The 230,686-nt window shown below is 30.4% G+C and carries 206 protein-coding genes and 2 tRNA genes (2 of these 208 cut by a window edge); 122 read left to right on the top strand and 86 right to left on the bottom strand.

Features of this window, described 5'->3' with window-relative positions; all coding sequences use genetic code 11:
* The 4 genes in view from ACOQN8_RS05285 to ACOQN8_RS05270 are tightly spaced (at most 4 nt apart) and all read left to right on the top strand, a layout consistent with a single transcriptional unit that may run on beyond the window.
* Positions 1–102, top strand: the 3' portion of a protein-coding gene (locus tag ACOQN8_RS05285; RefSeq protein WP_150898242.1) for an NAD(P)/FAD-dependent oxidoreductase. 954 nt of this gene lie to the left of the window's left edge; the window shows 102 of its 1,056 coding nt (coding positions 955–1,056); its start codon lies off the left edge, out of view; the stop codon is at positions 100–102.
* A gap of 3 nt (positions 103–105) precedes the next feature.
* Complete coding sequence (locus ACOQN8_RS05280; protein WP_150898243.1) at positions 106–684, top strand: GrpB family protein; 579 nt, start codon at positions 106–108, stop codon at positions 682–684.
* A 4-nt stretch (positions 685–688) separates the two neighbouring features.
* A complete protein-coding gene (locus tag ACOQN8_RS05275; RefSeq protein ID WP_272150483.1) occupies positions 689–1,585 on the top strand; it encodes a sterol desaturase family protein in 897 nt (298 codons plus the stop codon).
* Positions 1,586–1,587: 2 nt separating this feature from the next.
* Positions 1,588–1,920: a 2Fe-2S iron-sulfur cluster-binding family protein gene (locus tag ACOQN8_RS05270; protein WP_150898244.1), complete on the top strand. Its 333-nt coding sequence runs from the start codon at positions 1,588–1,590 to the stop codon at positions 1,918–1,920.
* Positions 1,921–1,951: 31 nt separating this feature from the next.
* Here the strand turns inward: ACOQN8_RS05270 and ACOQN8_RS05265 are convergent, their stop codons facing one another.
* Positions 1,952–2,470 carry a flavodoxin gene (locus tag ACOQN8_RS05265; protein WP_420551889.1) on the bottom strand — a complete coding sequence of 173 codons (519 nt, stop codon included), beginning with the start codon at positions 2,468–2,470 and terminating at the stop codon, positions 1,952–1,954.
* Positions 2,471–2,597: 127 nt separating this feature from the next.
* Between ACOQN8_RS05265 and ACOQN8_RS05260 the strand changes: the two genes are divergently transcribed.
* Genes ACOQN8_RS05260 through ACOQN8_RS05210 form a run of 11 tightly spaced genes read left to right on the top strand, consistent with a single transcriptional unit; the run spans position 2,598 to position 15,940 of the window.
* A complete protein-coding gene (locus ACOQN8_RS05260) occupies positions 2,598–4,115 on the top strand; it encodes a pyridoxal phosphate-dependent decarboxylase family protein (protein ID WP_150898246.1) in 1,518 nt (505 codons plus the stop codon).
* A complete protein-coding gene (locus ACOQN8_RS05255; protein WP_420551888.1) occupies positions 4,115–5,437 on the top strand; it encodes a lysine N(6)-hydroxylase/L-ornithine N(5)-oxygenase family protein in 1,323 nt (440 codons plus the stop codon). Before ACOQN8_RS05260 ends, ACOQN8_RS05255 begins: the two co-directional genes overlap by 1 nt.
* 4 nt (positions 5,438–5,441) lie before the next feature.
* Positions 5,442–6,617, top strand: a complete 1,176-nt coding sequence (locus ACOQN8_RS05250) for an MFS transporter (protein ID WP_420551887.1) — start codon at positions 5,442–5,444, stop codon at positions 6,615–6,617.
* A gap of 3 nt (positions 6,618–6,620) precedes the next feature.
* Complete coding sequence (locus tag ACOQN8_RS05245) at positions 6,621–9,041, top strand: GNAT family N-acetyltransferase (protein WP_420551886.1); 2,421 nt, start codon at positions 6,621–6,623, stop codon at positions 9,039–9,041.
* A gap of 2 nt (positions 9,042–9,043) precedes the next feature.
* Complete coding sequence (locus tag ACOQN8_RS05240) at positions 9,044–9,634, top strand: GNAT family N-acetyltransferase (RefSeq protein WP_420551885.1); 591 nt, start codon at positions 9,044–9,046, stop codon at positions 9,632–9,634.
* Positions 9,624–11,447 (top strand): IucA/IucC family protein, encoded by a 1,824-nt coding sequence (locus tag ACOQN8_RS05235; RefSeq protein WP_420551884.1) that lies wholly within the window; start codon positions 9,624–9,626, stop codon positions 11,445–11,447. The genes ACOQN8_RS05240 and ACOQN8_RS05235 overlap by 11 nt, the downstream gene beginning before the upstream one ends.
* 1 nt (position 11,448) lies before the next feature.
* Positions 11,449–12,030 (top strand): nitroreductase family protein, encoded by a 582-nt coding sequence (locus ACOQN8_RS05230; protein WP_150898251.1) that lies wholly within the window; start codon positions 11,449–11,451, stop codon positions 12,028–12,030.
* A gap of 13 nt (positions 12,031–12,043) precedes the next feature.
* Positions 12,044–13,144: a heparan-alpha-glucosaminide N-acetyltransferase domain-containing protein gene (locus tag ACOQN8_RS05225; protein WP_420551883.1), complete on the top strand. Its 1,101-nt coding sequence runs from the start codon at positions 12,044–12,046 to the stop codon at positions 13,142–13,144.
* A gap of 1 nt (position 13,145) precedes the next feature.
* Positions 13,146–14,162 (top strand): alpha/beta hydrolase, encoded by a 1,017-nt coding sequence (locus ACOQN8_RS05220; protein WP_420551882.1) that lies wholly within the window; start codon positions 13,146–13,148, stop codon positions 14,160–14,162.
* Positions 14,163–14,164: 2 nt separating this feature from the next.
* On the top strand, positions 14,165–15,085 hold the full coding sequence (locus ACOQN8_RS05215) for a sterol desaturase family protein (RefSeq protein WP_217701345.1): 921 nt from the start codon (positions 14,165–14,167) through the stop codon (positions 15,083–15,085).
* A 24-nt stretch (positions 15,086–15,109) separates the two neighbouring features.
* The gene (locus tag ACOQN8_RS05210; protein WP_420551881.1) at positions 15,110–15,940 is read left to right on the top strand and encodes a crotonase/enoyl-CoA hydratase family protein; all 831 of its coding nucleotides are present in this window, start codon (positions 15,110–15,112) and stop codon (positions 15,938–15,940) included.
* A gap of 1 nt (position 15,941) precedes the next feature.
* Here ACOQN8_RS05210 and ACOQN8_RS05205 read toward each other — a convergent pair whose 3' ends face one another.
* The 6 genes from ACOQN8_RS05205 to ACOQN8_RS05180 all read right to left on the bottom strand — a co-directional run bounded on the left by ACOQN8_RS05205 (position 15,942) and on the right by ACOQN8_RS05180 (position 25,115).
* A complete protein-coding gene (locus tag ACOQN8_RS05205) occupies positions 15,942–16,910 on the bottom strand; it encodes a helix-turn-helix domain-containing protein (RefSeq protein WP_420551880.1) in 969 nt (322 codons plus the stop codon).
* Between the two features lie 57 nt (positions 16,911–16,967).
* Positions 16,968–19,037 (bottom strand): PepSY-associated TM helix domain-containing protein, encoded by a 2,070-nt coding sequence (locus ACOQN8_RS05200; protein WP_420551879.1) that lies wholly within the window; start codon positions 19,035–19,037, stop codon positions 16,968–16,970.
* Complete coding sequence (locus ACOQN8_RS05195; protein ID WP_420551878.1) at positions 19,037–19,339, bottom strand: hypothetical protein; 303 nt, start codon at positions 19,337–19,339, stop codon at positions 19,037–19,039. The genes ACOQN8_RS05200 and ACOQN8_RS05195 overlap by 1 nt, the downstream gene beginning before the upstream one ends.
* A 1-nt stretch (position 19,340) precedes the next feature.
* Complete coding sequence (locus ACOQN8_RS05190) at positions 19,341–19,670, bottom strand: hypothetical protein (protein ID WP_420551877.1); 330 nt, start codon at positions 19,668–19,670, stop codon at positions 19,341–19,343.
* Positions 19,671–19,770: 100 nt separating this feature from the next.
* Entirely contained in the window at positions 19,771–22,479 is a 2,709-nt protein-coding gene (locus tag ACOQN8_RS05185; protein ID WP_420551876.1) for a TonB-dependent receptor domain-containing protein, read from the bottom strand.
* A gap of 227 nt (positions 22,480–22,706) precedes the next feature.
* Positions 22,707–25,115: a TonB-dependent receptor domain-containing protein gene (locus tag ACOQN8_RS05180; protein ID WP_420551875.1), complete on the bottom strand. Its 2,409-nt coding sequence runs from the start codon at positions 25,113–25,115 to the stop codon at positions 22,707–22,709.
* 329 nt (positions 25,116–25,444) lie between these two features.
* Here ACOQN8_RS05180 and ACOQN8_RS05175 point away from each other — a divergent pair, with 329 nt between their 5' ends.
* The 10 genes from ACOQN8_RS05175 (at position 25,445) to ACOQN8_RS05130 (ending at position 38,049) form a co-directional block, all read left to right on the top strand.
* Positions 25,445–26,602, top strand: a complete 1,158-nt coding sequence (locus tag ACOQN8_RS05175) for a homogentisate 1,2-dioxygenase (RefSeq protein WP_150898260.1) — start codon at positions 25,445–25,447, stop codon at positions 26,600–26,602.
* A 22-nt stretch (positions 26,603–26,624) separates the two neighbouring features.
* Positions 26,625–27,785: a 4-hydroxyphenylpyruvate dioxygenase gene (hppD, locus tag ACOQN8_RS05170; RefSeq protein WP_235274352.1), complete on the top strand. Its 1,161-nt coding sequence runs from the start codon at positions 26,625–26,627 to the stop codon at positions 27,783–27,785.
* Positions 27,786–27,955: 170 nt separating this feature from the next.
* A complete protein-coding gene (locus tag ACOQN8_RS05165; RefSeq protein WP_420551874.1) occupies positions 27,956–28,873 on the top strand; it encodes a tryptophan 2,3-dioxygenase family protein in 918 nt (305 codons plus the stop codon).
* A 97-nt stretch (positions 28,874–28,970) separates the two neighbouring features.
* A complete protein-coding gene (locus ACOQN8_RS05160) occupies positions 28,971–29,747 on the top strand; it encodes a DUF3108 domain-containing protein (protein ID WP_272150500.1) in 777 nt (258 codons plus the stop codon).
* Between the two features lie 96 nt (positions 29,748–29,843).
* On the top strand, positions 29,844–31,157 hold the full coding sequence (locus ACOQN8_RS05155) for a peptidoglycan DD-metalloendopeptidase family protein (RefSeq protein ID WP_272150501.1): 1,314 nt from the start codon (positions 29,844–29,846) through the stop codon (positions 31,155–31,157).
* Between the two features lie 7 nt (positions 31,158–31,164).
* The gene (gene pgi / locus ACOQN8_RS05150) at positions 31,165–32,733 is read left to right on the top strand and encodes a glucose-6-phosphate isomerase (RefSeq protein WP_420551873.1); all 1,569 of its coding nucleotides are present in this window, start codon (positions 31,165–31,167) and stop codon (positions 32,731–32,733) included.
* 136 nt (positions 32,734–32,869) lie between these two features.
* Positions 32,870–35,674, top strand: coding sequence for a TonB-dependent receptor (locus tag ACOQN8_RS05145; protein ID WP_420551872.1), 2,805 nt, complete (start codon positions 32,870–32,872; stop codon positions 35,672–35,674).
* Positions 35,675–35,821: 147 nt separating this feature from the next.
* Complete coding sequence (locus ACOQN8_RS05140; protein ID WP_420552808.1) at positions 35,822–36,244, top strand: hypothetical protein; 423 nt, start codon at positions 35,822–35,824, stop codon at positions 36,242–36,244.
* A 63-nt stretch (positions 36,245–36,307) separates the two neighbouring features.
* Positions 36,308–37,036 (top strand): lysophospholipid acyltransferase family protein, encoded by a 729-nt coding sequence (locus ACOQN8_RS05135; RefSeq protein WP_150898267.1) that lies wholly within the window; start codon positions 36,308–36,310, stop codon positions 37,034–37,036.
* 32 nt (positions 37,037–37,068) lie between these two features.
* Positions 37,069–38,049 carry an acyl-ACP desaturase gene (locus tag ACOQN8_RS05130; RefSeq protein WP_150898268.1) on the top strand — a complete coding sequence of 327 codons (981 nt, stop codon included), beginning with the start codon at positions 37,069–37,071 and terminating at the stop codon, positions 38,047–38,049.
* A 33-nt stretch (positions 38,050–38,082) separates the two neighbouring features.
* Here ACOQN8_RS05130 and ACOQN8_RS05125 read toward each other — a convergent pair whose 3' ends face one another.
* Positions 38,083–38,868 carry an amidohydrolase gene (locus ACOQN8_RS05125; RefSeq protein WP_420551871.1) on the bottom strand — a complete coding sequence of 262 codons (786 nt, stop codon included), beginning with the start codon at positions 38,866–38,868 and terminating at the stop codon, positions 38,083–38,085.
* A gap of 73 nt (positions 38,869–38,941) precedes the next feature.
* On the opposite strand from ACOQN8_RS05125, the gene ACOQN8_RS05120 reads away from it, so the two are divergent.
* On the top strand, positions 38,942–41,698 hold the full coding sequence (locus ACOQN8_RS05120; protein ID WP_420551870.1) for a PD-(D/E)XK nuclease family protein: 2,757 nt from the start codon (positions 38,942–38,944) through the stop codon (positions 41,696–41,698).
* On the opposite strand, the gene ACOQN8_RS05115 is transcribed toward ACOQN8_RS05120, so the two are convergent.
* Entirely contained in the window at positions 41,695–42,228 is a 534-nt protein-coding gene (locus ACOQN8_RS05115) for a GNAT family N-acetyltransferase (RefSeq protein WP_420551869.1), read from the bottom strand. The two genes, ACOQN8_RS05120 and ACOQN8_RS05115, sit on opposite strands and share 4 nt — an antisense overlap.
* Before the next feature lie 9 nt (positions 42,229–42,237).
* Positions 42,238–42,660 (bottom strand): molybdenum cofactor biosynthesis protein MoaE, encoded by a 423-nt coding sequence (locus tag ACOQN8_RS05110; RefSeq protein WP_420551868.1) that lies wholly within the window; start codon positions 42,658–42,660, stop codon positions 42,238–42,240.
* 76 nt (positions 42,661–42,736) lie between these two features.
* Between ACOQN8_RS05110 and ACOQN8_RS05105 the strand changes: the two genes are divergently transcribed.
* From ACOQN8_RS05105 to ACOQN8_RS05085, 5 genes are all read left to right on the top strand, one after another.
* The gene (locus tag ACOQN8_RS05105) at positions 42,737–44,284 is read left to right on the top strand and encodes a hypothetical protein (protein WP_420551867.1); all 1,548 of its coding nucleotides are present in this window, start codon (positions 42,737–42,739) and stop codon (positions 44,282–44,284) included.
* A gap of 9 nt (positions 44,285–44,293) precedes the next feature.
* Positions 44,294–45,481, top strand: a complete 1,188-nt coding sequence (locus tag ACOQN8_RS05100) for a phosphoglycerate kinase (RefSeq protein WP_420551866.1) — start codon at positions 44,294–44,296, stop codon at positions 45,479–45,481.
* A gap of 27 nt (positions 45,482–45,508) precedes the next feature.
* The gene (locus ACOQN8_RS05095; protein ID WP_420551865.1) at positions 45,509–46,096 is read left to right on the top strand and encodes a hypothetical protein; all 588 of its coding nucleotides are present in this window, start codon (positions 45,509–45,511) and stop codon (positions 46,094–46,096) included.
* Positions 46,097–46,202: 106 nt separating this feature from the next.
* On the top strand, positions 46,203–47,243 hold the full coding sequence (locus ACOQN8_RS05090; protein ID WP_150898276.1) for an NADP(H)-dependent aldo-keto reductase: 1,041 nt from the start codon (positions 46,203–46,205) through the stop codon (positions 47,241–47,243).
* Entirely contained in the window at positions 47,243–47,608 is a 366-nt protein-coding gene (locus ACOQN8_RS05085) for a c-type cytochrome (protein WP_420551864.1), read from the top strand. Before ACOQN8_RS05090 ends, ACOQN8_RS05085 begins: the two co-directional genes overlap by 1 nt.
* A gap of 37 nt (positions 47,609–47,645) precedes the next feature.
* Here ACOQN8_RS05085 and ACOQN8_RS05080 read toward each other — a convergent pair whose 3' ends face one another.
* On the bottom strand, positions 47,646–47,951 hold the full coding sequence (locus ACOQN8_RS05080) for a DUF6370 family protein (RefSeq protein WP_420551863.1): 306 nt from the start codon (positions 47,949–47,951) through the stop codon (positions 47,646–47,648).
* Between the two features lie 10 nt (positions 47,952–47,961).
* Positions 47,962–48,930 (bottom strand): tryptophan--tRNA ligase, encoded by a 969-nt coding sequence (gene trpS, locus ACOQN8_RS05075; RefSeq protein WP_420551862.1) that lies wholly within the window; start codon positions 48,928–48,930, stop codon positions 47,962–47,964.
* A gap of 95 nt (positions 48,931–49,025) precedes the next feature.
* Between trpS and ACOQN8_RS05070 the strand changes: the two genes are divergently transcribed.
* Both ACOQN8_RS05070 and trhA read left to right on the top strand, forming a co-directional pair.
* Positions 49,026–49,820 carry a lysophospholipid acyltransferase family protein gene (locus ACOQN8_RS05070; RefSeq protein WP_420551861.1) on the top strand — a complete coding sequence of 265 codons (795 nt, stop codon included), beginning with the start codon at positions 49,026–49,028 and terminating at the stop codon, positions 49,818–49,820.
* The gene (gene trhA, locus ACOQN8_RS05065; RefSeq protein ID WP_420551860.1) at positions 49,792–50,433 is read left to right on the top strand and encodes a PAQR family membrane homeostasis protein TrhA; all 642 of its coding nucleotides are present in this window, start codon (positions 49,792–49,794) and stop codon (positions 50,431–50,433) included. The genes ACOQN8_RS05070 and trhA overlap by 29 nt, the downstream gene beginning before the upstream one ends.
* A gap of 24 nt (positions 50,434–50,457) precedes the next feature.
* Here trhA and ACOQN8_RS05060 read toward each other — a convergent pair whose 3' ends face one another.
* Entirely contained in the window at positions 50,458–50,931 is a 474-nt protein-coding gene (locus ACOQN8_RS05060; RefSeq protein WP_420551859.1) for a CYTH domain-containing protein, read from the bottom strand.
* Positions 50,932–51,031: 100 nt separating this feature from the next.
* On the opposite strand from ACOQN8_RS05060, the gene recO reads away from it, so the two are divergent.
* Genes recO through ACOQN8_RS05045 form a run of 3 tightly spaced genes read left to right on the top strand, consistent with a single transcriptional unit; the run spans position 51,032 to position 54,509 of the window.
* Positions 51,032–51,754 carry a DNA repair protein RecO gene (recO, locus tag ACOQN8_RS05055; RefSeq protein WP_420551858.1) on the top strand — a complete coding sequence of 241 codons (723 nt, stop codon included), beginning with the start codon at positions 51,032–51,034 and terminating at the stop codon, positions 51,752–51,754.
* Positions 51,755–51,757: 3 nt separating this feature from the next.
* On the top strand, positions 51,758–54,223 hold the full coding sequence (locus ACOQN8_RS05050) for a TonB-dependent receptor (RefSeq protein WP_420551857.1): 2,466 nt from the start codon (positions 51,758–51,760) through the stop codon (positions 54,221–54,223).
* 10 nt (positions 54,224–54,233) lie between these two features.
* Positions 54,234–54,509 (top strand): DUF3817 domain-containing protein, encoded by a 276-nt coding sequence (locus ACOQN8_RS05045; protein WP_150898284.1) that lies wholly within the window; start codon positions 54,234–54,236, stop codon positions 54,507–54,509.
* A gap of 10 nt (positions 54,510–54,519) precedes the next feature.
* Here the strand turns inward: ACOQN8_RS05045 and ACOQN8_RS05040 are convergent, their stop codons facing one another.
* The 3 genes from ACOQN8_RS05040 to ACOQN8_RS05030 all read right to left on the bottom strand — a co-directional run bounded on the left by ACOQN8_RS05040 (position 54,520) and on the right by ACOQN8_RS05030 (position 59,959).
* Entirely contained in the window at positions 54,520–54,762 is a 243-nt protein-coding gene (locus ACOQN8_RS05040) for a MoaD/ThiS family protein (RefSeq protein WP_420551856.1), read from the bottom strand.
* Positions 54,763–54,771: 9 nt separating this feature from the next.
* Positions 54,772–57,237 carry a DUF5686 and carboxypeptidase regulatory-like domain-containing protein gene (locus ACOQN8_RS05035; protein WP_420551855.1) on the bottom strand — a complete coding sequence of 822 codons (2,466 nt, stop codon included), beginning with the start codon at positions 57,235–57,237 and terminating at the stop codon, positions 54,772–54,774.
* 133 nt (positions 57,238–57,370) lie between these two features.
* Entirely contained in the window at positions 57,371–59,959 is a 2,589-nt protein-coding gene (locus ACOQN8_RS05030; protein WP_420551854.1) for an AsmA family protein, read from the bottom strand.
* A gap of 118 nt (positions 59,960–60,077) precedes the next feature.
* Between ACOQN8_RS05030 and queG the strand changes: the two genes are divergently transcribed.
* Entirely contained in the window at positions 60,078–61,004 is a 927-nt protein-coding gene (gene queG, locus ACOQN8_RS05025) for a tRNA epoxyqueuosine(34) reductase QueG (protein WP_420551853.1), read from the top strand.
* 44 nt (positions 61,005–61,048) lie between these two features.
* Here the strand turns inward: queG and ACOQN8_RS05020 are convergent, their stop codons facing one another.
* Together ACOQN8_RS05020 and ACOQN8_RS05015 are read right to left on the bottom strand one after the other, a co-directional pair.
* Positions 61,049–61,687, bottom strand: a complete 639-nt coding sequence (locus tag ACOQN8_RS05020) for a PAS domain-containing protein (RefSeq protein WP_420551852.1) — start codon at positions 61,685–61,687, stop codon at positions 61,049–61,051.
* Positions 61,688–61,792: 105 nt separating this feature from the next.
* A complete protein-coding gene (locus tag ACOQN8_RS05015) occupies positions 61,793–62,425 on the bottom strand; it encodes a PAS domain-containing protein (protein ID WP_420551851.1) in 633 nt (210 codons plus the stop codon).
* 142 nt (positions 62,426–62,567) lie between these two features.
* Between ACOQN8_RS05015 and ACOQN8_RS05010 the strand changes: the two genes are divergently transcribed.
* The 8 genes from ACOQN8_RS05010 to ACOQN8_RS04975 all read left to right on the top strand — a co-directional run bounded on the left by ACOQN8_RS05010 (position 62,568) and on the right by ACOQN8_RS04975 (position 75,691).
* Positions 62,568–64,850, top strand: coding sequence for an NADP-dependent malic enzyme (locus ACOQN8_RS05010; RefSeq protein WP_420551850.1), 2,283 nt, complete (start codon positions 62,568–62,570; stop codon positions 64,848–64,850).
* An 84-nt stretch (positions 64,851–64,934) separates the two neighbouring features.
* Positions 64,935–65,516: a Holliday junction branch migration protein RuvA gene (gene ruvA, locus ACOQN8_RS05005; RefSeq protein WP_235274324.1), complete on the top strand. Its 582-nt coding sequence runs from the start codon at positions 64,935–64,937 to the stop codon at positions 65,514–65,516.
* Positions 65,517–65,537: 21 nt separating this feature from the next.
* Positions 65,538–72,677 (top strand): T9SS outer membrane translocon Sov/SprA, encoded by a 7,140-nt coding sequence (gene sov / locus ACOQN8_RS05000; protein WP_420551849.1) that lies wholly within the window; start codon positions 65,538–65,540, stop codon positions 72,675–72,677.
* A gap of 24 nt (positions 72,678–72,701) precedes the next feature.
* The gene (gene gcvH, locus ACOQN8_RS04995; protein WP_420551848.1) at positions 72,702–73,082 is read left to right on the top strand and encodes a glycine cleavage system protein GcvH; all 381 of its coding nucleotides are present in this window, start codon (positions 72,702–72,704) and stop codon (positions 73,080–73,082) included.
* Entirely contained in the window at positions 73,048–73,425 is a 378-nt protein-coding gene (locus ACOQN8_RS04990; RefSeq protein ID WP_420551847.1) for a VanZ family protein, read from the top strand. Before gcvH ends, ACOQN8_RS04990 begins: the two co-directional genes overlap by 35 nt.
* 63 nt (positions 73,426–73,488) lie before the next feature.
* Positions 73,489–74,211: an energy transducer TonB gene (locus ACOQN8_RS04985; protein ID WP_272150530.1), complete on the top strand. Its 723-nt coding sequence runs from the start codon at positions 73,489–73,491 to the stop codon at positions 74,209–74,211.
* 105 nt (positions 74,212–74,316) lie between these two features.
* Complete coding sequence (locus ACOQN8_RS04980) at positions 74,317–75,063, top strand: energy transducer TonB (RefSeq protein ID WP_420551846.1); 747 nt, start codon at positions 74,317–74,319, stop codon at positions 75,061–75,063.
* 46 nt (positions 75,064–75,109) lie between these two features.
* Positions 75,110–75,691 carry an acyltransferase gene (locus ACOQN8_RS04975; protein WP_420551845.1) on the top strand — a complete coding sequence of 194 codons (582 nt, stop codon included), beginning with the start codon at positions 75,110–75,112 and terminating at the stop codon, positions 75,689–75,691.
* A gap of 91 nt (positions 75,692–75,782) precedes the next feature.
* On the opposite strand, the gene ACOQN8_RS04970 is transcribed toward ACOQN8_RS04975, so the two are convergent.
* From ACOQN8_RS04970 to ACOQN8_RS04945, 6 genes are read right to left on the bottom strand one after another with little or no spacing between them, the layout of a single operon-like run.
* A complete protein-coding gene (locus ACOQN8_RS04970) occupies positions 75,783–77,150 on the bottom strand; it encodes an MptA/MptB family glycosyltransferase (protein WP_420551844.1) in 1,368 nt (455 codons plus the stop codon).
* Positions 77,150–78,640, bottom strand: a complete 1,491-nt coding sequence (locus ACOQN8_RS04965; protein WP_420551843.1) for a cellulose synthase family protein — start codon at positions 78,638–78,640, stop codon at positions 77,150–77,152. The genes ACOQN8_RS04970 and ACOQN8_RS04965 overlap by 1 nt, the downstream gene beginning before the upstream one ends.
* On the bottom strand, positions 78,640–79,332 hold the full coding sequence (locus tag ACOQN8_RS04960; RefSeq protein ID WP_420551842.1) for a glycosyltransferase family 2 protein: 693 nt from the start codon (positions 79,330–79,332) through the stop codon (positions 78,640–78,642). Before ACOQN8_RS04960 ends, ACOQN8_RS04965 begins: the two co-directional genes overlap by 1 nt.
* Positions 79,333–79,335: 3 nt before the next feature.
* On the bottom strand, positions 79,336–79,812 hold the full coding sequence (locus ACOQN8_RS04955; RefSeq protein ID WP_239176068.1) for a toxin-antitoxin system YwqK family antitoxin: 477 nt from the start codon (positions 79,810–79,812) through the stop codon (positions 79,336–79,338).
* Positions 79,802–81,424, bottom strand: coding sequence for a 4Fe-4S binding protein (locus tag ACOQN8_RS04950; protein ID WP_420551841.1), 1,623 nt, complete (start codon positions 81,422–81,424; stop codon positions 79,802–79,804). Before ACOQN8_RS04950 ends, ACOQN8_RS04955 begins: the two co-directional genes overlap by 11 nt.
* 6 nt (positions 81,425–81,430) lie before the next feature.
* Positions 81,431–82,771, bottom strand: coding sequence for an NAD(P)/FAD-dependent oxidoreductase (locus ACOQN8_RS04945; RefSeq protein WP_420551840.1), 1,341 nt, complete (start codon positions 82,769–82,771; stop codon positions 81,431–81,433).
* A gap of 141 nt (positions 82,772–82,912) precedes the next feature.
* Here ACOQN8_RS04945 and ACOQN8_RS04940 point away from each other — a divergent pair, with 141 nt between their 5' ends.
* From ACOQN8_RS04940 to ACOQN8_RS04925, 4 genes are all read left to right on the top strand, one after another.
* A complete protein-coding gene (locus ACOQN8_RS04940) occupies positions 82,913–83,785 on the top strand; it encodes a transporter family protein (protein ID WP_420551839.1) in 873 nt (290 codons plus the stop codon).
* A gap of 20 nt (positions 83,786–83,805) precedes the next feature.
* Entirely contained in the window at positions 83,806–84,801 is a 996-nt protein-coding gene (locus tag ACOQN8_RS04935; protein ID WP_420551838.1) for a glycoside hydrolase family 113, read from the top strand.
* A 64-nt stretch (positions 84,802–84,865) separates the two neighbouring features.
* Complete coding sequence (locus tag ACOQN8_RS04930; protein ID WP_420551837.1) at positions 84,866–85,531, top strand: hypothetical protein; 666 nt, start codon at positions 84,866–84,868, stop codon at positions 85,529–85,531.
* Positions 85,531–86,793, top strand: coding sequence for a BamA/TamA family outer membrane protein (locus ACOQN8_RS04925; protein WP_420551836.1), 1,263 nt, complete (start codon positions 85,531–85,533; stop codon positions 86,791–86,793). Before ACOQN8_RS04930 ends, ACOQN8_RS04925 begins: the two co-directional genes overlap by 1 nt.
* Positions 86,794–86,853: 60 nt before the next feature.
* On the opposite strand, the gene ACOQN8_RS04920 is transcribed toward ACOQN8_RS04925, so the two are convergent.
* The 6 genes from ACOQN8_RS04920 to ACOQN8_RS04895 form a co-directional block, all read right to left on the bottom strand.
* The gene (locus tag ACOQN8_RS04920; protein ID WP_420551835.1) at positions 86,854–88,941 is read right to left on the bottom strand and encodes a S46 family peptidase; all 2,088 of its coding nucleotides are present in this window, start codon (positions 88,939–88,941) and stop codon (positions 86,854–86,856) included.
* A gap of 41 nt (positions 88,942–88,982) precedes the next feature.
* Positions 88,983–89,867, bottom strand: a complete 885-nt coding sequence (locus ACOQN8_RS04915) for a sterol desaturase family protein (protein WP_420551834.1) — start codon at positions 89,865–89,867, stop codon at positions 88,983–88,985.
* A gap of 76 nt (positions 89,868–89,943) precedes the next feature.
* Positions 89,944–93,057, bottom strand: coding sequence for a TonB-dependent receptor (locus ACOQN8_RS04910; protein ID WP_420551833.1), 3,114 nt, complete (start codon positions 93,055–93,057; stop codon positions 89,944–89,946).
* Positions 93,058–93,139: 82 nt separating this feature from the next.
* On the bottom strand, positions 93,140–93,820 hold the full coding sequence (locus tag ACOQN8_RS04905) for a DUF2064 domain-containing protein (RefSeq protein WP_420551832.1): 681 nt from the start codon (positions 93,818–93,820) through the stop codon (positions 93,140–93,142).
* Between the two features lie 122 nt (positions 93,821–93,942).
* Positions 93,943–94,689 (bottom strand): uroporphyrinogen-III synthase, encoded by a 747-nt coding sequence (locus ACOQN8_RS04900; RefSeq protein WP_150898313.1) that lies wholly within the window; start codon positions 94,687–94,689, stop codon positions 93,943–93,945.
* A 12-nt stretch (positions 94,690–94,701) separates the two neighbouring features.
* Positions 94,702–95,343, bottom strand: coding sequence for a DUF4271 domain-containing protein (locus ACOQN8_RS04895; protein ID WP_420551831.1), 642 nt, complete (start codon positions 95,341–95,343; stop codon positions 94,702–94,704).
* An 83-nt stretch (positions 95,344–95,426) separates the two neighbouring features.
* Here ACOQN8_RS04895 and ACOQN8_RS04890 point away from each other — a divergent pair, with 83 nt between their 5' ends.
* Genes ACOQN8_RS04890 through ACOQN8_RS04880 form a run of 3 tightly spaced genes read left to right on the top strand, consistent with a single transcriptional unit; the run spans position 95,427 to position 97,930 of the window.
* A complete protein-coding gene (locus ACOQN8_RS04890) occupies positions 95,427–96,149 on the top strand; it encodes a polyprenol monophosphomannose synthase (RefSeq protein ID WP_420551830.1) in 723 nt (240 codons plus the stop codon).
* 2 nt (positions 96,150–96,151) lie between these two features.
* Complete coding sequence (locus ACOQN8_RS04885) at positions 96,152–97,486, top strand: dihydroorotase (protein ID WP_420551829.1); 1,335 nt, start codon at positions 96,152–96,154, stop codon at positions 97,484–97,486.
* Complete coding sequence (locus ACOQN8_RS04880; RefSeq protein ID WP_420551828.1) at positions 97,487–97,930, top strand: DUF4296 domain-containing protein; 444 nt, start codon at positions 97,487–97,489, stop codon at positions 97,928–97,930.
* Here ACOQN8_RS04880 and ACOQN8_RS04875 read toward each other — a convergent pair.
* Positions 97,924–98,925 (bottom strand): NAD-dependent epimerase/dehydratase family protein, encoded by a 1,002-nt coding sequence (locus ACOQN8_RS04875; protein WP_420551827.1) that lies wholly within the window; start codon positions 98,923–98,925, stop codon positions 97,924–97,926. The two genes, ACOQN8_RS04880 and ACOQN8_RS04875, sit on opposite strands and share 7 nt — an antisense overlap.
* A 62-nt stretch (positions 98,926–98,987) precedes the next feature.
* Between ACOQN8_RS04875 and tyrS the strand changes: the two genes are divergently transcribed.
* The 6 genes from tyrS (at position 98,988) to ACOQN8_RS04845 (ending at position 106,405) form a co-directional block, all read left to right on the top strand.
* Positions 98,988–100,280 (top strand): tyrosine--tRNA ligase, encoded by a 1,293-nt coding sequence (gene tyrS / locus ACOQN8_RS04870; protein WP_420551826.1) that lies wholly within the window; start codon positions 98,988–98,990, stop codon positions 100,278–100,280.
* Between the two features lie 483 nt (positions 100,281–100,763).
* The gene (locus ACOQN8_RS04865; RefSeq protein ID WP_420551825.1) at positions 100,764–100,964 is read left to right on the top strand and encodes a hypothetical protein; all 201 of its coding nucleotides are present in this window, start codon (positions 100,764–100,766) and stop codon (positions 100,962–100,964) included.
* 88 nt (positions 100,965–101,052) lie between these two features.
* Complete coding sequence (locus tag ACOQN8_RS04860) at positions 101,053–102,099, top strand: transporter (protein WP_420551824.1); 1,047 nt, start codon at positions 101,053–101,055, stop codon at positions 102,097–102,099.
* A gap of 33 nt (positions 102,100–102,132) precedes the next feature.
* Positions 102,133–104,481, top strand: a complete 2,349-nt coding sequence (locus ACOQN8_RS04855) for a TonB-dependent receptor (protein WP_420551823.1) — start codon at positions 102,133–102,135, stop codon at positions 104,479–104,481.
* Between the two features lie 64 nt (positions 104,482–104,545).
* Positions 104,546–105,796 carry a PepSY-associated TM helix domain-containing protein gene (locus ACOQN8_RS04850; protein ID WP_420551822.1) on the top strand — a complete coding sequence of 417 codons (1,251 nt, stop codon included), beginning with the start codon at positions 104,546–104,548 and terminating at the stop codon, positions 105,794–105,796.
* Between the two features lie 66 nt (positions 105,797–105,862).
* Positions 105,863–106,405 carry a DUF2911 domain-containing protein gene (locus ACOQN8_RS04845; protein ID WP_420551821.1) on the top strand — a complete coding sequence of 181 codons (543 nt, stop codon included), beginning with the start codon at positions 105,863–105,865 and terminating at the stop codon, positions 106,403–106,405.
* A gap of 54 nt (positions 106,406–106,459) precedes the next feature.
* On the opposite strand, the gene ACOQN8_RS04840 is transcribed toward ACOQN8_RS04845, so the two are convergent.
* Entirely contained in the window at positions 106,460–107,371 is a 912-nt protein-coding gene (locus ACOQN8_RS04840; RefSeq protein WP_420551820.1) for a DMT family transporter, read from the bottom strand.
* Between the two features lie 185 nt (positions 107,372–107,556).
* Between ACOQN8_RS04840 and leuS the strand changes: the two genes are divergently transcribed.
* From leuS to ACOQN8_RS04815, 5 genes are all read left to right on the top strand, one after another.
* The gene (gene leuS, locus ACOQN8_RS04835) at positions 107,557–110,370 is read left to right on the top strand and encodes a leucine--tRNA ligase (protein ID WP_420551819.1); all 2,814 of its coding nucleotides are present in this window, start codon (positions 107,557–107,559) and stop codon (positions 110,368–110,370) included.
* Positions 110,371–110,471: 101 nt separating this feature from the next.
* Positions 110,472–110,906, top strand: coding sequence for a hypothetical protein (locus ACOQN8_RS04830; RefSeq protein ID WP_272150560.1), 435 nt, complete (start codon positions 110,472–110,474; stop codon positions 110,904–110,906).
* Positions 110,907–110,975: 69 nt separating this feature from the next.
* Entirely contained in the window at positions 110,976–111,932 is a 957-nt protein-coding gene (locus ACOQN8_RS04825) for a hypothetical protein (protein WP_420551818.1), read from the top strand.
* A 51-nt stretch (positions 111,933–111,983) separates the two neighbouring features.
* Positions 111,984–113,195 (top strand): GNAT family N-acetyltransferase, encoded by a 1,212-nt coding sequence (locus ACOQN8_RS04820; protein ID WP_420551817.1) that lies wholly within the window; start codon positions 111,984–111,986, stop codon positions 113,193–113,195.
* A gap of 2 nt (positions 113,196–113,197) precedes the next feature.
* Positions 113,198–114,067, top strand: a complete 870-nt coding sequence (locus ACOQN8_RS04815; protein WP_420551816.1) for an acyl-CoA thioesterase — start codon at positions 113,198–113,200, stop codon at positions 114,065–114,067.
* A 64-nt stretch (positions 114,068–114,131) separates the two neighbouring features.
* Here the strand turns inward: ACOQN8_RS04815 and ACOQN8_RS04810 are convergent, their stop codons facing one another.
* The 3 genes from ACOQN8_RS04810 to ACOQN8_RS04800 all read right to left on the bottom strand — a co-directional run bounded on the left by ACOQN8_RS04810 (position 114,132) and on the right by ACOQN8_RS04800 (position 118,634).
* Positions 114,132–116,396 (bottom strand): inorganic phosphate transporter, encoded by a 2,265-nt coding sequence (locus ACOQN8_RS04810; RefSeq protein ID WP_420551815.1) that lies wholly within the window; start codon positions 116,394–116,396, stop codon positions 114,132–114,134.
* A 75-nt stretch (positions 116,397–116,471) separates the two neighbouring features.
* The gene (locus tag ACOQN8_RS04805) at positions 116,472–117,674 is read right to left on the bottom strand and encodes a porin (protein ID WP_420551814.1); all 1,203 of its coding nucleotides are present in this window, start codon (positions 117,672–117,674) and stop codon (positions 116,472–116,474) included.
* Positions 117,675–117,749: 75 nt separating this feature from the next.
* Entirely contained in the window at positions 117,750–118,634 is an 885-nt protein-coding gene (locus ACOQN8_RS04800) for a metallophosphoesterase (protein WP_420551813.1), read from the bottom strand.
* A gap of 213 nt (positions 118,635–118,847) precedes the next feature.
* Here ACOQN8_RS04800 and ACOQN8_RS04795 point away from each other — a divergent pair, with 213 nt between their 5' ends.
* Entirely contained in the window at positions 118,848–120,920 is a 2,073-nt protein-coding gene (locus ACOQN8_RS04795) for a M20/M25/M40 family metallo-hydrolase (RefSeq protein ID WP_420551812.1), read from the top strand.
* 70 nt (positions 120,921–120,990) lie between these two features.
* Here ACOQN8_RS04795 and ACOQN8_RS04790 read toward each other — a convergent pair whose 3' ends face one another.
* Both ACOQN8_RS04790 and ACOQN8_RS04785 read right to left on the bottom strand, forming a co-directional pair.
* Positions 120,991–122,988 (bottom strand): DUF5689 domain-containing protein, encoded by a 1,998-nt coding sequence (locus ACOQN8_RS04790; RefSeq protein ID WP_420551811.1) that lies wholly within the window; start codon positions 122,986–122,988, stop codon positions 120,991–120,993.
* Between the two features lie 18 nt (positions 122,989–123,006).
* Positions 123,007–125,748, bottom strand: coding sequence for a carboxypeptidase-like regulatory domain-containing protein (locus ACOQN8_RS04785; protein ID WP_420551810.1), 2,742 nt, complete (start codon positions 125,746–125,748; stop codon positions 123,007–123,009).
* Between the two features lie 188 nt (positions 125,749–125,936).
* On the opposite strand from ACOQN8_RS04785, the gene ACOQN8_RS04780 reads away from it, so the two are divergent.
* Entirely contained in the window at positions 125,937–126,986 is a 1,050-nt protein-coding gene (locus ACOQN8_RS04780; RefSeq protein WP_420551809.1) for an endonuclease/exonuclease/phosphatase family protein, read from the top strand.
* Between the two features lie 30 nt (positions 126,987–127,016).
* Here ACOQN8_RS04780 and ACOQN8_RS04775 read toward each other — a convergent pair whose 3' ends face one another.
* From ACOQN8_RS04775 to ACOQN8_RS04765, 3 genes are read right to left on the bottom strand one after another with little or no spacing between them, the layout of a single operon-like run.
* Positions 127,017–127,361 (bottom strand): hypothetical protein, encoded by a 345-nt coding sequence (locus tag ACOQN8_RS04775; protein WP_299118656.1) that lies wholly within the window; start codon positions 127,359–127,361, stop codon positions 127,017–127,019.
* 57 nt (positions 127,362–127,418) lie between these two features.
* Entirely contained in the window at positions 127,419–129,104 is a 1,686-nt protein-coding gene (gene recJ, locus ACOQN8_RS04770; RefSeq protein ID WP_420551808.1) for a single-stranded-DNA-specific exonuclease RecJ, read from the bottom strand.
* A gap of 18 nt (positions 129,105–129,122) precedes the next feature.
* Positions 129,123–129,548, bottom strand: a complete 426-nt coding sequence (locus ACOQN8_RS04765; RefSeq protein ID WP_235274281.1) for an OsmC family protein — start codon at positions 129,546–129,548, stop codon at positions 129,123–129,125.
* A gap of 119 nt (positions 129,549–129,667) precedes the next feature.
* On the opposite strand from ACOQN8_RS04765, the gene ACOQN8_RS04760 reads away from it, so the two are divergent.
* Both ACOQN8_RS04760 and ACOQN8_RS04755 read left to right on the top strand, forming a co-directional pair.
* Positions 129,668–130,258, top strand: a complete 591-nt coding sequence (locus ACOQN8_RS04760; protein ID WP_150898345.1) for a carboxymuconolactone decarboxylase family protein — start codon at positions 129,668–129,670, stop codon at positions 130,256–130,258.
* Positions 130,259–130,485: 227 nt separating this feature from the next.
* Entirely contained in the window at positions 130,486–131,484 is a 999-nt protein-coding gene (locus tag ACOQN8_RS04755) for a helix-turn-helix domain-containing protein (protein ID WP_420551807.1), read from the top strand.
* 58 nt (positions 131,485–131,542) lie between these two features.
* Here the strand turns inward: ACOQN8_RS04755 and mscL are convergent, their stop codons facing one another.
* Genes mscL through ACOQN8_RS04740 form a run of 3 tightly spaced genes read right to left on the bottom strand, consistent with a single transcriptional unit; the run spans position 131,543 to position 133,702 of the window.
* A complete protein-coding gene (gene mscL, locus ACOQN8_RS04750) occupies positions 131,543–131,947 on the bottom strand; it encodes a large-conductance mechanosensitive channel protein MscL (protein ID WP_420552807.1) in 405 nt (134 codons plus the stop codon).
* A 50-nt stretch (positions 131,948–131,997) separates the two neighbouring features.
* Positions 131,998–133,098: an alanine racemase gene (gene alr / locus ACOQN8_RS04745; protein WP_420551806.1), complete on the bottom strand. Its 1,101-nt coding sequence runs from the start codon at positions 133,096–133,098 to the stop codon at positions 131,998–132,000.
* Positions 133,091–133,702, bottom strand: a complete 612-nt coding sequence (locus ACOQN8_RS04740; RefSeq protein ID WP_150898349.1) for a thymidine kinase — start codon at positions 133,700–133,702, stop codon at positions 133,091–133,093. The genes alr and ACOQN8_RS04740 overlap by 8 nt, the downstream gene beginning before the upstream one ends.
* Before the next feature lie 102 nt (positions 133,703–133,804).
* Between ACOQN8_RS04740 and ACOQN8_RS04735 the strand changes: the two genes are divergently transcribed.
* Positions 133,805–134,614: a hypothetical protein gene (locus ACOQN8_RS04735; protein ID WP_150898350.1), complete on the top strand. Its 810-nt coding sequence runs from the start codon at positions 133,805–133,807 to the stop codon at positions 134,612–134,614.
* A complete protein-coding gene (locus tag ACOQN8_RS04730; protein WP_420551805.1) occupies positions 134,615–135,607 on the top strand; it encodes a glycosyltransferase family 4 protein in 993 nt (330 codons plus the stop codon).
* Between the two features lie 26 nt (positions 135,608–135,633).
* On the opposite strand, the gene ACOQN8_RS04725 is transcribed toward ACOQN8_RS04730, so the two are convergent.
* Complete coding sequence (locus tag ACOQN8_RS04725; RefSeq protein WP_420551804.1) at positions 135,634–136,461, bottom strand: universal stress protein; 828 nt, start codon at positions 136,459–136,461, stop codon at positions 135,634–135,636.
* A gap of 159 nt (positions 136,462–136,620) precedes the next feature.
* Here ACOQN8_RS04725 and rimP point away from each other — a divergent pair, with 159 nt between their 5' ends.
* From rimP to ACOQN8_RS04705, 4 genes are all read left to right on the top strand, one after another.
* The gene (gene rimP / locus ACOQN8_RS04720) at positions 136,621–137,082 is read left to right on the top strand and encodes a ribosome assembly cofactor RimP (RefSeq protein WP_150898353.1); all 462 of its coding nucleotides are present in this window, start codon (positions 136,621–136,623) and stop codon (positions 137,080–137,082) included.
* 12 nt (positions 137,083–137,094) lie between these two features.
* The gene (gene nusA / locus ACOQN8_RS04715; RefSeq protein WP_420551803.1) at positions 137,095–138,351 is read left to right on the top strand and encodes a transcription termination factor NusA; all 1,257 of its coding nucleotides are present in this window, start codon (positions 137,095–137,097) and stop codon (positions 138,349–138,351) included.
* Between the two features lie 128 nt (positions 138,352–138,479).
* A complete protein-coding gene (gene infB / locus ACOQN8_RS04710; protein WP_420551802.1) occupies positions 138,480–141,344 on the top strand; it encodes a translation initiation factor IF-2 in 2,865 nt (954 codons plus the stop codon).
* A gap of 85 nt (positions 141,345–141,429) precedes the next feature.
* Positions 141,430–141,843: a hypothetical protein gene (locus tag ACOQN8_RS04705; RefSeq protein WP_420551801.1), complete on the top strand. Its 414-nt coding sequence runs from the start codon at positions 141,430–141,432 to the stop codon at positions 141,841–141,843.
* A 50-nt stretch (positions 141,844–141,893) separates the two neighbouring features.
* Here ACOQN8_RS04705 and ACOQN8_RS04700 read toward each other — a convergent pair whose 3' ends face one another.
* The 4 genes from ACOQN8_RS04700 to ACOQN8_RS04685 form a co-directional block, all read right to left on the bottom strand.
* Positions 141,894–143,087, bottom strand: a complete 1,194-nt coding sequence (locus ACOQN8_RS04700) for a multidrug transporter (protein ID WP_420551800.1) — start codon at positions 143,085–143,087, stop codon at positions 141,894–141,896.
* Positions 143,088–143,118: 31 nt separating this feature from the next.
* Positions 143,119–145,935 carry a TonB-dependent receptor gene (locus tag ACOQN8_RS04695; protein WP_420551799.1) on the bottom strand — a complete coding sequence of 939 codons (2,817 nt, stop codon included), beginning with the start codon at positions 145,933–145,935 and terminating at the stop codon, positions 143,119–143,121.
* Between the two features lie 245 nt (positions 145,936–146,180).
* On the bottom strand, positions 146,181–146,675 hold the full coding sequence (locus ACOQN8_RS04690) for a thioredoxin family protein (RefSeq protein WP_420551798.1): 495 nt from the start codon (positions 146,673–146,675) through the stop codon (positions 146,181–146,183).
* A gap of 32 nt (positions 146,676–146,707) precedes the next feature.
* The gene (locus ACOQN8_RS04685) at positions 146,708–149,065 is read right to left on the bottom strand and encodes a TonB-dependent receptor (RefSeq protein ID WP_420551797.1); all 2,358 of its coding nucleotides are present in this window, start codon (positions 149,063–149,065) and stop codon (positions 146,708–146,710) included.
* A gap of 171 nt (positions 149,066–149,236) precedes the next feature.
* Here ACOQN8_RS04685 and ACOQN8_RS04680 point away from each other — a divergent pair, with 171 nt between their 5' ends.
* From ACOQN8_RS04680 to ACOQN8_RS04630, 11 genes are all read left to right on the top strand, one after another.
* Positions 149,237–149,893 (top strand): metal-dependent transcriptional regulator, encoded by a 657-nt coding sequence (locus ACOQN8_RS04680; protein WP_420552806.1) that lies wholly within the window; start codon positions 149,237–149,239, stop codon positions 149,891–149,893.
* Between the two features lies 1 nt (position 149,894).
* On the top strand, positions 149,895–150,806 hold the full coding sequence (locus ACOQN8_RS04675) for a metal ABC transporter solute-binding protein, Zn/Mn family (protein ID WP_420551796.1): 912 nt from the start codon (positions 149,895–149,897) through the stop codon (positions 150,804–150,806).
* 1 nt (position 150,807) lies between these two features.
* Positions 150,808–151,545 carry a metal ABC transporter ATP-binding protein gene (locus ACOQN8_RS04670; protein WP_150898361.1) on the top strand — a complete coding sequence of 246 codons (738 nt, stop codon included), beginning with the start codon at positions 150,808–150,810 and terminating at the stop codon, positions 151,543–151,545.
* On the top strand, positions 151,545–152,669 hold the full coding sequence (locus tag ACOQN8_RS04665; protein ID WP_420551795.1) for a metal ABC transporter permease: 1,125 nt from the start codon (positions 151,545–151,547) through the stop codon (positions 152,667–152,669). Before ACOQN8_RS04670 ends, ACOQN8_RS04665 begins: the two co-directional genes overlap by 1 nt.
* Positions 152,662–153,822 (top strand): metal ABC transporter permease, encoded by a 1,161-nt coding sequence (locus ACOQN8_RS04660; protein WP_420551794.1) that lies wholly within the window; start codon positions 152,662–152,664, stop codon positions 153,820–153,822. Before ACOQN8_RS04665 ends, ACOQN8_RS04660 begins: the two co-directional genes overlap by 8 nt.
* A gap of 51 nt (positions 153,823–153,873) precedes the next feature.
* Entirely contained in the window at positions 153,874–156,996 is a 3,123-nt protein-coding gene (locus ACOQN8_RS04655) for a UvrD-helicase domain-containing protein (protein ID WP_420551793.1), read from the top strand.
* A gap of 48 nt (positions 156,997–157,044) precedes the next feature.
* Positions 157,045–158,238 carry a glycine C-acetyltransferase gene (kbl, locus tag ACOQN8_RS04650; protein ID WP_420551792.1) on the top strand — a complete coding sequence of 398 codons (1,194 nt, stop codon included), beginning with the start codon at positions 157,045–157,047 and terminating at the stop codon, positions 158,236–158,238.
* 120 nt (positions 158,239–158,358) lie between these two features.
* On the top strand, positions 158,359–159,717 hold the full coding sequence (locus ACOQN8_RS04645) for an OmpA family protein (protein ID WP_420551791.1): 1,359 nt from the start codon (positions 158,359–158,361) through the stop codon (positions 159,715–159,717).
* Between the two features lie 179 nt (positions 159,718–159,896).
* Positions 159,897–161,408, top strand: coding sequence for a F0F1 ATP synthase subunit beta (atpD, locus tag ACOQN8_RS04640; protein ID WP_150898367.1), 1,512 nt, complete (start codon positions 159,897–159,899; stop codon positions 161,406–161,408).
* 39 nt (positions 161,409–161,447) lie between these two features.
* Positions 161,448–161,741 (top strand): FoF1 ATP synthase subunit delta/epsilon, encoded by a 294-nt coding sequence (locus tag ACOQN8_RS04635; protein WP_150898368.1) that lies wholly within the window; start codon positions 161,448–161,450, stop codon positions 161,739–161,741.
* Between the two features lie 92 nt (positions 161,742–161,833).
* Entirely contained in the window at positions 161,834–162,112 is a 279-nt protein-coding gene (locus ACOQN8_RS04630) for a Sec-independent protein translocase subunit TatA/TatB (protein ID WP_272150592.1), read from the top strand.
* Positions 162,113–162,118: 6 nt separating this feature from the next.
* Here the strand turns inward: ACOQN8_RS04630 and ACOQN8_RS04625 are convergent, their stop codons facing one another.
* From ACOQN8_RS04625 to ACOQN8_RS04605, 5 genes are all read right to left on the bottom strand, one after another.
* Positions 162,119–162,760, bottom strand: coding sequence for an O-methyltransferase (locus tag ACOQN8_RS04625; protein WP_420551790.1), 642 nt, complete (start codon positions 162,758–162,760; stop codon positions 162,119–162,121).
* Between the two features lie 107 nt (positions 162,761–162,867).
* Entirely contained in the window at positions 162,868–163,128 is a 261-nt protein-coding gene (locus tag ACOQN8_RS04620; protein ID WP_150898371.1) for a hypothetical protein, read from the bottom strand.
* A 6-nt stretch (positions 163,129–163,134) separates the two neighbouring features.
* Positions 163,135–163,707 (bottom strand): sigma-70 family RNA polymerase sigma factor, encoded by a 573-nt coding sequence (locus ACOQN8_RS04615; protein ID WP_150898372.1) that lies wholly within the window; start codon positions 163,705–163,707, stop codon positions 163,135–163,137.
* 22 nt (positions 163,708–163,729) lie between these two features.
* The gene (locus tag ACOQN8_RS04610) at positions 163,730–164,647 is read right to left on the bottom strand and encodes a TolB family protein (RefSeq protein WP_420551789.1); all 918 of its coding nucleotides are present in this window, start codon (positions 164,645–164,647) and stop codon (positions 163,730–163,732) included.
* A gap of 4 nt (positions 164,648–164,651) precedes the next feature.
* Positions 164,652–165,125 carry a nuclear transport factor 2 family protein gene (locus ACOQN8_RS04605; RefSeq protein ID WP_420551788.1) on the bottom strand — a complete coding sequence of 158 codons (474 nt, stop codon included), beginning with the start codon at positions 165,123–165,125 and terminating at the stop codon, positions 164,652–164,654.
* Between the two features lie 169 nt (positions 165,126–165,294).
* Between ACOQN8_RS04605 and panB the strand changes: the two genes are divergently transcribed.
* The 8 genes from panB to ACOQN8_RS04565 all read left to right on the top strand — a co-directional run bounded on the left by panB (position 165,295) and on the right by ACOQN8_RS04565 (position 169,627).
* Positions 165,295–166,113 carry a 3-methyl-2-oxobutanoate hydroxymethyltransferase gene (panB, locus tag ACOQN8_RS04600; protein ID WP_235274258.1) on the top strand — a complete coding sequence of 273 codons (819 nt, stop codon included), beginning with the start codon at positions 165,295–165,297 and terminating at the stop codon, positions 166,111–166,113.
* Between the two features lie 43 nt (positions 166,114–166,156).
* Positions 166,157–167,113 carry a 2-hydroxyacid dehydrogenase gene (locus ACOQN8_RS04595; RefSeq protein ID WP_420551787.1) on the top strand — a complete coding sequence of 319 codons (957 nt, stop codon included), beginning with the start codon at positions 166,157–166,159 and terminating at the stop codon, positions 167,111–167,113.
* 9 nt (positions 167,114–167,122) lie between these two features.
* Entirely contained in the window at positions 167,123–167,533 is a 411-nt protein-coding gene (locus ACOQN8_RS04590; protein ID WP_420551786.1) for a response regulator transcription factor, read from the top strand.
* 81 nt (positions 167,534–167,614) lie between these two features.
* Positions 167,615–168,076 (top strand): DUF4199 domain-containing protein, encoded by a 462-nt coding sequence (locus ACOQN8_RS04585; protein ID WP_420551785.1) that lies wholly within the window; start codon positions 167,615–167,617, stop codon positions 168,074–168,076.
* A 6-nt stretch (positions 168,077–168,082) separates the two neighbouring features.
* On the top strand, positions 168,083–168,541 hold the full coding sequence (locus ACOQN8_RS04580; RefSeq protein ID WP_420551784.1) for a DUF1801 domain-containing protein: 459 nt from the start codon (positions 168,083–168,085) through the stop codon (positions 168,539–168,541).
* Positions 168,542–168,934 (top strand): VOC family protein, encoded by a 393-nt coding sequence (locus ACOQN8_RS04575; RefSeq protein ID WP_420551783.1) that lies wholly within the window; start codon positions 168,542–168,544, stop codon positions 168,932–168,934.
* Positions 168,935–168,966: 32 nt separating this feature from the next.
* Positions 168,967–169,260, top strand: coding sequence for a TM2 domain-containing protein (locus ACOQN8_RS04570; protein ID WP_333909543.1), 294 nt, complete (start codon positions 168,967–168,969; stop codon positions 169,258–169,260).
* A gap of 22 nt (positions 169,261–169,282) precedes the next feature.
* Entirely contained in the window at positions 169,283–169,627 is a 345-nt protein-coding gene (locus ACOQN8_RS04565) for a hypothetical protein (protein WP_420551782.1), read from the top strand.
* A 45-nt stretch (positions 169,628–169,672) separates the two neighbouring features.
* Here the strand turns inward: ACOQN8_RS04565 and ACOQN8_RS04560 are convergent, their stop codons facing one another.
* From ACOQN8_RS04560 to ACOQN8_RS04550, 3 genes are all read right to left on the bottom strand, one after another.
* A complete protein-coding gene (locus tag ACOQN8_RS04560; RefSeq protein WP_420551781.1) occupies positions 169,673–170,542 on the bottom strand; it encodes a cupin-like domain-containing protein in 870 nt (289 codons plus the stop codon).
* 179 nt (positions 170,543–170,721) lie between these two features.
* On the bottom strand, positions 170,722–171,876 hold the full coding sequence (gene bioB / locus ACOQN8_RS04555) for a biotin synthase BioB (RefSeq protein ID WP_150898384.1): 1,155 nt from the start codon (positions 171,874–171,876) through the stop codon (positions 170,722–170,724).
* 36 nt (positions 171,877–171,912) lie between these two features.
* Positions 171,913–173,067, bottom strand: coding sequence for a beta-ketoacyl synthase N-terminal-like domain-containing protein (locus tag ACOQN8_RS04550; protein WP_420552805.1), 1,155 nt, complete (start codon positions 173,065–173,067; stop codon positions 171,913–171,915).
* Between the two features lie 86 nt (positions 173,068–173,153).
* On the opposite strand from ACOQN8_RS04550, the gene ACOQN8_RS04545 reads away from it, so the two are divergent.
* Positions 173,154–173,603, top strand: a complete 450-nt coding sequence (locus ACOQN8_RS04545) for a cytochrome c oxidase assembly factor Coa1 family protein (protein ID WP_420551780.1) — start codon at positions 173,154–173,156, stop codon at positions 173,601–173,603.
* Here the strand turns inward: ACOQN8_RS04545 and bioA are convergent.
* From bioA to ACOQN8_RS04515, 6 genes are all read right to left on the bottom strand, one after another.
* Positions 173,589–174,854, bottom strand: a complete 1,266-nt coding sequence (gene bioA, locus ACOQN8_RS04540; protein ID WP_420551779.1) for an adenosylmethionine--8-amino-7-oxononanoate transaminase — start codon at positions 174,852–174,854, stop codon at positions 173,589–173,591. The genes ACOQN8_RS04545 and bioA overlap by 15 nt on opposite strands.
* On the bottom strand, positions 174,851–175,459 hold the full coding sequence (gene bioD / locus ACOQN8_RS04535) for a dethiobiotin synthase (protein WP_420551778.1): 609 nt from the start codon (positions 175,457–175,459) through the stop codon (positions 174,851–174,853). Before bioD ends, bioA begins: the two co-directional genes overlap by 4 nt.
* On the bottom strand, positions 175,459–175,836 hold the full coding sequence (locus ACOQN8_RS04530; RefSeq protein WP_150898388.1) for a putative signal transducing protein: 378 nt from the start codon (positions 175,834–175,836) through the stop codon (positions 175,459–175,461). Before ACOQN8_RS04530 ends, bioD begins: the two co-directional genes overlap by 1 nt.
* A gap of 11 nt (positions 175,837–175,847) precedes the next feature.
* Positions 175,848–176,972 (bottom strand): aminotransferase class I/II-fold pyridoxal phosphate-dependent enzyme, encoded by a 1,125-nt coding sequence (locus ACOQN8_RS04525; protein WP_420551777.1) that lies wholly within the window; start codon positions 176,970–176,972, stop codon positions 175,848–175,850.
* Between the two features lie 44 nt (positions 176,973–177,016).
* Positions 177,017–177,090: transfer RNA gene (locus ACOQN8_RS04520), tRNA-Asn, on the bottom strand.
* A 69-nt stretch (positions 177,091–177,159) separates the two neighbouring features.
* A tRNA-Asn gene (locus ACOQN8_RS04515) sits at positions 177,160–177,233 on the bottom strand.
* A gap of 259 nt (positions 177,234–177,492) precedes the next feature.
* On the opposite strand from ACOQN8_RS04515, the gene ACOQN8_RS04510 reads away from it, so the two are divergent.
* From ACOQN8_RS04510 to ACOQN8_RS04490, 5 genes are all read left to right on the top strand, one after another.
* Complete coding sequence (locus tag ACOQN8_RS04510) at positions 177,493–180,219, top strand: 2-oxoglutarate dehydrogenase E1 component (protein ID WP_420551776.1); 2,727 nt, start codon at positions 177,493–177,495, stop codon at positions 180,217–180,219.
* A 34-nt stretch (positions 180,220–180,253) separates the two neighbouring features.
* Positions 180,254–181,465: a 2-oxoglutarate dehydrogenase complex dihydrolipoyllysine-residue succinyltransferase gene (gene odhB / locus ACOQN8_RS04505; protein ID WP_420551775.1), complete on the top strand. Its 1,212-nt coding sequence runs from the start codon at positions 180,254–180,256 to the stop codon at positions 181,463–181,465.
* A 98-nt stretch (positions 181,466–181,563) separates the two neighbouring features.
* Positions 181,564–182,442: a helix-turn-helix domain-containing protein gene (locus ACOQN8_RS04500; RefSeq protein WP_420551774.1), complete on the top strand. Its 879-nt coding sequence runs from the start codon at positions 181,564–181,566 to the stop codon at positions 182,440–182,442.
* 100 nt (positions 182,443–182,542) lie between these two features.
* The gene (locus tag ACOQN8_RS04495) at positions 182,543–183,421 is read left to right on the top strand and encodes a nuclear transport factor 2 family protein (RefSeq protein WP_420551773.1); all 879 of its coding nucleotides are present in this window, start codon (positions 182,543–182,545) and stop codon (positions 183,419–183,421) included.
* 107 nt (positions 183,422–183,528) lie between these two features.
* Complete coding sequence (locus ACOQN8_RS04490; RefSeq protein WP_420551772.1) at positions 183,529–184,011, top strand: acyltransferase; 483 nt, start codon at positions 183,529–183,531, stop codon at positions 184,009–184,011.
* A 74-nt stretch (positions 184,012–184,085) separates the two neighbouring features.
* On the opposite strand, the gene ACOQN8_RS04485 is transcribed toward ACOQN8_RS04490, so the two are convergent.
* Positions 184,086–184,796 carry a DUF547 domain-containing protein gene (locus tag ACOQN8_RS04485; protein ID WP_420551771.1) on the bottom strand — a complete coding sequence of 237 codons (711 nt, stop codon included), beginning with the start codon at positions 184,794–184,796 and terminating at the stop codon, positions 184,086–184,088.
* Positions 184,797–184,940: 144 nt separating this feature from the next.
* Here ACOQN8_RS04485 and ACOQN8_RS04480 point away from each other — a divergent pair, with 144 nt between their 5' ends.
* From ACOQN8_RS04480 to ACOQN8_RS04465, 4 genes are all read left to right on the top strand, one after another.
* Positions 184,941–187,367: a helix-turn-helix domain-containing protein gene (locus ACOQN8_RS04480; RefSeq protein ID WP_420551770.1), complete on the top strand. Its 2,427-nt coding sequence runs from the start codon at positions 184,941–184,943 to the stop codon at positions 187,365–187,367.
* 512 nt (positions 187,368–187,879) lie between these two features.
* Positions 187,880–188,452: a helix-turn-helix domain-containing protein gene (locus ACOQN8_RS04475; protein WP_420551769.1), complete on the top strand. Its 573-nt coding sequence runs from the start codon at positions 187,880–187,882 to the stop codon at positions 188,450–188,452.
* A gap of 85 nt (positions 188,453–188,537) precedes the next feature.
* Complete coding sequence (locus ACOQN8_RS04470; protein ID WP_420551768.1) at positions 188,538–189,848, top strand: amidohydrolase family protein; 1,311 nt, start codon at positions 188,538–188,540, stop codon at positions 189,846–189,848.
* 99 nt (positions 189,849–189,947) lie between these two features.
* On the top strand, positions 189,948–192,443 hold the full coding sequence (locus ACOQN8_RS04465; RefSeq protein ID WP_420551767.1) for a trypsin-like peptidase domain-containing protein: 2,496 nt from the start codon (positions 189,948–189,950) through the stop codon (positions 192,441–192,443).
* A gap of 69 nt (positions 192,444–192,512) precedes the next feature.
* Here the strand turns inward: ACOQN8_RS04465 and sufD are convergent, their stop codons facing one another.
* The 8 genes from sufD to ACOQN8_RS04425 form a co-directional block, all read right to left on the bottom strand.
* Positions 192,513–193,826, bottom strand: coding sequence for a Fe-S cluster assembly protein SufD (gene sufD / locus ACOQN8_RS04460; protein WP_420551766.1), 1,314 nt, complete (start codon positions 193,824–193,826; stop codon positions 192,513–192,515).
* 29 nt (positions 193,827–193,855) lie between these two features.
* Entirely contained in the window at positions 193,856–194,608 is a 753-nt protein-coding gene (gene sufC, locus ACOQN8_RS04455; protein ID WP_150898401.1) for a Fe-S cluster assembly ATPase SufC, read from the bottom strand.
* Positions 194,609–194,711: 103 nt separating this feature from the next.
* A complete protein-coding gene (sufB, locus tag ACOQN8_RS04450; protein WP_150898402.1) occupies positions 194,712–196,160 on the bottom strand; it encodes a Fe-S cluster assembly protein SufB in 1,449 nt (482 codons plus the stop codon).
* A 15-nt stretch (positions 196,161–196,175) separates the two neighbouring features.
* Complete coding sequence (locus ACOQN8_RS04445) at positions 196,176–196,505, bottom strand: HesB/IscA family protein (RefSeq protein ID WP_150898403.1); 330 nt, start codon at positions 196,503–196,505, stop codon at positions 196,176–196,178.
* 106 nt (positions 196,506–196,611) lie between these two features.
* Positions 196,612–197,628 carry a cytochrome-c peroxidase gene (locus ACOQN8_RS04440; protein WP_420551765.1) on the bottom strand — a complete coding sequence of 339 codons (1,017 nt, stop codon included), beginning with the start codon at positions 197,626–197,628 and terminating at the stop codon, positions 196,612–196,614.
* A 49-nt stretch (positions 197,629–197,677) separates the two neighbouring features.
* The gene (locus tag ACOQN8_RS04435) at positions 197,678–198,445 is read right to left on the bottom strand and encodes an MbnP family protein (protein ID WP_420551764.1); all 768 of its coding nucleotides are present in this window, start codon (positions 198,443–198,445) and stop codon (positions 197,678–197,680) included.
* Positions 198,446–198,447: 2 nt separating this feature from the next.
* Positions 198,448–199,776, bottom strand: a complete 1,329-nt coding sequence (locus tag ACOQN8_RS04430; protein ID WP_420551763.1) for a hypothetical protein — start codon at positions 199,774–199,776, stop codon at positions 198,448–198,450.
* Positions 199,777–201,102, bottom strand: coding sequence for a choice-of-anchor B family protein (locus ACOQN8_RS04425; protein WP_420551762.1), 1,326 nt, complete (start codon positions 201,100–201,102; stop codon positions 199,777–199,779).
* Positions 201,103–201,243: 141 nt separating this feature from the next.
* On the opposite strand from ACOQN8_RS04425, the gene thiL reads away from it, so the two are divergent.
* The 13 genes from thiL to ACOQN8_RS04360 all read left to right on the top strand — a co-directional run bounded on the left by thiL (position 201,244) and on the right by ACOQN8_RS04360 (position 211,677).
* A complete protein-coding gene (gene thiL, locus ACOQN8_RS04420) occupies positions 201,244–202,290 on the top strand; it encodes a thiamine-phosphate kinase (protein WP_420551761.1) in 1,047 nt (348 codons plus the stop codon).
* Positions 202,291–202,459: 169 nt separating this feature from the next.
* Positions 202,460–202,930 (top strand): peptidoglycan-binding protein LysM, encoded by a 471-nt coding sequence (gene lysM, locus ACOQN8_RS04415; protein WP_150898408.1) that lies wholly within the window; start codon positions 202,460–202,462, stop codon positions 202,928–202,930.
* 210 nt (positions 202,931–203,140) lie between these two features.
* Positions 203,141–204,007, top strand: a complete 867-nt coding sequence (locus tag ACOQN8_RS04410; RefSeq protein WP_420551760.1) for a YicC/YloC family endoribonuclease — start codon at positions 203,141–203,143, stop codon at positions 204,005–204,007.
* A gap of 2 nt (positions 204,008–204,009) precedes the next feature.
* The gene (gene gmk, locus ACOQN8_RS04405) at positions 204,010–204,612 is read left to right on the top strand and encodes a guanylate kinase (protein ID WP_420551759.1); all 603 of its coding nucleotides are present in this window, start codon (positions 204,010–204,012) and stop codon (positions 204,610–204,612) included.
* A 9-nt stretch (positions 204,613–204,621) separates the two neighbouring features.
* Positions 204,622–205,206 carry a nicotinate (nicotinamide) nucleotide adenylyltransferase gene (gene nadD, locus ACOQN8_RS04400; protein WP_420551758.1) on the top strand — a complete coding sequence of 195 codons (585 nt, stop codon included), beginning with the start codon at positions 204,622–204,624 and terminating at the stop codon, positions 205,204–205,206.
* 65 nt (positions 205,207–205,271) lie between these two features.
* Positions 205,272–206,123, top strand: coding sequence for a hypothetical protein (locus tag ACOQN8_RS04395; protein ID WP_420551757.1), 852 nt, complete (start codon positions 205,272–205,274; stop codon positions 206,121–206,123).
* Positions 206,124–206,265: 142 nt separating this feature from the next.
* The gene (locus ACOQN8_RS04390) at positions 206,266–206,829 is read left to right on the top strand and encodes an RNA polymerase sigma factor (protein WP_420551756.1); all 564 of its coding nucleotides are present in this window, start codon (positions 206,266–206,268) and stop codon (positions 206,827–206,829) included.
* A gap of 6 nt (positions 206,830–206,835) precedes the next feature.
* On the top strand, positions 206,836–207,210 hold the full coding sequence (locus tag ACOQN8_RS04385; protein WP_420551755.1) for a hypothetical protein: 375 nt from the start codon (positions 206,836–206,838) through the stop codon (positions 207,208–207,210).
* A gap of 56 nt (positions 207,211–207,266) precedes the next feature.
* Positions 207,267–207,704: a hypothetical protein gene (locus tag ACOQN8_RS04380; protein ID WP_420551754.1), complete on the top strand. Its 438-nt coding sequence runs from the start codon at positions 207,267–207,269 to the stop codon at positions 207,702–207,704.
* Between the two features lie 70 nt (positions 207,705–207,774).
* Positions 207,775–208,662 carry a hypothetical protein gene (locus tag ACOQN8_RS04375; RefSeq protein WP_420551753.1) on the top strand — a complete coding sequence of 296 codons (888 nt, stop codon included), beginning with the start codon at positions 207,775–207,777 and terminating at the stop codon, positions 208,660–208,662.
* A gap of 91 nt (positions 208,663–208,753) precedes the next feature.
* Positions 208,754–209,617, top strand: a complete 864-nt coding sequence (locus ACOQN8_RS04370) for a M23 family metallopeptidase (protein ID WP_420551752.1) — start codon at positions 208,754–208,756, stop codon at positions 209,615–209,617.
* Positions 209,618–211,114 (top strand): GH3 auxin-responsive promoter family protein, encoded by a 1,497-nt coding sequence (locus ACOQN8_RS04365; protein WP_420551751.1) that lies wholly within the window; start codon positions 209,618–209,620, stop codon positions 211,112–211,114.
* A gap of 5 nt (positions 211,115–211,119) precedes the next feature.
* The gene (locus ACOQN8_RS04360; RefSeq protein WP_420551750.1) at positions 211,120–211,677 is read left to right on the top strand and encodes an MOSC domain-containing protein; all 558 of its coding nucleotides are present in this window, start codon (positions 211,120–211,122) and stop codon (positions 211,675–211,677) included.
* A 22-nt stretch (positions 211,678–211,699) separates the two neighbouring features.
* Here the strand turns inward: ACOQN8_RS04360 and ACOQN8_RS04355 are convergent, their stop codons facing one another.
* From ACOQN8_RS04355 to ACOQN8_RS04295, 13 genes are all read right to left on the bottom strand, one after another.
* A complete protein-coding gene (locus ACOQN8_RS04355) occupies positions 211,700–212,794 on the bottom strand; it encodes a proline and serine-rich protein 1 family protein (RefSeq protein ID WP_420551749.1) in 1,095 nt (364 codons plus the stop codon).
* A gap of 325 nt (positions 212,795–213,119) precedes the next feature.
* Complete coding sequence (locus ACOQN8_RS04350) at positions 213,120–213,461, bottom strand: VOC family protein (protein WP_420551748.1); 342 nt, start codon at positions 213,459–213,461, stop codon at positions 213,120–213,122.
* Positions 213,462–213,528: 67 nt separating this feature from the next.
* Positions 213,529–214,767 (bottom strand): RNA polymerase sigma factor, encoded by a 1,239-nt coding sequence (locus tag ACOQN8_RS04345; protein ID WP_420551747.1) that lies wholly within the window; start codon positions 214,765–214,767, stop codon positions 213,529–213,531.
* Complete coding sequence (locus tag ACOQN8_RS04340) at positions 214,767–215,114, bottom strand: YciI family protein (RefSeq protein ID WP_150898421.1); 348 nt, start codon at positions 215,112–215,114, stop codon at positions 214,767–214,769. The genes ACOQN8_RS04345 and ACOQN8_RS04340 overlap by 1 nt, the downstream gene beginning before the upstream one ends.
* A 121-nt stretch (positions 215,115–215,235) precedes the next feature.
* The gene (locus ACOQN8_RS04335; RefSeq protein WP_420551746.1) at positions 215,236–216,354 is read right to left on the bottom strand and encodes a transglutaminase domain-containing protein; all 1,119 of its coding nucleotides are present in this window, start codon (positions 216,352–216,354) and stop codon (positions 215,236–215,238) included.
* A 161-nt stretch (positions 216,355–216,515) separates the two neighbouring features.
* A complete protein-coding gene (locus tag ACOQN8_RS04330; protein WP_420551745.1) occupies positions 216,516–217,247 on the bottom strand; it encodes a DUF4097 family beta strand repeat-containing protein in 732 nt (243 codons plus the stop codon).
* 30 nt (positions 217,248–217,277) lie between these two features.
* Complete coding sequence (locus tag ACOQN8_RS04325; RefSeq protein ID WP_420551744.1) at positions 217,278–218,114, bottom strand: DUF4097 family beta strand repeat-containing protein; 837 nt, start codon at positions 218,112–218,114, stop codon at positions 217,278–217,280.
* A gap of 15 nt (positions 218,115–218,129) precedes the next feature.
* A complete protein-coding gene (locus tag ACOQN8_RS04320) occupies positions 218,130–218,900 on the bottom strand; it encodes a HEAT repeat domain-containing protein (protein WP_420551743.1) in 771 nt (256 codons plus the stop codon).
* Positions 218,890–219,435, bottom strand: a complete 546-nt coding sequence (locus ACOQN8_RS04315) for an RNA polymerase sigma factor (RefSeq protein WP_150898426.1) — start codon at positions 219,433–219,435, stop codon at positions 218,890–218,892. The genes ACOQN8_RS04320 and ACOQN8_RS04315 overlap by 11 nt, the downstream gene beginning before the upstream one ends.
* Before the next feature lie 113 nt (positions 219,436–219,548).
* Positions 219,549–221,111, bottom strand: coding sequence for a S41 family peptidase (locus ACOQN8_RS04310; RefSeq protein WP_420551742.1), 1,563 nt, complete (start codon positions 221,109–221,111; stop codon positions 219,549–219,551).
* Positions 221,104–221,526 carry a deoxycytidylate deaminase gene (locus ACOQN8_RS04305; protein WP_255689253.1) on the bottom strand — a complete coding sequence of 141 codons (423 nt, stop codon included), beginning with the start codon at positions 221,524–221,526 and terminating at the stop codon, positions 221,104–221,106. The genes ACOQN8_RS04310 and ACOQN8_RS04305 overlap by 8 nt, the downstream gene beginning before the upstream one ends.
* Positions 221,527–221,592: 66 nt before the next feature.
* A complete protein-coding gene (locus tag ACOQN8_RS04300) occupies positions 221,593–222,174 on the bottom strand; it encodes a HupE/UreJ family protein (protein WP_150898428.1) in 582 nt (193 codons plus the stop codon).
* A 9-nt stretch (positions 222,175–222,183) separates the two neighbouring features.
* On the bottom strand, positions 222,184–222,645 hold the full coding sequence (locus ACOQN8_RS04295) for an Lrp/AsnC ligand binding domain-containing protein (protein ID WP_150898429.1): 462 nt from the start codon (positions 222,643–222,645) through the stop codon (positions 222,184–222,186).
* A 104-nt stretch (positions 222,646–222,749) separates the two neighbouring features.
* On the opposite strand from ACOQN8_RS04295, the gene ACOQN8_RS04290 reads away from it, so the two are divergent.
* Genes ACOQN8_RS04290 through ACOQN8_RS04270 form a run of 5 tightly spaced genes read left to right on the top strand, consistent with a single transcriptional unit; the run spans position 222,750 to position 225,781 of the window.
* Positions 222,750–223,322 carry a DUF2975 domain-containing protein gene (locus ACOQN8_RS04290; protein WP_420551741.1) on the top strand — a complete coding sequence of 191 codons (573 nt, stop codon included), beginning with the start codon at positions 222,750–222,752 and terminating at the stop codon, positions 223,320–223,322.
* 14 nt (positions 223,323–223,336) lie between these two features.
* Positions 223,337–223,846, top strand: coding sequence for a DUF2975 domain-containing protein (locus tag ACOQN8_RS04285; RefSeq protein WP_420551740.1), 510 nt, complete (start codon positions 223,337–223,339; stop codon positions 223,844–223,846).
* A 3-nt stretch (positions 223,847–223,849) separates the two neighbouring features.
* Positions 223,850–224,056 carry a helix-turn-helix domain-containing protein gene (locus ACOQN8_RS04280; RefSeq protein ID WP_272150645.1) on the top strand — a complete coding sequence of 69 codons (207 nt, stop codon included), beginning with the start codon at positions 223,850–223,852 and terminating at the stop codon, positions 224,054–224,056.
* Positions 224,057–224,083: 27 nt separating this feature from the next.
* Complete coding sequence (locus tag ACOQN8_RS04275) at positions 224,084–225,340, top strand: Y-family DNA polymerase (protein ID WP_420551739.1); 1,257 nt, start codon at positions 224,084–224,086, stop codon at positions 225,338–225,340.
* Between the two features lie 3 nt (positions 225,341–225,343).
* Positions 225,344–225,781 carry a LexA family protein gene (locus tag ACOQN8_RS04270; protein WP_150898431.1) on the top strand — a complete coding sequence of 146 codons (438 nt, stop codon included), beginning with the start codon at positions 225,344–225,346 and terminating at the stop codon, positions 225,779–225,781.
* 50 nt (positions 225,782–225,831) lie between these two features.
* On the opposite strand, the gene ACOQN8_RS04265 is transcribed toward ACOQN8_RS04270, so the two are convergent.
* On the bottom strand, positions 225,832–226,242 hold the full coding sequence (locus tag ACOQN8_RS04265) for a BrxA/BrxB family bacilliredoxin (RefSeq protein WP_150898432.1): 411 nt from the start codon (positions 226,240–226,242) through the stop codon (positions 225,832–225,834).
* A gap of 117 nt (positions 226,243–226,359) precedes the next feature.
* On the opposite strand from ACOQN8_RS04265, the gene ACOQN8_RS04260 reads away from it, so the two are divergent.
* The gene (locus tag ACOQN8_RS04260) at positions 226,360–227,121 is read left to right on the top strand and encodes a TerB family tellurite resistance protein (protein WP_420551738.1); all 762 of its coding nucleotides are present in this window, start codon (positions 226,360–226,362) and stop codon (positions 227,119–227,121) included.
* A gap of 70 nt (positions 227,122–227,191) precedes the next feature.
* Positions 227,192–229,408: an OmpA family protein gene (locus ACOQN8_RS04255; RefSeq protein WP_420551737.1), complete on the top strand. Its 2,217-nt coding sequence runs from the start codon at positions 227,192–227,194 to the stop codon at positions 229,406–229,408.
* A 178-nt stretch (positions 229,409–229,586) separates the two neighbouring features.
* Here ACOQN8_RS04255 and ACOQN8_RS04250 read toward each other — a convergent pair whose 3' ends face one another.
* Positions 229,587–230,686: the 3' portion of a Kelch repeat-containing protein gene (locus tag ACOQN8_RS04250; protein WP_420551736.1), read on the bottom strand. The gene runs 43 nt beyond the window's last position; the window shows 1,100 of its 1,143 coding nt (coding positions 44–1,143); its start codon lies off the right edge, out of view — the gene reads right to left on this strand; it ends in the stop codon at positions 229,587–229,589.

Genomic DNA, 230,686 nt, shown 5'->3' with positions numbered 1-230,686 from the left:
GACAAAAAGTATGTAATGAAATATACTACAGTTGGAGGGGTAACAGGTTTTGATGGAACTAAAAAAGAAGCACCTAAAGCTGTTGTAAAAGCGATTAACTAAAAAATGACTAAGACATTATATGATTTGACAAGAGAAGATTGGAATACACTTTTTCCTATTCAATTGTCAAATCATAATAAAAATTGGAAGCACATTTTTGAAAGAGAAAAAGCCAATATTATTAAGAATGTCGATAATTCATATTTTAACAGAATAGAGCATTTTGGTAGTACTTCAATACCAAATATAAAGTCAAAGGCTTATATTGATTTATTTATTGAAATTCCAAAAGAGCTTTTATTCAATAAAGAAGTAATTAAAAGCTTCGAAAATTTAGGTTATACTTATTTTGAAGTGCCAGAAAGAGAAAATATACAAGCGTATATGTCTTTTGGTAAAGGGTATAATTTAGAAGGTAAAAAAGAACAAATTTACCATATTCATATGTGTCCTAAGGACAATGAAATGACTCAACAGTTAAAGTTTAGAGACTATTTAATTGATAATCCAAAAAGAGCAAAAGAATACGAGAGACTGAAAGTAGAATTAGCATCTAAACATAAAAACGATAGAGGTGCTTATGTATTAGGAAAAACTAATTTTGTAAAAGAAACTCTTAAATTATATTACAAAAAAGAATAGAGAATTGACATTAACAGATTACATACAACAACTTTCAGAAGATAAATTATTATACTTTGCTTTACCAATTTTTTTTATTTCCATGCTGGTCGAATATCAGTTTGCAAAAGAAAAATATTATGGTAAAGATACAGGTGTTTCTTTATTGATGATGGTATTTTCTGCTATTGTTGAGTTTATTCCTAAAATTTTAGCCTTTGTAGCTTTCTTTTACTTATATGAAATAAGCCCGTTAAAAGGTGTTGTAGGACGTCAATGGTGGGCATGGATTGTGTTATTATTTGCAGATGATTTAGCTTACTATTGGTTTCATAGATTGAACCATGAAGTACGATTATTCTGGGCAGGTCATGTACCACACCATTCATCAGTACACATGAATTTAGGGACAGCTTTACGTCAAGGAGTTGGAGAGCGTATTCACAAATTTTTCTTTTGGATGTGGATACCTTTATTAGGTTTTGATCCATTAATGATGTTCACCATGATGGGGATTAGTTTAATTTATCAATTCTTTGTACATACAGAACTAGTTGATAAGTTGCCAAAGCCAATAGAGTTTATTTTTAATACACCTTCTCATCACAGAGTACATCATGCTTCTAATATTCGCTATTTAGATTGTAATCATGCTGGAATTTTAATTATTTGGGATCGTATGTTTGGAACATTTTCTGAAGAATTAAAAGAAGTAGATAAACCTGTATATGGGTTAACAGTAAACATAGAAACATACAATCCGGTTAAAGTAGCAACTCATGAGTATGCCGCTATATGGAAAGATGTAAAGCGTGCAGATTCATGGAGTGATAAATTAAACTATATTTTCAACTCACCAGGTTGGAGTCATGATGGAGAAGATAAAAGAGCGAAAACTCTAAGAAAAAAAATGAATTTATAATTATGGAGCAAGATATTACTATAAAAATTACAGATCGTGAAGGTGTGACACATGAAATACAAGCACCTACAGACATGGCAATGAATTTAATGGAAGTAGTTCGTTCCTATGAGTTAGCACCAGAAGGAACTATTGGAATTTGTGGTGGTATGGCAATGTGTGCTTCATGTCAATGTTATATCAAATCGGATCATGAATTGCCAGAAATGGGAGATGATGAAGACGCAATGCTTGCAGAAGCTTTTTATGTAGAAGATAATAGCCGTTTAGGTTGTCAAATACAAATGACACCTGAATTAGAAGGACTAGAAGTAGAACTAGCACCAGAGAGTTAAAAATATTTAAATAGCTTAAGTTTAATCAAACTTAAGCTATTAATTTTTCTTTCAATATCGATAACCAAGTAGATAATCTTTCTTGTGTTAATTCTGGTTGATTGTCTTCATCCAAAGCTAAACCATAAAACAACTCCTTACCTTCTATTTTTGCTTTAGATTCAGTGTAATCATAACCATCCGTAGGCCATTGTCCTATAATTTTTCCACCATTTTCTAAAACTACTTCAGCTAACATTCCTACACCATCAATAAAATATTCACCATAACCATATTGATCACCTAAACCAAATAAAGCTATTGTTTTGTTGGAAAAATCAATGGTTTTAAACTCATCAAAGTACGATTCCCAATCACTTTGTAAATCACCATCATACCAAGTAGATAACCCTAAAAACAGAATATCCATTCTTTCAAAATCAGATTTTGATACTTGCGATACTTCAATTACTTCAATTTCACTTTCATTCCACTCATCTACAATGGTATGCGTTATTTCTTCTGTCATTCCAGTATCTGAGCCATAAATTAAGCCAATATTTTTATTCATTTTTAGCGGTTTTAAAAATTGTAATCCTTTTTTGTTTTGCGTCTTTTTAATTTCTAATCGCGTCATTTTTTTTATGAAGCGAGATATATTTTTGCAATATAAAAACTATTAAGACTAAATAAAAATAATGATTCTTAAAGAAAGCCCTTCACTAAAAGAATTGTCATTAAATAATCACCTATTTAATGATGAGTCAGTGAAATTATACGAAGAGTATACACTAAAAACGCTAAACTACATTCAAAAGTTTTTATCAAACAGAAAATTCTACAAAGGAGATGAGTTAGCAGAAATTCAAAACGACAAACTTAATGCAAAGTTAGATAATATTGAAGATATTCAATCATTAGATACTGTTTTAGAAGAGCTGAATGAATTGTATATACAAAAAGCAATTGCATTCCATAATCCAAATTATGTAGCACATTTAAATTGTCCTATAACATTACCGTCAATAGTAGCAGAAATGATAGCCACCACTATTAATACTGCTGTAGAAACATGGGATCAAAGTACATCAGCAACTTTTATAGAACAAGAAGTTATTCGTTGGATTTGTAACGAGTTTAATTTTTCTGAAAATTCAGATGGTGTATTTACAAGTGGAGGAACTCAATCGAACTTTATGGCTTTATTAATGGCTAGAGATCATTATGCTTTTGAGAATTATGGTATTAATATCAAGCAAAATGGTTGGTCGGATGAAATAAGTAAATTTCGTTTCTTCTGTTCAGAAAAAGCACACTTTAGTATTCAGAAAAATGCAGCTTTGTTAGGAATGGGTTATGATGCCGTTATTCCTGTTAAGGCTGATTCTAAAATGAGAATGGATGCTAATGAATTAGTGTTAGCAATTGAAAAAGTTAAGCAGGAAGGAAATATTCCAGTAGCAGTTGTTGCCACTTTAGGAACTACAGATTATGGTAGCTTTGATCCATTGCAAACCATAGGAAAGGTTGCCAAAGAACACAATATGTGGTTACATATTGATGGAGCTTATGGAGGGTGTTATGTACTTACAGACACGCATAAACATCATTTTCAAGGATCAGAAATAGCAGATTCTATAACCATAGATTTCCACAAAACATTATTCCAACCTGTTAGTTGTAGTGCGTTTTTAGCCAATAATAAAAAGCACTTTCAGTATATTTCGTATTACGCCGATTATTTAAACCCACTTGAAAACAAGGATCAAGAACGTCCAAATTTAATAGAGAAATCAATACAAACCACCCGCCGATTTGATGCTTTAAAAGTTTGGTTAACCCTTAAAACTTTAGGAACTAAAACAATTGCATCTTATTTAGAAGAAGTACATAACTTAACGAAGCGTGTACATGAAAAAATGAATGCTAATCCAAACTTCGAATTAGCACATGTACCAGAGTTAAGTACGCTTGTTTTTAGATATAAAAACTCAGAAGCCGCACATGAGCCAACACATGATATGGTAAACTTACATATTAAAAATACGTTGTATGCATCAGGTAAAGCTTCTATAGCGAGTACAAAATTGAATGGTAGTATTTATTTAAAATTCACATTGCTAAATCCAAAGAATACGCTAAACAATCTTCTAAATATTATTGAAATGATAGAAGACACAGGAAAGAAGTTTCAACCAAAAACAGAATTATTATAATGCAAAGTACAGTAGCAGATTTTATAGCAATAGGAGTAGGACCTTTTAATTTAGGTTTGGCATGTTTAACAGAACCAATAGAAGGGTTAAATGGTATTTTTTTAGATAGAAAAGATAAGTTCGATTGGCACCCAGGAATGTTATTAGAAGATACAACATTACAGGTTCCATTTATGGCAGATTTAGTTACACTTGCCGATCCAACAAATCCGTTTAGTTTTTTAAATTACATAAAAGAACAGGGAAGAATTTACTCATTTTATATACGTGAAAACTTTTTGTTATTACGAAATGAGTACAATCAATACTGTCAATGGGCAATTAGTAAATTATCTAATGTTTATTTTAATACTAATGTTACAGATATTAATTACGATGAAATTCAAGGAATTTATATTGTAACAAGCATTTGTACTAAAACAGATGAGATTAAAATATATAAAGCTAAAAAGTTAGTTCTTGGTACAGGAACTCAACCATATATACCTGAGTGTAGTAAAAAATTAAAAGGAAAAGCATTGCACTCATCTAAGTACTTAGAGTACAAAGAGAGTTTACAAGAAAAAGAGAAGATTACCATTTTAGGAAGTGGACAAAGTGCTGCCGAAATATTTTATGATTTATTACAAGAAGTAGATACTAGAGGGTATGAATTAAATTGGATAACACGTTCTCCACGTTTCTTCCCACTAGAATATTCTAAGTTAACATTAGAAATGACATCTCCTGAATATGTAGATTACTTCTATAATTTACCTCCTCAGAAGAGAGACCATCTAATTAAGAATCAAAAGCATTTATACAAAGGTGTAAACCAAGATTTAATAGGAGCTATTCACGATACATTATATGCTAAGAGAGTTGTAGCTAAGGAACCGCTAAAAGTTTCTTTAAGAACAAATACTGAGCTAAAGGAAACTGAATTAAATGACAATTCTATTAGCTTAGAATTACATCAAGTTGAGCAAGATAAATACTTCAAACACGAAACAGAAGGTTTGGTTTTAGCAACAGGATATAGCTATTATTTACCAGAATTCTTAAGTGAAATTTCAGATAGAATTCAATGGGACGAACAAAGTCGTTTTGACGTAAATAGAAACTATAGTATTGATAAAAATAGTAGTGAAATTTTTGTGCAAAATGCAGAATTACATACACATGGATTTGTAACTCCAGATTTAGGAATGGTAGCTTATAGAAACTCTTACATAATTAAAGAAATGACAGGAGTTGAGCACTACCCTATTGAACAAAAAATAGCGTTCCAACAGTTTGATGTTACTAAGGAAGAAGAAATTCAATTAAATGTTTTAGCATAGAAATATGAAGCTAAAAACATTTTTAATAGTAATGACATTGGTTGCAGTAGTAAGTGATTATCTACTGCATCCATTTTATCCACAGTTTTTTGAGCTTCGATTTGGTATGACCAATCCCAAAAACGTAGGGTATTATTTCGCTGCTATTTGTTTTATGGTTATGATAGCATTTCCATTCTGGGCATATGTTTCTAAAAAGGTTTCTGAACTTAACATTTTAGTATATACCCAAGCAATGGCAGGTGTATTAGCTCTGTATTGCTATTATACAACATCATATTTAAATTTCTGGATAGTATCATTAATTATGGTATTGTTTAAAGGGAGTTATTTATTGGTATACCCTTATATTCTTAAAATTATTACCAAAGAAGAACACCCAAGTACTATTGGGTTACTTTCGGTAGTTGTGCATTTAGGAGGAATATTAGGAGCGGTATTGGGAGGAATAACCGTAGACTATATAGCACCAAGTAGTATCTTTTTAATTATGGCCGGAGGTGATTTTATTCAAATGGCAATGAGTGCTTATTTATTAAAAAGTAAAAAGTACGCTACAGATTTAATCATTTCAGAAGAGCTAGAGAATACAGAGAAGAAGTTTATACCTAAAGGGTTTATTTTAAAATTAGGACTAATTACGTTGATTTTATATTTCAGTGACTTTTTAATTAGACCTTTCTTTTCATCGTATTGGGAAAGTTTTTCAGCTTATAAAAGCAAGTTAGTTTCAGGAACTATTTATGCAATTCCTGGTTTTGTTGCTTTAGTAGCCTTATGGATTAATAACAGAAGAAAATCAGAAGGGCATAAAGGAATTATAAATGCATTATTTATAGGGTTAATTGGTCTTTTATTGCAAGGAATACCTTATGACGGAATTGTGATTTTAGGAAGAATTGTTTACGGATGGGCAATTTTTCAAGGGGTAGTAAAATTCGATATTTTATTATTTGAATTAAGTACTCCAGAATCATATTCTGTAGACTATAGTAAAATACATTTCTTTCAAAATTTAGGAGTTTTATTGGCTTCTTTAAATGTAGGAATTATAGTAGATGAATTTGGTTTACAGATGCCCTTTGCCATTGCTTTAGTAGGATTTTTATTAACCTTAGTATTATACTTTTTTGTGTTTAAGTCGGTAAGAAAAGTTCATAAACAACTAGCAAAAGCTTAAGAAATGTCAACAACACAAACCACCACAGTTTTTTCAAAAGAATATAACGATTTTGGAACGATTACTATTCGTCCTTTTCAAGTAAAAGAAGATAGTGTCTTTTTGCAAAAATGGGTAACTAAAGAGTATGCTGTTTTTTGGGGAATGCCAAATGCTACATTAGAAGATGTAGAAAAAGAGTATACAGAATTAACTGCTCCTGAACATTATGATGTTTTTGTTGGAATGTTTAATAACGAACCTGCATTTGTTTTAGAGCGTTACAATCCTCAATTAGACATTATCAATAATTTTTATCAAACCAAAGAATCAGATTGTGGAGTACACATTATTGTTGCTCCGCCAAAAGAGCCAAAAACTCCAAATTTTACTTGGTTCATGTTTCGATCAATTATGGATTTTGTTTTTACAAATTCAGCAATTAATAGAATAGTTGTTGAGCCAGATATTCGAAACAAAAAAATGTTTGCTTTATGCCAAAGAATAGGATTTCAATTGGCTAATGTAATTGAGTTACCTAATAAAACAGCTCAGTTAGCATTTTTAACCAAAATCAACTATAAAAACCAAATTCAATCTTTTTCACCATCAAAAAGAAGTGCCATGAACACCTTAGATAATGTGGTATCGCCACAACAATCAACTCAACATATACAACCAAACGTTTGGAAACAAGCAAACTTATTATTAGTAAAAAAAGCATTGTGTGAATTTTCACATGAACTATTAATAAAACCCGAAATAATAGAAGAATTAAGTAATGGATATAAACACTACAAAGTTTATACAGATTCTTTAGATATACGATACGAGTTTAATGCAAAGCCAATGGCATTAAATCATTTTATGATAGACGAAAAGTCAATTAAAAAGTATATAAAAGATGCTATTACTGAAGTAGATGCTATTTATTTTATAAAAGAGTTTAGAAAAATATTAGGTATCGCAGATGAGAAAATGCCAGTATACTTAGAAGAAATTATTAGTACATTATACGGAAGTGCTTTTAAAATAACGAAAGGAAATCCAACAGCCCAAGAATTAGCTACGGCCGATTTTCAAACTATAGAGCAATCTATGACTGAAGGACATCCAGGGTTTGTTGCTAATAATGGAAGAATAGGTTTTGATAGTAGCGATTACCGTTCGTATGCACCAGAAGCAGGAAATTCATTTTCTTTATTATGGTTAGCAGGACATAAATCGAAAGCAGTTTTCTCTGCTATAGAGTCGCTCCCATACGAAACATTAATACAACAAGAATTAGATGCAGAGACCATTGCACAATTTAATAAAACCATAGAAGAAAAAGGATACAAAGCAGAAGATTATTTATTCTTACCAATTCATCCATGGCAATGGTTTAACAAGCTAGCAAATATCTTTTCTCCAGAAGTAGCAAAAGGAGATTTAATTTGCTTAGGCTACGGACCAGATCAGTATTTAGCGCAGCAATCTATTAGAACATTATTCAATGTGACTAATCCGCAAAAATTCTATACAAAATCGGCATTGTCTATTTTAAATATGGGATTCATGAGAGGATTGCCTTTATATTACTTAGGTACAGCTCCTAAAATGGCAGTTTGGTTAGAGAATTTATTATACAACGATAGCTATATCCAAGAAAATGGATTTAGAATGCTTAGCGAAATAGGTTCAGTAAGTTATGTGAATCCTTATTTTGATGAGTTCGGGCCTCATAACGATTATAACAAAATGTTAGCTTCTTTATGGAGAGAAAGTCCTTATTCAGTAGTTAAAGAAAATCAGAAGCCTTTAACTATGGCAGCTTTACTTCATATTGATCATCATGGAAATGCATTATTACCAGAAATCATCAAAGATTCAGGAATTTCAATTGATAATTGGTTACGTAAATATTTACAGGCATATTTAAGTCCAATGTTACATTGTTTCTATTACTACGATTTAGTGTTTATGCCACATGGAGAAAACTTAATTATGGTGTTAGAAGATAATATTCCTGTGTATGCATTATTAAAAGATATTACAGAGGAAGCTTGTATTTTAAATCCAGAGGTTGAATTGCCAGAACATTTAAAGAGAATGTATGCTCCAGTGCCAGAAGACGTAAAATTACTATCAATTTTTACTGATATGTTTGATGGGTTCTTCCGTTTCTTAGCACCTATTTTAGAAGAGCACGCGGATTATAGTGAAAATCGTTTTTGGGAATTAGTGGCAGAAAACATTCAAGAATATCAAGCAAAATTCCCACAACTAGTAGCAAAGTTTGAACAATACGATTTGTTTGCGGAAGATTTCAAATTATCATGTTTAAATAGGTTGCAGTTAAATAATCATAAACAAATGATTGATTTAGATGACCCAGTAGCCTTATTACAATTTGCTGGGAAACTGCAAAACCCAATAGCAGCATTTAAAATGCAAGAAGTTTAATCATGGTACAAACGAATCAAGAAGTATTTAGCAAAGAAATAGCTGGATTGGGAGTTATAAGTATTCGCCCATTTCATGTAGATACAGATTCACCAATGTTGTATACTTGGGTTACACAACCCTATGCTAAATATTGGGGAATGTTAGATAAATCTTTAGAAGAAGTACGTGCCGAATATCAGGAGATAGAAGAAAATCCAAATCATCATACTTACATAGGAATGTTAAATAATATTCCTGTGTTTTTAATGGAACGTTATAAAGCTTCAACAGATATCATAGCGAAACACTACGAAGCGCAAGAGAGTGATTATGGGATGCACATATTAGTTGCTCCAATAGAAAAAAGAATACCTCAATTTACTTGGCATGTATTTTCAACCATTATCGATTATTTTTTCAGTTTACCACAAGTAGCAAGAGTTGTTGTAGAACCCGATGTAAACAATGAAAAAATTCACAAGTTAAATAAGAAAGCAGGTTTTGTTTATCAAAAGGAAATAGACTTGTCTTATAAGAAAGCAGCTTTGGCTTTTTGTACTGAAGAAATGTACAAGGAAGCTTTAAACCAATTAGAGAACAATGAAAAATAATATAGCACATTTACAACCTCAAGTATGGGAATTTGTAAATCGTCAATTAATAAAAAAAGCGATAAGTGAATTTTCTCATGAGCTTATTTTAGTTCCGGAGTTTCTTGAAGAGCAAGATGGATGGAATTTGTATAAAATACAATCAGACGCTAAAGAGTTTAACTATCAATTTAAAGCAAAAAAATATTTGCTAGATCATTGGTTGGTAGATGCTGATAGTATTAAAAAAACAAAAGAAGATTCAAAAGATGTATTGTATTTAGATGCATTACATTTCATTGTTGAGTTTAAAACTACATTAGGAATTCCTGATGAGTTTTTAGCAACCTATTTAGAAGAGATTACAAGCACACTTTCAGGAGCAGCTTATAAATATCTAAATGAAAAATTTTCAGCAAAAGAATTAGCAGAGAAAAGTTTCCAAGAGATAGAGCATGGTATGACCGAAGGACATCCTTGTTTTGTAGCTAATAATGGTCGAATAGGTTTCAATATTGACGATTATCATGCATATGCACCAGAAGGTAATCAACCTTTCCAAATTTTATGGATAGCAGGACATAAAAAATACGCAACTTATACAGCTGTTGAAGGATATGAGTATGAACAGTTGTTGTTAAATGAACTAGGAAAAGATAAAATTTCTGGTTTTAATGAGGTATTACATCAAAATAATTTAGCGCCTGAAGATTATGTTTTTATGCCAGTGCATCCATGGCAATGGAAAAATAAAATAGTGGCAGTTTTTGGAGCAGACATTGCACAGAAAAATATTGTTTTAGTTGGAGAAAGTGACGATAAGTTTTCGGCACAACAATCTATTAGAACATTGTTTAATGCTTCACATCCAGAAAAGTTATATACAAAAACAGCATTATCCATTCTAAATATGGGGTTCATGAGAGGTTTATCGCCATATTATATGCAAAGTACTCCGCATATTACTAAATGGATAACAAATCTACTAGCAGAAGATACCTACTTGAATGAGAATGGCTTTACAATGTTAGGAGAAGTTGCTACTGTAGGATATCATAATCATTATTATGAAGTATTAGGGAAAACAAATCCACATAATAAAATGTTGTCTGCATTATGGAGAGAAAGTCCGTTTATAAAGATTGCCTCTAATCAACGAGTATTTACAATGGCAGCTTTGCTGCATGTAGATTACCAAGGGAATTCGTTATTAGGCTCGTTGATAGAGGCCTCTCCATATGGAGCAGCTACTTGGATACAGCGATATTTAAAAGCATATTTAGCACCATTGTTACATTGCTTTTATAAATACGAGTTTGTGTTTATGCCACATGGAGAAAATCTAATAATGGTATTAGAAGAAAATACTCCAGTACATGTATTAATGAAAGATATTACAGAGGAAGTAATTGTTTTCAACGAAACAATGCATTTACCTGAACATGCAGATAGGTTGTTTACGAAGACTTCTGATAAAATGAAAATACTATCAATTTTCACAGATGTTTTTGATTGTATTTTCCGTTTTATGGGACAACAATTAGATACTCATGCGAATTTTTCTGAATATAATTTTTGGCAATTAGTAGCAGAATGTGTCTATGAATATCAAGAAGAACATCCAGAGTTTTCAGAAAAATACGAACGATATGATTTATTCGTAAATGAGTTTGACCGTTGTTGTTTAAATAGATTACAACTAGGAAATACAAAACAAATGTTAACTCTAGCCGATCCAATAGAAAGCTTAAAGTTAGAAGGAACTTTAATAAATCCAATTGCTCAATTTAAAAAAGAAGTAGCAGGAATAAATAAAGTAGCAGAAACTTTTTAAGATGAATTTCGAAGAGCTTACAAAAGTTATACATACGCGTAAAAGTACTTACGCGTATGATTATGCAAACAAAAAAATTGAAAAAGAAACGATAGAAGCTATAGTTACAAACGCATTATGGGCACCAACTCATTTAGTAACACAACCATGGCGTTTTGTAGTTTTAGAAGGTAAGCATCAATTGGATTTAAGTGAGTTTATGGCATCTTATTATAGAGAATTATATACCGAAAAACAATTTTCTAACGAGCGTTATGAAGCTACTAAAACCTATGCTAAAAATGCAACTTTAATAGGAATTGTATTTACACCAAATAAAAAAGCAAAGCTATCTGAATGGGAAGAATTAGCTGCTGTTTCTTGTGCTGTGCAAAACATGTGGCTGAGTTGTACTTCTTTAGGTTTAGGTAGTTATTGGGATTCCTCTCCAGCAACTTTAGAGTATGGAAAGGAATATGTAAACCTAGAAAAGGACGAGCAGTTTTTAGGAATTTTTTTTATGGGATACAAAAAAGAAAATATTCCAGAACCTAGAAGAAAAAGAAAGTCATTATCGAAGAAATTAAGTTGGAATAAAAAATAGTAAAAAATAAAAAATGAAAACAAAAAATAGAGTAAGAGCAGTAGACTTTGTAAGAGGTTTTAGTGTTCTTATGATGATTCCTGTACATGTTTTAATGATTTTTTCAAGTATGGAAACTTGGGAAAATACAGTTACAGGAAATATAGGGCAGTTATTAGAAAGAGGATCTCCTGTATTTCTTATTGTAATGGGAATCTCATTTGCATTCTCAAGAAATGCAAACAAAAATGGAATCTTAAAAAAAGCATTAATGATTATTGCTTTAGGATATATTTTAAATTTTTTAAGATTTATCATACCAGTTTTATTTTTTGGAGGATTCCCAGAGAGTTTTGTAAAAGCTAGTGGACTCGAATTAAGTAACCTTAGTAGTTTATTAAACTATTTCTTAAAAGGAGATATGTTTCAGTTAGTAGGAATATCATTGTTCTTAATAGGACTATCTTTTAAGTTTTTAATAAAAAATAAGGGAGTATTAATTTTTATAGCATTAGTTATAATGTGGCTTTCCAAAATTGTGAGTGGTATACAATTAGGTGTTCCTGGTGTAGATTATATTTTGAATTTAGTTTGGGGTAATAACTTTGATGTGTACTTTCCATTATTTCCTTGGCTTTCATTTATTCTAATGGGATTATACATAGGGTTGCGTTATCAAGAAAATCCTGAAAATGCAGATAAATCTTTATTTAGACCTATGCTCTATTTAGGTTTAATTTTTCTAGTGATAGGGAAATTACTTTGCGATTATAATTACGAATACCATTTTGGAGATTATTATCATTTAGGCCCAGGAGGAAGTATGGGATTAATGGGAATTATTTTAGTGCTTTTTTGGGTGTATTATTTAATAGAAAAAGCATTGCCTGTAAATAATTACATAAGCAGATTGTTTTTTTACTGTAGTAAAAATGTAACTACTTTTTATATGATACAATGGATTTTAATTTATTGGTTGTTAGTATTTCTAGATTTCTCAGCATACAATGAGCCAGCCGTTTTATTAATAATGCTAGGTATTAATGTAGGAACATTTACACTATTGTATCTATTTAACAATTATGTAATTTCTAAAAGAAGTAAGAAAAGAAAAGTACTACAACAAGCAGCATAGTATGAGAAAGTTATTAGTTATTATAATTGTTTTATTACAATTTACATCCATAGCTCAAACAAAACTAGCTGGAAGTTATGGTTTAGATTCTAAAGTTCAGAAATTTCTGGAAGCAGTACATTCCTATGATGGAGCACCATTGCAAGAATTGCCATTGGATGTTGGTAGAAATGCTATGGAGTATATGCAGCAAGATTCAACATTAACATATACAAAAGTAACTTTTACTAAGGCGATTTTTAAAGAAGGAAATAAAGCGGTTAAAGTGATTATTGTAAAGCCTAAAAAAAGAAGGAAGTTATTACCTACTTTAATTTATTTCCATGGAGGAGGATGGGTATTCAATAGTTTTGAAACTCACAAAAGATTAATGAGAGATATTGCTTTAAAAGCAAATGTAGGAGTTGTTTTTGTTGATTATTCAAGAGCACCAGAAGTGCAATATCCAGTAGCCAATGAAGAAGGTTATTTAGCAACATTATTTGTTTCAAAATATGGAAAAAAATATGGTTTAGACCCTACTAGAATTATAGTAGGAGGAGATAGTGCTGGAGGAAATATGGCAACAGCTGTTGCTATGATGGCAAAAGAGAAAGGAGTTCCTAAACTTAAAGGACAAATATTATTGTACCCAGTAACGGATACGAATCTGAACACAGGGTCTTACGAACAATTTTCTAAAGGACACTATTTAACAAGAGATACAATGAAATGGTTTTGGAAAGTGTATGCACCTAAAAAGGAAACACATTTACTTCCAACAGTAGCACCTTTAAGAGCAAGTTTAGAAGAACTTAAAAATTTACCTAAAACACTTTTAATCACAGCAGAGTATGATGTGTTAAGAGATGAAGGAGAAGCATATGCTAAAAAATTAAGAATGGCTGAGGTACCAGTAATTTCAACAAGATATGGAGGAACTATTCATGATTTTATTGTACTGAACCCTTTGAGAGAAACAGAAGCTTCGAAAGCAGCAGTAATGCAAATATGTACTTTTTTAAATAATAATTTATAGAAATGGATTTATCATCTATAGAAAAAATAGTAGGGCAGTTAGAGCATATGAGTGTAATAGTACTTGCACTTATGTTAGTAGAATGGGGAATCCTTATTTTAACTAATTATGTTGAAAGAAAAAAAGAAGGAGTGGTTAGTATATTATCATATATAGTACAAAGTATTCCTTACTTTTTATTGTCTAAAGTATTCATTGTTGGTACAATGTTTTTGTTATACGAACATAGGTTGTTTGATCTAGGTTTTCAATGGTATGTATGGATTATAGCTTATTTGTTATATGATTTCACAGTGTTTTTTATTCATTTTTTAGGACACAAAGTTCGTGTTTTATGGTGTATTCACGGAGTGCATCATACAGCGGAAGATATGAATTTAACTGTGGTTGCTAGAGGTTCCATATTCGATGTGTTTTTTACTCCTTTTAATTTTATATGGTTACCTATTTTAGGGTTTCATCCATTAATGATATTCATCATTGAGCCTATTGCACGTTTGTATGCAACTTTAACGCATGTAAATGAAAAAGTAATAGGGAAACAAAAATGGTTAGATAAGATATTAATAACACCTTCAGTTCATAGGGTTCACCATGCTAAAAACCATATTTATTTAGATAGAAATTATGGAGAAACATTTAGTATTTGGGATCGCATTTTCAAAACATTTCAGAAAGAGTTAGATAATGAGAAAATTTCTTATGGAATTATGCACGATACTTTGAATAGTGAGAGTTTTTCAGATGTGCAATTTTTAATGTGGAAAGAGTTATGGAATGACGTTAAAAAAGCACCAACTTTTTCAGATAAAGTAAAATACATTTTTATGCCACCAGGTTGGAATCATATTGATGGTGGGAAAAAAGCCAAAGCTTATAGAGATGAGGCTTGGTTAAATAGATGTAAAACAGATGTGTCTTAGAATACATCTTAAAAAAATAGGACAATGATAAAACAATATGAAAATTTTAAAGTAAACTATTATCCAGAGCATGAGCTTGTGCTTTGGAGTATCAAGTCAGGAGGAGTTCCTAATTTTTCAATCGGTATATTGAGAGAGTTTAATGAGTTGAAAAAAGACTTAAAAATGATGTTTTCAGACAATGGATATCCATTAAAATACATTGTGTCTGCATCAACTCATGATGAGGTATATAATATGGGAGGCGATTTACCTTACTTTTTAAAAAATATAAAATCTCATAATAAAACGGCCTTAGAGGAGTATGCTAATTTGTGTATAGATGCTATTTATAACATTTATAATACGTTTGATTTACCTGTTTTAAGCATTGCTTTGGTTGAAGGAAATGCTTATGGTGGTGGATTTGAATGTGCAATGGCGCATGATATTATATTATCTCATGAGTCAGCAAAGTTTTGCCTACCAGAAAATAAATTTCACCTTTTTCCAGGGATGGGAGCCTATAGTTTTTTATGTAGAAAATTAAATATAAAAACGGCTCTAGAAGTTTTAAATACAGGAAATGTATACAAAGCAAAAGAAGTTGAAGAAATGGGGCTGGTGGACAATATTTTTACAAATGAATCAGGAATAGAAGCTGTAGTTAATTATTTAAATAAATCGAGTTTTAGTTTTAAATACAACCATTATAAATGCATTAAAAGAGTTTTTCCTCTGCAAAAAAATGAACTAGGAGATATTACAAATATGTGGGTAGATGCTTGTATGAGTTTAGAAAGTGAAAGCTTACGTAGAATGGAACTTATGATTAACGCTCAGTTAAGAAAATTAAAGCATGAATGTAAATCCTAGTTTAAGGAATATAAACATGGTTTTTACGAAATTCTTTGGGAGTTATTTTCTCAAACTTTTTAAAAGCAGCAGTAAAATGGGTAGGATTTTTATATCCTACCATGTCTGCTATTTCATAAATAGGTTTTTGAGTATGGATTAGAAAGTTTTTAGCCTTACTCATTCTTAACTTTTTAGTGTAGTTAAAAATAGTTTCGCCAAACAATTTCTTAAATTCATTTTTTAAAACATTCTGATTTAATAACACCATACGAGCTAGTTGCTCAATAGATATTTGTTTGTGTAGATTGGTTTGAAGTATGGTTTCTACTCTGTATATTTTCTTTAAAATATTATCTGAATTATAGGTTTTCTTCGTTTGAAAGTTTAATTGAAGATGTAACAATTCTAACGTTTTAGATTCTAAAAAAATCCTTTTTAGTAATCCTTTTTGAGAATTTGAAAGTATTTCAGAAACAACTTCTTCCATTTTTGAAGTTAGCTGATGTGCAAAATTTCGATTAGATTTTTTTAAACTAAGTGTTTTATCGTTTGATAAAAGAACTTGCATTTGATGCTTTTTAATGAAGTCATCATACATCCTAATTTTTACTTCTTTGAGAGGTTTGTCTTTGTAAAAAATAATCTTTTTACTTTCACAATCGTCGTATAAAAGATAGCTTTCATTTTTTTCAAGAATCAAATCACTTTTAAAGTTTGAAGAGCGAATAATTTTTTCACCTTCCATTAAAACAGAGAGTTCTAAAGCACTTAAGTTGTGTTTAGATATAAATAAAAAGTCCTCTTTAAATTTAGCACTGATAATATTGATTAATAAGCCGTCAAAAAAGTAGCTTATAATAAAACCTTCGCCATATACAGGATTAATAGTATAGACTGAAGTTTTAATACCACAGTCTATATTTTTAGATTGAAGTTGCAGTATTTTTTTTAACTGCGATGTTTGGTTGTTGGCTATTAGAATTTCCATAAACGGGGGACAAAAGGAAATAGATAATAGGCCTATAAATAATTAATAAGCCTTTATCTAACTTTTAATCCATTTATTAACATTAATAACTAAAAGAGTACTTGCTATTGCAACTAGCGTAAGCATAAAGATTTCTGAAACATTACTTGATTCATGCATAATAGCTTCAAAAAAGTGATAAATGTTATAGATAGCAGCAATGCTAGCCCAAACAATAGAGGTAATTTTGAACCATTTTTTAGAAATTTCTATAGACAATAAAGCAAATAATAAACACATACCTTCAAATAAAATTCGGTATATATGATGAATCAGAGGAGCTTCACCAGTAGCATCTTTCATTACTAAAGTTTCATTGTAGTAAATATTAAATAACCCATACATATGATGAACAATCCAGCCAATAGCTAAAAAGATCCATAGAATAATAATTTTTGTTCTTAGAGATAAAGAACCTTGTTGTATAGTCGTGTTTTCCATAATTTTTGGTTTTGTTTGTTGTAATTTATTTTTCTCTTCTAATTTTAAAGTCTTAATGTTTTTGTAGTCAATTTTATGTTTGTTAAAAGCACTTTGCTCTTGTACAGATGGCTTTATTTTAAAGTATATAAATAGTGCTGTAGCAGATAGAATTACCCATAATAAATCAATGGTTAAAATGTCATATTGGTTATTTGTATAAGTATTCCAAATCCAATTGTTTGATTTAATTCCACTGGCAATTGGAACTAAAAAACCTAAAATAGCACCAGTTAGTAAGGTTACTTTATTAGTGAAATAGTTATTACGTTTAAATCTGAAGAATAGAATACATATAAGCCAAACAATAAAAAACCAGTTGTTTAAGATTGACATCTTTTGAGTTAAATATTCTTGAGGAAGTATTTTAACTATTAAAAAGAATAAAGCAATTACTGGAAATAAAGAAAGGCAAATAGCCATATAAATATGCCCAACTTTTGCTGTATATAATCGTTGACGTAAAGTCATACTCTTTTTATTACGAGCTTCAATCCAGATTAATACTCCAGTTATAATTACAAAACAAGTAATTAATGCTAATATGAAATAGATGATCTTAACAGTAACACCACCAAAATTACCAAAATGCAAGCGTCCCATTGACAATTGAATGTCGTCAGTATATCTAGCTTCATTAGGGTCTCTATCAACAGTAGTTTTTCCAGTCTCAAAATCATAAATAACATTTCCAGAACTTAGAAGACGTTCTTTAGAATCTAAGGCTCCTAAAAGAACATATTTCATATTTGTGCCTCCATAATTTTTTATAAGCACATATTCAGGGTTAAAATTATCCCAGCGATTAGTATTCTTTTCAACAAAATCATTAACACTAGGAAGCTGCTTATCGGTTTTTTGAACCCATTCATATACTTTTCGATCAGGACGTAAATCTTCCATCAATTTATCTTGATTTCCATTGTATAAAAAGTTAGCAGGAATTAAAACCAAAATACTTAAACAGAAATAAGCTCCAGTAACGGCATACATAAATTGAAAAGGCAAACCAATTACACCTAATGCTGTATGTGCATCTGTCCAAACTCGTTTTAAAGCATTTTTTGGGTTGAACTGATAAAAGTTTGAAACAACTTTTTTCCAATGAACTATAACTCCGGTTACAATAGCAAACAAAAAGAATAATGAAATAAAACCGGCCAAATAAACACCTATTACGGGTATTTGTGTTAAGAAGTGCAAGCGATATAAAAACTCACCTAATCCATATTTTTCGGTGTAAGTAGCAGTTTCACCAGTGTGGATATTTATTGATTCATAGCTTTGATATTTTGCTTCTTCAGGAATGTTTACAGTATCCTTAGCAGGAGTAGTTAACACATAAATATTATCGTCTTTATGACCTAAATAAAAACGAATATCTCTACTAGTTAAATGATGATTTTCAGAAAGTTTATTTAATAAAAAATCGTAATCTATTTTTTCTCTAGCAATATTTTTAGAATGCTTTCCGTTTTCCCATATTTCGATTTCATCTTTAAATAAAGCAAAAGCTCCAGCAAAAAAGATAACGTATAAAGCTACGCTAATAACAATACCACTTACTGTATGTGTATTAAAAAATACATTGTAGTTTCTTTTACTCATTATACAAAAGGGTTTTGTTGATTACCATAATAATAAATCACATAAAGAACTATCGATAAAAGAAGATATAGTCCCCATGCTTTCCATCCATTTTTAAATAGGAAAGGAACAATGAGTAATACACACCAAATTATAAAATGTGTATAAATAGAGGTTATTAAAACTTCTCTTGAGTTCGGTAGCCATAGAGCCAAACACATATGAAATAAAGCAGTAACAGTATACCCTCCAAGAATACCAGAAGATATTTTTGCAAATTGTTGCCAAGGAGAAGATGTTAGATGTTTTGGATTTGCAGGCATATTAAAAAATGAATTCGATTAATAAGAGAACAAAAAGAAGAGCAACTAAAGTTTTATAGTTTACAAGCTTTAGTGGAGCTATAACAATTAATAAACTCATTATCATTGTTAAAGCTACTAGCCAAAAAAGAATGCCAGAAAATAGTCCAAAATGAACAGCTGCTATTATCAATGTAATTAAGAAAAAACTTCCACCTACAATTTTTGATAATTGCTCGTTGCTACGTATCCTTTTTTCTAAATAACTATTTGAAACAATAGTTGTTTTTTGTGAAGTATTGTAAAATAGGTAGCAGCCTAAAAATAGTATGGCTATTAAAATACTTATCATTATTTATTTTTTAATTACAAAACCCTCAGCCATAAAATGACCAAGAGTTTTGAAGCATTTATTTAAATAGATTAATTTATACTACACAAAGTGTTTAGTTTTAAAATTTATAGGTTACAGTACCTAAGAAAGCTCTTGGAGCTTGTGCATTAACAGTACTCCATCCTTTGTAGTAAGTTTCGTTTGTTAAGTTATTTACCTTTAACGCAACTCTAAATTTATCAGTGTCGTAATATGCACCAGCATTAAATACAGTATAGCTTGGTAATGTAAAAGTTCCAGAAATAGCATTGTTAATTGTTAAATGCTCTGAGGCTCCATTAAATCCAGCTCCTAAACCAATATTTTTTAAGAATTTACCTTGTTGGAATTTATAATCTGCCCAAAAGTTATAAGTAGTTTTTGGACCAGCTTCTTCGGGTCTTCTGTTTAAAAGTTCAGCTACATTTCTATTAGCAAATACACTATTAGCATCTGTAACTTTGCTGTCGTTATAAGCATAAGAAGCTCTTAAGTTTAATCCAGTAATAGGGCTTGAGTTTGCTTCCAATTCGATTCCTTTACTTACAACCTCTTTAAGATCTATTTGATTTGTTGTTAAGAAAGCAGTTGGATCTGTTGTAGTAACATTATTAGCTATGATATGGTAATAAGAAGCACCTAAGTTTAACTTATTATTGAATAAATTAGTTTTTACCCCTCCTTCAAATTGATTCGCTTTTATAGGTTTAAAGTTTTGTATACCAGTTTGAGTAATAACAGGATCTTTGTTTACAAAACCAGTTTGGTAGTTACCAAAAATAGATAGCTCATTAGGAATTACTTGATATACTACCCCAGCCTTTGGAGAAAAAGTAGTTTTAGTATAATCATCAGCGGTAGTAGCTGTATTACCATCTTGATCAAAGTGATCTACACGTAATCCTAAATTTACAGTTAATTCAGGAGTAACATTTAATACATTTGAAATATAAGCAGCATAGGTCTTAGAATTTGTTCTAAAGTCATTAATAGGAACGTTTCTAAAAATGTTTTCTAAGCTAGCTTTTGTAGGTGAGTATACAGCATTAGGTGTAAATGTTGATGTTTTTACATTTCCTTGTGCATCTAAAAAGGCATCGAAATATGGTAATGCGTTAAAGCCTCCTCCAACTTGTTGTCCAGTTGCTTGTAATGCAGCAACCACAGCTGGATCTAAAGGAAACGGTACAAACGCTTGTGGATTATTAAAGAATCCTAATAATTGTGCAAAACCTGGAGTAGAAGTTAGTGTTGGGTTTCCATTCTGATTTCTAGAATGTTGAGATCTACTTACAAAATCTAAACCACCAACAAATCGATTTCTTAAATCACCAATTTTAAAATCACCAATAAAGTTTTGTTGAATATTGTAATTAGTTGCATTAGCATTACGTTTATCAAAAATTCTTGTAAAAGAAGGTGAAGCTAATAAAGTACCAGATTCAATAAGCATAGGAGTAATTATTGGCGATATAATTGGATTCACAGGAGCCAATCTTGGATCTGATAATAGAGGAGCTAATTGTAAAATTGCTGCACCACCACCATCAATATTGTATTGATAAAACCCTTTAGTTCTTGCATAACTACTTGCAAAAATTGTTTGAGAACTCCACTCGTTAGAAATTTTATAATCTACAATAGCTCTTGTATTAAAGTTCAAACTGTTTAAAGCAACATCGTTTGATGTAAAAGATTTTTTAGGATTTACATTTAATTCAGCAACATTAGTTGGTACAGTTGGAGTAATTCCAAATGGAGCTAACATAGCTGTTAATCTTCCTTGGCCTAATCTATTAACAAATAACATTGAAGGGTTTGTTTGCGAAGTTTTTGCAAATTCAAGACCAAAAGATATGTTTAAACGATTGTTTACTTTATGAATAATAGATGGAGCTACAAAGAAAGAATCTTTAAATCCAGCAGCCTGAAAACTATCTTGAGATAAGTTTGTTGCGTTTAATCTGAAGTATGTTCTTTCATCTGTAGATAAAGGAGTATTGTAGTCTAAGGAAAGTCTATTAAGTCCAAAAGAACCAGCAGTAAAAGATACGCTACCACCTAATCCTTTGTAAGGCTTTTTAGTAACAATATTAATTAATCCACCTAGAGAAGTAGCTGTACTACCAAATAAAGTTGCCGAAGGTCCTTTTACAACTTCAATTCTCTCAATATAAGAAGGGTCAAGTGCACTTAAAGTAAAACCAGGCATACCATCAACTAACTGTGATTGCGTAGCAAAACCACGTACAGCAAAATAACCAGTTCCCTCACCAGGAGCTCTTCCTGTTGCTTCCCATAATTTACTAATACCTGTTGAATTTACTAAGGCATCTTCAACATTAGTTATAATTTGCGATTCTAATAATTCAGAAGTAATAGTAGAGTAAACTTGAGAGTTTTCTAAGTCTTTTAAAGGTAATTTAGAAACATAGGCTGTTTTCTTACGAGAAAACTTATTGTTTCTTGAAGTTACCTCTACTTCTTGTAATAATTCATTTCCTTCATATAAAGTTACTGTTAAATTATTTGAAGCAGTTGCATCAATTACTTTAGTCTTAAAACCAATAAAAGAAATTACTAATTTAAAATTACCAGAAGGAACATTTTTAATTTCAAACTTTCCATCCATGTCAGTTTGTACCCCTTTGTCTGTCCCCTGAATTATGACGTTAACGCCTACTATAGATTCGTTGTTATTGTCAACTATAGTACCAGAAATAGAATTCTGAGCTACTGAAACTACCGTAGCTAAAAATAATAGCACGGTTGTCATTATTGTTTTCATAGTTTTTATTTAGATTTAATTAATTTAGAAAAACAGACGCAAAGATATTTCACAAAAATTTAACAACAAACTTTATTTAGATTAATTTTAAATTAAAAACTCTATTTTTTTGACTTTTAAGAATATATGATTTGTTATCGAATGTTGTTAAAAGCAAAAAACCTGATTTAAAACCAGGTTTTTCATTAATTAAAATTGAATAATCTCTGTGAGATAGATAAACAAACTTAAAATTTATAAGTAAAAGTACCTAAGAAAGCTCTTGGTGCTTGCGGAGTTACAGTACTCCACCCTTTATAATATTCTTTATCTGTTATGTTATTAGCTTTTATACTTGCTCTAAAGGTATCATTCTCATAGTAAATAGATGCATTGAAAATAGTATAAGAAGGAAGTATAAAATCACCAGCAGTTGGATAACCAACCATTGTGTTATAATCACTAGCTCCATTGAAACCTAGACCTAAACCAAAGTTTTTGGCTACACCATCTAAGAATTTATAATCAGCCCAAAAGTTGTAAGAAGTTTCAGGACCAGCTTCAGCTAAACGTCTTCCAATTAAATCAGGTCTCGATGCAGATTTAGTAACTTTTGCATCGTTATAACTAAATCCTCCTCTTAAGTTTAATCCTTCAATTGGATTTGCATTTAATTCTAACTCAAAACCTTTACTATTGATAGTACCATCTTGCTGCTTGTTTGCTCCAAATCCCATAACCTTATCTTTTACAGTAATGTCATAGTAACTAAGAGTAGCTTCAAGCTTGTTGTTGAATAAGTTTGATTTCACACCAAACTCTAATTGATTAGCTTGTTCTAAATCGTATGATTGAATTCTAGTCCCTGCAGCTGGATTAGTTAAATCGATAGGAACTCTTTCTGGATTTACATAACTAAATCCATTTTGATAATTAGCAAAAACAGATAATTTGTTTAAGATAGGTTGGTATACTACTCCAAACTTTGGTGAGAAAGTTGATTTAGTGTATGTTTTGTCATCGTCGCTAGCATCGTTGGCATCACCTTTATATTCAAATCTGTCATAACGAACTCCAGCCATTATAGATAACTCTGGTAATATATTAGCAACGTCTGAAATATATCCACTTAAAACATTTTGATTAAGATCAGAGTTAGATCTAGGTACATTAGCTAAGACTGCATCAATATTACCTTTGTTTATTGGTAAGTTTGCAAAACCAAAAGCAGGTGGAACTGGAGTAACTTGACCTTGAGGAGTAACTACATGTATACCTCTAAAACCAGAGCTTTGATCAATAGTTTGTGATTCTAAATAATCAACACCTACTAAAATTCTATTTCTTACATTTCCTATTTTAATATCACCTGTAAAGTTTTGTTGTAAAGCTAATGTGTTAGTTTCAGCATCAGTATTTTGAGCATATAGTCCAAATAAATTAGCTTGCAGATTGTATAAATACGTGTAATATCCTTGTGACTTTGCATTACCTCCAGCAACTATTGTTTGAGAAGACCAATTATCAGAAATTTTATAGGCAATTTCACCTCTATAATTCTGAGTTGGGTTTTTTATAGAAACATCATCACTAGTCAATGATTTATTTCTATCATAATTTAACTCTGCTAAATTTTTAAATGTTAGAGGGGCTCCTCTGTTTAAAAATAAGAAAGTTTGGTTAGTCTGATTTGTTGAAGATAATTCGTAGTTAAAGTTTAAAGTTAATCTGTTGTTAACTTTATAAGAAATAGCAGGAGCTAAGAATAAAGCTTTTCTAAATCCAGCATCTTGAAAACTATCTTCAGTTTGATAACCAGCATTTAACCTTAATGAAATGTCTTCGTTGTCTTCTACATTAGTATTTACATCAAGAGTTAACTTTTTAAAGCCAAAAGAACCTGCACCAACAGTAATGTTTCCACCAGTACCTTTATAAGGTTTTTTAGTAACTACATTAATTAATCCACCATAAGAAGTAACAGTACTACCAAATAAAGTAGCTGAAGGTCCTTTTATAACTTCAATTCTTTCTACATTATCAGGATTAATAAAACCGTTAGTAATACCAGGAACACCATTTACTAATTTAGGTTGAACAGAAAAACCACGTATTGAGTAATATCCTGCACCGTCTCCACTTCTACCTGTAGATGACCATAATTTCTCAACACCAGTAGTGTTTTTTAATGCATCTTCAAAACTAGTAACAGATTGAGAGATTAATAATTGATTAGTAACAGTACTATAAACTTGAGAGTTTTCAATATTCTTTAAAGGTAATTTTGCTACATAGGCAGATTTTTTACGAGAAAATTTATTTTTTCTATCAGTATCTATAATTACTTCTTGTAATATTTCATTTCCTTCAAACAAAGTAATGTTAAGGTTGTTAGAAGGAGCGGAAATAGTAATATTTTTGGTTTTAAAACCTATAAAAGAAGCAACTAATACTTGCTCTCCTTGATTAACTCCATTAAGAGTAAAGTTTCCATCAATATCAGTTTGGGTACCGATTGTTGAGTTTTTTATAGTAAGGTTTACGCCAACTATAGGCTCATTATTGTTATCAACGACCCTACCGCTAATAACACTGTTTTGAGCAAACGAACTTACCACAGCTATTAAAAATAGCATGGTTGTTATAATTGTTTTCATTGTTTTTATTTAGATTTATTTAATATAATTAGAAAAACAGCACAAATATATTTATGAAAAAATTAACAACAAACTTTATTTAGATTAATTTTAAATAAATTTCAATACTTTTTTGAATTCTAAGAAGATATAATGTGTTTTTAAATTTGGTATATTTGTAAACACACAACAAAAACTAATGAAAATGCATTGGGAAGGTCTTTTAGCGCATTTAAAATATATGATAAAACGTAATCCAGAATAATTGCCTTATAAATATTAACGATTAGTAAAAAAGAGTAGTGTTTCTTATTAAGAGCATTATATAAAATCATTAAAAATATAAGGTTATGCCATTTTATCATAAATTAGGGAAAATCCCACCAAAACGACACACACAATTTCGTAAAGAAGATGGGAGCTTGTATTACGAACAGCTTTTTGGTACCATTGGTTTCGACGGTATGTCAACCAATAGTTATCATGAGCACAGACCTACTATGGTTAAAGAAATTCGTAAACAATATTCTGTTGCGCCAAAAATAGCGAAAGCTAATAATATACAATCATACCGTTTTAGAGGATTTCAAGTACCACCTGAAAACGATTATTTAGAGAGTAGAAAAGTAGTTTTAACAAACTCAGATTGTAATATCATATTATCAGCACCAAAGCATTCAACAAAAGACTATTTTTATAAAAACACCGATGCAGATGAGGTAATTTTCATTCATAAAGGATCTGGAAAATTACGTACAATGTTAGGTAATATCGATTTTAAATACGGAGATTATCTAGTAATTCCTAGGGGAATAATCTATAAATTAGATTTTGATGATGAGAATAATAGACTTTTTATAGTAGAGTCTTACTCCCCAGTATATACACCTAAACGTTATAGAAACTGGTTTGGTCAATTATTAGAGCATTCACCATTTTGTGAACGTGATTTAAGAAGGCCTGAAGAATTAGAGACTTATAATGAATTAGGAGATTTCTTAATTAAAGTAAAAAAACAAGGGGAAATTATAGAAATGGTATACGCTTCACATCCTTTTGATGTAGTAGGTTATGATGGATATAATTTTCCGTATGCGTTTTCAATTCACGATTTTGAACCAATTACTGGTCGTATTCACCAACCGCCACCAGTGCATCAAACATTTGAAACAAACGCATTTGTAATTTGCAGTTTTGTACCAAGATTATACGATTATCATCCGAATGCAATTCCAGCTCCATACAATCATAGTAATATAGATTCTGATGAGGTATTATATTATGTAGATGGTGATTTTATGAGTAGAAACGATATCGATGCAGGGCATATTTCATTACACCCAGCAGGAATCCCTCATGGACCACACCCAGGAGCTACGGAAAGAAGTATTGGAGAAACAGTAACAGAAGAATTGGCTGTAATGGTAGATACTTTTAAACCATTACAAGTAACAGAAGAGGCGATGAAGATTGCAGACGAAGATTATTATAAGTCTTGGTTGGAATAACAATAACTAACAAAACAACATCATGAGTAAAGAGATAAAATCAGTAAACTACGGTTTAGAAAAAATATTTGAAGGAGCACAAGACTTCTTACCACTTTTAGGAACAGATTATGTAGAGTTTTATGTAGGTAATGCAAAACAATCTGCTCACTTTTATAAAACAGCATTTGGTTTTCAATCATATGCATACAAAGGATTAGAAACAGGATCTACAGATTCTGTAAGCTACGTGTTAACACAAGACAAAATTAAATTAGTTTTAACAACACCATTAAATAGTAAATCACCAATTAACGATCATATCGTAAAGCATGGTGACGGTGTAAAAGTTGTAGCGCTATGGGTAGAAGATGCTCGTAAAGCTTGGGAAGAAACAACTTCAAGAGGAGCAAAATCATACATGGAGCCTACTGTTGAAACTGATGAACAAGGAGAGGTAGTTCGTGCAGGTATTTACACTTATGGGGAAACAGTTCACATGTTTGTAGAGCGTAAAAACTACAATGGAGTGTTTTTACCAGGATTCCAAGAGTGGAAAACAGATTACAATCCACCAAGTGCAGGGTTGAAATATATTGATCACATGGTTGGAAATGTAGGATGGAATCAAATGGATAAGTGGGTAAAATGGTATGAAGATGTAATGGGATTTGTAAACTTTTTATCGTTTGATGATAAGCAAATACATACAGAGTATTCAGCTTTAATGAGTAAGGTGATGTCTAACGGAAACGGAAGAATTAAGTTTCCAATCAACGAGCCAGCAAAAGCAGCAAAGCGTTCTCAAATTGAAGAGTATTTAGATTTCTACGAAGGTGAAGGAGTTCAGCATATCGCTGTAGCTACTGATGATATAATTAAAACAGTATCTCAGTTAAAAGCTAACGGAGTTGAATTTTTACCACCGCCACCACAATCATATTACGACATGATTCCTGAGCGTTTAGGAGAGCATATGGAAATTATGAAAGAAGATATTTCTGAATTACAAAAGCTATCAATATTGGTAGATGCTGATGAAGAAGGATATTTATTACAAATTTTCACAAAACCAGTAGAAGATAGACCAACTTTATTCTTTGAAATAATTCAACGAATGGGAGCTCGTGGTTTTGGAGCAGGAAACTTCAAGGCATTGTTTGAATCTATTGAAAGAGAACAACAATTAAGAGGTACACTATAAAGACAAAAGTCTAACTAAAAACAAAAACCAAGAATCAAAACTTACATGTTATGTTTCTTGGTTTTTAGTTGAAAAAATGGATCGATATTTAAATATAAAATCTCCCTTCTCGTAAAGTTCACTAACATAAACGAAAGTGAATTTTATACCTATTTTTAATAAACAAAACAATGAGTAAAGAAGAAATATTAAAGTCAATAGAAAATAAATACGAAGAATTAGGAGTGCCAGTAGAAGCAATGTTAGAAGGCTTACTGTGGAGTAAACCTATAACCTATTGGGATTATATACAAACCGATGCACTTTTAGGATTGCAAATTCCTAGAACAACACAACCAGATGAAATGGTGTTTATCATGTATCATCAAGTAAATGAGTTGTTGTTCAAAATGATTCTTTGGGAAATAGATCAAGTTGCAAAGTCAAACGATATATCTGCAGAAAAATTCACCAAACACCTAATGAGAATTAGTAGATATTTTGATGTTTTAAGTAGTTCTTTTTCAGTAATGGGAGAAGGAATGGATGTGGAGCAATATTTGAAATTTAGAAATACTTTAACTCCAGCAAGTGGTTTCCAAAGTGCACAATACAGAAAAATAGAATTTGCATCAACAGAGTTAATTAATTTAATTGATGCCCGTTTTAGAGATACTATTGATAGAGATTCTTCATTTAAGAATGCCTACGATCATTTGTATTGGCAAGCAGCAGGTAAAAATTATTCAACAGGACAAAAAACTACCTTATTAAAGTTATTTGAAAAGAAATATATGGGTGAATTTATTGATTTTATGGAAGATTATAACGATTGTAACCTTTCAAAAAAGTTTAAGCAATTGCCTGATGAAGTTCAAAAGAATAAAGAGTTAGTAGAAGCGATGCGTCATTATGATTATACAGTTAATGTAAAATGGGTAATGGCACATTATAATGCTGCTGGGAAATACTTAGGTGGAGATGATACAGCACTTGAAGCAACAGGTGGAAGTAATTGGAGAAAATATTTACACCCAAAATATCAACGAAGAATTTTCTTCCCATATTTATGGAGTGAAGAAGAGCTGAAAAATTGGGGGACATTTTAATTTTAACAATATAATAAGTTTAAAAAGAGGTTTGTTTTAACCTCTTTTTTTATTTTGGAATGGTAATTGTCTATCATTTTTCATAAGTTTGAATGTCATGAAGAAAAAGATACTTTTTATTTCCATATTGTTTTTTGCTATACAAAGTTTTAGTCAAGAAAAAATAACAGCATTTAAAGGCGGTGAATGGTTAAAGTTTAGAATGAGTTATAGCGGCTTTTTAAAAGCTGGTAATGCTACATTATCATTAAAGGAAGAAAACTTGAATGGTAAAAAGGTGCTACATGCTACAGGAAAAGGATGGACTACAGGGATGATTAAATGGTTTTTTAAAGTAGATGATAATTATCAATCATATTTTGATAAGAATACTGGGAAACCATATTTATTTAAAAGAAAAATAGATGAAGGTGGTTATAAAAAACATCGTCAAATAACATTTAATCATAAAAATAATACAGCATATGTACAGGATTTTCTAAAACAAAAAGACAGTATTATTTCTATAAAAGGTCCACAGGATATGATTTCTACTTTCTATTTCTTAAGAAGTCACGATACCCAAAAAATGAAAAAAGGTGAAGAGATAAAAGTAGATATGTTTATGGACGATAAATCCTATCCTTTTAAATTACGTTTTTTAGGGTTTGAAACTTTAAAGACAAAATTTGGTAAGGTAAAAACTCAAAAGTTTAGACCTTTGGTGCAAGCAGGAAGAGTTTTTAAAGCTCAAGAAAGTGTAACTGTTTGGATTACTGCCGATGACAATAAGATTCCAATAAAAATGAAAGCCTCATTGTCTGTAGGTTCACTTCGTGCTGAATTAGAAGCATATAAAGGTTTAGCAAATCCATTTGAAATTATAGTTGATTAATAAGGAGTTATAAGATGTTTAGATATTGTTAAAGTGTTAAAAGCAAAAGTTTTTATTTGTACTTTTGCGCACAAACTCAATTTTAAAACAACTTTTTTGAAAAAACTCATCTTCCCTTTTCTTAGTCTCGTATTTTTATTTTTTATCTCGTGTAAAGAGGAAAAGAAAGCTCCTGTAGAACCAGTTGTTAAAATTGAAAAACCTAAGCCTGTTTATGTATTTGGGTATAATTTAGACGACTATGATATTGTCAATGATACCATAAAAAATGGAGAGAGTTTTGGTATTATATTAGATAGGCATCATGTGATGTATCCAAAAATTAATCAAATTGCGACAAAAATAAAAGATACTTTTGATGTAAGGAGGATACGTTCAGGAAAAGCATATACCATTTTAACATCTAAAGATTCATTAGCAAAAGCACAGGTTTTTATTTATAAACAAGATAAAGTAAATGCAATGATAGTAGATTTTAAAGACTCTATTATATCTGCATATAGATTTAAGAAAAAAGTAAAAACGGTTGAAAAGGAAATAGCAGGAGAAATATATTCAAGTTTATCAGTAACTATGGATAGCTTAGGATTAAGACCTACTTTAACAAATACTGTTGCCGATATTTATGCATGGACTCTTGATTTTTACAGATTACAAAAAGGAGACAAGTTTAAATTAATTTATGAGGAACGTTTTATTAATGATACTACCTTTGTTGGGTATGGAGAAATAAAAGCAGCTGTTTTCAATCATAAAGGAGAAGATTTACATGCTTATAAGTTTGTGGCAGATTCTATTAAGAATATTGCTGAATATTATGATGAAAAAGGAAATATGCTAAGACGTGCCTTTTTAAAATCGCCAATAAAATTTCAATATAGAATCTCTTCTAGATATAATTTAAGAAGACGTATTAAGTTATATGGTAATAGAATTAGAGCGCATAGGGGAACCGATTTTGCAGCTAAATATGGAACACCTATTATGACCACGGCTAGTGGAACGGTTGTTGAATCTGCCAGAAGAGGAGGAAACGGTAACTACGTAAAAGTAAAACATAATAGTACTTACTCAACACAATACTTACATATGAAACGAAGAAATGTAAGAGTAGGTGATTATGTAAAACAAGGAGATATTATAGGTTGGGTAGGAATGACAGGAAATACAAGTGGACCACATGTATGTTATCGTTTTTGGAAATATGGAAGACAAGTCGATCCTTTTAGACAAAAACTACCATCTGCAGAACCATTAGATCCAAAAATAAAACCAACTTTTTTTAAGTTTATAGAACCATTAAAAAAACAGTTGGATACTATACCTTTTCCAGAAAAGAAACCTAAAATAGCTGAAGAAAAAAAAGATACACTTTTAGCTAAGAAATTAGAAGTAATAGAAAAACACTAAATCAATTATGCCTTTACCAAACATAAATCCAACTCAAACAGAGTCATGGAAAAAGTTGACAGAACATTTTAACGAAGCAAAAAATAATAGTTTAAAAGAGTTATTTTTAAAGGATAAGAATAGAAAGAAAAATTTTTCTATTTGTTATAATGATTTTGAAGTAGATTTTTCAAAAAACCATATAACAGAAGAAACAATTAGTTTATTGGTTTCTCTAGCAAAAGAAGTAGGCTTAGAAGAAGCAATAGAAAAATGTTTTTCAGGAGAAAAAATAAATGAAACAGAAAATAGAGCTGTATTACACACGGCTTTAAGAAGTAATTCTGAAGAACCAGTTCTTGTAGATGGTAAAGATATAAAGCCTAAAGTACAAACGGCTTTAAGAAAAATAAAAAGCTTTAGTAATAAAGTTATCTCAGGAAAGTGGAAAGGATATACAGGAAAGTCTATTACAGATGTAGTTAATATAGGTATTGGAGGTTCAGATCTTGGTCCAGATATGGTAGTGGAAGCATTACAATATTATAAGAACAAACTAAATACACATTTTGTTTCTAATATAGATGGTGATCACGTTTCAGAAGTATTAAAAAAATTAGACCCTGAGACTACATTATTTGTAATAGTATCAAAAACGTTTACAACTCAAGAAACATTAACCAATGCAAATACTATTAGAGATTGGTTTTTAAAATCAGCCACAGTTTTTGATATCACAAAACATTTCGTTGCGGTATCTACAAATTTAGAAGCAGTAAACAGTTTTGGTATAGATAAGAAAAATGTTTTTCCAATGTGGGATTGGGTTGGCGGAAGATTTTCTTTATGGTCAGCCGTTGGTCTATCAATAAGTTTATCGGTAGGTTATGATAATTTTAAAGAATTATTAGATGGAGCTGAAGAAATGGATGTTCATTTTAAAACAGCTGATTTCGATAAAAACATTCCTGTAATTTTAGCATTATTAAGTATTTGGTATAATAATTTTTATGGAAGTGAAACAGAAGCAGTACTTCCGTATAGTCAATACTTATCTAAACTTCCAGCATATTTACAACAAGCTATTATGGAAAGTAATGGTAAAGGAGTAGATAGAAATGGAGAAGAAATAAATTATCAGACAGGAACAATCGTTTGGGGAAGTACAGGAACAAATATGCAACATGCATTTATGCAATTAGTTCATCAAGGAACAAAATTAATTCCAACTGATTTTATTGGATATGAAGAATCATTATATGGTTTAACAGATCACCATAAAAAGTTAATGGCTAATTATTATGCACAAATGGATGCATTAGCGTACGGAAAAACAAAAGAAGAGGTGCATCTAGAGTTAAAAACAGAAAATAAACTAGATCAAATAAATAAATTACTTCCTTATAAAGTGTTTAAAGGAAATAGGCCAAGTAACTCACTTTTGTTCAAAAAATTGACTCCAAAGACTTTAGGAATGTTAATTTCAACTTATGAACACAAAATATTTACACAAGGAATTGTGTGGAATATTTACTCTTTTGATCAGTTTGGTGTTGAATTAGGTAAGGAACTTGCTAAAAAAATGCTAAAAAACTAAAAAAACTCCTAAAATTTAACTCGTTGTTTATGAGGTGTTGTTAAGTCAATGTTAAAAAACTTAACATTAAGTTAATGTTGGCAAGGTATAAAAGCAAGACCTTTGCCTCCGCATTTAATAACAATTAGATTAAACAATGAGAAAATTTAAAAATGTTTTACTTGTAGCTTTGTTCTTTGTAACAGCTACAGTTTTAGGACAAACTAAACTTACTGGTATAGTGGTTGACGAAATGGGTGAGCCGTTACCAGGAGCTAGTGTCGTAGTTAAAGGGACTACAAATGGAACGGCGACAGATTTCGAGGGACAGTTTATGTTAAACGCTAAATCAAATTCTGGAGCAGTAGTTGTATCTTTTGTTGGATACAATAGCAAAGAAGTAGCTTATTCTTCTGCGAGCACTAATTTAGGAACAATCGAATTAGAGCCAGCTAATATTTTAGGAGAAATAGTTGTTACTGGATTAATCGATGTTGCTAAAGATAGACAAACTCCAGTGGCAGTGTCTACAATTAAAGCTTCTGAAATTCAAGAGAGATTAGGTTCTCAAGAATTTCCAGAGATTTTAAATACTACTCCTTCTGTTTATGCTACTAAAGCTGGTGGAGGTTACGGAGATTCAAGAATAAACATTCGTGGATTTTCACAAGAAAATATTGCAGTATTAGTAAATGGAGTTCCTGTAAATGATATGGAGAACGGTAGAGTTTTCTGGTCTAACTGGGCAGGAATTTCTGATGTAACTACAGCAATGCAAGTACAACGTGGTTTAGGATCTTCTAAATTAGCGATTTCTTCTGTTGGAGGTACAATTAACATTATTACTAAAACTACTGATAAAAAAGAAGGTGGTTCTGTATTAGCTTCTTACGGTAATGATAACTACTTTAAAACTTTAGCTACTTATTCTACAGGTAAAAACGAAAAAGGTTTTGCTTCTTCTTTCTTATTAAGTAGAACATCAGGAGATGGTTATGCTAACGGAACAGAATTCGAAGGATATAACTACTTTATAGGTCTAGGTTGGGAACTTAATGAAAAGCACGATTTACAATTTATGTTAACTGGTGCACCTCAAACACACAACCAAAGATCTGGAAGTTTCTTCGCAGCAGCTACTTTAGCTGACTACGTAAAATATGGAACTAAATATAACTTCAACCATGGTTATTTAAATGGTAAAGAGTTTAACTGGAGAAAAAACTTTTATCATAAACCAGTAATGTCTGTAAATTGGAACTGGGATATTAATGATAATTCTTCTTTATCTACTTCTGCTTACGTTTCTTTTGGACGTGGTGGTGGAACTGGAGACATCGGTCGTATCGGTGGAGGAAGATTTGCTAGTGATACAGCTTTAAGAAATCCAGATACTGGAGAAGTTTTATGGGATGAGATAGTTAAGTCTAACTCAGGTCAAGGAGGAACATTTAGTGAAGGATTTACTTCAACTAATACTCCAGATTTTCAAACTGGTACATTCATAGTAAACGATCCTGATTTATATAGTGGATTTAGTTCATTCAGAGATCCAGCTGATAGATTAGACGGAGTTAACAGAAGAAACGGTATTATCCGTAGAGCTTCTATAAACTCTCACAACTGGTATGGAGTTTTATCTAACTTCAATACTCAATTAAACGAAAACTTAACATTAGATTTAGGAGTTGATTTAAGATCTTATACAGGTATACACTATAGAAGAGTAGATCACTTATTAGGAGCTGATGGTTACCGTGATAATGATGATGTTAACAACAGATTTAACATTTTAACAACTGAGTATAGTTCAGATTTAGGAAGCTTAATCAATGTATTAAAAGATACTGATAAAGAGCAAAAAATCGATTACCACAATGATGGTCAAGTACGTTGGGCTGGAATCTTTGGACAGTTAGAGTATAAGAATGATGATATTTCTGCATTCATACAAGGATCTGTTTCTCACCAAGGATTTAAAAGAATTGATTACTTCAACTATTTAGATACTGACCCAGCTAGAGAAACTGCTTGGAAAAATATCTTAGGAGGAAATATTAAAGGAGGTCTTAACTGGAATATTAACGAAAAACACAATGTTTTTGTTAATGGAGGATTCTACTCTAAGCAACCAAACTTTGATGCAGTTTTCTTAAACTTCAGAAATGATTTAAATGCTGATCCTAGAAACGAAAAAGTAATTGCTTTTGAATTAGGATACGGATATAGAACTGAAAGATTTAAAGCAAACGTAAACTTATATAGAACTCAGTGGAAAGATAGATTCATTTCTCCTTCAGCTAATTTCGATATAAACAATACTCCAAATAACCGTTTTGATGATGAGCAAGGTACTGCTAATGTTTCAGGTGTTGAGCAAATACACATGGGATTTGAGTTAGACTTTACTTATGACATTACAGATGATGTACGTTTCATCGGTATGACTTCTATTGGAGATTGGGAATACAAAGGAAACTTATTAAACAATCCAGCATTTGACAGCAACCAAAATGCAATCGGTACTATTGATTTATACTTAGACGGTATTAAAGTTGGTGATGCTGCTCAATTTACTGCACGTATGGGAATTGATGTTGATGTAACTGAAAACTTTAGTATCGATTATAGCCAAAGATTTGTTGACAGATTATTCGCTAGAATTAATGCTGAGGACTTTAGAACTGCTGCTCAAGGAGCTAGAGGATCTTTACAGTTACCAGGATACTCTGTTGCTGATTTAGGTTTATCTTATAAGTGGAACTTTAACTCTGAGTCTAAACAATCTTTAAACTTCAGATTTAACATTAACAACTTATTCGATCAAGAATATATTTCAGAATCGTTAACAAATACACACGCTGATGCTAACTCTGTTACTTATAACGGTGTAGATGTAAGAAATAAAGTATTCTTTGGTTTTGGAACTACATGGAACATGTCTGTTAGATATAACTTCTAATTCTTAACCGAGAATAAAATTTAAAACCACCTCAATTGAGGTGGTTTTTTTATGCATAAAAAACAGTAACTTTGCAAGTAACAAAAACTAACAAATTTTGATGCAATTATTAGTTGTATCACTTTAGAAAAATAACGAGAAGATATGATGAAAACAATACATTCTTATTGGGCATATATAGTATTAGCCGTATTAATTTATACAGTTATTAATGCAATTATTGGCTTAGTACAAAAAAAAGAATTTACTCATAAAGAATTCCGTTTAGGTTTATTTACTTTAATAACGGCGCACATTCAATTATTAATAGGTTTGGGATGGTATTTTATGTCTCCTTGGTATAAAGCCTTAAAAAGTAATGGAGGAGAGGTTATGAAAGATTCTGGGGCACGTTTGTTAGCTATAGAGCACCCAATAATGATGATTATAGCTATTGTTTTAATAACAATTGGTTGGTCAAAACATAAAAAGCAAGTTAAGAGTGAGGCAAAGTTTAAAACTTTTGCAACTTTTTATGGATTAGCATTGGTAATAATACTATCAAGAATTCCATGGAATAATTGGTTTTAACACAGATATATAGTCCCGCTTTCGCGGGATTTTTTATTTTTGCAGATTATTAAAAATAAAATAATGAAATTCTTAAGCTATATATTATCATCAATATTTGCATTGGTGTTTTTTTCTTTACTATTAATATTCCACCCTTTACAGTGGATTGGGTTAAAATTGTTTGGTCAAAAGGGACATCAAAATGTAGTAGATATAATGAATTGGTTTTTAATTAAATCACTTCTAATCTTAGGAATTAGAGTGAAAGTTGAAAACAAACATGATTTGCCAGAGAACACAACACTAATTTTTGTTGCAAATCATCAAAGTACATTTGATATTCCGCCAATTATTTGGTATTTTAGAAAACACTATCCAAAATTCGTATCCAAAAAAGAACTAGGAAAAGGAATTCCAAGTATCTCTTTCAATTTAAAACATGGAGGAGCAGCTTTAATTGATCGAAAAGATTCTAGACAAGCTTTAACAGAATTAGCAGGGTTTTCAAAAAGAATTAATAAAAATAAATGGTCTGCAGCTATATTTCCAGAAGGAACAAGAAGTAGAACAGGAAAACCTAAATCATTTTCAGTTAATGGACTTAAAATGATTACAAAATATAATCCTGAAGCGTATATTGTACCACTAACAATTAACAATTCATGGAAAGTGTTTAAGTATGGTAAATTTCCATTAGGATTAGGAAGTCCCATAAAAATTAAAACACACCAACCAATAAAAATTGATAGTTTACCGTTTGATGAGTTGATAACAAATGTAGAAACCACCATCAAAGAGTCAATTGAATAATCCCCTTATAAAAATTAAAATTAAATATAATTATGTCATTACAAAACATTCGAAAGGAAGTAATGCAAACGCTGGAAAAAAATATTGACAGTTTTGTAGACAAATTCTTAATCCCAATTGAAAAAATCTGGCAACCAACAGATTTTTTACCAAATTCTCAAAAAGATTCTTTTATTGAAGAAGTAAAAGAAATTCAAGAGCTTTCAAAAGAGCTTGATGATGATTTTTGGGTAGTTTTGGTTGGAGACACAATCACAGAAGAAGCTTTGCCAACATATGAATCTTGGTTATTAGATTTAGATGGAGTAACACAGCAACCAGATAATGGTTGGGCAAAATGGGTTCGTGCTTGGACAGCAGAAGAAAATCGTCATGGAGATGTATTAAACAAGTATTTATATCTTTCTGGGAGAGTAAATATGCGTGAAGTAGAGATTTCTACACAGCATTTAATTGCAGATGGTTTTGATATTGGAACTGCTACTGATCCATATAAAAACTTTGTGTATACAAGTTTCCAAGAATTAGCAACATATATTTCGCATAATAATGTGGCTAAGATAGCTAAGAAAAAAGGACATAAAGCTTTAGCGAAAATGTCTAAAATTATAGCAGGAGATGAAATGCGTCATCACATTGCTTATACGGATTTTGTGAAGGAAATATTTAAAATAGATCCGAGTGAAATGATGTTAGCTTTTCAACACATGATGAAACACAAAATAGTAATGCCTGCAATGCATTTAAGAGAGTCTTTTGGAGAAAAAGGAAGTTTATTTGATGATTTCTCTACAGTAGCTCAAAGAATAGGTGTATACACAGGTTTTGATTATGTTGACATTTTAAGGAAGTTAAACAAAGCTTGGGAGATTGATAAAATCACTGGTTTAACTCCAGAGGCTGAAAAAGCAAGAGACTACTTAATGAAGTTGCCAGATAGAATGTATCGAATTACAGAACGTATAGTAGTTCCAGATACCAAATTTAATTTTAAGTGGATGATACCAGCTTAAAACAAAAAAGCAACCTTTTAAAGGTTGCTTTTTTTATTGAAATATAAAATTGTCTTGATCTTCTAAAAAGCGAAATCTATTTCTAACTTTAAGTTGAGATTCTTTATCTAGTTCAATTATTATAGAAATTTCTTCGTTATTATTCTTTTTATCCATACAGTTTCCTAGCATATCATAAGCAACAGAGTTACCATTATATTCATAGTTGTTAGCATCAACCCCTACTCTATTTACACCAATAGTATAACTCATATTTTCAATAGCACGAGCTTTTAGTAAAGAATCCCATGCCTCAATACGAGGTTTAGGCCAGCTGGCTACATATAATAATAAATCATAGTTTTGAGTGTTCCTAGCCCATACAGGAAAGCGTAAATCATAACAAATTAAAGGACATATTTTCCATCCTTTATAATCAATAATATTTTTAGTTTTTCCAGCAGTATATACTTCATGTTCACCAGCTAATGTAAACGTATGCTTTTTATCGTAAGACTCTATTTTTCCCGAAGGATGAACAAAAAGTAATCTATTATAATAATTATTGTTTTCAGTAATAATAATACTTCCAGTAATAGCACAGTTTTTCTCTTTAGCTAATTTAAGCATCCAATTCACTGTATTTCCTTCCATAGTTTCAGCAATATTTTCTGGCGTCATAGAAAAACCAGTAGTAAACATTTCAGGAAGAATAATTAAATCGATAGTATCAGAAATAGCCATAATTTTCTCTTGAAAGCGATTTCTGTTTTCAGTTGGATTTTCCCATACAAGATCAGCTTGTATAAGAGCAATTTTAAGTTTATTGGATGAATTCATTGCTAAAAATTGAAAGTATTATCATCTCAAAAATAAGATAAAAATTGTACTTTGCTTATACTAAAATTAGCTTATGCAATCGTTTATTTCAGAAACTTTAGATGCTATTTCGCAAACAACAAAAACGTTTGAAAATGTTGTGTTTATATTACCATCTCAAAGGGCAGGTGTATTTGTTAAACAAGATTTTAAGAATAAAATTTTAGCAGGTTTTTTACCTCGTATAGTTAACATTGGCGATTTTGTTGAAGAAATTTCTGAAATAAAAAAAGCAGATAGTGTTCAGTTATTATTTCACTTTTATACAATTTATAAAGAAATAGTAAAAGATCCAGATCCATTTGACAAATTCTCTTCTTGGGCATTTACAGTATTACAAGATTTTAATGAGATAGATCAACATTTAATTAATCCTCGTGACATTTTTGTGTATTTGAGAGATATACACCGTTTAAAAAAATGGTCAGTAAAAGGAGAGTTTAAGGAAACTGAACTAATGAAAGATCATTTTTCTTTTATGGAAGAGTTGGAAAGACTATACGAATCTTTATATCAGTTTTTAACAGACAATAAAATAGGTTATCAAGGAGTACTGTACAGAGAGGCAACTAAAAAAGTAGCGGATTATGTGCAAAGAAATAAAGATAAGAAGTATGTTTTTATAGGGTTCAATGCATTGAATAGTGCTGAAGAATATATATTTCAAGAGTTTTTAACTAGTGAAACTACAGAAGTTTACTGGGATATTGAAAAAACGTTTTATGAAGGAACTCATCAAGCAGGAAGCTTTCTAAGAAAATATAAAACTACTTGGAAACATTATCAAAATAATCCAATTCAAACGATTAAAGATTATTTTTCTGAACCAAAAAACATCCAAGTAATTGGAGCGTCAAAAAACATTACTCAAATAAAATATACAGGTGAGATTTTATCAAAATTACCGAGTTATAATAATACAGCATTAGTGTTGGCTGATGAAACTTTATTACCAATTACTCTAAATTCCTTACCAAAAAATGTAGATGCAATAAATATAACAATGGGATATCCGTTAAAAGATATTCCAACAACAAGTTTAATTTTTGCTGTTTTTCAATTATTTATCAATCAAGAAAAACTACAAAAACAAGAAGAAGGGTTATTCTATCATAAAGATGTTGTTCGGTTGGTAAAAGACGCAACCATATATAGACTTTTACAAATAGAAGAGAAAAAAAATATTGCAGATGTAATTTCAGAAGCTATCGTAAAAGAGAACAACACGTTTGTAGATAAAGAAAAAATTAATGAATTTCTTCTTCCTTTAGAAGATAAAATAAAGGAGGTAATCAATAATGTTTTTAAACCATTTACATCAATAAGCGATTTTTTATCAAGAATATTAGAGCTCATCAATGTTTTAAAAGATACAGCAAACGATTTAGAGAAAGAATACTTGTTTAGGTTTTATACAGCATTTACGCAATTACAAAACTTACATAACGAGTTTAATTATGTACAAGATTTAAAAACATTACATCAGTTTTTTAAACAGTTAATTCAATCAGAAAGTTTGTCTTTTCAGGGAGAACCTTTACAAGGTTTGCAACTTATGGGAGTGCTAGAAACACGTATGTTAGATTTTGAAAACGTAATAATCACTTCAGTAAATGAGGGAGTGTTGCCAGCTAGTAGTCAACAAAATACATTCATTCCTTTTGATGTGAAAATAGCATTTGGACTTCCAACATATAAAGAAAAAGATGCTCTTTTTTCTTATCACTTTTTTAGATTATTACAAAGAGCAAAGAACATTTATATACTGTATAATACAGAACATGATGTATTTGGAAGTGGAGAAAAAAGCCGTTTTGTAACACAGTTAGAAATGATGAGAGATGATATTACAGAGGAAACAATAAGTCCAAAAGTAGTAACATCACCAGTAAAATTGAAAGAAATACAAAAAGATGAAAAAGCTTTAGAACGATTGCAAGAACTGGCAAGGAAAGGAATTTCACCGTCGGCATTAACAAATTACTTATACAATCCGATAGCTTTTTATAAACAAAAAGTTTTAAAAATAAATGAGTTTGAAAATGTAGAAGAAACTGTGGCAGCGAATACAATGGGAACAGTAGTTCATGATACTCTGGAAGAATTATATAAGCCGTATTTAAATAAGTTTTTACAGTTAGAAGACCTACAACAAATGCATAAGAAAAGAGAAGAACTTGTTGTCTTTTTCTTTTCAAAACATTTTAGAAACGGAGATATAAAAACGGGTAAAAATAGATTGGTTTTTGAAGTTGCAAATCGTTTTGTGAAAAATTTTTTAACAAAAGAGGAACAATTACTAAAAGATAAAAACAACCAATTAAAAATTATAGCAACAGAGCAAAACTTAGCTGCTGAAATAGCTGTTGAAGGAATAGAGTTTCCAATAAAAATACATGGACAGGTTGATAGAATTGATGAACTAAACGGAGTCACCCGAATTATTGATTATAAAACAGGTATGGTTAGTTCAACCAATTTAAAAGTTATAGATTTTGATAGCATTCGAGAGTTAAAGTATCATAAAGCAATACAAGTTATGTTATATGCTTTTTTATATACTCAAAATACTAAATTTGATTTTTCTAAAGAAATAGAAGCAGGAATAATTTCTTTCAAGAATTTAAAAAGTGGGTTTTTGAAAATGAATTTTTCATCAAATTATAGAAAGCCTGATAATTTAGTAACAGAAGAAAAATTGGGGGAGTTTATGGGAGAGATAAAAGAGGTTTTAAAAGAAATGTATAACCCAGAAGTTAGTTTTATGGAGCCAGCAGATTTACCGTATTAAATATCCATATAAACAATAATCCAATTTTGGTTATTAGATTTATAAATAACTAATTCCTTAAAACCAATTGCTTTATGTGCATTTAAAGACCGAGTATTGTTAGCATCAATTTCAGTAATAATAGCATCATAAGTGTTAGAAAATGCATTTTTCATTTCTTCATATAAGCTTCTAAAAACTCCTTTGCCTCTGTAATTTTTATCAATACAAACTTGTCCCATCAAAATATAGTTGTCTTCTTTTTTAGAAGATTTATCAATTTCATTAAACATAGGAACTAAAACAGGAATTTCATTCCTAAATATTTTAGACATGGATAAAGCATAGCCAATAACTTGTTCTCCATGTTTAGCAATAATATGAGGATGTATTTGATGCATTTTTGTTAAAACCTCAATAGAATGTTGTACAGTTACAAAGCCTTGCTCCTTTTTCTCAATGTCAGTTAAGTTTTGAGGTAAGTTACTAAGCTGTAAAGCTATAATTTGCTTTAGTTCTTCAATACTTGATGTTGTTTTGTACTGTATCATAAAAAAGAATTATGGATGAGCATTTACCCAAACTTCACCATCTTCAAAGTATTCTTTTTTCCATATAGGTACAGTTTCTTTTAAAGTATCGATAGCATACTGGCAAGCATCAAAAGCAGCTTTTCTATGAGGAGAAGAAACGGTAATAATAACAGGAATATCTTCTATTTGTAATAAACCTTCGGCATGATGAATGGCAATTTTCTTAATAGGAAATTTATCCAAAGCTATGTTAGCAATTTTTTGCATTTCTTTAATAGCCATGGGTTTATATGTTGAAAAATCTAGCTGAGTAACACTTTTGTTTTGAGTGGCATTTCTTACGGTTCCAACAAAAACAGCAATACCACCACAAGAAGGATCAGTAACAAAATTGTAACATTCTTGTAGATTTAATTTTTCTGATTTTATTAGTACAGAAGTGTTTTCCATATTGATTAAAATAAGGTTAAATGTATTGCTAAAATATAGTATTTTCGACAACTAAATTTATCAAAACATAATTGCAATGAAAAAAACACTTTTTTTAGTATTATTTATTCTTATTGCCTTAAAAATAAAGGCACAAGAAACCCCAATAGATGTTACTTTGTTTAAAAGTGACGTTCAAAAAGAAAAACAATCAAATGTTTTAAGAACTATTTTTAAAGACGAGTCTAATAAGTTATATGTACTTAAAACTTCAGAAAATGAAAAGTACTTTTATATAGATGTTTTTGATAATGATTTTAAAAAGATAAAATCATTTGAACATAAAATAGAAAAAAGACGAGGAGTATCAGCAAGTTTTTTAAATGGAGATATTCTAGGCTTTATTGAGTATTATAGAAATAAGAAAGAAAAAAAGATAGAAGCTTTTTTATATACCTCAGTAAAAGAAGAACTTAATTTTACCAAAAGAAAAATTTTCGAAGTTACTACAGATAGGTATCCATCATTTTTTGCATCTATTTTTTCAGGATCTAAAATAGATAGGGATTTTGAAGGTAATTTATCTTTTTCAAAATCAGGGAAATATAATGTGTTTAATATAGATTCTTCAGATAAAAAAAATGAACATCATAGTATCTTAGTTTTTGATGAAGATTTTAATCAACTTTGGGAGAAGGAGTTTGAGTTACCATACAAAGACAAGCAATTTAAACTTCAAGATGTAAAAGTATCGGATGAAGGAGAAGTATCTGTTTTAGGGAAAGTGTATCCTAAAAAGAAGAAAAAGAAAAAGGGGGGGAATTATCATTATGAGTTATTTAAAATCACAGAAAACAATGTAATTTCAACAAAATTGTCTGTAGAAGATCATTTTGTGGCAACTTTGGAATTAGATTTTACACCAGAAAATAAACTAAGTTGTATAGGTTTTTATTCAGATAGAAATGAGTTTAGGTTTAAGGGAGTATGTTCTTTTATTATCAATCCAGAAAACCTGAATATAGAAAACTCTAAATTTTCTCCATTTACTGAGCAGTTTTTAATGGATAAATATGGGAAGTCGAAAGATAAAGAGTTGAGTAATATTAGGTTTAAAAGCGTTTCTTATCCAGATGGAGGAGGAATGATTATTACTGCAGAAGAATTTTTTATAACAACAACGTATGTTCATAATCAGTTTGGAGGGTATACAAGGATATCATATAATTTTGACGATATAATTACATTGAAATTAAGTGATGAAGGAAACCTGTTATGGGCAAGAAATATCAATAAAGCACAAACATCAGGATATTTTTCAAACCCATTAATGTCTTTTGGTACAGCACAATATAATAATAATGAGTATCTTATTTTAAACGCTCATAAGAAAATGGGAGAGTTATCAGGAGGTAGAATAAAATTTAGAGAAAGCTTTTTATGGAAGGCAACAAGGAATAATACCAATTTATATATTGTTAAATTTGACACCGATGGAAACTTTATTTATAAAACTTTATTAGCTAATAAAGAAGAAGTAGCTCCTTTTAATTGCCGATATATAGAACAAGTTTCAAATAATGAGTTAATTTTATACGGTGAAAGAAGAAAGAAAAGACAATTTTTAAAAATAACAATCAACTAAATTTAAGTAATGAAAACACTTAACGATTTTAATTTCGAAAATAAAAAAGCATTAATACGTGTAGATTTTAATGTTCCTTTAAATGATAATTTTGAAGTAACTGATGATACCAGAATACAAGCAGCTAAGAAAACGATTATAAAGATTTTAGAAGATGGAGGAAGCTGTGTGTTAATGTCACATTTAGGAAGACCAAAAGGAAAGGAAGATAAATTTTCATTACGTCATATTGTAGACAAAGTAACCGAAGTAATAGGAGTACAAGTTAAGTTTGTTGACGATTGTGTTGGTGATAAAGTATCGGTTGCTGTTACTGATTTAAAAAACGGGGAGATTTTATTATTAGAAAATTTACGTTTTTATTCAGAGGAAAAAGCAGGAGATGTTGCTTTTGCTAAGCAATTATCTAAATTAGGAGATGTATATGTAAACGATGCTTTTGGAACTGCACACAGAGCACATGCATCTACAGCAGTAATAGCACAGTTTTTTCCAGAGAATAAATGTTTTGGAAATTTATTAGCTACAGAAATTGAAAGTATTGATAAGGTTTTAAACAATTCAGAAAAACCAGTAACAGCAATTTTAGGGGGAGCTAAAGTATCGTCTAAAATAGGTGTGATTGAAAATATTATTGAAAAGGTAGACCACATTATTGTAGGTGGAGGAATGACATTCACTTTTATTAAAGCTTTAGGAGGAACTATCGGAAACTCGTTAGTAGAAGACGATAAGTTAGATTTAGCTTTAGAAATATTAGAAAAAGCGAAAGCTAATAATACAGAAATACATTTACCAGTAGATGCAGTAATTGCAGATGCATTCTCAAATGATACCAATACTCAAGAAGTAGATACAACTAAAATTCCTGAAGGATGGATGGGATTAGATTGTGGACCAAAAACATCAGAAAAATTTGCAGAAGTAATAGCAAAATCAAAAACTATTTTATGGAACGGACCATTAGGAGTTTTTGAAATGGAAAAATTTGCTACAGGTACAGTAGCACTTGGAAATGCAATTGCAGAAGCAACAGCAAAAGGTGCATTCTCTTTAGTAGGAGGAGGAGACTCGGTAGCAGCAGTTAAGCAGTTCGGTTTTGGAGATAAGGTAAGTTATGTGTCTACAGGAGGAGGAGCTATGTTAGAAATGTTAGAAGGACAAACTTTGCCAGGAATCGAAGCTGTTTTGAAATAATAAATAGCTAAAGAAAAAGAAAATTAGATGAAATATTGGTTTGGTAATGATAACAATTTTATAGTTGTTACAAATGAATCTATTTATATAGGTAAAACAAATAAATATATAAAATCTGAGTTAGTTACAGGTTTTGAAAAATCGATAATACCAGAAGATATTTTTAATATCCCTTTTTCATATATAAAAAGTATTGAAAACCCAGAAGAAGACAACAAAATGAAAGTTTTTTATGGAGGTAGTTCTGAAGAAGAAATAATTATAAATGATGAAAAAATAAAAAGAGAAATTTTTCTTTATTTGAAAGAGAGTTTGTTTAGGTTTAATTATTTCAAAGAAAAACCTTCTTTTATGAAATTTATAAAACCACAAGCTTTTGCCATATTGTTTTCAACAGCGATATTTTTATGGATATTTTTTTTAGCAGGAGAAATAGAAAAAGGCTACGAATATGAAGTAAGAGGAAGACAAGGTTTGGGAGGTCTTATTTTAGGGTTAGCTCAATTTGGTACTGTTAAAGTAATTTTAGGGTATTTAATAATTCTTTCAATAGCAGTGTTTGCATTGATTAAAAAACTTAAAAAAAGAACATTAACTGAATATTTAGTCAGATAATTAAATAAGAATCCCGCAATTAGCGGGATTTTTTTGTGTTAATTTTAAGAAGAAAAGATTATAAAAACCTTGTATTTTTACAAGGATAATATTTGAGAATTAACTTATGAAGTATACTACATTACCAAATACAGATATAAAAGTTTCTAAAATATGTTTAGGAACAATGACTTGGGGAAATCAGAATACAGAGGCTGATGGACACGAACAAATGGATTATGCCTTAGAACAAGGAGTAAACTTTTTTGATACTGCTGAATTATATTCAGTTCCAGCTACTCCTGAAACTTATGGAGCTACTGAAAAAATTATTGGGTCTTGGTTTAAAAAAACAGGAAACAGAGACAAAGTAGTATTGGCTTCAAAAATAGCAGGAAGCGGTGCTTATACGGCTCATATTCGTGAAGGAAGATTTGGAAGAGAGAATATAAAAGAAGCTGTAGAAGGGAGCTTAAAAAGGCTACAAACGGATTATATAGACTTATACCAATTACACTGGCCAGATAGAGGTGTAAATTGTTTTGGTGTTCGCGATTATCCTTATGAAACTTCAACCAAAGAAGCAGAAAATCACTTAGAGATTTTAGAAACCTTAAATGACCTAGTAAAAGAAGGTAAAATTAAGCAAGTTGGGTTGTCAAATGAGACGCCTTGGGGAACCATGAAGTATTTGCAAACTGCAGAAGAAAAAGGATTGCCAAGAATGGTTACAATTCAAAATTCATATTCATTAATCCACAGAGGTTATGAGTATGGAATGTCTGAAGTATCTATGAGAGAAAATATAGGATTGTTAGCGTATTCACCATTAGCACAAGGAGTGTTATCTGGTAAATATTTAAACGGACAAACACCAGAAGGAGCAAGAGGAACTTTGTTTCCAAGATTTATAGCAAGATATATGTCTGAAGGTTCTTTAAAAGCAGTGGAAGAATATCAGAAAATAGCTGTAAAACATGGATTAACACTTTCTGAATTATCATTGGCATATATCAATCAGTTACCATTTGTAACAAGTAATATTATTGGTGCAACAAAAATGAGCCAATTAAAAGAAAACATTAATTCTATTAATATTGATTTAAGCAAAGAAATTTTAGGAGAAATTGAAGCGGTACACGCGGTTATTCCGAATCCAGCACCTTAATGAATATTAAAAATAAAATACTGGCTTCTTACACTGTAGTATTTCTTGCTATTATTTTAATAATATTACTTTCTTTTGATTTTTTTGAAAGTAATTCAGAAGAAAAAAGAAACCAGTTTTTTTGTGGTACTGTAAATGTTGATGAGGAGTTTAAAGAAGGAAAGAAACTTTTTAAAATGTTATGTGCTAGTTGCCATAAGTTAGATAAACTTGTTTCTGGACCTTCACTTAAGAAAGTTGAAATTGATTCAATTAGTTTATTTAAATATTTGAAATCAAATCAGCATAGTCCTAGTTTTCCTCAATTGTCTCAGGAAAATGTTAATGAAGCCTTGAAATATATAGAAAGTAAAAAACCGAAGTAATTAACTTCGGTTTTTGTTTTTATGATATTATATAAAGTTATTCTACTACTTTAAAAGTACTAACTTTAAATTTTTCGTTTTCTAATTTACCAGTAACTTCTACTTTTCTAATTGCATTACAAAAACCAATATTTTCGTCATGTGCATCGCCATAATCATCAATATGAGCCCCTTCAACAAAATAAGCTTTATCATCAATTTTTATGGCTAAATCACATCCACGTTGGGTTTTTAGCTCAAACTGACATTGTCCGCAAGAAGCTTCTGTAACAAAAGTTTTTTCCTTTGGTTGCGCGCATGAAAGTAATAAAAGTATACTACTAAAAGTAAAAAGAGATTTCATAGTTAGTTTTTTAGTAACCTACTTTATCACGTACTCTCTTTAAAACATCTTTTGCAATTGCACGAGCTTTTTCAGTACCAATGGCTAAAGCTTCATCAATTTCGTTACGATTTTCCATGTAGTGGTAATACTTCGCACGAACATCTGAGAACTTTTCAAGAATTAACTCATACAAAGCCTGTTTTGCATGACCATATCCGTAGTTTCCTCCTTCGTAGTTAGCACGCATTTCAGCAATTTGCTCATCTGAAGCTAATAATTTATATAAGGCAAAAACATTATCAGTATCAGGATCTTTAGGGTCTTCAAGAGCTAAACTATCAGTTTTAATACCCATAATTTGTTTACGTAACTTCTTTTCAGGTAAAAAGATATCGATAAAGTTATCTCTAGATTTACTCATTTTTTCACCATCGGTACCAGGAACTAGTTTAGTGTTCTCATTAATTTTAGCTTGAGGTAAAACCAAAGTATCACCAATAATATTATTTAGTCTACTAGCTACATCACGTGTCATTTCTAAATGCTGTAATTGATCTTTACCAACAGGAACAACTTCAGCATCGTATAATAAAATGTCGGCAGCCATTAACATTGGGTAAGTAAATAATCCAGCGTTTACATCCGATAATCTGTCAGCTTTATCTTTAAAACTGTGTGCTAAGGTTAAACGTTGATATGGAAAATAACAACTTAAATACCAAGTTAATTCGGTAACCTCAGGAATATCACTTTGACGATAAAAAACAGTTTTAGAAATATCAATTCCACAAGCAAGCCAAGTAGCAGCAGTACTATAGGTGTTTTCACGTAATTGCTCACCATCTTTAATTTGTGTTAAAGAATGCATATCGGCAATAAATAAAAACGATTCATTTTTAGGATCGTTAGCCATTTCAATGGCAGGTAAAATAGCTCCTAATAAATTCCCTAAATGTGGGGTTCCTGTACTTTGTACTCCAGTTAAAACTCTTGACATATTTCTTCTTGAAATGTTTTGTGTAATTATTAAATAATGCTAGCAAAAATAAGGTTAAAAATCATCAAACAAAAGAAATTACTACATTCGCAGTTATGATTAAATATTTACTATTTCCTTTTCGATTGATTTGGCGCTTATGGTTTTATGTGTTGATTTTAGTTTCAGTAGTAGTAATGTCGCCTTTTTTACTCATATTAACTTCTAGTGAAAAATATTACCCAGTATTTTGGAAACTAATTAGAGCTTGGTCTTTTCTTCTGATTTATGGAATGGGTTTCCGATTAAAAATTGATAGAAAAGAAGAAATAAAAAGAGATCAAAGCTATATGTTTTGCGCAAATCATGCGTCTTTATTAGATGGATGGGTAATGTGTGCAATGAGTAAAAATCCAATTGTATTTGTAGGAAAGAAAGAATTAGTAAAAATTCCAATCTTTGGGTTTTTCTACAAAAAAGTGGTAATTATGGTTGATAGAAGTGATGCAGAGAGTAGAAAGCGAGTATATGAACAAGCAAAAAGAAGACTTAAAAACGGAACAAGTATTGCAATTTTTCCAGAAGGAATGGTGCCTACTGAGAATATAATTTTAGCACCATTTAAAAATGGAGCATTTAGTTTAGCTATCGAGCATCAAATACCTATAGTACCTCAATTGTATTTAGATTGTAAGCGATTATTTTCATGGGATTTTTTCAAAGGAGCTCCTGGGACTTTTAGAATTAAACAATGTGAGTTTATAAATACAAAAGGACTTACAATGGATGATAAGGATACTCTTAAAAAGAGTACTTTTGATATTATGTACAATGAACTGATTAATGATGAGTTGTATATGAAAGACACAAATAGACCAAATAATGAGCGAGAATTTAAATCACCGTTATAGCGAAAAAGAAGAGAAACTAAATGTATTAACTCATGGATTTGGGTTACTATTAAGTTTTCTAGTTTTTCCGTTTTTAATTTCAAAGTCTATTACATACACTAATTTTTGGGAAGTGTCAAGCTTTATTATTTATGGTATAAGTTTAATAATTTTATATGCGGCTTCTACTTTTTATCATGCTACAAAAGAACCTAGGCTAAGAAGAAGATTAAATATTTTTGACCATGCTGCTATTTATGTTTTAATAGCAGGTAGTTACACTCCTTTTTGTTTGATTGTTTTGCCTGAAGAAACTGGATGGTATTTATTTGTTTTTGTTTGGTTGTTTGCCTTAACAGGAGTTGTTTTAAAGTTATTTTTTACAGGTAAGTTTGATAAGCTATCTACAGCGTTATATTTAATAATGGGATGGCAAGTTGTTTTCTTAATTAAACCTTTAATGGAAAATTTATCCTCAGAAGGATTGTTTTATTTAATGGCAGGAGGTGTCTTTTACACAGTAGGAGCACTATTTTATTCGATAGGGAAAATAAAATATAACCACGCAATTTTTCATGTATTTGTGCTTTTAGGAAGCTTTAGTCATTTTTTGACCATTTTTTTTTACGTGTAAAAATTAAAGGCTAGAATAATTGATTTATTTCCAGTTGCAAAATGGGTCTTTACTGAGATTAGAATTATAGTATTTAGCTATTCCTGTAACTTCCTCACCTAGCCATTCAGGTTTGGTAAAGCTTTCGTTTTCATTACTAAGTTCAACTTCAGCAACTAATAAACCTTCATTAGTTCCTAAAAACTCATCAACTTCAAAAATATGGTGGTTTACCTTTACTAAGTATCGGTATTTTTCAATAATACCTTCTTCACATAATTCTAATAAGTTTTCAGCTTCTGTTCTGGTAATTTCTTTTTCCCATTCAAATCGAGTAGTTCCATTTTTATTAGAAGGTCCTTTAATAGTCAAAAAACCAGAGTCGTTTTTAATTCGAACTCTTACAACACGCTCTTTTTTCGAATTTAGGAAACCTTGTTTTATATAGCTTTTTTTATACGCTAATTGTTTATAAATATCAGAGTTTATGAGGAATTTTCTTTCTATTTCAAAAGTCATAAGAAGTTGAATCAAATTTATACGAAAGTATCATTTTTGTAATTAATATTAAATACCTTTGATGACGGTTTAAAAAATCAATTATAAAAATTGTTAATTAATGGCAATGATTACTACAAAAGCCATTGTTTTAAGTGCTCTTAAATATGGTGATACAAGCTTAATTGTAAAATGCTTTACTCTAGAAGAAGGAGTAAGCTCTTACATTATAAGAGGAGTTTTAAGTTCTAAAAGAGGAAAATTAAAACCAGCTTATTTTCAACCATTAACACAATTAGAGCTGACAGCAAATCATAACAATAAAAGTTCATTGAACTCTATAAGAGAAGCTCGAGTTATTTATTCTTATGAAAATATTTATATATCTGTTGTTAAACAAACTATTGTAATGTTCTTATCAGAGGTATTATCTAGCATTATTCAAGAAGAAGAAAAGAATGAGGTCTTGTATAAGTATATAGAAACGGGGCTTATTTGGTTAGATACTCATGATAATATTGCGAATTTTCATTTGCTTTTTATACTGAATTTATCAAGGTTTCTTGGGTTTTATCCAGACTTAGCTGATATCGAAAAATTAGGTTTTAGTTTACTAGAAGGAAGGTTTACAGATACGACTTATGAAAAACTAGTAATAACAGGTAAAGAATTAATTCTTTTTAAAAGCCTTTTAGGCATAAATTTTGATGCAATAGATTCAATTTCGTACAATAAAAACGAAAGACAAATAATACTGAGAATAATAATTCAATATTTTGAATTACATTTGGAAGGTTTTAAAAAACCTAAATCTTTAGACGTTTTAGAAACGGTGTTTAGTTGATATATGAAGCAAATTATAACTGTATTTTTTTTACTGATAATAGGATCAGTTTTTTCGCAAAACCTTACTGTAATTGATGCTGAAACAGGTAAACCAATTGAGGGAGTAGCTGTATTTAATAAAGATAAAATAAAGTCAGGAATAACTAATGTAGAAGGAAAAGTAAATATTTCAGAGTTTCAGAAAAATGAAATATTGATTTTATCGCATGTAGTTTATGCTAAGTTTAAAGAGAAAAAGTCTAATTTAGAAAAAAATGGATATCAAGTCTTTTTATCAAAACAATCTGAACAATTAGATGAGGTAGTTGTTTCAGTTTTTAAAAAACAAGAAAAGGCTAATAGAATAGCAGAACAGATAGCTTTAATATCTTCCAAAGAAATTAAAAAAGTGTCTCCCCAAACTTCAGCAGATTTATTAGCAAATGTGCCGGGAATTAAAGTTCAAAAGTCACAATTTGGAGGAGGAAGTCCTGTTTTAAGGGGAATGGAAAGTAATCGTGTATTACTTGTAGTGGATGGGGTTCGAATGAATAATGCTATTTATCGTAAAGGTCACCTACAAAACTCTATTACAGTAAGTCCTAATTTGTTAGATAAAACAGAAGTAGTGTTTGGCCCATCATCTGTAATATATGGATCTGATGCTTTAGGAGGAGTAATTCATTATTATACCAAAACACCAAGAATTTCTGATAAAAGCCAAATTAAAGGAGATGCTTTTTTAAGATATAGTTCAGTAAATAATGAGGTAACTAATGCCGTTTCTGTAGAATTACAATTTAAAAAATGGGCTTCTTTAACAAGTGTAACACATAGTACATTTGGCGACTTAAGAATGGGGAAAAATCGTTCTCATGGATTTGATGACTGGGGAAAAGTATTTTTCTATTCAGATAATATGAATGGGAATTATAATGAGAATCCAACTGCTAACCCAAATCCAAATATTCAAAGAAATACAGGGTTTAGTCAAACAGATGTATTACAAAAGTTTTACGTACCATTATCTAGAAATACCGATTTAAAATTTAATATTCAATATTCAACATCTACAGATGTTCCTCGTTTTGATAGATTAACCGAATTAAAAAATGGAACGCTTAAGTTTGCTGAGTGGAATTATGGACCACAAAATAGGTTTTTAGCGTCTTCACAATTAGAAATTAATCCGAAGAAAAAATGGATTGAGAATGGTGTTATTACTTTAGCGTATCAAAATATTCAAGAAAGTCGTATTCAAAGAAAGTTTGGAACATTAGAAAGAACATACAGAGAAGAAAATGTTGATGTTCTAAGTTTAAATGGAGATTTTTCAGTTTCATTAGCTAAAAAAAGAAATTTAGGTTATGGATTTGAAGTAGCATATAACGATGTACAATCTAATTCTTATGGACGAATTTTAAGAGTTAATAACGATAAGGTTATAGGCCTTAATGGAAATTTTCCAGTACAGTCTAGATACCCAGATGGAGGAAGTAGTTATTTTAGTTCTGCTGTATATGTAGATTATAGGCAAGATATAACAAGGAATTCTACATTAAATACAGGGATCCGATTAACAAATACAAGGTTACAAGCTAAATGGAATAGTGAAGAGTTTATAGTATTACCAAATAATGATATTGGTCTTAACAATACAGCTTTAACAGCTACCATAGGATATGTTTATAAACCAACTAATACATGGCAATTAAATACTGTACTATCATCAGGTTTTAGATCACCAAATATTGATGATGTAGGTAAGGTAGGAGAGAAAAATGGAAATGTAACTGTGCCTAATGTGAACTTAAGACCTGAACATGCTTACAATGCAGAAATTGGAGCACAAAAATATTTTAATAATAAAAAGTTTAGAATAGGAGCTAATGTATATTATACCTTATTGAATAATTATATATATAGAGAAGCTTTCGAATTAATTCCAGGGAATCAAACAATAGCTTATGACGGTGAAGATGGTAATATTGTAGCTAATGTAAATAAAGGACAAGCTTATGTTACTGGAGCTACACTAAGTTATCAAGGTAAATTATTTAAAAATTGGAATACTTCTGGTTCATTAACCTATACGAAAGGAGAAACATATGATACAAACATGCCTTTGTCATCTATTCCACCGTTGTTTGGTAGGTTTGAGATAAATTATTCAAAAGCTAATTTTGAAGGAGGAGCAAATCTTGTTTTCAATGCTAAAAAAGGTATTGATACTTATAATATAGAGGAAGGTATCGATAATCATGTACAAACACCAATTGTTGATGAAAATGCTTCTTTAGCTACAGATAAATATTATGGAACTCCAGCTTGGATGACCGTTGGGATTTTTGGAAAATATCAATTGAATACTAATATTTCAATACAAACACAAATCACTAATCTATTTGATGTTCATTATAAAGAATTTGCTTCTGGTGTTTCTGCACCAGGCCGTAATTTTTCTTTATCATTAACAACAAGTTTTTAAAAAAATAAATATGATAAACATATTTAAAATTGTAAGTTTATTAGAAGGAGTATCTTATATTTTATTACTTTTTATTGCTACTCCAATTAAATATTTACAAGATAATCCTGCATATGTAAAAATGTTAGGAATGCCTCATGGGCTACTATTTGTAGCATACATAATCATGGCAATAATGCTAAAATATGAGTTAGATTGGAAAGGTAAAACTTTCGGAATAGTATGCTTACTATCAATTTTACCTTTTGGAACTTTCTTCGTAGGAAAATATCTTAAAAAAGAGTAGCTCTTAAAAACTATCCTCCACTTACAGGTGGGATAATAGCAACTATATCAGATTCTTTTATAATTGTTTCGTTAGAAGCATAGCTTTCATTAATAGCTACAGCATAAGTGCTCATTTCTTTTAATGATTCATTTTTGCTAATAAGAATCTCTTTAAAAGTGGAGACTGAACAGTTAATAGGAAGTTCTATCTGTAAAGAAGAACTTCCTATTAAGTCAGTTGCAATACCAAAAAGTAGTACATTAATATTCATATTACGAAATTACAATTTAATTCCGAATACTACTCTATTTTCATTACGTCCATTAAAGTTAGATCTAGCAAAGTCTACACGTAAAAAACGCCATTTTCCAAATCCAATATTATCTAAACCTACTGAATATTCAGAATATGGTTTGTTGCCTCCAGTAAACAGTCCTTTGGCTCCAGTAACTAAATGAAAATTAAGTTTGTTAAGAAGAGGAACTTTACTTAATAAAGCACCTTTAAAATTGTATTCTCCATGCAATTCACCATATTTATCGTTTGTGCTTAATTGATAGTATGGTAACATGTAGAAATTGTTTAAATAATTGCTATTTGGAGCTACTAACAAACGATTTCCGTTAAAGTGAGCATAATCTATAAAAGGAATGTCTTTCTTCTCTAAAAAGATACCTCCTTTGGCTTTATATTTAAATTCTCCCCAGTTTCCTAGAGAAATTCTTTGGTTTAATTGTGAATAAATAACATCTGAATTCCATTCAGAATTATCTGCTCCAAAATTCTTTTTGTAACCAATAAATAGTGAGGGGTATTTTCTACTACTTACATTATACTTTCCATTAGGATACGATAAGTATTTTTGACCAAATTGAATATTTGCACCAAGAGTAAACGACCATATTTTATGTGGCGTAAATGAAGACGTAAAATTAGTTGGGTCTTGTGGATTGTTAGACGTGTATTCTACATTACTTTTTGGAAACATTACATAATCTGTAGTGTTAAATAATGGCTTTCTGTTTGCATATTCTAATGAAGTAGACATGCGTAAACCATTAACAACTTCTTGTGAAAAAGAAACCCTAGCAAAATCTTTTTCATAAATTTTCATGTAATTTCTTTCAAAAAGTACTGAACTAATAGTGTTCCAAAATCTAGAAATAGGTCTTTTTGCATTAAACTGGGCTGTTGTTCTACCTCCAGAAATATTTAATATTGGTCGAGTAGTATTGTTCCATTTGTAATAAAAATAACCAGTAGGTCTTATTTTTTTATCAGAGATACCATAATTGATGTTTGCACCAGCACCAAAGTTTTTACCTTTTTTATTTAGCGTTTTATAATAGTTAATACCGATAGACGAATTCCATCCTTGAACAGTATTAAAACTTATATTTTCTATAGGAGAAGAAAAGCTAAGCCCCCATTTTTCATAAGTGTTATTGTATGAATAACCAGAAAGAACATTTAAAATTTTAAATTTATTCTGTTTAGTATCTACTGAATCTAAATATTTTTTAGATTTTCGTTTGGTTTTAATACTATCTTTTAATTTGTAGTCGGCTGTTTCTTCACTAGTTAAGGCTACAGGACGTATTTTATTCCAGTAAAGACTGTCTTTTTCTGTAGCATTTTCAGCAAAAGATAAAATTTCACTTCCAAAATACTTGTTAGAAAAATCAGGTTCAAAATTATAATTAGAATACGCAGCAGAAAAACGCCCATTAAAATTAAAACCAAACATTCCTGCTTTAAAATCTATAGTTTGAGTTACTGGAACCCAAGCTTTATTTTTATTAGAGTAATTATAGTTTTGTTTAATTTTTAAAGTATCAATCATTGGTATGCTTACTTGTGCACCAGTAACAACAACATCGGCTCCATAAATAGCCCAATCATCCTCAACAATATAAATATGACCACTAAAAACTCGATCGTTTTTTCTTTTGGGTAATAATTGAATTTTACTAATCAAATTACCATTTTTATCATAAAAAGTTCCAGCTAATTTGTAGTTGTAATAACCAAAAGCACCATTAGCAATTGGAGAAACCATTTGAGCATCAGCTAGGTTAAATGAGTTTTCATAAAAGTTAAAATCAACTTCCTCTGCTTGATTAAAGCTAATTCCATTATCACTACCAGAAACTTTAGAGGCTATAATATGCTCTTTGAAGTTTTTAGGTTTTTTTTGAAATGAAATTTTAGAAATGGTTTCAGACAAATAAACTATACCACTTCTGGTAGAATCTAAGCCACCACCCATATCGCCAATTTCTTGACCTAAGAATTTTTTAGGGAGGTTTTTTACTTTAAATAACCCACGAGAATAAAAATCGGCTTTGTATTGCCCAAATTTATCTGTGTTCTTGCTTTTGCTAGCAATGGCGTTTCTAATAATTCTATTAGCAGGATTTTCTTTAGACGAAACCAATACTTCATCTAAAGCAACTTCTTCTTCTGAAAGTTGAACATCTAAACTATAAGGAAAAGAGCTAATGTTAACTTTCTTTTTAATTGTTTTGTATCCTAAGATTTGATAAACAATAGTATGTTCTCCTTTTTTACTAATGGCTAATTCATAATCACCATTATCATTTGTAGTTGTTCCGGTAATAGAATTTTCTAGATAGACACTAACAAAAGATAGAGGTTTGTTAGTATTACTGGTTACTTTTCCTCTAATTTGAGAAAAAGTAATACTAGTAAGTGTTAAAAACAGTAGCGTAATTGTTTTTTTCATAGTTGGGTTTAATTGAATTTGAAACAAACATATATGTTGCAAATTCTTAATTATGTTTATAAGCTGTTAAATAATTGACAAAGAATTATTAAAGTTATAGACGCCAATATTTTTAAAACAGTTGCCTGAGTTTTTAATTACCCCCTTTTTTCTTTTTTTTCTTCCCAAATAAGCCACCTAAAACATCAGTTACTTTCTTAACGGTTTTGTCAGTTTTACTAGTTGAATCTTTCTTTTTATTACCTAATAAATTACCTAAAGTATTCTTAACAAGATTATCCTTTTGTTGTTGTACTAATTTCTGAGTTAATTTAGTAACAGAAGAAGATAAATCTGTTTTTATAGTAGGGCTAGTCATACTACCTGTTAGGTTTGCTGTAACTGGAACTGTAATATTTTGATCTTTTGTACTAAGTTTTGATAATAAGCCTTGAACATCACTTCCTAAATATTTTGCAGGAACATCAAACGTTACATTATAATTCATCGTTTGATCAAAACTATGAGTACCACCAACATTAATACCAATATCTTTGTATTTTAACTTAAAAGGAGATACTTCTACCTGCCCTTTTTTAAATGATAAATGAGTTTTAATATCAGTTAAGTCTAATTTAGTTAAATCTATAAAAGATAATTTGTCGTTTAATAAACTTAAGGCTTTTGTTTTTTCCGGATTAATCTTAGTAGTTAACAATTCAGCCAAGGCTTTACCAGAAATTGAAGTTAAATTCGGAGTAAAATCAGTATTTAAATCTCCAGATAAATTAATGTCTGAATTTAATTTACCATTCATAGCACCAGCAATTGGACTTAGCGATTGTAGTAAATCTAAACTATTAAATGATTGAGCAATATCAAATGATTTGATTCCTAGTTTTACATCAAAAGTTGGTTGTTTTTTCTGTGTATTCACTTCACCATTTAAGGCTATTTTACCGTTAAAAATGCCTGCATTTACATTTTGTAAAGTAGCTTTTTCATCTTTCAATAATAAAGTACCTTTTACATTTCGTAGTTTTAAATTATCGTAATATACTGTTTTAGCATCAGCAAATATTTTGCAATCTAAAAAAGCAGGGATTTTTAAAGATTCTGTTGGTTTTTCTTCTTTTGGAGTGTCTTCTTTCTTTTCTGTAGGAGTAGTGTTTTCTTGCATAAAGTCACTAACGTAAAAAGAGTTTGAATTCACGTTAAAATCACCTTGTAATTTTTTATTTGAAAGTAAAAAGCCTAATAGATTTTGAATTTTACCAGTTGCATTAATATCACTTTTACCCGTATTTGCTTCAAACTTCGTTAAAGAAATTGTCGTTGGAGTAAAATCGACTTTGGTGTTTTTTATATTAATAGGGTTAACAATGTCTTTAGAAGAAAAAACAAAGTCACTTACTTCAATATGTCCATTATTTTTAATTCTGTTCAAGTTACTTTTTTGAATTGCATCTAAATCGAATTTGGTATGTAAGTTTGCTTTTAAAATACCTCTTAGCTCATTTTTTAAATCAACAGGGTAAGCCTTGTTTATGTTAGCTAAGTTTAATGTTCCGTTTAGTGTTGCATTTATAAGTGGATTTGTAGTTAAATTATGTACACTACCTTTTCCTGAAAAAGTGTCTTCATCAATTTTAAATGATAACCCTGCGATGTTTACATACGTATTTTGCGTTTTACCTGTAGTGTTTTTTATTTGTGCGTCAATATTGATGTTTCTTACAGTTTTAGGTAAATCTGGATACTTAAATGATGCATTTTTTGATGAAAGAGTAATGTCTAATTTAGGAATATTCGAGTTATCAATAACACCATTAACTTTTCCGTTAACGCTAAAATTACCAGAAGTGGTAACATTGGCAATATTTTTAGTATATACTTCAGGAATTAGACCTAAAAAGTTTTTAAAATCAGATGAAGGAGTTTTAAAGTTAATGTCAACTTCTTGATTGTTCTTATTTATTTGAACATATCCATCAAAAATTAAAGGTAAGTTATTCAGTTTTGCTTCATTCTTTAAGAATGAAAATTTCTGATTTACCAAATCCATTCCCAAAATAGCATCTAATTGTATTTTCTGATTTTTAGCATATGAAGTACCATCCATACCAAAAGAAATTAGAGTAGATGTTTTGGTATCTAATTCCATATTAGACTGAGAAAAATCACCACTTCCAGAATGATTAAAATCATTTAAACTAAGATGCATTTTTCCTTTTTTATCAGTATACTTAATGGTTGCATTTGAAATATTATAAGAATCAATAGAAAGTCCAAAATTAGAAGAACTAGTGTTTTCTGTAGTTGTTTCTTGTGTTACTTCTTTAGGTTTAGAGATGTCATAATTTGCATTCCCATTTTTATCAACCAAAACATTCACTTTTGCATTATCAATAGAAAAAGATTTTATATTCAGTTGATCAGTGCTACTTTTAAAAAGCTCAGTTAATCTTAAGTTTAAACGAATATCGTTTGCATATAATAAGGTATCACCCTCAAAAGGTTTGTTATTTATAACGGTTGTATTTGAAAGTTGAACCGAAATATTAGGGAAATTTCTAATTAAACTTAGGTTAGCATCACTAAAATCAACTTTAGCATTAACATTATTGTTTACAGTCTGTTTAACCAAACCAATTATCTTGTCTTGGAACAATAAAGGAATACTTACAAGAATAACAAAGATTGCTATTACAACTCCTAAAACTATTTTATAAATCTTTTTCATGATTAAAAAGGTTGATTTTATATACTAACGAACAAAGGTCTGCATTTATTTGTTAAACAAAAGTGAATAAAATAATAAAATAAAACTTTTGTTAATTTTGCGCCATAAAATAAGTGTTTTGAACCATAAAGAGCAATATTCCAAATTTATAAAAGAACAGGCAAAACGATTGGGTTTTTTGGCATGTGGTATTGCTAAAGCCGATTTTTTAGAAGAGGAAGCTCCACGCTTAGAAGAATGGTTAAATAATAATAACCATGGTGAAATGCGCTATATGGAAAACCACTTTGATAAACGTTTAGATCCTAGGTTGTTAGTTGAAGGAGCTAAATCTGTTATATCATTGTCATACAATTATTTCCCAGAAAAGGTTCAGAATGATGATAGTTACAAGATTTCTAAATATGCTTATGGTCAAGATTATCATCATGTAATAAAAGAAAAACTTAGAGAGTTGTTAACGTTAATTAATGATGAAATAGGAGAGGTTTCTGGTCGTTGTTTTGTTGATTCAGCTCCAGTTTTAGAAAGAGCTTGGGCAGAAAAAGCTGGTTTGGGTTGGAATGGAAAGCATACGTTGTTAATTCAAAAACAACAAGGCTCATTTTTCTTCTTGGCAGAATTAATAATTGATTTAGAACTTGAATATGATCATGCTTTTCAAACAGATCATTGTGGAAAGTGTACTCGTTGTATAGATGCTTGTCCAACTCAAGCAATTTTGCCAAATAACACAGTGGATGGAAGTAAATGTATTTCCTATTTTACAATTGAATTAAAAGATGCTATTCCTACTGAGTTTAAAGGAATGAATGAAGATTGGATGTTTGGTTGTGATGTTTGTCAGGATGTGTGTCCGTGGAATCGTTTTTCAAAGCCACATTCAGAGCCTTTATTTGCACCACAGGGGGACTTGTTAGAAATGACGCAACGAGATTGGAAAGAATTAACACAAGAAACATTTAGTAAAGTGTTTAAAAAGTCTGCGGTTAAAAGGACTAAATTTTCTGGTTTAACAAGAAATATCTCTTTCTTGAGTGAATAAATAAAAGCTACCTGAATATGAAATTCAGATAGCTCTCATTTCTCTTAGAGAAAATCACCAAAGAAAAACCAGTTTAAACTTTTTTTAATTTTACTTGGTTGCTCTTCTGTTTCGTTTTGTGTTCGTACTTGATTGTTTTTCTTTTCTTTTAAAGACTCTTGCTCAAATAAGTCTACAACAAATTCATCATAGGTTTTACCTTCTTCTTTCAAATAAGCATCAAAATATAATTCACTTGCTTTTTCACCTTTTATTTTTTCAATATCTAAAAGAGTTTTGTAAAGAGGTTCAATCTTTTTAATAACACTTTCTGGTACGGCTTTTCTACGGCCTGTGTAACCAGTCATTTTGCCATTATCATCTTTGTCAATAGTAAAGTCGGTAATTACCCAGTAATACCTTCCAGTTCTAGTTAGGTTTTTTACAATAGCATGAAAGTTTTCACCTTTCTTTAAAGAATCCCATAAAACTTTGAATGCAACTTTAGGCATGTCGGGATGTCTAATGATATTGTGTGGTTCACCTATTAGTTCAATTTTATTGTATTCAGAAACTTCTTCAAAAGTATCGTTCATGTATAAAATTGTTCCGTGAAGGTCGGTTTTACTAATAATAATTTCGTTTTTGTTCCATTTGACTTCTTCATCAATAATGGTTGTTGGCCTGAGGGATATTTTTGTCATTTAACACTAATTTAGTCTAAACAAAAATAATAAAACTAACAGAACAGTAACCTTAAATTTTAGATAAAAAGTTACTGTTTTTTACTATTGTGAAAAGTTTAAAGATTAAAGGAAATCACCGAAGAAAAACCAATTTAATCCTTTTTTTAGTTTGCTTGTTTCTTCTTCCTCTTCTACTTTTTGACTATCTGTGATTGCTTTTTGTTCTTTAGATTTCTCTTGTTCAAATAAATCTACAACAAACTCATCATAGCTTTTACCAACCTCTTCTTTTAAGTAAGCTTCAAAATATAATTCACTTGCTTTTTCACCTTTCATATTTTCTATATCTAATAGTGTTTTGTATAAAGGTTCAATTTTCTTTACAACACTATCCGGAACAGCTTTTCTTCTTGCGGTGTATCCAGTAACTTCTCCATCATCATTTTTGTCAATAACAAAATCGGTAATAACCCAATAGTATCTTCCTGTTCTGGTTAAATTTTTTACAATGGCGTGGTAGTTTTCTTCTCTTTTTAAGGCATCCCATAATGCTTTAAATGCAACTTTAGGCATATCGGGGTGTCTAATAATATTGTGTGGTTCGCCAATTAATTCAATAGGGCTGTATTCACATGTGTTAGCAAAAACATCGTTAGCATATAAAATGGTACCATATGTATCGGTTTTACTTACAATGGTTTTGGTTTTGTCCCATTTTACTTCTTCGTCGATTATTTGTCGTGGGGGAGTATTCATAGTTTTGAAAATTTAGATTGAATAATACTGCAAAATTAAATTGAAAATTAAACGACAAACATGATTTTTATCATGTTAGAAATTATTTTTACTAAATAACAAAAACGTATATTTGTAGGTTCAAACAAACAATATCAAACCTATGAGTGATTCTAGAAAAAGGCGCGAAGCTTTACTATATCATGCAAAACCAAAACCGGGGAAAATAGCAGTTGTACCTACTAAAAAGTATGCTACACAGCACGATTTATCTTTAGCTTATTCGCCAGGAGTAGCAGAACCTTGTTTAGAAATAGCAAAAGATAAAAATAACGTTTACAAATACACAGCAAAAAGTAACCTTGTAGCTGTTATTTCTAATGGAACAGCGGTTTTAGGTTTAGGAGATATAGGACCAGAGGCGTCTAAACCTGTAATGGAGGGAAAAGGTTTACTATTTAAGATTTTTGCCGATATCGATGTTTTTGATATTGAAGTTGATGCAACAGACGTAGATAAATTTGTAGAAACAGTTAAAGCTATTGCTCCAACTTTTGGAGGAATTAACTTAGAAGATATCAAAGCTCCTGAAGCTTTTGAAATAGAAAGAAGATTAAAAGAGGAATTAGATATTCCTGTAATGCACGATGATCAGCATGGGACAGCTATTATATCTGCAGCAGCATTGAAAAACGCTTTAGAAATTATCAAGAAAGATATTTCAGATATTCAGATAGTTGTAAATGGAGCTGGAGCAGCTGCAATTTCATGTACACGTTTATATTTAGCATTAGGAGCTAAAAGAGAAAACGTTGTAATGTGCGATAGTAAAGGAGTTATTAGAAAAGATAGAGGTAATTTAACTCCGCAAAAAGAAGAGTTTGCAACTGATAAAGATGTAAATACTTTAGAGGAAGCAATGCATAATGCTGATGTTTTTATAGGACTGTCAAAAGGAAATGTAGTATCTCCAGAGATGTTATTATCAATGGCAAAAGATCCTATTGTATTTGCAATGGCCAATCCGGAACCAGAAATAGCTTATGACTTAGCAGTTGAAACAAGAGACGATATAATAATGGCTACTGGTAGGTCTGATCATCCTAATCAAGTTAATAATGTACTTGGATTTCCGTTTATTTTTAGGGGAGCTTTAGATGTTAGAGCAACTAAAATTAACGAAGAAATGAAGATGGCTGCTGTACATGCTTTAGCAGATTTAGCTAAAAAGTCAGTGCCAGAACAAGTTAATATTGTATACGATGAAGTAAGTTTATCGTTTGGTAGAGATTATATTATTCCAAAACCATTTGATCCAAGATTAATCTATGAAATTCCACCAGCAATTGCCAAAGCAGCAATAGAATCTGGAGTAGCTCAAGAGCCAATAACAGATTGGGATAAATATCGTGATGAGTTAATGGATCGTTCAGGAACAGGAAGTAAAGAAATCCGTTTATTACATAATAGAGCTAAGAAAGATCCTAAGAAAGTTGTTTTTGCTGAGGCAGATCATTTAGATGTATTAAAAGCAGCACAAAGAGTTCATGATGAAAAAATAGGTATCCCTATTTTATTAGGAAGAAAAGAAGTTATTTTAGAATTGAAAAAAGAATTAGGATTTGATGCCGACGTTCTTATCATCGATCCTAAAACAGATGTGGAAAAAGAAAGAAGAGATCGTTATGCTGAAGCTTTCTGGAAAACAAGACAACGTAAAGGGGTTACATTGTTAGAAGCAAAAAAATGGATGCGTGAGCGTAATTATTTTGCAGCAATGATGGTGAATACTGGAGAAGCAGATGCTTTAATTACTGGATACTCAAGATCATATTCTTCGGTAGTAAAACCAATGTTGACTTTAATAGAAAAAGACAAAGGTGTTACTCGTGTAGCAGCAACTAATATGATGCTAACAAAGCAAGGGCCAATGTTCTTAGCAGATACAACGATAAATATTAATCCGACAGCAAAAGATTTATCAAAAATTAGTCAGTTAACATCAGTGTTAGCAAAAATGTTTGGTATGAAACCACACATAGCAATGCTAGGCTTTTCTAATTTTGGTTCATCAATATCTGAAACTTCTGTAAAAATTAGAGAGGCTGTTTCGTATATCCACCGTCATAATCCAAATGTAATTGTAGATGGAGAATTACAAGCAGATTTTGCTTTAAACCCAGAGTTATTAGCAAAAGAATTTCCGTTTTCAAAACTAAATGGTAAAAGAGCAAATATTTTAATTTTCCCTAATTTAGAATCAGCAAACATTACTTATAAGTTAATGAAACAAGTTGATGGAGTAGAGTCAATAGGACCTATTTTATTGGGGATGAGTAAACCAGTTCATATTTTACAATTAGGAGCTAGTGTAGATGAGATGGTTAATATGGCTGCAGTAGCTGTTGTTGACGCTCAAAACAAAGCGAGAAAGCAAAACAAATAAGTAATAAAAGTTTAAAGTCTTGATAAATAAGGTTTTTAAAAAGAAATATTTTTATTTATTTTAGACAACTAGAAAATCAGCTAAATGATTACACAAATTAAGGGGAAACTTGTTGAAAAAAATCCAACATATGCAGTAGTAGACTGTAATGGAGTTGGATACCTAATGCATATTTCTTTAAATACATACTCATCTTTACCAGATGATGAAAACGTATTGTTGTATACTCATTTATCGGTAAGAGAAGATGCTCATACTTTATATGGGTTCTCTAATAAAATTGAACGAGAAGTCTTTCGTTTGTTAACATCTGTTTCTGGAGTTGGACCTAGTACAGCCAGAACAATGTTATCTTCAATGACATCTGAAGAAATACAGCAAGCTATAGCATCAGAAAACGTAAAACTGATTCAATCAGTAAAAGGTATTGGTGCAAAAACTGCTCAGCGTGTTATAGTAGATTTGAAAGACAAAATATTAAAAACGTTCGATTTAGATGAAGTTTCTGTTGTACAAAACAATACAAATAAAGAAGAAGCGTTATCTGCATTAGAGGTTCTTGGCTTTGCCCGTAAACAAGCTGATAAAGTAGTTGGAAATATATTAAAAGAAACACCTGATGCTAGTGTTGAAAAGCTAATAAAGCAGGCGTTGAAAAACTTATAAACAAGGTTGGAAAAAAAGGTTATGAATAGATTACTGGCAACACTTACTCTTTTGGTAAGTGTTGTTTCGTTTTCGCAGAACACTTCAGGAAATAGTACAAATACAGTAAAAAAAGATACAGTTATACCTTTAAAGTATAATTTTGGTTATACCAAAAACGGAGCGTTGTATTTAAACAATCCAGTAGAGAAAATTGTAACTTACGATAAAGCAATAAATAAATTTGTTTTAGTAGAAAAAATAGGAGACTACTACGTTGGAACTCCTATTTTTATGACTCCTGAAGAGTATGATAAATACCTTTTAAAAAACGATATAAAAAACTATTTTAAAGAAAAAGTTGATGCTACCAACCCAAAGAAAAAAGGAAATAAAAACGCAAGAAAGAATTTATTACCTAAATACTATGTAAATTCTAAATTTTTTGAATCTGTTTTTGGTGGAAATACAGTTGAGGTTATTCCTTCGGGACAGGTGAATATAAAACTAGGAGGAGTTTATCAGAAAAATGAAAATCCACAAATATCTATAGAAAATCAAAGTAGTTTTACTTTTGATTTTGATCAGCAAATTAGTGCAAGCTTACAAGCAAAGGTTGGAAAGCGCTTAAAAGTTACAGCAAACTATGATACTCAATCTACTTTCGATTTTCAAAATATTATCAAATTAGAGTATACTCCCACTGAAGATGATATTGTAAGAAATATTGAAGCAGGTAATATTAGTATGCCAATTAAAAACTCATTAATAAATGGTGCACAGTCTTTATTTGGGGTGAAAACCGAGTTGCAATTTGGAAAGACATATATAACAGCAGCATTTTCGCAACAAAATTCACAATCTAAAACTGTAATAGCAGAAGGAGGAGCAACGATTGAACCTTTTGAGTTGAGAGCTTCAGATTATGATAATGATCGTCACTTTTTCTTATCTCAATATTTTAGAGAAAATTATAAGGAAGCATTAAATAATTATCCATTAGTAAGTAGTCCTATAAATATTACAAGAGTTGAAGTTTGGATAACTAATAGAACTCAAAATGTAAATGATTACCGTAGTATAGTTGCTCTTGCCGATTTAGGAGAATCTAGTGATGCAAATGAGGTAAACCCAACAGAAATTAATGCAATTCCTGGAGCGGTATCGGTTAATTCTAAAATATTACCATATAATGGTGTTAATAATTTAAATCCATTATTAGCAACTACTGTAGGAGGAATTAGAGATGTAGCAACAGTAGATAATGCAATTACAGGTATAGGAATTACTCCACAACAAGGGTTTAACTATTCATATTTACAAAATGCACGTAAACTTCAGGCTAACGAATTTAGATTGCATCCTCAATTAGGATTTATTTCTTTAAATAGAAGGTTAAATGATGGAGAGGTATTAGCAGTAGCATATGAGTATACTGTTGTAGGAGCGTCTAATGGTGAAACCGTTTTTAAAGTAGGAGAATTCTCAAACGATGGAGTTGTAGCACCTTCAAATTTAGTAGTAAAGTTATTACGTAGTGAAATCTTAAATACTGTTCGACCAGGTACTGGTGGAACTTCTGGAGTACCAGCTGAGGCATTTCCAACTTGGCGTTTAATGATGAAGAACGTGTATGCTTTAGGAGCATTCCCATTACAAAGAGATGGTTTTCGTTTTGAATTGTTATATCGAGATGATGAAACAGGCACCTTACAAAATACACTGCAAAATGCTCAGACACCAGGTATTACAGATAAACCTCTACTGCGAATCTTAAATTTAGATAAACTAGATCAAAGTCAATATGCAGTTCCTAATGGAGATGGTTTCTTCGATTATGTGGAAGGAATTACTGTAAACTCAGAAAGAGGATATGTGTTATTCCCAGAACCAGAACCGTTTGGTATTGATTTGAGGGATGAGTTAACGAATACAACAGATCAAGACAAATATTTGTTTGAAGAGTTATATTTAACAACAAAGATTCAGGCAAAAAACGAATATCAAAATAAAGATAAATTCTTTTTAAAAGGATATTTTAAATCAGAAACAAGTAGAGGGATTTCATTAGGAGCCTTTAATGTTCCTAGAGGTTCAGTACGTGTTACAGCAGGAGGACGACAACTAGTTGAAGGAATTGATTACGTAGTAGATTATCAGTTAGGGCGTGTTCAGATTTTAGATCCAGGATTGGAAGCTTCTGGAACACCAATTAATGCTACAGTAGAAAATAATACTTTCTTTAATCAGCAAAGAAAAACATTTATAGGAATTGACGTAGAGCACCGTTTTTCAGAAAAATTTATATTAGGAGGTACTTTCTTAAATGTAAGTGAAAGACCAATTACTCCAAAAGTAAACTTTGGAGGAGAGCCTATAGATAATGTAATGTTAGGTTTAAACTTAGATTATTCAGCAGAGGTTCCTTATTTAACAAAATTAGCAAACAAATTACCATTTGTAGAAACTGATGCGCCATCTAATGTATCGGTAAGAGCAGATATGGCTTACTTATTACCAGGATCACCTAGTGGAATTAATGTAGATGGAACAGCCACGTCTTATTTAGATGATTTTGAAGCATCGCAGATACCAATTAATTTAAGTTCTCCACAACAGTGGTTTTTAGCAAGTACACCAGAGTCGCAAGGTTTTGATGGGGGTGTAAATGATATATCTTATAACTACAAAAGAGGTAAATTAGCGTGGTATAACATTGACCAGCTTTTTTATGGAAGTGGAAATAGACCAGGCAATATTGATGAGAATGAATTGTCAAGAAATGAGGTACGTCAAATACGATACAATGAATTATTTCCCAATACAGATTTAGATATAACACAGCAAAATTTAGTTCGTACTTTAGATTTAGCTTATTATCCTTCAGAAAGAGGTCCTTATAACTATAATCAAAATGCAAATTCTGTAACTCCAGAAGAGCGTTGGGGAGGAATTATGAGAGCTTTAACCACCAATAATTTTGAACAAGCAAATGTTGAGTATATTCAGTTTTGGGTAATGGATCCATATGAGAATTACTCAATTAATCAAGAAGAAGGGTTACCAGCAGGAATAAATCCACAAGACCCAATTAATCAGGTAGGAAAGTTATTTATCAACTTAGGAAGTGTATCGGAAGATATCTTAAAAGATGGTAGAAAGCAGTATGAAAACGGATTACCAGTAGATGGAAATAAAATTCCTGGAAATAATGTAAATGCAACAGTTTGGGGAAATACACCAATAAATCCATCAATATTATATGCTTTTGATTCTAGTAATGAAGCAAGGGTAAATCAAGATATTGGATTAGATGGATTAACAGATGCAGAAGAAAAAGCATTATATCCTGCATTTGCTTCTTTAGATGATCCAGCAGGTGATAATTTCCAGTTTTTTAGAGGTGGGGATATTGAAGCAACAAATCCTTCAGTTTTATCACGTTATAAAAACTATAACGGAACACAAGGAAATTCACCAACAGCAAGTCAATCTACTGAAGCATTTCCTACATCATCTACAACATATCCAGATGTAGAAGATATTAACAAGGATCAAACAATGAATCCTGTAAATAGCTATTTTGAATATGAAGTATCATTTAATAAAAGTGATTTACAAGTAGGAAAAAATCATATTATCGATTCAAAGAGTGAGCCAGTAACATTAGCAAACGGATCTACAAGAACAACAACTTGGTATCAATTTAGAATTCCAATTAGAAATGTAACTGATGCTCAGAAAATAAACGGTATTACCGATTTTAATAGTATTCGTTTTATTAGAATGTTCCTTACTCAATTTAAAATGCCAATAGTTTTACGTTTTGGAGAATTAGAATTGGTAAGAGGAGATTGGCGTAGATATACAAAAGTGTTACCTAGTATAACAACTCCAGTTGAATTAGCTCCAGCTGAGCTAAATAAGTTTGAAGTTGGAGTAGTGAGTATAGAGCAAAACCAAGAAAAATATGCACTTCCTCCAGGTATTCTTAGAGAACAGTTGCAAGGAACAAATAGAATTCAACGTCAAAATGAACAGTCAGTAACTTTAAAAGTTACCGATTTGCCAGCTGACCAAATAAGAACTATTTATAAAAACATTAGTATAGATATGCGTAGATATAAGAAGTTACGTATGTTTTTACACGCTGAAGATCCAGATGGAGTAGCTACTCAAGATGAAGCAGCAAATGCCGAAGCCATTATTCGTTTAGGTACCGACTTAAATGATAATTATTATGAAGTTCACAAGCCTTTAGTGTATAGTAAATTAACGCCAGGGTCAACTCCAGAACCTGATAAAGTTTGGCCAACAGAAAATGATTTAGAAATACCATTACAAGAGTTAGCGAATTTAAAAATACAAAGACCTTTAGGACAAAGTATAACAGATGTGTTTTCTTCAACTAGTTCAAATGGTTTGAAAATTTTTGTAAGAGGTAATCCTACATTAGCTCAGATAAGAACAGTAATGTTAGGAGTTAAGAATACGGAAGTTACTGATAATAAATCTATAGAAGTATGGTTTAACGAATTACGAGCTGTAGGTTTTGATAACAAAGGAGGATGGGCTGCTGTATTAAATGCAGATGCTAATCTTGCTGATGTAATGAATGTATCATTAGCAGGAAGAATGTCTACTATTGGTTTTGGTAATGTTGAGGACCGAGTACAACAAAGAAGTATTGAAGAAACAAAACAATATAGTGTAGCAACAAATATTCAATTAGGTAAAATGATGCCTAAAAAATGGAATATGCAAATACCTATGAGTTATAGTTATGGGGAAGAGTTTAGAGATCCAAAATACGATCCGCAATTTCAAGATGTAGAATTAAAAGATGCATTAGATAAAAATCCTAATAGTAAGAATGCTCAAGACTATACACGTAGACAAAGTATTAGTTTTATAAATGTAAAAAAGAATAAGAACCCAGAAAGTAAAAAGAAACCAAAATTTTATGATGTAGAAAACTTTTCTGTTTCATATTCGCACAGTGAAGAGTTTCACAAAGATTATAACATTGAAAAGTATATTAACAGAAATGTTATGGCTGGAGCAAGTTATAATTTTACTTTCAAGCCTTTTGTAATAGAACCTTTCAAGAGTTCGAAATTATTTAAGAGTAGATATTTACGATTTATAAAAGATTTAAATATTAATCCTGTTCCAAAAAATATAGCTGTTAATTCAAGAATTAATAGAAATTATAATTCTCAGCAATCTAGAAATCTAGTACAAAATATAGGTTTATCCGCTCAACCAGAATTAATACAACGTAGATTTTTATTTAATTGGGATTATACAATAGGGTTTGATTTGACAAAATCGTTACAATTAAACTTTAATGCGGCTAATAACTATATTTATGATAGTTTTGGAGAAGATGAGAATTTAGAAATTTATGATAAGTTCTTTAATGTAGGTAGACCAGATAATTATCACCAAAAATTAAACGCAACTTATAAATTACCAATTAATAAATTACCATATTTAGGTTTTGTTACTGCTGATTATGGATATACTGCTGATTTCGATTGGAAAGCAAGTGCTCAAAGTAATTTAGATTTACCAAATGGTCAAAGCGTAAGTTATGTAGATGTAGTAGGTAATATGATTCAAAATGCTAATACACATAATTTAAATACGAATATAGACTTTGGACGTTTCTACAAAACTTTGAAGTTAGATAAACTGTTGTTAAAAGGAACAAAGAAAAGACCAACTAAAAAAGGAACAGTTGCTCTAGGAGCTAAAACAACAACTCCAAAGGCTAAGTTGAAAAAGAATGCTTCTTTTGGTCACAAGGTAATGAAAGGATTATATGATGTTCTAACTTCGGTGAAAAGAGCTAAGATTAGTTATTCACAAAACAACGGAACTTTATTACAAGGATATAAACCATCTGTAGGTTTCTTAGGAAGAAATTCATATGGTGGAGGTTTAGCACCAACATTAGGTTTTGTATTTGGAAGTCAGACAGATATTTTAAATACAGCTATAGAAAACGGTTGGTTAGTAACGAGAACAAGTCAGAACGACCCTAATCAACCTTACTATAATAAGAATTATGGTAAAAACAGTTATAAAAAGTTAGATTATAATATTTCAATAAAACCAGTTAAAAACTTAACTATAGATTTAACAGGTAGAAGAATTCAAACAACTAGATTAAATCAGCAATTAGATATAATTTCTGATGGAAGTGGAGGTTTTCATCAAGACCCTAATATAAAAGCTTTTGAAACAGGAGATTATAGTATTAGTCACTTTATGTTAGGAACTGTATTTACAGATAATGAAACTTTATATCAAAATTTCTTAGATTATAGAAATACAATAGCCAATAGGTTGTCTAATGAAAGTGGATTGCCAAATACACCAGGGGCAGGATATAAAGTTAATGGGCAGCAAGCAATGTTGCCAGCCTTTCTTGCAGCATATTCAGGTACTAGTCCAAATTCAGTAAGTACAGGAATATTTAAGAACATACCGATACCTAATTGGAGATTGCGTTATAATGGGTTTATGAAGTATAAATGGTTTAAAAAAACATTCTCTTCATTTACATTATCACATGGATATAAATCATCTTATACCATAGGGAATTACACAAATAACTTACAATATGATGCTTCTTCACCAACAAATACAAATACTTCTGGTAATTATCAATCAGAACTATTACTTTCGTCGGCAACTTTAATTGATGAATTCTCTCCACTTGTAAAAGTTGATTTTAGAATGAAGAATTCATTCTCATTTAAAGGAGAAGTAAGAAAAGATAGAAGTTTAACATTAAATTTCAATAATAACACATTAACTGATATAAAAGGAACAGAATATGTTGTTGGATTTGGATATAAGATTAGAGATGTTAAATTTGTAACTCGATTTACAGGAAAAAAAGAAACATTAAAAGGAGATATTAATTTAAGAGCAGACATTTCGTTAAGAGATAATTTAACATTAATACGAAGTGTTGATGAAGAAAATAGTCAGATAACAGGAGGAGAAAAATTATTCGGATTAAAGTTTATGGCAGACTATAATTTAAGTAGCAATTTAACAGCTTCATTTTATTATAACCATCAAACATTCCAATATGCTGTTTCAACTACTTTTCCAAGACAATCAATCAATGCTGGAATTAATATCATTTATAATTTAGGAAAGTAAAACAAACACAATAAAAATAAAATAATGAACATTCCAACAGAATTAAAATACACAAAAGACCACGAGTGGGTAAAAATAGAAGATGGTGTAGCTACAATTGGGATTACTGACTTTGCTCAAGGTGAATTAGGTGATATAGTATACGTTGACGTTGATACTTTAGACGATACATTAGAAGTAGAAGAAGTTTTCGGATCAGTAGAAGCTGTAAAAACAGTATCTGATCTTTTTATGCCGTTATCTGGTGAAGTAATTGAGTTTAATGAAGCATTAGAAGATGAGCCTGAAATGGTAAATTCTGATCCTTACGGTAATGGTTGGATGATAAAAGTTAAATTATCAGACGATTCTCAAATAGCGAATTTATTAAGTGCTGAAGATTATCAAGAACTTATTAAAGGATAATTTTATAACAATAGCAATATTTGTAACTGCAAGTATTGCTATTCTTAGTTTAATAAAGGTAGGCCCTCAGCCAATCAAAATAAATAATTTAGATAAATACGAGCATCTTATAGCTTATTTTGTTTTAAGTTTTTTTTGGTTGTTAGCATTGAGAAAGACAAAAATTAATGATTTAATTATTGTTTTTGCATGTGTGTTTTACGGCATAATTATTGAGGCTCTTCAAGTTACAATGACATCTTACCGTTCAGGGGATGTTTTAGATATTATAGCAAATACGACGGGTATTTTAATAGCTTACATTATTTACTTTCTTTTTTTTAAGAAAAATGAGGCTATTTAAAGATTTAGCTTGTAAAAGTTGAAATAAATTAATTAAATTAGCGAACTGTTAAAAACATTTAGGATGGAAATTAAGAAAAATCCAAAATCAAACTTAGAGAATTATAGCAAGCTGTTTATGCAGTTAGGTTTGGTTTTAGCTTTATTTGTAACATATGTTGCGATTGAAAATAAAACATATGATAAAACATATGGAGATTTAGGTTCTGCGAATATGGCTTCTGATATTGAAGAAGAAACTATAGAACTTCAAATTGAACCACCAAAACCAAAACCAAATACACCACCACCACCAGCTCCAGAAAAAATTGAAGTTGTAGAAGACGAAAAAGAAGTTGAAGAAACTATTATTGAGTCTACTGAAACTGACGAGTCTGAAGCTGTAGAAGTAGAAGAAATCGTTGAGGTTGAAGAGGAAGAAGAAGTGGTAGAAGATGTACCATTTTCTATTATTGAAGAAGTACCTGTTTTTCCTGGATGTAAAGGAACAAAAGCTCAAAAGAAAGCATGTTTAAATAAAAAACTAACGAAACACGTTCAACGTCATTTCGATGCTGAATTAGCAAATGAGTTAGGTTTAGCACCAGGTAAGAAAAGAATCTATGTTCAATTTAAAATTGATAAAGATGGTTCTATTACTAGCATAAACGCTAGAGCACCTCACCCAAGGTTAAAAAAGGAAGCTATTCGTATAGCAAAAAAGATTCCAAAGATGAAGCCTGGTAGACAAAGAGGTAGACCAGTAAGAGTTGGTTATACTTTACCTATTACTTTTAATGTAGAATAGTTTAAAGTATTCACAAAATATAAAAAAGGCAATTCAATTTGGATTGCTTTTTTTATTGGCATATTTCTTGTTTCATATCTAGTAATAATTTAAAATTTTATTACTATGAAAACACCAAAGAAAAATCCGAGAAAGCAATTAGAGAAATTTTCAACAATATTTACACAGTTAGGATTAGTGCTAACTTTATTTGTGGTTTTTATATCTCTAGAATATGAAACAGAAAAAGAGCTATCAATGGTTTATGAGCCATTTACAGAATTAGTAGAGCCAGTTTTCACTTTTCAGCCAGAAGTAATTGTGAAAAAATCAAAGAAGGCTACTGTTAAACCTCAAAAAAAGCAAATTGTAAAAAAAGTTATTAGTAAGCCAATAGTTGTAGAAAATGTAACAGATACTCCAGAAACAGTTGTGGATTTACCAATAGATGATGCTCCTGTTATAGTTTCTAACCCTACTAATACTGTTACAAAAGTAGATGAGTCATTAGAAAAAACAATGTCAATAAATAATGTTCAAAATACACCAGTTTTTAGAGGTTGTGAAGGTTTATCAGAAGAAGAAAACAGAAAGTGTTTTGAAAGAAAAATTCAAAAGCATATACAAAGGCATTTTAATTCAGAAATAGCACAAGACGTAGGGCTAAGATCAGGAAAATATAAAATTTATACGCAATTTGTAATTGATAAATCTGGAGAAATATCTGATATTAAAATTAGAGCTCCTCATAAAAGATTAGAAAAAGAAACAAATAAAGTAGTAAATAAAATACCAAAATTTACGCCAGGTAAACAAAACAATAAACCTGTAAAAGTAAAATATACTCTACCGATTACATTTAAGGTAGAATAGAAATAAAAACTCAACCATTTAGGTTGAGTTTTTTATTTTTGTTAATATGGATACAACAAACTCATTTTTTGCACATGAAACAGCAGTAATAGATGCTGGGTGCACTATTGGTACAGGAACTAATATTTGGCATTTTAGCCATGTAATGCCTAATTGTATAATTGGCGAGAATTGTAATATTGGGCAAAATGTTGTGGTTTCACCAAAAGTTAAATTAGGAAATAATGTTAAGGTTCAAAACAATGTTTCTATTTATACAGGAGTTACTTGTGAAGACGATGTTTTTTTAGGGCCATCAATGGTCTTTACGAATGTAATAAATCCAAGAAGCGCAATAAAAAGGCAAAATCAATATTTGGAAACAATTGTTAAAAGAGGTGCTAGTATAGGTGCAAATGCAACAATTGTTTGCGGAAATAACATAGGAGAGTATGCTTTTATAGGGGCTGGAGCTGTAGTAACTAAAGAAGTATTACCATATGCATTGGTTGTAGGAAATCCATCAAAACAAATTGGATGGATAAGTGAATATGGACATCGATTAGAATTTGATGAGAATAGTGAAGCTATTTGTATAGAAAGCAAACAAAAATACAAGCTAGAAAATAATAAAGTTTTTAAAATTTGATATAGGTCAAATTTTTTTAAAAAGTTTTTGTGGTAAAGAAAATGTTATCTATATTTGAGCAGTGGTTATTAAACCACTTTCTTTTTCTTTTTCATAGCAATTTTTCCCACTCAATTTTATGAGTGGGTTTTTTTATGAATAATTCCCATAATAAATAACTATATACAATTATATATTCTAAACCTACAAACCATAAGTTCTCTTTCCAAGGATCATTTGCGTAAGCTTGATAACTTAAGATAATTACAAGACTCCAAATAATAGGAAAACGATATTTAGTGAAAACAGCTAGTATTAATAAAGTAGCTAAATACCAGGGGTGAAATGTTGTGGTTGTAAAATAATAGAAAGATAAGCCGAATAGCATTGCTGTTATAAGTTCTAAGATAGATTTATTTTTCCTGAAGAAAGTAACTCCAATTAAAAATAAAATAGTCAGAATAGGCATTATTTTACCAATTACAGCTATTTCATTATAGCCTCTAAACAAATACCCAATTTCTCTGGCTATATAATATAAACTAGCGTTAAATTCAAAATTACGAAACCAAAGTCCTACAGAGTTAGAATAATTTGAAATTAATTCTGATGAATAAAAAGGTAGAAAGAGTAATAAAATAGTTGTAATAACAATTGTATAAAAAGCAAGTAATCTTAAGAAACCTTTAATTTTTAAATCTTTTGTAACAAATGTTTGATAGAATAAAGGTAAGAATAACAAAGGAATCAATTTTACCGAAACAGAACATGCTAATAAAATTGCAGCCCAACCCCACTTTTTTTGATGTAATAAATATAAGCTCCAAATCATAAAAAATAGCATAACAGGTTCGAAATGTAAATTACCTGTCATTTCAATTATGATAAATGGGTTTAATGCGTATAAAAAGATGTTTTGAACTGGAGTTTTTAAATTTTCCAATAATTTTTTTCCAAAGTAAATGATACCAATATCAGCTAAAATGATAATTACTCGCATTACAGCTGCACTACCTATAATGCTTTTATTGGCTAAAATTGCAGCAATTAAGAAGCATAATTGATTTATTGGAGGGTAGTTTGTATAATGACTTCCATTCATACTTCCCATTCCTTGGTATAAATCTAACGCTTGATTAATTGGATATTTATGCTGTTCGATAAAGGTTTCAGGTAATGACAAATATGGATTAAAACCTTCTAAAATCATTCTTCCATCCCAAATAAAACGATAAAAATCTTGAGATAAATTAGGAATAGCAAAAAGAAAGACCAATCTAAATAGAATGGATACTCCCGCTAAGAAAAGAAAATTGTTTTTACTGTTTTTCCATAAAAAATATGAAGTAGTAAATAAAGAAAACCACAAAAAAAGTAGTTTAGAAAATTCAGTTCTTTCTAAAAAGTATGCAAAGAAAAAATAAAGTAAAAGACTAACAAAAGTTAGACTTATAGCACTATATTTTCTTTCAAGAAGCATTAGGCTTTTGAAAAAATAGATTTAAAAAATACATAACCAAAACCAAAAAATAGCATAAAGTGAAATGGAAATAAACCAAAATCTCCTCCTTGATCACCAACAATAAAGGCACTGTACATTCCAAATGCAAAATAAATAGCTAGTAATCCTTCTATAACAACATTCATTGAAGGTCTTTTACGGATGTACTTGTTGTTTTTCCAACTATCTTTTAACGATTTTATATTAAATTTTGGAGTTCTAATAAATTCACTTTTCTTACCTATATGTCCTTCTAAAACAGCAATTGTATTGTGCAATGAGAATCCCATAGCAATAGAGAAAAAAGAAAAGAAAGCTCCAATATATTTGATAAAATTTAAAAATCCACCACCATAGGTTCGCTTATACATAAACCAATAGCAAACAAAGAAAATTAAGGTGCTTACAATAAAGAAACTCATTACAATAAAGTAAACCTTTAAATGCGCATATTCATTTTTTATATATAACATAGGAATACTTAAAATAGCTACTAAGAAAATACAAGTAAACATAGAACTATTTAATAAGTGTAGCATTCCATGAACTTTTGTTTTAAGAGAAATATTTTTATTGGTAATAATTCTCCTTAGCATTTTCTGGAAGTTTTCAGCACCACCCTTATTCCATCTAAATTGTTGAGATCTAGCTGCACTAATTATAACAGGTAATTCTGCAGGAGTTTCAACATTTTCTAGGTATTTAAATTTCCATTTTTTTAATTGAGCTCTATAACTTAAGTCTAAGTCTTCAGTTAAAGTATCACCTTCCCAATTACCAGCATCGTAAATACACTCTTTACGCCAAACACCAGCAGTACCATTAAAATTAATAAAATGTCCTTGACTATTTCTACCTACTTGCTCTAAAGTAAAATGAGCATCTAAAGCAAAAGCTTGAATTTTAGTAAGCGTAGAGTAATTTCTATTAATATGTCCCCATCTTGTTTGTACAACACCAATTTCTGGGTTTTTAAAATAAGGGACAGTTTGTAATAACCAATTTTCTTGAGGTAAAAAGTCAGCATCAAAAATAGCGATGAATTCTCCTTTAGCTATTTTTAAACCTTCTTTTAAAGCACCAGCCTTAAAACCTTGACGGTTTTCTCTTCTAATATGCTGAATGTCTAAACCTTTTTTTTGTAATTCTTCAATGTGTTTTCCTGTACTAATAACAGATTCATCAGTAGAATCATCTAAAACTTGGATTTCTAATTTATCACTAGGATATTTTAGTTTAGCTATGTTATCTAACAAACGTTCCATAACATACAGTTCATTGTATACAGGGAGTTGTATTGTTACATAAGGGATTTCTTCCTCATTAGAAAAGTCAAATTTAGGAGAATTATCTTCTCTTCTTTGAGCTTTTAAATAATTAAAAAGTAAATTTAATTGAGCTAAAGCGTATAGTAATATTAGTACTAATGAAATAGTATATATTGCAATTATAACGTATTCTAAAATCATTATTTAAAGCTATATTTAAATATCCAACCTAAAATTTTTATGCCGGCTAAGATACTACCTTTTACGGTTCCTGAAACTTTTGAAACGCCGATTCTATTTCTATATTTCATAGGGACTTCAACATAAGTCATTTTTTGTTTTAATGCTTTTAATTGCATTTCAACAGTCCACCCATATGTTTTGTCTTCCATATTTAGAGCTAGTAATTTATTATATTTTATGGCTCTAAATGGGCCTAGGTCTGTAAACTTAGCGTTAAAAAATAGTTTCATTAAAAAGGTAGCTAGCCAATTGCCAAAAACTTGTTGAGGAGTCATAGAACCTTGTTCTCGTAGTCGTTTTACACGTGCACCAATTACAAAATCTATGTTATCATTTATTATAGGGCTAATTAGTTCTGTTAATTGTTGAGGGTAATCGGAATAATCACCATCTAAAAAAACAATTATATCTGGTTTTATATCTTGATTGGCAACATAATCCATACCTTTTAAACAAGCATAGCCATAGCCTCTTCTACTTTCTTTTAATACAGTAGCTCCAGAATTTTTTGCGTTTATTTCAGTGTCATCAGTAGAATTATTACTAACAACTATTATTTCATTTACAAAAGGGGGGATATCGTTAATTACATTTGCAATAGAATCTTGCTCATTGTAAGCAGGAATAATAACCTTAATATTTTGATTCATTGATTATTTTAAATCATTTAAACTATTTTCTTCTTTAAAGGAAGAAAAGTCAGACCATTCTTTAATTTTTTTACCGTTTTTAAATTTAACAGCTTTTACTAATTTTTGTTTTTTATAGAGCAAACAATATCCGTTTTTTTGATTGTTTTTTAATTGACATTTATGATTAACCTGCCCATTTTTATCATAAAACAACCACCATTTATTGCGTTTTCCTTTAACAAAATGACCTTCCTTTTCTTTAGAAGAATTTTTTCGGTAAAAGTACCAATATTTTACTTTTATATTATTCTTGAAACGCCCTTCTTTTTTAAGCACGCCATTTTTATAATAAAATTTCCAATACTTTGTTTTCTGATCGTTCTCTATCCAACCTTCTTCTTTCAAAGTACCATTATCGTAATACGCTTTATGATACTTGCTTTGCGAAAACATGGTTGCATAGCAAAGTAAGAAAAATAAAAGTACTTTACTTTTCATTCACTAATTTCATTAAATCAACGTCATTACCTAATAATACTTGAGTAGGGTTTATTCTTCCTTTTTCCGGACCATTTTCTAATTTTAATACTCCACGAGGACAAACAGCTGAACAAACACCACATCCAACACAACTAGATCTAACTATATTTTCTCCTTTTTGTGCGTATGCTCTTACATCAATTCCTTGTTCACAATATGTAGAACAGTTTCCACAAGAAATACATTGCCCTCCATTGGTAGTAATTCTAAAACGTGATTTAAAACGTTGAACTAAACCTAAATATGCAGCTAAAGGACAACCAAAACGACACCATACTCTGTTTCCAAATATAGGATAGAAACCAGTACCAATTACACCTGCAAACCAAGATCCAATTAAGAAGCTATAGGTGTCTTTTATCCATTCTGATTTGATACCTAAAAAAGATTGTGTTCCAGAAAAATAACAATATAACGTAACAATAGTCATAACTAAAGAGAAAACTAAAACTGAATGAATTAACCAGCGTTCTAACTTCCATGCGTTTAAACTTTTGTCAGAGTGTTGTCTATAAGGGTCACCTAAAGTTTCAGCTAAACCACCACAACCACAAACCCATGAACAGTACCATCTTTTTCCAAAGAAATATACCATTACAGGCACAATAATTAATGTTAAAACAATTCCCCAAACTAAGATAAATAAACCTATTGCACCACTGTTTTTTAAACTATTTAAATTCCAATCAAAAAAGAAATCATAGTCTAAAGGAAAAGCATTTTTAAAATCATATCCAGGCATGTTTAAGCTCGTCATAATCTCAGGAATTAGGAAAGCAAAAACAATTTGAAAGAATAAAACTGAAGTAGTTCTTATTATTTGATATTTATTATGTCTGTATTTAATATACATTCTAGCAGCCATAACTATCATAATAACACAGTATAGGAAACCATAAACAAACCACTGTGAAGCAGCACCGCCATTTAAAGTCTTACTAATAGGATCTAAAATATATGTCCAATTTACAACATAGTCAGGCATAAAGTATAACAGTAAATAAAAAGCAACTAGATATACCAGTACCAACCATGCAATTGCACCTCTGTTAGTACTTGATTCTAAGTAAATACCGTTATTTTTAATTCCAGGTCTTCCTAGTAAAATATAATTTGGTAAAATAAATAATAAAGCACCAATAATTCCTAACCCAAAAGTAAGCCACCAAATTAAGCCAGCATTTTCTTTAATGTAACCTTTTCCTGCAATTTTAGCTAAGTTATAACTTAAAGTATGTGGTTTTCCAGAGATTCTATATTGATATTGTTCTCCTTTTTTGGCCCAATTTTTTTCAGCATCATATTTAGCAATCAATGCATCATAATGATCGTTAGAAGCTTTATAAGCATTACGAACACGACTAGAAAAATCAAAAATATTTAATTCTTCAGAAGTCACAACTGCTTTGCTAAGTTCTTCTTTAATTACTTCACTTTTATAATTTTGGCTCTTAATAAAACTATCTAACTCGTTAGAAGTTAAATTGAATCCTCCAGTAAAGATAGTTCCTGTGAAAATAGATAACCCAATTAAAAAAAGGACTAATCCAATATATTTTATTGCTTTCATATTTTATTACGCGCTAAAAATTCGTTTCCAGCTTTTCTTTTTTAGTTGGATGTTTGTATTGTTTTCTTTGTTAAATTTTGCTACAATTTCTGGTTCGTGAAGTTTGTAGAATTCTGGATCGAAATTGGCATCTGCTAAATGTTCTAATACGTATTCTATTGAACGTTTTTCTGTTAGAACTTTATCGAAAAACTCATGACGCATTCTAATACCAAAATTATTTATTCCTATAAATTCATGAGTGTTTTTATCATAGTTGATATGGATACATTTTTTTCCATCTTTATGTTCCCAATAAAAACGAGCTTCATTTTCTCTAGGTTGTGCCCAAACCCATCCATAAGTTTGATATTCAATATCAATAAATTTTGCTGAGTTGAACCAATGTCCAGGTTTATATTGAATTCTGTTATCGCATATCGTTTGCGCTACTGTTTCCCCCATCATTCTTCCTGTATACCAAACAGCTTCAATTGGACGTCTTTGTCCTATAGCTTCGTTTTGTTCAGCACAATCACCAATAGCGTAAATATCTTTAATGTTGGTTTCTAAATAACGATTTACTTTTACACCTCTACCAGTTTCAATATCAGAATCTTTAATAAAATCGATATTAGGAGAAACTCCAGCTGTTAAACCAACTACATTACAAGTTATTTCTTCCCCAGTTTCAGCTATTATAACCGATTTTACTTTTCCGTTTTCATCAGATTTAATTTCTTTTAGATTTACACCTAAACGAAGATCAATATGATTATCTAAAATTTCTTGGTTAATCATTGCCGATTCTTGTGCAGGTAAAACTCCGTTCCAAAAACTTTCTTCACGGACTAAAAACGTAACAGGAATATTTCTACTATGTAGCATTTCAGCTAATTCAATACCTATTAATCCTCCACCAACAATTACTGCTCTTTTACATGTTTTATTATCAGGTGCATATTTTTCCAGATTTTCTAAATCTTGTTTATGGTACATTCCCATAACACCATCTAAATCTTGTCCTGGCCAACCAAACTTATTTGGTTTAGAGCCAGTAGCTATAATTAGTTTATCGTATGCAAGTGTATCGCCTTCAGCAAAAAAAAGCTCTTTTTTATCAGTATTGATTTCAGAGACATAACCTTTTTTCAAGTTAATTCTATTCTTTTTCCAAAACCATGGCTCATAAGGTTGAGTATGTTCAAACTTCATGTGTCCCATATATATGTACATTAGGGCTGTACGAGAAAAAAAATAATCGGTCTCTGCAGATACAATAGTAATTTTTTTATCAGATAGTTTTCGAATGTGCCTAGCGGCAGTTACACCAGATATTCCATTACCAATAATAACAACGTGTTCCATAAAAAGTTGATTTGCGAGTTATGTCGTTGTTAAAGTTAATAACTTAATGAACGAAATAAATTTAGAATGAATTTAAATAAAGAAGATATGTAAGACATTTTACTTTTTATCGACATAGCTGATAATTGAAAAATAATCACCATGAAAAATAATATTAAAAGTATTCTTCTAGTATTTTTATTTATAGGGTTTAGTTCTTATGCCCAAGAAGAAGAAAAAGAAAATGATAAATCAAATATTCAAACTTATACTCCTTCAAAGTTATTGAATAAAGGTCAATGGGATATTAAGTGGTTTAATAATCTTTATACTGAAACTAAGTTTGCTGATGCTAATGGAAATAGTGTAAATAAAGCAAGAGATAATTTTTTCACTTCAACAATCGAAGCTTTTACAGGTATTTCAGATAATAATAGAGTTAATATTGGGGCAATTGTTGAGTTCCGTTCTAATACCATTGGAGGAAGACAAGCTTTATCTGTTTTTAGTTTAGATGATACGAATACTGATAGAAAAGGAATTACTTCAATAGCACCATCTGTTAAATTTCAGCCTTTAAAAAATGTTGCAAATTTTTCTATTCAATCGGCTATTCATATTCCATTAGTTAGTAATGAAACTGAGAACGGTGTCTTTTTAGATCAAACAGCATGGTCTTTTCAAAACAGGTTTTTTTATGATTATACTTTTGCTAGTGGAAACTGGCAGTTATTTACTGAGTTAAATACTGAGTATAATTTTGGAGATGATCAAAGTTTTGCGAATAATACATTTTTATTAGTTCCTGGAGTATTTTTAAGTTATTTCCCAAGTGGTAAGTCAACAGTTTTAGGATTTGTTCAGCATGCTGAGCGTTTTGGTGATTTTACTCAAGATTATACAGCCTTAGGTTTTGGAGGGAAATATCAGTTATCTAAAGTGTTAAACTTAGAAGTGTTGTATAGTAACTTCGTTAGAGGAAATAATAATGGTTTAGGGCAAAGTTTTAATTTAGGTTTACGTGCATTATTTTAAAAAATAGTAATTTAGGAGTTATGAAAATTTATAAGCTCCTTTTAATATGCTTTATATGTTTGTCTTGTAAGAGTCAAACAAAGAAAATAAACGGAATTAGTTTTGTGGCATCCCCAGAAAAAATTAGTCACGAACATGTATCCCCTTTGATAAAGGCATCAGCGAATTATGTAGCGCTGATGCCTTTTGGTTTTATAAAAGATTTGTCTTCTCCTGAAGTAATTCATAATACTAAAAGACAGTGGTTTGGTGAAACAGAAGAAGGTATAATTCAATATGCAAAAGAGTTTCAGAAAAAAGGAATCAGTTTAATGATAAAGCCTCAAATTTGGGTTTGGAGAGGTGAGTTTACAGGTTATATAAAAATGAATTCTGAAGAAAATTGGAAAACTTTGGAAGCTTCATATTTAGAGTTTATTTTAACCTATGCAAAAACAGCGCAACGATTAAAAGCTGATGTTTTTTGTATTGGTACAGAATTGGAAAATTTTGTAATTAATAGACCAGAATTCTGGAATAAGTTAATTAAAGAAGTAAGAAAAGTATATAAGGGAAAATTAACCTATGCTGCGAATTGGGATGAGTTTAAAAGAGTGCCATTTTGGAAAGATATAGATTATATTGGTATTGATGCATATTTTCCTTTAAGTGAAAAAAAATCACCTACTTTAGAAGAATTTGAAAAAGGATGGGAGCCACATAAGAAGGATATCTTGAGAGTTAGGGAGAAGGTAAATAAACCTGTTTTATTTACAGAGTATGGTTATAGAAGTATAAATTATGCAGGAAAGAAACCATGGGAAGCTCATAGGGTTGAAGGTGAAATAAATTTAGAAAACCAAAAGAATGCAACACAAGCATTGTACAATCAATTTTGGAAAGAAGATTGGTTTGCAGGAGGTTTTATTTGGAAATGGTTTCATAAGCATAAAGAAGTTGGAGGTAAAAATGATAACCGATTTACGCCTCAGAATAAACCTACAGAAGAATTAATTAGAAAATTATATGCACAATAAGTTTTTATTCTTACTATTTTCCTCACTTGTTTTTTTCTCTTGCTCAGAGAATAATGAGGAAGTTATGCCTGTAACGCTACAAGATTATCTTAATCTAAATTCTAGTTTATTAGTGAATGAAGTAATTGCTTGTGCAGCTAGTAAAGAATCAGAAAATAATACATCATATATATTTTATTATCCAGAAGTAGGAGCTACAGAGATTAAATATTTTGAAACAACTAATGTTGAAGATGATAAAAATAATTTTTCACTTTATAAAGAAAAAGAGTTGCCTAAGGAAGATGTTTTTAATGGGTATTTAGGTAGGTTTTTGAAAACTCCATCAACTGAAACATGGTGTATAGTAACTTACAAAACTGAAGGAAAATTTCATAAGTCCAACCCAATCCGATTAAAAAACACAACAAAACCTACTGAATGGACTGACATGGTTACTTTGAATACTACACAAAATTTAATGCCTAAGTTTTCATGGGTGGATGGAATGGTAAAAGAAAATGCTATTTACTTTCAAGTAATCACTGATGCTGAAAATAATCTATTGTCAGGTACTTATACGTATGAAAAATGTTTTCAATATTATAACCTATCTAATGTAGTTTTAAATGTAACAAGAAATACACCACCTAGTTTAATTAAAGGAAAAGATTATGGATTTACAATGATGGGAGTTAGTGAAGATAATTGGGTGAATTTAGTTATTCAAAAAAAAATTAAAGCGGAGTAATGAAAAAGAAACTATTTTTTTTAATCGTAATATTTTATAGTCTTGTCACTTTTTCACAAGAAAAAATTATTGTGGATATAAAAGTTAAAGGAGCCAAAAAAACCAAAATATCAGAGATTAAAAAAATAATAGAAACAAAGGTAAATACTAAGGTCGATTCGGTTTTATTAGTTAATGATATGATTCGATTAAAAAGATTACCTGCAATATCACATGCTTATTTTCAAGTCTTTTATTCTCACGATAATAAATACAATGTTTTTATTAATGTAGAAGAGAATTTTACAATAATACCAGAGTTTAATCTTTGGACAACAACCAATAGAAAAACTGCCTATAAAATAGGATTGTATGAGTATAATTTTTTAGGTAGAAATATAGCTTTTGGAGGTTTTTATCAGAATAATGGATTTAATTCTTATGGAATTAACTTTCGAGCGCCTACATTATTCTCTAATAAATGGGGACTTGCTCTAAACCATCAAAACTGGATAAGTGAAGAGCCTTTGTATTTTGATGATAAAACAGCTAATTATAAGTATCAAAATACGTCTTATGAAGTTTTAGGTTTATACCAGATGGATTTCAAAAATAATTTACAATTAGGTGTAAACTATTTTAAAGAGAAATATGATTATTTATCTGGTGATACAGCGCCAAATGTTCCTTTGCAATTGAATGTGAATAAATGGTTGTTTAAAACAATCTATACATATGATGTTTTAGATTATTATTATCAATACATAAGTGGTTTTAAAAATCAATTATACGGTCAGTATGTAATTTCTGAAAATGAGTATCAAGAAGATTTTTTAATTTTTTGGAACGACTTATTCTACTACAGGAGAATTGGAAAAAAAGGAAATTGGGCAAATAGATTACGTATAGGATTATCGTCAAATGTAAAAAGCCCGTTTGCTCCATTTGCCTTAGATAATAATGTGAATTTACGTGGAGTGGGAATTTTAGTTGATAGAGGAACGGGAAGCATTGTATGGAATACAGAGTATAGACATACCTTATATGAAAATAATTGGCTTGTGTTACAAGGTAATGTTTTTAATGATTTTGGTACTTGGAGAACACCAGGAGGTAGTTTAAATGACTTTTTAAAATCGGAAAATGTTAGAGTTTACTCTGGCGTTGGACTGAGGTTTATAAATAAAAAAGTATTTAATGCTGTGTTTAGAATAGATTATGGTGTTGGACTTACCAAAAATGCTTCTAAAGGTTTTGTTTTTGGGATAGGACAATATTTCTAACAAACAAAAAAAGTGAAATTCAATTAAGAACTTCACTTTTATATATTTGTTTGTATTAAATTATTTCTTAGGATGAACTAATTTCATTTCGTCAATTAGATGTTTCGCTCCTGCATATTTATCAACTATAAATAATACATAACGAAGGTCAACCATGATATTTCTACAGATTTCAGGGTCGTAATTAATGTCACTCATAGTTCCTTCCCATACACGATCAAAATTTAAACCAACTAGGTTTCCTTCAGCATCAATTGCTGGACTTCCAGAATTCCCTCCAGTTGTATGGTTGGTTCCTAAGAAACATACAGGAACTTTTCCGTTTTTATCGGCATATTGTCCATAGTCTTTAGCATCATATAAGTCACGTAGCTTTTTAGGAACATCAAATTCATAATCACCAGGAACATATTTCTCTATTACACCATCTAAATAGCTTACTGGGTTATAATACACAGCATCTCTTGGCGAATATCCTCTTACTTGTCCGTAAGTTACTCTCAAAGTGCTATTAGCATCTGGAAAATAACGTGCATTAGGTAAAGCTTCCATTAAGGCTTTCATATATTGTTTTTGTAAAGCAGTAATTGGTTGGTTTTTATGCTGGTACTCAGGGTTTATTTTAGTGTAAAATTCCTGAACCATTGGTTTAGCATATATATATGCTGCATCTTTATTTAAATTCTCAACTACTTGTTTAGTATCACCTTCCAATAATTTTAAGGCTTTGTCTAAATCGGTAAAACTAGTTTTATTGTATATCGTAGCATCAACGTTTTTAGAATATAATGGCATTACATTTTTAAAAACACCTTTATCTACGTTTACATCGTAGTTTTTATGAATTCTTTTCAAACGAGCAATATATCCTTTTTTAGCTTTTTCAAAATTTTCAGGTTTATTTAAAGCAATTTGCTCTAATTGATAAGCTCTAAAAGCCATTTGCATTAGTTCATTGGTAACTAAAAATACTTCAATAAAATTTCTTCTTTTAATATTAATAGCAGCAAAATCCTTGTATAATTTTTCAAATTCAGGTAAAATTTTACCATACTTATCTTCTAGTCCTTTTTCTTTTAAAGCCTTTTTAAAGGTTTCTTCAAAAGTTTTACGTTGTGCAATAGCATTACTTTTTTTGATACCTAAGTTTTCACCAATCCATTTTTTCCAAGCATTTGCAATACGTGCTTGTTTAGATGCATATTTAATTCTAACAGCATCACTGGCTTTCATTTGTGCATCTATTTCTTTTAAAGCCGCTTCTCTAATAGCAATGTTACTAGGGTTAAATTCTTGTGTAATATGTTGAATTGCTACAGCTGGTAAATATTCATTAGTACGACCAGGAAAACCAAATACCATTGTAAAATCACCTTCTTCAACACCGTCTAAAGAAACTGGTAAATAGTGTTTTGGTTTGTAAGGAACGTTGTCTTTACTGTATTTAGCAGGACGGTTATTTTTATCAGCATAAATTCTGAATAAAGAAAAGTCTCCAGTATGACGTGGGAAAACCCAGTTGTCAGTGTCGCTTCCAAATTTACCAATACTACTTGGTGGAGCCCCAACTAAACGAACATCTTCAAATTTTTCAGTAACAAATAAGAAGTATTGATTTCCTTTATAAAAAGGACGAACTTTTACATTTTGCCAATCTTTCTTTTTTACAGTTTTCTTAAGGTTATTGATGTTTTTATCAATAGTAGATTGTTTTTCACGCTCAGTCATTGCATCTGTAACTCCAGCCAAAGCTTTTTTAGTTACATCATCGATACGTACAATAAATTCAACATATAAACCTTCGTTAGGCAATTCTTCTTTTTCATTCATTGCCCAAAAACCATCTTTTAAATAATCGTTTTCTAATGATGAATGTGATTGAATTTGTCCAAAACCACAGTGATGGTTTGTAAGAATTAACCCTTTAGGAGAAATTACTTCACTAGTACAGCCACCGTTAAAGTGTCCTATAGCATCTTTTAAGCTAGATTTGTTTACGTTATAAATGTCTTTGGCAGATAATTTACCTCCTAAAGATTTCATTTCTTGTTCGTTCATTCCCTTTAAGAGAGAAGGAATCCACATTCCACCTTGTTGAGCAGAAACCTGAACAACAATAAAAAGGAATAGAATTTTTATATATTTCATCGAATGTTAATTTTAATTCGATAAAGATACAAAGACGTAAATTATTTTTTGTTAAGAGGGTATATTTCTTGACCAATAAAATCTTTAGGGAAGTCTTCTTCACCTTCAAAACCTATTTCAATATCACGTCCATCATGAGGTATATAATTGGTTTTGAAAATATAATCCCAAATACTTAAGGTAATCCCAAAGTTTACTCCTGTTCTTCTGTTTTCTGGTAGTTCTTTCGCATGGTGCCAAATATGCATTCTTGGGTTATTTAAAATATATTTCAACCAACCATAATCCCAATTAATATTCGCATGATTTAAATGTCCAATCATAATATTAAAGAAATGAATTATGGCTACATCTTGAGCTGTAAATCCACCCATAATAGCTAGTGGGATATATTTCATAGAATTGTATACAACAGGTTCCATCCAATGATAACGTAAATGAGCCGCAAATCCCATTTGTTTTACAGAATGATGCACTTTATGAAAGTTCCATAAAAATTCGTACTTGTGTAAGAGTGTATGAGTAAACCATTGTACAAAATCAATTACTATAAAAAAAACAAATAATCTAGCCCAATAAGGAAATGTATTGATATCGAATAATTGGAAGTTGTTAATAGAAAGTCCTACCAAGCCAAGAATGTCATTAAATAATTCAGCAGCAGTATTAGACAGGGCAATTAAAACAATAAGATTTAATAAAAAGAAATTAAAAAACATGTAAAATGTATCTAGCCAAAAATCTTTTCTAAAAAGAGGTTGGTTTTTACGCCAAGGAAAGATAATTTCTAAAGCCCAAACAATTAATGAAATTAGAATTAAGCCATAGAAATAATTCTCCCAATTTAGTTCCATTAAAACAGATTGTTTAATATAGTTCCAGTAATTGGAATAAGAGTTTTTTATGATGTCTAAATATTTGTCCATATTCTGTTTTAAAAGAAACGTTTATTTCAAAGTTACTGAAATAAACGTTTTTAAATTGTTACAAGAGTTACAAATACTAGAATTGATATTTCAATCCTAATTGGGCTTTCCAACGTGAGTTAATAGCATCGGTAACCCAAGGTTTTGCATTTTCGTCAATAGTAAATTGATATACTGGTTGATTGTTTTGTACACCTTTAAACTCTAATAAGTTAAAACTAGAGTTTACTACGTTTGGTACATAAACCAATCGACCCCAATCTTTATTTAGTAAGTTTAATACATTAAAAATATCTAAACTCACTTGTAAGTTGTTGTTGTTTTTAAATGGTATGTTGTATAAAAATTTTGCATCTAATTGATGATTCCATGGTGTTCTTGCTCCATTTCGTTCCGCATAAGAACCGCGATTATTTCGTAAATATTCGTTGTTGTTTATAAAGTTATTTAATCGATTCCATTGCTCTTGAGAAGAAACAATTACATTTCCTGTTCCATCAGTAATATCTTGTAAATTGATTTCACTTTGGTTTGCAGGGATATATACTAAGTCGTTTCGAGACGAACCATCTCTATTTACATCTCCTTGATATACGATCGAATATGGGCTGCCAGAAGTTCCTGTATATAATAAAGAAGCTTGTAGTTGGTGTTTGTTTTTAAAATTGAAATTATAACCTTGAGAGGATACTAATTTATGACGTAAGTCGAAGTTAGAAAATGATAAATTAGGATTATGAGAATTAATAGCTTGATTCCATTCAAAATTCGCTGCAGAGGAATTTCTTACAGTACTAGAAATATCTTTACTTTTCCCATAAGTATACCCAACAAAACCATTGTAGTTTTTGTCTTCTTTGTGTAATCCAAATGTTAGGTTATATCGATAACCTCGGTTGGTATTACTAAGTAAAAAAACATTAGTGAAGTTATTGTTTACTCTAGTTCCGTTATAAAACTGACGTGTATCTGCTCCAGAATAATTACTAAAATCTAAACGACGATTGATAGATTGAAAGTAAATACCTTTTAAAACTTCTGTATAAGTTGCTTGCGTTGTAAATCGGAAATTTTTAGGAAGTTTAGCTTCAAAACTTAAACGTGTTTTCCACTCTCTAGGTAATTCGAAATCATTATCAATTAAATTAATTTCTGTTAATCCAGGTTGTTGAGCAGCTAATGAACCTAAATTTTCTACTAATTGAACTGTGTTTCCACCAGGTCTAATATCCACATTAAAATAATCGGTTCCAGAAATGTATTCAGCATATGCAAACCATAAATATGGAATACGTCCTGTAAATAATCCACTTCCCCCTTCTATAGTGTATTTTCTATCTTTATCTAAAACATATTTAAAATTAAATCTAGGATTTACATGTGGTTTAGCACTAATTTTATTGGTAAACTGACTAAACTCAGGAGTGTTTTTTACTAAAGGACTTAAGGGAAGTTCGTCTAATAATAATTGATTGTCTAAACGTAAACCAAAGTTAACAGTTAATTTATCGTTTAAACGAATTTTGTCTTGTACGTAAATAGCTGAGGTTAATACATCAATTGTTGCTGAAGGACGATTGTTTACAAAATCGAAAGAATTATTTGTTACATGGTATACACCACGAATTCTTGAAGGTTTATCATTTAAAAAATCATCAACAGATTTATAAGCCCAACGTCCATTCCAAGCGGTTAAGAAACCGTAATCGATATCATTGTATTGTAATAACAATCCACCAGTAATAGTGTGATTGTTTTTATAATAAGTAAACTTATCTGTTAGCTGAAAGGTATTCAAGTTTGTATTGTAAATAGATGCTTCTCTATAGGTTCCAGCAAAAATTCTGTTAGAAGTATCCGTAATTTCTATATGAGGAAACACTCTTCCATCATAACTTCTGTCTTCTTTTACTTTGGTATAACCAATGGTTAGTATGTTAGAAGTATTTTCAGATAAAGTTGAATTTAATTCAAAAGTAGTACTGTTTAAAATACTATTGTGTCGATATCCTTGATTACCAAAGTTGAAAACAGCTTGATTCCATTCTAAATTATCAGCAAAACTATTTACAAAATTGTTTCTAAAAGTAAGTTTATGTTTCTTAGAAATATTATAATCTAAACGAGCAAAAATTTTAGTAGAAGCAGTTTTTATATCGCTGCTTTCAAAAGCACCAGGATTGTAGTTGTAATCATTTTGAAGTTTGTTAGCAATATCAATTACAGTTTGTTTACTAATATTAGAGCCATTAGTTCCTGGAGCGCCAATTAAAGGAGTTTTACTTAATGCTTGTTCTACATTTACATAATAAAATAGTTTGTCTTTTTTTAAAGCACCTCCAATACCAGCACCTAATTGAATATCGTAAAAACTATTTACATCTTGTTTTATTCCGTCAGCATAAGATCCTACCAAAAGTTGATTGTTCCCATAACCATAAACTTCTGTTTTAGTAGTGTTTGTACCGTTTTTGGTAACAACATTAATATTGGCTCCTGTAAAATTTCCAACACTAACATCAAAAGGAGAAGTTTTTACAGACAACTCTTTAATAGCCCCAAAGCTAATAGGTTGGCTGCGAGATAAACTTCCGGGAGTTCCATTTGCAGAAGAGCCAGCAGCACCACTAGCAGGTTCTTGAAATCCAACTACATCATTACTTGCAATACCATCAATATTAAAGTTATTGAAACGATTACTAGCCCCTCCAAAAGAGTTTAAGTTTGCTTCTGGTAAGTTTCTAGTTAAATCTTGTACACTTCTACTAATAGTTGGTGTTTTTAGTAATTTTTGAGCATTTATAACAGTACCATTTTTTCTTGAAGAAGTACCAGTAATTACTACTTCTTCTAATGCAGTACTTTCTTCTTTTAGTTCAATGTCTAATAGAGTGGTTTTTCCTAAGTTAATAGTTACATCGTTTAATTTGTAAGTGTGAAATCCAACAAAGCTAACCTCCACAATATATTGATTTCCTGGAGGGATGTTAGCAATTACATAATGACCTGTTTCTTGAGAGGTAGTTCCGTATATAAAATTGGTTTCAGTATCTTTTATTATTACTGTGGCAAAAGGAATTGCTTCATTGGCAATGTCAACTATTTTTCCTTCTAAATTACCAGTTGTTTCTTGTGCATAAATGCTTACTGTTAAAAGCAACAGTATAATTACATTAATTTTAGTTTTCACGTGAATTAAGTATTGACTTTAATTATTGAATTGATGTAGAGAAGAATTTCTATTAAGAAAAACTTCAATGTAAGTGCGATAATTAAAGAGTAATTGGTGAACCTTTATTAAAAAAAGAATAAGAATAACTTTTAGATGTATAAAGATTCTCAAGAAATGAGATGACTTTGTTAGCGTTTAACTCAATAAGTTCTCTTAGAATAGAAAAAGAGTTTTTAAATTGATCTATAAAAAAGTAAATGTCTTTTTTTGAGTCAATATCTGCTAAGTAAGCAAGTTGTGTAATGTTGGTGTTTCGCTTAACAAAATAATTTTTTAACTCAGAAAATACTTTATGGGTATTCCAAGTTATTTTTTTGAATGCTTCTAAAGAAAACTGTTCTTTGTTTAAGGCAATTAAATAAGTACCTCCGTCATAAGAAGGGCCTAAAGTCGCATTTCCGTTTTCTAAATTGTGTAAAGCTTTTAAAAGGTGTGAAGTCTCTAAATTTGGACTATCATTACCTATAGTAATTATTTGTGAGTAACCTTTATTAAAAACAGTTTGAATAGCATTTGCAAATCGTTCACCGAAACTTGAGCCTATTTGTTGCTTTTCGGTAATTACTAAAACATCAGTTCCAGTTTTTTGTGCTTTTTCAAATGTTTTTTGATTTAATTGTTGAAAGAGCTTCTTACTTTTTTCAAAAACCTTATGATTCGCTTCTTTCTCGGGAGAATAAGCAAATAATAAAATTGCAGTTTGTTTTTGATAATGAATCATTTAAAGAAACTCTGTTTTTACAAGGCTTTAATAGTCGAGTAAAAGGTAGGTTCTTTACAGTAATTCATAAAAAAAAACCATCAAATTTTTTTGATGGTTTTTTTATGCTTGTCAAAGTAGTTTTACTTTTTGTTAACTTCTTTAATATATTTATCTAAAGCCATAGTCATAGAAGGAGTTTCTGGAGTTGGTGCAGCAATATCTACACGCAATCCTCTATCCTTAACAGCTTTAATAGTTGTATTACCAAAAACAGCTATTCTTGTATCATTCTGTTTGAAGTTAGGGAAGTTTTTAAATAAACTGTCAATACCAGAAGGACTAAAGAATACTAAGATGTCATAAAAAACATTTTCTAAATCAGATAAGTCACTTACAACAGTTTTATACAAATCAGCACGTTTCCAATCAACACCTAATTTGTCTAATTCGGTAGGAATTAACGGCTTTAATTTATCAGAAGAAGGTAATAAAAACTTCTCATCTTTATGTTTCTTAATTAACTTAGTTAATTCAGGAAATGTTCTATTACCTACATAAATTTTACGCTTTCTGTATACTACATATTTCTGTAAATAATATGCAACAGCTTCTGATTGACAGAAATATTTCATATCATCAGGAACAGTAAAACGCATTTCTTCAGCTATTCTAAAGTAATGATCTACTGCATTTCTACTTGTTAAAATAATTGCTGTATAATTGTTTAAATCAATTTTTTGAGCTCTTACTTCTTTTACAGAAATTCCTTCTACATGAATAAACGAGCGGAAATCAATTTTTACTTTTTGTTTTTCAGCTAAGTCAAAATAAGGAGAGGTTTCTGTCTTAGGAGCAGGTTGAGACACTAAAATAGTTTTAACTTTCATATAACTTTCTCTTTACGTAGTTGTTGTTGTTTTATAAAGAATTAATAGCGGTGCTATTTCAAGGACGCAAAAATACAAAATAAAATAGAACAACTTACTTATAACTAATCTTTTGTTATTAAGTAAAATTAAAAAGCCTCTGAAAGCAAATAAAATAAGGAAAAAACTAAGTAAATATAAGTTTTCTTTAAAGGTGTATTGATAGAGAATTATAGCAGGAAATAGCCATAAACTTAGTGTATAAAGGTAACCAGATTTCGTATATAAGAAATATTTAGTGACTAAAGATAAGCCTAAAATGTTAGAAAAAGCAAAGTCTAATACTCTTCTAATAAAAAAATAAAGGCTAATAATAGCGAGTAATATTAGGTAATTTAAAAAGCTTTGATCATAAATTTTTGGAGTAAATACAAAAAAAAGAAACAATGATATTACAATAGAAGAAAAAGAAAATAATAATAAATGGAATGGTGAATAAATAGAAACGTTATTCTGAACTTTTTTTTGAAAAAAACCAGGAGTAAAAAAAGCCAAAGCATACCCTAATAGCTTATTAGGCTTAATTAATTTCATTATAGCTAATAAGATAATAACAAAAAGAATTACTAGAGTAATCCAGTTATCATTGGTTATTGTACGTTCAATAGCTTGCAATAGTATTTGTTTTTATCGTATTTAATTAACACAAAATTAGTGATTATTTAGTGTATATTTGCCCAGATTTAGATGAAAATTACATGAAGTCAGACGCTTTAGTTATAATTCCTACATACAACGAAAAAGAAAACATAGAAGCAATAATTCGAGAAACTTTTAGTCAAGAGAAAGAATTCGATATTTTAATTGTTGACGATAACTCACCCGATGGAACATCAAATATAGTTGAGGGTTTGCAAGAAGAGTTTGCAGAGAGACTTTATATTGAAAAAAGAATGGGTAAAAATGGTTTAGGTACTGCTTATATTCATGGATTTAAATGGGCTATAAAAAAAGGCTACGATTATATTATAGAAATGGACGCCGATTTTTCTCATAACCCAAAAGATTTAAATAGGTTATATAAGGCTTGTGCTATTGATGGAGCTGATGTTTCTATTGGCTCACGTTATTCAATAGGGGTAAATGTTGTAAACTGGCCAATGAGTAGAGTATTATTATCGTATTTTGCATCTAAATATGTGCGTTTTATTACCAGAATTCCAGTACATGATACAACTGCAGGTTTTGTATGTTGGAAAAGAAAAGTACTTGAAACAATAAAACTAGATAAAATCAAATTTATTGGATATGCTTTTCAAATAGAAATGAAGTTTAAAGCATGGAAACATAAATTTAAAATAAAAGAAGTATCAGTTATCTTTACTGATAGAACTTTAGGAGAATCAAAAATGAGTGGAGGGATTATATCAGAAGCTCTATTTGGTGTTATAAAAATGAGGTTAAAAGGATTACCAAAATAATTATGCAATCATATCTAATTAAAAACGCAAACATAGTTAACGAAAACAAGGTTTTCAAAGGAGATGTTTTAATAGAAGGAAATTATATAAAACAAATTTCTGAAGAGATAACGAATACATCTAATGTTGAGGTAATCAATGCTGAAGGAAAATATTTAATTCCAGGTATGATAGATGATCAGGTGCATTTTCGCGAGCCTGGTTTAACGCATAAAGCAAATATTGGAACAGAAAGTAAGGCTGCAATTGCAGGAGGAATCACTTCTTTTATAGAAATGCCTAATACAGTACCACAAGCAACTACTCAAGAATTATTAGAAGAAAAGTTTCAGATAGCTTCAAAAACTTCATATGCTAATTACTCTTTTATGTTTGGAGGAACAAACGATAATTTAGAGGAGTTATTAAAAACCGATTCTCAAAATGTAGCAGGAATTAAATTGTTCTTGGGTTCATCAACAGGAAATATGTTAGTAGATAATGAAGAAGTCTTAGAAAAGATTTTTTCTTCAACTAATATGCTAATATCTGTACACTGTGAAGATGAAGCTACGATTAGAAAAAACACTGAAGAGTATAAAGAAAAATATGGTGATGATATTCCTGTAAAGTATCACCCAATAATTAGAAGTGAAGAGGCTTGTTACCTTTCTTCTTCAAAAGCAATAGAATTAGCAAAAAGAACTGGAGCACGTTTGCATATCTTTCATTTGTCAACTGAAAAAGAAACTCATTTGTTTAGAAATGATATTCCTTTAGAAGAAAAACAAATTACAGCAGAAGTTTGTGTGCATCATTTATGGTTTACAGATGCTGATTATGATAAAAAAGGAACGCATATAAAGTGGAATCCAGCTGTAAAAACTCAAAAAGATAAAGATGGATTATGGAAAGCTTTATTAGATGATAGAATTGATGTAATTGCTACAGATCATGCTCCACATACTTTAGAAGAAAAAGATAATGTATATACCAAAGCACCAAGTGGAGGACCTTTAGTTCAACATGCAGTTTTAGCTATATTAGAAAAGGTAAAAGAAGGAGTTTTACCAATAGAAAAAGCTGTAGAGAAAATGTGTCATAATCCAGCTAAACTTTTTAAAGTTCATAAAAGAGGATTTATAAAAGAAGGTTTCTATGCTGATTTAGTATTGGTAGATAACGAGAAATGGACGGTTTCTAAAGAAAATGTTTTATATAAATGCGGATGGTCTCCATTTGAAGGAACAGAGTTTTCTAATAAAATAACTCATACTTTTGTAAATGGAAACCTAATGTATAATAATGGTATTTTTAATGAGCAAATAAAAGGAGCTCGATTAGAATTTAATAGATAAATGAAAAACTTTTTATACATAATAGTTCTTTTGTTTTTAGCTTCTTGTACTAGTAATACAATTTACAAGAAGCCTAAAGATTTAATTCCTAAAGATTCGATGGTTGCTTTATTAACAGATATGTATATAGCTTCGTCTGCAAAGAATAGAAAGAATAAATTTTTAAAAAAGGAAAAGAATTATGTTGTTTTAGTGTATGAAAAGTATAAAATAGATAGTGTTCGTTTTGATGCTAGTAACGATTATTACACATCTAAAATTGAGGATTATACTGATATACTTAATAGAGTTAAGTCTAATTTAGATTCTCTTCAGAATATATACACTGAAAAACATAAAATTAAAGACTCTATCAATAATAAGAAGCCTCATAAAAAACCTACTAAAGAAGAATTGTCATTAGAATTAATTAAGAAAAATGAAAGATTGCTAAATAATCAATAGATAAAATCTTTACAGATTTTTAGAATAGCTGAATCAATTTTAGCAAATTTGAAGTTTAATGATTTTTCTATTTTTTCAGCAGTATAATAAGATTTATTAAGCGATGATTTAGCTGAATTCTTAGTTAATAAAGGTTTTTTTCCAGTTACTTGAGTTAGTAACCAGTCTAATCTCCAAATAATAGACATTAATAGCTTGCTACTTTTAATTGAAGGCCTTTTTTTATTAAATCCATCAGCAATAGAAAATAAAATATCTTTAAACGATTTGTTTTCTGAAACTAAAATAAAACGCTCGTTTTTAATATTAGATTCCATTAATAGTATCATAGTTTTTACAACGTCTTCTACGTGTACGAAACCGGTAACTCCTTCAGAGTAAAATATAAAGCCGTTATAAACTTGTGAGAATAATTTGCTAGAACCTTCACTCCAAAATCCACTTCCTAAAATAACACCAGGGTTTACAATTACCACATCTAATCCTTCTTGACTACCTCTCCAAACCTCCATTTCAGCACCATATTTTGTAATAGAGTAATCATTATTGTCACTATTATCCGACCACTCATTTTCCTCATTAATAGGTTTACCATTTATAGAATCCCCTACAGCAGCAATAGAACTTACAAAACAGAACTTCTCAATATTATTCTCAATAGAAAAATTAATCATATTGGCAGTGCCATCAATATTAACTTGACGCATTTTTCTATAATCTTTTGGGTCAAAAGAAACCAATGCAGCACAATGATATACTTCAGTTATACCTTTGAAAACGAAATCAAGTGAAAAAACATCAGTAATATCTGAAATTATCCATTCTATTTTAGAAAAGAATTGATCGACATCATCGGTATAATAAGAAAATATTTTTTTTACGTATTCTCTTTTCTCATCAGTCCTGTATATAGCCCTTACAGCTTTTTCTTTTTGAACTAAATTGAATAATAAATGTGAGCCAACAAGCCCAGTTCCCCCAGTAACTAAAATCATAAAGCGAATTTAGCTTTTTTTGGTTGATAAAGTTATCTTTGCTGACTGATAAATTTATGACGATGAAAAATTTTATTGAAGAGTTAAAATGGAGAGGAATGTTACACGATAGCATGCCTGGAACAGAAGAGCATTTACTAGAGGAAATGCGTAGTGCTTATGTTGGTTTTGACCCAACAGCAGATTCACTTCACATAGGTAACTTAGTTCCTATAATGTTATTGGCACATTATCAGAGGTGTGGGCATAGACCAATTGCTTTAGTTGGTGGAGCAACAGGTATGATTGGTGATCCTTCAGGAAAATCATCAGAGCGTAATTTATTAGATGAAAAAACATTACGTCATAATCAGGAATGTGTAAAAGCACAATTACAACATTTCTTAGATTTCGAATCTGATGCCGATAATGCTGCTATTTTAGTAAACAATTATGATTGGATGAAAGAGATTTCATTCTTAGAGTTTATTCGTGATGTTGGTAAGCACATTACAGTAAATTATATGATGGCTAAGGATTCTGTAAAAAACCGAATTGGTTCAGAATCTAAAGAAGGAATGTCTTTTACAGAGTTTACTTACCAAATGGTACAAGGATATGATTTCTTACACCTTTACAGAGAAAATTCAGCAACTTTACAAATGGGAGGTTCTGATCAGTGGGGTAATATTACTACAGGAACAGAATTAATTAGAAGAATAGGTGGAGGAAAAGGATATGCAATTACATGTCCATTAATTACAAAGTCTGATGGTTCTAAATTTGGAAAATCTGAAGGAGGAAATGTATGGTTAGATGCTAAAAGAACTTCAGCGTACAAATTCTACCAATACTGGTTAAATACATCAGATGAAGATGCTGAAAAGTATATTAAGATATTTACATTCTTAGATAAAGAAACAATAGATGCTTTAGTTGAAGAACATAAAGAAGCGCCACACGTACGTATTTTACAAAAACGATTAGGAGAAGAAGTTACTGTATTAGTTCATGGACGAGAAGAATATGATAAGGCAATAGCAGCTTCTAATATTTTATTTGGAAAGTCTACTTCAGAAGACTTAAAATCATTAGATGAGCAAACATTCTTAGATGTTTTTGATGGAGTACCACAAGCAGAAGTACCTAAGTCAGATATTTCAGAAGGATTATCTATGATTGATGCTTTAGCGGGAAAAACAAGCTTTTTAAAATCTAATGGAGATGCACGTAGAGCTTTAAAAGAAAATGCAGTTTCTGTTAATAAAGAAAAAGTAAAAGACGATTACGTAATTACAGCAAATGATTTAATTGCTGATAAGTATGTATTATTACAACGTGGAAAAAAGAGTTATTTCTTATTAAAAGTAGCTTAATTAAGAAGCTATTTTTACATTAAAAGTTAAAGGGCATCGCTTACAGTTGATGCCTTTTTTTTGGTACTTATTGCAACACTTACTTTTAGGTTTTATACAGTTAGACGCACAAGCCGTAGAGCATGCTGTTTCTTTTTGAATAGGAACAATCGGTGTAACCTTTTTATTTTCAGTATAAAAGACAATCATATTTCTAAAATCTGGTGCAAATATAGCAATTTATTTAGAACAAATTAAAATAATATTTATAGCTCTTTTTATTGAGAAAAAAAACAACTTGAAGTATCTTTGCATTTCTAAGATTTCAAAATCATTTTGTTACAAAAACTAAGCATATATTTATTTGTTTTGTTGTACACAATTGCGATGTTACGACCAATAACACCGTTTGTTGAGTACGCAATAAACTACGATTATATATCGAAGGTTTTGTGTATTAATAAAGACAAACCAGACCTAGGGTGTAATGGTAAATGTCAATTAATGAAAAAGCTAGAAAAGCAACAAGATGATGATTTTAAATCGTTACGAATAAATATAGAAGAATACCCAATAGGTTTTGTTGAATTACTTTCAGTAAAAGAAGAAAAAGTTCTTTTTAATAATGCAAAACAATTATTTTCTTACAATAATAAGTATTCTTATTTATTTTCAAATACAATCTTCCATCCACCTACTGTATAAATTTTACATAAACGCCTTTAATAAAAAGCTATTTGTCTTAATAGATAAATAGACTAAAATACTATTGTAAAATTTAAAAACATAACTGATGAAATTATCAAAAATCATCTTTACAGGGATTCTTATATCCTTATCACAAATAATAAACGCACAAGAAGCAACTGAACATAAAAACGAATGGAAATCTAATAGGCCAGATGGTCATGCACCAATAAGTGTAATGGGAGATCATTACCACCATAAAGGAGAGGTAATGTTTTCGTATAGATTTATGTATATGAATATGGAGGGATTACAAAAAGGAAGTGACGCTATTTCAAATACAGAAGCACATAATGCTGGCTATATGGTTACACCACTTTCAATGCCAATGAAAATGCATATGCTAGGAGCTATGTATGCGCCATCTGATAAAGTTACTTTAATGGCAATGGTAAATTATATTGAAAACGATATGGATTTACAAATGCGTAACATGATGACTGGAATGATCATGCCTTTTTCAACTTCTTCGTCTGGTTTAGGAGATATAAAACTAGGGATGTTATATAAGTTTATCAATGAAAATAGAGGTTCGTTACACGCTAATGTTGGTATTTCTATTCCTACAGGAGAATTAAATGCAAAAGATGTAACACCTATGTCAAATCCAAATAAAATTCAATTGCCATATCCAATGCAAATAGGAAGTGGAACTTATGATGCAGATTTAGGATTAACATATTTAGGGCAAGCAGAAACTGTTTCTTGGGGAAGTCAGTTAAAAGCAACATATCGTTTTGGGAAAAATGAGTATGATTATTCTTTAGGAAATCGTTACAGTTTAAACTCTTGGTTTGCAGTTAAAACTCACCAATGGTTAAGCTTTTCAGCTCGTTTAGAAGGGTTAATTGTAAGTTCAATTAATGGAAGAAACCCTAATTTAAATCCTATGATGGTTACTACTGCAGATACGATGAATTCTGGAGGAAAATTTATCAATGGAGGTTTAGGTTTTAATGTATATGCTTTTAAAGGTTCATTAAAAAATCTTCGATTTGGATTTGAATTTAGTACACCATTATATCAAAACTTAAACGGAATTCAGTTAAAAAATAAAGAAACAATTACAGCAGGACTACAGTATTCTTTATAGATTTTAATTAAACATATCAAGTTATTTTTCATTATGAAAAAGCAAGCATTATTTATATGCCTAGGGTTACTATTGCCTATACTTAACGGTTTTTCACAAACAATATTCAAAGGTAAAATAGTAAACAATCAAAATAATCCAATTGTAGGAGCTACAGTTGTATCATTAACAAACAAAAACAAAGGAACCATAACAGATATTGAAGGAAACTTCTCTATAAAATTAGAAGAAGGAACTGTTCAAATATCAAGTATAGGTTATGAAACAAAAAAGATGCAGTTAAGCAATAATAACCTTATTGTTTTAAAGCAAGTAATAGAAAGTTTAGAAGAGGTTATCGTTTCTGCAAGTAGAGAAACACAAAAGAGACAAGAAGTTTCGGCATCTATAGGTTTACTAACTGAAAAACAAATTCAAGAAACCAAAGCTTTCGGAATAGAACAATTAGTAAATCAAGTGCCAGGGGTGTTTATGAGCACTTCAAAAGCTTCTAGTAACGAACAACATTTTATGGCAACACGTTCGCCAATATCAACAAAATCGTTGTTTTTATATGTAGAAGATGGTTTACCAATACGTCCAGTAGCAGTGTTTAATCACAATGCATTATTGGAAATGAATAATACAACTTTTGGTAGAGTTGAAGTATTAAAAGGACCAGCGTCGAGTATTTATGGAAGTGAAGCTATTGGGGGAAGCTTCAATTTTATTACTAAAAATCCTAGAAAAGACTTTGGAGGTTCTGTTGGATTTCAAATAAATGATTTGGGACTAACAAAATACGAACTAGAAGCCTCTACAACAGTAAATGAAAAGTATGGTTTTTATGTGGGAGGACATCATATACGTAGAGATAATGGAGTGGTTGGACATTCAGATTATGAAAAAACAGCTATTTCATTTAAAAATGTAAATGATTTTTCAGAAAGTTTGAAATGGACTAATAGCTTAACTTATATCGATTATAGATCTGATATGTCTGGTTCTATTTCAGAGAAAAATTATACAGATGGAAATTATGAAAGTAATCAAACATTTACAGAAAGAGAAGCTAAAGCATTTAGATTTCGTTCTACATTAGATAAGTATTGGAATGAATCTAATAAAACATCGTTCAATTTCATTTACAGAAATAATGAAATGAACCAAATACCATCATACAGAATTAGACAAAATAGAGTTAGTGGTGTGTTAGATGGAACTGGAAGAGGAGAAATCAATTCTAATAAGTTTAAAAGTTATGTAGGTTTAATTCAGCATAAAATCGATTTTAATTTTGCAAATTCTAGTTTAATAGTTGGAGCAACTACCGATTTTTCACCTCAAACTTATCAGGCAGAAAATATCGATGTTGTTGTAGATGTAGCGACTGCTCAAAATATTGATTACTCGGTTAAAAATGGAGATTATATCTTAAAATATCAGGCAGATATATTTAATTACGCAGGATATGCACAATTTGAAATTTCACCCATAAAAAAAGTAAAGCTAACAGGTGCTTTACGTTACGATGGTTTTACTTATGATTATGATAATTTAGATGAAGCTAATTCAGGAGTTCAAGATACTAAAGTAACCTATACAAACTTTTCACCTAAGCTAGGAGTAAATCTAAACTTAACAAAGAGGGCGGGGATTTATTCTAATTACTCAAAAGGATTTACACCACCGCAAGTGGGAACTTTATTCAGAAATGGGAAGAATACTACAGGAAATGCATTTACTTTAAAACCAGCAGAATTTCATAATTACGAACTAGGAGCATATTATTCAATACCATCGAAATTAAAGGTAGATATAGCGATATACCAATTAGATGGTATCAATAGATTAGTTTCTATTAGAGATACTTCAGGAAATTTTATTCAAAAAAACGCAGGAAAAACACGTTCTATGGGAGTTGAATTAGGGCTACGATATAATGTGCTGTCTAATTTATTTGTTAATTATAGTGGAAGTTATGCTACACATGAATACTTGTCTTTTTTTGAAAACAATGTAGATTATTCTAATACAAATATGCAAACGGCTCCTAATTATATAAGTACAGCTTCTTTAAATTATAAGCCAATATCTGATTTGCTTTTAACATTAGAGCATGAGCAAATTGGAGAATATAATACAAGTTTTGAAGGGCAAGCCGTAATAGGAAAAGATACTTCTGGAGGAGACATTTTAGGAACTTCTACATATGGAGGACATAACATTTTTAACTTTAGAGCAAATTATACTTACAAGCAGTTTGAAATTTGGGGACAAGCATTGAATATTTTTGATAAGCTTTATGCTGTAAGAGTTTCATATAGTAGATGGAGTAAGCAAAATACGTATAGTATTGGTAATCCAAGAGCATTTCATTTTGGAGTGAAATATAACTTTTAATACTAAGTAATAGCTAAAAATTAACCTCATGGTAGTAAAGCTATGAGGTTAAAAAATATTCAAGATGAAAAATAGAAAATTAAATCAATGGTTGTGGAAATGGCATTTTATTGCTGGAATTATATCACTTCCTTTTGTGTTGATTTTGTCAATAACAGGAGCGGTTTATTTGTTTAATCCTAAAATAGAAAAAGTAGCAAAAGAGAAGTTTGAAAATGTAGAAGTTACATCTCAAAAACCTATTTCTTTTCAACAACAATGGGAAATAGCAAAGAATCAAATGAAGAAGAAACCCAATAGTATGGTGTTGTCTTTAAATTCAGAAAAAGCTACTGAGTTTGTTTCGGGTAGATTTAGTCATAAAAAATCATTGTTTGTTAATCCTTATACAGCTGAGGTTTCTGGGAAATTCTCTCCCAAAGATACTTGGATGTATTCAATTAGAAAGTTGCATGGAGAATTATTAGGAGGTAAAATAGGAACAAAACTAGTTGAGTTGATAGCTAGTTGGATGATAGTATTAATTATAACCGGATTGTATGTTTGGTGGCCATTTCAAAGAGGTATAAAAGGAGTTTTTACAATTAGACTCAAAGAAGGAAGAAGAATTTTGTTTAGAGATTTACATGCAGTAATTGGATTCTGGATTTCGGGATTATTGCTTATTACTTTAGCGGGAGGCTTACCATGGACAGATGTTTTTGGTGCTAATTTTAAGAAAATACAGAAGCTTACAAATACAGGTTATCCGAAAACATGGAGTGGAAGAGGATTAACATCAGTTGTTTCAGAAAAAGCTTTAACTTTAGATGAAATGGTTGCAATTGCAACACAACAAAACTTGAAAGGTGTTGTAAGTATAGGGCTTCCTAAAAATGCTCAAAGTACGTTTAGTGTTTCTAATAAAACATTTGATTTAGGAGCTCAAAAAATGTTACATTTTGATCAATATTCAGGTAAGTTGATAAAAAAACATAATTGGAGTGATGTTGGTTTTTTAATGAGAGGAAGAATGTGGGTAATGGCATTCCATCAAGGTCAGTTTGGAGTTTGGAATTGGTGGATAATGTTCGGAGTTGCAATTTTACTAACTATTATGAGTATTGGGGCAATAGTTTCATACATTTTAAGAAAACCAGAAAAGAATTTAGGAGTTCCAAAAGTGTCAAATAGTTTTAAGATAAGTCCAATTATTATAACTTTGCTATTATTATTGGGGTTATTGTTGCCTCTTTTTGGAGTGAGTTTGCTTATAATTATAGCCTTTGAACTGATTCAAAAAAACAAGGGAGCTTCAGTAATAAATTTCACATAATTTTAACGTAAGGTTATGTAATTTTAATGACCAATGACTAAATAATTCACCTTAAATAATTAAACAATGAAAAAATCAATTTTAACAATTCTAGTATTTGTAGTAGCTTTAGTTGCTTCTAATGAAATAAACGCACAAGAGTTTCCAAAGCTAGATAAGAGTCCTATGGATGCTGCTGCATATCCAAGTAGTTATAGAATTTCAGATAAATTAGTAAAAGTAATTTATAGTCGTCCACAATTAAAAGGACGTAGTTTAGACAAATTAGCGCCTCAAGGAAAAGTATGGCGTACTGGAGCAAACGAAGCTGCTGAAATTACATTTTATAAAGATGCTACTTTTGGAGGTAAAGAAGTAAAAGCAGGAACTTATACTTTATTTACAATTCCAGGAAAGAAGGAATGGACAGTTATTTTAAGTACAGCAAAGAACGTATGGGGATCTTATTTTTATAATGAAAAAGAAGATGTAGTTAGAGTAAAAGTACCAACATCTAAATCACCTAGATCAATAGAAGTTTTTTCAATCGTTTTTGATGGAGAAAATAACGATGCTAAAATGCATTTAGGTTGGGGTGATACAATAATATCAGTACCAGTAAAAGGATAATAAACTAATAAAAAGTTTAAAACAAAATCCCTGATAATTTTATCAGGGATTTTTTTATGTTTTATTTTTTGGAACCTTACTAATTAGGTATACTCCTATAACTACAAAAAAACAGCTTATGATTTTAACAGGATTAATATCTTGGGCATATTGTGTATAACCTAATACATAAGCATAAATACTCACCATAATAAAACTAACAGCTGGCTGTAAATATATATAACTGCCGTTAACAGAAGGAGAAACATAGTTTAAAGCATAAATGTTGAATAGATAAGCTAAAAAAGTAGTTCCAATAATAACAAAAGAAATAGCTAAGTATGTATGAGTGGTAAATGCAGAAAAATCAACAGTAACAATATCTGTTATACCAAAAGGAAACATAAACATAAAACCAAATAAGAATACCCAGCTAATAATAGTAATAGAGTTGTATTTTTTCATTAAGGGTTTAACAAGTACTAAATACAGGCCATAAGAAATAGCATTAATAAAAATAAAAAGATTACCAAGTAAAGAACTAGTTCCTTTCGACTGATTTCCATACCAAATTAATAATATTGCACCAATACCACCTATGGTTATTCCTAAAAGTTTATAGAGCGTTATTTTTTCTTTTAAAAGAATAGCGCTAAAAACAACCGCAACAATAGGAACTGCTGTAATAATTATAGAAGCATCAATAGGAGATGTTAAATTTAACCCATGAAAAAAAAGTAATTGATTGGCAGCAACTCCTAATAACCCACAAAGTATTAGTTTAGGGAAATCTTTTTTCTCAATTTTTTCTTTTATAAACGATTTAATAATCCAGAAAAGAATTCCAGCACCTAAAATTCTTAAAAAAACAAAAGCAGAAGGCCCTATTTTATTAGGCATTACTCCTTTTGCAATTAAATAATTAGCACCATAAATAACATTGGCACTGAGTAAAGCAAGGTGAGCTTTTAAAATATTGTTCTTCAAAATAATGAATTTAATCTATTACAAAGAACATTCATTTTTTTAAAATAAACTATTTCCCAACAAAGATTAACAACTGTGAAGTTTTTGTTCATTTTATATAACATGATAATAACAGTTTAAGCCATTTTTTTACTTTAAACTTCCAAACAATAACCGTAAATTTGCAGCTTCTTAAAAGAGAGACAATGCAATATAATCACCAAGAAATAGAAAAGAAGTGGCAACAATTTTGGGCAGACAACCAAACATTTAAAGCCAGTAATACATCAGATAAACCTAAATATTATGTTTTAGACATGTTTCCTTATCCATCAGGAGCAGGATTGCATGTAGGACATCCATTAGGATATATTGCTAGTGATATATATGCACGTTATAAACGTCATAAAGGGTTTAATGTATTGCATCCACAAGGATATGATTCTTTTGGATTACCAGCTGAGCAATATGCTATTCAAACAGGACAGCATCCAGCAATAACAACCGAAACGAATATTAAAACGTATCGTCGTCAGTTAGACAATATTGGTTTTTCTTTCGATTGGTCACGTGAGGTTCGTACTTCTAATCCAGAATATTACAAGTGGACACAATGGATTTTTATCCAGTTGTTCAACTCTTGGTATAATAAAGATACAGACAAAGCAGAAGATGTTTCAACTTTAGTTTCAAAATTTGAAAAAGAAGGAAATGCAAACATCAATGCAGTTTCAGATGAAGATATTACTGTTTTTTCAGCAGAAGAATGGAAAGGTTTTTCAGTAGAAAAACAACAAGAAATATTATTACAATATCGTTTAACATTTTTATCAGATACAGAAGTAAACTGGTGTCCAGCTTTAGGAACAGTACTTGCAAATGATGAAATAGTAAACGGAGTTTCAGAAAGAGGAGGACATCCAGTAGTGCGTAAAAAAATGACCCAATGGTCTATGCGTATTTCTGCTTATGCACAACGTTTGTTAGACGGATTACAAAATATAGATTGGCCACAACCATTAAAAGATTCTCAAACAAATTGGATAGGAAGAAGCCAAGGAGCCATGGTTTCTTTTGATGTTGAAAATTACGATGCTAAAATAGATGTGTTTACAACACGTCCTGATACAATTTTTGGAGTAAGTTTTATGACATTAGCTCCAGAGCATGAATTGGTAGCTAAAATAACTACAGACGAACAACGTGAAGCTGTTGAAGCTTATGTAGAAGCAACGTCAAAGCGTTCGGAAAGAGATCGTATGGCAGATGTAAAAACTATTTCAGGAGTATTTACAGGAGCTTATGCTTTACATCCATTTACAGGAAAACAAGTGCCAATTTGGATCGGTGATTATGTATTAGCAAGTTACGGTACAGGTGCGGTTATGGCAGTTCCTTGTGGAGATCAACGTGATTATGATTTTGCAAAACATTTTGGATTAGACATACCAAATATTTTTGCAGATGTAGATATTTCTGAAAAAGCCAATGATGCTAAAGATGGAATTAAATTAGCAAATTCAGATTTCTTAGATGGTTTAAATTATAAGAAAGGAATGAAAACCGTAATCTATGAATTAGAAAAACGCGGTTTTGGTTACGGAAAAATAAACTATCGTTTGCGTGATGCGGTATTTAGCCGTCAGCGTTATTGGGGAGAGCCATTTCCAGTATATTATAAGAATGGAGTGCCTCAAATGATTGAAGCAAAACATTTACCAATAGCATTACCGGAGGTAGAAAAATATTTACCAACAGAAGATGGAAAACCACCATTAGGAAATGCTGAGGTTTGGGCTTGGAATACAGAAACTGCTGAGGTAGTTAGTAATGATTTAATAGATAATGAAACTATTTTCCCGCTAGAACTAAATACAATGCCAGGATGGGCTGGAAGTTCATGGTATTTTAACCGTTATATGGATTCAACAAACGAAGGAGAGTTTGTAAGTAAAGAAGCGGTTGACTATTGGAAAGAAGTGGATTTATATATTGGTGGGTCTGAGCATGCAACAGGGCACTTATTATATGCACGTTTTTGGCAAAAATTCTTATTCGATAGAGGATTGTTACCAGTTGATGAGTTTGCTAAAAAACTAATCAACCAAGGAATGATTTTAGGAACATCAGCAATTGTTTATAGAATTACTGGAACAGATAAATATGTTTCTAAAAATCTTAAAGGAGAATATGAAACAGATGAAATTAGAGTAGATGTTAAGTTGATTAATACTTCTGACGAATTAGATATTGAAGCTCTAAAAAAATGGCAACCTCAATTTGAAAATGCAGAGTTTGTTTTAGAAGAAGGAAAATACATTGTAGGTCGTGAGGTAGAAAAAATGTCAAAGCGTTGGTTTAATGTTGTAAACCCTGATGATATTTGTGAAGAATATGGTGCAGATGCATTGCGTTTATTCGAAATGTTTTTAGGACCATTAGAACAAACTAAACCTTGGAAAACATCTGGAATTTCAGGTGTGTATTCTTTCTTAAAGAAATTATGGAAATTATATGTAGGTGAAAATGGTATTAATGTTTCTGATGCAGAACCAACAAAGGATGAATTAAAAACTTTACACAAAACAATTAAGAAGGTAGAGGAAGATATTGAGAATTTCTCTTTCAATACATCAGTATCTACGTTTATGATTGCGGTAAATGAATTAACAGCGCAAAAATGTAATAAGCGTGCTATTTTAGAACCGTTATTAGTATTAGTTTCTCCGTATGCACCACATATTTCAGAAGAATTATGGAGTCAATTAGGACATACAGAATCTATTTCTACAGTAACATTTCCAAAGTTTGAAGCTTCTCATTTAGTAGAGAGTGCTAAGAATTACCCAATTTCATTTAATGGTAAAATGCGTTTTACATTAGAGCTACCGTTAGATATGAGTAAAGATGAAATAGAGAAAACAGTCATGGCACATGAAAAAACACAAGCACAATTACAAGGAAGAACACCTAAAAAAGTAATTGTAGTGCCAGGTAAAATTATAAACATAGTAGGTTAATAAAACCGAAGCAAGCATAAGAAAACCACAAGCATTTTGTTTGTGGTTTTTTATTTTTTAATTAATTTCACGGCAGGATTAAAACTAGTAAAAAATTAACAATGAAAAATATATTTAAATTTTTTGCAGTTATAGCAATGTTTGTTTTAACTGCATGTTCTAATAGCGGATTCGTTGATTTAAATAATTTGCCTTTACAAGGAAAAGTATTTGGAGAGTCCTTTAAAGCAACAGGAGGTAAAGCTTTTCTTAATGGAAATAACTTAAGTGTTAACATAACAAATGTTGCAGCAGATTGTAACTCAAATGTTTTAGATTATTTATTATACATTTCAATTGATGTAGAAAATCAAGCAGGAGTACCTAGTAAGGTTAATGTTGTGTTTAACAAAAAAGGAGAAACTCCTTTGAATAAATTAAATAGTACAGTTCTTGTAGAGTCTTTAACAACAACTCAAGCTACTGTAAGAATTAAGGCTGTGGCTGATGCAGATAATACTGTAGAAGGAGTATTCACGGTTCCATTTTGTCAATAAAAAATAACTCACTTTATTTAAAGTCATTACAATATTGTAATGACTTTTTTATTCTAAAAAAATAATACTATGAAAAAGTTTACTTTCAATAGCTCTTGGCTTTTTGTATTAATTCCAATAGGAATTGTGTTTTTTGTCGTAATGCCAGAAATACAAAAAAAGTACCAAGCATATAATAAACAGCAAACAGAATTACAACAAGAAATAGTACAATTAGACTCTTTAAAACAATTAGAGAATCCAACAAGAAGAGATTTAAATACAATAAGCCGTTTAGAAACCACAGTTCGTATTAAAAAGTTAACCTATGGTAAACAACGATACTTATATTATAAACTTGGTGGAATGCTTGTTGTTTTTGTCTTCATGTTTGGCGGAATGTTTTTCTCAAGTTTTTTAGTTAGAAGAAAAAAGAGGTCACCTAATAATAAAGAAATAATTTTCAATTTTGGTGATTTTACTCAAGATGCAATAGGAAAACAAATATCATGGGAAGCAACAGAAGGTTCAGGAAGTAATTTCTTAAGTGAACACTTAAAGAAAACGAATAAAGGTTATAAAATTAGTTCAAGTTCGTACATGAAGTTTGTGGCTTGGGGATTCTTTTTAGTTGGAGCAAACTTTACTTTATGGTCTTTTGTTGAGTTTTTTGAATTTTCAAAAGAAGCAATGGGTTTTATGCAAGCAGGTAAAATATTTTTTACAACAGGAGGAGTATTTTTATTAGTAGGTGTTTTTCTATTAATCAGTACAGGTGCAAAGGCTTATTTTCATACTAGAAAAAGAAAAATGGTTGTTGGAAGTGAGATTATTCCTTTTCAAAATGCATATGCACTCCAAGTATTAGAAAAGTTCATACCAGGAAAATCATCGGGAGGATACTTCTGTTACGAAGCAAACTTGGTAACTAACGACGGTCAACGATTTAATTTATTAAACCATGGAGATAAGCAGTATCTTTTAAGTGATACAGTTAAAATAAGCAAAATTTTTAATGTTCCAGTTTGGAATATGAATGTGCAATAGAATTTATTAAATAAAGTTTTAGTATTTTACACTAAAATTAAAGGGGCGTACGTGAATATTTTATCTTGTAGTAAAAATCAAAATTCGAATACTAAATACTTTTCTTCAATTAAAGAAGTGCCTTATGAAGTATGGGAAGAATTAGGATGCACAGATAATATCTATTTCACCCCTAAATACCTAGAGGCGTTAGAGCAAAACAATAAGACAATACATTTTGCATATATTATACTGTTTGATATTAATAACAAAGCAATTGCTTTAGCTAATATTCAAATAGTCGACTTTTATTTAGATAGTGTTCAAAACGACATGCAATCTATTGTTGAATGGGTAAAGTGTATGGGGAGAAAATTAAGAATTATATCTCCAGAAAAACCATTTAAAGTACTTACTTGCGGTAATACATTTGTAAGTGGAGAGCATGGAGTTTTTATTAAGAATAATCAAAATAAAAAAGAAGTACTTAAGCAAATTGCTAAAGCGGTAGTAAATTATTCCAATATTAGCGCTAAGAATACAGCGGATGCTTTTATGCTAAAAGATTTTGAAAAAGAATCACTTTATATAACGCATGAGCTACATGAAGAAGGATATAATTCGTTTAAAGTAGATCCGAATATGGTTCTAGAATTAGATAATGATTGGAGTTCTATTGAAGATTATTTAGCTGCTTTAAAAACAAAATTTAGAGTAAAAGCAAAAAGAGCATTAAAGTTGAGTAGTCTTTTAAAAGTTGAAGATGTAACTGAAGACAGATTAAAAGACTTGAAGCCAGAAATGACAGTGTTGTATAAAACAGTGTCTACAAAGTCAAGTTTCAATTTAGGAGATTTTAATATAGAGACCTATAGAACTTTAAAAGAAAATTTAGGAGATAACTATTTTTTAAAAGCCTATTGGTTAGAAGATAAACTGGTAGGTTTCTTATCAGGGATTTTTAATAAGAAATCATTGGATGCACATTTTGTTGGAATTGATTACGATTATAATAAAGAATATGCTGTATATCAAAGAATGTTGTATGATTATATAAGTTTAGGAATAGATAAAAAAGTAAAGACAATTAATTTTGGAAGAACAGCTAGTGAGATAAAAAGTTCTGTTGGAGCTAAACCTCAAGATTTAACAATCTATCTGCGACATAAGAATACGATACCAAATCGTATTTTAAGTTTGTTTTTAAAAAGAATTCAACCATCGGAGTTTAAACAAAAACATCCATTCAAAAAGAAAGAATTAAGAGAGCAAGTTAATTTGTAAAAATGAAAGACACACAAGAGTTACTAGATATACTTACTTTAAAAGATATTGGAGAGAATAATTTTAATGGAATAAGTAAAGATATTGGAAGCCCAAATGTATTTGGAGGACAAGTATTGGCACAGTCATTAAACGCTGCTTACAGAACCGTTTCAGAAGAACGTATATTACATTCGTTACATTCATATTTTTTAGAAGCAGGTAATTTAGAAAAACCTATTACCTATAATGTACAAGTAATACGAGATGGAGGAAGTTTTTCAACTCGAAGGGTAACAGCACATCAAGAAGATAAAACGATTTTTATATTGGCTTGTTCCTTCCATAAAAAAGAGGAAGGATATGAACATCAAATGCCAATAAAGAAAGATATAAAACAACCAGAAGAGTTATATAGCTGGACAGATATGTTAGATCAGTTTGGAGATTTCTTACCTAAAAAGCTAAAAGCATTTTTAAGTATAGAAAGACCAATAGATTTTAAACCTGTACAAATTGCGAATCCTTTAGATATGCAAGATTTGCCTCCGGTTGTGGATGTTTGGTTTAAGTTGAAAGGAGATCAAGTAGATTTATCTTTGGCTTTAAAACAACAAATTTTAACTTATATATCCGATTATAATATTTTAACAGCTTGTTTAAATCCAAATGCAAGTGTAGCTAATTTTGGAAATACACAAATGGCAAGTTTAGATCATTCGATGTGGTTTCATAGAGACTTTACTTTTGATGATTGGATGCTATTTTCTATAGAGAGTCCTAATAGCTTTGGAGCTCGTGGTTTTGCTTGTGGTAATATCTACACCAGAAAAGGTGAGTTAATCGCTTCAGTGGCTCAAGAAGGCCTAATGAGACCAATGAAGAAGAAATAAAAAGAAGTATAAAAAAAATCCCGAGTAAATTTACTCGGGATTTTTTTGTTTTATAAAGTATCAACTAGATGTTTTTAGTACTTATATGAAACTCTTCGTAAGTTTCTAATAAGCTCATTAAACCAGAAACTAAATCTTGAGTTTCTATCAAAATACTAAAGTATAATGTAGTGTTTTTAGGACTTGTTTCATCAGTTCTAATACGTGCAACTTGCTTTTCAATAGAAGCAGCAACATCTACCAATAATTCTTTCTTTTCATTTATAATTTGTTCTAAATTATCAAAGCTTCTTTTTTCGAAAGTAGAGCTAATTTCTTCTAATAATTTAGATAGTATATTGTCTATATGTTTAAGGTCTTTTAATTGTCCTTTCTTTAAGTTTTTGTGGTTGTTATTAACGTGTTTAAAACTTGCTCTAGAAATATAACTAATAGACTGAGCAACGTCTTGTAAATAACCTAAAACTAAAATATAAAATCTACTTGCTTGTACAGAAGAATCATCTAACGACTTAATAAAGTAGAATACTCCATCTTTTAAACCATCAATTTCATCATTTAATTTTCCTACGTGTTTATCAGTTTTACGTAGCTTATTTAAATCGTGATTAGCTAAATCGTTAACTACATTTGTATATAATTTATTAACACGTGTTGCAACTTCAGCAATATGATCAGCGCTTTCTTCAATTACTCCATTAATGGTAATTAATTCAGCTCTTTCAATATGCATTTGCTTTTTTTCTTCTTTAGATTTCTTTCTGTGAATTAAAGTATTTCTTCCTATTAATAGTGCAACTACTAATAATAAAACAGGAATCATTACCATATCCCAGCTAATTAAGTAAGCAACTAAAGCTGCGGCAACAAAGGCAGTTAAAGCGGTTAGAAACCAACCTCCAACAACGTTAATTACACCAGCAACTCTATATACAGCACTTTCACGCCCCCAAGCTCTATCAGCTAAAGAAGTACCCATGGCAACCATAAAAGTTACATAAGTAGTAGATAAAGGTAACTTCATAGAAGTAGCTATAGAAATTAAAATACCAGCTACGATTAAGTTTACAGATGCTCTTACTAAATCAAAAGCAGGCATTTCGTATGTTTTATCTTTAGGTAATTCTATAACTGGTTTCTGAAATTTAGAATCAACAAAAGCTAATGTTTTTTTAGGTACAACAGAAGTTATAACTGTATTTAATCCCATTGCAATTCTAACAACTATTCTAGATAAAGGATTTGGTTGGAATTTTTCATGTCCATCTCCTTGACGTGATAAGTTAATACCTGTTTCAATTACTTTTTTAGCTTTACTTGAAGTCCATAAAGTAACTACCATAATAGCTCCTGCAAATAATAATAACCATACATTAGAAGGTACTTTTTTTGCTAAGATTCCCATTTTGAAAGCTTCAGGGCCTAAATTAGCAATATTAATTAATGGATCATTTAATGCCTGATATGAGTTCCATGCTGCAACTGGTACTCCAACAAAGTTTACCAAGTCGTTTCCAGAGAAAGCCATAGCTAATGAAAACGTTCCAACTCCAATAATAAGTTTTAAAACATTAAGCTTAAATACACTAATTAAAGCTTGAGATATTAAACTCCAAACAACAAAACTTCCAATAATTATTTCTAAAGTATTTCCTTCAATTAAGTGTTTTACGTCTTTGTAAAATGGAGTTCCTTTTAATCCTTTTATTATTATAAAATAGGTAATAGCAGTAATAGCAAAACCTCCAAAAATGGCGTTTACATAACTAGGTTTTTTCTCAAAATTGAAAGAGTAAATTAAACGAGAAATAAACTGTACAATAGCACCTACAGAAAAGGCTACCACAACAGAGAGTAGTATTCCGTTTATAATTTCTACTGCTTTTTTATGATTAATGTAGTTCCAAATATCAGTAATAGATTGAGCATCATTTGTAGAAATTTTGATTAAAGAAATACATACTGCAGCTCCTAATAATTCAAATACAATAGATACGGTAGTTGAAGTAGGCATTCCTAGAGAATTAAAGATATCTAGTAATAAAATATCGGTAATCATAACAGCCATAAATATGAACATGATGTCTTGAAACATGAACATATTTGGGTTGAAAATACCTTTACGTGCAACTTCCATCATTCCACTTGAGGTAACAGCTCCCATGAATACACCGATACTAGCTATTATCATTATATTTCTAACCTTAATGGCTTTAGAACCAATAGCAGAATTTAAGAAATTAACAGCATCGTTACTTACTCCAACAACTAAATCGACAATGGCTAAAGCAGCTAAAGCGATAAGCATTAAAATATATGGATCTCCCATTTTTTAGTTTTTAATTAAGATTTGCAAATCTACAAACACTGAGCAGTGTTTGTGTTAGGTTTACGTTATTTTTTTTTAAAAATGAACATCTATTTGTAATCGGTACATTAACTGATTCGTGCTAGTTGTTATATCTAAGTAACTTACATCAGTTTGTACTTTTAATTTATGGCCTGAAATATATTTTGAAAGTCCTATAGTGTATTGATTTTGAGTGTTTTTTCTCGTTATCTCTTTATCGAAAGAAACATTGGTATAACGACCAGATAACTCCCAGTTTTTAGGAAATAGATAACCGGTTTGTAAATTTAAGGAGTTTCCAACTTGTACAATATCACCAGTTAAAGAGCCATCTGAGTTTTTTGCAATAGGATCTTTGGCATTTCTATGAGCAAATTCCCCCATAAAAGAGAAGTTTTTATACTTAAATATTGCATCTAAAAAGTAGGTAGTAATATCTGTTTCGTAAAAGCCAGTATCATTTTTCATATACGTTCCTAAATTACTTCTATCTTTTACAGCATTGTCATTAAAATCATAGCTCATTCCTATAGCAAGTTTAGGTTTGTTTTCTCTAAAAAGACTACCACCTATGAAATGACCATTATTAGTGAACTTTCCAAAAGGAAACAATTCTAAATGAGCTGTATATTGGTAACCACCAATGTTACCGGTTGTAACATTACGTCCTTCTCCTTGTGAAAAAGCAAAGGTTTCTTTAATAATAAATTTTTCAGAAATATGAAATTGATGTTTTAATTGAAACCCTAAATCACGGTCAATATTAAATATAGCATTTAACAAAGAACGATCAACAAATTGCATATTACCAGAGGAAATTATACGTTCCCTATTTCCTGGTAATTTTGCTTGACCAACCCATAATTCGAAATTTTGATAAAAGTTCCATTTAACAACAGCATCTAAAATATATCTAGGAGCGTTGTTTGTAAACTCTGAGGCTCCACCAATATCTGAATTAGAAAAGCCTAATTCTAATTTGTATTTTAACTTTGGAGAAAAAGCAAATCCTTTTAAATTTAAACGAGCTCTTCTTATCTGAAAAGCAGATGAATTATTAGAAAGACCATCAGAGTTTGAATCCCATTTAGCAGTGGTTAAAAATTGCATTCTGGCTGAAGCATTCATAGACCAAGTACTGTCTTTTCCAATTAGGTTAAATAAACCATTTCCAAATTTTGGAGCATTTGATTTTTGAGAGTGTATACTTAATGTTATAAGCATACCAATGATGATAAATAGTTTCTCTAATTTCATTAATTTAGTATAATTCGACTCCATTGATCGTAAAAAGCTGGCAATACTAATATAAATATAGGATATATTAAAATTTTAAATATAATGAGACAAGTTTTCAGGGCCTTCCAAAATAGTCCTTGAAATTTGCATAGTACCATCTTCATTGGTAACTACATGCCATTTAATAAGAGTAATTTGCTGGTTTTCTATTTCAAGTCCAGTAATACATCTTGGGTGCACACAACTTCCATCATTAAAATGAGGCAATTCATTTGGTGAAGGAAATCTAGGGCGATGCGTATGACCAGTTACAATCATTTGATTGTTATTCTTTTGAATCCATTCTTCAAGGCGACTTTCAACTTTTATAAGTTCTTTGAAGTTTTTTGCAGGACTTGTAGGATCATCTATTCCTATTAACTGTAATGGACGCCAGAGTATTTTAACTAAGAAACGACTAAGTTTCCAAAAGTTATAATTAAACCAATCTGCCTGATGTCCATGTAATAAGAAAATAGACTTACCATTTTCTTGTTCTAGTCTTATTGCTTCAGAAAAAGAAGCGTTTTTTAGAAGTTCTTTATTTTTTCCATCAACGGTATCGTAGTAATAGTCTAAATTCTTAGCAACTTTTTTTGGATTTCTATAATCCATATCGTGATTTCCCCAAATAAAATGCAAGTGATTTTTTTTGTGAAACTCTCTTAAAAGTAAGTATACATCTTTATTAGCATTAAAAATGTTAGCAAATTTATTTTCCCAAAGTTCATCTCCATCACCTAACTCAATATACGTAAAGTCTTTTTGTAAATACTGTGACAAAGCATAATGAAATATTTTTCTATTGTGCGAAAAGTCGTCTGCAAAACTATTATCACCTCTATGACAATCTGAAAATAATACATATTTCGATTGCTCAGTTAATTCTAATTTCTTGGCATTTTTAAAAGCTCTTGTTATTCTGCTATTAGAAGACATTACTTACTTATAAATATTATAAAATATGAATATGCTAAAATAAATGTTTTATGGAATATTAATTGATTCGATGTTTTTAAATAATTGAATATTAGTGTTCTGGAATAATATTTTTTATTTTAAAATATTTTTTAATGCTGATTTTAAGTAACTTAGATATTAATGTAAGTATAAACTTATTATTAAGTAGTATTAATTTAATCCCCCGTAAAAATGAAAAAAACGTACTTATTAATTCCGTTATTATTGTTGATTGTCCGAGTTTCTAACATTTATAGTCAAGAAAAAATGTTTTATGGAACTATTGAAACATCATATGCTTTAAAACTACAAAAAGTTGCTCCAAAAGACATTAAAATTATCTCCTCTTTAAATGGGTTTAGTGCTGTGAAGTTAGGAAACGATGCTGCAGAAAAATTGCATCATATGATTTTAACTCATGGCCCAGGATTTATTTATGAATCTTCCGAAAGTAATGCAATTAAAACTATTAAGAAATTAGCTCAAAGAAGTAAGAATTTAAAGAAAGCTAGTTATAGTATTTCAGAAAGTCAAAAAGTAAACCAAGCAATTGGATTAGTAAATAATACTAACATAGCAAATCAAATTGTTGAGTTAGAAAACTATGGTACTAGATATCATACAACTCAGAAAGCTAATCAATCTGTTTTAGATTTAAAACAAAAATGGGAAACAATGGCAAATGGTAGAGCGGATGTTTCAGTCAAATTAGTGAACCATAACAGTACTACAATGCCTTCCCTTATTATGACAATAGAAGGAAAAGATATTCCTAATGAGTTTGTTATTTTAGGTGGACATATTGATTCTGTAAGCCCTGAGAGAGAAACCAATGCTCCAGGGGCTGATGATAATGCTTCAGGAATAGCAACAATTACAGAAGTGGCAAGAGTACTTTTAGAAATGAATTTTAAACCTCAAAGGACTATTGAGTTTATGGCATATGCTGCAGAAGAAGTTGGTTTGAGAGGTTCTAAAGAAATTGCACAAGATTATAAAAGTAGAAACGTCAATGTAATTTCATACGTTCAGTTTGATATGACAAACTATAAAGGGTCACCAAAAGACGTTTACATTTCAGACGATAGTTATAATAGTAGTGCTTTAAATTCTTTTTTAGCTCAATTAATGGATACGTATAACTCTTCAGGTAATCATCAGTTTACTTATGATTATACACGTTGTAATTATGGTTGCTCAGATCATTATAGTTGGGCACAGCAAGGTTATGATGCGGCATTTCCTTTTGAAGCATCTTTTAATGGTTCTAACCCATATATCCATACTGTAAATGATACCTTTAATAGATCAATTACTCCAAATGCAACACATGCAGCAAAATTTGCTAAGCTTGGATTGGAATATTTAATTGAAGTTGCTAAAAGTGAAGGGAGTGTGGTGGTACCAACTTATTGTAATTTAAAAGGAGATAATGTAAATGATGAGTATATACAAAATGTTACTTTAGGAAATATTAATAATAATTCTGACGGAGGAAATGGATATCAGGATTTTACAAGTTTATCTACAGAACTAAATAAGAATAATCAATATACAATTACAATTACGCCTAAATGGACTGGTACTGTGTATAATGAAGGGTATGCAATTTGGATAGATTACAACCAAGATGCAGATTTTGAAGATCCGGGAGAACAAGTTTGGTCTAAAAATGTATCAAAAGATACTCCAGTTACTGGTTCTTTTACAATTCCAGCTAATGCTAAATTAGGGAAAACAAGAATGAGGATTGCTATGCGTTACAATGTAATTCCTAATCCATGCGGTTCTTTTAATTATGGAGAAGTAGAAGATTATTCAGTAGTAATATCAGAAGCTACAACAGTTAATATTTGTGATGGTATTGCTAATTACGATGCATCGGTAAATTATCAAACTGGTGACAAGGTTGTTTATTCTAATACATTATATGAAAGAACAGCTACTGGGTGGAAAAATATAGGAAATTGTAATAGTAATAAGAGAGAAACTAAAACGGAGCAGGAGTTTTTGGTAAATGATAAAGATGTTATTTTGTTTTCTCCTAATCCTGTACGAGGGAATTCTTTTAAAATAAAAGTTTATAATGAACTATGGAAATTTAGAGCTGTGAAACTTTATGATTCAAATGGAAGATTACTTAAAGAAGTTTCAATGAATGTAGATGAAGAGATGATTAATATTTCAGATTTTGCCACCGGAGTTTATTTTATAACGTTAAATAAAACAGGGAAAAAGTATACACAACAGTTTGTGAAAAAATAAAAACTACCTTATTTAAAAATAAAAAACCCAAGTTTTAAACTTGGGTTTTTAAATTTATAATAATTTAATATTATCTAACTTTAGGAGTAAAGTTTCCAGGTGCATCTTGAGGAGCATTTGTTGTTCCAGCATCTCCTGAATCATTCCAAATATCCCATTCAGCAAATGTATATGTAGCATTTCCTGTAGTTACTGAAGCTTTACGGTAAGCTCTACCATCTTCAAATTCATGGTTAGTTCCAGTTCCATCTTCACCAGGTACACCGAAAACATCAACAACTTTACCAGAAGGATCAACTAATTCAAAGTTATCATCTCCATTAGTGTTAGCAGCACCCTCAGCTAAATCAGGCGCAAAACCGAAAGTTGCTTGGAAAGTAGTTGCATCTGCAGCAATAACAAATGCTTGACCAGCAGTAATTGTATTACCTGATAAATCTACAGAACTACTAGAAGGTGTAGTACTACCATTAGTATATCTTCTAAGTGTCCATCCGTTTAAATCAATACTAGCAGAAGTAGGGTTGTAAATCTCGATGAATCTTGCTCCAAACTCATTATTTGGATCAGCTAACTCTGAAAAGAAAAGAGTACTTGAAGAACCTCCACCACCAGTGCTTCCACAAGCATAAGCTTCTGTAAAGTTTACATCAGTAGCAGCATCTCTTAAATAAATTTGTGGTCCGTTAAAATCAGACATGATACCAGTTACAGAACCTTTTTTATCACTTACATTAGTTGTAGCAAATGCAGCATCAGTTCTAACATAAGTAGTTAATTCGTTAGTACAGTCAGAAGTTAAAAGGTTTGAACCAGAGTATGTTTTAGCAATATCTTTAAATTGAACTCCTTCGATTGTAACTAATTTACTTTCATAGTTTCCAGATAAAGCTTGAGCAAAAGTAATTACTTCTGGAGCTGGTACAGTTCCAGTTGCTTTACTAAGAATGTTTGAGTTAGATAAGTTTAATTGTAATAAACCATTGTACTCACTTAATTTTAAACCACCAACAGCGATTTCTACTTCGTCTCCAATGTTTAAGTTATAAGCTTCACTAAAACGTAAAGCGATTGCAGCTGATGCATCTTGAGCAAAAGCATTTCTGTTTGAAATATTACCTTTAGCAAGGTCAGATGTAATAACTACTTTTATTTTATAGTTTTCAGTAATGGTAGTTTCACTTCCTGTAAAAAATGCTTTAACGTCAGCTAAAGATTTTAAAGTTGGATTGTTAAAACATCCGTACTCTTGAGTAAAATCAACATCTTTAGTATCTCTAATAAATAATTGGTAATCACTACTAAATTTATTTAAAACAGCAGTTACACTACCTTTCTTATCTGGAATAGGTAAAGATTTGAAATCAGAGAAACCACTTGTTCTCATAATGATTGATTCAAAAGTAGCACAGCTTTTAAAAGTTCTGTTTACAGAAAAAGTACTGTTAGGGTCAGCATAAGTTAATCCTTTTTGCTCAGACTGTAAATCATCAATTTTAACAAGAGTGTTAATGTGATTATCAGTAATTTCTCCAATTTTTAAATTAGTAGGTACTAATTCAGCAATCTCAGAAGATCTATCTATATAGTCAACAAAGTCAGTATCTTTAATTCTATCAGTTCCATTTCCTGCTGCATTTTTAACACCAATTTGGAAAGTAGTAAAGTATTTACTTAATGCTAAACCATTAAGTTTAATGTAAACTTTTCTACCTACATTATACATAGCGTTTAAGTTAGTAGCATCAATTCTAACTTCTAATCCAATAGTAGGATTTTCAATTTTATCTTGAATAATTAAAGTTTTGTAAAAGTTACCAGCTCTATCGTTAGAAATAACATACCCGTAAGTATTAATTTCTGTATCACCAGAAGTTTTGATGTATTCATTAAAATCTAATACTCCTCCAGTATATAAATCAGTAATTTCTTTTAACGACTTTAAGTTTGTGTATTGTTTATCTTCACCTGCACTAGGGATAACGAAATCACCATCTTTAACACATGATGAAAAAGAAATTGCAACAAATAAAATTGCAAATATTCTATATAAGGTTAAATTTTTCATTTTGTTATGTTGTTTTTATTAAAATCTATAGTTTACATTTAAGAAGTAAGTAGTACCTCTACCAAACCAGTACTTGTTTCCAAAAGAAGGAGCACCGTTAGCATTATCGTCTCTTAATTCACGATAATTAGCATTTCTTCCTTGTTCGAAACCACCAGTTTTATATTCTTCACCTAATATATTGCTTATGCTAGCAAAAACACTAATGAATTTATTGTTTCCTACTTTCCATGATTTACCTCCAATAGCATTTAAAGTGAAGTAGTCATCGAATTTTTCTTGAGCTAATAATTGTCTAGCTAATACAGGATCGTAATCAGCAAATACTTGCCCGTCAATATCATTTGAGAAGTTATCAGTTCTTCTAATTGGAGATACATCAACGTATGCATTATCAAAGTAGTTAGCTGTAACACCTACGAACCAATAATCAGGGTCTCTATAATCGAATCCAAAAGAGTAAGCAGTTTGTGGTCCTGCAGCAACTCTATAATCTTTTAATAAAGCTTTTCTTCTATCAAAAGAGAAACTTGGGTCATCAGATTTAGCTACGATATCTGGGTTGTTGTTGTATGTATACTGACCATAGTTAGCAGCACCTCTTAACTTAATAGTTGGAGTTACTTGAGCTTCAATACCGAATTCAACCCCCATATGACGCTTATCTATTCCAGTTAAAATTTCTTGAATAAAAGCAGAAGAGTTACCGTTTAAACCATCAGCAAAGAAGAAAGAAATCTCAGTTGCATCTTTAATATCAGTATAGTAACCAGTTAACTTAGAAGTAATGAATGGTGTTCTTAAAATATAAGAAGCATCGAAAGACATTATTTTCTCACTATCTAAAGAGCTAACATCAGCTACAGTTAAATTATTAATTCTTGAATTAGCAAATGAATTTCTGATTGTTGGAGCCTTTGTAAGATATCCTCCATTAAAATCTAATAAGTGACGTCCAGAAATCTTATAAGTTACTCCTGCTTTAGCTCCATAGTTAAAGAAGTTTAATTTTTCAGATTTACCTAAAGAGTTTGTTGGGAAGTACCCATTTTGGTATAAACCTTCTCTTTGGTGAGATGTGTTATGAGCAGAACCCGCAACATAAAAATCTACTTTGTTGTACTTAAACTGTAACTGAGCAAAACCACCATAAACTTGAGACTCTAAGTTATAGTTATACTTAAAACGATCTCCTTTAGTAACAAATCTTTCTGGAGTTAAAATATTACTTTGTTGTTGGTCAAAGTTAGCACCAAAATTATTTACATCTTTATAAAAGTTAGCACCTAACATATCTATAATTGTAGCAAAGTTTTCAGACTTTAATCTACGGTACTCTAAACTTGCGTTTAAAGTAATGTTATCAGTTAACTCTGTATTAAGAATAGTATTAGCAGTAAATTGCTTATCGTCATTTCTGTCTTCATATAAAACAAAACGAGCATCATCTTTATCTCCTTCATTACCAAAATATAAATCATCCCAATTGATTTGACCATTATTTTGGAAGTTTACTAAAGCTTTATAAGCTCCTTCGAAATCAGGTCCATTAGGATTAGATAAGTAGAAGCTTGGTAATTTTCTATAGTATGTAGGATCTGGGTTATTTCCTCCGTTAAAATCTAAACGGCTGTTACCTATTTCTCCAAATTGATAAGCTACACCAGTATTTAAAGTTGTAGATTCACCTATGTTCCAATAGTGATTTAACATAATAATTGGCTCATCTACTCTTCTAATACGTGAGTTGCGAATTTCACCAGCTTGATATCCCCAATATGAGTTATATTTAATACCTCTTATATCGTATACTTCTTGAGTATGAGGAGCTGCTTTACCTCTTCTATTTTCAGCTTGAATTATAGTTAAGTTTAAACTATGATCGTTATTGATTTGCTTTTCAAGAGAAACAAAAATAGAATGTGCATTGTATAAGCTTCCATCAACAAAACCTTCTTCAGCGTATCTTTTGCTACCAGAAGCAGCGATAGCCCATCCGTTTTCTAATAAACCTGAAGCGTATGTAGCCATTAAACGGTGCGTATAACTTCTATTAGAAGAAGCATATGAAACTCTACCTCCTTTTCTGTATTCAGAAGCTCTTGTATTAATATTAGTAGAACCTAAAACTCCACCAAATGTATAATTAGAAGGTGTTAAACCTGTACTAAATTCTTGATTACGTAAAACATCGTTTAAACCACCCCAGTTACTCCATTGTGGACGACCGTTATACAATTTGTTCATTTCAATACCATTGATAAGAACTTTACCATTTTCAGAATCTAAACCACGAATTCTGTAAAAAGAAGAACTCCACTCAAAAGCAGCAGTACGTAAATACACATCTCTAGAAGATTGTAATAATCCAGAAATGTTGTCGGCAGCACTAGTATCATCGTTTAACTCATCATCAGTAATAGTGATGGTACTTAAATCTTGATCTTCTGATATATCTTCATACATCATTATAGTACCTAAATCGATTGTCTTACCAGCTAATTGAACAGGGAAGTTTTGGGTTTCAAACCCGCTAAGGGATACAACTACAATTTGTCTTCCATCGGGTAAACCATTTAATGTAAAAGCACCATCAACACCAGTAGTACTACTGATATTGGTTTCTCTTACACTTATAGAAACACCTTGTAGAGGTTTTTCAGAATCGCTGTTTATTACGACTCCTTTTACAACGTTCTGCGCATTCATGGCAAATAGGCCAGAGAATACCAACAACATTGTTAGCGTAAAATTTCTCATAAATGTTTGTTTATAAAATATTTAAATATGTTAATTCCAACTTGCCAAAAATATGACAAAAGGGATGCAAAATTAGTAAAATTATAATTAGGTTAATGTTAAGTTAACATTATGAATAAGCGGTTTTATATGTTAAAAAATTATTTGGCTTAAAATTTGTTTTATTTTTGCCCAGTAAATTTTATAAAATGAAGAAAATAATATCCCTTTTTATTGTTGCATTAGTAGTTTCATCTTCTTTTGCTCAAAAGGCCCCTAAAAAGTTTAAAATAAGAACGGTAGGTTTTTATAACTTGGAGAATCTTTTTGATACAGTTAATGATCCTGACAAGAATGATGAGGCAAGTCCTATGATGGAAATGGAAGGAGACCGAGAAGAAGTATATAAAGATAAACTAGAAAAACTTTCTGATGTAATTATTCAATTAGGAGCTGAAAAAGCTAAAACTAGTCCTGCTCTTTTAGGAGTTGTAGAAGTTGAAAATAAAAAAGTTTTAGAAGATTTAGTTAATACTGAGAAATTAAAGAAAAAACGTTACGGAATTATACATTTTGATTCACCAGATAAACGTGGTATTGATGTAGCTTTGTTATATCAAAAACGTTATTTTAAGCCAATTCACTTTGAAGCTTTTAACCCTAACATTTATTCAAATAACAGAAAAGTATATACGAGAGATATTCTTTTAGTGTCTGGATATTTAGATGATGAGTTAGTACATGTAATTGTAAATCACTGGCCATCTCGTAGAGGAGGAGAAGCAAGAAGTAGGCCTTTACGTGAAAAAGCTGCTTATAAAGTGACTCAAATAATTGAAAATATCAAAAAAACTGATCCAAATCCAAAAGTAATTATTATGGGTGATTTTAATGACGACCCTATTAATTCTAGCTTTAAAACAGTTTTAAAAACGAAAGCGAAAAAGAAGAACGTAAATGAAGGTGATATTTATAATCCTTATGAAAATATGTTCCGTCGTGGATTTAATACATTAGGGTATAGAGATAACATCAATCTTTTTGATCAAGTTCTTATTTCTTCTCCATTATTAGATAAAGGAGAAAAAGATTTTTCGTCATTTAAAATGTTTAAATCAGGAATTTTTAATAAAAGATTCTTAACTCAAAAGAAAGGACGTTATAAAGGATATCCATTTAGAAGTTTCTCTTTTGGTAGATATACAGGAGGATATAGTGATCACTACCCAGTATACATGTACTTAATTAAAGAAAAATAAAATTAAAAGAGCTTGCAATTGCAAGCTCTTTTAATTTTTACATATATCAGCTAAATAACTATTTAAACGAAGTTGAAAAAGTGTTCCTTTTAATAAGTCGTCAATTTGACCAAGTTCAACTTGTGAAACAGCCATGCTTACTTTTTCTGAAGGTGTTTGTAATAAAATAGATTTACAATTTTCGCCTTTAATACAAGTAGAACAATTCCTTTGTAGCTTTGAATCTACTACTTTTTCTAAAAACTCTTCTATTTCATTTTCAGTTAAATGAAAACCAGTATCGTTAAATATTATTTGTGTTAGACTAGAATCCATGCCTTTCCAACGAAAAGAGATTCCAATATTATTATCGTATATTTTTATAACATTTTCCATATTCAAAATTATTATGGAAACAAATATACATTTTATTTAGATTTGGTCTAAATAAAATCATCTTAAATCTTTTAAAACTAATTGTAGTGAAGTATAGTTGTTCCAAGTGTTTTGATCTAATGTATAAACAATATCAAAATCATTTTGGATGAAACTAATTTTTTTACCAAGGTTAAAACCAATAGCGTTATAAGTTTTGTTATCTGAACCGTAAATAATGTTCAGTTTTAAATGGGTTTTGTCTGCTCCAACTTGTTTTCCGTATCCATTATCTCTAACTGACGATGTAGAAAAAACAGGTTTCATATTTAGAGGCCCAAAAGGAGCCATTTGTTGGATAATTCGATAAAACTTAGGGGTAATTTCAGATAAATCAATTTCAGCATCAATACTAACTTCAGGTGTCAATAAGTCCTTGTCTATTGTTTTAGAAACTACCTCTTCAAATTTAGCTTTGAAGTTTTCATATTGTTCAGGAAGAAGTGTTAAACCTGCTGCATATTTATGCCCTCCAAATTGTTCTATAAACTCAGAACATTGTTCTAAAGCATTATATACATCAAAACCTTTTACAGAGCGTGCCGAAGCAGCTAGTTTTTCTCCGCTTTTGGTAAATACTAAAGTAGGACGATAGTAGGTTTCAATTAATCGAGAAGCTACAATACCTATTACTCCTTTATGCCAAGATTCATCAAAAACAACAGAAGTGAAATTCTCTTCTTCTTTATTCTCTTCAATTTGTATTAAAGCTTCTTGGGTAATTTTTTTGTCTAAATCTTTTCGGTCTGAATTAAATTTTTCAATTGCGCCTGCAAATTCTACTGCCGCATCAAGGTTCATTTCTGTAAGTAATTCGACAGCATAATTACCGTGTTTCATTCTACCAGCAGCATTAATTCTTGGAGCAATAATAAATACAACATCAGTAATGGTAAGTTCTTTATTTTGAGTTTGTTGTATAATTGCTTTAATACCATTTCTTGGTTGGGAGTTAATAACTTGTAAACCGAAATAAGTTAAAGTTCTGTTTTCTCCAGTCATAGGAACAATATCGGCAGCAATAGCGGTAGCAACTAAATCTAAATAAGGAATTAGATCATTAATAGTTTCTCCTCTTCTAGAAGCTAATGCTTGTATTAGTTTAAAACCAACTCCGCAACCACATAATTCATCATAAGGATAATTACAATCTACTTGTTTAGGGTTTAAAACAGCAACAGCTTTTGGGACTTCGTTCCCAGGCTTGTGATGATCACAAATAATAAAATCAATATTTTTACTACTAGCATATGCTACTTTATCTATTGCTTTGATACCACAGTCTAAAGCTATAATAAGAGAAAAGTCATTGTCGTCAGCAAAATCAATTCCGTCATATGATACACCATATCCTTCTTTATATCTGTCCGGGATATAAGTAGAAATGTTAGGGTGAATAGTTTTTAGATAAGAAGACATTAAAGAAACAGCCGTAGTCCCATCAACATCATAATCGCCGTATACTAAAATGTTTTCACCTTTTTTAATAGCTTCTTCTATTCGTTGGACAGCTATATTCATGTCCTTCATTAAAAAAGGATCGTGTAAATCGTTTAAATTAGGACGAAAAAATAATTTAGCTTTATCAAAAGTGTCAATGTTTCTTTGAACCAAAATTTTAGCAAGAACTTTACTAACACCAAGTTCTTTAGCTAATTGATTTACGTTACTAGAGTTTGGCTCTGGTTTTGGTTTCCAACGCATAGCAATTTTTTTAATAATTTAATTATTGTGAAAGTGAATGGCAGTTTTTACTTCAGCAAATTTTCTAAACATTTCCATTACACCACAATACTTATCTATAGATAACTTAACAGCTTTATTTATTTTATCTTCATCTAAATTATCTCCATAAAAATGATAATCGACGGTAACTTTATCGTAGTATTTAGGGTGTTCTTCGGTTAATTCTCCAGTAACTTCCATTTTAAAATCGTTTACAGAAGTTCTCATTTTTTTTAATAAAGATACAACATCTAAACCAGAGCATCCTGCTAGCGATGATAACATCATAGCTTTTGGGCCTAAACCAGAATTGTTTCCTCCATTTTCTTCTGAAGTATCAATTAAAACTTTATGTCCGCTTGGATTGTCGGTTTCAAATTGCATGTTTTCTTTCCAAACTGTTGTGACTGTGTGTGATGCCATAATTTGATTATTTTTTTGTTTCTTGCGTAAGTTGTTTTGTGTGTCTGTCGACTTAGAAAGCCGAATTATTACACAAACGTAGTGCAAAAAGTTATTAATAAAAACAAAAATAAAAATATATGCCACTAGTAACACCGTTATCAGCAGATCATGACTTAGAAACAAAAGAATTAGCTGAGTTTTTTAATGAAACATTAGGGTTTTGTCCAAACTCAGTTTTAACAATGCAGCGTAGGCCAGCCATTTCTAAAGCTTTTATTAATTTGAATAAAGCTGTTATGGCTAATGAGGGTAGAGTAACATCTGCTTTAAAAAGAATGATTGCTTGGGTTTCAAGTAATGCTACAGGTTGTAGATATTGTCAGGCTCATGCTATTAGAGCGGCTGAACGTTATGGAGCTGAACAAGAGCAATTAGATAATATTTGGGAATATAAAACTCATCCTGCATTTTCTGATGCTGAAAGAGCGGCGTTAGATTTTTCTTTAGCAGCATCTATGGTACCTAACATGGTTGATGAAAAAATAAAGACAGAATTATACAAACATTGGGATGAAGGAGAAATAGTAGAAATGTTAGGTGTAATTTCTTTATTTGGATACCTAAATCGTTGGAATGACTCTATGGGGACTTCTATTGAAGATGGAGCTGTAGAGAGTGGAGAACAATATTTAGGAAAGCATGGTTGGGAAAAAGGAAAACATATTTAACCGATACTTGACTTAATTTTAAAAATTACGTACTTTAGAGCAAAACAAAAGTCTTCTCTCTGGAAAGAGAAGACTTTCTTTTTACTTAAATAGATGTTCCCCCCTGATCACCTAGCATAAGCTTGTTAAACAAATTAATAAGTTTTTATGTTAAGCGTGGTTGTGAATAATGCAAAAGAAAAAATTTCTTTTTGCGGTTTTTAAGAAAAATCTATTGAGTAAAAAGTATGAGTGTAGAAAAAGATAAGCTTTTCAATCTTATAAAAGAAAAGTTGCCAAACAATGTTTTGTTTACTGAAGAGATAGCTGATGTACTTGATATAAGTTATGATGCTGCTTATAGACGAATAAATGGGAAAACATCATTATCGTTTAAGGAGGCGTTAGAGTTAGCAAGATATTATAAAATTTCATTAAATAAACTGTATAATATAAGTAGTACTTTGTCTAAAAGTATTATTAAAAATGATTATGTAAACACTTATGAAGGTGTAAATGATTTTTATAAAGATATAGCTTTTTATGTAGCTACTTATGCATCTGATAAGAATTCAAAAGTATATTATACAGCTAAAAATATTCCAATTTATCATATTCCAGTAAATACATTGTACAGTAAATTTAGGGTTTATGTGTATCTGAATTTTTTATCAAAAAAAGAAGAAAGTAAAATAGAGCCTTTTAGTAAATTTATTGAAAAGCAATTTTTTACAAATGAATCCAAACGTTTCAGGGAAAAATTTAAAGAAGTTTCTATAACTGATGTTTGGAGTGATACTACAATTAATAGTTGCTTACATACAATATATTACTTTTATAAAACTAAGTTGATAACTAGAACTGAGGCTTTACAATTGTGTGATGAGATATTATTGCTTATAGAAAGGATTGAAGATAAAGCTAAGAACAAAACTTGGAATTCTAAAAAAGGTTTAAAATATGAGTTGTACTATAATAAATTGGTAAATATTAATCATGTTTTATTTTTAAAGTCTGAGACTAAAAAAGGCTTGTTAGTGCCTTATACATCTCTTTCTTATATGAGAATTGAGGATAAAATAATTTGTAACGAAGTAGATGAGTATTTTCAAAAGCAATTACAGTTTTCTCAAAATATATCAGGTAGTGCAGAGGTAGAGAGAAGGATGTTTTTTACATTAATGTATGAGAAGATAGAGCAGCTAAAACATCAAATAAATTCAAAGGCTATTATGTCATTTATATAAAAAAAGCACTTGTAATTTATTACAAGTGCTTTTTTAGTATTTGTTCACTTTTAGTAGCTTATTTATCTTTTAATAAGTCTCTAATTTGTGCTAATAATTCTTCTTGAGTTGGGCCTTTAGGAGCAGCTGGAGTCGGTTCTTCTTTTTTCTTTAACTTATTAACGGCTTTAACAATCATAAACATTACAAAGGCAACAATGATAAAGTCAATTAAATTAGTTAGAAATTCACCATAAAGTACAGCTACTTCACCTGTTACTTTTCCAGATTCGTCAGCAACACCATCTTTTATAATGTACTTTAAGTCTTTAAAGTCGGCATTAAATAATAGTCCAATAAGAGGAGAAACGATTCCTCCAGTAAAAGAAGCTACTACTTTATTAAAAGCAGCACCCATTACAAAACCTACTGCAATGTCGACTAGGTTCCCTTTCATTGCAAAGTCTTTAAACTCTTTGAGCATTCCCATATTTTTGGTTTTTATAGTTAATTGAGTTGTAAATTAAAAAAAAATTAACTTTTAACCAATCTTTTTACACGCTGAGAAATAGCGGTTAGAATTTCATAAGGGATTGTTTCACAGTTGTGTGCAATATATTCTATGTGCTTTTGGTGATTGAAAAGAATAACTTCATCACCTTCTTTACAATCTACGTCAGTAACATCAACCATAATCATATCCATGCAAACATTACCTATAATTGGAACAGGTTGACCATTAATAAAAACATAACCTTTTTTATTACCTAACTTCCTAGATATACCATCGGCATGACCAACAGGAATAGTTGCACTTTGAGTAGGTCTACTAGCAACAAAAGCTCTATTATATCCTACAGTTTCTCCTGGTTGGATTAAGTGTATTTGAGAGATAATTGATTTTAAGGTATGTGTGTTTCTTAATTGACTTGTTTCTTGCTCGTTGTTTCCAAAGCCATATAAACCAATTCCAACACGAACCATGTCAAATTGTGCTTGAGGATAATTGATAACACCAGATGTGTTTAGAATATGAATCATAGGTTCGTATTCTAAATGATCATAAAATTGTTTTACGATGTAGGCAAAGTTGTTAATTTGTCCAATAGTGAAATTTTGTTCATTAGGATCTTCACTGGCAGCAAGATGAGAAAAGATAGATTGAACCTTTATATTGTTTGAGCTTTTTAACTGTGTAATGATTGTTGGAACATCTGTATGCCAAAAACCTAACCTATTTAAACCAGTATTAAATTTAATATGAACAGGATAGTTCATTAAAGGAGCTTCATCGGCTAATTTAAGAAAAGCATCAAGTATTTTGAAATTATATAAATTAGGTTCTAGTCTATGTTTAACAATTTCTTCTAAGTTTTGAATTTGTGGATGTAAAACTAAAATAGGAGTTTTAATACCAGCTTCACGTAAAATGATACCTTCATTAGAATAAGCAACAGCAAAATAATCTACCTTATCTTGAAGTAATTTAGCTATTTCTGTAGATTCACTTCCGTAACCAAAAGCTTTAACAACGGCTAAAACCTTTGTGTTAGGATTTAGTTTTTGTTTAAAATAAGCGAGGTTATGTTGTAGAGATACAGCGTCTATTTCTAAAACGGTAACATGATTATTCATCAGATAAATTTTCTTTCTTATTATTTTGCTCTCTTATTGCTTTGTAGTAAGCAGCTCTGCTAAGAGGTTCATATTCTTGAGTCTCTCCTAAGAGAACAAGGTCTTCGCTCATAGCTTTTCTGTAGCTATAATGAGCTAAGTTTCCTGTATGAGTACAAACAGCATGTACTTTGGTTACATATTCTGCAGTAGCCATAAGGGCTGGCATAGGTCCAAAAGGTTGTCCTTTAAAATCCATATCTAATCCAGCTACAATAACTCTAATCCCCCTATTTGCTAAATCGTTACAAACTGTAACAATTTCATCGTCAAAAAACTGAGCTTCATCAATCCCAACAACATCTACATCATTTGCTAATAAACGAATGTTAGAAGAAGCAGGAACTGGAGTAGAACGTATTCTATTATAGTTATGAGAAACCACTTCTTCGTCGTCATAGCGAGTGTCAACTGCTGGTTTAAATATCTCTACACGTTGTTTTGCAAACTGTGCACGTTTTAAACGACGAATTAATTCTTCGGTTTTGCCTGAAAACATTGAGCCACAAATTACCTCAATCCACCCAAATTGTTCTGTATGATTTACTGTATTTTCAAGAAACATTTTGTAATTTTAAGCTCTAATTATTGATATTTGCATTTCTTTCGAAATAGGGAACAAATTTATTAAAATTTAAGAGTAAATATTAATTTCAAACAACAACTTATGCACAAAAAACTTGCATCCGATTTAACTAGTTTAGCACACAGCATTTTAAAAATGAAAAATAAAGAAGATGTGTTTGCTTTGAAGGAAAAAGCACATGAAGTTTATGAAAAACTTTCTGTTTTAGCTTATGTAGAAGAGTATATAAATAATACTCCAAATCCTACTAAGACAAAAGAAGAGTTGTTGGATGATGTTGTGCAAGCAGAAATAAGAAAAGTTGAAAAACACAATAAAATAGAAGAGCCTTTGGTTGAAGAAGATAGAATTGTGCATCAACTAGAAGAAGATATTGAAGAAGAAGTAGAAAAAGAAGCTGAGGAAATTGCAGATAAAGTAATTGAAGAGATAGCTGATGAGAAAATGAATCTAGAGGTTGTAGAAGAAATCATGGAACAACCTTTTGATGAATTGGAAGAATTGCTTTTTAATGGTAATGAAGACACAAAGAATGATGTAAAAGATGTTGGTGAGAAAAAGACAACTACTTTAGAGGAAGAGCTAGAAGATACGCTTCCAGTTGACGTAATGGCAAACTTATTTGAAAAAGTAGATGTAAAGAAAACACTCAACGATCGTTTGCAAAGTTCAATTCAAATAGGACTTAATGATAGAATAGCTTTTGTAAAACACTTGTTTAATGGAGATCAAGCAGATTTTAATAGAGTGGTTTCTCAGTTGAATACAATGAAAACGGAAAAAGAGGCCAAAAAGTTTGTTGTTAAAATGGTAAAACCAGATTATGATTGGTCTGATAAAGAAGAATACGAAACAAGATTGTTAGAGATTATAGAAAGAAGATTTGCTTAGATGAATTCTGATTTAATAGTTGTACATACGCACTTCCATAAAAGGAGAACTGGAGTAACAAGAAGTATAGAAAATGTAATGCCCTACTTAAAGAAAATGTGCCAAACATATCTTTATGGTTATGGTATTGAGGGAAATAAAATAAACACAAAAGAGTTAAAAAAAATATTGTTTTCTGAAAAGAAAACAGTTGTTCATTGCCATAGAAATAATGAAGTGTTAAAAATGCTATGGTATCGATTCTTAGGAGCAAAATTTAAATTAGTTTTAACTCGACATGCTGAAACTAATCCTTCAGGTTTAACAAGGTTTTTGCTTAAAAAATCAGACAGTGTTGTTACATTGACAACTTCTATGCATGGTAAATTAGGAATAAAAAACACTAAAGTATCTCATGGAGTTGATACAGATAGTTTTGTTCCAAACGAAGAGAAAAGATTAAAAGATGTTTCGCAAAAAAATATAATTCTTTGTGCAGGAAGAGTTAGAAAAGCTAAAGGACAAAAAGTTTTATTAGAAGCCATAGCTCAAGAGTTGAAAACTCACAAAGATTGGGCAGTAGTTATTGTTGGTAAGGTAGATAGGCCTGAGTTCTTAGAGGAGTTGAAAGAAGTAGTTGCAAATGTAGAGGAGCAAATTTATTTTGTAAACGAAACGAAAGAGATAATAACATATTATCAAGCTTCTAAAATAGCAGTAGTTCCTTCGTTTACTGAAGGTTTTTCATTAGTGTGTGCAGAGGCTATGTCTTGTGCCAACACAACAATTGCTACTAAAAATGTAGGTGTGCATTCCGAATTAATAGAGCATGGGAAATCAGGATATTTATTTGAGTCTGGAAATGTAGAAGAGTTAAGAGTTGTGCTAAAAGGTTTAATTCAAAATGAATTAGCATACGTGGGTGAGCAGGCAAGGAAGGAAATTGAAAAGAACTGGAGTGCTAAAAAAGAAGCAAACGAATTACTAGCAGTATATAACCAACTGTATAGGTAAAAGCACAATAGGGGATGTGCTTTTAGCTAAACTTTAAAAGTTAGCATTGGTTTAATGGAACTCTTAGATAAATTTTTAGTAATACTGCCATTGAAAATATGTGATAATCCACTTCTTCCATGAGTAGCTAGTGCTATGATATCAGCATTTTTTTCGTTTGAGAAATTTAAAATTCCGTTCTCAACAGATGAGTCGTTATATATGTTTATAGAGTAATCTGAAAAATTGTGCCTATCGGCAAATTCTTTTATTTTTTGTCTTGAAAGCTGGGAGTTTTCAAACTTATGTGGTGTGTTGATTTTTAATAAATGAATTTTACTCTTAAAATTACTTGCGAAATCTAAAAATTTCTCAAAAGCATTATTTTTCTGAGGTTTAAAGCTAGAAGCAAAAATCAAGTTTTTAGGTTTAAATTCCTCTTCGTTTGTTTTAGTAACTAAAACTGGTATTTCAGAATTTCTTACAACTTTTTCAGTATTAGATCCAATTAACATCTCTTCTAATTCAGTATGTCCTTTGGTTCCCATGGTAATCAAATCGGCATTTATTTTTTTAGAATAATCGCGTATACCTTCGTATGGGTTTTGAAAACGAATAGCATGTTTAATATTTTGAATTTTTGGAAAAAATTGATTTTTATACTTAATCAGTTTGTCGCGTACTTTTCGTATGTATAGCATGCTTTCAGGTATGCTAAAGTTGCTACCACTCCCCATGTCTATTATACCAGTAGGTAATTCAACCATGTGAAGTAAATGGACCTCGCTTTTAGACTTTTTTGCCAAACTGGAAGCTAGCTTTAAAGCATGTTCTGAGGGTATGGAAAAATCAGTGGGTACTAATATTTTTTTCATAATAAAAAATTTAAGGTGGATGTTTTCAATTTACGAAAAACATTTTAAATTAGAAAGTGAAAGACACTTGTGTGTTAATGAATAACTTACTATCTTTGCAGCGAATTTATTAATTAGATGGATGAAGGGGACGAAAGTCCCCTCTTTTTATACCTTAGGATGAATCAAGAAAAAGTAAGAGAGTTATTAGATGAAGCTTTACAGGAAAACGAGTCATTGTACTTGATAGACTTACAGTTTTTAGCTAATAGTAAGATTAAAGTGATAGTAGATGGAGATTCAGGAGTTCAATTAAGTGAATGTGTTCGTATTAGTAGAAAAATAGAACATAATTTAGATAGAGAAGAAGAGGATTTTTCTTTGGAAGTAACTACTCCAGACATTTCTCATCCACTTATGGTAAAACGCCAGTATAGAAAGAATGTTAATAGAATTCTTAAGGTTAAAACAGCAACCGAAGAGTTTGAAGGAACATTAACCGAAGTAACGGATGAAAATATTACGTTACATTGGAAAGCAAGAGAGCCTAAACCAATAGGTAAAGGAAAGCATACGGTAGAGAAAACAGTAACTTTACAGTATGAAGATATTAAAGAAGCAAAAGTGAAGATCATATTTTAATAAGAGGATGAAATGGAAAATATTGCACTAATAGAGTCATTTTCAGAGTTTAAAGACAATAAGAGTATAGACAGGGTAACACTTATGTCTATCTTAGAAGAAGTATTTCGTGCTGCATTAAAACGTAGGTTTGGTTCAGATGAAAACTTTGATATTATTATCAATCCAGATAAAGGAGATTTAGAGATTTGGAGAAACCGTGTGGTTGTAGCAGATGGATTTTCTGAAGATGATAATGAAGAAATTGAACTTAGTGAAGCAAGAAAAATAGAACCTGATTTTGAAATAGGTGAAGATGTGTCAGAGGAAGTGAAGTTAATAGATTTAGGTAGACGAGCAATTTTAGCGTTACGTCAAAACTTAATTTCTAAAATTCACGAACATGATAGTACTAATATTTTTAAACAGTTCAAGGAGCTAGAAGGAGAAATTTATAGTGCAGAAGTACACCATATTCGTCATAACGCAGTAATCTTATTAGATGATGAAGGAAATGAAATCGTTTTACCAAAAAGCGAGCAAATTCGTTCAGATTTCTTTAGAAAAGGAGATGCAGTTCGTGGAGTAATAAAATCGGTTGAATTAAGAGGTAATAAGCCAGCAATCATATTATCAAGAACTTCTCCAGCTTTCTTAGTAAAATTATTTGAGCAAGAAATTCCAGAGGTGTTTGATGGATTAATCACTATTGAAGGAGTAGCAAGAATTCCTGGAGATAAAGCAAAAATTGCAGTAGATTCTTATGATGATAGAATTGATCCAGTTGGAGCTTGTGTTGGAGTTAAAGGATCTCGTATTCACGGTATTGTTCGTGAATTAGGAAATGAGAATATTGATGTAATAAACTACACAAAAAACGAGCAGTTATTTGTAGCTAGAGCATTAAGTCCAGCAAAAGTAACATCTGTTGATATCAAACCTTTTGAAGAGGAGAAGAATGGTAAGAAAGGACGTGTAAATGTTTTATTAAAACCAGAAGAAGTTTCAAAAGCAATTGGACGTTCAGGAGTTAATATTCGTTTAGCAAGTGAATTAACAGGTTATGAAATTGATGTTCAACGTGAAGGAATAGAAGAAGAAGATGTTGAGTTAACAGAATTTTCAGATGAAATAGAAGCTTGGGTAATAGCTGAGTTTAAGAAAATTGGTTTAGAAACAGCAAAGAGTGTACTTGAAAAAGACGTATCTATGTTAGTACAAAGAACCGATTTAGAAGAAGAAACAATTATAGAAGTACAACGAATTTTAAAAGAAGAATTCGAAGACTAAATTAATAATGGAAGTCAGTCTCCAACGAAATTGATAGAAATCAATATAAAATCTGACAAACAGAGAAAAAGAACATAACTATACCATGTATAAAGTGTGTTTTTTGAATATAAAGTATAAAATAATTTATGGCTGAAGGCAACAAATTAAGACTTAATAAAGTATTAAGAGAATTAAATATTTCTTTAGATAGAGCTGTAGAACACTTGGCTAAAAATGGTCATGAAATAGAAGCACGTCCTACTACTAAAATTTCTGATAAGGAGTATCAAATATTATTTGATGGATTCAAAACAGATAAATCAAAGAAAGTAGCCTCTAAAGAAGTGAGCGAAGAAAAGCGTAAAGAAAAAGAAGCTATTCGTCAGCAGTTAGAAGTAGAGCAAGAGAAGAAAAGATTAGAAGACGAAGCTAAAAAACAAGAAGTTTTAAAAGCCAAAGCTGAAAAATTAGAGCTTAAGACTGTAGGTAAGATTGATGTAAAGACTGGTAAAGCGGTTGAAGCTAAAAAAGAAGAACCTAAGAAGGTTGAAGAACCTAAAGAGGTAAAAGAGGTAAAAAAAGAACCTAAAAAGGAAACTCCTATTCAAGAAGCCCAAAAAGTTGAAAAGCCAGCTGTAAAGGTTGAGGAAAAGAAAGAGGAACCTATAAAGGTTGAAAAACCTAAGATAGTGAAACCTGAAGTAGTAAAAACTGAAGCACCTAAAAAAGTCGAAATTAAAGAGACTCCTAAAAAGGTTGTGGAAACAAAAAAAGAGGAAGTAAAAGCAGAAAAACCTGTTGAAATTACTCCTGAAAATGCTGAGAAAATTAAAACTCAGTATAAAAAGCTTGATGGTCCTAAAATTACTGGTCAAAAAATTGATTTAAAACAATTTGAAAGACCTAAGAAAAAGAAGCCAGAAGCGAAAACTGACGGAGATAAAAAGAAACGTAAAAGAATTAGCAAGCCAGGTGCACCAGGAGCTGGAAATTCAGCTAAGCCAGGACAAAATAAAGGTGGTCAAAACCGAGGTGGAAATCGAGGTGGAAACCGTCAAGGATTTAGAGGTAGAGGTGGACAAAGACCTGTTGTTAAAAAAGAAGAGCCTACAGAAGCAGAAGTACAAAAACAAGTACGTGAAACTTTAGAAAGACTTCAAGGTAAATCTAAAAAAGGTAAGGCTGCTAAATATCGTAGAAATAAAAGAGATGCTCACCGTGAACAATCGGAAGCAGATTTACAAGCAGCACAAGCAGAAAGCAAAATCTTAAAAGTAACAGAATTTGTTACTGTTAGTGAGGTTGCTACAATGATGGATGTTCCAGTTACTAACATTATTTCTTCATGTATGATGTTAGGAATGATGGTAACAATGAATCAGCGTTTAGATGCTGAAACATTATCAATAGTTGCAGAGGAGTTTAATTATACAGTAGAGTTTGTTGGAGCTGAGGTAGAGGAATCTATTGAAGAAGTAGAAGACAAACCAGAAGATTTAGAAACTCGTGCACCAATTATTACGGTAATGGGACACGTAGATCACGGTAAAACTTCGTTATTAGATTACATTCGTAAAGCAAATGTAATTGAAGGAGAATCTGGAGGAATTACACAACATATTGGTGCTTACGCAGTAAATGTAGGAGATCAAAAAATAGCATTTTTAGATACACCAGGTCACGAGGCCTTTACAGCAATGCGTGCTCGTGGAGCTCAAGTAACCGATTTAGTAATTATTGTAGTAGCTGCCGATGATGATGTAATGCCACAAACAAAAGAGGCAATATCTCACGCACAAGCTGCAGGGGTTCCAATCATTTTTGCAATCAATAAGATTGATAAGCCAAATGCAAATCCTGATAATATTAAAACACAACTTTCTTCTATGAACTTATTAGTAGAAGATTGGGGAGGTAATATTCAATCTCAAGAAATATCTGCTAAAACAGGTCAAGGAGTTGATGAATTACTAGAAAAAGTATTATTAGAAGCAGAGGTGTTAGAATTAAAAGCTAATCCTAACAAGAATGCATCTGGAGCTGTAGTAGAAGCATTATTAGATAAAGGAAGAGGATATGTATCAACAATATTAGTACAAGCAGGTACCTTAAAAATTGGTGATTATATCTTAGCAGGTAAACATAGTGGTAAAGTAAGAGCTATGTTTGATGATAAAGGAAATAAAGTTAAAGAGGCAGGTCCATCTACACCAGTATCAATCTTAGGATTAGATGGAGCACCACAAGCAGGTGATAAGTTCAAGGTATTTGAAGATGAGCGTGAAGCTAAACAAATAGCAGCAAAACGTTCTCAATTACAAAGAGAGCAATCTGTAAGAACTCAGAAAACTTTAACGTTAGCAGAAATTGGTCGTCGTATAGCATTAGGAGACTTTAAAGAATTAAATATTATCTTAAAAGGAGATGTAGATGGATCGGTAGAAGCCTTAACAGATTCATTCCAAAAATTATCTACGGAAGAAATTCAAGTTAATATCTTACATAAAGGAGTTGGTGCAATTACAGAATCTGACGTATTATTAGCAACAGCATCTGATGCAATTATTGTAGGATTTAACGTTCGTCCACAAGGTAATGCACGTTTAGTAGCAGATAGAGAAGAAGTTGATATTAGAACTTACTCAATTATCTATGATGCAATCAACGACCTGAAAGACGCAATGGAAGGAATGTTGTCGCCAGAAATGAAAGAAGAAGTTCTTGGTAATGTTGAGATTAGAGAAGTTTATAAGATTTCTAAAGTTGGTAACATTGCTGGATGTATGGTAATGAATGGTAAGATAACAAGAGATTCTAAGGTTCGTATTATTAGAGAAGGAATTGTAGTTCATGATGGTGTGTTAACTTCATTAAAACGTTTTAAAGATGACGTAAAAGAAGTTAAGAAAGGATACGATTGTGGTCTTCAAATTAAAGGATACAATGATATTAAAGAAGGCGATACTATAGAAGCTTATACTGAAATAGCAGTAAGAAAAAAGCTTAAATAAGATTGACTTATTTAATGAATTCAATATAAAAAAGGCATCTCACATGAGATGCCTTTTTATATTTATTAAATTTTAAACTTGATAAATGAAATATCTGAAAATAATAACATTGTTTTTTGTTATGGTAATTACTAATTGTTTTGCTCAAAAATTTAATAAAATAATTTATAAAGCGCATACTAGAGGAACTGCTATTGAAATAAGAGTTGAAGAAAATACAATTAAGTATCAAAAGAATGGAAAAGAACTAGAATTTAAGCTTTCTGAAGAAGAAATAGGGAGATTAGAAGAGTTGATAAAGAAAATTAATTTAAATGATATAGAAGTGCTAAAATCACCAACTAATAGAAGATATAGTGATGGAGCATTGATAGCAAATTTTATTATAGAAGTAGGAAAAAAAGAATACAGTTCTTCAACATTTGATGCAGGAAACCCACCAAAAGAATTAAAAAAATTGGAAGATGTATTAACAGAGTTAGTTAAATTAAGAGAATAAAAAACCGAGCTTATGCTCGGTTTTTTGTTATTTAAAGAATAAAGAAAATATTATTTTCTTGTCCAGCTTGCACCCCAGCTAGCGTAATCAGTTCCAGCAGAAGCAGCGTTTTCAGTTAAGAAATCAGCCATTGTAAAACTAACTCCTGTATCGTTTTTCATTTTAGTAGTAACGTCATCAAATTTAACGTCATTTGCTTTTAAATCTCCAGAAGTTACACCTGCCCCAGTTGGGTTGTCAGTAGCATCACCATCTAAGTCAAATCCTTCAGCAAAACCAACTAATAAAACATTTGTAAAGATAGCTTGTGTACCAGCTCTTAAGCGGATAGCTTCATTACCAGTACCAGAACCTAATCCTTCAATAGTTAAGTTGTTAACTGTAGGCTTAGAAAAGTATTTTGGACTAGATAAGTTTCCTATATCAGTATTGTAACCATCAGCTTCAATTCCTTTATCGTGATCAACACCGTGCTTTACATAAGCATTAGTAATAGTTCCAGTATATCCTTCAGTCCAATCGATAGAATCATCTTGAGCATTTACAACAGAAACATAATCTACGTTTACAGTTCCACCAAAGAATTCTACTCCATCATCTTTTCCTTCAAACATTTGGATGTATTCTATTTTTGTTTTGTTACCTACACCGTAGAAAGAAAATCCATTATTTTCAGACTGACCATCAGCTTTACCTCCAGAGTACTCAACTCTTACGTAACTTAAAATACCTGAATTGTCATCAGCAATGTTTCCTCCATATGGTAAGCTTGCAATCTCAGAAGTAGAAGTTGCAGTTCCTCCAGCTACTGAATTGATAGGTGCTTTTCCTAATAAAATTAATCCACCCCAATCACCAGCGTTTGGTGTATTTGCATTAGATGTAAAAATAATTGGTTGACTAGAAGTTCCTTCTGCCATAATCTTAGCGCCTTGAGCAATTGCTAAGTATACATCAGCACCAGTAGCAGCAGCCTTTACAACAGTACCAGCAGGTATTGTTAAAGTAGTACCGTTTTCAAAAATTGTTGGTCCAGTTATAAGGTAAGATTTTGAAGAATCTAAAGTTAAATCAGAAGAATAGTTTCCTTTTAATTCAACTGTTTGACCAGTTGTAGGAGTTCCTCCTCCATTGTTGTTAGTTGTGCTATTATCATTTATAATGATATCAGCTGTACCATCATCTCCACATGAAGTAAATAAAGTAGCAGCTAAAGCTAATCCTAATAAAAAATTATTTTTCATTGTTTTAAAGTTTAAGATATGTTGTGTTTTGTTAAAATTTGTATTTAAGACCTAAGCTAATATTCGTTCCTCTTTTGTATTCTGAAAGAACTACATTACCTATTGAGGTGTTTTCTCTAATTCTTTTAATTGATGGATCTAGTAAATTCTTTGCATTTAAGTTTACTTCCCATTGTTCACCAATTTTATTTTTCCAAATGAAATCTAAAGTTGGTATTCCTTTTTCTATAATATTTCCTAAAGCACCAGCCCCTAAAGCGTCAATTCTGTCAGAGAAATAAGAAAAAACTAAAGAAGTAATAGGTTTATAGTTTTTAAAGTTTACCGGACTATAGTTAATGTTAGCATTGATTAATATTGGTGAAGCTCCTTGAAGTTCATCGCTATCTCTATTAAACGTTGTGCTATAACGAGAAACTCCTGTAATATTTTGTTTTAAATCTTGCTTAGTATGCATATAAGTAAAGTTAAAACCAGCAGAGATTAATGTTTCTTCGTCTTCGTTTTTAATTAAGTTTTTACGAGCTTCTAACTCTACTCCTAAAACAGTTGCTTTATCACCAGTTCTAAAATAACGTTGGTTACCTGCAGCACTATTTGCTATTACTAAGTTTACTGGATCGTTAATTTGTTTTCCAAAAGCAGCGATAGATAATAATTCATCTTTTGAAATAAACCATTCATATTTTAAATCAAGATTAAATATCTTTGAGAAAGAAGGATCATCTAATAAATCTGGGTTACCTCCAATTCTCTGTCCAATACCTTCATAAATAAATGGAGCTACTTCCTTAAATTCTGGAACAGATACAGTTTGGCTAAAGTTAAAACGTAAATTTTGATCTTCGTTTAATGAATATTTAAGGTTTAAACTTGGTAAGAAAAATGTTTCTGAAGCATTTCTAAAACCAGGATCACTTGGGTTGATGTTTATTACATTATATTTTATATCTTGTGCAAAAGATTCAACTCTAATTCCTGGTACAATTACCCACTTTTCACCTGCTTTTATTTCAGCTGAGGCATAACCTGCATGTACTCTTAATTCACCATTATAAGTGTTTTCGTTTACACCTGGTAAACTAGCAATATTACTATTTTCATAGCCAGGTATTTTTCTGAAAACGTCTAATCTGAATATTTTACCAGTTTGATTTTTGAAAATTTGAGCATTGTTTATGTTAAATATAGCATTGAAGTTATTAACATCAGTTATTTCAAATTGCTTATTTAAAATATCATAACCATATCTAATATTCTCGAAATCTCTTTCTTTAATTCTTCCATTATAACCGAAGTTTAAAGCAACTTTTTCAGAAGCTTGATATGTCAAATTTATTCTACTGTTTAACTCTTCATCAATAATTTTTTGGAAGTAACGTTGATTGTCAAATGAGTTATTTGTAAAGAATATAGGGTTTGTACTTGGATCATTATCTAATGAATAATGAAAGTTTTCTAAACTTATTCTTTTTCTATCTGGTTCGTGAGCAAAAACATTGTTATAACCAATACCCCATGTTAGTTTTAGTTTATTATCTTCAAATCTATGATCACCAGTTATTTGATTTACAAAAACTAAATCTTGGTTATACTGAACGTTCATTTGATAGAAACCTTTATCAGTATCTCTTAAAGCATCTCTATTTTGCCCTAATCCTTTGAAACCATAATAACCAACTTCATCTCCTGAATTGTTTAAGAAAAGAGAAGTGTATTTTAATTTATGATCACTATTAATTCTATATAAAGCACTTAACATAGCTGTTGTAGAAGTACTGTAAGCATATTCTTTAGCGTTAGGAAAACGCTTTTTAAATACATTGGAATAATCAACAACAGGTCCTTCTCTATACTCAAAACCTCTACTAAAAGAAGCAGTACCAAAAAGACTTAATCTAGAACCATCTTCAAAATCGAAAGACTTACCAGCGTTAATACCTATCGAATTATTAATTGGACTACCAGCATCTACTGGGTCAACACCATGAGAAAGTACTATGGCATAAGGATTGTGTTTAAACCTATTGTAATAACCAAAATGCCCAGTTCCTTCACTTTTTTTGAAATCTTCTCCCATTGCTCTAGAGTTAACTCCCGAACCAAGATTAATTTCTACAAAACCATTTCCTTTATATTCTTTTGAAGAAACATCTATATTACCAGCAGCAAAGTCTCCATAAAAGCTAGAAGAATATGCTTTACTAATAGATACATTTTGAATAATGTCAGATGGAAATAAATTCAAATCAATGTTTTTCTTAGCAATATTATTTGATGGTAATGAAAGACCATTCATAGTAGTGTTTAAATAACGATCACCTAAACCACGTACATAAACATTGCTTGAACCTTCTTGTTTTGAAACACCAGATATTTTTGATACAGCCCCAGCTGCATCTGAAATTCCTTTTGAAGATAATTCTTCTGCACCAATACTTTCTTTTATAACTACGGCTTTCTTTTGCTCAAGTAATAAAGCACTTGCTTTATCTTTACTTGTAGTAGCTTTAATTTCTACTTCGTCTAAAGTAACTCCTTCGTTAGCTCCTAGTTCTTGGTTTATAATTAAAGTTTCTCCGGCTTTAACAACAATAGCTTTTTCTATTGTTTGATAACCAATAAAACTAAATACGATAGTTTGATTTCCAGCAGGAACATTTAAGGTATATTTACCGTCCATATCGGTAGTTCCACCAATAGTGGTTCCTTTTATAAAAACATTAGCGAAAGGTAATGCTTCTCCATTCATCTCTTTATCTGTAAGGGTACCAGATACAGTTCCTTTGCTTTGTGAAAATGCAAAATTGCAAAGGCTTAAAAGAGTAATAAATATTAATTTTTTCATTATAATTACTTGAGTTCTTTAAATACCCTGCAAATGTGAAACTAGATTGTAAAGCTAATGTTACATGTAAATTATGCTTGTTTTATTAGAATGTTTCTTAAATGTTAACAGAATACTGTAATGTTATGAAGACATTAATTTTATATTACTAAAAAAGGAAAGCTTAAAAATGAGCTTTCCTTTTTTTACAATTTTCGTATTTTATATGTGAATTATGTGTTTTTTGACATCAATTCTGTACTTGATTAAAGAGTTGTTTTAGTTTTTAAAACTTTCAACATTTTCTTAGTAGATAAATATTCGAAATGACGCTGGGTAACTTTAAATGTTTTGTTTAAAATTATTGTAGCAGGTAATGAAAAAGATCTATTTTTTCTTGAAGCTAATAATAATGGAATTTGATGTATTGGTTTTCTATTCTTTCCAATTTCATTATTAATATATTCTTTTCCTTCAAATTCTATAGTCTTCTCTGTTTCAGCATCCATTTTAACAGCATAATATTCTGAGTTTAGAACAGAGATTACTTTAGGGTCTTTAAAAGCAACTTTATTCATTTTTTTACAATAAACACACCAATCCGCATAAAATGAAATAAATACTTTTTTAGGTTTTACAGCCAAAGAATCATCTAATTGCTCAAAAGAAATCCAATTCACTTTTTGTTTCTGTGCGATGGTACTAACGACAAAGCATCCAAAGAAAAAAAGAAATAATATGTTGTTTTTTAATGTTTTCAAAAGTTCTTGTTATATGTTTTTTATAATATTGGTTAATGGAATTTACCAAATTTTATACCAACGAAGAATGTTCTTGGAGTACTTGGTCCATAAATATAATCTGAATCTCTAGTAGCTCCTGTATCAAAATCATTTTGATAAGCATTAAACATGTTTTTTACACCAGCTGAGATTGTAGTCATAAAATTATCATTGAAATCAATATGAGATTCTAATTTTAAATTCAAGTCAAAGAAATCTTCCACTTCATTTAGTCGTAAAAATCCTGTATCACTAATTACTCTAGGAACAGTCATACCACCTGTATAAGTTCCTGTAAGATCAATATTTATTTTTTTATTAGGAATCCAAGAAGTATTTATATATCCATAAAAGTTTGGGTTTCTTACAAATTCATTAACCACAATATTTGATTCTCCTGGAGTAGTTCCGTCTGTTTCAAATAAAATTTGTGGTTCATTATATTTAGATGCTTGTATAGTTCCTCCTAACTGAAATTGCCACTTTGGATTTGGTGATATTCCAAATTCAAAATTAGTTCCGTATACTTTTGCACCAGAACCATTCCTCACTTCCTCTACTATAGAACCGTTAGATAATGTAGAACCTGTGCTTACTAATGTAAAAGGGTTTTCTAATGTTGTATAAAAACCTTCTAGCAAGAAATCTAATTGTAATAAATTAATACTTTTTGAATAGTTTAATGACCCAGTAAAAGCGTTTGAAAACTCAGTTTTTAAGTTGTCTGAAAGAATCACAAATTGTGGCTCTCCACCAACACTAGAAATATGCACATCTTCATTGAATGCTTGTGGAGCTCTAAAACCTCTTGCATAACCACCTCTAAATTTTAAGGCATTTGTAAATTGATAAGAAACGGTTAATCTTGGAGATAAAGTTGTTTGACTCACATCAACATTTCTGGAAATTGTACCTATAGTATAAGTTCCGTCAACATTAACATTATCTAAACGAGCACCAATTAAAGCTGTAAACTTATCTGAAGGTTTCCATTCGTATTGTCCGTAAACTCCTAACGATTTCACTGATTGATCAACTAAACGATTATAACCTTCTATTTTATCTTCAGTAGATGTAAAGTTATATTCCGTTCCAACTGTTAAAATATCTTTATTTTTAAATGATTTTGTGTATTGTAAACCATTTACCCAAGCTAAATCTTTAGTAGTTCCAAAAGCATTGTTAGCTAAAATACTATCTTGTTTAGTTCTTCCACCGCCAAGTCCACCATAGTAACTACCACGATCTGTATAAGAAGCAGAGGTATAAATTTGAAATTTACCAGAGTCATCCTTGCTGTAAACTTCATAATCTGCTCCACCAATGAAAGTATCATGATCTAATTCTTCTGTAATATCAGTAAATTGAGGAGCAAGATTTAGTTTGTCACCACCTCGTCTATATTCTTTTATAGAATTTAAATTGACTGATATTCTACTTTTTTCAGTAGGTTTTACAAAAGCTTTAGCACCAACAGTTGTGTTTTTTAATTTAACTAGTTCTGTAAAACCATCACCATTTATATCAAGGCTTTCACGATTTCTATTCATTCCGAATAATGAAACGCCACTATTTAAATCATCAGCAACAACAGAGGTATTAAATGTTAATGTTCTATCGATTGATTTACCATCAATAAAAGCGAAGTTAGAGCCAATTTCCCAAGTATTTAAAACTGGATCTTTAGTAATAACATTTACTGTACCTGCAATAGCGCTTGAACCATATAAAGCAGAGCCTCCACTTCTAACAACTTCAATTCGTTCAATAATATTTGTAGGGATTTGCTCTAAACCGTATACACCAATTAACGATGTAAAAACAGGTCTGCTATTTAATAATACTTGGGTATAACCACCGTCTAACCCATTTAAACGGACTTGTGTAAATCCACAGTTTTGACAGTTAGTTTCTACACGGACACCTGGTGCATAATTCAAACCATCTGCCATAGAAGCAGATTGAGTAGCTGTTAATAAACGTGGTTTTATAGTTGAAACAACAACAGGAGTTTCTTTGCGTTCTACTCTGTTTCTAGTTGCACTAATAACCACTTCGTCTAAACCTAATACATCTTCAAACAATTCAAAATTTAAATTAATTTTTTCATTTGGCTTAGTTGTTATTTGTTTAGATGTTTTTCTAAACCCTTGAGAGCTTACCTCAATAATAGTTCTACCAACAGGGATATTCAATTCATAGTAGCCATCTGCGTTGGCAGTTGTTCCAATAGTACCATCTTTTATATAAACAGAGGCAAATGGTACAGGTTCGTTATTTGAGGTTATTTTTCCTGATACAGTCTGGCTAAAAGCAGAGTAAGTTATTTGTAAAAAAAGTATTGCTAAAAGAGCTAATTGTTTTCTCATTGTAAAGTGATGTTTTTGCAAATATATTATTAATGCAACTAAGTTGCAATTAAAAATTATTTGCACCACATGTAATATATTTTTATGCAAATATAAAATAATTTTTAGACAAGACTAAAAATTATTTTATCTAAAACAGAATTTGTATTTTTGTTGAACCAAAAAAATAGAATGTTTAGTCAGTCAGAAGAAAATTATATAAAAACAATTTATCATTTAGCAGCAATATCTGATAAAGGAATTAGTACAAATGCTATAGCGAAGAAGTTAGCAACAAAAGCTTCTTCGGTAACAGATATGATTAAAAAGTTATCTGATAAGGAAGTGTTGGTTTATAAAAAGTATCAAGGAGTTACTTTAACAGATTTTGGGAAGAGAACAGCGGCTAATATTATACGTAAACATAGGTTGTGGGAAGTTTTCTTAGTACAGAAGCTTAATTTTACTTGGGATGAAGTTCACGAGGTAGCCGAACAATTAGAACATATAAAATCGCCAAAATTAATTGATGAATTGGATTCATTTTTAGGCTATCCTAAGAGAGATCCACATGGGGACCCTATTCCTGATAAAGATGGGAATTTACCACAAATACAAAAGAGCTTGTTGTCTACACTAGAGAAAAGTGAGAAAGGAGTTTGTGTAGGGGTAAATGATACTTCTTCTGAGTTTTTACGTTTTTTAGATAAACAAGAAATAGGTTTAGGAAAAAACATAGAAGTTTTAGATAAAGAGCCTTTTGATGATTCGTTCCTAGTGAAAATAAACGGAAAGGAAATGACGATTTCAAACAAAGTGGCAAATAATATTTATATACAAAAAAATTAAAATGAAAAGAATAGTTGGCTTAATTGCAGTTTTAATACTGGTAAGTTGTAATAACAAGGTAAAACAGAAAAACGATAAATTAAATGTTGTTACCACTACTACTATGATTACCGATTTGGTAAAAAACATAGGAGGAGATAAAATTGAAGTGAATGGTTTAATGGGAGCAGGTGTTGATCCTCATTTATATAAAGCAAGTGAAGGAGATGTGTCCAAGCTGTTCAATGCAGATGTGGTTATTTATAATGGATTGCATTTAGAAGGAAAGCTAGAGGAAGTTTTCGAAAAGATGAAGCATCAAAATAAAAAAACAATTACTGTTTCTGATATTATAGATAAAAGTACTTTGATAGGATCTGAAGCTTTTGCATCAAATTATGATCCACACATATGGTTTGATATTAATAATTGGATAAAGATTACATTATATGTGGTTGATAAACTATCAGCTCTAGATTCTAAAAATGCAGTGTTTTATAAAAGTAATGGAGAAGAATATTTAAATAAATTAAAGGAGTTGAATCAAGATATTAGTGCAAAAATAAATGAGTTACCAATAGATAAAAGAATATTAGTTACAGCTCATGATGCATTTAATTATTTTGGAAGGCAGCATAATTTTAATGTGGTAGGATTACAAGGTTTATCAACAGCAACTGAGGCTGGAGTTCAAGATGTGCAAAAATTAGCAAAGTTTATTATAGACAATGATGTTAAAGCCATTTTTGTAGAAAGTTCAGTTCCTAAAAGAACTATAGAAGCTTTGCAAGAAGCAGTAAAGTCAAAAGGAAAAGAAGTTGCAATAGGAGGAACATTATATTCTGATGCATTAGGAAATGCAGGAACAAAAGAAGGGACTTACATCGGTATGTATAAAATCAATGTAAATACCATAATAGATGCATTGAAATAGTATGGAAACAAAATATGCAGTAACAGTAGACGATTTAACAGTAGCTTATAATTATAAACCTGTACTTTGGGATATTGACTTAGCTATACCAGAAGGAGTTTTAATGGCAATTGTTGGGCCAAATGGAGCTGGGAAATCTACTTTAATAAAATCAATCTTAGGGATTATAAATCCAATTGCTGGAAGTGTTTCTGTATATGGGAAATCATACGAGAAGCAGCGAAAGTTGGTAGCATATGTTCCACAAAAAGGAAGTGTAGATTGGGATTTCCCGACAACAGCATTAGATGTTGTAATGATGGGAACTTATGGAAGTTTAGGATGGATTAAAAGACCGGGAGGAGCTCAAAAGAAAGCAGCATTAGAAGCGCTTGAAAAAGTAGGAATGCTGCCATTTAAAAATAGGCAAATATCTCAACTTTCAGGAGGGCAACAACAACGTGTTTTTTTAGCAAGAGCTTTAGTACAAAATGCTTCAATCTATTTTATGGATGAACCATTTCAGGGTGTAGATGCAACTACAGAAATAGCAATAATTAATATACTGAAAGAGTTACGAAAAGCTGGAAAAACCGTAGTTGTAGTACATCATGATTTGCAGACAGTTCCTGAATATTTTGATTGGGTAACCTTTTTGAATGTTAAGAAAATTGCTACTGGTCCTGTTAAAGAAATATTCAATGATGATAACTTAACCAAGACTTACGGAATTAATTATAAAGTAAGTGTGCAGCAATAATGGATTTACAAGAATATTTTAAACTCGTTTTTTCCGATTATACACTTCGTACTATAACAATTGGTACAGCAATTTTGGGAGCTATCTGTGGAATGTTAGGAAGTTTTGCTGTATTAAGAAAACAAAGTTTATTGGGTGATGCAATTTCTCACGCATCTTTACCAGGAATTGCAATAGCGTTTTTAATTACAGGAACAAAAGATACAAATGTGTTATTGTTAGGAGCATTGATTAGTGGTCTTATTGGTGCTTTTTGGATTCGCGGAATCGTTAGAAATACACATTTAAAAACAGATACAGCTTTAGGATTAATTCTTTCAGTGTTTTTTGGGTTTGGAATGTTGTTATTAACATTTATTCAGAAGCAACCCAATGCAAATCAATCTGGTTTAGATAAGTTTTTATTTGGACAAGCAGCAACATTATTAGTTAAGGATGTTTGGTTTATGGTAATTGTTACTGGGGTTTGTTTACTAGTGTTGTTACTTTTTTGGAAAGAGTTTAAATTACTATTATTTGATGCAGATTATGCGAAAACCTTAGGTTTCAATATAAAATTTATAGATGCTTTAATTACTGGTTTTATTGTTTTAGCTATTGTTTTAGGATTGCAAACAGTAGGAGTAGTTTTAATGAGTGCTATGTTATTGGCACCAGCTGCTGCTGCAAGGCAATGGACAAATAGTTTAAGTACTATGGTAATACTAGCAGCGGTTTTCGGTTTACTAGCAGGTGTTGTTGGGACTGGGATTAGTGCAAGTCAGTCCAATTTATCAACAGGCCCAGTAATAGTATTAGTAGCAGCAATATTTGTAGTTATTTCATTTATTTTTTCACCAACAAGAGGTTTGTTATTTCGTCAAATACGTTTTTTAAAAAACCGACGAGATTTGAAATTGCACAAAACACTATCTTTTATGTTTGATTTAGTAAAAACTCATGAAGATAAATCACATCCCCATGCCGTAAAAATTCTAAATAATTTTCAAGGATATACAAGAGGAACTTTAAAAAAGTTAGAAGAGAAAAAGTATATCAAAGTTGAAGGTAAAATGTGGTCAATGACAGAAGAAGGTTATCAATTTGCTGGAAACTTATATAATCAAAATATAGAAAATGAGTAGTGCTCAGATAGAAATACAATTAATAGCAAGCTTAGTGGCAATTGCCTGTGCAATACCTGGAGTGTTTTTAGTACTAAGAAAAATGGCATTGATTAGTGATGCTATAAGTCATTCTATTTTGCCAGGGTTGGTAATTGGTTTTTTTATTACACACGATTTAAATTCTCCATTACTTATTTTAATGGGAGCTTTGTCAGGAATAATAACGGTTGTCTTGGTAGAATATATCCAAAAAACAAAACTAGTTAAAGAAGATACGGCAATAGGGTTAGTGTTTCCTGCATTATTTAGTATAGGTGTACTTTTAATAGCTAAAAATGCAAACGATGTTCATTTAGATGTTGATGCAGTTTTGTTAGGTGAATTAGCTTTTGCACCTTTTGATAGACTAATAGTCAATGATGTGGATTTGGGTCCAAAATCGTTATGGATAATTGGGGCTATTTTATTAATTACATTAGGTCTTTTATTAGCTTTTTTTAAAGAGCTAAAAGTAAGTACTTTCGATAAAGGATTGGCAACAGCATTAGGTTTTTCACCAGCAATACTTCATTATGGATTGATGAGTGTAGCATCTATAACAACAGTTGGAGCATTTGATGCGGTGGGAGCAATTTTGGTAGTTGCTTTAATGATTGCACCGGCTGCTACTGCTTATTTATTAACTAACGATTTAAAAAAGATGTTAGTGTTATCTGTTGTCTTTGGAGTATTGTCGGCAATTATTGGTTATTGGGTTGCGCATTGGTTAGACGCTTCCATATCTGGATCGATGACAACTATCTTAGGAGTTGTTTTTCTAATGGTGTATTTGTTTGCACCTAATAAAGGTTTAATTTCTGTTTTGTATAGGAATAAGCAACAACAAAAAGAAGTACAGTTGCTTACTTTTTTACTACACTTAAATAATCATAGTGAAGAAAGAGAAAGACATATAAATCATTTAAATGAACATATCAATTGGCATAAAGTTAAAGCTAAATCTATTGTGGAATTAGCAGAGAAAAACAATATGATTTTGATAGAAAATAAAATTATATCGCTGACAGAAAAGGGAAAGGTCTTTACAGAGAAAGCAATAGATTATATCATAACAAATGATGATTCTGAAATAGAATCAATGAAAAAAGATTTCTTTTTGTTTAGAGGATAAAAACAAAGGAACTTTATGTAAATTCGTGCAATTAGCATCTAAAAAATAATTGTGCAAGAAGTATCAACATTTCAGGTATATAACGCATCAGCAGGAAGCGGAAAGACTTTTACATTAGTAAAAGAATACTTAAAAGTATTGTTAAATTCTAATGATATTTTTGGTTTTCAAAAAGTACTAGCCATAACTTTTACAAATAAAGCTGCTGGAGAGATGAAAGAACGTGTATTGGAAAATTTACACGATTTTTCAGAGGGAATAGAAAATGATTTGTTCCAACTAATAATTAATGAAATAACAGTTGAGAAATCAATTATCCAAGAAAGGAGTAAAAAGATTATAGAAGCAATTCTACAGAATTATTCAGCTTTTTCAATAACTACAATTGATAGTTTTACTCATAAAATAATAAAAAGCTTTGCATATGACTTAGGACTGTCTTTAAATTTTGAAGTTGAAATGGATGCGATTTCACTGTTGAATGAAGCAGTTGATATTTTAATTTCTAAAATTGGAACAGATGAAGATTTAACGAAGTTATTAATTGATTTTTCTTTAGATAAAGCGGATGATGATAAATCATGGGATATTTCAAGAGAGTTAAGTGAGTTTTCAAGAATTTTATTAAACGAAGATGACACAAAACATTTTAGACAACTAGCAGATAAAAAATTAGAAGACTTTACAGGGCTAAAATATAAGTTGTCGAAACATGAAAAAGAGATAAAAGAAAATTTGCAAGAAATTGGAAATAAAGGTTTGCAAATTATAGAAGAAGCTCAATTAAGTCATAAAGATTTTTATAGGTCAATGTTGCCTAATCATTTTGTAGCATTGTCTGAAAGTCTTGATAAAGCAAAGTTTTTTGAAGATTCAAAACTTAGAGAAAGAATAGAAGAGAATAATTTTTATTCAAAATCTAAATCAGATGATATTAAAACGACTATAGAAGGAATTTTACCAGAATTACTAAATTTGTATATGCAATCAGAGAAGTTGTATCAACAACATTTGTTGAATAAGCTGGTGTTAAAAAGTATCATTCCGTTAGCCGTTTTAAATTATATAAACTTAGAATTAACAGAAATAAAAGAAGAAAACAATCTTCGATTAAATGCAGAGTTTAATCAATTAATATCCGATAATATAAAAGACCAACCAGTACCGTTTATTTATGAGCGAATTGGTCAGCGATTTATGCACTATTTTATTGATGAAATGCAAGATACATCTGTATTGCAGTGGCAAAACTTAATTCCCTTAATAAATAATGCACTGTCTCAAGAAAATGCAAGTTTATTATTGGTAGGAGATGGAAAACAAGCTATTTATCGTTGGCGTGGAGGTAAAGCAGAGCAGTTTATAAACTTAGGGTCAGAAAAAGGAAATCCATTTTATATACCAAAAGAAGTAAAAACACTAGAAAGAAACTATAGGAGTTTTTCAGAGGTAGTAAATTTTAATAATTCATTTTTTCAACATACGGCAAACTTTCTTCAAAATGAATATTATAAACAATTGTTTATTGAAGGAAATAAACAAGAAGAGAACTCAAAAAAAGGTGGTTTTGTTTCAATATCTTTTTTAGAAAAGGAAGAAGAAAAAGAAAATGAACAGACAAAATACCCAAAGAAAGTTTTGGAAATCATTCGAAGTTTAGAAGATGATTTCTTGTTGAATGAGATTTGTGTGTTGGTGAGGAAAAAGAAGGATGGAATAGCGGTAGCCAATTATTTATCGGAAAATGGGATTAACATTATTTCTTCAGAAACATTGTTGTTGCAAAATAGTACTAAAGTTAATTTTATAGTTAATATATTGCGTGTACTTCAATATTCAAATGATAAAGAAACTTTATTAGAAGTCTTGTATTTTTTACATAATCATTTAAAGTTTGAAAAAGACAAACATTCATTTATTTCGGAGTTTATTCATCAGTCAAATGAAACAATATTTCAGAATTTAAAAGACTATGGAATTTTATTTGAGTTATCAACTTTTCATCAATTACCTTTTTATGAAAAAGTAGAAGAAATAATTCGAAGTTTTAAATTAACTAATTCATCGGATGCTTATGTTCAGTTTTTTTTAGATGTTATATTGGAGCAACAAAGAAAAGGAACTAGCATTCAAGAGTTTTTAGAGTTTTGGGAAGAGAAAAAACAGAATCTTAGTATAGTAGTGCCAGAAAGTGGTAATGCAGTACAAGTAATGACAATTCATAAATCTAAAGGGCTGGAGTTTCCAGTAGTTATTTTTCCTTATGATTTGGATATTTATCGTCAAATAAATCCAAAGATTTGGTTAAATGAATTGCCGGAAAATTTTAATGGTTTTAACGAGTTGTTAGTTCCATTTAGTAAAGATTTGAGTTATTTAAATACTACTGGAGCAGAAATTTATAATAATCAGCGAGAGGAATTAGAATTAGATAACTTTAATTTGTTGTATGTAGCCTTAACAAGACCAGTTGAACAGCTACATATCATAACAGAAAAAAGAATTTCAAAAACAGGAGAGAATACAAATTACTATTCTGGAATTTTTATTAATTATTTGAAGAAAATAGAAGAATGGAAGGAAGATGAATTAGAGTATTCTTTTGGAGATAGAGAAAGGCTTATGAAAAAAGAAAAAGAGTTGTCTTCAACAAATATTCAAGAAGCATTTATTTCAACATCTTGGAAAGAACATAACATTCAGATGTTGGCAAGTGCTTCAAAATTATGGAATACAGAACAAGAAGAAGCTATCAAATTTGGTAATCTTATTCATGAGGTCATGTCAAAAATAATAATAAAAGAAGATGTTGGTAAAGTGATAAATCAATATGTTCAGCAGGGAATTATTGATAATAAAGATTCAGGTTTTATAAAAGAAGATATAAATAGAATTGTAAATCACCCATTATTAGAAGCGTATTTCTCCGAGGATATAACAGTTTATAATGAAAGAGAAATTGTTGATGTAGATAATCAAATTATGATTCCTGATCGACTTGTTTTTGATAAAAACGGAGAAATTATAATTATAGATTATAAAACAGGTAAGCCATCTAAAAGTTATCATCAACAATTGTTGAGGTATGAACGAGTATTCAAATCTATGGGCTATGTAGTAAAGAAAAAGCTACTCATATATATTAATGAAAAAAATTTGATTGAAGAAGTTTAAGAATTAACTTTGACCATTTAAAAAGCAAACAACTTTCAAACATAAATTATGTACGGAAAAATAAAAGAACAATTACAGCAAGAAATTCAAGATATTAAAGATGCTGGATTGTATAAATCTGAACGAATTATTACATCATCACAAGATGCAGTAATTAAAGTTTCAACAGGAGAAGAGGTAATTAACTTTTGTGCAAATAATTATTTAGGGTTGTCAAATCACCCAGAAGTAATTCAGGCAGCAAAAGATACAATGGATACTCATGGATTTGGAATGTCTTCAGTACGATTTATTTGCGGAACTCAAGATATTCATAAAGATTTAGAAAAAAAGATAGCAACTTTTTATACAACAGAAGATACTATTTTATATGCAGCAGCTTTTGATGCAAACGGAGGGGTTTTTGAGCCTTTATTAACAAAAGAAGATGCTATTATATCTGATAGTTTAAATCACGCTTCAATTATTGATGGAGTTCGTTTATGTAAAGCAGCAAGATATCGTTATGCAAATAATGATATGGCTTCGTTAGAAGAACAATTAATAGAAGCCAATAAACATAACCACAGATTTAAAATCATAGTAACTGATGGAGTTTTTTCTATGGATGGAATTGTAGCTAAATTAGATAAGATTTGTGATTTAGCAGATAAATACGATGCGTTAGTAATGGTTGATGAATGCCATGCAGCTGGATTTATTGGAAAGACAGGAAGAGGTACAGTAGAACTGAAAAATGTAATGGATCGTGTAGATATAGTTACAGGAACATTAGGAAAAGCTCTTGGAGGAGCAATGGGAGGTTATACTACAGGTAAAAAAGAAATTATTGAAATCTTACGTCAACGCTCACGTCCATATTTATTTTCAAATTCATTAGCGCCGGCAATAGTAGGAGCTTCTTTAAAAGTATTTGATTTGTTATCAAATGATACTACTTTAAGAGATAAATTAGAATGGAATACAAATTATTTCAGAACTGAAATGGAAAAAGCTGGTTTTGATTTAGTAGGTGCAGATGCGGCTATTGTACCAGTAATGTTGTATGATGCTAAGTTATCACAAGTAATGGCTAATAAACTATTAGAAGAAGGAATTTATGTAATTGGATTTTTCTATCCAGTAGTACCAAAAGAACAAGCTAGAATTAGAGTTCAATTGTCTGCAGCACACGAAAAAGAACACATAGATAAAGCTGTAAATGCTTTTGTAAGAGTAGGAAAAGAGTTAAATGTGATATAAAGATATTAAGACAAAAACTTGTAATTGTTATAAGTTTTTGTAGATTTGCTTTTGTAAATAAGTTTTAACAACTTACATTTGCGCTATATATAAACGAACTTTTAATTTAAATTTTTAATAATGAAACAAATCAAATTAGCTGTGATAGCTTTGTTTACGTTCGCTACTGTAGGAACGGTAAACGCACAGGATTCGGACAACCCATGGGCGGTTGGATTTGGTGTCAACGCTGTTGACTTTAGAATCCCAAGTAAATTTGGAGATTATGCAAAAGATTATATCGGTACTAGTGACTGGAATGTTTTACCTTCAATTTCTAGAGTTACTGTTGACAGATATTTAAACGATGGGTTTACTTTACAGTTAGCAGGATCTATTAATAAGATTAAGCATTTTGCTGCTAAAGATGATATGGATGAGCTTTATTGGGCTATCGATGCAAATGTAAAGTATGACTTAAATAACTTATTTGGAGATACTTCTTGGTTTGATCCTTATGTGTATTTAGGTGGTGGATATACTACTTTTGGAGATAATAGCGAAGGAATGTTAAATACAGGTTTAGGATTTAACACTTGGTTCAACGAGAACTTAGGTGTAAACTTCCAATCTGGAGTTAAGAAGGAATTTGCTGATAAAGTACAAGATCACTTCCAACACTCAGTTGGTATTGTATTCAAATTCGGAGGTAAAGATACAGACGGAGATGGAGTATATGATAAAGATGATGCTTGTCCAGAAGTAGCTGGGTTAAAAGAATTCAACGGATGTCCTGATACTGACGGTGATGGAATCAAAGATTCTGATGATGCTTGTCCAGAAGTAGCTGGTTTAGCTGCTTTAAACGGATGTCCTGATACAGATGGTGACGGTATTGCTGATAAAGACGATGCTTGTCCAACTGAAAAAGGAACTAAAGCTAACAACGGATGTCCTGATGCTGACGGAGACGGTGTAATCGATAGTAAAGATAAATGCCCTAACACTGCAGGACCAGCTGAGAACGGTGGATGCCCTTGGCCAGATACTGACGGTGACGGAGTTTTAGACAAAGATGATAAATGTCCTAAAGTTGCTGGAGTTGCATCTAACAATGGATGTCCAGAAGTAGTAATTAAAGAAGAAGCTGTTAAGAAATTAAATGATTTCGCAAGAGCTATCTACTTTAACTCAGGAAGAACTACTTTTAGAACAGGAGTTACTGGTAAATTAGATTTAATTGCTGGTATTATGAAAGAATATCCAAAAGCTAACTTTAGTATTCAAGGACATACAGATAGCCAAGGTAGAGCTTCAACTAACATGAAGTTATCTCAAAGAAGAGCTAAAGCTGTATTAGATTACTTAGTAGGTAAAGCTGGAGTTGCTGCTAACAGATTATCATCTCAAGGATTTGGTGAAGATTACCCAATCGCTGATAACAAAACTAGAGCTGGTAGAGCACAAAACAGACGTGTAGAGATTAAATTAGTAAAATAATTTAACCAAAAACATACATAATTAAAGCCTCGCATTTGCGAGGCTTTTTTTATATACTTTTTTTTATGAAAAATAGTTTAAAAGGTTTTTTAAATTCCTTTAAAAAAATTACCTTTGCACCTTGAAAAAAGGAGCTAAAGCTCACATAGCAAATTAAATAACTTTAATTACATATAGTAATGTCTACAATAACAGGTAAAGTTTCTCAAATTATTGGTCCAGTTATCGATGTTGAGTTTAATACAGAAAATGCTGAATTACCAAAAATTTACGATTCATTAGAAATTAAAAAAGCTGATGGTTCAACTTTAGTTTTAGAAGTACAACAGCATGTTGGAGAAGATACAGTTCGTACAATCTCTATGGATGCAACTGATGGATTAAGTAGAGGTACAGAAGTAGTAGCTACAGGAAATCCAATTCAGATGCCAATAGGAAACGATATTTATGGTCGTTTATTCAACGTAACTGGTGATGCTATTGATGGATTAGGAGACTTACCAAAATCTGGTGACTCAGGATTATCTATCCACCGTCAAGCACCAAAATTTGACGAATTATCAACTTCTACTGAAGTATTATTTACTGGAATTAAAGTAATTGATTTAATTGAACCTTATGCAAAAGGAGGTAAGATTGGATTATTTGGAGGAGCTGGAGTAGGTAAAACAGTATTAATTCAGGAGTTAATTAACAACATTGCAAAAGGACACGGAGGTTTATCTGTATTTGCAGGAGTTGGAGAGAGAACTCGTGAAGGAAATGACTTATTAAGAGAGATGTTAGAATCTGGAATTATAAAATATGGTGATGATTTCATGCACTCTATGGAAGAAGGAGGATGGGATTTATCTAAAGTTGATAAACCAGGAATGAGAGACTCTAAAGCAACATTCGTGTTCGGTCAAATGAATGAGCCACCTGGAGCACGTGCACGTGTAGCTTTATCTGGATTAACTATTGCTGAATATTTCCGTGATGGTGCAGGAGAAGCTCAAGGGAAAGATGTATTATTCTTCGTTGATAATATCTTCCGTTTTACTCAAGCGGGTTCTGAGGTATCGGCATTATTAGGTCGTATGCCATCAGCGGTAGGTTACCAACCAACATTAGCAACAGAGATGGGGGCAATGCAAGAGCGTATTACTTCTACTAAGAAAGGATCTATTACTTCTGTACAGGCAGTTTATGTACCTGCAGATGATTTAACGGATCCAGCACCAGCTACAACGTTTGCTCACTTAGATGCAACAACAGTATTATCTCGTAAAATTGCTGAGTTAGGTATTTATCCAGCGGTAGATCCATTAGATTCTACTTCTAGAATTTTATCACCAGAAATTTTAGGTGATGAGCATTATAACACTGCTCAAAGAGTAAAAGAAATTTTACAGAGATATAAAGAATTACAAGATATTATCGCAATTTTAGGTATGGAAGAATTATCTGAGGAAGATAAATTAGTAGTTCACAGAGCACGTCGTGTACAACGTTTCTTATCTCAACCATTCCACGTAGCTGAACAGTTTACTGGTATTCCAGGATGTTTAGTTGATATTAAAGACACAATCAAAGGATTTAATATGATTATGGATGGAGAGTTAGATAAGTACCCAGAAGCAGCGTTTAACTTAAGAGGTTCTATACAAGAAGCAATTGATGCTGGTGAGAAAATGTTAGCTGAAGCATAATTCAATTAACAATTAACAATAATTAATTCTATTGAAATTATGTTTTTAGAAATTGTAACACCAGAAGCTATTTTGTTTTCATCAGAGGTAGATTCTGTTACTGTACCAGGTATAAATGGTGAATTTCAGATTTTAAATAATCACGCACCAGTTGTATCTATTTTAAACGAAGGAACAGTAAAAGTACATGTTCATACTCAAGATCATAAAGTTTTTGATGACTTGCACGGTAGTATTGTAAGTTTACCAGAAGATGATAAAGTTTTAACTTTAAGCATAAAGTCTGGAACTTTAGAAATGAAAGAAAATAAAGCAATTATTCTAGCAGACTAATTGATTTTAAATAATAAAAAAGCCAAACATTAAGTTTGGCTTTTTTTGTTTTATAAATAATTAAAATATCTAAATTAATTATCTTTGTACTTATGAACGGAATATTTTTATTTATTGGAGGGCCTGAGATTTTTGTAATCTTATTAATAGTGGTGATGTTATTTGGAGCAGATAAAATTCCTGAAATAGCTAGAGGATTGGGAAAAGGTATGCGACAAATTAAAGATGCAACTAACGATATTAAAAAAGAAATAAATGATAGTGCCAAAAATCAAGGCATTGATACCGATTTTGTAAGAGATATAAATAAAGAAGTAAATGAAGTTAAAGAAAATATAGATGACTTCACTGGGCCAATTAAAAGAAGATAAAAACTTTTATTTTACTCGACTAATAGTTAAACCGTCTCTAATTGGTAATAATACGGTTTCTAAGCGATCATCTTCATTTAGCTTTCTATTATATTCTAAAAGAATTTTTGTATCAATATCCTTAGGATTTAAAGCTTCTACTACTTTACCACTCCAAAGTACATTGTCAGATAAAATAATTCCACCAGTATTCATTTTATCGATAATTAAATCAAAATAATTTAAGTAATTAGATTTATCAGCATCAATAAATACTAAATCAAAGGTGTCATCTATAGAAGGAATAATATCTATAGCATTTCCTATAATTTGCTTGATTTGTCTTCTATATTCAGATTTTTGAAAGTATTTATATTGAAGCTCTTCCAGTTCTTCATTCTTATCAATAGTATAGAGAATCCCATCTTTTTGTAAACCTTCCGCTAAACATAAAGCAGAATATCCAGTATACGTTCCAATTTCTAAAATTGATTTAGGTTGAATTAATTTAGATATCATAGATAACACTCTGCCTTGAAAAGCACCACTTAACATTCTCGGATTTAATATTTTTTGCCAAGTTTCTCTTGTTAATTCTTGAAGGATTTCAGGTTCTTGTTGAGAGTGATTAACAACGTAATTATCAATTTTTTCAGGAAGAAAATGCATGAATATATTTTTAAATCAAAGGTATAAAAAAACGGAATCTATTGTAGCATAAATTCCGTTTCAATCTAACAAAAAATCAAAAATTGATCTTATTCAGATCAAAGTCGTTAATTAAATTGACTTAATTGTTCCTTTAAAGCTTCTTTATCTTTATTAGATAAACACTGTGTTTCGTTTTTACAATCATTAGCTTTCATTTTAAAAATGTGTGTCATCTTTTTATTCTGTTTAGAATATAAAGCACAAACTTTGCAAACTAAAATATGCCAATTAAGTTGTAATTTCTCGTAAAATGAAGCTTCACCATATTGTGCTTTATCACAAATAGTAGTAGCTTCATCGCATGTTATTTTAAAATTTTTAAACATTGTTTTTTACTTATTAAACCAGTTCTTTTCCATACAGTTTCTTAGCTGAGTTCTCGCTCTATGAATAATAACCCATAGGTTCGACGGAGTGATATCTAATTCCTTACAAATTTCTTCAGTTTCAAATTCTTGAATAGTTTTCATCCTAAAAACCATAGCATATTTTTCAGGAAGATGTCCTATACATTCATCTATTTGAGACTTCAATTCGTTATTTTCAATACTCTTTTCAGCTTCATTATTCCAAGACTGAGGTACACGTTCCTCAATCCAGTTACCTTCATTTTCACCATTATCATAAAAATTCATTCTAACTTCAGCTTGACCTTTTTTAGAATTAATTTTTCGATAATAGTCAATTATTTTTCTCTTTAAAATTGAAACTAACCAAGTTCTCTCGGTTGATTTACCTTCAAAGTTTTTCGCAGATTTAAGTCCAGCAAAAAATGTTTCTTGGACTAAATCTTTAGCTATATTGGAATCATTAACACGAACTATAGCATAATTAAATAAATAATCAGCATAGTTATCTACCCATTTATTTGGAGATAAAGTGTTGGATTTATCAGTTCGGTTCATTGCGTCAAATATAAGCTATTTTTTATTTAAATGTAGTCTGATAAATTCTACTTAATCCATTAGGATTAATATTTATGTAATTAATAATTTCCGTTAATTTTTTTCTCTTTTTAAAGCTTTTAGGAATTGAACTTTTATTAGTAGTATAATAAAGAACATTATTCTTCATATCCACAAACGGACAATAATCTAATTTTCTTGAATTAATACCTTTTTGTAAATGTTCAGCAGGTAACCAATTATTATTTTTATCTTTTCTACTTATGTACAAATCCCCACGTCCTAAATCATCTTTTCTTCCATAAGAAGTAAATATTATAAAACTTTCATCCGGTGCTACAAAAGCATTAAATTCATATTTTTCTGAATTTATTTTATTATTTAAGGAGGTAGGTTTAGTATACTCACCATCTACAAATCTACTAACATAAATATCTTCTTTTCCTTTTGAATTTTCATATTGAGCTGTAAAGAAAAGATCTCCCTTATTCGTAACAGAAGGATAAAACTCGTCTTTAGAAGTGTTTACTACTGAACTAATTTTTTTAGGTTCAGACCAATCACCTGAAATATTTTTTCTACTCACGTACCATAGGTCCATATCTTTTTTTATTTCAGACGTGTTATTATTAACCCTATTTGAAGCAAAAAATAGTTTTAAACCATCAGGAGATAAAAAAGGTTCTAAATCTTTATGTTGTCCAGAAAAAGCTACAGTTTCAGGTTTAGTCCATTTGCCATTTATTTTTTTAGAAAAAGCAATAAATGAATATTCTTTAGCATAACTTTCTACTGTAAAATAAAATTCATTTCCATTTTTACTCATAGAAAAGTCTCTCACGTTAGGTAAATCTTTGAATAACTTTGGTAAAAACATTTTAGGGTTTTGAGAAAACCCTATGCTTGATATTAAAAAACAAAAGAGTAAGTATTTCTTCATTAAACTATTCTTTTACTGGTTTACAACTGCTTCTTCGTCTCATGTCTACTAAATAAATAATTTCCCATTTTCCATTATTATTAAATAATTGAAAAGAATTGGCTCCACAATGACTAAACTTATCATTAAAATAGAATTCGTAAGGAGTCCAAACCGAGGCTAAATTACCGTCCACTTTAATATCGTATGACAAAAGTTTTTCAAAATATTTGTGTTCAGGTTTTTTACCTGCAATTTTTGCTAGAAGATTTTCTCTGCTTTCAGTAGCCAACTTTTTTTCACCCTTTTTGTTGGTAAAAGTCGTTTGTATTTTAACAGAAGAATGAAGTGTGTTGCCAACAATAGCACTATCACCTTTGTGAAGTCCTTCAAAAAAAGTATCGATAGTTTTTTTAATCATATCGTGTTCATTTTTGCTTTGAGCATTAGCAACACTTGTAAGAATAAGGACTATTAGGACAGTAGTAATTTTATGCATATTTGTTAGAATTTAGATAGTAAAGCTATTAAAAAAGAAAAGAGAGAAAATATAATTAACAGAAGATTAACTAGTTTTCTATGAATTGAATAATAATGATAGAAGTTCCTTAAAGTAAATTGTTCAATAGAATAAATGTGTATTTTTACAGACTAGAAAATTAAAAACAATGTCAGTAGCTAAAAAACAATACAAAAGAATTACCACAAAATCATTAGTTGAGATGAAAGCTAATGGAGAAAAAATATCCATGCTTACTGCCTATGATTATACAATGGCAAAAATTGTTGATGGAGCTGGAGTTGATGTGATTTTAGTTGGAGATTCAGCTTCGAATGTAATGGCTGGTCATGAAACAACTTTGCCAATTACATTAGATCAAATGATTTATCATGCAAGTTCTGTAATTAGAGCAGCAGAACGTAGTTTGGTAGTTGTTGATTTACCTTTTGGAACGTATCAAGGAAATTCTAAAAGTGCCTTAGAATCTGCCATTAAAGTAATGAAAGAGTCTGGAGGACATGCAGTAAAGTTAGAAGGAGGAAGTGAGATTGCTGAATCAATTTCTAGAATTTTAACAGCAGGAATTCCTGTTATGGGGCATTTAGGATTAACACCTCAATCTATTTATAAATTTGGTACGTATACAGTAAGAGCAAAAGAAGAAGAGGAAGCTAATAAGTTATTAGAAGACGCGAAATTATTAGAAGAGTTAGGATGTTTTGCTTTGGTTTTAGAAAAAGTCCCTGCAGTTTTAGCAGAAAAAGTAGCTAAGAGTTTGACGATTCCTGTTATTGGAATTGGAGCAGGTGGTGGAGTAGATGGACAAGTACTAGTAACACACGATATGCTTGGAATGACACATGAGTTTAATCCTCGTTTTTTACGTAGATATTTAGACTTGTATGGAGAAATGACAAATGCTTTTCAAAGTTATATAGAAGATGTGAAGTCGCAAGATTTCCCTAATGAAAAAGAGCAATATTAACTATTATAAGCCTTCTGATTAAGAAGGTTTTTTTATACTTAAAATGAAAATACTTCACTTAGATTCAAATCATTCATTATTATTAAATCAATTAAACGATTTAGGTTTTATAAATGAGGAAGATTATATTTCAACAAAGTCAGAAATAGAAGCAAAAATTCATCAATACGGTGGGGTTATTATTCGAAGTAGATTTACAATTGATCAACAATTTTTAGATAAAGCAACAAATCTAAAATTTATAGGTAGAGTTGGAGCAGGTTTGGAGAATATAGATTGTAATTATGCTGAAGAAAAAGGAGTTTATTTAATTTCAGCACCAGAAGGAAATAGAAATGCTGTTGGAGAACATACATTGGGTATGTTGCTTTCTCTTTTTAATAAACTGAATAAAGCAGATGCCGAGGTAAGAAAAGGAAAATGGCTACGAGAAAATAATAGAGGAATTGAGTTAGATGGAAAAATAGTAGGTTTAATAGGTTATGGAAACATGGGGAAAGCTTTTGCTAAAAAGTTAAGAGGTTTTGATGTAGAAGTAATTTGTTATGATATAAAACCAAATGTAGGAGATGAGAATTGTAAGCAAGTGTCTTTAGAAGAATTACAAGAAAAAGCAGATATTTTAAGTCTTCATACTCCTCAGACAGAATTAACTATAAACATGGTGAATTCTACATTTATTAATCAATTTTCTAAACCTTTTTGGGTACTTAATACAGCCAGAGGTAAATCAATAGTAACGGAAGATTTAGTAGAAGCTCTAAAAAATAAAAAAGTTTTAGGAGCTGGTTTAGATGTTTTGGAATATGAGAAAAAGTCATTTGAAAATTTATTTCAGAAAAAAGACATATCAGGAAAAGTAGAAATGGCAGAGGCATTTCAGTATTTAATTAATGCAGAAAACGTAATTCTTTCTCCGCATGTGGCAGGCTGGACTATCGAAAGTAAAGAAAAGTTAGCGCAAACAATAGTTGATAAAATTAAAACAAAGTTTTGTTAACTTGAAGAAATGAGAAAAACGGTGTTTATTTTTAGTGCGCTTATTTTAGCTTTATTTTTTCTTTTTGAAATTAGTAAATATGCTGTTGTTTCTGGAAGTTTAAGAACTGAAATAATAATTGGATTTATAGCTGTGATTTTCTTTTTTATTGGAATTTATATCAATAAAAAGAGTTTGAATAAATCAAAAGTTATATCTACAGAAATAAATCATAAAAAAATAGCAGAACTGAATATAACTAAAAGAGAGTATGAGGTACTTCAAAAAATAGCAGAAGGATTGTCAAATAAAGAAATAGCAGAGTCTTTATTTTTATCAGAAAGCACTATAAAAACTCATGTGTCAAATATTCTTGTAAAATTAAATTCTAAACGAAGAACTCAAGCAGTTCAAGTAGCAAAATCTCTTCAAATTTTATAAAAATATGTTTTTGGTACTTTAGTATGAGCTTGTTTTTGAAGGTATTCTTTAGTTTTATCATAAATTTAAAAAAATACTTAAATGAAAAGCACAATACTAAAGTATGGAGTTTATGGTTTTTTAACAGGCCTTATAATTTTTACTCTTCACCTTGTTTTAGGGATTGAAAACTTAGATTACGGTACAAATGAAATATTAGGATACGTCTCAATATTTATATCATTATCGTTTATTTATTTTGGGATAAAACATTATCGAGATAATGTTAATAATGGAATTATTTCATTAGGAAAAGCTATAGCTATTGGAACACTTATTTCTTTAATGGTAGGAATAGGAATTGGCATGGCAGATTTTATATATACAGAATTTATAAACCCCGACTTTTTTAAAAGTTATGAAGATATGCTAATAAAACAAGGTAGAGAAGCAGAAATAATTGAAATGACAAGTACTACTGCAGCTCTATTTATGATAGTTTTGGTTAGTATAATAGGATTTATTATATCTTTATTGTCAGCCTTATTTTTACAACGTAAATAAATCATTATGCAGTATAAAGCCGATACACCAGAAGAGTATATTGCTCAAATTCCTGAGGAAAGACAAGCAATTATGGAAAGATTACGTAAAACAATTAAAGAGAATCTTCCAAAAGGTTTTGAAGAAGGAATTAATTATAATATGATTGGTTATTACGTGCCACATTCAATTTATCCAGATGGATATCATTGCGATACCAGTTTACCTTTACCATTTATGAATATTGCTTCTCAGAAGAATTCAATTAATTTATATCACAGCGGAATTTATGCTAAGAAAGAACTATTAGATTGGTTTGTGGCTGAATATCCTAAACATTGTAAAAGAAAATTAGATATGGGTAAAAGCTGTATACGATTTAAAAAAATAGAAGAAATTCCATTTGATTTAATAGCAGAATTAACTACAAAAATGACGGTAGAAGAATGGATAGATATTTATGAAACAAATGTAAAAAGGAAATAAATGAAGAAGAAAGGTAAAGTAATAGGTATAGGTGGTTTGTTTTTTAAAACAGAAGATCCAAATAAAACAAAAGATTGGTATAAAAATAATTTAGGGTTTAATACTGATGATTGGGGATGTACATTTTGGTGGAAAGATAATGAAGGGAAAAAAGCATCAACTCAATGGAGTCCATTTCCAAAAGGTACAAACTATTTTAAGCCATCCGAGAAAGACTTTATGTTTAACTATCGTGTTGAAAATTTAATGGAGCTATTAGAAGAGCTTAAAGAAAAAGGAGTTACGGTAATTGATAAAATTGAAGAGTACGATTATGGTAAGTTTGGGTGGATTATAGATTTAGACGGAAATAAAATTGAATTATGGGAACCAAAAGATGAAGCTTTTTTATAAATTTATAGCAGTTAATAATTAAAAAGAAAAACATGAATGTAATTGATGAAAATGGAAATGCTGTTCCAAACCAAGAGAGTAAAAGGGTTTTAGCAGGAATTTTAGCTATTATTTTAGGAGGTTTGGGAATCCATAAATTTATATTAGGTTATACCAAAGAAGGAATTATAATGTTAATATCAACATTTGTATTAGGAATTATAACTTGTGGTGTAGCTGCTTGGGTTGTTTCTGTTATAGGTTTAGTAGAAGGAATAATTTATTTAACAAAATCAGATGAAGAGTTTGTGTATACTTACCAAACAAATAGTAGAGGTTGGTTTTAAATTAACTTAAAATTTGAAAGAAATGGAAGCAGAAAATAATAAGTTTAAAGATAGTTTAAATGAAGGTTTAGATAAAGCAAAAGACGTTATGGATAAAGTAACGGAAAAAGCTTCAGAACTTGCAGGAGAAACAGGAGAACATGTTGTTGATGCTGTAGAAGATATAAAAGATAAAGTTAGTGATTTAGTATCAGAAGAGTCTGTGCAAAAAATAAAAGAGTCTACTAGCGAATTTATAGATGATGCAAGAGAGGTCATGGAAAATGTAACAGAAAAAGCATCGGATTTTGCTGAAGATGCACAAGAAGAACTTAAAGAAGCCACAACTAAGACAAAAAATTTCTTTCAACGCTTATTTGGGAAATAAAATAAGCAGCATAAAATAAAAAAAGCGCCAATTTTGGCGCTTTTTTTATGCAATCTTATTTGCTTTATTTGTTTTTATAATGGCTTGTTCGTTTTTCCAATCAATCCATTTTTGACCTTTTATACGTCTCATTACATTATCGACAGTACGCATAATAAATACATTATATATAGCTTTTCCTAAGTTTTTTGGATTACGAGCAATAGCACGTAAACTCATAGAAAAACCTGGAGTTACATAACGCATATAGTGCCAATAACCTTCAGGCATATATAAAACGTTTCCATGTTCTAATTCAGCAATATGACCTTTTGCCTTTTTTAAAGCAGGCCATTTGTCAAAATCAGGATCATTAAAGTCAATATCTTCTCTTGTAATTAATGAATGAGGTATTTTGTATAAGTATTTATTTTGTTTCTGGTCAAATAGTATACACTTCTTTTTACCTTCAAAATGAAAATGAAAAATATTTGCTAAATCAATATCATAATGCATGAAAGTGTACGAGTCTCTACCTCCAAAAAATAACATTGGTAAACCTTTCATTAAACGTAAACCAAAGTCAGGAAATTTAAAATCCTTTTGAAGTACAGGGACTTCTTTTAAAATATTCCATAAGAAAATACGGAATTTCGTAGGCTCTCTTTTTAATAAATCAACATACTCACTCATTTTCATGGTAGCATGCGGTTCATTAAATCCATCTTTGTAATCTACTGGTCTGTCGTCGTATAAAGGAACAGTTTTGTCTCCAGCAACTTCCTTCATGTATTCTAATGACCATTTGTTAAATGCTGGCCAATCTTCAATAAAACGCTCAATAACTACTGGCTTTTGAGGTTTGAAGTAGTTTTTAATAAAATCTTCTTTTGTTATCGTTTCAACTCTGTCTACTTGTTGTAACTGTAATCCCATGGGCCCAATTTTTAGAGAAGCAAAGTTAAGAAAACGTTTCCAAATTATTTAGAAAGATTCTTGTTAAAAAATGTATTAAAATCAAAGTCGATTTAAAGAATCTATTTAAACAATAAGCGATTATGGTACAAACTTATATGTATAAAAAAAGAACTACTAAATAGTAGTTCTTTTTTAAGTTATTTTATAGTTTCTTTTTGAGGTTCATCAGTTAACATTCTCTTAATTTTAAGAGTTTGTTTTTTTATCTCTTTAGCCTCTTGTTTCTTTTTTTCGTTACGCTCAATTTTATGATCAGGACGAGACCATTTTGGTTTTTCACCTAAAGTTTCAAAATTAGAATCTTCAGCTTCAACTGTTCTTGGTTGTACCTTTTTAGTAAACGGCTTTTGAGGGTTTAATCCTAATAACTTAAACATTTTCATGTCTTCATCTACATCAGGATTTGGAGTTGTTAGTAATTTATCTCCAGCAAAAATAGAATTTGCACCAGCAAAGAAACACATTGCTTGACCTTCTCTACTCATTTGAGTTCTACCGGCAGATAAACGTACTTGTGTTTCTGGTAATACAATTCTTGTAGTAGCTACCATACGAACCATATCCCAAATTTCTACAGGTTTTTCATCTTCTAAAGGAGTTCCTTCAACTGCAACTAAAGCGTTGATTGGGGTAGATTCAGGTTGTGGATCTAAAGTTGATAAAGCAACTAACATTCCAGCTCTATCTTCAGCAGATTCTCCCATACCGATAATACCACCAGAACAAACAGTTACGTTAGTTTTACGAACATTATCAATAGTATCTAATCTATCTTGGTATCCACGTGTAGAAATTACTTCTTTATAGTATTCTTCAGAAGAATCTAAATTGTGATTATAAGCATATAGTCCAGCCTCAGCTAAACGTTGTGCTTGATTTTCAGTAACCATACCTAAAGTACAGCATACCTCCATATCAAGTTTATTAATAGTTCTTACCATTTCTAAAACTTGATCAAACTCAGGTCCGTCTTTTACATTTCTCCAAGCAGCTCCCATACATACACGAGAACTACCACCTGCTTTAGCTCTTAAAGCTTGTGCTTTTACTTGCTGTACAGACATTAAATCGTTTCCGTTAATATCAGTATGGTAACGTGCAGCTTGTGGACAATATCCACAGTCTTCAGAACATCCACCAGTTTTTATAGATAGTAATGTAGAAACTTGTACTACGTTTGGGTCGTGACTTTTTCTATGAATTGTAGCAGCTTCGTATAAAAGCTCCATCATAGGTTTGTTATATATTTCTAGAATCTCTTCTTTCGTCCAGTTATGTCTTACTTCGCTCATGAATTCAAGTTGTTTGTTGGGGTAAAAATAAGGATATTATTTAGATAGTAACACAGAAACTGCATTTCCTCCAAAACCTACAGCGTTTACTAGGATTTTTGTTAGTTTTTCTGGTTGTTTTTGCTTTTCAGCAAATGGTACTTCTATTGTTTTTTGATGTTGTAACATTAAAATAGCTAATTCCAAACTTAATAATCCAGAAGTAGCAAAAGTATGTCCAACTTTCCATTTATTGGTTGTTAAAAAAGGTTGATTATCTCCAAAAATAGCCTTGATAGCATTTATTTCTGATTGATCTCCTTTTATAGTTCCTGGGGCATGCATAACAATAGCATCTACTTCCTCAGGAGAAATATTTTTCAAAGCCATCTTCATGGATTTCTGAAAGCATTCAGCATCTGTAGTAACTGATGTATTGTGTTTTAATACTTCAGTAGCATATCCTACATTATCAATAAAAGCAATTGCATTTTTAGAGATGCCCGATTCTAGACAAAAAACAGCAGCTCCTTCTCCTAAAACCATGGTGTTTTTTGTTTTTGTCATATCAAAAGCTTTACAAGGATATTCATCTGTTTCTTTTGAATAGACTTTCAAAGCTTGCATTTGTGCAATAGTAAAATCGGTTAGAGAAGCTTCACTAGCACCAATCATAAATTTATTAGTCATCCCAGATTGTAACCATGCAACTCCATTTAATAATGAGTGTAAACCAGTAGAACAAGTAATGGAATGTGAAATTTCAGGACCATTACTTTGTAAGTCATGTGCAATCCATGACGAAATATTTCCTAAAGTTGTTGTAGGAGAACTTAACGTTGATGATTTTCCTGATTCTAAAAATTCTTTGTGGTATTTTTCAAATAAAGAAGTTGCTCCACGTGAAGAACCTATATTAATTCCAAAATTATCTTGAGAATTCCAGTTTGCATCTTTAATAGCTTTTCGTGCTACGTATAAAGTATATAAAACTGTTTCGTCTAAGTTTTTGTACTTATTATCGGAATGCTTTAATTGATTTATTTCATTTTTAATGTCATCAGATAATTGAGCTACATGAGCTTTAAAATTATCAAAACTCTTACTACTTAGATAATGTTTCGTATTAAGGTAGTTATTCCAAATTTCATTTTGGGAACTTCCTACCGAAGAAACAGATGCCATTGCTGTTATAGAAATACGTTCTTTCAACACATTTAAAATTTTGACAAAAATAAAGTTAAAATCAGGTAACATGAAGAAATTTAATAGTTATCTTGTCACTAAATATTAAATCTATGGATGAAAAGCACGAAAAAAGTTGGTTTGGTAGAAATTGGATGTGGGCAGTTCCTGTTGGAGGCTGTGGATGTGGTTGCCTCTTGATTGTTTTGTTTTTTGTATTTGGAATTGGCGCTGCAATTTTTGGTGTTTCTAAAATGATAGATAATGCAACACCCATAGAATATGCTATAGAAAAAGTAAGAAATAATGAGGAAGTAGTTTCTTTACTTGGTGATGATATTGAAAAGTATGGTATTCCTTCAGGGAATATTTCATTAAGAAATAATGATGGTGATGTTGATTTTTCTATTCCAATTCGTGGTAGTAAAGGAGAAGGAACTTTAGTAGTAAAAGGAATTAAAACTGATGGAGAATGGGTTTATGAAGATTTATATGTGCGTATAAAAGAAACTCAAGAAGAAATAAATTTATTGGAAAATGAAAAGGTTCTAGAAAGTATCTAGAACCTCTTTAGTTGTTGTATATACCTTTTGCAATTGTTGTTCAGTAATTACGTAAGGTGGTTGTATATAAATAGTATTTCCAAGAGGTCGTAAAAATACACCTTTGTCCATAAAAGATTTTAATAGTTGATCTCTTAATGTACCATATCTTCCAGCATTGGTTTTTAAATCAATAGCTAAGATGACTCCTTTTGAACGTACCTCAGTAACTTTAGCATGATTCGTTATTTGATTTAAAAAATCTTGATGAGCTTTTGAAATTCTTTGAATATTTTTTTGAATTTCATCACTCTGTAATAATTCAATACTCGCCAAAGCAGCACTACATGCTATTGGATTTGCAGAATACGTATGACAATGGAAAAAACCTTTGGCAATATCATTACTTAAAAACTCATTGTAAATATCTTCGGTACAAGAAGTAATAGCCATAGGAACCAAACCAGCTGTTAAGGCCTTACTTAAACAAATAATATCTGGTTTTGTGGCAATTTCATCAGATGCAAAATTATTTCCGGTTTTACCAAATCCAGTCATTACTTCATCAGCAATAGTTAAAATATCATTGTTTTTAAAAAATTGTAAAATAGAATCTAAATCTTCTGCTTTATGAATTTTCATACCAGCAGCACCTTGAACTAAAGGTTCGTATATAAAACCAGCAATACTATTCTCGCTAACAATTTGTTTTAGTAGTGTTAAAATTTCTTGATTATTGTTTCCGTTAGGAACTGGAATACGTTTAATGTCCATTAAAAAATCTTCAAAAGGACCATTGTAAACAGAAAGTCCAGATACAGACATAGCACCAAAAGTATCTCCATGAAAACCGTTTTCAAAAGCAACGAAAGTATTCCTTTTTTCACCTTTGTTAAAATAGTACTGCAAAGCCATTTTAATTCCAGCTTCAACAGCAGTTGAACCATTGTCGTTAAAGAATATTCTATTCTGGTTTTTTGGTAATATCTTAATTAACTCTTCCGATAAAGCAACAGCAGGTTCATGTGTAAAGTCACTAAACATTATTTGATCTAATGTTTGCATTTGTTTATAAACCTTATTGGTAATAAAGTCATTACAGTGACCAAACATACAAGTATACCAAGAAGAAATAGCATCAATATATTCGTTACCGTTCTCATCGGTTAAAATACAGCCTTTGGCTTTTACAATACCTAAACTATCTGGATGTGTTTGGTGCTGTTTTAATGGATGCCATAAGTGTTGTTTGTCTCTTTCTTGTAGTGTCATAATTTATCTTTAAAAAGGTCAGCATACTCACGAATAACATTTTGATCGAAATATGGTTCTTCGTCAATTCGTCCAATAACAGAAACGCCTGTCATTTTTTTAATAATTGATTCAGTAGTAGGATGCTCATCACCTGAAAAAATCAAAGAAACATCAAAACCTTTTTCTTTTAAAAGGTTTATGGTTAATAAGGTATGGTTAATACTTCCTAAATAATGGCGAGAAACCACTATTACTTTGTAGTCAGGTTTAATAATGTCTAAAATAGTGTCTGTATCATTTAAAGGCACTAATAATCCACCAGCACCTTCAATAACTAAATTGTTTGATGTTTTTGGTTCAGTTATGTTAGAAAGTTCAATGCTTATATTGTCTATTTCAGCAGCAGCATGTGGGCTCATAGGAGTTTTTAATGCGTATGCGTTAGTATGAATGGTTGTTGTAGAATTAGAAATTAGTTGTTCAACTTTATGAGCATCAGAATTATCTAATTCGCCAGCTTGTACAGGTTTCCAATAATCTGCTTCTAGAGCTTCGGTAACAATAGCAGAAGCTACTGTTTTTCCTACTTCTGTGGAAATACCAGTGATAAAATATTTTTTCATTAAAAGATTGTTTTACAATCGTTACAAATTAATTTTCTACTTTCAAAAAAAGGGAAAAGCATAAAAAAGAAACTTTTGCGTTGAGGTGGTGCAACAAGAATTCTTGATGATTTGCATTTGCCACATTGATAAGATACTCCGTTCTCGTCTTTTTCGTATTCTCTAATTTCGTTGTATATGACTAGTGCTTTTTCTAAATCATCTTTATGAACTAATAATTTCACTCCTCCTATTGCCTGACTTAATAAAGGGTCAGAATCAATAGTTTTTTCATCCATTAACATGGTTCTAATGTTTTCAGAATCCAATTTAGATTTAATTACTTGAGCTTCGGTTGAGTACTCAAATACAGTTAGAATTACATGATTATCGTTCATTTATGCTAATTTTATAAAGCAAAAGTAGCAAGGTTCTCTAAAACACTGGTAATTTCTTCAAAAGAATTATAACTATGTAAGCAAAAGCGAAGTCTTTCTTCTCCTTTGTTAACAGTAGGAGATAAAATCGGTTTTATATCAAATCCTTTTTCTTGAAGTTTTTGAGCTATCAGTTTTACTTTTTCGTTTCCTGGAATAATACAACAATGGATTGCGGATTCACTCTTAATAAAATTAAGATTTAAACGTTGTGTTTCTTTGATAAAAAAGAGGATGTTCTTTTGTAATTGCTCTTTAAGTTTAGGGAGCTCTTTATAGGCAAAACTAATGGTGGCTACAGCATGAGGAGATAGGCCTGTGGTATAAATAAAACTTCTTGAGAAATTAATGAGATAATTTTTTAATTCTTTAGAAGATATAATTGCAGCACCATGGCATCCTAATGCTTTTCCAAAAGTGACAATCCTAGCAAAAATATCATTGTGTATTTCTGTAGTTTCAACTAAACCTTTATTGAAAACACCAATGGCATGAGCTTCATCAATTATTAAATAGGCTTTGTTGGTTTTACAAATCTGAACAATTTCTTTAAGATTTGGACTGTCTCCATCCATAGAAAAAACAGATTCTGTTATCACATAAATTTCGTTATTATTATTTGAGTCGTTCAGACGAATAATTTTTTCTTCTAAATCTAAAAGGTCATTATGTTTAAACTTATAAGCTTTAGCGTTTGAAAGTTGTATGCCATCTCGAATAGAAGCATGTATAAATTCATCATATAAAATAATATCTCCGCGTTGTGGGACGGAAGAGAAAAATCCGATGTTTGCATCATATCCAGAATTAAAAATTAGGGCAGATTCTGAATTGTGAAATTCAGCTAATTGTTTTTCAACCAGTGGGTATAATTTATGGTTTCCAGATAAAAGTCTAGAACCAGTAGCTCCATTTTGTTTGATATTTTGCGCTACTAAAAATTGATGGACATTATTAAAAACAATTTCTGATTTGGCTAAACCTAAATAATCATTAGAAGAAAAATCAACTAAGTTAACTTCTTCTCCAAGTGATCTTAGAGAATTGTTTTCTTTACGTTGGAGTAATTTAGCAGTAAGTTTCTTAGGAAATGACATAATGCAAAAATAAAAAAAGACTTACAAATTTGTAAGTCTTTTTGCTCCCCCTCTTGGACTCGAACCAAGGACCCTCTGATTAACAGTCAGATGCTCTAACCAACTGAGCTAAGGAGGAATGTTCTTATAGAACAAAATATGTATGTTGTAGAAATTATCGGCTCCTACGTTGCCTTTAGCATTTTAGCTCCCCCTCTTGGACTCGAACCAAGGACCCTCTGATTAACAGTCAGATGCTCTAACCAACTGAGCTAAGGAGGAATTTAAAACGAACTTGTTTTAAAATGCGAGTGCAAATTTAAGGGCTTTTTTTATATCTGCAAATTATTTTTAATAAAAAATACAATTAATTTTATTTGATTCTGGTTTTCAGAAGTTTATTTTTCGTTATTTTTTAGTACAAAGCTTCGAAGAGGGAGATTATGCTAGTTAAAATAAGCAAGAAAAAAAGTCTTGTTTTTACTAAAAGTTGTATTTTTGTCAGCATTATTCTTATTGATAGAAAAGCATAAAAATATATATGGACAAGTTTTCGTTCTTAAACGCAGCACATTCAGGTTTTATAGGTGATTTGTACGAACAATATCAGAAAAATCCTGATGCGGTAGAACCAAGTTGGAGAAGTTTTTTTCAAGGATATGATTTAGCAAACGAAAATTATTCGTTAACGGATGATGAGGTTGCAATCGAAGTTCCTGAAGAAGTACGCAAAGAATTTTTGGTAATCGATTTAATTAATGGTTATCGTACTCGTGGACATTTGTTTACAAAAACAAATCCAGTTCGTGATAGAAGAAAATATACACCTACTTTAGATATTGAAAATTTTGGACTGACAAAGGCTGATTTAAATACGGTTTTTAATGCAGGAGAAATTTTAGGTATGGGGCCAAGCTCTTTATCAGAAATCATTTCACACCTAAAAGCAATTTATTGCGATAGTATTGGGGTGGAATATATGTATCTAAGAAATCCAGAGGAGTTAAAATGGTGGCAAAATCGTTTAAATAAAAATGATAACCATCCTAGTTACAACTTAGAGGCAAAAAAATACATACTTACTAAACTGAATCAAGCTTCTACTTTTGAGAGTTTTTTACAAACAAAGTATGTAGGTCAAAAGCGTTTTTCTGTAGAAGGAGGAGAAACATTAATTCCTGGTATAAGTGTTGCACTTCGTGATGCTGCCGAGAAATATGGAGTAGAAGAATGTGTGTTAGGTATGGCACACCGTGGTCGTTTAAATACACTGGTAAATATTTTTAAGAAACCAGTTCGTGATTTATTTAGCGAGTTTGAAGGAAAAGATTTTGAAGATCAAGACATAGATGGAGATGTAAAATACCATTTAGGTTTAACTTTAAGTAAAGAATACAAAGGCGGACAAACAATGAAGATGAATTTGGTTCCAAATCCATCTCACTTAGAAACAGTTGATGCTGTAGCTGAAGGAATTGTTCGTGCAAAAATAGATTTAGATTATAAAGGAGATAATGGTAAGATTTTACCAATCTTAGTTCATGGGGATGCCGCTATTGCTGGACAAGGAATTGTTTATGAAGTAGGGCAAATGATGACTTTAAATGGTTATAAAACTGGAGGTACTATTCATGTGGTAGTGAATAACCAAGTAGGTTTTACAACCAACTATTTAGATGCGCGTTCTAGTACCTATTGTACAGATGTGGCTAAAGTAACATTATCGCCAGTATTACATGTAAATGCAGATGACGCAGAAGCGGTTTGTCATGCAATGGAAATGGCTGTAGAATATAGAACTAAGTTCAAAAAAGATATTTATATAGATCTTTTAGGTTATCGTAAATATGGACATAACGAAGGTGATGAACCTCGTTTTACACAGCCAAAATTATATAAAGCAATTTCTAAGCATAAAAATGCAAAAGAAATATATGCAGCAAAATTAGTTGAAGAAGGGAGTATTTCAACTGATTATGTAAAAGAAATTACAAATGAATTCAAAGCACATTTAGAAGCAGAATTCACAGAGTCTAAAAAGAAAACAACTTCTAAGATTCAGGAGTTCATGCCAGAAGTATGGGATGGATTTGTTCGTAAGCAATTGCAAGATATGTTACAACCAGTAGACACTACTTATTCGGTTGAAGCATTAAAAGATATTGCAAAGGTAATATCAACAACTCCAGAAGGACATAAGTTTGTAAGAAAGGCAGAACGTATTTTAAAAGGTCGTGATAAAGCCGTTTTTATTGATAATGAATTGGATTGGGGAACAGCTGAAAACTTAGCTTATGGAACTTTATTAGAAGAAGGTTATAATATTCGTATCTCAGGAGAAGATGTAGAAAGAGGAACATTCTCACATCGTCATGCAATTATGCGCGATGAAGAAACATTAGAGCGTGTTAATTTATTAAATACAAACCCTAAAAATAAAGGAGAGATGACTATTTTCAACTCTCATTTATCAGAATATGGTGTATTAGGTTTTGACTATGGGTATGCCATGGCAGCTCCAAATACGCTAACTATTTGGGAAGCTCAGTTTGGTGATTTTGCCAATGGAGCTCAAATTGTATTTGATCAATATATTTCATCGGCAGAAGATAAGTGGAAATTACAAAACGGATTAGTAATGCTATTGCCTCATGGGTATGAAGGTCAAGGACCAGAGCACTCATCGGCAAGAATTGAGCGTTTCTTACAATCGTCGGCAATAGATAACTGGACTGTAGCGAATTGTTCTACCCCAGCAAATATGTATCACATATTACGTCGTCAGATGAAACGTGATTTTAGAAAACCTTTAGTAGTTTTTACACCTAAGAGTTTATTACGTTTGCCAAAAGCAGTGAATCCTATAGAAGATTTAGCAAATGGAACTTTCCAAGAGGTAATTGATGATACAGTTGATACTGCTAAAGTGAAAAAAATGGTATTCTGTACAGGGAAGTTCTATTATGATATGCTAGAGAAACGTGAAAAATTAGGAAGAGAGGATGTAGCATTAATTAGAATAGAGCAATTATTCCCTTTACATAACGATAAGATAAAGGAAGTAATGGATAGATATCCAAATGTAGAGCGTTATGTTTGGGCACAAGAGGAACCAAAAAATATGGGTTCTTGGGGTTATATGTTAGAGCGTTTTGAATTAGCTAAATTAGAGTGTGCTTCGAGAGATTATCATTCGGCACCAGCTGCAGGTTCAAGTGCACGTTATACTCGTCGCCACAATAGAGTATTGGATAAAGTTTTTGATTAAATAAAGAAAGTATTTCAGAATAAAAATAAAAAACATGAGTGTTTTAGAAATGAAAGTTCCTTCTCCGGGGGAATCAATTACAGAAGTAGAAATCGCAACTTGGTTAGTTGAAGATGGAGATTATGTAGAAAAAGATCAACCTATTGCTGAAGTTGATTCTGACAAAGCAACGTTAGAGTTACCAGCTGAAGAGAGTGGAATTATTACTTTAAAAGCTGAAGAAGGTGATGCTGTTGAGGTGGGTGCTGTAGTATGTCATATTGATATGAGTGCTGCAAAACCAGAAGGAGGAGCTGAAAAGAAAGAAGCTCCAAAAGCTGAGGAGAAAAATGAAGCTCCAAAAGCAGAACCAGCTAAAGAAACTTATGCAACAGGAGCAGCATCTCCAGCAGCTAAGAAAATTTTAGCTGAAAAAGGAATTTCTGCTTCAGCAGTAAAAGGAACTGGTAAAGACGGTCGTGTAACTAAAGAAGATGCAGTAAAAGCTGTTCCTTCAATGGGAACTCAGCCAGCTAACGGTTCTAGAAGTTCAGAGCGTAAAAAATTATCAATGTTACGTCGTAAAGTGGCACAACGTTTAGTTTCTGTTAAAAATGAAACTGCAATGTTAACTACATTCAACGAGGTAAACATGCAGCCAATTTTCGATTTACGTAATGAGTACAAAGAAGATTTTAAAGCTAAGCATGGAGTTGGTTTAGGATTTATGTCTTTCTTTACTTTAGCTGTTGTTAGAGCATTAAAAATGTACCCAGATGTAAACTCTATGATTGATGGAGATTACAAAATAAGTCACGATTTCCAAGATATTTCAATTGCTGTTTCTGGTCCAAAAGGATTAATGGTACCGGTAATTAGAAATGCAGAGAATTTATCATTTAGAGGAGTAGAAAGTGAAGTTAAGCGTTTAGCTTTACGTGCTCGTGATGGTCAAATTACTGTTGATGAAATGACAGGAGGAACTTTTACAATTACTAATGGTGGTGTATTTGGTTCTATGTTGTCAACACCAATTATCAACCCTCCACAAAGTGGAATTTTAGGAATGCACAACATTGTTAACCGTCCAATGGCTGTTAACGGTGAAGTTGTAATTCAACCAATTATGTATGTTGCGTTATCTTATGATCACAGAATTATTGATGGTCGTGAGTCTGTAGGTTTCTTAGTAGCTGTTAAAGAAGCATTAGAAAACCCAGTAGAGTTATTAATGGATAACAACCCTAAGAAAGCATTAGAAATGTAATTTTCTTAGTCAATTATATAAAAATCCCGCTTTTGCGGGATTTTTTGTTTTTAAGAGATTAATTACCTTTATCATCATATTTATTTCTATATATAAAAATGATTAAAGAACTACCTAATTTATCGTTTCAGTCAAAGTCGCCAGAAATAGAGGGTGTAGAGATAATCACATTAGAAAGTATAGAAAAACAAAAAAATAGCTTAGATCATTTACCTGAAAAACCTCACCAACTTGAGTTTTATCAGTTGGCATTTTATACAGAGGCAGATACAGAACATTTGGTAGATTTTGTTTGGCATGAAGTACGAAAAAACTCAATAATATATGTGTCAAAAGGACAAGTAAATGCTTTTAAATTTAAAGGAAATGTAAAAGGGTTTTTAATTCTTTTTACAGAAGAATATTTTAAAAATCAGTTAAGTAATATTCCTCAAGATACAGCAATTAGATTACTAACTCCACAACTTTTTTCTTCTCAAATCCAAATTCCAGAAAGTTCAAATATTCCAAAATACATTGAGTTACTTTTTAATGAGTTTTATAAAACTTCAGAAGTATTTAATAGAAAACATATCATAAATTCTCTATTCAATATTATTTTTTCAAAAGTAGAAGAAGTAAAAAGAAATCATACAAATTATATTAAAGAGTCGGATAAGTTAACCCTCTTTTTATCTTTTCAAACAATATTAAAAAAGGATTTTACACATAGTAGAAATGCAGTATACTATGCTGAAAAACTGAATATAACCTACAAGCATTTGAATGTAGTTTGTAAAGAGATTATTTCAAAAACTGCAAAAGAGTATATAGATGATTTTATAATTTTAGAAGCTAAAAGAAACTTAGTAAACTCTACTATTAAAAGTACAGAATTAGCCTATCAAATGGGGTTTGAAGAATCCACTAATTTTGTAAAATACTTCAAAAAACATACGGGATTAACCCCTAATGTATTTAAAAGAAACAATTTGTAATTAAAAAGGTTCGATATTAACCCTTTTATTCTCTAGGTTTACCTATACCAAACTACCATTTCAAATTAGTTTTGTCCTATCATTTAAAATTTAAAACAGGATGAAACAAATATGTATAGTATTACTAAGTGCAATAGTTTTAGTAAGCTGTGATACACCTCGTAAAAAGATAACAACGAAACCGATAACTAAAAAAGAAATAAAAATGGAGAATTTAAAAGGGATTGCACAGAAAGCACAAGAAGCTTTTTTCAAAGATTACAGTGTTGATGGAGTCAAAAAATATTTTGCAAAAAATTATATACAACACAACCCACATGTACCAACAGGAATTGAACCTGTGTTAGGTTTTTTACCGATATTAAAAGAAGGAAAAACAACTTATACAACTCACAGAATTTTACAAGACGGCGATTTTATAGTGTTTCATAACTCATATCATAATGCAGAACCATTTGGAGGAAAGGAAGTAGTTGCGTTTGATGTTTGGAGAATGGAAAATGGTAAGGTTGCAGAACACTGGGATAATATTACTGTTAAAGTAGACAATACGGCAAGTGGACGATCGCAAGTAGATGGAGAAACGGCAATAACAGATATAGATAAAACTAAAGCGAATAAAGAAATAGTAACCAATTTTGTAAACGATGTTTTGTTTGGTAAAGCTCCACAAAAAATAACTGAATATATAAGTAGTGAAGAATATTTACAGCATAATCCAATGGTGAAAGATGGTTTAGCTGGATTAAATGAAGCTATAGAGTATTTGACATCACAGAATAACATGTTCAAATACCAAAAGCTTCACAAAGTATTAGGAGAAGGAAATTTTATACTAACAATGAGTGAGGGTGAATGGAATGGTAAATCTCAAGCATTTTACGATTTATTTAGATTGCAGGATGGTAAGATTGTAGAACACTGGGATGTAATTCAAGAAATACCGTCAGAAATGGCACATAAAAATGGTAAGTTTTAACTACTCTTAATTATTGTAATAAATGAAAGCCTATACAGATGTATAGGTTTTTTTGATTTTTATTCTAATTCCTTGTAAATTAGTTAGTATCATTAAATATATATGATATGAAAGAATTTGAGAAAGAAGAAGTGTTTATTCATCCATTAGCAGACGTAACTAGCACAGCTATTGGGGTTAAAACAAGGGTTTGGCAATTTAGTGTAATTTTAAAAGGGGCGGTCATAGGTACTAATTGTAATATATGCAGCCATAATTTTATAGAAAACGATGTTGTTTTAGGGAATAATGTTACTGTGAAGTCAGGAGTTTATTTATGGAATAGAATGAGAATAGAAGATGATGTTTTTATAGGACCGAATGTTACATTTACAAATGATAAATATCCTAGGTCTAAGGTGTATTATTCAGAATATCAATCGGTTTTAATAAAGAAAGGAGCGTCTATAGGAGCAAATGCAACAGTTTTAGGAGGAGTTACAATAGGAGAAAAAGCAATGATTGGAGCAGGAAGTGTAGTTACAAAAGATGTCCCAAAAGGAGAATTATGGGTTGGTAATCCAGCGAAGTTTGTTAGAAAAATATCCTAAAAGTATAATGTAAAAAAAACGGAAAAACAATATTGCTTTTCCGTTTTGAGTGATAATTTAAGGGAGGGGATATGCTATTTTCCGTTTAAGTTCCAATCATAATCTAAATAAACAACTTCAGCATTATCGTTAACCTGAATATCAGAGTATTTATTTATATAATCAACTAAGGAATGTTTTATAGTAAAATCTTCTTGATACCATTCAAACATCTTAGAAACTTCAACTTTATTTATAGTAATTTTATTTTTAGTAGGATCATTAATAAAGCCTTTCATTAATTCTTCCAATTTTGATTCAATATTTTTAGCTGTAAAAGCATAGTTTGCAAATCTAGGTCCAGATTTAGAAGCAGCATTTATGGCAACGTGTATTCTTGGATCATCATGCCATCTACGTAATATTTTATGCTCAATATAATCAAGAGAATAGGTTTTATTACCAATTACAGCAAAAGGTATTTTCCAAGCGTTTCTACCTTTTCTTTTAATATCAGTAATCTTTTTTAATGGATAACTATCCAAGATTAATTTAATAGTATAGGCGTTATAAGCGTTAATCCAAAAAGCTTTTGCTCTTGCTGTAGACCAATTTTTCCCTGGTACAGTTTTTTTCAAATGCTTTAAATAAAGATCTAATAATGCACGGTTTTTTCTAAGCCCTTTATAATCTACATCTCCTTGTGAATTAACATAAGTTTTAAGAAGGGCATTAAATACATCTGTTTGTGATTGCGACTGAATACTAACGAATAATAGACAGAAAAGGATAATAGTTTTTCGCATTTTTTAAATTTTAAATAGTGTGAGACATTTGATTACTTTTGACGCGTTTTTTTTCAATACATTACAAAATATTTTAAATTAGGTTAAAAAATCTAATAAAATGAACTAAGTTTATACTTATAATAAATACTATTTAAAAGCTGTATGATAGAGAATAAGGAGTTAGAATTAGCTTTCAATTTTATAGAAAAAACAGATAGAAATTTATTTTTAACTGGTAAAGCAGGAACAGGAAAAACTACTTTTTTACGTAAAATAAAAAATGAAAGTTTAAAAAGAATGGTAGTTGTTGCCCCAACAGGTGTTGCTGCTATTAATGCTAAAGGAGTTACTATTCATTCGTTTTTTCAATTGCCTTTTGGGCCTATTATTCCTAATTCTCAAAGCCATTATACAGATAGGATACAACGAAAATTTAGCAAAATTAAAATTGATATAATTAAATCGTTAGACCTTGTAATTATTGATGAAATTAGTATGGTAAGGGCTGATGTTTTAGATGGTATTGATGAAGTTTTACGTCGTTATAAAAATAGAAATAAAGTATTTGGAGGAGCACAAGTATTAATGATTGGAGATTTGCAACAACTTTCCCCTGTAATTCGACCTAACGATTGGTCTATTTTAAGTTCTTATTATAAAACAGCTTATTTTTTTAGTAGTATAGCTTTTCAAGAAGCCAATGCAATTAGTATTGAATTAAAACATATTTACCGACAACAAGATGAAGGCTTTATCAAGCTTTTAAATGAAGTACGTACCAATACACTATCAGAAGCGTCAGCAAAACTGTTGAATAATCAATATGAGCCAGAATTCGAACCTCAAAAAGAAGATGGTTATATAACGCTAACAACACATAACAAAAAAGCAGATACTATAAACCAAGAGGAATTAGATAAAATTACAACAAAAGCAACAACATATACGGCGGAAGTTTATAAAGATTTCAATGAGAAAAATTATCCTAATGATGAGCATTTATCTTTAAAAGTTGGAGCACAGGTAATGTTTATCAAAAACGATAGTTCACCAGAAAAAAGATATTATAATGGAAAAATAGGAACAGTTCTTTTGTTGGAAGAAGATACAGTTACTGTTAAGTGTTCTGAAAATGATATTATTGAAACAACAGTTGAAACTTGGGAAAATATATCTTATAGTCTGGATTCGGATAGTAAAGAAATTTCAGAGAAATTGGAAGGCTCTTATACGCAAATACCTCTAAGATTAGCATGGGCAATAACCATACATAAAAGTCAAGGATTAACTTTTGATAAAGCTATTATTGATGCTGAATCATCATTTGCACACGGACAAACATATGTTGCGTTAAGTAGATGTAAAACTCTTGAAGGAATTGTGCTAAAAACACCTATTAAATCCTCAAGTATCATCAACGATAATTCAGTAAAAAGTTTTAATAAGCAAGTAGAAGAAAATGTGCCTACTAATGACGATTTAGAAAAATCGAAAAAGAAGTTTCAAATAAATTTAATTAATGACCTATTTAGCTATCATGAGTTTTTACAACCTGTAGCGCGTTTAATGGATATATATTATAATAATCAAACATCTTTACAAGGAAATGTCATAGAGCCCTTGAAAAAGATAAAAGATGAAGGAATTGTTCCTTTACTTAAAGTTGCAAATTCATTTAAAATACAATTAGAAAATTTAGCTCTCAAAGAAGATGAGATAAATGATAATCTTATTCAAGAGAGATATATTAAAGCCTTAGCATACTTTAAAAAAGAAACTACAGAAAAAATTATAGATGTATTTGAAACTTTTTCATACAGCACAGATAATTCTGCAGTAGAAAAAGATATAGAAAAACAAGTATCAGCTTTTGAAGATTTTCTAAGAATAAAAAAAATATTATTTAACTCATTATCTTCTGAATTTTCAATAGAAGAATTTTTAAAAGTAAGAGCAAAAGCTATTCTTGATAAACCAGAAAAAAAGAAGAAAAAGAGAACTGTTGTAACTTCAACAGCACATCAAAAATTATTTGAAGAATTGCAGTTATTTAGAACTAGTGTCTCTAATTCAGAAGATATTCCACCATTTCAAGTTTTTACACAAAAAACATTATTTGAGCTATGCGAATTATTGCCAATGGATAAATCTCAACTTATAAAAGTAAATGGAATGGGGAAAATTAGAGTTAATAAATATGGTGATGAAATATTAGAAATTATTAATGATTATGCAAAAGCTAATAATCTCAAATCACAAATTGAAATTGTAGAAATAGAGAAAGACAAACGTAATACTAAAGATATTACATTTGATTTATACAAGAAAGGTTTGAATACAGAAGAAATTGCAGCAAAACGTGGTTTGGTTATAGGTACTATTGAAGGACATTTATCACATTTTGTTATTCAAGGAGATATTGAAATAACAGAATTGTTCAGCAATAAAAAGCTTGAAAAGGCTAAAAGAATTATCAATGCTACAGGTTTAGATAATTTATCTAAAGTAAAGGAGATTGTAGAAGATGAGTATACTTGGGGAGAATTGCGAATGATTGTAGCATGGATGAGGTCTAATTTTAGAAATTAAAAATGGTTGTATCCTATCTTGAAGTTTTTACTTTAATAGCTATAGTACATTGCTTTGTGTTAAGCTTAGTAATTTTGTTTTCTAAGTTTTTAAAAAGTTCAACTAATAGATATTTAGGAATTACACTTATAATTATATCTATTATCGGTATAAATAATTGGTTTTGGGATTTGAATAAGAACCCAGTTATAATTCAATTTTTAGACTTTTTTTTATGGCAATTTTTATACCCGGTAACATTATTGTTGTTTTTTTATAAGGCTACAAAAAGTTCTATATACAAAAGAACTAAAGCCTTACTTTTTTTACCATTTGTAGTATTAACGATATGTAATATTATAGTTAGTTTAGAAAATATTTATGGCTTATATAAATTGCCGTTTATAACAAAGGATTCAGTTTCATTTTTTTATAAAGCAATAAGTTTATGTTCTATTATTTTTCCCTTTATTGTTTTACTCCCCTCCTTTTGGTTACTATTTGTTAAAACACAAAAATCTACTATAAAATGGTTGCGAGTATTTTGGGTAATTTTTGCACTAATAGAAATTTATGGTTTTCTATTGGAATTTCATAGGTTTTTATACTTAGAACGCAAGTCATTAAATTATTTATGGATAGGAGTTTCTTTATTGATGTATTGGATAATTTATATAGGTATTTATCGATTTAAATTGTCTAACGATCAATATGAAATAAGAGAGTATTTAAAAACAAAAAAAGTCAATGCAACTAATGAAGTAATAGAAAATCCTATAATAAAAGAGTTCATTCGTTTATTGTCAGATGAACATATTCATAGAAGTTCACAATTAAATAGAGACTTTGTAGCAGAAAAACTAGGAATAAGCCCTGGCTATTTATCTCAACTAATAAAAGAAAGTCCGTACAAGAGCTTTTCAGATATAGTTAATAAATATAGAATAGAGGATGTAAAAGAAATGTTGATAGACCCTGATTTTTCAAATTATAGTTTATTAGCAATAGGTTTAGAAGTTGGTTTTAATTCGAAGGCAACGTTTTTCAATGCTTTTAAAAAATATACAGGAATCACCCCGAGCGAGTATCAAAAACAACATAAATAAGTATTGTTTTCTTAGAATCTAACATTTTTAAACTCCTTAAACCCTTGATGTAATTAGGTTTGCTGAAAAATTAAAGCAAACCATTATGATAAAATTCAATTTTAAAATATTACTTTTTTTCTTCATAGTAATTACAAATAGTCAAGCTCAAAGCAAAAAAATACTTATAGAAAACGTGCATATAATTCCAATGGATGTAGATGTCATTCTGAAAAATTATAATGTACTTATTCATAAAAACAGAATAGAAAAAATAGCACCAAATTCATCTTTGTTAAAATGGAAGTATGATACATTAATTAAAGGAACTAATAAATATTTGCTGCCAGGATTTGCAGAAATGCATTTCCATAATCAAACTGATATTAAAAATGAATTCAAGTTATTAGTAGCTAATGGTATTACTTCAGCAAGAAATATGGCTGAGGATAAAAAGCAAGATCAAATCAAAAACAAAAAGCTATCAGAAAAATTAACCATTGCTCCTAAATATTATACCACAGGACCCTATTTACAAAGAAAAGATTTGAAAACGGAAGAAGAAGTAGTGTCCGTAGTTTCATATCATAAAAAAAGAGGATATGATTATATAAAGTTAGCTGACAACTTACCTAAGAATATTTATTTAAAGTTGTTAAGAGAGGCGCAAAAAAATCAATTAGAAGTAATTGGTCATGGACAAAGAAAAATGCCTTTAGAATATTCCTTACGAATGAAATCGATAGCACATATAGAAGAGTTTATGAATATCTTTTCTGAAAAAGAAAGAGAAAGTTCAGTTTTTTTGAAAAAAGCTGCTAAACAAATTAAAACGAGTGGAGTGTATGTGTCACCAACATTAGGAATATTCGATATGATTAGTAATTATGCTGATAATGATAGGCATGATAAACTACTTAAAAAAGAAGAGTTGAAATATTTGCCAAACTACTATAAAGATTATTGGGTTTCAGATAGTGTTCATTATCGTAAGTATGAATGGTTTACTTCAAAAAAATCTTTAAAACGTTTAGCAAAAGAGTTACAATGGCAACAAATGTTTACTAAGTTATTACATAACGAAGGAGTTCCTTTATTAACAAGTAGCGATACTTATGGTTTATTCTTACCAGGTTTTTCATTGCATACAGAACTTGAGTTTATTAATAAATCAGGTTTAACAACTTATGAAACTTTAAAAACTGCAACTATAATTCCTGCAAGATATTTTAATGCTATTTCAGAAGAAGGAAGTGTTAGTGAAGGTAAAAATGCAAATTTGGTTTTATTGGAAGATAACCCTTTAGAAAATATTACAAATACAAGGAAAATAGCTGGTGTATTTGTTAAAGGAAACTTCTTGTCAAAAAGTAAGATAGATAAAATTTTAAGAGAGGTTGAAAACTCTTGTAAATAGTAGATTTTGAGTTTTTTTAAGTTAAAAATTAATTTTTCATTTTGTTTATTGTGTTGATTATTAGTAATTTAGATTTAAATTAACCAAAACCCTTCAAAAATGAAAAATTATCTTTTCAAAGAGGTACTTTGTGCCCTAATCTTTCTAAGCGCATTAGTCGTAAATGCCCAAAAAGCTTTTAAAATAGGTGATGAATTTGACTCAGACATCAAGATTACAAAAACCTATCAAAAGTTTAAAAAGAAAAGTTCAGATCAACAAAAAAAGGAATTAGTGTATAGCAAAGAGTTTTACTCTAAAAACTCATCTTACATTAAGTTATACTTTAAAAATTTTGATTTAGCTCCAGGTGATTATCTAGAAATAATTGGAGCAAAAAGTAAAGAATCAATGATATATGGTGGAAAAGGAAAAATTGTTGACAATAGTATGACAACAATTAGTAATTTCTGGTCAAAAGTATTATTTGATGATAAAGTTGAAATTCGCTTATATTCATCTGGAAATGTAGGTAAATACAATGGATTTGAAATAGCTAAAGTTGCTTATGGATTTACCCCAAGTAAGCTAATAAAAGCAGTAGAAAAGCATCAAGGAAAAACTATTTGTTCTAGCGATAATAAAGAACGAATAGCTTGTTATAATGGAACAGATATGTATGAAAAAGCGAAAGCTGTATGTAGATTAATAATTAATGGTAGTTCTAGTTGTACAGGTTGGCTATTAGGAAGTGAAGGTCATTTAATGACCAATAATCACTGTATTGGTTCTTCATCTGATGCTCAAAACACAGATTTTATTTTTAATTATCAGCATCAAAGCTGTACAGGTTCTGCAAATGCTACTCAAAATGTAGTAGCATCTTCAGCTACTTTTGTAAAAACGAGTTCTAGTTTAGATTATACTTTGGTAAAGCTACCTACTAATCCGACTAGTACATACGGTTATTTAAGTATTAGTCCAACAGTATCATCTGTAGGTGATCGAATTTATATTCCACAGCACCCAGGAGGAAGAAGAAAAGAAATCTCTGTGAATACTGATACTGGTTTTTCAGAAGTTTCTTGTGTGGGAAGTTGCGGAAATGCTGGAGGAGCAGGAAAAAGAATGAATTATTATGCAGATACAGAGGGCGGAAGTTCAGGTTCGCCAGTAATTGATTACAATACAAATTTTGTTGTAGCTATTCATAATACAGGATTTTGTCCTAATGGATCTTATGGAAGAAGCGACGATTTAATTAGTGCTATTGGTAGTTCTATGCCTGCAAATGGAGTCGGTAGTGGTGGTGGAGGTAATCCAACCGGATGTTCTAGTACTGTAAATTCTTTTCCTTACGCTCAAAGTTTTGAAACAGGAGATGGATGGACACAAGCCACTGGAGATGATGGTAATTGGGTAAGAGATGCCTCTGGTACACCTTCAACAGGAACTGGACCTAGTTCCGGCGCAGATGGTAATTATTATATGTTTTTAGAGGCTTCTAATAATAGTAGTCCAGGTCAAATAGGAGCAAATGCTACAGCTATTTTAGAAAGTCCTTGTTTTAATTTATCAGGAGTAAGCTCTGCAACATTTACTTTTAGTAATCATATGTATGGTACTAACGTAGGTTCTTTAAGATTAGAAGCTTCTACAAATGGTACCAATTGGACTAGTTTATGGAGTGATTCTGGAAATAAAGGAAACCAATGGAATAATCAATCAGTAAATTTGAGCTCATATGTAGGTCAAAATGAAGTAAGATTAAGATTTGTTGGTACAACTGGATCTGGTTGGTCTAGTGATATAGCTATTGATAATTTAGCCTTAACCTCTGGAGGAGGAAGTTCTGGATGTTCATCATTAAATTTTAATGATTATACTATTACTTCTTTTTCAAATCAAGACAGCTCAGGGAATTATTCTGTAGGTTCTGGAGGAGCTTCATTAACCTTAACAAATAATACTTGGAAGTATATTTCTTTAAATTATACAGTTACAGCAAATACTGTAATTGAGTTTGAATTTAGTAGTACTTCTCAAGGAGAAATCCATGGTATAGGTTTTGAAAACGATAATACTTTAACATCTAGTAGATATTTTAAAGTTCATGGTACACAAAATTATGGAATCACCAATTTTGATAATTATGCTAGCGGAACCAAGAAATATGTAATTCCGGTAGGTAGTTCTTATACTGGTGCTATGGATAGATTAGTGTTTATAAACGATAACGATGGTGGTTCTGGAAATAACTCTACGTTTAGTAATGTGAAAATTTATGAAGGATCATGTGAAAGTTCAAATGTAATAGTCACAGAGTTATTTGATACTAGAGTAGATATTTTAGGAGATGAAGATGAAGGAATCTTTACATCAGTAAATATTGCTCCAAACCCTATTAAAAAAGGTAAATTATTACAATTAGTTGGACCAGAAAGAAATTTTTCAAATGCATCTTACAAAGTAGTAAATGTATTAGGACAAGTATTGAAAGAAGGAAATTTATCTGAAGAAAAAACAATCAATATCGATAAACTGAATTCAGGAATCTATATTTTAAGGTTAGAAAATAAGTTTACTAAAACTAGTAAACGATTTGTGATAGAATAGAGAATAATTCATAAAAGAAACAGCCCTCTTAATTTATAAGAGGGCTGTTTTATTTTTTGTGATCTGATATTATAAGTCGAAACCAATATTAACACCTAACTTGTTAGCTATTAATTTATTAATTCTCTTTTTAACTTCAGGTATTTTTACACTTTCTAATACAGTATTTGCAAAAGCATACATTAATAATGCACGAGCTTCTTTTTTAGGAATACCACGTTGTTGCATATAGAACAATGCTTGTTCATCTAATTGCCCAATAGTACAACCATGAGAACATTTTACATCATCGGCAAAAATCTCTAATTGAGGTTTTGCATTTATCGTTGCTTTATCACTGATTAAAACATTGTTGTTTTGTTGGTAAGCGTTCGTTTTTTGAGCTTCTTTCTCAACAATAACTTTACCATTGAAAACACCAGTAGAACGACCTCCATAAATACCTTTATAGTCTTGGTGACTCTCACAGTTTGGTTCTATATGGTGAACTAAAGTATGGTGATCAACATGTTGTTTTCCTTCAATAATTGTAATTCCTTTTAAGATAGAATCAATACGCTCTCCTTTTTGGTAGAAATTTAAGTTATTACGTGTAATATTTCCTCCAAAAGAGAAAGTGTGTACAGAACAAACACTTTCCGATTGTTGCTCAATGTAAGTGTTATCTACTAGAGAAGCGTTATCATTATCGTTCTGAATTTTATAATAATCAACAGTTGAATGTGTATCAGTAAAAATTTCAGTTACTACATTAGTAAGAACAGGGTTATCTGTTAAACTCTGATGACGCTCTATAATTTGAACATGTGCATTGCGTTCAGCTACTACTAAGTTTCTTGGTTGAACCATAGTAGCATCTTCCTTTCCAGTTGTAAAGTTGATAATTTGTATTGGTTTTTCAACTTCTACGTTTCTAGGAATATGAATAAATGCACCTTCAGTAGCAAAAGCAGTATTTAAAGATGTTAAATTATCTTGCTTAGCTATTTTATTGAAATAGTTTTCAATTACAGGTTTGTACTTAGGTTTAGATAATGCTGCTGAAAGTAAGCATACATCCATACCATCGTGTGTTGTTTCTGATAAGAAAGAGCTGTATTTACCATCGATAAAAATAATCTTATAACTATCTATATCGTGAATAAAATATTTCTTTACATCAGCTAATTCTATGGCAATATCATGATCTGGAAATAAGCTATAATCTTCTTTTAAAACTGAATTTAAAGAAGTGTATTTCCAAGCTTCTAATTTCTTTGTAGGAAATCCTAATTTTTCAAACTCTTGTAACCCTTTTGTACGAATATCATGAATGTCAGAATTAACATTCAATCCATTTTCAAAGGCTACATATGATGATAATAATTTCTCTTTTAACTCCATTCTTTCAATGTTTAGTTGAATCCAACTAATTATGAGTTTACCTCTTCTTTAATCCAATCGTATCCTTTTTCTTCAAGCTTTAAAGCTAAAGAAGCGTCTCCTGTTTTTACAATTTTACCATCATGTAAAACGTGTACATAATCAGGAACTATATAATCTAATAAACGTTGGTAGTGTGTAATAACTACAACTGCGTTGTTTTCAGATTTTAATTTGTTTACACCATTAGCAACAATACGTAATGCATCGATATCTAAACCAGAATCTGTTTCATCTAAGATTGCTAATTTAGGCTCTAACATAGCCATTTGGAAAATTTCATTACGTTTCTTTTCTCCTCCAGAAAAACCTTCGTTTAAAGAACGAGATAAGAATTTTCTATCAATTTCTAATAATTCAGATTTTTCACGAATCTTTTTTAGCATGTCTTTCGCAGGCATTTCTTCTAAACCTTGTGCTTTACGAGATTCGTTAATAGCTGTTTTAATAAAGTTAGTTACAGTAACACCAGGAATTTCTACTGGATATTGGAATGATAAAAATACTCCTGCATGCGCTCTTTCTTCAGGAGCTAATTCGCTAATATCTTCACCTTCTAACTCGATGTTTCCAGAAGTAACTTCATAATTTTCATTACCTGCAATTACAGATGATAAAGTACTTTTTCCTGCACCATTTGGTCCCATGATAGCATGTACCTCTCCAGCTTTAACTTCTAAATTAATTCCTTTTAGAATGTCTTTGTCTTCTACCTGTGCGTGTAAGTTTTCTATTTTTAACATTGTTCTTATGTTATGTTAGCTATTGCTACGTGTTTTTTTATTTTGTTTTGGGTAAAGTTGTGTTAAATAACAACTTAACTTAGTGGTTAAAATCAATTAAATTTTAACCTACACTTCCTTCTAAACTAATTTCTAATAATTTTTGTGCTTCAACAGCAAATTCCATTGGTAACTTATTTAATACTTCTTTACTAAATCCGTTTACAATTAATGCTATTGCTTTTTCGGTATCAATTCCACGTTGGTTACAATAAAATAATTGATCTTCACCAATTTTACTTGTAGTTGCCTCGTGTTCTATTTGTGCCGATTTATTTTTCGCTTCTATATAAGGAAATGTATGCGCTCCACACTCATTACCCATTAATAAAGAATCACATTGAGAGAAGTTACGTGCGTTTTCAGCTCTTGAGTTAATTTGAACTAATCCACGGTAACTGTTTTGTGATTTTCCAGCAGATATACCTTTTGAAATAATGGTTGACTTAGTGTTTTTTCCTAAGTGAATCATTTTCGTTCCAGTATCTGCTTGTTGGTGATTATTAGTTACAGCAATTGAGTAAAATTCACCTACAGAATTATTTCCTTTTAATACACAACTTGGATATTTCCATGTTACTGCAGATCCAGTTTCTACTTGTGTCCAAGAAATTTTAGCATTGGTTTCGCATAAACCTCTTTTTGTTACAAAGTTGAAAACACCTCCTTTACCTTCAGCATCTCCTGGGAACCAGTTTTGTACTGTAGAATATTTAATTTCAGCATCATCCATTGCGATTAATTCAACAACAGCTGCGTGTAATTGATTTTCATCACGTTGAGGTGCAGTACATCCTTCTAAGTAAGAAACATAACTTCCTTTGTCAGCAACTACTAAAGTTCTTTCAAATTGTCCTGTACCACCTTCGTTAATTCTAAAATAAGTTGATAATTCCATTGGACAACGAACTCCTTTTGGAATATAACAGAATGATCCATCAGAAAAAACTGCTGAATTTAATGCAGCATAAAAGTTATCTGTTGTTGGGACTACAGAACCTATATATTTTTTAACTAATTCAGGATGCTCTTGAATTGCTTCTGAGATTGGCATAAAAATAATTCCTTTCTCAGCTAATGTTTCTTTAAAAGTTGTTGCAACAGAAACAGAGTCCATTACAATATCAACAGCAACGTTAGCTAAACGTTTTTGTTCATCTAAAGAAATTCCTAATTTCTCAAAAGTTGCCAACATTTCAGGGTCAACTTCGTCTAAAGAATTTAATTTAGGTTTTTGTTTTGGTGCTGAATAATAAGCGATTTCTTGAAAGTTTGGTTTTTCATACTTTACATTAGCCCATTCTGGCTCTTCCATTTGTTGCCAAACTCTAAAGGCTTCTAAACGCCATTCAGTCATCCATTCAGGTTCGTTTTTCTTTTTTGAAATAGCACGAACCACATCTTCGTTTAACCCTTTAGCAAAGGTTTCACTTTCTATATCTGTATAAAAACCATATTCATATTCTTTGGTTTTTAACTCTTCTCTTAAATCGTCTTCGGTATACTTGCTCATGATTGAGTTGTAATGTTATAAAGAAAAACTTTCACCGCAACCACATGTACGGTTTGCATTTGGATTGTTAAAAACAAATCCTTTTCCATTTAATCCTCCAGAATACTCTAAAGTAGTTCCGACTAGGTATAAAAAACTTTTTTTGTCAACAACAATTCTTACATCGTTTTCTTCAAAGATTTTATCATTTTCTTGTGTGTTTTTATCAAAGGTTAAATCGTACGATAACCCTGAACAACCACCACTTTTTACCCCAACACGAACAAAATCGGTTGTAGCGTTAAATCCGTCGTCTGTCATTAGTTCAATGACTTTCTTTTTAGCTGTGTCTGAAACTTTTATCATTGTATAAGTGGATTAACTCTAAATAGTTTGCAAATATACAATTTAAGTCTCACTTATTTGCACAACCTTTCATTGTGTTTTTAAATAGAGTTATTAATTTTCTCGATTATTCTTGAAAATCGGGATTATTGACAAAGTTATTGTCTGTAAGAGTAAGTAAAAAAGCTTTTAAATCAGCTTTGTCTTTATTAGAAATATTTACACCTCCTTGATTTACTTTTTTCATCAAAGGGTCTATCGTAGGAGAAGCTTTTAACCCTGTTGAATAGTGTTCAATAACTTCTTCTATTGTAGCAAACCTACCATCATGCATATAAGGAGCGGTGAATTTTAAGTTTCTAATGGATGGGGTTCTAAATTTCCCATTATCATTTGGATCTCCAGTAACTTTACCAAGACCTAAATCTGTAAAAGTAGCGTCCAAGCCATTATTGTGAAATTTATTGTCGGTCCATAAAGGATTGTTATTGCTCCCATGACAATGAAAACAATCTCCGCGAGTTTCATCCATAAACACATCAAAGCCATTTTTTTCTTCAGGTGTTAATTGTACTTTACCTAATAGGAATTGGTCAAATTTAGAATCTCCAGAAATTAAAGTTCTTTCAAATTGAGCAAGAGCTTTGGTTATTAGTGTGGAATCGATTTTAACATTTCCAAAAGCTTGCTTAAATAATGTAGGGTACTCGGCATGGTTTTGAATCCTTTGCGCTACATCAGTCCATTTACTATGCATTTCTATAGGATTACGAACTGGTTCTAAGGCTTGTCTTTCTAAGCTTAATTCTTTTCCGTCCCAGGCAAAACGTTCATCAAAATTCCAAGCCAAATTGAAAATAGGCATAGAGTTTCGAGACCCAAAATTACCGTTCACACCATCACTAAATCGAGTTTCATCAGTAAAAGCTCTCTTTGGGTCATGACATGTTGCACATGATTGTGTGTTGTCTTTAGATAAAATTTTATCAAAAAATAGTTTTTTACCTAGCGCAATACCTTCTTTTGTTAATGGATTATTTGACGGTATAACAGGAGCAATTATTTTTTGTTGGAAAAGCTCAGGTATTTTTAAAGTAGTTGGTACTGGAGTATATACATCTTCTTCTTTTGATGAACAATTCATCAAAAGAAGAAAAAACACGATATATATACTTTTATTTATCATTAATAATTTATTGTGAAATATTACCTAGGCTAAACACACCACTTTTTCCATTAGCAGCCATTTGCTTTTGAGCATCAAAATTAGGCATTAACATTGTGTTTAAGATGTTTAAATCCCATTCATTTGGATTTTTAAACCATTCAGCTACGTTCATTCTAATTTCTATAGTAGCATTATTTGTAATTAAAATTGTACCTAATTCAATAGTAAAAAAAGTGTCTTCAAATTTTAAATTTGCTGGGTCAGTATTGTCTACAGCTTTAATGGCATGATAATTAAAGTTTGATTTTACATTTTTTTTATCAAGATATTTCCCATCTAGCTGCATAAAATGATAACCTCCTCCTAGCATTGTTGGTACACCCCAAGATGCCGAATTTAAATCTTGATAAACTCCATCTTTATTATCATCATTATTAAAACCAAATGTAACTGCTAATTTATAAGATCCTTCAGATATTTTTTGAGGTAATGTATGTGTTAAATCATCAGTGTTACTAATGTCTATTAATTTATAACCATCAAAAACCGTTGCGTTTTGATTTCCGTCAGTTAAAGTTATTCTTGAAATTAAATATCTTAATCTGTCTATAGTTAATTTTGTACCTGATTTAATAGTGTACTCAGTTGTACTTATATCAGATTTTTCAATAGCAGTTCCATCCCAATTTTGAGTAAAGTTTAGTTTAATAGAGACTTCTTTTATAGGTTCATCACTATCTGAACTACAAGATAAAAGTAATAAGCTTAAAAAGAGAGTTAAGTATTTTTTCATTTTTATTTTAATTTTATGATTAATAGGTCTGAAAAACCTTTGTTTGTTTGTATATCTTGGTTGTTGCTACTACTTTCACCAACTGCAATAATGTTTCCATTAGAGAGTTCGACGGCATCGTAACAAAAATCTATTTCAGAACCTCCAATTGTTTTTTGCCATTGTTGGTTTCCATTTTGATCTATTTTAAGGACCCATGCGTCGTTTTGTCCTTTGTTTGTAATCCCATTATCGGAGCTTCTTGAGCTTCCAGAGATAATAAATCCTCCGTCTAATGTTTTTCGAATCGAACGTCCAACATCAAAACTAGAACCTCCATAATTTTTTTGCCAAATAATGTTTCCTTTGGTGTCAATTTTAGTTGCCCAAACATCAGCACCTCCATTATTTTGAGTTACATCTTTATTATTACTTCGAGTATCTCCAATAATAATAAAATTACCATCCTTTGTTGTAGTAATACCTCTTGCTTCATCAATTTGATCACCTCCTAGAGACTTTTCCCAAACGAGTTTACCAGTTTTATCAATTTTAACAATCCAAAAGTCATATGAACCTTTATTGTTTTTAACATCTACATCTATACTATCAGATGATCCTACCATTATATAACCGTCTGATGTTTCTACTACACCATAACAAGTATCTGTGTTTTGACCACCAAAATATTTTCGCCATTCAATATTACCAGATGAATTTAATTTTATACCCCAGTAATCACCTCCAGCATGTCTTGCAGCTGCTCTAGAATTTCCTTGACCTCCTGAAGCAGTTACATCTAAAATACTTCCAACAAAATAACCGCCATCACTAGTTTGTATAATGCTAAATCCTTGATCTGTTCCAGAAAAACCAGTAGTAGTTTTCCATGTGATATTTCCTGTAGCATCTAGTTTTAATATCCAAACATCTTCAAACCCTTGATTGGTAGTTAAATCTCCGTCATTACTTTTGTTAAATCCTATAACTGCAAATCCTTTATCACTTGTTTCAATAATTTGGTATGCTCTATCATCCTTAGAACCACCATAGGTTTTTTGCCATTGTAATTTATCATCTTTATCAAACTTTAAAACCCAATAATCATATTGAACGGTAGTTTTTGTAGTAGAAATATCTCCATCAATACTTTGAGTGTAACCTAAAACAGCATAGCCGTTGTCTGAAGTTTGTACAACACTTCTTCCGCTTTCATTTCTGGTTCCTCCATAAGTTTTTATAAAATCTACTTGTAAGGCTTTTATTGGGTTAGATAAGCTAATGCCATCATCATTGCTACAACCTACAATTGCAAGAGTAATAAATAAAAATATTGAAAGTCTTTTTAGCATTTATTGTTTTTTGATGATGAATAAACCTCTATTAATATCACTTACCAAAATTTTTCCACTTTTAAAATAAGGATATACATTCCATACACCATTAAAACTAGCCCCATCATTATCTGGGTAAGTATCAAAGTAAGCTGTTTCTGTTATCGTTTTACCATTAATGTTTGAAATGTCTATAAAACGTACACCAGCAGTATAATTTGCTAAATAAAATGTGTTATTTTTTACATAACCATTATGGTCTATAGCATTGGTAGATCCAGTATATATAAAGTCTAGTTTTGGGTTATCTAAATCAGTAAAATCAAAAATAATAGTCCTTGTTTTATTTCCAAAGTTTTGTTCATCTAATTCATCTCCTAGAATAAAGTGCTTTTGATTTTCTGTAAACCATCCTTGATGTGTATAACCTACATTAGGATAAGAGATTTTTGAAATGTTTTTTGGGTTTGCCTTATCACTTATATCTACAATCACCACTTCATTTTCATTGCTACCAATCAAAATTTCTTTTCCAGTATAATCAGTGTCAGGACCATTATAATTAACAACTTGTGCATCATGACTGTAGTTGTCCATTCCCCACCCACCTTCGCTTGTAGGATTTTTAGGGTCTTTTATGTTTATAAATAAAGGACCTCCTTTATAAGTACCAGTTTTACTAGTTCCAACAGGATAAGCATAACCAGAATCTTCATTAATTACCATGTTATGAGCACTTCCAAATCCTGTAAAATGAGTATCTGCTGTGAAAGTAGCTGGCGCATTAGTTACATTTCGTAATCGTGTTAAATCAAAAACTTGCATTCCATGGTTAGATGCTTCACTAACAATAAATGCATGATCTTTATATACTTTAACATCTCTCCACGAGCTATTAACTGTAGCTGTTGGTAATTTACCTAGGTAAATAGGATTATCAGTATCTGAAATGTCTACAAATGCAGTTCCGTTATTTAAACATATAATAGCGTATTCTTTATTGGTAGTTGTATCAGTCCATCCCCAAGAATCATTTCCTTCCGTTGCTCCAAAAGTATCTAAAGGAAGGGTTAAAAGTAAATCATAACCACTACAAGGGTATATTCCAGCTTTACCCGCAGTACATTCCACTTTGTTTGTTGCGGTAGGAGTGTCACAAACATCACCTATTCCATCTCCATCAGTATCTTTTTGGTCTGGATTACTAGTTGTTGGACAGTTATCTTTTGAGTCTACAATTCCATCTCCATCCTTGTCGTTAATTGGTGCTGGAGTATCTTTAGAAGAACAAGAAACTAAAAGAGATAAAAAAAAGGCGGTAAATAAAATTTTATATTTTGTCATGGTTGGGAGCTTTTTAAAAATACTAAATTAAAGAATTAACTAATTATAGAACACTTATAAACACTTAAACCCTATGAATATTTTAAATTAAGGTATTTATTTATAATATTTTTTTTAGATACTAGTTGTTATCTTTGCAGCATGTTAGAAGATAAAAATCAAGAGAGAACTTCATTGTCTAAACTAGGAGAGTTTGGATTAATTAACCATTTAACAGAGCATTTTAAATTATATAATTCTTCAACCCAAAAAGGTGTTGGAGATGACGCTGCAGTTATAAGTCAAACAGGGAAAGAAACGTTAATAACAACTGATTTACTTATAGAAGGTGTGCATTTTGATTTGAGTTATATGCCTTTAAAACATTTAGGATACAAAGCTGTAATGGTTAATTTATCTGATGTGTACGCAATGAATGGAGTGGCTGAGCAAATAACTGTGTCAATAGCTATTTCTAATAGGTTTCCATTAGAAGCTGTAGAAGAATTATATGCAGGTATAAAATTAGCATGCGATACTTATAAAGTAGATTTGATAGGAGGAGATACAACATCATCAACTAAAGGAATGCTAATTTCTGTTACAGCAATAGGATCAGCAAAAAAAGAAGATGTAGTATACAGAAGTGGAGCTAAAGAAACTGATTTAATAGTAGTTTCAGGTGATTTAGGTGGAGCATATCTTGGTTTACAGATTTTAGAAAGAGAAAAGCAAGTGTTTCAGGTAAACCCTCAAAATCAACCTGATTTAGATAATTATACTTATTTAATAGAACGTCAGTTAAAGCCAGAAGCTCGTAAAGATGTACCTGAGTTGTTAAAAGAGCTTGAGGTAAAACCAACAGCTATGATTGATATCTCTGATGGACTTTCTTCGGAGATTATGCATATTTGTAAACAAAGTAAATTAGGATGTAAGATTTATGAAGATAAATTACCATTAGATCCTCAGGTGATATCTACTTCAGAAGAATTTAACATGGATAGTACTATGATTGCTTTAAGTGGAGGAGAAGATTATGAATTGTTATTTACAGTTCCAATCTCAGAATTTGACAAAATAAAAGGTAATCCTAACTTTTCTGTTATAGGACATATGACAGAGGAAAATCAAGGAATGAAGTTAGTTACAAGGGCAAATCAAGAAATGGAATTGAAAGCTCAAGGATGGAATTCTTTTGATGAGTAAAAAAGTTAAATCAAAATATAAAAAGTCATACTTAGTTGTATGGCTTTTTTTTTGAAAAATAATTTTTAAGAAATTCGTTTCTGCTTGAATTGAAAAAGCATAAAAAAATGACGTAAAAATTGTATATTGGTCAAGCAAAAAATTAATAATTAACAAAAAATCAAAAAGAATGGGAATTTTTTCATTTATTAAAAATGCCGGTGCCAAAGTATTTGGTATTGGAAAAACAACAGAAGAAGAAGCTTCTGAAAAAGCTGCAAAATTAGTAGATGCTGTAAATACCTTAGAGTTATCTGTTGAAAACTTATCAATTACTGTTGATGAAGACAAGGCAACGGTATCGGGAGAGGCATCAGATTTAGCAACTAAAGAAAAAGTGGTCTTAGTAGTAGGAAACACGAATGGAATTGCATCTGTAGAAGATAATATGACTGTAGCAGAGGTTGAAGAGGTAGAAGCAGCAGCAATGGCGCAATTTCATACAGTAGTAAGCGGAGATTCGTTAAGTAAAATTGCAAAAGAATTTTATGGTAATGCAATGAAGTATCCAGTTATTTTTGAAGCAAACAAACCAATGTTAACACACCCAGATAAAATTTATCCAGGGCAAGTATTAAGAATACCACCTTTAGTGGACTAATCAAGAGTTAATCAACCAAAGAAAGAGTACTGCATTTGCAGTACTTTTTTATTTCCATTTGTTTTTTAAAGTTAGTATTAACTTCATTTTCATATTGTATAGTAATAAAATTATATGAAGGTTTAATGTTTAAAAAGCCTTTTTTGGTTGCTAAACAAGTGGTTGCAAAAAATAAATAAATGTATATTTGCGGTTTATTAAATTGGAGATATGATACAGTCTATGACGGGTTATGGAAAATCCGTACTACATTTACCATCTAAGAAAGTAACCATTGAGATTAAATCTCTAAATAGTAAGAATTTAGATTTAAATACTAGAATTCCATCTTATTACAAGGAAAAAGAATTATCTGTTCGAAAAAAATTAGCGAGCAATTTAGTAAGAGGTAAAGTAGATTTCTCTATTTATGTAGAAATGACTGCAGATGAAACTTCAACAACAGTAAATAATGCTGTTGTAAGAGAGTATATACAACAATTAAGAAATGTAACTCAAGCAGGTTCTTCTGATGATATTGAACTTTTAAAGATGGCAGTAAGAATGCCAGATGCTTTAAAAACAGAGAGAGAAGAGTTAGATGAAGAAGAGTGGAATCAGATAGATATTCATATTGATAAAGCATTAAAAGAAATTATTCAATATCGTAAAGATGAAGCTAAATCTTTAGAAGAAGATTTTAAAGTAAGAATAGCTAATATTCAGTTAGCTTTAGAAGAAATAAAAAAGCTAGATGGAGATCGAATAGAACACGTTAAAGAGCGTTTACAAAAAGCATTAACAGAGTTAAAAGTTGAAATTGATGAAAATCGATTTGAACAAGAATTAATTTATTATTTAGAAAAATTAGATATAAACGAAGAGAAAGTTCGTCTAGCAAATCATTTAGAATATTTCTTGGAACAATTAGCAACACCAGATTCTAATGGTAAAAAATTAGGATTTATTATTCAGGAAATAGGAAGAGAGATAAATACTACAGGGTCTAAAGCAAATTTTGCTCCAATGCAAAAATTGGTAATTCAAATGAAGGACGAGTTAGAAAAAATTAAAGAACAAATATTAAACGTTTTATAGAAATGACTAAAGAATTTAAAGGAAAATTATTTGTGTTTTCAGCGCCATCAGGATCAGGAAAAACAACAATTGTACGTCATTTATTAAAGCAAGAAAGATTTGGATTGGAATTCTCTATTTCAGCAACGTCAAGAGATCCAAGAAGTAATGAAGTTGATGGAGAAGATTATTATTTTATTTCAGCAAAAGACTTTAAGCAAAAAATAAAGAACGAAGAGTTTTTAGAATGGGAAGAAGTTTATATGAACAACTTCTATGGTACTTTAAAAACAGAAATAGAGCGTATTTGGGCTTTAGGAAAGCATGTGATTTTCGATATTGATGTAAGAGGGGGGTTACGAATTAAAGAAAAATTTCCAGAAGAAACATTAGCAGTATTTGTAAAGCCACCAGATATTAATGAGTTATTAAGACGTTTAAAAAGTAGAGGTGAAGAAAGCGAAGAAAAAATAGCTTCAAGAATAGCCAAAGCTCCTATAGAGCTGGCAACAGCACCAATGTTTGATAAAATTATTAAAAACTACGATTTAAAAGTAGCCTTGCAGGAAGCTGAAGATTTAGTTGATGAATTTTTAGATATAGATAAAGCTAGTCAAAAAGAGTAGGTTTTAGGTATGAAAAATATCGGATTATATTTTGGGACATTCAATCCTATTCATATTGGTCATTTGATTATAGCAAATCATATGGTTGAAAACTCTGATTTGGATGAAATTTGGATGGTGGTTACTCCACACAATCCATTTAAAAAGAAAAGCTCTTTGTTAGATAATCATCATAGGTTAGAAATGGTGTATTTAGCAACCAAAGAGTATGATAAAATAAAACCGTCTGACATAGAGTTTAATTTACCGCAACCCAATTATACTATAAATACTTTAGCACATATAACAGAGAAGTATCCAGACTATAATTTTAACTTAATTATGGGAGAGGATAATTTAAAGAGTTTTCATAAATGGAAAAATTATGAAGTAATTTTAGATGATTATAATATTTATGTGTATCCAAGAATATCAGAAGGTATCGTTGAAAATGAATTTTTAGAAAACTCAAAAATTCATAGAGTTGATGCGCCTATCGTACAAATATCATCAACAATGATTCGAAATGGAATCAAAGCTAAAAAGAACATGAAACCACTTCTTTCTACTGAAGTTTGGACTTATGTTGATGAGATGAATTTTTATAAAAAATAATTTTTTTTAAAACTTTTTTAAAATACTTAGGTCAAAGAACTGATTAACTTTTAAAATTAGTAATTATGACTTTAAGTAATGTACAAAGAAAATTAAGCGGACTTTTTATTGCTGGATTATTGTTGTTTGCATCTTGTGAATCTAATGATGGTATAGATATAGAGGCAGATGGAGTAACAACAGAAGAGGTTTTAAATGTAGTTTTAGCAGATGATATTTCTACAGAGATTGATGAGGTAATTGAAGATGATGGAATAGAAAGCGGATTTGAAAGTAAAAGTGCAACACCTCCTTCTAATCACCCAAGTTGTGTTGTAAGAACTTCAGAAGAAACAGCAACAGGGAAAATTGTAACCTTAGATTTTGGAGATGGGTGTGAAGGTAAGAGAGGAAGAGAATTTGCTGGTAAAATAATTATAGAGTATGTTAAAACTAGTAGTAGTTTTTCAAAGACAGTAACTTTCGAAAACTTTTCAGTAGAAGGAAATAGTGTTGAAGGAGGGAAATCTATAGTGAAAGTAAAAGAAAATTCAAATGGAAATCCAGAAGCAACTTTTACTATTGACATTAAAATTACTTTAGAGTCAGGAGTTGAAATTATCAAAAAAGGCACAAAGGTAAAAGAGAAAATAGAAGGAGCAGATACTGATGATAGAGGAGATGATGTGTATTCAATATCAGGAAGCTGGGAATCTATAAATAAAAATGGCGTTGTAAAAACAGCAACAATTACTACCAATTTAAGAAGAGAATGGGCTTGTAAATATATTGTAAGTGGGGTTATTGAACTTTCTAGAGATGGAGCAACTGCTACGTTAGATTTTGGAGATGGTTCTTGCGATAATTTAGCAACACTAACAGATGCAAATGGAGATACTAAAGAGATTACTTTGAAATTGAATAAGAAAAAGAAGTAAGTTTTTATTAATTAAGGGAAGAACCAGCTCATAGAGCTGGTTTTTTTATGCCGTTCATTTTTAGTAATTTAAAAAAATAAGAAAAATCTAAACTTTTTAAAACTTTAGAGGTCTAACTAAGAAATAAGACTATTAAAAATCAATGAACGAAGCCGATTTTATAAATCAATTAACTAGTAAGAAATATAAGGAGCGAGCGTTTTCTAAATTATTAGATTTATATCAAGAGCGTTTGTATTGGCATATTCGAAAATTAGTAGGAACTCACGAAAACGCTGATGATGTATTGCAAAATACATTTGTAAGGGTGTATAAAAGTTTAGCAAATTTTAAGCAACAAAGTTCACTTCATACTTGGATGTATAAAATAGCATATAACGAGTCTATGCGTTTTATAGAGAAAGAAAAGAAGAAAACTTTTTCTTCGCTTCAGGATGTGAGTGATAAGTTTTTGGGAGATTTAAAAGACGATATCTTTTTTGATGGAGATGAAGCACAATTAAAATTACAAACAGTATTAAGTCAATTGCCAGAAAATCAAAAGAAGGTATTTTATATGAAATATTACGATAATTTAAAGTTTAGAGAAATTTCAAATATTTTAAATATCAAAGAAGGAACAGTTAAAACACATTATTATGGAGCTGTAAAGTATATAGAAAGCAACATAACTAAAATGTCGTATATAGAAAAAATTAAAGCATAGTTTGTTATGAGCACACAAAATGATAACTTTAACATTCGAAATACTTTTGATATGAATACACAAAGAAAACATAAATCCGATTTAGGTTTGGACATACCATCGGACTATTTTTCAAAATCTAAACAGTCTATTTTAGAGCAAACGGTTTTAGAGAAAAAAGGAAAAGTAGTTTCTTTGTATAAAAAAATATCTATTTGGTCAGCTGTAGCAGTTGTAGCATTGTTGTTTACTTTAGCTGTGTATAATCCTATTGGAACAAGTAGTGATGAAGAAAATGATATTTTAATAGCGTCATTAGTAACAGAAGAAGCAGATGTTGATAAGCTACTAGAAGATTATGTAAATGACGAATTACTAACAGATGAAATTTTTTCTGAGTAAGATTAAAACTTTTTAAGAAATAAAAGGTCTAAAGAATAGTATTAATAAGAATAAAGATGAAACCGATACAAATCATATTAGCAATTATATTTTCGCTTTTATTAGGTGTTTCAAATGTGGTAGGTCAGAGCTCATTAGAAAAGTTAAATCTTTCTAAAGAGCAAAAGCAATTATTAAAAACCCAAAAAGAACTAATAAAAAAAAATAGAGAAGCATTTAAAACTACACTTACTCCTAGTCAAAAGGCTATATTAAAAAATCAGGCATTAACTAAGCAAGAAAGACAACAAGCTTTAAAGAGGTCATTGACATCATCTCAAAAAAAATTAGTAGCACAAAATACTAAGAGTGTAAAACAAGTAAAAGCTAAGTTTAGAAACACACTTACTAAATCGCAAAAAGCGCAGCTAAAAACACGGTTTAAAAATAAAGATTCTAAAAAACGAGTTAGAAAAAATATTAGAAACAGAATGCAAAATAGAAGGAGAAGATAGAAATTTTTGTAGTGTATTTGATTATAGTGGTTGATCTTATCAACCACTTTTTTGTATTTTTAGAGCATATATGAAAAAAACATTTTTACTTTTTTCTTTAATTTTAAGTATCATTAGTACTTATGGTCAAAACTCTTCTGAAGAATCAGAAGATGTTCAGCTTTCAGAAGAAAATGAAATTATAGATAGTATTTTAGAGGAAGAAAGCGAGGAAGAGTTTTTAAAATCGGTAACAGAGCTTCAATTTCTTCATTTATCGGTAGAGTATAATAATAAAACATATTTTTCGGGAAGAGATATTGGAACAGATCAGTTTAATATAAGTCCACAAATAACCTATATTCATTCAAATGGTTTGTTTATTGGTTTAGCAGGAGTTTATTATGACCAGTTTACGCCAGAATGGGATTATACATCAGCAACTATAGGTTATGGTAAAAGTTTTGGAAAAAATAAACAATATCGATGGTCGGTTTCATATGATAGATATTTTTATTCAGATACCTCAGAAAACAATCCATTTAAAAATGCATTGTCATTAGGAGTAGAAATAGATAATAAAAAGAAAACCTTTGGAACAGAAGTATCAACAACTTATTTGTTTGGAAGCGATAATTCTCTTCAAATAGTATCTTCAACATATGGGGCTCTTAGCTTAGTGAAAAAGAAACGTCATAAATTAAAATTACAACCGCAACTTAACATAGTATTAGCTCAACAAACAATTCAGTTGTCACAAACCTTTACTATTAGAGGCATGCAATTTACTAGATATGTTCAAAATAATGATTTTGGATTAATTAATACACAACTGCAAATACCTATACAATATAGTACTGGTAATGTTGATTTTGAGTTAGGTTATACGTTTAACTTTCCCACAGCCTTAGAAGGAGAAACGAATTTGAATACAACTAGTTTTTTTAATTTCTCTATCTCGTATTTGTTTGATTTATAACACTTCTTTTTTTAACATAGGTTGTAATTAAGGTAAAAAATAGTTACGCCATTTTTTCGTTGTATATTTGAATTTCAAACTAGTATTAAAAGTGACAAAAATTCAAAAAAAGCGAAAGCTTAAACAAAAACTAATTGATAAATATCGATTGGTAATTTTAAATGAAGATACATTTCAAGAAAAATTTTCATTAAAATTATCACGTCTTAATGTATTTGTTTTTGGAGGAGTATTTTCAATAGTTTTAATTGTATTAACTTCTATATTAATAGCCTTTACTGGTTTAAGAGAGTATATACCAGGATATTCATCTACAAGTTTAAAGAAAGAAGCTGCAAGAGCGACTTATAAGTCAGATTCTTTGCAAAAGAAGTTAGCTATATTAGAACGTTACACTAAAGCTTTAAAGCCTGTTTTTACTGGGGAAATAGAACCAGAAAAGGTCGATTCAATTAAAGATGTGACTCAAAACATTGTCGTTGATGAAAGTAAATTAGGACCTACAGAGCAAGATTTACAATTTAGAGATAAGGTTGAAGGGAAAGATCGATTTCCTCTTTCAGAAGGAGCTGAAGGTAGAGCAAAAATTGTATTTTTCTCTCCCTTAACAGGAAATGTGTCTCAAAAATTTAATAGAGACGATAAACATTATGCCATTGATATTGTAGCGCAAACAGGAACACCGGTAAAAGCAATTGCAGATGGGACAGTTATTTTGTCGGAGTGGACTGCAGAAACAGGTTATGTAATAACAATTCAGCACCCTAATGAATTTATATCGGTTTATAAGCATAACGGAGCTTTATTGAAAGAACAAGGAGATATTGTAAAATCAGGAGAGGTAATAGCAAGTGTAGGTTCAACAGGTGAATTAACTACAGGGCCACACTTACATTTCGAGTTATGGAGTAATGGGTTTCCGGTAGATCCAACAAATTATATAGATTTTCAGTAAATGAGTATTAAATCAAGAATAGCAATTCCATTTGCAAAGCAGATTCGAAAAAGAGTGTATAAGTGGGCTAATAAACCTCATGAAACACAAGAAAAAGTCTTTAAATATTTAGTAGCTGAAGGTTGTAAAACTGCTTTTGGACAGGATCATGATTTTATTTCTATCAATAATTACGAAGATTTTAAAAAGCGAGTTCCTGTAAATGATTATGAAGGATTAAGAAGTTATGTTGATAGAATGGTGGAAGGAGAAGAGAATGTGTTATGGAAAGGAAAACCATTGTATTATGCAAAAACATCTGGAACAACATCTGGAGCTAAATATATTCCTATAACAAAAGAATCAATGCCAACGCATATTAAAGCAGCGCGAAATGCCTTGTTGTTTTATATTGCTGAAACAAATGATGCAAGTTTTGTTGATGGAAAAATGATTTTTTTACAAGGTAGTCCTGTTCTAGAAGATATGAATGGAGTAAAGTTAGGGCGTTTAAGTGGAATTGCTGCGCATTATGTACCTAACTATTTATTAAAAAACCGTTTGCCAAGTTGGGAAACCAATTGTATAGAAGATTGGGATACTAAAGTAAATAAAATAGTAGAAGAGACCTTACCGGAAAACATGACGGTAATAAGTGGTATACCTTCTTGGGTACAAATGTATTTTGAGAAGTTAATAGACAAAACAGGAAAAACAATTTCTGAAATCTTTCCAAATTTTAACTTCTTTATTTATGGAGGTGTAAATTTTGAACCTTACAAGAATAAGTTTGAAACATTAATAGGAAAAAAGATTGATTATGTTGAATTGTATCCTGCTTCAGAAGGATTCATAGCTTATCAAGATACTCAAACAGAAAAAGGAATGTTATTGCAGTTAAACTCAGGTATTTTTTATGAGTTTATACCAGCAACAGAATTTTTTGATGAAAATCCAACTAGAATTTCTTTAAAAGATGTACAGTTAGGAGTAAATTACGTAATTATTTTAAATACTACAGCAGGACTTTGGGGCTATAATATTGGAGATACAGTAGAGTTTACTTCATTAAAACCTTATAGAATAAAAGTAACTGGACGTATTAAGCATTTTATTTCTGCTTTTGGAGAACACGTTATAGGTAAGGAAGTGGAAAAAGCTTTAAATGATGCTATTGTAGGAACAGATGTAAATGTTAGCGAATTTACAGTAGCACCTCAAGTAAATCCTGAAAGTGGATTACCATATCATGAATGGTTTATTGAGTTTGAAAATGAACCTGATAATTTAGAAGAACTAGCTTCTAAAATAGATGCATCAATGCAATCCCAAAATGTATATTACTTTGATTTAATAGAAGGAAAAGTGCTACGACCTTTAATAATTAGTAAAGTAAAAAAAGGAGGATTTCATGAATATATGAAATCTATAGGAAAGTTTGGAGGTCAAAATAAGATTCCACAATTATCAGATAATAGAAAGATTGCTGACGTATTACAAGGCTTTTTAAAAGAATAAAAAAAATGAAGATAGTATCTACTAACATAGGGGAACGAAAAGAAATCGATTGGAAAGGTAAGTTGATAACAACAGGTATTTTTAAATATTCTACAAATACTCCTATTTTTTTAGATGTTGAAGATGTTAGAGGAGATGCAGTTTGCGATAGAGTACATCATGGAGGAATAGATCAGGCAGTTTATGCCTATTCAGAAAAGCACTATGCCTATTGGAAAGAATTTTACCCAGATTTAGATTGGCAGTATGGAATGTTTGGAGAGAACTTAACTATTGATGACTTGGATGAAACTAAAATTCATGTTGGAGATACTTATAGAGTAGGTGAGGTGAGTGTAGAAGTAACAAAACCTCGTCAACCTTGCATGAAATTGGGAGTACGATTTAATAATATGAAAATCGTAAAACAGTTCTGGAAACAGGATTTTCCAGGGATTTACTTTAAGATATTAGAAACTGGTAAGGTAAAATCGGGAGATGAATTTGAACAAATAAAATCATGTCCCGAAAACCCAACTATTGCTGAGGTATATCAACAAAAAAGAGTTACAAAAGGAATGTAACTCTTCTAGATTTATATAATGATTATTGGTTTAAAAACTCTTCTAAAGCTTCTTTGTTTTTAACATAAGATAATTTTCCAACTGCTTTATGATATTTACCTTTATCAGAAGTATATTTATATGCCATTTTTGCAAACTCTAGTTTGGAGCCATCTAAATTAAAAATCCCCATTAATTCAATTACTTGTAGTGTAGTGATACATTTATTTTTTTTTAAGAAACTTTGAGCTGTTTCAACAGCTTTATTTCCAATATCCATTTGTTTTTTTATAGTGTTTTTTAAAGTAGTAAATTTACTATAACTTAGTTCGCAAGGCTTTTGATTTTTAACAACAGAATCGTTTTTTTTGTTTTCTTTTTTAGAGGTTTCTTTATAGTTAGTATTTACAATTTTAATAGTATTTAGTTCTATTTTTTTTAGCTCTAAAATTTTAATTGCATCTGTACAATCAACATTTAATTTAGCTTCTTTAGGAGTAACATTTATTGAAAAAGTATAAGATTTTCCAGGGAAAATAACATCTCCTTTTTTTATAATTTTAGCATTTCCTCCATTTACTTTAATTTTTGTTAAATCAAGCTTACCAATTGTTGTTTGTTTTCCGTTATATGTGCATTTAATTTGTATATAATGTCTATCTGTGTAAACGTTATATTCAATAATTTTGAAAGTAAAATCCCCAAAAACTTTTTCAATTTTTTCTTCTACTTTTATTAGACCTCCTTTAATAGTTTTATTAGAGCTTTTAGCATATTTTATTCCATTTATTTTTAGGTCAAAGAAATCAGCATTAGCTCTTAATGGCGATTTTACTCTAAATTGATTATATATGGTTTTGGTTTTTCCAGGAAGAATTTTATAATCTCCTTTGCTGGCACGAACCTCTCCAGAGTTTTCAAAAATACTAGTGTTTTTACGGTTAAGAAAAAGAATTCCATTACCTAAGTTTTTTATATCATAATTTATAAAATAACTTGACTTAGTAGATTTTACTTTCTTAAAGGTAAGATTTACTAAGTCTGTAGTAATAGCTTTGGGTGTTTTGTATTTTATATTTTGTGTATATCCTGAATTGGATATTATAATTGTAATGAGAATAAATAATATTTTTTTCATAATTAATATTTTAATTTATAAAAATGAGTCTTAACAAGCCGCGAAAATACTAATTCATTTTTTAGAATTTAAAAGTTGCTTTCTAGATAAATCATATTAAAATAGTTTGGCAGTAATTATTCAAAGCAATTAAGGATGGGATAACAAAATGAAAATCGTAAAACAGTTCTGGAAACAGGATTTTCCAGGAATTTACTTTAAACATTAGAAATCGGTAAGGTAAAATCGGGAGATGAATTTAAACAAATAAAATCATGTCCCGAAAACCCAACTATTGCTGAGGTATATCAATAAAAAAGAGTTACAAAAGGAATGTAATTAGATTTTATTTATCAGACCAAATAGCTAATTCGTTTCCAGAAGGATCTATAAAATGAAACCTTTTTCCTCCAGGAAAAGAAAATATTTCTTTAGAAATGGTTCCGTTTAATTCGATAATATGCTTTTTAATTTCTTCTAAGTTTTCGTTATATAAAACCACTAAAGCTCCATTGTTTATTTCTTGATCAGTTTTTTCAAATCCACCTTCTAATCCACTACTAGAAAAAGCAGTGTAGGTTGGGCCGTAATCAGTAAAAGTCCAATCAAAAGCTTTTGAATAAAATTGTTTTATTTTTTCAATGTTTTTAGCTTTAAATTCAATGTAATTTATGTGATTGTTGTTCATTGTTTAATTTTTAGAACTGAAAACTAATTTATCTTTTTAAGAAAAGCAAAAACAACTTAAGTTAAAATTAGTTTTTAAAAGTAGCTTTCTTCTTTTTTAAGTATTCTTTTTCGAATTTATTAGTAACCTTTTCAATAGCTAAATCAATGTTTTTTATAGCTTCTTCTTTGTTATTTATTGCAAAAAAATAATCTGCTTTAGCGCCGTAAAATAAATAAGAACGCTGTTCTAGAATGTCAGGTTGTAATTGATCAAAATAATAATTAGCTTTAATGTAGTTTTTGTTTTGTAAACAAACAACAGCCATAGTGAGCAAATGTGATGGATTGGGTTGTAACTTATGTAAATATTGATACCATTGTAATATTTTATTCCAATTAGTTTGTTTAAAACTTGGAGCTTTGATATGTTCTGCAGCTATAGCAGCTTCGTAATGATAAGAAGAGAATACTTTACCTTCCACAGCTTTGTTCATCATAGCATTGCCTAATTGAATTAAAGGAAAAGACCATTTGTTTCTATCTTGTTCTCTTAAATCTAATAATTCATTTTCTGTGTTTATTTTAGCATCTAAACGAGCAGCATGAAAACACATTAAACCAAATAAGGCATAACTTGCAGAAATATTTGTGTGTTTATTTTTTAATAAGCTTTTGCACAAACGCATTGCTTCTCCACATAACTCTTTTTGTATTAAAATTTCTTTTTTATTTGAATGAAAACCTTCGTTAAAAATTAGATATAGAACTTCTAAGACACTTTCTATGCGATGAGGAAGTTCATTGCCTTGAGGGATTTTAAATTCAAGTTTTGTTTTTTTAATTGTCTTTCTCGCTCTTAATAAACGCTTTTTAATCGTTTCTTCTTTAGTGAGTAAAGCAGAAGCTATTTCTTTTATACTAAACCCAGAAATGGTTTTTAAAGCAAAGGTAATTCTGTCTTTTGGAGCTAAGTTTGGATGACAGGCAGTAAAAATCATTCGTAACTGTGCATCTTCAATTTCAGTATCTAAGAACAATTCGTTAATACTTATAACTTCAATACCACTTTTAATTTCAGGGAGGTGTTTTTGTTCAGTTTTAAGTTTTCTGAAAATATCAAGTACTCTATTTTTAGCAGCCTGAGTTAACCAAGCCTCTGGATTTTCAGGTTGTTTATTTTGCCAACTACTACTTGCTTTTAAAAAAGTATCTTGAATAGCATCTTCTATGATTTCTAAATTAGAGAGCCCAAAAATTCGAGTTAAAACAGAAATCATCTTTCCGCTATGATGGCGGAAAAGATGATCTATGTGAGAGTTTTTCATTATTTGTCAAATACCATGATTTCACGAATTTCTACAGTATTTCCTAAGTCATAATCAGGGAAATCTTGTGCAATTTCTTGCACTTCGTTAAAATCTTTAGCTTCAACTAAAAAATATCCACCAACAACTTCTTTTACATCTGCTGAAGTTAAGTCAGTAATTGTTCTGTTTTTCCCAGTAACACGTCTTATTTGTGGAGTCAAAGCCTCTCCTCCACGTAAAATTCCAGCTTGTTCCATTTTGTTACTCCAAGCAAACCATTTTTCCATTCTTGCTTGTACATCTTCTTCTGAAAGTCCTAAATCGATATATTCTTTACCGATAAAAATCATCATAAAATTTTTCATAAATTAAAGTTTTAAATTATTTACTATTAAGACGTATGTCAGAAATGTAAAGAGGACACTTCTTTAATTTTTTTATAACTTAGAGTTACTAATTTAATTGAAAATTATTAAAGTAATTGATTTATTGTGGTTTAGCGTAAAAATCATTTAGTGAGTTAGTATATAAACAATAATCTATTGTCAAGTCCCAAAAGTTAACTTTTGTAAGATTTGGTGCGCCAACTGGAGCAAGCATTATACTTGTTTTATCTTTAATTTTATGTGCTTCAATATTAGAACCTATTCTAGTTCTATGATCTAAACTAGTATCTAAATAATACAGATAGTCGTATACAAATTCAGCATATTGTCTTTTAGAAACCTTTTTTAAACTTTTTAGTTTTAAGTCTTTGTAGTTATTTGTTAGAGCATCTTGAAACTCAACGGCATTTAAAGGAACTTTGTTAAGAGAAGGCATAATATTAAATTGCCCATCTAGAAATACCCATTTGTTTAAACTGTTAACATATACTTCAGTAGCAACATGACCAGGAGATGATTTTCTTGTTTCAGCATCTTTTGTTTTTAAATAAATGGTTCTAGATTTAAATCCAGCATTTTCTAATTGTGCTTTTAGAACTATAGCATAAGCAAAACAAGGAAAATTCCCACCAGCTTTTGCTTCATCTAAAATTGTAATAGGATCAGATTTACTTGGAGAATTATTTCCATTATGTTTCCATCTAGAATTTGTCCAGTCTAATATTTGTAGTAATTTTTCAGTATCAGTAATATCTTTTTTAAATCCTTGAACAGGATATTTAGCCGCTAATTTAGACAAGTATGAGTTTCCTTTGTTTTCTTCATATAAGATGTTAAAGGTTGTGTCCTGAGGTGTTGTGGCGTACTTTATTTTATCTTTAGGGAAATCAATTCCAGTAATAATAGTATGTGCATAGGTAGAATCTTTAAGGTTTACATAAAAGTCATAAGATTTACCAACTGATACATCAAAGGATATACTATCAATATCTGTTTTAAAAATAAATTTTTCTGGGTTTGAGTAACACAAGACTTTTAATGTGTCGTGTTTTACTTGTGGTGCTATAGACCACCATCCGTTATACCAATTTTCTGCAATTTTATATTTTGTACCTGTAGAATTTGCGTTAATTACAGGATGCCCGTTATGTTGTTTTTCTTGTTGACAAGAAATAATAATAAAGCAGATAGAAAGAAGTAATAAAAGATTTTTTTTCATAGTGAATAGAGTTTTTAGTTAGCTATTTTTATTATTTGTAAATATATAAATAAGACATTCTTTTTTATACAAAGGTTGTCTTTTATGTAAAAAAATACTTCTTTCAAGAAAAATGTCTTTAAAAGAAGTATTGAGTAAATATTTTGTTTTTGTAAGATGAGTTATATTTTACGTAAAAATATATCACCACTCACAGTTTTTAACTTTAATGAAGCCTTCCCGTTTTTTACAGTTCCGTATATCTTTTGGTTTCCATATGATCTCTTTCTGTTTTTATCAAAATCGATATCTAGGTTAGAGTAAACAGTACCTGTTAAAGTTTGTGCTTTAAATTTAGCATCAGAAATAGCAATGTCTATGTCTCCGCTAACAGTTTTTAAATTCATAGACTTAGAATGTTTTTTTATGGTAATGTTTCCACTAACTAAGTCTAATGTTAATTTGCCATTATAAGCTAGAGCATTAACATCACCAGAAATACTCTTTATTTTTAATTGTATATTCTTAGGAACATAAATAACATAATTTATTTTCATGTCACTATGATATGAGCAATGATTACAATTTTTACAATCTTCAGCATTATATATAACTGTATGCTTTTTTTGTTTGTTGAATAAATCACCATAGTTAGATTTTATGGTATAGGTAGTTCCTATTTTATCTTCTTTTAAGCTAAAAAAATCATTGTCCTTATTGTCATTTATATTTACTGTGGCTTGTACAGAAATTTCATTTTTAGACCAGTTTTCGATTTTTATATCTTTAGCAAATTTTGCATGAATATATACTTCGTTAATTCCTGATGCATTTTTATTTTTAGTTACTTTTTTTTGAGCTGCTAGGTTACCAAAAGTCAATAGTAATCCTATGAATAAGAGTAGTCTTTTCATTATTAAAGTTTTATGTTGTTGTATGTTAGGTTATTTTTTACGTAAGTAAATGTTTCCCATAGACGACTTTAGCTTAATTTTTACGCCTCCATTATTAATAGTACTGACAATACTTTTTGCTCCACTTACGTTTTTCATTCCTTTTTTAGTTGGAATTTCAATATCGAAATTGGTATATACAGTTCCATTTGTTTTTAGCTCAAGATTTGCTTTTGTGTTAGAAGGAATAGCAACATCTATTTCGCTAACAGATGAACTTACAGTAATAGGTGATAATTGACTAACTTTTGAAAACTCGATATTTATTGGCCCAACACTAGAATGTGCGGTTATAGGTCCAGTAACATCCATCATAGTAATTCTCCCTACATTGGTGTTAGCTTCAACTTCAGAAGTAAAACCTTCTATTTCTAAACTTCCTAAATTACCCGTGTCTACAGAAATGTTGATGTTTTTTGGTAGTTCTAATTGAATACCACTACGTTGAAAATGAGATTTTAAATCTTTAACATAAAGTATATCTCCTTCTTTTTCTAGAGAAAACCCATAGCCATTTGTATTGTCTTTACCTCCAGGATAAATTGCTGTTAAACCTTTTCGTTTGTCTTTTTTAGTTTTATCATGATTATTATGAGGAAATCTGTTATCATAGTCATGATCATCATCATGATCGCAATTGTCACAATCGTTATGAGAATGTTTATAGTTTTTAAGTACTAAAGAGTTGGATGTACCTACTGTAATTTTTGTTGTAGTATTTGTTTCTATTCGTACTTTTTTAATCCCTGATAAAGAGTGTTTGTATTCTTTATTTTGAGCAGTTATAATACCGCTAACTAATAATAATATTAAAATGATTTTTTTCATGATTCTTGTATGTTTTTACAGTAAATTAGGTATGTTGTACTGAATTTCTTGTTTTACGTAATTTGGTGTTTCTTCTTTTTCTAATAATTCTTTCATAGGTTCGAGCGCTCTTTTTTCTTGTATATTTCCTAAGATTTGAATTAATTCAATTTGCATTGAAGGTACTTTTTCTGTTTCTAGCGATTTGATTAATGCAGCTTTTACTTTTTCTAGTGATGAAAATTTAGAGAGTACTTCTGCTGCAGCCAAACGTACATTTACGTTCTCATCATTAAATAGTTTATTTATAAGGGCATCAATTATTTTTGTGTCGTTTTTTGAAAATTTTTCAGCATTCGTTACTGCTAAAATTCGTTTACTTGCTGATTGGTTTTCTAATAAAGCCAATACCTGATTTTCTTTTTCTATTTTTTGTTTATCAGCAAAGGTTAATTTATTTGGATTAATAGACGATTGATATTTACCTATTAAAAAAGCACTAATAACTATAAGGATGCTAGCAGCAACACGGATATACGATTTCCAATTTATTTTTGGTTGCATTGGTATAACTTTAGTTTGCTCTTTTTCCTTGTTTAAAAACGTTTCAAAATTTAATTTTAAGTTGTTTGAAGGAGTTTCTTCTATATCATTATCAATTACATCTAAAAAAAGCTTCATTTCTTTCACTTCTTTTTGACAAGTAATACAACTTTCAATATGTTTTTCGACTATTAAAGATTCTTCTTTGGTAAGATTCTTCTCAATATAATCTATTAGTTTATTTTCTATATCGTTACACTTCATTACCTACTGTTTGAAAATAAATGTTTTTTAGTTTTTTTAATGCTCTATGCACTTTCACCTTTACGGCATTTTCTGAACTTCCTATTATTTCAGCAATTTGCTCGTATTTTATTCCTTGGTAGCGATGCATTACAATTAATTCTCTATCTGAATTATTTAGTTGCAATAAGGCTACTTTTAAATGTTCTATTTCTTCTTTATTATTTGTTGATGATTCAATTAATTCTGAGTTAAGTTTGTCATCTTCAATAATATTAGTTCTCTCTTTTTTCTGTTTTTGATAATATGTTGAAAAAATGTTTCTAGCTATGGTATATATCCAAGAAGCAAAATTTCCATTTTTATAAGATGTTCTATATTTTAAAACTTTGATAAAAACATCTTGAGTTAAATCTTCACTAACCATTTTATTCTGAATCATCTTATTAAAGAAATTATAGATGCGCACATGATATCTGTCGAATAAAATCGACATAGTATCTAAATCTCCTTTAGCTACTGCTAGCATTAAATCTTCATCAGTTAGATGTTTCAATGTGTTAGTTTTGATTAGTTTCTATATTAAAAACCATCAATTTACAGAAAGGTTACATGTGATATTAAATTTTTTATAAAAAAAAAGCCTCGTAAATTTACGAGGCCTTGTTTTTATTGAGATTCTAGTTCAAAAACTTTTTGAAGCATTTTGTCATTTGGTTGGTTTACTTTATATAAACCTTCGTCGCTAAAGAGTTCTCGAGCTATTAATGTTTTAAGATTGTCTCTTAGTTGTTTTTTTGTTCTTTGTGATAATCGATAGTCTTTGAATTTAGATAAAAACTGATCAGAAATAGTATTGTCCTTATCAAAATTCTTTATAAAATCTTCAACTGTAATTTCAGCAAGTTTTTTACGATTGTTGTCTACATAGTTAAATGCGTAGTTGTTTAATGATCTAAAAAATATAGTTGGTATATAAGATGTTGTATCTACGGCAACAAAATGATCTGGTATAATTCCACCACCACCATAAACTGTTTTTCCTTTAGGAGTTGTAAATTTTAAACTGTCTATTGTTTTGATACTGTCTCTATTAAAAAGTTCTCCGTTTGAGTAGCGGTTTCTAATATCGCTATCGTAAGAAGAGGTTGTATTTTCTTTTTTATAGGGTTTCTGAATTGAGCGTCCGGTAGGAGTATAATACCTAGCGGTAGTTAGTCTAACAGCTGACCCATCACCTAAATCCATTTCCTGTTGTACCAATCCTTTTCCAAAAGAACGGCGTCCAATAATAATACCTTTGTCATTATCTTGTAAAGCACCAGCTACAATTTCAGAAGCAGAGGCAGAGTTTTCGTCAATTAAAACATATAAACCACCTTTTTCAAAATCTCCTTTTTCGGTAGCAAAAGACTCAACAACATCTCCTTTATTATTTTTGGTAAAAACAATTAATTTTTGGTCCTCTAAAAATTCATCAACAATACTATTAGCAATATCAATAAAGCCACCACCGTTTCCACGAAGATCAAGAACTAAGTCGGTCATTCCTTCTTCCAGAAGATTGTCTAAAGAGGTTTTGAATTCTTTATAGGTATTACGAGCAAAACGATCTAATTTTATATAACCAATACTATCGTTTAGCATGTAAGCTACATCAACACTTTTAATATTTACTTTTCCTCTATTAATAGTTACGTCAAAAATACTATCGTTTGTTTTTCTGTAAACTTGTATGTCTACTTTAGTATTAGGCTTACCTTTTAAAGCCTTCATTATTTGAGAAGTTTGAAGTTTTTTTCCATAAAGAGTATCTTTATTTGCTAACAAAATTCTATCACCAGCTTTAATTCCTTTTTTAATACTAGGTCCACCTTTTATAGGAGAAATAACGGTAATGGTATCACCAATCATTCTAAACTGAACACCAATTCCAACAAAGTTACCTTGCATGTTTTCGGTAACTAATTGAAGATTTTCTTTTGGGATATAAACAGAATGCGGATCTAACTTACCAAGCATTTCAGTAATTGCACCATCTAATAATTCGTCAGTGTTTACATTATCTACATAATCATTATCTATATAATCAATAAGACGTTTAATTTTTCTTTCATTAGCAGTGTTTTTTCCAATTAAACCACTAGAGTTTCCTTGGTTAAAAAAAGTTCCGATAAGAATACCGAAAACAACAGCTATTGATAAATATATAGGTAAATTATTTTTATTCATAAGGTAAATAAGTCAATTCAACACCAGCTTTTTCTAAAAAATCTATACCAGAACAATCTTTATATGCTTCTGCGTACACTACCCGTTTAATTCCTGCTTGATGAATTAATTTACTACATTGTTGACATGGAGAAAGCGTAATGTATAGTGTAGCGTCTTTACACGATTGTGTAGATGCCGCTACTTTTAAAATAGCATTTGCTTCTGCATGTAATACATACCATTTAGTATATCCTTCCTCATCTTCACAATAATTTTCAAAACCTGAAGGAGTTCCGTTGTATCCATCGGAAATAATCATACGGTCTTTTACAATAAGGGCGCCAACTTGTTTTCGTTTACAATGAGATAATTTACCCCATTCTCTAGCCATTTTTAAATAAGCCTTATCGTATTTTAATTGTTTTTTATTCAAGAGTAGTTTAGGTAGTTATGTTAAATGCTAATATAATTAGAATTAAGATGTTTAGACGTTAATTTTTTACCAAAAAACACGATTAATCATCATTTGAAAAGCAAAACCAATTACAATAGATGATACAACTAAAATCCAGTCGCGACGGTTTACTCCAAATACAGATTGCACTAAAGATCCTACTAATAAAATAAGCAATACAATAATAATTTGAGCTGCTTCTACACCTAATGCAAATTCTAATAAAGGAACTAATTTGTCAGAAGTTTTTCCAATCATCATTTTAAAATAGTTAGAAAAACCTAATCCGTGAATTAAACCAAAGAATAGAGCGAAAAATAAGTTTTGATTTTCTTTTCCAACAGATGCTTTTTTAGCTGTAAGTACATTCATTAATCCAGTAATGAATATGGTTAAAGGGATTAAAAACTCAATTAAATCGGCTCTAACATTTAGTATTCCATAAGCAGATAGTGCTAAAGTGATTGAGTGCCCAATAGTAAACAATGTAATAAGCCATAAAACTTTTTTCCACTGCTTAAACTGATATACAACAGCAAGTACTATTAGAAATAAAATATGATCATAGGCTTTGATGTCTAATACATGAAACAAGCCCATTTTAAAGTAAAAAATAAAATCGTTCATTCGGGGTTTTTAAATTTTTATTTGTCGGTCTATTTGTTGGTCTAAAGATATAAAAGTTTCTGTTCTGGAAACCCCTTTTATAGTTTGAATATCTTTATTTAACAAATGCATTAAATCTTCATTATTTTTACATAGTATTTTGATGAAAATAGCATAGTTACCCGTTGTATAATGACTCTCTACAACTTCAGGAATATCTTTCAATCGTTTAATAGCTGAAGAATATTGACTAGAAGCCTCCAAAAATACCCCCACAAAAGCAGTTGTGGTATATCCTAAAGCCTTTGGATTTAAAACCATTTTATAACCATCAATTAAATCAGAACTGTCTAATTTTCGTAATCGTTGATGTATTGCAGCACCCGATATTCCTACCTCTCTAGCAATACTTAAAATAGGTGTTCGAGCATCCTTTACTAGTCGCTTGATAATAATTTTATCAATACCGTCAATTTTTAATTTCTTAAGCATACAGCAAAAATAAGGAAACTTTAATTATCAATAAAAAACAAAAAATTATTGTTTTTCGATAATTTTTATATATTTGTATCAGAATTAATCAAGCATAAAAAGAAATGAAAAAAGTATTAAGTGTTTTAAAATTGTTTTGTACGCTATTGGTGATTAGTGTTGGGATTAACTTTTTTGAGAAAACATATAAGGTAATTCACTACGCAATATTTGGAGGGGTGAAATCGAAAGTTTTTAAAATGAGTTTGCCAGATAATTGGAATGATGGATATTATTATTTCTTGTCATTTATAATCTTAGGCTTAATGGGATACCTTATGTATTTATTACTAGTATTTAGAAAAGTGATTTTTAACTTTTCAAAAGAGCATGTATTTACCAAAGAGAATTGTAATCGATTAAGAACAGTAGGAAAGGGGTTGATTATATATGGAACCGTTATTTTGTGTTTCACATTTATTTTAGGTTTTATATTAAGTAATGATCCAGATTTAAGTTCAATCTCAGATCCGGCTGTAGGTCAGGGGTATAAGGTAGGTTACAAAATAGGTAGAGCTTTAGGTATATCTATAAGTAATGTGTTACCAATATTCGTAGTAGCATTATTTGTACAGTTTATATCTTTTTTAGTAGTAAAAGGGAATGTATTACAGGAAGAAAATAATTTAACAATTTAAAAAAAAATATAAGTATGAAAACGATTTCAATTTTAAAGAAGTTTATAAATGTATACTATTATTTAATGCTAATAAGTGTAGCAGCTTCAGTATTTGGAATAGCCACTTTTTTTCTTACTAGAAATAGTAAAATGAATCCTAAAATTTTAGGGATATATGTAGATTTTAGAAACCTAAGTTCACCTAAAATTATAATTACTTTATGTATTATTATACTGTTGTATTCTATATACATAAAAGCAATTTCTTTGTTGAAAAATAGTTTAGATGATTTATCAACAGGAAATTATTTTTCTACATTAGTTGTTCGTAATTTTAATAAAATTGGTAAGCTTTTTTTAATTAGTAGTGCTGTTGAATTTTTAGGGAAAATAGTATTACAGGTTTTGTTAGAACAAAAAATAGGAATGGAGTTAAATTCATCAGTATTTTTGTTTTTAATAATGGGACTTTTCTTTTTGTTTTTAAGTGAAGTATTTGGAAAAGCACAATTACTTAAAGAAGAAAATGATTTAACAATTTAAATTATGCCAATAATTGTAAACTTAGATGTAATGCTTGCTAAACGAAAAATGAAAAGCAAAGAATTGGCAGAAATTGTAGGTATTACTACAGCAAATTTATCAATCTTAAAATCAGGAAAGGCAAAGGCAATTCGATTTTCTACCTTAGAAGCTATTTGTAAAGCTTTAGATTGTCAACCAGCAGATATTTTAGAATATGTAGAAACGTAATGGAAGAAGATTTTTATCTTTACATTTATGTACGCACTCGTAGATTGTAATAACTTTTATACTTCTTGTGAACGGGTTTTTAATCCGAATTTAGAAGGCAAGCCAGTTGCTATTTTAAGCAATAATGATGGTTGTGTAATTTCTATGAGTGATGAAGCAAAAAAAATAAACCTTCCATTTGGAGCACCTATTTTTAAATGGGAACAGTTTTGTAAGGATAATAATATTTCAGTGTTATCATCAAACTATCCCTTATATGGAGATATGAGTGCTCGAGTGATGAAAATATTGGAACAATTTTCTCCCGATGTAGAAGTGTATTCAATAGACGAAGCTTTTTTACAGTTTAAAGGATTTGATAATTACGATTTTGATTCTTACGGAAAAAAAATAAGAAGTACAATTTTACAATGGACAGGAATACCAACCTGTGTAGGACTAGCACCTACAAAAGCTTTGAGTAAGATTGCTAACAAAATTGCCCGAAAGTTCCCTAAAAAAACTGGAGGGGTTTATGTAATAGATTCTGAAGAAAAGAGAATAAAAGCACTACAATGGATACCTATTGAAAGTGTTTGGGGAATTGGTAGAGGGTTGGTCAAAAAATTGAAAGCAAAAGGTTGTATTAAAGCTTACGATTTTACACAATTAGATGATGATTGGGTGCGAAAAAATTTATCAATTACAGTTTGGAAGTTGAAGAAAGATTTAGAAGGAGATTCTAAAATAATATTGGACGAACCCGTAACAAAAAAAGCAATAGCAACAACAAGAAGTTTTGAGTATACATTTTCAGATGTAGATAATATTAAGGAACGAATTTCTACATTTGCCACCAGTTGTGCAGAAAAACTAAGAAAACAAAATTCTAGTTGTCATATGGTGGTTGTAATGTTGCGCAGCGATCGCCATAAAAAAGATAGTGAACAGCATAGGGTAAGTAAAACTGTAGTTTTTCCATATCCAACAGATTCAACATTAACTATTAGTAAAAGTGCAGTGAAAGCTGTAACAACTATATTTAAAGAAGGAATTAAGTATAAGCGAGCCGGAGTTATTGTAACAGGATTAGTACCTTCAGATAATTATCAATTGAATATGTTTGAAGGGGAAAACCCAAAACATAAACCTTTGATGAAGGCAATTGATAAGTTGAATAAAACATTTAAATCTGACAAAGTAAAATTAGCAAATCAAGATTTAAAGCGTACTTGGAAAATGCGTCAAGAACGTTTGTCACCAAAGTACACTACAAATATTAACGAGATTATTAAGGTGAAATAAATTATGGGAGCATTAGGAAAATTAACTCTTTTTTTACCAAAAGAGAAGAATGAAAATGAAGGAGCTATTTTTATGGATATTGGTATTTCGGCAGGATTCCCTTCGCCAGCGGACGATTTTAGAGAAACACGTATTTCTTTAGATGAGGAATTAATAAAAAATAAAGAAGCAACTTTTTTTGCAAAGGTTAGTGGTCAGTCTATGATTGGTGCAGGATTGGATGATAATGATTTGTTAGTAATAGACAGAAGTATTGCGCCAACAAACAATAAGATAGCAGTTTGTTTTTTAGACGGAGAGTTTACAGTTAAACGTTTACGTGTTGAAGGTGATGAAGTATGGTTGCAACCAGAAAACCCAGATTATCCTATTATAAAAATAACAGAAGAAAATAATTTTATTATTTGGGGAATTGTAACAAATGTTATTAAGAAAGTATAAAAAAAACCAGCAATATTGCTGGTTTTTTTTATAAGTCTTTTATCTAATAATTAGCAAAACTCATCGTAAGCAGCTGCTAAATTCTGAGCAATAGCTTGAGCAGAACGACCTTCAATATGATGACGCTCTAACATGTGTACTAAATTACCATCTTTAAATAAAGCAATTGCAGGAGATGAAGGAGGGAAAGGAATCATATATTCTCTCGCTTTAGCTGTAGATTCTTTTTCTACACCTGCAAAAACAGTAGTTAAATTTGTAGGAGTTTTATCAGCTCCTAAAGAAGCAATAGCACCAGGTCTAGCTGTACCAGCAGCACAACCACAAACAGAGTTTACCATTACTAACGTTGTTCCTTCTTTAGCTAAAGCATTATCAACATCTTCAGCAGTATATAAAGCATCAAAACCAGCGTCAATTAACTGATCGCGCATCGGTTTTACCAATTCTTCTGGATACATATTTTTAAATTAAAATTTGATGCAAAGATACTTCATTTACAAGCAAGAATCAAACCTAAAAAACTGATGCTTTTATATTAAGACATAATAGTATCTTTACAGCTTTAAAAAAATAGAATGGGGAAATTTGGAAAATGGCTCGGAGCAGGAGCAGGATTTACATTGGGAGGTCCAATAGGAGCAATTATAGGATTTGCAGTAGGTAGTTTTATTGATGGGGTTTCTATAGAAGACTTTACAGAAGAGCAAAGAAAATATCAAGAACAAGCGCAACAGCAACAATATAGGGGAAGAGCTACTTCAGGAGATTTTGAAATAAGTTTATTAATACTAGCTTCAGTTGTTATAAAGTCTGATGGAAGAGTTGATAGAAGAGAATTAGACTATGTACGATCGTACTTTGTAAGAATGTATGGGAAAGAAAGGGCAAATCATGCATTTAAATTATTCAATGGAATTATAAAGAAACAAATTTCAACGCGTCAGGTATGCTTGCAAATTCGTCAACACATGACGCATTCTACTCGATTACAATTACTTCACTTTTTATTTGGAATAGCCAAAGCTGATGGGCAAGTTACAGATCCAGAAGAACAAGAAATAAGAAAAATAGCAAGTTATTTATATATAAATCAACGAGATTATTCTTCAATAAAAGCAATGTTTTATGATGCTTCAGGTAGTGCTTATAAAATTTTAGAGATTTCTAAAAATGCTACTGATAATGAAATAAAAAAAGCATATAGAAAGATGGCAAAAAAATACCATCCAGATAAATTACAAGGTTTGGGAGAAGAGCATAAAAAGGGGGCAAAAGAAAAATTCCAACAAATTCAAGCGGCTTACGACCAAATAAAAAAAGAGAGGGGACTTAGCTAATTTTTTAGTGTAATAAAAAAAAGTTATCTTTATGAGGGGTGGCTTAGATACGTAAAAACGCATTTTAAATATGGGTAAAAAGATACTATACTTATTTGTTTTTATAAGTGTAACTTGTTGGGGGCAAAGAAAATCTATAGCAGATAAATATTTTAATGAGTACGCTTATAAGAAATCAGCCAAATTATATGAAAGTTTATTTAAGAAAGGAGATACTTCCTATTCTGTTTTAAGTCGTCTAGGCGATTCTTATTACAATAATTCAAATTTTGTACAAGCCGAGAAATGGTACAAAGAATTAATAAAAAGGTATGAGAAAATTATTTCACCAGAATATGTTTTTAAATACGCACAAGTATTAAAAAGTAATGGGAAAATTAAAGAATCAGATAAGTGGCTTTTGAAATTAAATAACTTAAGAAAAGAAGACAGTAGGGGAGAAGCTTTAAAACAAAACGCAAACTATTTTATTGAGTATACTAACAGAGAAAAATTATATGTAAATCTTAATAACCTTTCAATAAATACAAAATATTCTGATTTTGGAGGTTTTATATATGGTAATGAGTTTTATTTCGCTTCAACAAAGCCTAATGGAACCAATGATAAAAAGTTATATAGTTGGAATAACCAACCACACCTTAGTATCTATAAAGGAACAGAATCTTTTAACGAAGAAGCAAAAATTCTAGATGTATTTGCTTCTAAGAAAGTTGAATCTGTAGATTCTAAATATCATGAGTCTAATGCTGTAATTACAGCAGATGGAAAGACAATGTACTTTACTAGAACAAGTTCTGAAGAGGAAAAATTAAAAGGAGGAGAAAATAAAGAAGCAAATCTTAAAATTTATAAGGCAGAAAAAATAGGAGATGTTTGGGGAAATATAACAGAACTTCCTTTTAATAATGATAACTACTCAATTGGACATCCTGCTTTAAGTTTAGATGAAAAAACACTGTATTTTATCTCTAATATGCCCAACGGTTATGGTTTAACAGATATTTATAAGGTAGAGTTATTAGGAGGAGGAAAATATAGTGAGCCAAAAAATTTAGGAAGAGGTATAAATACAGAAGGAAGAGAAATGTTTCCTTTTATAGGAGACGATAATACCTTGTATTTTGCTTCAGATGGGCACTTAGGTTTAGGAGCCTTGGATGTTTTTGAATCTAAATTTGTAGAGGGTAATTATATGAAATCTCTAAATTTAGGAGCACCAATCAATGGACCTTATGATGATTTTGGTTTTGTAATTAATAAGAAAAGAAATAATGGTTTTTTCTCTTCAAATAGAGAGGGAGGAAAAGGAGATGATGATATTTATAGTTTCTTAGTATATAATTGTAAAGAAGCTATTTCTGGTTTAATAACAGAAACAAAAACAGAGAAGCCAATTCAAAACGCAGTAGTAAAGTTAATTGATTCTACAGGTAAAGTAGTAACAGAAACAAAAACAAAAGAAGATGGTACCTATACTTTTAATGCGCTAGAATGTGAAAAGAAGTTTACGGTAGTAGCATCAAAAGATGATTATAAGAGTGAAGAAAAAATAGCAAAAACACTTGATGTAAATAAGGAATCAATAACTACTAATTTACAGTTGGAATCTTTGATCGTTGAAGATCAAATAGTCATAAATCCTATTTATTTTGATTTTGATAAATATGATATTAGAGAAGACGCAACGTATGAGTTAGAACACGTGGTATCCGTAATGAATAATCATTCAGAAATGGTGATTAAGATTGAATCACATACAGATAGTAGAGGAGAAGCTAAATATAATAAATGGCTATCTGCTAAAAGAGCAGAGTCAACCAAAGAGTATATTGTTTCAAGAGGTATTTCGTCAGATAGAATACAAAGTGCAAAAGGTTTAGGAGAAGAGCAATTATTAAATGATTGTGATGAAAAAAATGGAACTAAATGTGCAGAGGAAGCACATCAAATAAATCGTCGTTCATATTTTTATATATTAAATGATAATAAAACATCAGAAGTAAAAATAAAACAAGGATTAATATACAAAATACAATTAGCCTCAACTAAAAAGCAAGAATATGAAAAAGAACCATTTGCTAATTTGGAAGAAGCTGAGGTAATGCGTGCTGGGACCTCATATAAGTTTTATTGTTGTAAAAATACTTCTTTAGAAAAAATAGAAGAAAGATTAAATCAATTGAAAAAATCAGGTTATAAAGATGCATTTATTGTTCCTTTTTTAGAAGGAAAAAGAATAAGTATAAAAGAAGCTTTAAAAATAGATGAAAGAGCTAAAAAATAATTAGCATATTGTAACTTTTAAGAGAGGTGTTATCATATCATAATAAAAGCGTTGTAAGAAAATTTCTTGCAACGCTTTTTTACTAATCAAGCAATTATTTTGAAAATCAATACTAAGTAAACATCGATTGAATAAAAAAAATAGAATTACTTAATTTACTTAAGGGGGCTTTGGTAAATTAATTATTAGTTATTTTATAGATATGAGTTTCTGTATCTAATTTTTTGTTTACTATAGAAGCACGATAAGAACCATATAGATAAATTTCATTGTTAACATGTAAAACTCTAGGTTTAAGCATGTGTAATGAAAGTTGTCCATTTACACTTGGTAATTTATTAAGCTCTGCTTTTTCTTCCCAGTTAATACCGTCTTTAGAAGAGTAAATTAATTGTTTAGCAGGTAAATAGTCTTTTTTAACATCTCCAGTATTAGCTATTTTAATTAAACCTGTGTTTACAACAACGACTAAATTTCCTTTGTAAACAAAAGGACGAAGGTCTCCCAAATTATTGTATTTATAATTTTTCCAAGGCGTATTTATAGTAGCTACAGACCAGTTAATCATATCTTTACTTTTTAAAACGCGTGTATGAGCAGTGAATATAGAAGCTAATTGCCCAGCAATTAAGTAATATTCATTGTTTAATTTAATGATGGTATGTTCTTGAATTCCTTGTCTTGAAGATTCAGTACCCAATAAAGTATCACTAATGCTACCCACTTTAGTCCAATTTTTTCCATTACTAGACTCCCATATGTCTTGATATAAATGCCAGTTGGTTAAAGAATGTCCACCAATTAAGTACATTTTGTTATTGTGAACAGAAACAGACATGCTTTCTCTGGTTTCCCATGGACCATGTTTAGTAACCTGTGTCCAATTAATACCATCATCACTTTGCCAAATATCATTTAACCATTCTGTAATGTCATTATTGTCATTTTTCCCGCCAATAATCCATAATTTATTATCGAAATTTAAAAGATTAAAATCAGAACGACCTTGCCATGGAGCGTTATCAACAACTTTAGTCCAATTAACCCCATCATTACTTTTCCATATATCATTAAAGTAAGTGTTGTTTGAACGTAGAAATGGTTCTTCTCCTCCCATGAACCAATATTCTCCTTTAAAAGTTATTATTTCAGCACCATTTCTAGCAGGCAAGGTAGAACTGATTAAAGTACTACTAAGATTAAGATTTTCATGAGGGGTGTTAACCAATGTTGAGGTATTGTTTTTAACAATAGTGTCTTCTGAGCATCCTATTAAAA

The sequence above is a fragment of the Tenacibaculum aiptasiae genome (genome assembly GCF_965221665.1).
In the GTDB taxonomy this organism is placed as follows: domain Bacteria; phylum Bacteroidota; class Bacteroidia; order Flavobacteriales; family Flavobacteriaceae; genus Polaribacter; species Polaribacter aiptasiae.
This window is presented reverse-complemented; position numbering and strand designations above follow the sequence as displayed.

What these genes read in the sequence shown, in the direction of transcription:
- ACOQN8_RS05265 (WP_420551889.1), bottom strand. Translation starts at nt 2,470, where the DNA reads ATGAATAAAAATATTGGCTTAATTTATGGCTCAGATACTGGAATGACA.
- ACOQN8_RS04935 (WP_420551838.1), top strand. Translation starts at nt 83,806, where the DNA reads ATGAAAATTTATAAGCTCCTTTTAATATGCTTTATATGTTTGTCTTGT.
- ACOQN8_RS04685 (WP_420551797.1), bottom strand. Translation starts at nt 149,065, where the DNA reads ATGAGAAAACAATTAGCTCTTTTAGCAATACTTTTTTTACAAATAACT.
- recJ (WP_420551808.1), bottom strand. Translation starts at nt 129,104, where the DNA reads ATGCGTTGGAAACCAAAACCAGAGCCAAACTCTAGTAACGTAAATCAA.
- ACOQN8_RS04615 (WP_150898372.1), bottom strand. Translation starts at nt 163,707, where the DNA reads ATGAACCGAACTGATAAATCCAACACTTTATCTCCAAATAAATGGGTA.
- mscL (WP_420552807.1), bottom strand. Translation starts at nt 131,947, where the DNA reads ATGCTCAAAGAGTTTAAAGACTTTGCAATGAAAGGGAACCTAGTCGAC.
- ACOQN8_RS05175 (WP_150898260.1), top strand. Translation starts at nt 25,445, where the DNA reads ATGCCATTTTATCATAAATTAGGGAAAATCCCACCAAAACGACACACA.
- sufD (WP_420551766.1), bottom strand. Translation starts at nt 193,826, where the DNA reads ATGGAGTTAAAAGAGAAATTATTATCATCATATGTAGCCTTTGAAAAT.
- ACOQN8_RS04850 (WP_420551822.1), top strand. Translation starts at nt 104,546, where the DNA reads ATGAAAAATAGAAAATTAAATCAATGGTTGTGGAAATGGCATTTTATT.
- thiL (WP_420551761.1), top strand. Translation starts at nt 201,244, where the DNA reads ATGTTAGAAGATAAAAATCAAGAGAGAACTTCATTGTCTAAACTAGGA.
- nusA (WP_420551803.1), top strand. Translation starts at nt 137,095, where the DNA reads ATGGAAAATATTGCACTAATAGAGTCATTTTCAGAGTTTAAAGACAAT.
- ruvA (WP_235274324.1), top strand. Translation starts at nt 64,935, where the DNA reads ATGATTACACAAATTAAGGGGAAACTTGTTGAAAAAAATCCAACATAT.
- ACOQN8_RS04795 (WP_420551812.1), top strand. Translation starts at nt 118,848, where the DNA reads ATGAAAAAAACGTACTTATTAATTCCGTTATTATTGTTGATTGTCCGA.
- ACOQN8_RS04975 (WP_420551845.1), top strand. Translation starts at nt 75,110, where the DNA reads ATGGATACAACAAACTCATTTTTTGCACATGAAACAGCAGTAATAGAT.
- ACOQN8_RS04900 (WP_150898313.1), bottom strand. Translation starts at nt 94,689, where the DNA reads ATGAAAGTTAAAACTATTTTAGTGTCTCAACCTGCTCCTAAGACAGAA.
- ACOQN8_RS04595 (WP_420551787.1), top strand. Translation starts at nt 166,157, where the DNA reads ATGAAAATACTTCACTTAGATTCAAATCATTCATTATTATTAAATCAA.
- ACOQN8_RS05110 (WP_420551868.1), bottom strand. Translation starts at nt 42,660, where the DNA reads ATGGAAAACACTTCTGTACTAATAAAATCAGAAAAATTAAATCTACAA.
- ACOQN8_RS04950 (WP_420551841.1), bottom strand. Translation starts at nt 81,424, where the DNA reads ATGAAAGCAATAAAATATATTGGATTAGTCCTTTTTTTAATTGGGTTA.
- ACOQN8_RS04560 (WP_420551781.1), bottom strand. Translation starts at nt 170,542, where the DNA reads ATGGGATTACAGTTACAACAAGTAGACAGAGTTGAAACGATAACAAAA.
- ACOQN8_RS04660 (WP_420551794.1), top strand. Translation starts at nt 152,662, where the DNA reads ATGAGTAGTGCTCAGATAGAAATACAATTAATAGCAAGCTTAGTGGCA.
- ACOQN8_RS04270 (WP_150898431.1), top strand. Translation starts at nt 225,344, where the DNA reads ATGGGAGCATTAGGAAAATTAACTCTTTTTTTACCAAAAGAGAAGAAT.
- ACOQN8_RS04470 (WP_420551768.1), top strand. Translation starts at nt 188,538, where the DNA reads ATGATAAAATTCAATTTTAAAATATTACTTTTTTTCTTCATAGTAATT.
- ACOQN8_RS05215 (WP_217701345.1), top strand. Translation starts at nt 14,165, where the DNA reads ATGGATTTATCATCTATAGAAAAAATAGTAGGGCAGTTAGAGCATATG.
- ACOQN8_RS04565 (WP_420551782.1), top strand. Translation starts at nt 169,283, where the DNA reads ATGGAAGCAGAAAATAATAAGTTTAAAGATAGTTTAAATGAAGGTTTA.
- trpS (WP_420551862.1), bottom strand. Translation starts at nt 48,930, where the DNA reads ATGTCAAGAGTTTTAACTGGAGTACAAAGTACAGGAACCCCACATTTA.
- tyrS (WP_420551826.1), top strand. Translation starts at nt 98,988, where the DNA reads ATGAAAAATTTTATTGAAGAGTTAAAATGGAGAGGAATGTTACACGAT.
- ACOQN8_RS05125 (WP_420551871.1), bottom strand. Translation starts at nt 38,868, where the DNA reads ATGAATTCATCCAATAAACTTAAAATTGCTCTTATACAAGCTGATCTT.
- ACOQN8_RS05220 (WP_420551882.1), top strand. Translation starts at nt 13,146, where the DNA reads ATGAGAAAGTTATTAGTTATTATAATTGTTTTATTACAATTTACATCC.
- ACOQN8_RS04605 (WP_420551788.1), bottom strand. Translation starts at nt 165,125, where the DNA reads ATGCATAAAATTACTACTGTCCTAATAGTCCTTATTCTTACAAGTGTT.
- ACOQN8_RS04830 (WP_272150560.1), top strand. Translation starts at nt 110,472, where the DNA reads ATGAAAAATATATTTAAATTTTTTGCAGTTATAGCAATGTTTGTTTTA.
- ACOQN8_RS05180 (WP_420551875.1), bottom strand. Translation starts at nt 25,115, where the DNA reads ATGAAAACAATTATAACAACCATGCTATTTTTAATAGCTGTGGTAAGT.
- ACOQN8_RS04485 (WP_420551771.1), bottom strand. Translation starts at nt 184,796, where the DNA reads ATGCGAAAAACTATTATCCTTTTCTGTCTATTATTCGTTAGTATTCAG.
- lysM (WP_150898408.1), top strand. Translation starts at nt 202,460, where the DNA reads ATGGGAATTTTTTCATTTATTAAAAATGCCGGTGCCAAAGTATTTGGT.
- ACOQN8_RS04970 (WP_420551844.1), bottom strand. Translation starts at nt 77,150, where the DNA reads ATGCTTCTTGAAAGAAAATATAGTGCTATAAGTCTAACTTTTGTTAGT.
- ACOQN8_RS04495 (WP_420551773.1), top strand. Translation starts at nt 182,543, where the DNA reads ATGAAACAAATATGTATAGTATTACTAAGTGCAATAGTTTTAGTAAGC.
- gcvH (WP_420551848.1), top strand. Translation starts at nt 72,702, where the DNA reads ATGAACATTCCAACAGAATTAAAATACACAAAAGACCACGAGTGGGTA.
- ACOQN8_RS05255 (WP_420551888.1), top strand. Translation starts at nt 4,115, where the DNA reads ATGCAAAGTACAGTAGCAGATTTTATAGCAATAGGAGTAGGACCTTTT.
- ACOQN8_RS04740 (WP_150898349.1), bottom strand. Translation starts at nt 133,702, where the DNA reads ATGTTTCTTGAAAATACAGTAAATCATACAGAACAATTTGGGTGGATT.
- ACOQN8_RS05250 (WP_420551887.1), top strand. Translation starts at nt 5,442, where the DNA reads ATGAAGCTAAAAACATTTTTAATAGTAATGACATTGGTTGCAGTAGTA.
- ACOQN8_RS04435 (WP_420551764.1), bottom strand. Translation starts at nt 198,445, where the DNA reads ATGAAAAAATACTTAACTCTCTTTTTAAGCTTATTACTTTTATCTTGT.
- pgi (WP_420551873.1), top strand. Translation starts at nt 31,165, where the DNA reads ATGCCTTTACCAAACATAAATCCAACTCAAACAGAGTCATGGAAAAAG.
- ACOQN8_RS04345 (WP_420551747.1), bottom strand. Translation starts at nt 214,767, where the DNA reads ATGAAAAACTCTCACATAGATCATCTTTTCCGCCATCATAGCGGAAAG.
- ACOQN8_RS04980 (WP_420551846.1), top strand. Translation starts at nt 74,317, where the DNA reads ATGAAAACACCAAAGAAAAATCCGAGAAAGCAATTAGAGAAATTTTCA.
- panB (WP_235274258.1), top strand. Translation starts at nt 165,295, where the DNA reads ATGTCAGTAGCTAAAAAACAATACAAAAGAATTACCACAAAATCATTA.
- ACOQN8_RS04805 (WP_420551814.1), bottom strand. Translation starts at nt 117,674, where the DNA reads ATGAAATTAGAGAAACTATTTATCATCATTGGTATGCTTATAACATTA.
- ACOQN8_RS05240 (WP_420551885.1), top strand. Translation starts at nt 9,044, where the DNA reads ATGGTACAAACGAATCAAGAAGTATTTAGCAAAGAAATAGCTGGATTG.
- ACOQN8_RS05185 (WP_420551876.1), bottom strand. Translation starts at nt 22,479, where the DNA reads ATGAAAACAATAATGACAACCGTGCTATTATTTTTAGCTACGGTAGTT.
- ACOQN8_RS04810 (WP_420551815.1), bottom strand. Translation starts at nt 116,396, where the DNA reads ATGGGAGATCCATATATTTTAATGCTTATCGCTTTAGCTGCTTTAGCC.
- ACOQN8_RS04430 (WP_420551763.1), bottom strand. Translation starts at nt 199,776, where the DNA reads ATGCTAAAAAGACTTTCAATATTTTTATTTATTACTCTTGCAATTGTA.
- ACOQN8_RS04295 (WP_150898429.1), bottom strand. Translation starts at nt 222,645, where the DNA reads ATGCTTAAGAAATTAAAAATTGACGGTATTGATAAAATTATTATCAAG.
- ACOQN8_RS04545 (WP_420551780.1), top strand. Translation starts at nt 173,154, where the DNA reads ATGGATGAAAAGCACGAAAAAAGTTGGTTTGGTAGAAATTGGATGTGG.
- ACOQN8_RS04925 (WP_420551836.1), top strand. Translation starts at nt 85,531, where the DNA reads ATGAAAAAGAAACTATTTTTTTTAATCGTAATATTTTATAGTCTTGTC.
- ACOQN8_RS04700 (WP_420551800.1), bottom strand. Translation starts at nt 143,087, where the DNA reads ATGAAAAATAATTTTTTATTAGGATTAGCTTTAGCTGCTACTTTATTT.
- ACOQN8_RS05205 (WP_420551880.1), bottom strand. Translation starts at nt 16,910, where the DNA reads ATGGAAATTCTAATAGCCAACAACCAAACATCGCAGTTAAAAAAAATA.
- ACOQN8_RS04905 (WP_420551832.1), bottom strand. Translation starts at nt 93,820, where the DNA reads ATGATTCATTATCAAAAACAAACTGCAATTTTATTATTTGCTTATTCT.
- ACOQN8_RS04705 (WP_420551801.1), top strand. Translation starts at nt 141,430, where the DNA reads ATGAAATATCTGAAAATAATAACATTGTTTTTTGTTATGGTAATTACT.
- ACOQN8_RS04885 (WP_420551829.1), top strand. Translation starts at nt 96,152, where the DNA reads ATGCAATCATATCTAATTAAAAACGCAAACATAGTTAACGAAAACAAG.
- ACOQN8_RS04790 (WP_420551811.1), bottom strand. Translation starts at nt 122,988, where the DNA reads ATGAAAAATTTAACCTTATATAGAATATTTGCAATTTTATTTGTTGCA.
- ACOQN8_RS04755 (WP_420551807.1), top strand. Translation starts at nt 130,486, where the DNA reads ATGAGTGTAGAAAAAGATAAGCTTTTCAATCTTATAAAAGAAAAGTTG.
- ACOQN8_RS05030 (WP_420551854.1), bottom strand. Translation starts at nt 59,959, where the DNA reads ATGAAAAAGATTTATAAAATAGTTTTAGGAGTTGTAATAGCAATCTTT.
- ACOQN8_RS04645 (WP_420551791.1), top strand. Translation starts at nt 158,359, where the DNA reads ATGAAACAAATCAAATTAGCTGTGATAGCTTTGTTTACGTTCGCTACT.
- ACOQN8_RS04675 (WP_420551796.1), top strand. Translation starts at nt 149,895, where the DNA reads ATGAAAAGAATAGTTGGCTTAATTGCAGTTTTAATACTGGTAAGTTGT.
- ACOQN8_RS04680 (WP_420552806.1), top strand. Translation starts at nt 149,237, where the DNA reads ATGTTTAGTCAGTCAGAAGAAAATTATATAAAAACAATTTATCATTTA.
- ACOQN8_RS04670 (WP_150898361.1), top strand. Translation starts at nt 150,808, where the DNA reads ATGGAAACAAAATATGCAGTAACAGTAGACGATTTAACAGTAGCTTAT.
- ACOQN8_RS04940 (WP_420551839.1), top strand. Translation starts at nt 82,913, where the DNA reads ATGAAAAATAATATTAAAAGTATTCTTCTAGTATTTTTATTTATAGGG.
- ACOQN8_RS04360 (WP_420551750.1), top strand. Translation starts at nt 211,120, where the DNA reads ATGAAGATAGTATCTACTAACATAGGGGAACGAAAAGAAATCGATTGG.
- ACOQN8_RS04530 (WP_150898388.1), bottom strand. Translation starts at nt 175,836, where the DNA reads ATGAACGATAATCATGTAATTCTAACTGTATTTGAGTACTCAACCGAA.
- ACOQN8_RS04285 (WP_420551740.1), top strand. Translation starts at nt 223,337, where the DNA reads ATGAAAACGATTTCAATTTTAAAGAAGTTTATAAATGTATACTATTAT.
- ACOQN8_RS04890 (WP_420551830.1), top strand. Translation starts at nt 95,427, where the DNA reads ATGAAGTCAGACGCTTTAGTTATAATTCCTACATACAACGAAAAAGAA.
- ACOQN8_RS04780 (WP_420551809.1), top strand. Translation starts at nt 125,937, where the DNA reads ATGAAGAAAATAATATCCCTTTTTATTGTTGCATTAGTAGTTTCATCT.
- ACOQN8_RS04965 (WP_420551843.1), bottom strand. Translation starts at nt 78,640, where the DNA reads ATGATTTTAGAATACGTTATAATTGCAATATATACTATTTCATTAGTA.
- infB (WP_420551802.1), top strand. Translation starts at nt 138,480, where the DNA reads ATGGCTGAAGGCAACAAATTAAGACTTAATAAAGTATTAAGAGAATTA.
- ACOQN8_RS04255 (WP_420551737.1), top strand. Translation starts at nt 227,192, where the DNA reads ATGGGTAAAAAGATACTATACTTATTTGTTTTTATAAGTGTAACTTGT.
- ACOQN8_RS04945 (WP_420551840.1), bottom strand. Translation starts at nt 82,771, where the DNA reads ATGGAACACGTTGTTATTATTGGTAATGGAATATCTGGTGTAACTGCC.
- ACOQN8_RS04860 (WP_420551824.1), top strand. Translation starts at nt 101,053, where the DNA reads ATGAAATTATCAAAAATCATCTTTACAGGGATTCTTATATCCTTATCA.
- ACOQN8_RS04590 (WP_420551786.1), top strand. Translation starts at nt 167,123, where the DNA reads ATGAGAAAAACGGTGTTTATTTTTAGTGCGCTTATTTTAGCTTTATTT.
- ACOQN8_RS05115 (WP_420551869.1), bottom strand. Translation starts at nt 42,228, where the DNA reads ATGATACAGTACAAAACAACATCAAGTATTGAAGAACTAAAGCAAATT.
- ACOQN8_RS04300 (WP_150898428.1), bottom strand. Translation starts at nt 222,174, where the DNA reads ATGAACGATTTTATTTTTTACTTTAAAATGGGCTTGTTTCATGTATTA.
- ACOQN8_RS05165 (WP_420551874.1), top strand. Translation starts at nt 27,956, where the DNA reads ATGAGTAAAGAAGAAATATTAAAGTCAATAGAAAATAAATACGAAGAA.
- ACOQN8_RS05130 (WP_150898268.1), top strand. Translation starts at nt 37,069, where the DNA reads ATGTCATTACAAAACATTCGAAAGGAAGTAATGCAAACGCTGGAAAAA.
- ACOQN8_RS04465 (WP_420551767.1), top strand. Translation starts at nt 189,948, where the DNA reads ATGAAAAATTATCTTTTCAAAGAGGTACTTTGTGCCCTAATCTTTCTA.
- bioD (WP_420551778.1), bottom strand. Translation starts at nt 175,459, where the DNA reads ATGAAAAAATATTTTATCACTGGTATTTCCACAGAAGTAGGAAAAACA.
- ACOQN8_RS05210 (WP_420551881.1), top strand. Translation starts at nt 15,110, where the DNA reads ATGATAAAACAATATGAAAATTTTAAAGTAAACTATTATCCAGAGCAT.
- ACOQN8_RS05050 (WP_420551857.1), top strand. Translation starts at nt 51,758, where the DNA reads ATGAAGCAAATTATAACTGTATTTTTTTTACTGATAATAGGATCAGTT.
- bioB (WP_150898384.1), bottom strand. Translation starts at nt 171,876, where the DNA reads ATGAGCGAAGTAAGACATAACTGGACGAAAGAAGAGATTCTAGAAATA.
- ACOQN8_RS05140 (WP_420552808.1), top strand. Translation starts at nt 35,822, where the DNA reads ATGAAAACAATACATTCTTATTGGGCATATATAGTATTAGCCGTATTA.
- ACOQN8_RS05145 (WP_420551872.1), top strand. Translation starts at nt 32,870, where the DNA reads ATGAGAAAATTTAAAAATGTTTTACTTGTAGCTTTGTTCTTTGTAACA.
- ACOQN8_RS04375 (WP_420551753.1), top strand. Translation starts at nt 207,775, where the DNA reads ATGAAAAAAACATTTTTACTTTTTTCTTTAATTTTAAGTATCATTAGT.
- ACOQN8_RS04410 (WP_420551760.1), top strand. Translation starts at nt 203,141, where the DNA reads ATGATACAGTCTATGACGGGTTATGGAAAATCCGTACTACATTTACCA.
- ACOQN8_RS04815 (WP_420551816.1), top strand. Translation starts at nt 113,198, where the DNA reads ATGAAAGACACACAAGAGTTACTAGATATACTTACTTTAAAAGATATT.
- ACOQN8_RS05070 (WP_420551861.1), top strand. Translation starts at nt 49,026, where the DNA reads ATGATTAAATATTTACTATTTCCTTTTCGATTGATTTGGCGCTTATGG.
- ACOQN8_RS04630 (WP_272150592.1), top strand. Translation starts at nt 161,834, where the DNA reads ATGAACGGAATATTTTTATTTATTGGAGGGCCTGAGATTTTTGTAATC.
- ACOQN8_RS05230 (WP_150898251.1), top strand. Translation starts at nt 11,449, where the DNA reads ATGAATTTCGAAGAGCTTACAAAAGTTATACATACGCGTAAAAGTACT.
- ACOQN8_RS04775 (WP_299118656.1), bottom strand. Translation starts at nt 127,361, where the DNA reads ATGGAAAATGTTATAAAAATATACGATAATAATATTGGAATCTCTTTT.
- recO (WP_420551858.1), top strand. Translation starts at nt 51,032, where the DNA reads ATGGCAATGATTACTACAAAAGCCATTGTTTTAAGTGCTCTTAAATAT.
- ACOQN8_RS05200 (WP_420551879.1), bottom strand. Translation starts at nt 19,037, where the DNA reads ATGAGTAAAAGAAACTACAATGTATTTTTTAATACACATACAGTAAGT.
- odhB (WP_420551775.1), top strand. Translation starts at nt 180,254, where the DNA reads ATGAGTGTTTTAGAAATGAAAGTTCCTTCTCCGGGGGAATCAATTACA.
- ACOQN8_RS05135 (WP_150898267.1), top strand. Translation starts at nt 36,308, where the DNA reads ATGAAATTCTTAAGCTATATATTATCATCAATATTTGCATTGGTGTTT.
- leuS (WP_420551819.1), top strand. Translation starts at nt 107,557, where the DNA reads ATGCAATATAATCACCAAGAAATAGAAAAGAAGTGGCAACAATTTTGG.
- sufC (WP_150898401.1), bottom strand. Translation starts at nt 194,608, where the DNA reads ATGTTAAAAATAGAAAACTTACACGCACAGGTAGAAGACAAAGACATT.
- trhA (WP_420551860.1), top strand. Translation starts at nt 49,792, where the DNA reads ATGAGCGAGAATTTAAATCACCGTTATAGCGAAAAAGAAGAGAAACTA.
- ACOQN8_RS04855 (WP_420551823.1), top strand. Translation starts at nt 102,133, where the DNA reads ATGAAAAAGCAAGCATTATTTATATGCCTAGGGTTACTATTGCCTATA.
- ACOQN8_RS05160 (WP_272150500.1), top strand. Translation starts at nt 28,971, where the DNA reads ATGAAGAAAAAGATACTTTTTATTTCCATATTGTTTTTTGCTATACAA.
- ACOQN8_RS04490 (WP_420551772.1), top strand. Translation starts at nt 183,529, where the DNA reads ATGAAAGAATTTGAGAAAGAAGAAGTGTTTATTCATCCATTAGCAGAC.
- ACOQN8_RS04325 (WP_420551744.1), bottom strand. Translation starts at nt 218,114, where the DNA reads ATGAAAAAAATCATTTTAATATTATTATTAGTTAGCGGTATTATAACT.
- ACOQN8_RS04385 (WP_420551755.1), top strand. Translation starts at nt 206,836, where the DNA reads ATGAGCACACAAAATGATAACTTTAACATTCGAAATACTTTTGATATG.
- ACOQN8_RS04290 (WP_420551741.1), top strand. Translation starts at nt 222,750, where the DNA reads ATGAAAAAAGTATTAAGTGTTTTAAAATTGTTTTGTACGCTATTGGTG.
- ACOQN8_RS04610 (WP_420551789.1), bottom strand. Translation starts at nt 164,647, where the DNA reads ATGAAGAAATACTTACTCTTTTGTTTTTTAATATCAAGCATAGGGTTT.
- kbl (WP_420551792.1), top strand. Translation starts at nt 157,045, where the DNA reads ATGTACGGAAAAATAAAAGAACAATTACAGCAAGAAATTCAAGATATT.
- ACOQN8_RS05225 (WP_420551883.1), top strand. Translation starts at nt 12,044, where the DNA reads ATGAAAACAAAAAATAGAGTAAGAGCAGTAGACTTTGTAAGAGGTTTT.
- ACOQN8_RS04445 (WP_150898403.1), bottom strand. Translation starts at nt 196,505, where the DNA reads ATGATAAAAGTTTCAGACACAGCTAAAAAGAAAGTCATTGAACTAATG.
- ACOQN8_RS04350 (WP_420551748.1), bottom strand. Translation starts at nt 213,461, where the DNA reads ATGAACAACAATCACATAAATTACATTGAATTTAAAGCTAAAAACATT.
- ACOQN8_RS04930 (WP_420551837.1), top strand. Translation starts at nt 84,866, where the DNA reads ATGCCTGTAACGCTACAAGATTATCTTAATCTAAATTCTAGTTTATTA.
- rimP (WP_150898353.1), top strand. Translation starts at nt 136,621, where the DNA reads ATGAATCAAGAAAAAGTAAGAGAGTTATTAGATGAAGCTTTACAGGAA.
- ACOQN8_RS04800 (WP_420551813.1), bottom strand. Translation starts at nt 118,634, where the DNA reads ATGTCTTCTAATAGCAGAATAACAAGAGCTTTTAAAAATGCCAAGAAA.
- ACOQN8_RS04585 (WP_420551785.1), top strand. Translation starts at nt 167,615, where the DNA reads ATGAAAAGCACAATACTAAAGTATGGAGTTTATGGTTTTTTAACAGGC.
- ACOQN8_RS04395 (WP_420551757.1), top strand. Translation starts at nt 205,272, where the DNA reads ATGACTTTAAGTAATGTACAAAGAAAATTAAGCGGACTTTTTATTGCT.
- ACOQN8_RS04875 (WP_420551827.1), bottom strand. Translation starts at nt 98,925, where the DNA reads ATGATTTTAGTTACTGGGGGAACTGGGCTTGTTGGCTCACATTTATTA.
- ACOQN8_RS04425 (WP_420551762.1), bottom strand. Translation starts at nt 201,102, where the DNA reads ATGACAAAATATAAAATTTTATTTACCGCCTTTTTTTTATCTCTTTTA.
- ACOQN8_RS04440 (WP_420551765.1), bottom strand. Translation starts at nt 197,628, where the DNA reads ATGAATTGTTCATCAAAAGAAGAAGATGTATATACTCCAGTACCAACT.
- ACOQN8_RS05080 (WP_420551863.1), bottom strand. Translation starts at nt 47,951, where the DNA reads ATGAAATCTCTTTTTACTTTTAGTAGTATACTTTTATTACTTTCATGC.
- ACOQN8_RS04500 (WP_420551774.1), top strand. Translation starts at nt 181,564, where the DNA reads ATGATTAAAGAACTACCTAATTTATCGTTTCAGTCAAAGTCGCCAGAA.
- gmk (WP_420551759.1), top strand. Translation starts at nt 204,010, where the DNA reads ATGACTAAAGAATTTAAAGGAAAATTATTTGTGTTTTCAGCGCCATCA.
- ACOQN8_RS04335 (WP_420551746.1), bottom strand. Translation starts at nt 216,354, where the DNA reads ATGAAAAAAAATCTTTTATTACTTCTTTCTATCTGCTTTATTATTATT.
- ACOQN8_RS04525 (WP_420551777.1), bottom strand. Translation starts at nt 176,972, where the DNA reads ATGTCATTTCCTAAGAAACTTACTGCTAAATTACTCCAACGTAAAGAA.
- ACOQN8_RS04580 (WP_420551784.1), top strand. Translation starts at nt 168,083, where the DNA reads ATGCAGTATAAAGCCGATACACCAGAAGAGTATATTGCTCAAATTCCT.
- ACOQN8_RS05085 (WP_420551864.1), top strand. Translation starts at nt 47,243, where the DNA reads ATGAATATTAAAAATAAAATACTGGCTTCTTACACTGTAGTATTTCTT.
- ACOQN8_RS05060 (WP_420551859.1), bottom strand. Translation starts at nt 50,931, where the DNA reads ATGACTTTTGAAATAGAAAGAAAATTCCTCATAAACTCTGATATTTAT.
- ACOQN8_RS05235 (WP_420551884.1), top strand. Translation starts at nt 9,624, where the DNA reads ATGAAAAATAATATAGCACATTTACAACCTCAAGTATGGGAATTTGTA.
- ACOQN8_RS05100 (WP_420551866.1), top strand. Translation starts at nt 44,294, where the DNA reads ATGAAAACACTTAACGATTTTAATTTCGAAAATAAAAAAGCATTAATA.
- ACOQN8_RS05045 (WP_150898284.1), top strand. Translation starts at nt 54,234, where the DNA reads ATGATAAACATATTTAAAATTGTAAGTTTATTAGAAGGAGTATCTTAT.
- ACOQN8_RS04665 (WP_420551795.1), top strand. Translation starts at nt 151,545, where the DNA reads ATGGATTTACAAGAATATTTTAAACTCGTTTTTTCCGATTATACACTT.
- ACOQN8_RS04865 (WP_420551825.1), top strand. Translation starts at nt 100,764, where the DNA reads ATGAAAAAGCTAGAAAAGCAACAAGATGATGATTTTAAATCGTTACGA.
- ACOQN8_RS05190 (WP_420551877.1), bottom strand. Translation starts at nt 19,670, where the DNA reads ATGATAAGTATTTTAATAGCCATACTATTTTTAGGCTGCTACCTATTT.
- ACOQN8_RS04380 (WP_420551754.1), top strand. Translation starts at nt 207,267, where the DNA reads ATGAAACCGATACAAATCATATTAGCAATTATATTTTCGCTTTTATTA.
- ACOQN8_RS04785 (WP_420551810.1), bottom strand. Translation starts at nt 125,748, where the DNA reads ATGAGAAATTTTACGCTAACAATGTTGTTGGTATTCTCTGGCCTATTT.
- ACOQN8_RS04620 (WP_150898371.1), bottom strand. Translation starts at nt 163,128, where the DNA reads ATGTTTAAAAATTTTAAAATAACATGCGATGAAGCTACTACTATTTGT.
- ACOQN8_RS05245 (WP_420551886.1), top strand. Translation starts at nt 6,621, where the DNA reads ATGTCAACAACACAAACCACCACAGTTTTTTCAAAAGAATATAACGAT.
- ACOQN8_RS04330 (WP_420551745.1), bottom strand. Translation starts at nt 217,247, where the DNA reads ATGAAAAGACTACTCTTATTCATAGGATTACTATTGACTTTTGGTAAC.
- ACOQN8_RS04340 (WP_150898421.1), bottom strand. Translation starts at nt 215,114, where the DNA reads ATGAAAAATTTTATGATGATTTTTATCGGTAAAGAATATATCGATTTA.
- sufB (WP_150898402.1), bottom strand. Translation starts at nt 196,160, where the DNA reads ATGAGCAAGTATACCGAAGACGATTTAAGAGAAGAGTTAAAAACCAAA.
- ACOQN8_RS04570 (WP_333909543.1), top strand. Translation starts at nt 168,967, where the DNA reads ATGAATGTAATTGATGAAAATGGAAATGCTGTTCCAAACCAAGAGAGT.
- bioA (WP_420551779.1), bottom strand. Translation starts at nt 174,854, where the DNA reads ATGACACTACAAGAAAGAGACAAACAACACTTATGGCATCCATTAAAA.
- ACOQN8_RS04920 (WP_420551835.1), bottom strand. Translation starts at nt 88,941, where the DNA reads ATGAAATATATAAAAATTCTATTCCTTTTTATTGTTGTTCAGGTTTCT.
- ACOQN8_RS05260 (WP_150898246.1), top strand. Translation starts at nt 2,598, where the DNA reads ATGATTCTTAAAGAAAGCCCTTCACTAAAAGAATTGTCATTAAATAAT.
- ACOQN8_RS04575 (WP_420551783.1), top strand. Translation starts at nt 168,542, where the DNA reads ATGAAGAAGAAAGGTAAAGTAATAGGTATAGGTGGTTTGTTTTTTAAA.
- ACOQN8_RS04825 (WP_420551818.1), top strand. Translation starts at nt 110,976, where the DNA reads ATGAAAAAGTTTACTTTCAATAGCTCTTGGCTTTTTGTATTAATTCCA.
- sov (WP_420551849.1), top strand. Translation starts at nt 65,538, where the DNA reads ATGAATAGATTACTGGCAACACTTACTCTTTTGGTAAGTGTTGTTTCG.
- ACOQN8_RS04760 (WP_150898345.1), top strand. Translation starts at nt 129,668, where the DNA reads ATGCCACTAGTAACACCGTTATCAGCAGATCATGACTTAGAAACAAAA.
- alr (WP_420551806.1), bottom strand. Translation starts at nt 133,098, where the DNA reads ATGAATAATCATGTTACCGTTTTAGAAATAGACGCTGTATCTCTACAA.
- ACOQN8_RS05040 (WP_420551856.1), bottom strand. Translation starts at nt 54,762, where the DNA reads ATGAATATTAATGTACTACTTTTTGGTATTGCAACTGACTTAATAGGA.
- ACOQN8_RS04845 (WP_420551821.1), top strand. Translation starts at nt 105,863, where the DNA reads ATGAAAAAATCAATTTTAACAATTCTAGTATTTGTAGTAGCTTTAGTT.
- ACOQN8_RS05195 (WP_420551878.1), bottom strand. Translation starts at nt 19,339, where the DNA reads ATGCCTGCAAATCCAAAACATCTAACATCTTCTCCTTGGCAACAATTT.
- ACOQN8_RS05120 (WP_420551870.1), top strand. Translation starts at nt 38,942, where the DNA reads ATGCAATCGTTTATTTCAGAAACTTTAGATGCTATTTCGCAAACAACA.
- ACOQN8_RS04915 (WP_420551834.1), bottom strand. Translation starts at nt 89,867, where the DNA reads ATGGACAAATATTTAGACATCATAAAAAACTCTTATTCCAATTACTGG.
- nadD (WP_420551758.1), top strand. Translation starts at nt 204,622, where the DNA reads ATGAAAAATATCGGATTATATTTTGGGACATTCAATCCTATTCATATT.
- ACOQN8_RS05270 (WP_150898244.1), top strand. Translation starts at nt 1,588, where the DNA reads ATGGAGCAAGATATTACTATAAAAATTACAGATCGTGAAGGTGTGACA.
- ACOQN8_RS05010 (WP_420551850.1), top strand. Translation starts at nt 62,568, where the DNA reads ATGAGTGATTCTAGAAAAAGGCGCGAAGCTTTACTATATCATGCAAAA.
- ACOQN8_RS04275 (WP_420551739.1), top strand. Translation starts at nt 224,084, where the DNA reads ATGTACGCACTCGTAGATTGTAATAACTTTTATACTTCTTGTGAACGG.
- ACOQN8_RS04985 (WP_272150530.1), top strand. Translation starts at nt 73,489, where the DNA reads ATGGAAATTAAGAAAAATCCAAAATCAAACTTAGAGAATTATAGCAAG.
- ACOQN8_RS04510 (WP_420551776.1), top strand. Translation starts at nt 177,493, where the DNA reads ATGGACAAGTTTTCGTTCTTAAACGCAGCACATTCAGGTTTTATAGGT.
- ACOQN8_RS04320 (WP_420551743.1), bottom strand. Translation starts at nt 218,900, where the DNA reads ATGAAGTGTAACGATATAGAAAATAAACTAATAGATTATATTGAGAAG.
- ACOQN8_RS05015 (WP_420551851.1), bottom strand. Translation starts at nt 62,425, where the DNA reads ATGAATACTCCCCCACGACAAATAATCGACGAAGAAGTAAAATGGGAC.
- ACOQN8_RS04730 (WP_420551805.1), top strand. Translation starts at nt 134,615, where the DNA reads ATGAATTCTGATTTAATAGTTGTACATACGCACTTCCATAAAAGGAGA.
- ACOQN8_RS04635 (WP_150898368.1), top strand. Translation starts at nt 161,448, where the DNA reads ATGTTTTTAGAAATTGTAACACCAGAAGCTATTTTGTTTTCATCAGAG.
- atpD (WP_150898367.1), top strand. Translation starts at nt 159,897, where the DNA reads ATGTCTACAATAACAGGTAAAGTTTCTCAAATTATTGGTCCAGTTATC.
- ACOQN8_RS04265 (WP_150898432.1), bottom strand. Translation starts at nt 226,242, where the DNA reads ATGTATCCAGAAGAATTGGTAAAACCGATGCGCGATCAGTTAATTGAC.
- ACOQN8_RS04480 (WP_420551770.1), top strand. Translation starts at nt 184,941, where the DNA reads ATGATAGAGAATAAGGAGTTAGAATTAGCTTTCAATTTTATAGAAAAA.
- ACOQN8_RS05280 (WP_150898243.1), top strand. Translation starts at nt 106, where the DNA reads ATGACTAAGACATTATATGATTTGACAAGAGAAGATTGGAATACACTT.
- ACOQN8_RS04695 (WP_420551799.1), bottom strand. Translation starts at nt 145,935, where the DNA reads ATGAAAAAATTAATATTTATTACTCTTTTAAGCCTTTGCAATTTTGCA.
- ACOQN8_RS04725 (WP_420551804.1), bottom strand. Translation starts at nt 136,461, where the DNA reads ATGAAAAAAATATTAGTACCCACTGATTTTTCCATACCCTCAGAACAT.
- ACOQN8_RS05020 (WP_420551852.1), bottom strand. Translation starts at nt 61,687, where the DNA reads ATGACAAAAATATCCCTCAGGCCAACAACCATTATTGATGAAGAAGTC.
- ACOQN8_RS04955 (WP_239176068.1), bottom strand. Translation starts at nt 79,812, where the DNA reads ATGAAAAGTAAAGTACTTTTATTTTTCTTACTTTGCTATGCAACCATG.
- ACOQN8_RS04880 (WP_420551828.1), top strand. Translation starts at nt 97,487, where the DNA reads ATGAAAAACTTTTTATACATAATAGTTCTTTTGTTTTTAGCTTCTTGT.
- ACOQN8_RS04310 (WP_420551742.1), bottom strand. Translation starts at nt 221,111, where the DNA reads ATGAATAAAAATAATTTACCTATATATTTATCAATAGCTGTTGTTTTC.
- ACOQN8_RS05095 (WP_420551865.1), top strand. Translation starts at nt 45,509, where the DNA reads ATGAAATATTGGTTTGGTAATGATAACAATTTTATAGTTGTTACAAAT.
- hppD (WP_235274352.1), top strand. Translation starts at nt 26,625, where the DNA reads ATGAGTAAAGAGATAAAATCAGTAAACTACGGTTTAGAAAAAATATTT.
- ACOQN8_RS05090 (WP_150898276.1), top strand. Translation starts at nt 46,203, where the DNA reads ATGAAGTATACTACATTACCAAATACAGATATAAAAGTTTCTAAAATA.
- ACOQN8_RS04355 (WP_420551749.1), bottom strand. Translation starts at nt 212,794, where the DNA reads ATGAAAAAAATATTATTTATTCTCATTACAATTATAATATCCAATTCA.
- ACOQN8_RS04365 (WP_420551751.1), top strand. Translation starts at nt 209,618, where the DNA reads ATGAGTATTAAATCAAGAATAGCAATTCCATTTGCAAAGCAGATTCGA.
- ACOQN8_RS04625 (WP_420551790.1), bottom strand. Translation starts at nt 162,760, where the DNA reads ATGCATTTTCTTCCTGAAAAAATTGATAATTACGTTGTTAATCACTCT.
- ACOQN8_RS05035 (WP_420551855.1), bottom strand. Translation starts at nt 57,237, where the DNA reads ATGAAAAAAACAATTACGCTACTGTTTTTAACACTTACTAGTATTACT.
- ACOQN8_RS04960 (WP_420551842.1), bottom strand. Translation starts at nt 79,332, where the DNA reads ATGAATCAAAATATTAAGGTTATTATTCCTGCTTACAATGAGCAAGAT.
- ACOQN8_RS04280 (WP_272150645.1), top strand. Translation starts at nt 223,850, where the DNA reads ATGCCAATAATTGTAAACTTAGATGTAATGCTTGCTAAACGAAAAATG.
- ACOQN8_RS05105 (WP_420551867.1), top strand. Translation starts at nt 42,737, where the DNA reads ATGAAAAAAACACTTTTTTTAGTATTATTTATTCTTATTGCCTTAAAA.
- ACOQN8_RS04260 (WP_420551738.1), top strand. Translation starts at nt 226,360, where the DNA reads ATGGGGAAATTTGGAAAATGGCTCGGAGCAGGAGCAGGATTTACATTG.
- ACOQN8_RS04765 (WP_235274281.1), bottom strand. Translation starts at nt 129,548, where the DNA reads ATGGCATCACACACAGTCACAACAGTTTGGAAAGAAAACATGCAATTT.
- ACOQN8_RS04390 (WP_420551756.1), top strand. Translation starts at nt 206,266, where the DNA reads ATGAACGAAGCCGATTTTATAAATCAATTAACTAGTAAGAAATATAAG.
- ACOQN8_RS04735 (WP_150898350.1), top strand. Translation starts at nt 133,805, where the DNA reads ATGCACAAAAAACTTGCATCCGATTTAACTAGTTTAGCACACAGCATT.